Origin of the sequence: Azospirillum sp. B510, assembly GCF_000010725.1 — a bacterium.
Lineage (GTDB): Bacteria > Pseudomonadota > Alphaproteobacteria > Azospirillales > Azospirillaceae > Azospirillum > Azospirillum lipoferum_B.
The window spans coordinates 57,672-288,357 of record NC_013856.1 but is presented as its reverse complement, the minus strand read 5'-3'; the positions used below and the strand labels follow the sequence as shown (position 1 = coordinate 288,357).

Genomic DNA, 230,686 nt, shown 5'->3' with positions numbered 1-230,686 from the left:
TCCTATAGGTAATTTAGATGTTTAACCGTAAAAATATGTTGAATTATGCGGAGCCGTTGGAAGAACCGTTGGCCGGCCGTGTCGTGACGATCAGACGATGCGCGATCAGCCTGCCCCCACCCACCTGACCAGGAGACGTGCCATGAAGGGTTTGGATGATTTCGAGCGGATGGTGATGGCGTCGCTCAGCCCGTCGGGCGCGTTGATCCTGCCGGTGCCGCCCGCATCCGACAGCTTCGCGGAACCGCCGATCGATGCCGGAGAGGCCGGCGGCCCGCTGCCGCTCTGCCTCGGCGTTCTTTCGGTGATCCTCCTGGCGACGCTGGCGGCTCTGGCCTGAGCCGGCCCCCTGCCGCGCCCCCTGCCGCGCGCCGTCCACAAGGCCAAGCGGATCGACGACCGCCACCAGCATGTCTTGTCCTGCCCCCCTATCCCCGAAGGAGCCCGCTTCGATGCCCGACACCCCGCTTCCCGTCACCGGGCAACCGCCCCAGGAGCTCGCCCTCGCCGCCGACCGCCTGTTCCTCGGCGCCCGCACGCCGCATTCCTGGTCGGACCGGCCGGTGCCGGCGGAGACGCTGGCCCGGCTCTATGAGCTGGTCCGGCTGGCCCCCACCGCCTTCAACGGCAGCCCGGCGCGTTTCGTCTTCCTGACCACGGCGGAGGCCAAGGAACGGCTGCGGCCGGCGCTGAGCCGCGGCAACCTGTCCAAGCTGACCGCCGGCGTCATCGCCATCGTCGCCCACGACAACCGCTTCTTCGAGCATCTGCCGCTGCTGAGCCCGCATTACGATCCGTCGCAACTGTTCATCGACGACCCGGCGCTGGCGGAGACGACGGCCTTCCGCAACGGCTCGCTGCAAGCCGGCTACCTGATCCTGGCCGCCCGGCTGCTCGGGCTCGACGCCGGGCCGATGTCCGGATTCGACGCCGCGGCGGTGGATGCGGAGTTCTTCGCCGGCACCACCGTGCGCTCCAACATCCTGGTGGCGCTGGGCCATGCCGACGGCCCGCCGTCACGTCCGCGCGCGCCACGGCTCGACGCCGCGCAAGCGGTGACCATCCTTTGATCCGAACGCCGTAACGGCCGCCCAGGCCGAACCGGAGAGCCATCATGAGCGTGAACGACACGGCCGCCGCCCTGCCGACGGCCAGCGGCGGAGCCTTGCCCATTGGAACGCCCCTGCTTCGCGGCCTGCCCCTGCGCTTTTCCGCCGCCGCCCTGCCGTGGTTCCTGGCCGCCGGGGTGACCGCCCTGTGGCCCGACGCCGCCGATGCGCAGGAATGGGAACGGACGGGCGCGTTCGCCAGCCTGCTGGTGGTGGCCGCCGGACTGCTGGCGCTGGCGGCGCCGCTGACCGCGCTGTTCCGTCCCGCCCCGCGCGGCCGGCTGGCCCCCGTGATCGCCGGGCTGTCGGCGTCGGTGCCTTGGCTGATCGCCCTGGCGCTGGGGCTGACCGGCTGGGAGATCCTGACCGCCAAGCTCAACCTGTTGCCGCGCCCCTTCTTCGTGCCGCCGCAGGCGTTGCTGGAGGTCTATCTCGACGATTGGCCGCGGCTGCTCGACTGTTTCGCCGCCTCGCTCCGGCTGCTGGTCACCGGCTATGCCGTCGGGTCGATCCTGGGGGTGGTGACGGGGGTCGCCATCGGCTGGTCGCGCGCGGTCGGCTATTGGGTCCATCCGGTTTTGCGGCTGATCGGCCCGCTGCCGGCCACCGCCTGGCTGCCCATCGCCTTCTTCGCCTTCCCCACCAGCTGGAGCGCCAGCGTCTTCCTGATCGCGCTGGCCAGCGGCGTGCCGGTGACCATTCTCACCTGGTCGGGCGTGGCCGGCGTCAACAGCGCCTATTACGACATCGCCCGCACGCTGGGCGCCTCGAACCGCTTCCTGGTGCTGAAGGTCGCCGTCCCGGCGGCGATGCCGCATGTCTTCGTCGGGCTGTTCATGGGGCTGGGCGCCGCCTTCGCCGTCCTGGTGGTGGCGGAGATGCTGGGGGTGAAGTCGGGCGTCGGCTGGTATCTGCAATGGGCCCAGGGCTGGGCCGCCTACGGCAACATGTACGCCGCGTTGCTGGTGATGGCGCTGCTCTGCTCCGGTCTGGTGACGCTGCTGTTCCGCGTCCGCGACCGCCTGCTCGCCTGGCAGAAGGGAATGCTGAAATGGTAGCGCTGGAGAACACCGAAACCGCGAACACCGTGGCCGGAATGAGCATCGAGGTGCAGGCGGTCAGCCACGCCTTCGAACTGCATGGCGCCCCGCTGCCGGTGCTGGACGGGGTGGATCTGCGGGTGGAGCCGGGCGAACTGGTCGCCCTGCTGGGGCCGAGCGGCTGCGGCAAATCCACCCTGCTGCGCCTCGTCGCCGGGCTGGAACCGCCCGGCCAGGGCCGCATCCTCGCCGACGGCCGCCCGATCGCCGGCCCCGACCCGTCGCGCGTCGTCGTCTTCCAGGATCCGACGCTCTATCCCTGGCGCACCGTGCGCGACAATGTCGCGCTGGGGCTGGAGGCGCGCGGCCTGCTGCGCGCTCAGGGCCACCGGGTGGAGGAGGCGCTGGCCCTGGTCGGGCTGACCGGCTTCGAGAAGGCCTATCCGCACCAGCTTTCGGGCGGCATGGCCCAGCGCGCCGCCCTGGCCCGCGCCCTGGTCAACGACCCGCGCCTGCTGGTGCTGGACGAACCCCTGGGCAAGCTCGACAGCCTGACCCGGCTGGCGATGCAGAGCGAACTGGTCGAGCTGTGGCGCCGGGCCGGCTTCACCGGCCTGCTGGTGACCCATGACATCGAGGAGGCGCTGTTCATGGCGACCCGCGTGATCGTGTTCAGCGGCCGCCCCGCCCGCATCAAGGCCGACCTGCCGATCGACCGCCCCTATCCCCGCCACCGCGGCGACCCGGTCCTGACCGACCTGCGCCACCGCATTCTCGAACTTCTCGGCCTTGCCGAGACCTGGTGAGGCCCCGCGACCATGCCCGACAACACCATCCCCAGCCCCAACCTGCCGCGCCTGCGCGTCTTCATCGCCGATTTCACCCGTCTGGTAGAGCGGCATGGCGACGACGAGGCCACCATCCTCGACGCCGGCGGCAAGCTGCTGGCCGGGCTGATCGCCAGCGACGACTGGCTGCCCGACGCCTATGCCCAGCCCGATCCGGTTCATTACCGGCAGTATCTTTTGCATTGCGACCCCTATGAGCGCTTCTCCGTCGTCAGCTTCGTCTGGGGTCCGGGACAGCGGACGCCGATCCACGACCACACCGTCTGGGGCCTCGTCGGCATCCTGCGCGGGTCGGAGCGCTCGCAACGCTACGACCTGCACCCAGAAGGCGGCACGCCCATCGCCTACCCGTCCGAGATCCTGACGGCGGGGGCGGTCGAGGCGGTGTCGCCCCGCATCGGCGATGTCCATGCGATTTCCAACGCGCTGCCCGACCGGCCGTCGATCAGCATCCATGTCTATGGCGGCAATATCGGCGCCGTCCGCCGCTCGGTCTTCGACCCGCTGACCGGCCAGCGCAAGCTGTTCATCTCCGGCTACGCCAACACCGCCCTGCCCAACCTGTGGGACCGTTCGCAGCCCGTCCCCCACGCCGCCTGAGGATCACCAGCCATCATGACCAAAGCCGGACCGCTCGCCACCCGCCGCCCCGCCGACATCCGCCGCGCCTGGATCGAGCGCGACGAGGTCGCGCTGCTCGACGCGCGGGAGGAAGGCCCCTATTCGCTGGCCCACCCGCTGTTCGCCGTCTCCGTCCCGCTGAGCCGGGTGGAATTGCTGGCCTATGACCTGCTGCCGCGCCGCGACGTGCCGATCACCGTCTATGACGATGGGGAAGGCTACGCCGAGCCGGCCGCCCGCCGGCTCCAGGCGCTGGGCTTCAGCGACGTGACCTTGCTGGAGGGCGGGCTGGCCGGCTGGATCGCCGCCGGCTTCGAGGTTTACCGGGACGTCAATGTGCCGAGCAAGGCCTTCGGCGAATGGGTCGAGCATCACCGCCACACCCCGTCGCTGCCGGCGGCGGAGGTCAAGGCGCTGGTCGACGCCAAGGCCGATCTGGTCATCCTCGACGCCCGCCGCTTCGAGGAATACCGCACCATGTCGATCCCCGGCGGCATCAGCGTGCCGGGGGCCGAACTGGTCAAGCGGGTCCACGACATCGCCCCCAATCCCGAAACGCTCGTGGTGGTGAACTGCGCCGGCCGCACGCGCTCGATCATCGGCACCCAGTCGCTGGTCAATGCCGGCATTCCCAACCGGGTCGCCGCCCTGCGCAACGGCACCATCGGCTGGACCCTGGCCGGATTGTCCGTCGACAGCGGGCGCGAGGGGCGTTTCCCCGCCGACCTGTCGGCCGAAGGCGACGCCGCCGGCCGCCGCCGCGCCCGCGCGGTCGCCGATCGCGCCGGGGTCGGCCGCATCGACGCGGCGACGCTCGACCGTTTCCGTGGCGACGAGCGGCGCACGCTGCACCTGTTCGACGTCCGCACGCCCGAGGAATACGAGGCCGGTCATCTGCCCGGCTTCCGCCATGCCGCCGGCGGCCAGCTGGTCCAGGCGACCGACGACTATGTCGCGGCGCGCGGCGCCCGCATCGTGCTGGCCGACGATCCGGCCGGCGGCGGCGGCCCGCGCGCCGACATGACCGCCTCCTGGCTCGCCCAGCTCGGCTGGGAGGTGCATGTACTGGAAGGCGACGTCTCGGCGCTTGGCGGTGAGAGCGGCCCCGACCGCCGCATCCTGCCGCCGGTGCCGGAGGTGGGGGCGGAGACCATCGCGCCGCGCGACCTGCTGGCCCTGCTGGAGAATGGCGAGGCGGCGGTGATCGACATCACCCGCAGCCCGCGCTACCGCGCCGGCCATGTTCCGGGGGCGTATTTCTCCACCCGCGCCCGGCTGGCCGGACTCATCGCCACCCTGCCCAAGGGGGTTCGCCCGGTGCTGACCTGCGGCGACGGCACGCTGACCCGCTACGCCATCGCGGATTTCCCCCCCGGTGATTCTGGTGGCCAGCGCCCGCTGCTGCTGGAGGGCGGCACCCAGGGCTGGGTCGCCGCCGGTCTGCCGCTCAGCGCCGCCCTCGACCGGCTGGGGGGCGAGCCCGACGACGTTTACAAGCGCCCCTACGAGGGCACCGACAACAGCGCCGCCGCCATGCAGGGCTACATCGACTGGGAACTGGAACTGGTCGACCAGCTGAAGCGCGACGGCGCCCACAATTTCTTCGTCATCTGAGGGAGCCCTCCATGCCACCGTTTTCCTCTTCGCTCCCGCCCCTGACGCGCCGCCACGCCCTCGGTCTCGGCCTTGGTTTCGGTCTCGGCGCCGCCGGCCTGCTGCCCCTGCGGCAGGCGCGGGCGGCGATTCCCGCCGGCACCGTGCTGAAGGTCGGCGACCAGAAGGGCGGCGTGCAGTCGGTGATCGAGGCCGCCGGGCTTCTGTCCGACCTGCCCTACCGCATCGAATGGAGCCAGTTCCCCGCCGCCGCCCCGCTGCTGGAGGCGCTGAACGCCGGCGCCATCGAGGTCGGCTATGCCGGCGACGCGCCGACCACCTTCGCGCTGGCCGCCGGCGCCTCGGCCAAGATCATCGGCGCCGTGCGCTCCAACCCGCGGAGCACCACCATCCTGGTGCCGGGGGCCTCGCCGATCCGCAACGTCGCCGACCTGAAGGGCAAGACCATCGGCACCGGGCGCGGCTCCATCGGCCATTACCTCGTGCTGGCGGCGCTGAAGGCCAACGGCCTGAAGCCGGACGACGTGAAGATCGCCTTCCTGCTGCCGTCGGACGCCAAGTCGGCGCTGGCCGCCGGCTCGATCGACGCCTGGTCGAGCTGGGGCATCTATGTCTCGCAGGCGCTGCTGGTCGATGGCGCCCGCGCCGTCGTCACCGGCACCGGGCTGATGAGCGGCCTGTCCTACCAGTCCGCCACGCTGGAGGCGATCGCCACCAAGCGCGAGGCGTTGACCGACCTGCTCCGCCGCTTCGCCGCCGCCCGGCTGTGGGCACTGGAGAACAGCGACGCCTATGCCGGCATCTGGGCCAGGACGGTCGGCATCGATCCCGCCATCGCCCGCCACACCTTCGGCGTCGAACGGGCGCGGCCGGTCCCCCTCGACGCCACGGTCATCGCCGACCAGCAGGCGACCTCCGACGTCTGGCGCGAGTTCGGCATCATTCCGAAACGGCTGGACGCGGCGGCGATCTTCGATCCCGGCTTCAACAGCGCCCTGCCGTCCTGACGGCTGGGAGTGGGGACGATCAGGTGGCACTGCTTCCGACCAACCTCGACATGGACGTGCTGCGGGCGCTGGTGATCGCCATGGAGCATGGCGGCTTCGCCCGCGCCGCTGAACGGCTCGGCCGGACCCAGTCGGCGATCAGCCTCCAGATGAAGAAGCTGGAGGAGCAGGTCGGCCAGCCGCTGTTCCGCAAGGCGGGCCGCACGGTGGCGCTGACCGATGCCGGCGACCTTCTGCTGGGCTATGCCCGCCGCATCGTCACCCTGAACGACGAGGCGCTGTCGGCCGCGCGCGGCCGGGCGATGGACGGCACGGTGCGGGTCGGCTTTCCACAGGATCTGGCGGAACGCTGGCTGCCATCCGTGCTCGGCTCCTTCCACCGCGCCCATCCGCGCATCCATGTCGAGGCCCAGGTCGGCCGGGGGCGGGAGCTGCGCGATCGGGTGGCGCAGGGCGCGCTCGACCTCGCTTTGGCCTTCGGCGAGATCGGCGGCAGCGGCCCCGCCGCGACGACATCGGGCAGCGCCGCCGCGACGCTTGCCCATCTGCCGGTGGCCTGGGTGGCGGCGGACGGCTTCCGCGCCGACCCGGACGGCCCCTTGCCGCTCGCCCTGCTCGACGCGCCCTGCATGTTCCGCCAGCATGGCGTCGAGCGGCTGGACGGCGGCGGGCATCCCTGGCGCATCACCTTCACCAGCCCGAGCCTGTCCGGTCTGTGGGCGGCGGTGGAGGCGGGCCTGGGCGTGACCGTCCGCACCCCGCTGGGACTGCCCGAGACACTGGCGATCCTCGCCCGCGATCAGGGCCTGCCGGAACTGGGATCCGTTCCCCTTGAACTGCACCGCGCCCAGTCCGCGGCCAATCCGGCGGCCAATCCGGCAGTCGACCGACTGCACGGGATCCTGGCCGATTCCCTGGTGCCCCTCCTGACCGAAGCCGTGGCGGATAAACAACATTGATTTCTGGTTACTTAAGTTTTTCTCAACAGTGTAGTTTGTGTTTTTTGTTTTTCCTATTTCCGCAATAGGGATAGGCTTTCTCCCGTAGCCACCGCAATCGACCGGCCTCGGGAGGATCCATGACGGCAATCACCGCGACCAAAGGCACGGGACACCGCTCCCGCGCCGTGACGCTTCCGGCGGGCCTGCGCCGCTGCGCGGTGCCGCTGGCGCTGCTGGCGCTGTGGCAGGCCAGTGTGGGGTTCGGCTGGATCTCGACCCGATCCATCCCCTCGCCCAGCCAGATTCTGACCGCCTTCTGGGACCTGACGGTCAGCGGCGAGCTGGCGGTCCATCTGCTGGTCTCGCTCGGCCGGGTCAGCGCCGGGCTCGCCATCGGCGTGTCGGCCGGCACCGTCTGCGCCCTGATCGCCGGCCTGTCGCGCCGGGGCGAGGATGCGCTCGACGCCCTGTTGCAGATGCTGCGCACCCTGCCCCATCTGGCGCTGGTGCCGCTGTTCATCCTGTGGTTCGGCATCGGCGAGACGCCGAAGATCGCCCTGGTGGCGCTCGGCACCGCCTTCCCGATCTACCTCAACCTGTTCGCCGGCATCCGCACCGTGGATGCCAAGGTGGTCGAGGCGGTGTCCACCCTGGGCCTGACCCGGTGGGAGCTGATCGCCCAGGTCATCCTGCCCGGCGCCCTGCCCGCCTTCCTGACCGGGCTGCGCTACGCGCTCGGCGTCGCCTGGCTCAGCCTGGTGGTGGGCGAGCAGATCAACGCCTCCAGCGGCATCGGCTATCTGGCGATGACGGCGCGGGAATTCCTGCGCACCGACGTGATCATCGTCGCCCTGATCGTCTACGCCATCCTCGGCCTGCTCGCCGACCTGATCGTCCGCCTCATCGAACGCTCGGCGCTGGTCTGGCGCCCGGCCTTCATCAAGGAGTGATGCTCCATGAGCCACGCCCCGTCGCGGATTTCCGCCGCCGCCCAATCCTCCGGCCAGCCCGCCACCAGGCCTGTCGTCAGCGTCCGCGGCCTCGTCCGCAATTTCGGCAACGGCAATGTGCTGGACGGCCTGTCGCTCGATCTCCAGCCCGGCTCCTTCACCGCCCTGCTCGGCCGTTCCGGCTGCGGCAAGTCGACGCTGCTGCGCACGCTGGCGCGGCTGGACCCGGCGCCGGAGGGCAGCGTGGAGCTGCCGGACCAGCGCGCGGTGGTGTTCCAGGAGCCGCGGCTGGTGCCCTGGATGCGGGTTCTGCGCAACGTCACGCTCGGCCTGCGCCATCCCGACGCCGAGGAACGCGGCCTCGCCGCCCTCGCGGAGGTCGGACTGTCCCACCGCGCCCGCGCCTGGCCGCTGACCCTGTCGGGCGGCGAGGCGCAGCGGGCGGCCCTGGCCCGCGCCCTGGTCCGTGAACCGCGCCTGCTGCTGCTCGACGAACCCTTCGCGGCGCTGGACGCGCTGACCCGGCTGCGCATGCAGGGGCTGGTCGAGACGCTGTGGCGGGCCCATGCCCCCGCCGTCCTGCTGGTCACCCATGATGTCGACGAGGCGCTGCTGCTGGCCGACCGCGCCTTGGTGATGGCGGATGGCCGGATCGCCGCCGACATCCCGATCCCGCTCGCCCGCCCGCGCCGTCATGGCGACCCCGGCTTCATCGCGCTGCGTTCCCGCCTGCTGGCCGAGTTGGGCGTCGATGAGGAGCATCTGGCGGCACGGGACCCACAGGTCGCCGAAAGCAGGGCGGAAACGGGTGCCGCCGCCGCCGCGCATCCGGGCGGCTTCGGCCTGCCCGCCGGCGCCGCCGCCGCGCCCAGCCTTTGACCTTCACCGCCGACGGACACCGCCCGCCATGACGATAGACCTCCTCCGCCGTCCCCCCGCCCCCATCGGCCGCCGCGGCCTGCTGCGCGGCGCGGCCGGCGCCTGCGGCGCCTTGGCACTGGGTGGCGCCTGCGGCGCCCAGGCGGCCTCGGGGCCGACGTCCGAAACCCTTCTGCGCATCGCCGACTACAAGGCGCTCGACGGGCTGTCGCTGGAGGCGTCCGGCAACGCCCGGTCCGGCTACCGCTCGCAGTTCGCCGAATTCGCCTCGGGCAATTTGATCGTCGAGGCGATCAACGCCGGATCGATCGATATCGGCTCCAGCAGCGAGATCCCGCCGGCCTTCGGCATCGCCGCCGGCGCCCGCCTGTCCATCGTCGCCATCGTCAAGGACGATGTGAACTGGCAGGTGGTGCTGGTGCCGCCGGACAGCGCGATCCGCTCGGTCGCCGACCTGAAGGGCAAACGCGTCGGCTATGTCCGCGCCACCACGACGCAATATTACCTCGCCCGGATGCTCGGCGAAGCCGGCCTGCGCTTCACCGACATCCAGCCGATCAGCCTGACCCCGTCGGAGGGACAGGCCGCCTTCGAGCAGGGCGCGCTCGATGCCTGGGCGATCTACGGCTATTCGGTGCCCTTCGCCATCAAGAAGGGCGCCCGGGTGCTGATCACCTCCAACGGCTACCTGTCGGGCAATTACCTCTATCTCGCTTCGCCCGACGCCCTGGCCGATCCCGGCAAGTCGGCCGCCATCGGCGATTATTTCCTGCGGCTGCGCCTCGCCTTCTCCTGGCGCGCCGCCAATCTGGAGCGCTGGGCCCAGGTCCATTCCGCCGCCATCGGCGTGCCGCTCGAAACCGACCTGGAGATTTTGCGCAAGAATTCGCGCCAGCGCGATCTGGCGCCGATCACCGACGCCGACGTCGCATCGGCCCAGAATGTCGCCGACACCTTCCACCAGTTGGGCGTGCTGCCGAAACGGATCGACATCGCCCCGGCCTTCGACCGCCGCTTCACCGACATCCTGTCGCGTCCGCTCAGCTGACGGACAGGCCACGAAAAACCCTTTCCCGCTTCCTCCTTTCCCGCTCCCTCGCCACGCACAAAAAGGGGACCACCGCCATGACCGCCTCTCACGCCACATCGCCCCATCCGCTCCGTTTCGTCGGCTTCGTCGGCAACCACAACGCCTCGGAGATCATCCCGCGCCAGGGTCCGGTGGTGGACCGCGACTATATCGAGACGACGGCCAAGGCGCATGAGCTGGGCGGCTTCGATTCGGTGCTCCAGGCCTTCCATGCCGACGCGCCCGACAGCCTTCAGGTCAGCCAGCACATCACCGGCGTCACCGACCGGCTGGGCGTGCTGATCGCCCATCGCCCCGGCTTCCAGGCCCCGACCATCCTGGCCCGCCAGTTCGCCACGCTCGACCAGTTGAGCCGCGGCCGCGTCGCCATCAACGTCATCACCGGGGCCGAGCGCGGCGAGTTGGCCCGCGACGGCAATGTCGTGGAGGACAAGGACGACCGCTACGCCCGCACTTCCGAATTCCTCGACATCGTCCGCGCCGAATGGACCAGCGACGCCCCCTTCGACTACGAGGGCAAATATTATCGTGTCGAGAAAGCCTTCTCCCATGTGAAGCCCTACAACCCGTCGGGCATCCCGGTGTGGATCGCCGGCGCGTCGGCCGCCGCCGTCGAGGTGGCCGGACGTCATGCCGACACCTACGCGGTGTGGGGCGAGACCCACGATCAGGTGCGCGAGCTGCTGGCCCGCGTGCGCGCCGCCGTCGCCAAGGCGGGCCGGCCGCAGCCGGCCTTCAGCCTGTCGCTGCGCCCGATCCTGGCCGACACCGAGGAGGCCGCCTGGGCCAAGGCCGACGCCATTTACGAGAAGGCCAAGGCGCTGCTCGACAAGACCGGCTTCCGCCGCGGCGAGCAGCCCAACAACGAAGGCGCCCGCCGCCTGCTGGCCATCGCCGAGAAGGGACATCGCCACGACAAGCGCCTGTGGACCGCCATCGCCGGCCTGACCGGGGCGAAGGGCAACTCCACCTCGCTGGTCGGCACCCCGGATCAGGTGGCCGACGCCCTGCTCGACTATTATGACCTCGGCGTCACCACCTTCCTGATCCGCGGCTTCGACCCGCTGCCCGACGCCATCGCCTATGGCCGGGAGCTGCTGCCCCGCGTCCGCCAGCTGGTGGCCGAGCGCCAGCGCGCCCAGGCCGTCGCGGCGGAGTGAGCGCGACGTGGCGATCCGTTCCCCGGTGATCCTCAACCAGCTCGGTCCGGTGGTGGGGGGGCGCATCGCCGCCCACCCCAGCCGACCCACCGTGCTGGAGCATGAGGCGGGCCGCGCCCCTTGGGATTTGCCGGCCGGGGTCGAGGTGCTGCTGACCCGCCCACTGATCGGGTGGGATGCCGCGCCCGCCGCCCCGCCGCCCGGCTGGGGCGAGACCCTGCGCTGGATCCAGGCGGGCTCGACCGGGATGGACGTCTATCCGTCCTGGCTGCTGGGGGGACGGCGGATCGTCACCTGCGCCCGTGGCGTCTCGGCGGTCGCCATCGCAGATTACGTGCTGACCGCCATTCTCGCCTTCGAGAAGCGCTGGGACGCCATCCGCCTGCGCGGGCCGCAGGACTGGCGGCGCGAGACGCTGGGCAGCCTGTCCGGCAAGCGGCTGGGGCTGGCCGGCTTCGGCGCCATCGGCCGGGCGGTCGCCGAGCGAGCGCTCGCTTTCAATCTGGCGGTCGGGGCGGTGCGCCGATCCGGCTGGGCGGAGCCGGTGCCGGGCGTCGAGCCGTTCGACCGGCTGGAGGATCTGGCCGCCGCCAGCGACCATCTCGTCCTGGCCCTGCCGCTGACCGCCACGACCCGTGGATTGGTGGGCGCCGATCTGCTGGCGCGGGCCAGGCCGGGGCTGCATCTGGTCAATGTCGCGCGCGGCGCCTTGGTCGATCAGGAAGCTCTGCTCGCCGCCATCGACGGCGGGCGGATCGCCGGGGCCACGCTCGACGTCACCGATCCCGAACCGCTGCCGGCAGGCCATCCCTTCTACAGCCACCCCGCCATCCGGCTGACACCGCATGTCTCCTGGTCCGACCCGGCGTTCGACCGCCGGCTGGCCGACCGCATCCTCGCCAATCTCGACGCCTATGCGCGCGGCGAACCGCTGCGCGACGTGGTGGACGCCGACACCGGCTATTGACCCCTGTCCCGACGGAGCCCCTCGCGATGACCCACATCCAACCGAGACCGCGCAAATTCTGGCCGCCGGTCGATCCGGTCAGCTACACCAGCGCCGAGGAGGAACGGCGGCACCGCAAGCAGCGGCTGGCCGCCACCTTCCGGCTGTTCGGTCGCTACGGCTTCGACCAGGGCCTGGCCGGCCATGTCACCGCGCGGGATCCGGAACATCCCGACCGCTTCTGGATCAACCCGCTGGGCCAGCATTTCCGCACCATCCGGGTGTCGGACCTGCATCTGGTCGATGGCGACGGCAACATCCTGCATGGCGACCGCGCCATCAACCAGGCCGGCTTCACCATCCATTCGGCCATCCACCGGGCGCGGCCCGACGTGGTCGCCGCCGCCCACACCCATTCGACCTATGGCAAGGCGTGGTCGGCGCTCGGCCTGCCATTGGCCCCGCTGAGCCAGGATGCCGCCGCCTTCTACGAGGATCAGGTGATCTTCGACCCCTATTCCGGCGTCGTCCTGACCGAGGGCGAGGGCAAGCGGCTGGTGGACTCACTTGGGGACAAGAAGCTGGCGATCCTGAAGAATCACGGGCTGCTGACCGTCGGCCCGAGCGTCGAGGCGGCGGCCTGGTGGTTCATCAGCGCCGACAACGCCGCCCACACCCAATTGCTGGCCGAGGCCGCCGGACGGCCCCTGCCCATCGACCATGAGACGGCGCTGCTGACCCGCTCGCAGGTCGGCACCCACCAGGGCGGCGCCTACAATTTCCACCCGCTGTGGGAATGGATCGTCGCGGCCGAGCCCGACCTGCTCGACTGATCCCGTCCCTCCCCCTCCCTCGCGAAGGCCTCCGACCGATGACCGCAAAGCCGGCCCTTTCCCTCTCCCGCCGCGGCCTGATCGCCGCCGGAGCCGTCACCCTCGCCGCCCCCTTCGTCCTGCGCCGCCGGGCGGTGGCGGCGGAGCCGCTGCGCCTGTCCTGGAATGCCGGCGCGGTCTGCTTCTCCGCCGTGCCGCTGGCCTTCCAGCGCGACCTGTTCAAGAAGCATGGGCTGGAGGTCGAGCTGGTCAATTTCACCGGCTCCACCGACCAGCTGCTGGAGGCGATCGCCACCGGCAAGGCCGATGCCGGCGTCGGCATGGCGCTGCGCTGGCTGAAGCCGCTGGAACAGGGGTTCGACGTGAAGATCTCCGCCGGGCTGCATGGCGGCTGCATGCGGCTGTTCGGGGCGAAGGCGGCCGGGGTGAAGACCGTGCTGGACCTGCCGGGCAAGGTGATCGGCGTCAGCGACATGGCCAGCCCATCGAAGAATTTCTTCTCGGTCGTGCTGACCAAATTCGGGCTCGACCCCAACAAGGATGTCGAATGGCGCCAGTTCCCCGCCGATCTGCTGGGGCTGGCGGTGGAGAAGGGGGAAATCCACGCCATCGCCGACGGCGACCCGCTGGTGTGGAGCCAGACCAAGAATCCGCAGATGGTGGAGATTACCAACAATGTCTGCGGCGAGTTCGCGACCCGCACCTGCTGCCTCGTCGGCGTGCGCGGCAGCTTGCTGCGCGACAACCGTCCCGCAGCGGCGGCGCTGACCACCGCGCTGATCGAGGCGCAGCACGCGGCCTATGCCGACCTGCGCGCGGCGGCGGCGGCCTATGCCCCCTTCGCCCCGAAATTCCCGGTGGAGGAGCTGGAGGCGATGCTGCGCAGCCACGCCCACAACGTCACCCCCATCGGCGACGAGCTGCGCCAGCAGCTGGCGCTCTACACCGACGAGCTGAAGAGCGTGTCGGTCATCAAGCGCTCCACCGACAGCCAGCGCTTCGCCGGGCGCATCACGGTCGATCTCGCCTGATCCCCTCCTCCAACCGCGGAGCCGCCCGTCATGCCCTTCGACAATCCCTCCCTTCCCGCCGCCCCCTTCGGCGAGGCCGGCACCACCCCGCTGGCCGATCCGTCGCTGATCGCCGCCCTGTCCGCGGAGTTCGCGCTGCGCGCCGCCGAGCATGACGCCGCCGCCAGCTTCCCCTTCGAGAATATCGACCGGCTGCGGGAAGCCGGGCTGCTGGCGCTGGTCGCCCCGGCGGCGGCGGGCGGCCAGGGCGGCGGGCTGCGCGACGCGCTGGCGGTGGTGAACGGAATCGCGCGCGGCGAGCCGTCCACCGCGCTGGTCCTGGTGCTGCATTACGTCATCCACAGCCAGCTCCAGCGCGGGCCGGCATGGCCGGAGGCGTTGCGTGAGCCCATCGCCCGCTCCGCCTCGACCGATGGCGGCCTCATCAACATCCTGCGGGTGGAGCCGGAACTGGGCACCCCCCACCGCGGCGGCCTGCCGGCCACGGTGGCGCGCAAGGTGCCGGGCGGCTGGCGCATCTCAGGCGCCAAGATCTACTCCACCGGCATTCCGGCGCTGTCCTGGCTCGGCGTCTGGGCCCGCACCGACGAAGCCGAACCGCGGATCGGCACCTGGGTGGTGCCGCGCGGAACCGGGCTGGCGGAGCAGGGCATCGAGGTGAGGGAGACCTGGAACCACATCGGCATGCGCGCCAGCGGCAGCCACGAGGTGGTGTTCAACGACGTCTTCGTCCCGGACGATCATGTCGGCGAGCTGCGTCCGCCCGCCGGATGGGCGGTGCCCGACGCGGCGGCCACCGCCTGGATGGCCACCCTGTTCAGCGGCGTCTATGACGGCGTCGCCCGCGCGGCCCGTGACTGGCTGGTCGGCTTCCTGCACGCCCGCAAGCCGACCGGGCTGAATGGCGCGTCGCTCGCCACCGTGCCGCGCCTGCAAGAGGCGCTCGGCGGCATCGAGGCGCTGCTGCTGACCAACCGGCTGCTGCTGCGCTCACTGTCGGCGGCGGTGGACGGTGGCGCCCCGCCGTCGTCGAGCGACAGCCTGCTGGTGAAATACACGGTGACCAACAACGCCATCGACGCGGTGGCGCGGGCTCTGGAGATCACCGGCAATCCCGGCCTGTCGCGCGACAACCCGCTGGAACGCCATCACCGCGACGTGCTGTGCGCCCGCGTCCATGCGCCGCAGAACGACATGATCCTGACCGGCGCCGGCCGCGCCGCCCTTGCCGGATGAGGCTCCACCAGAAAATATCATAGTGTTATGTAAAATTTATTCAGGCTCCGCCGTCATTCCACACTATTGACGGACACCATGAATCATGTTCCCCTAAATTCTAGTAGATTTATGGAGTTGAGGGGAGCACCAGCATGCGACAGCCACGACACCCCAGCCGCCGCGCCTTCGCGGCCATCGCCGCGTCGGTGATCGGGGTGCTGATGACCTCCGCTATCGCGGCGCCGGCGGCTGCCGAAGGGCGCATCCGCATCGCGGAGGGATATGGCTTGAGCTTTCTCCCGCTGCATGTGCTGCGCCAGGACAAGCTGATCGAGAAGCATGGCAAGGCGCTGGGCCTCGACATCACGGTCGATTGGGTGCAGCTGTCGGGCGGGGCGGCGATGAACGACGCGCTGCTGTCCGGCGGCATCGACGTGGGATCGTCCGGCGTCGCCCCGCTGCTGACCATCTGGGACCGCACCAGGGGCAGCGCGAACGTCAAGGCGATCGCCTCGCTGAACGACATGCCGCTGTTCCTGACCACCAGCAATCCCAAGGTCAAGACGCTGAGGGACTTCACCGACGCCGACAAGATCGCCCTGCCGGCGGCGAAGGTCGGGGTCCAGGCCCGCGTGCTGCAAATGGCCGCGGAAAAGGAATTCGGGCCCGGCAAATACGACGCCATCGACAAGCTGACGGTGTCGATGCCGCATCCCGACGCCACGGCGGCCCTGCTGTCGGGCGGCGGCGGCATCACCGGCCACATCTCCAGCGCGCCCTTCCAATACCAGCAGCTGGACGACCCGAAGATCCACAAGGTGATCAGCTCCTACGACGTGCTGGGCGGGCCGCACAGCTTCAACCTGATCTGGAGCAAGCAGTCCTTCCGCGACGACAATCCGAAGACCTACCGCGCCTTCCTCGACGCGCTGAAGGAGGCGATGGACCTGATCAACCGCGATCACGAGGCGGCGGCGGACATCTATCTGGCGCAGAACAAGGGCAGCCTGGACAAGGCCTATGTCCTGCGCCTGCTGAACGACCCCGACATCCGCTTCACCGTCACGCCCAACCGGACGGAGGCCTTCGCCGACTTCATGCACAAGGTCGGCGCGATCAAGAACAAGCCGGCCTCCTGGAGGGATTACTTCTTCGAGGATCTGCATGCCGGCGCCGGGAGCTGAGGCGATGAACGCGCTGACCTACCCGCGGAGCGTCGACGGCGACGGGCTGTCGGAACGGCCGCTGCTCGACGTGTCCGGCGTCACCCTGCAATACAAGACGCGCCGGCATCTCGTCACCGCCACCTACCGCGTCGATTTCCAGGTGTTCCAGTCCGAACGCTATGTCCTGCTCGGACCGTCGGGCTGCGGCAAATCCTCGCTGCTGAAGGCGGTCGGCGGCTTCCTGTCGCCGGTCGAGGGCGCCATCCGCCTGAACGGGCGGACGGTAACCAAGCCCGGCCCCGACCGCATGATGGTGTTCCAGGAGTTCGACCAGTTGCCGCCCTGGAAGACGGTCAAGGAGAACGTCATGTTCCCCCTGCTCGCCAGCGGCAAGGCCAGGCGGCGCGAGGCGGAGGAGAAGGCGCTCGACTGCATCGCGCGGGTGAACCTGACGAAATTCGCCGACGTCCACCCGCACATGCTGTCGGGCGGCATGAAGCAGCGCGTCGCCATCGCCCGCGCCATGGCTATGGAGCCCGACATCCTGCTGATGGACGAGCCCTTCGCGGCACTCGACGCGCTGACCCGGCGCAAGATGCAGGAGGAGCTGTTGCAACTCTGGGACGACCTGCGCTTCACCATGCTGTTCGTCACCCATTCGATCGAGGAGGCGCTGGTCGTCGGCTCGCGCATCCTGGTGCTGTCGCCCCATCCCGGACAGGTGAAGGCGGAGGTCAATTGCGACGGCTACGACCATGGCGCCGTCGGCGGGGCGGAATTCCAGGATCTTGCCAACCGCATCCACCACATGCTGTTCGCCGAGGATGTCGAAGGAAGCGGGACGGGAGCCCGCGCATGACCGACCTTTCCTTCTCTCCCCGCCCCGTGCGCCCCGGCGGCCGACGCGAGCCGCCGCTCCGTCCCGAATATGAGCGCGCCGTCACCGCCACCGGCCCGATCGGCGATGTCGCCCGTCCGCTGTCCCCGTGGGAGCGGCTTGGCAACGTGACGGCCCTGCGCCGGCTGCTGGTGCTGGCGGCGGTGGCGGCGCTGTGGCAGGCGGCGGCGGTCTGGCAGAACAACCCGCTGATGTTCCCGACCTTCACCGACACGGTGGCGGCGCTGTGGGACGGCATCCGCCGCGATGATCTGCTGTCGATGGCCTGGACCTCGCTGTCGGTGCTGCTGAAGGGCTACGCGGTGGCGCTGGTCCTGGCCGTGCTGCTGACCACCGTCGCCGTCTCCACCCGCATCGGCAATGATCTGCTGTCCACCCTGACCTCGATGTTCAACCCGCTGCCGGCCATAGCATTGTTGCCGATCGCCATGCTGTGGTTCGGGCTGGGCGAGGTCAGCCTCGTCTTCGTGCTGGTCCATGCCGTGCTGTGGCCGCTGGCGCTGAACACCCATGCCGGCTTCACCTCGGTGTCGGAGACGCTGCGGATGGCCGGGCGCAATTACGGGCTGGGCGGCCTGCGCTATGTCGTCACCCTGCTGATCCCCGCCGCCTTCCCGGCGATCCTGACCGGGCTGAAGGTTGGCTGGGCCTTCGCCTGGCGCACGCTGATCGCGGCGGAGCTGGTGTTCGGCGTGTCGTCCGGCAAGGGCGGCCTCGGCTGGTTCATCTTCCAGAACCGCAACGAACTGTACATCGACAAGGTCTTCGCCGGCCTCGTCACCGTCATCCTGATCGGCCTGCTGGTCGAAAACGTCGTCTTCCGCTGGATCGAAATCCACACGGTCCGCAAATGGGGCATGGTCCGCTAAATGGCTTTCCAAGACATCAATCCCGTGCGCTTCGATTCCAACCTGACGGTCGAGCGCCCGACCTTCGTCACCCATCTGGAATGCGCCTACACCGGCGAACGCTACGAGGCCGACACGATCCACAACCTGTCGCGCGCCGGCAAGCCGCTGCTGGTCCGCTATGACCTGAACGGCGTCAAGCAGGCGCTGAGCAAGAGCGCCCTTTCCGAACGCCCGCAGGATCTGTGGCGCTACCGCGAGCTTCTGCCCGTCCGCCGGGTCGAGAACATCGTCAGCCTGGGCGAGGCGGTCACCCCGCTGGTCCCGCTTCCCCGCATCGCCCAGCGGCTGGGTGCCGCCGAACTGCTGGTGAAGGACGAGGGGCGGCTGCCCACCGGCTCCTTCAAGGCGCGCGGGCTGGTGATGGCGGTGTCGATGGCGAAGTCCTTCGGCATCACCCACATGGCGATGCCGACCAACGGCAATGCCGGGGCGGCGCTGGCCGCCTACGCCACCCGCGCCGGCATCCGCACCACCATCTTCTGTCCGGCCGACACGCCCGAGGTGAATGTGTCGGAGATCGAGTTGCAGGGCGCCACCGTCTATCGGGTCAACGGGCTGATCGACGATTGCGGCAGGATCGTCGGCGAGGGCAAGGGCAAGGTCGGCTGGTTCGACGTCTCCACCCTGAAGGAGCCGTACCGGATCGAGGGCAAGAAGACGATGGGGCTGGAGCTGGCCGAACAGCTGGGCTGGGAGGTGCCGGACGTCATCTTCTATCCGACCGGCGGCGGCACCGGCCTGATCGGCATGTGGAAGGCCTTCGCCGAGCTGGAGGCGATCGGCTTCATCGGCTCGAAGCGCCCGCGCATGGTGGCGGTCCAGGCCGCCGGCTGCGCCCCGATGGTCCGCGCCTGGGAGCGGGGGGAGGAGCATGCCCCGCGCTGGGAGGATGCCCACACCGTCGCGTCCGGCATCCGCGTGCCCCAGGCGGTCGGCGATTTCCTGATCCTGCGCGCCGTGCGCGAAAGCGGCGGCTTCGCCATCGCCGTGCCCGACGATTCCATCCAGGCCGCGCTGGACGAGGTGGCGCGCGAGGAGGGCTTCCTGCTCTGCCCCGAGGGTGCCGCGACCTATGCCGCCTACAAACAGGCGCTCGCCGACGGCCGGGTCGGCAAGGACGAGCGGGCGGTGCTGTTCAACTGCGCCACCGGCCTGAAATATCCGCTGCCCCCGGTCCATCGGACCCTCGACCGCACCAAGCCCATCGACTATTCGCTTTTTCAGGAAAACGGCCGATGACCAGGCTCCGCTATGGCGTCGTGCGTTAATTATGAAACGCACGACGCCATAGCTTTATGTCTGACGATCGGATTCACGCTTCAAATCGAGTCCGATTTTACGCGATCCGATCGCACGAAAAATCAAAAGGCTAGAGTCTCCACATTTGACCGGGGAGGGATCCGGCGAAGTTGCCGAGCTCCGCCACCTCCCTCTTACGGACCCGGCCTGACGGCGATGAACAAGGCCAGCGCAACGATCGCCAATCCGCAGATCCGGTTGATCCGGGCGATGGTTCGCGCCGTGACGTGGGCGCGCGCCAGCCCGACCGCTCCGCTCAGCGTCAGCCACCAGAGCGACGACCCCAAAAACACCCCCAACGGCAGGGAGGCATCCACCCAGCCGGCTTGCGGCGGAGCCTCCCCAGGCATGGTCGGAACCAACATCATGAAAAAGGACAGGGTCACCGGATTGGTGAAGGTCAAGGCGATGGCGGTGGCGTAGCTGCCGGCGATCCTCTCGGCCGTCATCTTCGGGCCGGCCAGCCCTTCGGCCAGCGGTACAAGCGGGCCGACGTCGGAAACAGCCGGCCACTCCAGACCGCGCCACAGCACGCGCCAGCCGATCCACAGCAGGAAGGCGGCCGCGGCGAACCGCCCGCAATAGCTCCAGACGACGGTCAGGGGCGCCAAATGGACCAGCTTGTTGGCCGCCAGCGCCGCATAGGTCGCATGCACGGTCGCAGCCCCCAGCCCGGCGGCGAAGCCCCCGCGAAATCCCGCCGCCAGTGTCCGCTCGATGCACAACATGCCCATCGGGCCGACCGGCGCCGCAACCGATAGACCCAGAACCACCCCCGCGATCATTCCATCCATGGTTCGCGTCCGCGCCCGATCCCATCCGCCGTCGCGCTATTGACGGATCAGCCAAGGACGCGACACCTCGCTCGGCATCACCTCCGTTCCATCGGGGCGCAGTCCCTGCCCCACCCGCACCGCACCCTCCGACGAACCGTCATGGGAAGGGAGGTCCGGCAGTCCCACCGACGGCGCGGCGGCCCGGCTCGACTGGAGCGTGACGGTGTCCTTTTCCGGGTCGGGGGCGAGACCGCGCCCCGCCGGGACCGTGGCCGCCATCCGCGGCGCTACCGCGTCTTCGGCAAGGGCGCCTCCCGCGGCGAGGCCAAGGAGCGCCGACAACAGCGTGCCTGACGCCAATCGCGCAAACCGTTCCTGGATCGCATCCATATCCGCCTTCCTCGCGTCTGGTTACCCCTTCAGGATCGCCATGGGTAAGCCCTGCAAGGCGGGGGCGAAGCCGCATCGTTCGCATGCAGGAAGCATGGCTTTCCGGGTGGGACGGCATCCAATCGGCCAGGAAGCCGGCAAGCCGGATGTCGGGTGGACGACGGGACCGATCATGGCGGACCTCCCTCCGCAAGGTGGACGACCAAGCGGGCGGCTCGTTTGGATCAGTTATGGTAGGTCCAAAAAAGGTCCAAAAAAAGCGGGCGTAGGAGGTAGCGGACGAAACGATTTCGTGGAAACGGCCAGCCCGACGGGGTAGCCCTTACGCGCCAGCCAGCAAGCGCTCCAGCTCATCAGCGCTCGGCAGGGCGTCGAACACACCGATCCGCCCGGCGACGATCGCGCCACAGGCGGCGGCACGCCTCAGACACTCCTCCAGGGGGCGGCCTTCGGCCAGTCCGGCCGCAAGCCCGGCGGTGAAGGCGTCACCCGCGCCCAGCGTGTCGACCGTCGTGACCGGGAAGGCCGGCTGGTGGATGGGCGAGCCCCCGCGCCGACAGGCCACGGCACCATGTGCGCCCAAAGTGACGACCACGAGGTCGGGGCCAAAGGCAAGGAAGGAGACCGCCAGTGCCGCGGCGGTCGCCAGCGGATCGGAGCGCATGCCGGCATCGAGCCCCGCATCGAGCCCCGGTGCTAGGTCCCGCGCCAACTGCGCGGCTTCCACGGCATTGGCGACCAGGATGTCGGTCCGCGCCAGAAGGCCGGCGGGCAGGCGACGGAACGGCGATGGGTTCAGCAGGGTCCGGACCCCGGCCCTACGGGCAAGGGCGAAGGCCTCGACGATCGGCGCGTCGTCGATCTCGAACTGGGCCAGCACGAGGGCGGCCCGGCGCAATCCGGCGGCGGCACGGACATGATCGGCCGACAGCAGGCGGTTCGCGCCGGAATGGACAGCCAGACAGTTCTCGCCATCGTGATTGGTGAAACCGATGCCGGCGCCGGTCGCGCCCGGACAGCGGCGGATCATCGTCGAGGACAGTCCCGCGCCGGTCAGCGCCTGCTCCGCCAGCGGGCCGAACAGATCGTCGCCGACCGCGAACAGGCCGTCCACCGCCAGCCCCAGCCGGTGCGCGCCAACGGCGAGATTCAACCCCTTGCCGCCGGTCTCCACCGTGAGGGTCCGGGCGCGCAGCGACTCGCCGGGTTGCGGGAAACTGTCGACTTTTGCCGAGCAGGCGATCACGACGCTCCCCAAGACAAAGAGAAAGATGTTTTCATCCGTCCAGGTCGCCGTCATGTTGACCTCCATCAGTCAGGATTGCGCGCTTGTCGAACCGGGCCATTTCTCCGCAGGAGGCTGTCGACCACACCGTGGAACAGGTCAACGAAAAACCGGCCGCGGAAGCAAGACCGTCCTTGCCCTCGCTGCTCCGCCTGCGCGACGACACCGCGCGGCCGCTCTATCAACAGCTTGAGGAACAACTGCTCGAGTTGATCGGGAATGGCAGCGTGCCAGCAGGTACGACCCTGCCGGCGGAGCGTCAATTGGCCGAAAGTCTCGGCGTCAGCCGGACGACGGTACAGCGCGCGTACCAGATGCTGCGCCACCGCGAATTGATCAGCGCCCATGGCAGGCTGGGCTTCATCGTGCGGGGTGACGGGCCGCGGCTCCATCCCGGCATGGACCGCCTGAAGGGATTCACCGAGGAAATGCGCGAACTGGGACGTGTTCCATCGGCGGACATCCTGGAGCAGCGCGTGGTCAGCGACCGCTCCATCGCATCGATCTTCGGACTGCCATCGACCGCGCAGTTCCTGAAGCTGGTGCGGGTGCGGCGGGGCGACGGTATTCCGATGTCGCGTGAAACGGCCTGGTACGATCTGGCCGCCGCCCCCGCCCTGCCGGAATGCGACCTGTCCCGTTCGGTCTATGCCTGCCTCGGCGAGCGGTGCGGGGTTCCCCTGACCCACTGCGACCAGACCATCGAGGCGACGCTGCCACTACCACAGGAATGCACGGTGTTCGGGTTTTCCGAGCCGGTCGCCTGTTTGCTCATCAAGCGGCGCAGCTATACCGCCACCGACCGCATGATCGAATATGTGGAGGGGCTGTTTCGCGGCGACGTCTACACCTACCGGCTGAAGCTGAAGGTCTGAGCGCCGACCAGCCCGGCACCGGTGCGGGAAAGGAGCCTGGCTCGGGGAAGGCCGGATGGCCGAGTTTTCGCGAAACAGCGTCCCGCCGTGATCACGATCGGCGCCGGGCTGACAGCGCCACGGCAACCGCGCCATAGAGTGCCGCCAAAGCCCACAAGGTCAGGAACGGTTCGGCAACCTCGGAGAGGGGCGCCCCGAGCTGGGCCACCCGAACAAGCCCGTCGATCGCGGACGTGCTTGGCAGCAACCGAGCGATCAGACGAACCGCCTCCGGCATCGCTTCGGGCGGCCAGGAGAAACCCGCCAGGAAGAAGAAGGGCAGCCCCACCGCCGCGGTGGCGAGTTGCACCGCCAGGGGGGTGCGGAAAACCGCCGAGGCGATGAGGCCAAGGCCGCTCACCGCCAGCACGAAGGGCAATGCGAACAAAAGGATCGTCACGGCCGAACCCAGGCGCGGCACGTCATAAAGGTAAGGCAGGGCGATCAGGTAGAAGGGCAGGATCAAGCTTTCCGGCACCAGGTAGGCCATGTATTTGCCGGCCACGGTCGCCAGCGGCCCCGCCCTGGGCCGGTCGGGGTCGGGGGTGGTGCCGAGCAGGCTGGTTCCGATCAGCAGAAGCTGTTGCAGGATCAGGACGAAGGCCGCCGGCAGCAGATAGGTGGCATAGCCTCCCTGCGGATTGAACAGCGGCACCGCCGTCAGCGGCATCGGGTCGACGACGGCGCCGGCAATCGCCGGATCGACACCGGCACCGACCAGCCGCGCGCCTTCGACCTCCGCCCCGAGCGTTCTCGCCACGGCGGAAACGGCACCGGTGATCCGTTGATAGATCAGGAAATAGCTGGCGTCCGCATAGAGAGCGACCGGGGACGGCCGCCCATGCAGCAGGTCGCGTTCGAAATCCCGGGGGATCAGCAGGATGCCCGACACGGCGCGTTCATAGACGGCGCGCTGGGCACTCGGAAGGTCGGGCAGGACCAGGGCGACACCGACGTCGGACGTCGCGTCCAGCCGCCGGACCATCTCCCGGCTGCTGCTGGTCCCGTCGCGGTCCACCACCACGATCGGAACGTTGCGAAGCGCCTCGTTGACATAGGGCTGCGGATAGAACACGGCATAAATCACCGCCCCGAGGATGAACACGGCAAAGGCCGGGCGCACGGTGAAAATGCGGTGGAGTTCGTGACGGAACACGGCGAAGACCGCTCTCATGGCGCCGACCCGCCGTGAAACGCCGCGGTGCGCCGGATGGCCGCCCGTGCGCGGCGGGCACGCAGCCCCTCCAACCGCCACGCGGCCAGCCCGGCCAGCCCGATCACGAAGCCTGCGAGGATCAGCACCGGCGGCCAGGACAGGTCGGATGGCGTGCCGCGGACGGTCTGGTCGATCCGTGCCGTCAGGTACCAGGTTCCCGGCAGCAGCGCCCCATAGCCCTGGGCGAAGGGGTCCATGCCCAGGCGTGGGAACCCGATGCCCATGAAGCCGAAGGCGGGCGCGGTCAGCAGCGTCCCGATGCTGACCGCGCCCGCCGTGGATCGCAGGAACAGCGCCAACAGGACACCAAGCAACTGGCAGGCCAGCAAGAACAGGACGCCGGCGAGGAGCAGAATGCCCCGCTGCCCACGCAACGGCAGTTCCAGCACGCCGAACAGAACGGAGTCGGCGATGCCGAGGACCATCAGGGACAGGATCGTGTAGGGAAGAATCTTACCGATCATGGCCGGCCACAGGCCGCCACCGAGCCTTCGGAGAATCGCCAACCGGTGCCGCGTCTCGACATCCAGGCCGACCGAGTATGCGGACGCCACCACGACCACGATCTGAAGCAGGCTGGGCAGGAGGGCCGCCAGCAGGAAATGGGCGTAGTTCAGGGTCGGGTTGAACAGGCCGTGGACCTGCACCGGGATCGGGGCCAGAGAGGCCTGGGCGGCCTCCATCGGCTCGCCTTGAGCCGTGCGCAGCGACAAACGGATACCAGCCGCCACCATCGGGACGGCATTGCTGACCCCGCGCAGGACGAGGTTGCCGGCGGTCAGGGTCTGGGTGTTGTAGAAGAATACCACCTCCGGCCGCCGGGCGGCTTTCACATCCCGTTCCAGATCACGCGGAATCATCAACAATCCGTGGACGGTGCCGGACAGGATCAGCCGGCGCCCTTCGGCGAGATCGGCGACGCGATGCGCCACCGCCACATCCGGCGTGGCGTCCACGGTGCGGACGATGGCGCGCGACAGGTCGGACCCGTCGAGGTCGAGCACGGCGACCGGCAGGCGGGTGGCGAGACCGGCGCTGAAGATCGCCATCAGCAGCCCCATCAGGCCAAGCGGCAGAAGGGTCATCAGCACCAGCAGGCCGGGGCGCCGCCGGCGCAGCCAGATCAGTTCACGCTGGAAGACCAGCAGGAAGCCGGGACGCAACCCGTCGCGGGGCCGCATTTCAACGCCCCTGCCGGACCCAGATGGCGCTCATTCCCGGCCGCAGGCCCTCCACCGGCTCGGCCGGCACGGCTCTGACCTCGAAGGTCCGCAGATCGAAATCGCCGGTGGCGCGGGTCGCGCGCCACGTGGCGTATTGTCCCTGGACATTGATCATCGTCACCCGCACCGGAATCTCCTTCGACCCGAGGGCGGGAACGGTGATCCGGAAGCCGTCGCCGACGGCCAGGCCGCTCAGCAGATCCTCGCGCAAATTGAAGGTGAACCACGGGTGCGCGATGTCCACCATGGAGAAGAGCGGCGCGCCGGCGCTGAAATTCTCGCCCAGCTCGGACACCTTGGTGGTGATCTGACCATCCATGGGCGCACGGACGACCAGCTCCTCCACATCGACGGAGCGCTGGCGCAGCGCGGCTTCCGCCTGCTTGACCTGGGCGGCGGCCAGGGCCCGCTCCTCCGGGCTGGCGCCGGTGACGGCGAGATGCAATGCGGCCTCCGCCGACTCGCGCTTGCGGACGGCGGCCTCCAGATTGCGCGCCGCCTCGTCCAACCGGGCCTGCGGGGTGTTGCCGGAACGGATGAGCTGGGCCTGCCGGCCGTAATTGTCCTGATAGAGGGTGACGTCGGCATTCGCCGAGGCCAGATCGGCCCGTCTCGCGGTGATGGTCTCGGCCCGCGTGCTGTTGACCCGGTCGAGGTCGGCCCTGGCCACGCCGAGTGCCGCCTGGGCGGCGGACAAGGCCGCCACCAGCTGCGGGCTTTCCAGTTCGACCAGCACGGTTCCGCGCGCCACCCGGTCGCCGGTGTCGGCGCCCAGCCTGGCGACCCGGCCGGCGACGCGGGGGCTGATGTCGACGCGGTCGGCCGACACCTCCCCCTGGACGGTCAGCGGGGGCAGTCGCGTCGCGAACCACAAGGTCGTGCCGAGCGCCGCGATGGCGGCGCCCCCGATCACCCAGCGAAAAGCCCTCATGCCGGTCATCCCAAAGCTTGTCCCGGTCGTGGCGTCGTCCCCGCTTCAATCACACTCCACTCCCTTCCTGCCATGAAAGGGTTGCACCGACATCGCCCGGCATGCCACCGGGAAAATCGATGATGGCAACCTCCATCTGAAATCCGCGCGGCTTCAGCTCCCGCTCCCAGAAATCGTAGAAGTCCCGCGCGAAGCCCTGGAGCGTCGCCGGCCAGTCCGTCTCCCGCGCATTGATCGCCCGTCCGCCGTCGGTGCACCAGGCGCTTGGAAAACGGCCGAGAAGAAGCTGCATCTCGCCGTTCGCCGCGGCGTTGCCGATGCGCGAGGTGAGATGGGCAATGAAGTCGGGTGTGACGGTGCCATGAAGGAACATCTCCTTCTGATGCTTCAGCTCCTCCTCCGCAACCTTGCGCTTGCGCGCGTCCTCGGCGAGCAGAGCCGATTTCTGCCGGGCGACAAGGCTGCGGACGTCGGCGGCCGACAGCAGGCCGGTTTGAATGTCAGTCATGGTGTGTTCCCGTTCATTCTGTCCAACGGCGTCACGACCCGGCGATTCCCACCATCCCACGGGCCGCCGGCATGGTCTTGCCGCTCACCGATGCGAACAGCGACTCCACACGGTCCAGGCGCCGTCCAGCATCCTGCGACAGTTCCCCGGAGGCCGCAACCACAAGACGAATGGCATCGAGCATTCCGGCCCGGCCGGAGGGATCATCCTCCAGCAGCGTCGCGATCGCCGCCACCGCACGCTCTTCGTCGATCAGCAGCAGAAGATACTGCTCGCGCACCATCGCCTTGAAATAGGCGAGGCTGAAGGGCCGGTCGGCGAACAATCGGCGTCGGATGTGCCGGAGCATCGCGAAGCCACGCTCGTCGGCACCGACCTGTGTCCGGCCGAGATCGATGTAGAGCAGGGCGCGCAGCCCCGCCTCGGCAAGGCCGCCCTGGTCCATCCGCGCGGAGAGGTCGGCGACGGCCCGCAGGATGGCAGCCTCGCGGGTAAGGTCACGCCCCGGCCGCCCATGTCCCGGCACCGGCCGGTTCGGGTCGATGCCCAGCAGGGTTTGAAGTTGCGGGGAGCCGTAGACCGTCAGGAAGAAGCCCTCGGTCGCCCGGTCCCGGACGTCCCGCGCCATATCGAGAGCCAGCACGATCTGCTCGGAGATCGCCTTCTGAAGGCCGAGCAGCGGATTGTCCACCGGCACCGGCCGGCGATGGGCGCGCACCGCCTCGGCCAGCGGTGGGACCAAGGCCATCAGCGGGTTGCGGTCGGAGAAGGCGGCGAACCGCAGCCTGTACGGGTCCATGGCGCGCAGCGCCCCGGCGCTCTGCGGCGTCGCCAGGGCGTTCACCACAGGCCCGAGGGTGGCGCGGTAGAGTCCCTTGTTGAGGGCCGACAGACGGGCCAGCGTGGCGAAGCGCCGGTCGTCGGCCGCGTCGTTGCCGCCCAGCGCCCGGATGTCGTCGAGCCGGCGCCGTTCGAAACGGACGAGATGGTCCCCCGACACCAGCTCCGGATGGGGCATGTCCGTGGTCTTTTCGGTGAAGACGGCTTCATAGAGGCCCGGCGGCAGGACGTCGATCAGGTCCATGGTCCGCGCGAATTCATCATGTTCCTTGTTCGCCACCTTGGCCGAGACGAAGATTCCGAGATGGCCGATGCTCTGGTGCAGCGCATAGACGATGGTCTGGCCGCCGGCGATCAACTCGCGGTCGGTGTCGTAGAGATCGAGGATCCAGCCCAGCGCCTGCTGCGGCGGCGTGATGTCGTCGCCCCAGGAGCAGAAGACGACGATCGGCGTGCGAATGTTGCGCAGATCGACCCGCATGCCGTCGGAAAAGACGATCTCGCCGCTCGACAGCTTGTTGCGCAGGAACAGCTCGTCGGCGATGAACTGCATCTCCACGGCGTTGAGCAGGACCGGGCTGCCCCACCAGGTCTCGAAATCGAGGAAGCGCTCCTCCTCGGTGTCGATCTTCGAATAGACATTGTAACCCTTCTTCCACAGGGTGTTGGCGGGGTTCATCCGTTCGAAGTTCGCGACCAGGGCGGCGCCATCGAAGATCCCGGCCCCGAGATCCCCGGCCAAGGCCGTCTGCCAGGTGCCGCCGAGAAGGCCGCCGAGATAACGCAGCGGATTCTTGCCATGGACCCCGGCCCAGTAGTTGAGCGGTGCGCCCGCCAGCAGGAGCGGCCCGACCCTGTCCGGGTGGGTCGCCGCCATCATGGCGATCTGCCAGCCGGCCTGGCAGTTGCCGATGAGGCAAGGCTTTCCGTCGGCATCGGGGTGCAGGCGGGCCACCACCTCCACGAAGACGGCCTCGGCGCGACAGACATCCTCCACCGTCTGGCCGGGAAGTGGATCGGGGAGAAAGCCGACGAAATAGCAGGGGTGGCCCGCCTTCAGCGCGACGCCGATCTCGCTGTCCTGCTTCATGCCGCCGATGCCCGGCCCATGGCCGGCACGCGGATCGAACACGATGAAGGGACGCTTGCGGTCATCGACGGCGACGCCGGCGGGCGGGACGATCCGGACCAGTCCATAATTGACCGGACGCTCCAGCAGCCGCCCATCGGCCACGAACTCGAAGGAGAAGCCGAGGACATTCGGGGCGGTGCGGGCGCCATGCTCGAAATGGGTGTTGCCACGGCGCCGCAACACGTCGAGGAACAGGATCGAGCGTTGGCTCGCATCGATCCAATAATCCTGGGCTTGCCGGGCAAGGTCCATCATCGGCCACATCATGGAATCTCCATATATTCAGAGGATCTGCGGCGTGGCCTCATGGCGGTTCGCGCCGGCATCCAATGAGAGTCGACAAATTCTTCCGGAACCTACGGCAAGAATCCCTAATTGCGGTTGCACGATTATTGCGAATTGTGAGTGCGTGGCAAATGAATATTATTCATTGCCATGATGAAGAACATTCATCATGCGTGACGGGCAGTTCTTTCGGGAAAGCGGGTCGCTTTCACCGGATTACTTTCACCGGACCACTTTCACCGGACTATGACGCCGGGTCGGCCATCGCGGCGGTGATCTGCTGGATCATCCAGCTGGCGCCGGCGTCCCGCTCGGCGCGCCGATGCCAGATCATGTCCACATTCGCCCGCTGCGGTTGATAGGGAAGGTCGAGCGTCACCAGGCCGGACTGTTCCACCGCACGGGCCGCCAGGCGGCCCGGCAAGGTCGCCACCATGTCGCTGACCTGCAACAGCGGAGGAACGGCGGCATAGTGCGGGACCGATATGGCCACCCGCCCCGTCAATCCCGTGTCACCGTCGGCCGCTTCGAGAATCAGCCGTTCGATCCAGACCCGGCGGGATACCCCGCGGTCGTCGATGAATCCGTCGGTCGCGACGTCTTCACTGCCGGTCAACTCCACGACGACATGCGGAAAGTCGAACAGGCGTTCCCGCGTTACCGGCCCGGTGGTCAATGGATGGCCCCGGCGAACGACCATGGCTTCCGATTCCTGGAGAAGCGTGGCGTGGCACATGCGGTCCGGCAGATCGGCGAACCAACCGATCACGAAATCAACCCGGCCGTCATCGAGCTGCCGAACGACATCCATGCGGTTGAGGGGAAACACCCGCAGATCGATTTGCGGCGCGAGAGGGCTGATGCGCGCCACAATGCGCGGCAGGACGACCACCGCCGCATAGTCGGTCGCGGCGATGCGGAAGGTCCGCACCGCCTCCGACGGGATGAACGCCTTCCTGCTCATCGCGTCGGCGATCCGTCCCAGGCCATCGGCGATGCCGGGGGACAATTGAAGGGCGCGGGCGGTCGGCTCCATCCCGGAGTCGCCGGGGATGAACAGGTCGTCGTCCAACGCCTGACGCAGCCGGGCAAGCGCGTGGCTGACCGCCGAAGGGGTCACCCGCAGCTCCCTGCTCGCCCCGGTCACGCTGCGATGCAGCATGACGGCTTCGAACACCCGGAGCAGATTCAAGTCCAGTCTGCGGATCGGCACGACTTCATCCCCCATCGATCACCGGTGAGAAAAGCCACAGCAATTCCGGTCGTGCAACGATCCTGCACCAGCGCTTATCGCCTGTGCCAGCGGTCATTGATGGTGACCGCTGGTGCGGGCGATGACTGGCGTGAGCTTCCCCTGAAGCGGTGGACACCGGGTTATGCGGGCTGTCGCTCGGCCTGCCCAGGGGTGATGTAGCCGATCGCCGAGTGCAGGCGTTGGCGATAGTAGTAGCCTTCGATGTAGGCGAACAGGTCCCGCTTGGCGTCCTCACGGGTCGCGTACCGCTGATGGTGGACGAGTTCCGATTTCAGGCTTCCGAAGAAGCTTTCCATCGGCGCGTTATCCCAGCAGTTCCGCTTGCGGCTGATCGACGGGGTGATGCCGTGGCTTTTCAAGGCCTTGCGGTAGTCCGCCGCAACGGGTCATGTGCGCGTGCCGGACCGGATCGAGCAGCGTCACACGAACGCCGCGATATCGATAGGCGGTGCCGCCGCTGCCGGTGTCAAACACGGCTCCCCATATCCGGCGCTGGCCTGAGACCGGAAAATTCCTCCAGGAATGGGTGGTGTCCGTCATTGAGGGGAGACGGACGCATGAGACGCAGCCGGTTCAGCGAGGAGCAGACCATAGGCATCCCGAGGGGGCAAGCGGCCCGGTCCGACGACGGAGGAACAGGAGCGGTTCAAGGGCGGAATGGCGGGTTGGGTTGAGCCGCGGGTGAAGCCCGACATCCTTGGCATCGCGGCCATGTCGGGCTTTGCCGATGCTCACCCCAACCTACATGCGTTGAGACGCGGATCCCGTCACTTCGGCGGGATGCCGCCCCAGGTCCCCGGGGCCGGGGTGGAGGCGGCCGGGGCGCCGAGCGTGGCGGGGGCCGCGGTGGCGGTCGCCGTGCCGGGGCGGTCGAACAGCTGGCATTCAGGGATCACCCCGGTGCACATCCTCCCCACCAGATCCCAGGTCTTCGCCGGGTCCGGGCGGACCTGGGCGAAGTTGTTGAAGATCTGCGTGACGATGGGCGCGTCCGGCAGCGGCGCCTGCGCCGACTTCGGAACGCCCGAGAAGTAGAAGGACTGCGGCTTGCGGTAGGGCGCCGGGTCGGCCCCCGGCGACGGCACCGGCACCGCCTTCGGCCCCGGCGGGACGTTGGGCGGGTAGCGGTAGGCCTCGTCGGTCAGGCCTTCGGCGTCCGGCGTGGCCTTGGCGTTGAAGGCGTAGCCGAACAGGATGCCGCCGTTGGCGGTCTGGTCCGGGCTGACGCCGGTCTGCGCCGGGCCGCCGGCGGTGCCGACCCAGATCGAATAGCCCTGGATCCTATAGCCGAGTTGCGCGCTGTCGCCCTTGCTGTAGGGCAGGTGCTTGATGAAGTCGCGGCGCGGCGGATGGTTGATCGGCGAGAACAGGCAGCATGGCGGCATGCCGGCCGGTCGGTCCTCCTCGTAGGTCAGGAAGAAGGCGCGGTCGCCGATCGACACGAACGAGCAGGTGTAGTGGTTGGAGCCCGGGAAGATCGGCAGGCAGCGCTTCTCGTAATGCTCCATCATGGCGCCCTCGCCCATCGGGCCGGCGACGGTGCTGTCGTAGTAGGTGGAGCCGACCGACGCCTCGTAATCCTCCCCCTCCTTCAAGGGAGCCGGCGGCTTGCCCTCGTAGGGGGGCGGCGTCTCGGGATACCCCTTGTGGACGCGGTACATGGTCCAGTTGGTCGACCAGAAGGCCGGGAAGGCCGGATCCGTCGGCTCGCCGGCCGTGCGCGGCACGACGCAGTCGTTCCACGGACAGTTGCTGAAGCCCGGCGGGTTGTGGACGCCGAAGGTCGGGTAGATGTTGCTTTGCGCCCAGGCCGCGTTGAAGGGGACCGCGCCGGCAAGCGCGGCCAACCCGGCGGCCAGGGCGAAAGTGCGGGGGAAGCCGGTCATGCCACATACTCCCAGGTCGGGGCCGCGTGCTTGCCGTTGTCGAGTGTCATCGCCATCAACTGCTTGGCCTGGATCTTGATGTCGAACATCAGGCCGATGGCGTGGTTGATTTTGCCGGGGTTGCCGTTGAAGGCGGCGTGCAGGGCCTTCAGCATGTCGGAATAGTAGGTGTTGAACGCCCGCGACTGGATCGCGACGTTGGAGCCGGGCGGGTAGTCGGCCTGCTTCGGGTCGTCGATGAGATCCTGCACGCCCGTCGGGTCGAAGGGCACCAGCGCGTCGGTGAAGACCCATTCGCCGGCCGCGTTCTTACCGATCTTCCGGCCCTTCCAGATCTCGTAGAAGCTGTAGTAATGCGCGGTGGTCGCTCCAACCTCGCCCTCCATGGGGGACGTCGGCGTGCCTTCGCCCTCGCGGACGATGCGTTCGATGGCCTGCAACGCGTCCTCAAGCCCGAGGATGGGCTTGGTGCCGAACATGCCGTACACCTGCCAGTCCCTGGAATGCGAGAACACCCCGTCGCCCAGGGCCTTAAGCGCCGCCGCGATGGCGTCGTAGAACTCGCCGATGGTGCGGTAGTTCTCGGCGATGTCGGAGGGGGCGGCGCGCAGGGCCGATTCCTTGATGTCGAGGGGGTCGGCCGGCTCCTCGATCACCATGAAGCAGTTTTCCACCTGATCCAGGGAGAAACCGCGCAGGTGCACGATGAAGGGCGGCTGGCCGGGCTGGCTGCCGATGCCCTTGGGCAGGCCGCCGGGGTAGGTCGGTACGAAGGCCGGGTTGTCGATGGCCGGCTTGCCGCCGATGGCCACCAGGATGTTGGCGGCCTGGCAGAAATGCTCCATCTCCTGCATCACCACGCCGGTGATCATGCTGACGATTTCGGCGTTCTTCGTCTCGTCCAGCGAGTAGGCGGCCTGCAGGTAGACGGGCAGCGTGGCGTGCTCCAGCTCGATGGCCTGCTGGAGCGCGGCGCGCACGTCCTCCACCGTCGTCAGCGGCGTCCTGCGGACATAGAGGATGGGGCCGCTCTTCGGCAGGTCGGCGGCCTTGGCGCCAACGGCGGGAACGGTGCGGGGCGTCGTCATCGGGCGGTCCTCACTTTTTCAGGTGGTTGGACGGATGCGGGCGGCGCACCGGGCCGGCGGCGGCCGGGAACCCCTCGGCGCTGGGCCGTGCCGCCGCGTCCGGCTGGGCGGGCGGCGTCGCCGGCGCGGGCACGCCGCGCACCGGGTTCTGGCACCACTTCAGCACCGCCGCCCTTTTGTTCGGCGACAGGTCGCGCACCACCGGCATGTAGTTCGGATCTTCCTCCGGCACCGACATGGTGTAATACAGCACACCAAGGTGCTTCATCACGCTGTCGTATTCACCCATGTCCAGCACCGGCAACATAACCGGGTAGAGATTGGCGTACTGGGTAAGGATCGGCTTGATGTCCCGCTCCCAGGTCGGCGCCTCGGGGATCTGGTAGCCGCTCCACACCAGGACGCTGATGAAGTCCCACGGGTTGTAGTAGCTGGCCCAGCTGGCGTCGGCGAAGGCCGGGCGCACGCCATAGACCTGGCCGTCGATATCGTCCGCCTTGCGCGGCTCGCCCGGATCGGTGGCACGCAGCGCCAGTGTCGCCATGCCGTTGGCGTCGGTGGTGACGGTGTCCGGGAAGTGCAGCGCCCGCGTCGGCGCGCCGACCGGCGGGGTGTCGCCGGCACCGGTCTGCAGGCCGCTGGGATCGAAGGCCAGCGCGATGTCGGCGTTCGCCAGCGGCTTGCCGAACCGCGTCGCCCACAGCGTCACCGGCGTGGCAGCCTCGGGAGCGAGGCGGAAGACGAACTGGTCGGCGCGCACCACCCGACCGTCCGGCGATTCCTGCGCCACCAGGGTCTGCCGGGCCGGATCGTAGACCGCGAGCGGCTTGTCCGCGACGGCGGCGATCTGCGCGTCATCAAGCGGCAGGGCGAGGATGCCGGCGGTGCTCTCGTACCAAGCGTCGTCGGGCTTGATGTCGCCGAGCGCGCGGAACGTCTCGGGCGTGTCGACATAGCCGATCTGGAAGGGGGTCCCGACCAACCTCCCGCGCCACGTTGCATAGGGAAGGGAGTTGCCGAGGTCGACGACCAGCGCCTTGTTCGGCTCGTCCACCAGCGCGCTGGCGTAGTAGAACGGCGTCGGCGCGTTCGGGTTGGCCGCCACCGGCTGGAGCCGGCGGGCGAGCGGAGCGTGGCGCGGCTCGGCCTTGCTGGCCACCCCGATGCTGCCGGTGATCAGGCCTGTGGTGAAGCCCGGGGGGTTGGGCAGGTGACGCACGCCGTCGCCGAACACGCCGTAGCCGGCGTTGTAGCCGTAGACGTTGAACTTGATCGACAGCAGCCCGTCCTGTGCCGCATCCCTCAGATGCATCAGGAACGGCGAGTCGAAGACGTGGTCCCAACCGACGTCGGTCAACACCGACTGCCAGCACGCGGCCATCAGGCTGGGCGGGTGCAGCGGATATTCCAGCGAGGGATCCTGCGCCCAACTCCGGGCCCACAGGTCGGTGAAGGAGGCGACGGCGAAATTGCTGCGCAGCTTGCTGGCGCCGTCCTTGCCAAGCAGACGCACCTGCAGGCCCCAGATGGCCGAGACCATCTGCTGCTCGCTGTCGAGGTCGACCATCTTCGCCGGCGGCTGGTCGTCGGTGTCGGTCACCACCATGCCCAGCACCGGATCGTCCGTCACCGTGGTGCCATTGGCCCGCACCGCGCCGGTCACCGTGCAGTCGACCAGACGCCACACAGCCGTGCCGTACGGGTTCCAGTAGCCGATGTCCCAGTTGTCGTAATCTGCCTTGGTGTAGCGTTCACGCTCGAAATTGGCCGGAAAATTGTTGACCGTCGAAACGTCGGCGATGAACTTCCCCGCGAAGCTCAACCGCGGACCCGTCAAATACGACATGCGTATCTCCCTTGGCGGTTCATTAACCGTGAAAACATTTTAAAACCCAGCGTACGGAGACCTGGCGATCGCAAAAAATACGTAAACCTACGAAAAACAAATAATACAAATGCATGGAATGCACAAACTAACTGTATTCATGCAATCGTATTCATCTGATTTTCTTGATAAATCGGTATCAGAGCAACTCTATCTTGAACAGCCTATTGCGATATTTCGATTTCATTCGTACGATTTTGTCGCATCTGGATTCATTTTCGGTGCGAAACTTGAAGATCAACGGCCCTGACGTTGAAGCGGAAGCGTTCCGTGCGGTCCCCCCCGCGCTGGGCCGCAGCCATTCCGAAGGGCCGGCGACGCACTCGGATTCCGCCAGCGAACTCCGCCCGCACATCCAGCGCCAGCGCCTCACCGTCGCCTTCGAGTATGCGGTGGCCTTCAGGACATCGCGGTGAACGCCATGGACCCGGCGCCGGTGACCGCCGAAGCGGCCGCCGACCTGACCATCGAAAGACTGCTCCCATGAAGAAAACTCGTCCTGCCCCTGCTGCGTCGGCGGCGGAAGAAGTCGCCGTGCTGACCACCGATCCCTGATGTTTCCCCTCGGGCGGCGGAACACCGTTGCCGACGATGCCTTCCCACGATATAAAACGAGCGCTCGTTTTTTCTTCGGAGCCATTCACGCAACGGCTTTCCCCGGGGAGGGGGAACGGATGACCATCAACCTGGATCTGACCGGCCGCACGGCGCTGGTGACCGGTGCGTCGAGCGGATTGGGCCGGCATTTCGCCGGGGTCCTGGCACGGGCCGGCGCCCGCGTCGCCCTGGCCGCCCGCCGCATCGACGCGCTGGAGGACACCCGCGCCGCCATCGAGGCCGCCGGTGGCAACGCCATCGCCGTCGCGATGGACGTCACCGACCCCGACTCCGTCACCCGGGCGGTGGAGGAGGCGGCCGACGCGCTGGGCCGCATCGACATCCTGGTCAACAATGCCGGCGTCACCGCCACCCTCCCCTTCCTCGACATGGGCGAGGAGGCGTGGGACCGGGTCCTCGACACCAACCTGACCGGCTGCGCCCGCGTCGCCCGCGCGGTCGGCCGGCGGATGCGCGACGAGGGCAAAGGCGGCGCCATCGTCAACATCGCCTCCATCCTCGGCATCCGCGTCGCCGGGCAGGTCGCCTCCTATGTCGCCTCGAAGGGCGGGCTGGTGCATCTGACCAAGGCGATGGCGCTGGAACTGGCCCGCCACGGCATCCGCGTCAACGCGCTGTGCCCCGGCTATCTGGAGACCGAGCTGAACCAGGAGTTCTTCGCGTCGGAGGCCGGCAAGGCGCTGATCAGGCGCATCCCGCAGCGCCGGCTCGGCCGGCTGGACGAGCTGGACGCGCCGCTTCTGCTGCTGGCGTCGGATGCCGGCTCCTACATGACCGGATCGGTGATCGCCGTCGATGGCGGCCACCTTGTCTCCTCGCTGTGACCGCAAGGACCACGCGCCATGGACTTCACGCTGCCGCCCGACCTGGAAGACTACCGCCGCCGCGTCCGCGCCTTCGTCGAGACCGAGATCCTGCCGGTCGAGGCCGATCCCGCCAATTGGGACGAGCATGAGAACATCGCCGAGGCGCCGCTGGAAGTCCTGCGCGCCAAGGTGAAGGCGGCCGGGCTGTGGGCGCTGGGCCTGCCGAAGGAACGCGACGGCCAGGGCCTGCCGATGGTCGGGCTCGCCGCCTGCTACGAGGAGATGAACCGTTCGATCTTCGGGCCGGTCTGCTTCAACGCCGCCGCCCCCGACGACGGCAACATGCGCGTGCTGAACGCGGTGGGGACGGAGGCGCAGAAGGAACGCTGGCTCCAGCCGATCATCGACGGCAAGGTGCGCTGCGCCTTCGCCATGACCGAACCGCATCCCGGCGGCGGCTCCGACCCCTCGATGATGAAGACCAGGGCGGAGCGCAAGGGCGACCGCTGGGTGATCTCCGGGCGCAAATGGTTCATCACCGGGGCGGGAGCGGCACAGCATTTCATCCTGATGGCCCGCACCTCGGACGATCCGCGCAAGGGGCTGACCGCCTTCCTGTTCGACCGGGACCAGCCGGGCTGGCGCATCGAGCGCCGCATCCCGATCATGGGGCCGGAGGAGCATGGCGGCCATTGCGAACTGATCTTCGACGGGCTGGAGATCACCGACGACAATGTGCTGATGGCGGTCGGCGACGGGCTGAAGGTGACGCAGATCCGGCTGGGTCCGGCCCGGTTGACCCATTGCATGCGCTGGACCGGCTTGGCCAAGCGCAGCCTGGAGATCGCGGGAGCCTACGTGAAGGAGCGCGAGAGCTTCGGCTCCACCCTGGCCGAGCATGAGGGCGTGCAGTGGCTGCTGGGCGAGGCGGCGATGCAGATCGAGATCGGCCGGCTGCTGACCATGAAGGCCGCGCATGCGCTGGACAGCGGCAGCTTCGCCCGCAAGGAGGTGTCGATGGCCAAGGTCCAGGTCGCCGACACCCTGTTCAAGGCGGTCGATACCGCGATCCAGCTCTGCGGCGCGCGCGGCTATTCCAAGGACACGGTGCTGGAATGGATCTACCGCTATGCCCGGCAGGCCAAGCTGGTCGACGGCGCGTCGGAGGTCCACAAGATGGTGCTGAGCCGCAGCTACCTGTCCGAAGGCGACGGTTTCTGGAGCTGGGCGTGAACGGCGGCTTTCTCGACGCCGGACGCAAGGCCGCCCTGGAGGGATGGCTGGCGGCGCGGGCCGGGGCGCGCGGCATCTCCGTGACCGACGAGGGCCGGCTGAGCGGCGGGGCGATCTCCCTCAACCTCGCGGTGACCTTGGAGATCGACGGCGGGCCGCTCGCCGGCCGTCACGCTTGCGTGCTGCGCACCGGCTCGGCCTCCGGCGTGTCGGCCAGCCTGGGCAAGGCGGAGGAAGCCGCGGTTCTCAAATGCGCCTTCGCCGCCGGCGCGGCGGTGCCGGAACCACTGTTCGTCGGCAGCGATCCGGCCCTGCTCGGCAGTCCCTTCTACCTTATGCGCCGGGCGCGCGGCGACGCCGCCGGACACCGGCTGGTCAAGAGCACCGAACCGCAGCGAGCACTGGCGCGCGAGCTGGGCCGCCAGCTCGGCCTCATCCACCGGGTGCGGCCCGGCGCGCCGGGGCTGGAATTCCTTCCCCTGCCCGCCCCCAGCGCCGCGCTGCAATGCGCCGCCGATTACCGGAGCTGGATGGGCCGCTTCGCCGAATCCGATCCGGTGCTGGCCCATGGCCTGCGCTGGCTGACCGTGAACGCGCCGGAGACGGCGGAGCTGGTGCTGTGCCACCGCGATTACCGCACCGGCAACTACATGGTCGAGAATGGCGCGCTGACCGCCATCATCGATTGGGAGTTCGCCGGCTGGTCCGACCCGATGGAGGATCTCGGCTGGTTCTGCGCCGCCAGCTGGCGCTTCGGCCGCCAGGACCGTGAGGCCGGCGGGCTGGCCGACCGCGCCGATCTCTATGCCGGCTATGAGGAGACCGCCGGGCGCCGGGTGGACCTGCGCGCCGTCGCCTATTGGGAGACGGCGGCCTATCTGCGCTGGGCCGGCATCGCCCTGCAACAGGGGATGCGGCACAGCTCCGGGACCGAACCGTCGCTGGAACTGGCGCTGACCGGGCGAATGCTGCCGGAAATCGAGATGGACTTGCTGCGGCATCTGGAGGCGATCGCCGACGACTGGAACGCCGGCCGACCGCAGGGAGGAGCGACGCCATGATCAACGACGACCCCGATGCCCGCAGCCTCATCGCCATCGCGCTGGACAGCTTCCGCGAGACGATCCTGCCACTGGTTCCAGCCGAGCGGCGCTTCACCGCCCTGATGATCGCCAACGCCCTGGCGACGGCGGAACGCGAGCTGGCGGCGGGGACCACGGCCGAGCCGGCGCTGGCCGCCGCCATCGGCGGGCTGCTCGGCGAGACGGGCGAGCTGCCGGTGCTGGCGCGGCACCTGTGCGCCGCCATCGTCGACGGGCGCTTCGACGCCGCCGGGCCACAGGCGGCGCTGCGCCGCGTGCTGTTCGATCTGACGGCCGCGCGGCTCGCGGTGTCCAACCCCAAGGCGCTGGCGGCGCGGCGATGACCCCGGCGCCGCTCTTCACGCCGCTGGCGGGAACCACGAGCCGCCGCCGCCTCTATCTGCTGCGTCATGGCCATGTCGCCTATTACGATGCCGACGGCCGGCCGCTGAATCCGAAGCTGGCCGCCTTGACCGAACGCGGCCGGGCGGAGGCGCGGGCGGCGGGCGCCCTGCTGGCCACAGTGCCGCTCGACCGGGTGCTCTGTTCCGGCCTGCCGCACACCTGCATATTTCGGCGGAAAGCACCCAGCGGGAACGGCGGAAAGCGCCCGGGCAGAACGGTGAAAGCGCCCAGCCGTTTCGGTGAATTCGCCCACCCGTAGGAGTGGTGGTATCGGGGTCCGAACCAGCCTTTGGCATCCCCATGATCTTTCCACGGCACAGGCCAAGGAGGATCGGGATGCCCCGAGCGAGGTCGGACATGCGGCGGATCAGAGAAGTCCTTCGTCTGCGGGATGAGTTTGGCGCCAGCCAACGGCAGATTGCCGATGCCTGCCGGCTGCCGCGCAGCACCGTGCGCGATTACCTGGAGCGGCTACGGGCCTCCGGGCTGCAGTACGCGGATGTGCTGGGCTGGACGGACGTCGAGCTGGAGGAGCGGCTGTTCCCGCCTCCGGTCACGTCGGCGCGCCCGGTGCCCGACTGGCGGCACATCAGCCGGGAACTCGGCCGCCGTGGCGTAACGCTGCGGCTGCTGTGGGAGGAATACCTGGAGGTCCATCCCGGCGGCTATCGCTACACCCAATTCGTCCAGCATTTCCGGGCATGGCAGGGTGCTCATGCCGAGCCGCGTCTGCGCCGGGAACATCGGCCGGGGGCGGCGATCGAGGTTGATTACGCTGGGATGACGCTGACCGTCGGGCTCGGCGCTGAGGCGCGGCAGGCCCAGGTGTTTGTCGCCTGCCTGCCGTATTCGGGCTACGTCTATGCCGAGGCGACCTGGACCCAGCAGGCGGAGGAGTGGCTGGCCTCCCACGCCCGGCTGTTCGAACATCTGGGCGGCGTGCCGGGCAAGCTGGTGCCGGATAACCTCAAGGTCGGCGTCAGCCACGCCTCCTTCTACGATCCGGCGATCAACCCGGCTTATCACGATCTCGCCCGGCACTACCGCACCGCCGTCCTGCCGGCCCGGGTGCGGCGCCCGCGCGACAAGCCCAGCGCCGAGAACGGCGTGCAGCAGGTCGAGCGGCGGGTGCTGGCCCCGCTGCGCGATACGCCCTTCGCCACGCTGGACGCCGCCAACGCGGCCTTGCGCGACAAGCTGGCCACCCTCAATGCCGCTCCCTTGAGCCGCCGGCCGCAGGACACGCGCGCCGGCCTGTTCGCCGCCGAGGAGCAGCCGACCCTGCGCCCCTTGCCGCCGGACCGCTTCGTGCCGGGCACCTGGGCGCGCCACAAGGTCCCGCCCGACTATCATCTCGCTCTCGACGGCGGCGTCTACTCGGTGCCCCACACGCTGATCGGCAAGACGGTCGACGTGCACAGCACCGCCGGCGTGATCAGCGTCTTCCTGCGCGGCAAGCGGATGGCCTGCCATGTCCGCCGGCAGGACGGCGCCACCGTGACGCTGGACGCCCATCGCCCCGCCAACCACCGGGCCGTCGCCCGCTTCACCCCCGATGCCATCCAGACCGAACTGGCCGCCATCGGCCCGGCCGCCGCGCTGCTGTTCGAACGCATCCTGGCCGGCGCCGATCACCCCGAACAGGCGGTGCGGGCCGGGATCGGCCTGATCCGCTTGGCGGCCACCCACGGCACCAGCCGGCTGGAGCAAGCCTGCCAGGCGGCGCTGGAGGCCAACGTCGGATCCTACCGCTACGTCCAGCGCTGGTTGACCGCTCCCCCGGCCACAACGGCGGACGCGGCCGGTGCCGGCGAGCACACCAATCTGCGCGGCCCTTCCTACTATCACTGACGGAGATACGATGATGAAGCACGTCAACCACGAGCGGCTGCGCCAGTTGCGGCTGTACGGCATGGCCAAGGGGTTGGAGGCGCTGGAACGCCTGCCCGATCGCGGCCAACTGGCCTTCGACGAGCAGTTGGGCACGCTGATCGAGCGGGAAGCGGCAGAGCGCGCCAACACCGCACTCGCCAGCCGACTGAAACGTGCCCGGCTGCGCCAGACGGCCTGCCTGGAGGACCTCGACCTGCGCACCCCGCGTGGGCTCGATCGCGGTGTTGTGCGCGAGCTGGCCACCGGGCGCTGGGTGAAGGAGAACCGGCCGGTTCTGATCACCGGCCCGACCGGGATCGGCAAGACCTGGCTGGCCTGTGCACTCGGCAACCAGGCGGCGCGGGAAGGCCACAGCGTACTCTACACCCGGCTGACCCGCCTGCTGGACGATCTGGCCACCGCCCGCCTGGACGGTTCGCTCGCCCGGCTGCTGCGACGGATCGCCCGGCTCGACCTGCTGATCCTGGATGACTGGGCGATGACCGAGCTGACCGCGCCTCAGCGCCTGGACCTGATGGAGGTGATCGATGACCGCCACGACCGGGCCGCAACCATGCTGGCCACCCAAGTTCCCGTGGCCAACTGGCATCGGCTCATCGGCGATGCCACCTACGCCGACGCCATCCTCGACCGCCTCGTGCATCGGGCCTACCGCATCGACCTGCATGGCGACTCCATGCGCCGCACCAAGGCCGATGCCGCCAGCGAAACCCCCGACACCTAAGGCCGGTGCTTGGCAACCAAACCCACAACCTTCATAACGTAAATCCAGGGTTCGGCCCCGGCTCCCACCAGCTTGCAATTCGGGTGGGCGCTTTCGCCGAAACGGTGGGCGCTTTCAACCGAAACGCCTGGGCGAATTCGCCGAAATACGCACACACCCGCCAGACCGCCGACCTGCTGGCCGAGGGCCGCGGCCTGACGGTGGAGGAGGAACCGGCCTTCCTGGAGATCCGCGCCGGCCGCCTCGCCGGGATCGCCAAGGACAAGCGCGAGGCCGCCTATGTCTACGGCTTCGAGGATGCCGCCCTGGATGGCGCCCGTTTCGCCGGCGGCGACAGCTTCGCCGAAGTCTATGAGCGGGCGGTGTCCGGGCTCGGCCGTCTGCTGCGCGAACCGGACTGGACGCATCTGGCGCTGGTCGCCCATGACGGGGTCAACAGGATGCTGCTGTCCTGGGCCTGCGGCGCCGGACTGAACGGGTTGCGCGGCTTCGAACAGGATTACGGCTGCGTCAACATTCTGGACATCGACGTCGCCGACGGCCTGATCCGGCGCCGGCTGATCCGCGCCACCAACCTGACCCCCGGCAACCCGGCCAAGATCGGTCTGCACCAGACCAGCCTGGAGGTTGCCTTCGGACCGCTGCTGGCGCTGGAATAAGATCTGTCCGTTGCGGGGTGAACGTGAACGGTTCTACCTGCTCGCGGTGCGATCTCGGCACCAGCCATCCCCATGAGCCGGTCCGGCTCTTCGCGCATGCGGGGGCGGCTTGCTAACGCCCGGTGGGCACCCCTGCCAGGCCTTCCCCAAGCCAAGGCGCGACCTTCACCGTTTGAACATACTATCGATGCCCGTTGGCGTCTGATGAACAACCACCGATGCCGTAACAACCCATTTGTCAGCCGATGCCATCTCCGGCATCTGGTCGGCCAGCCTAGTCGTATACAAAGCCGTCGCAAGCAGAGCGATCGCAAGAATACATGAACACACAAGCGGAAAAGGGGCTTGATGGATGCGGCGCCCCGTAGCGGCAGGCCGCTGGCCATACACGTTCTTGATGGCAATGATCTGCATACCGAGGCCTCCTCCGAGAACAGGATAGCGCACATCGTTCATGAAAATTGATTGTATTGCCAGCAAACATAGATGGCAAGCGGATATTCGTATAACGGAACAATCTTCGTATTTATGGATTTCTGGTGCCGGATCGATGGTCCACAGGCTCCGGCAAGGGTAACGTCCATGGGCGTGGTGGAAGAGCGCCCGATCCTCCGCCTCGCAGGCGGTGTGTTTGGCGGCAGGAGGTGGTCATCGCACATCTTCGGTAAGGTCAAGTTGCGATACGCGACCAGGACCAAGGACACGACGATGACCGACGACAGAATGGCACTGATCGAGCAAATCCATAAGAGCGCAGACGGCGACTTCCTGCGCTCGGTCGCCGAGCACACGTTGCACCGGCTGATAGACTTCGAGGTCGAGGCGCTGATCGGCGCTGATCGCCATGAACGCACCGACACGCGCACCACCTACCGCAACGGCTCGCGGCCGCGCCAGCTCGACACCCGGCTCCGTCTGTGGCCGCAGGCGGGCATCGAACCTTCCGCCGGCAGCGTCGGCGATTCCTATGACAACGCCTTGGCCGGAACCGTCAACGGTCTCTATGAGGCCGAGCTCATCCACAGACGCGGGCCTTGGAAATCCTTCGAGGCCGTCGAATACGCTACCCTCGAATGGGTTGATTGGTTCAACAACAGGCGCCTGCTCGAACCCATCGGAAATATTCTGCCAGCAGAGGCCGAGCGACGTTATCATGCCGACCGGGAGGCAATGCCCATAGCGGCATGACTCACGAACAATGACCTTCCGACAACCCCCGAGCGGTTCAGGTCAAACTCGGAGGCCGTTTCTCCAAGAAGGCTGCGATAGCTTCCCCATGGTCGGCACTCTGCCGGGCCAAGGGGCCGAGGTCCAATTCCAGACGTGTGGCCCGATCAAAGGAGCGCGTACCGTTGAACAAAGCTGCCTTGGCCAGAGCCACCCCGACGGGCGGCAACGCGCCATAGCGATAGGCCGCAGTCAGCGCCAACGCAAGCGCCTCACCAGATGGCGCGACTTCGGTGGCGATGCCTATCCTTCTCCCCTCCTCCCCTCCGATGACCATCCCCGACAGCATCGCTTGACGCGCACGCGCCATCCCCACCCGCTGCGACAGGCTCCAGAGCAGGCCAAGATCCGGCAGCATTCCGGCTTGGATCGCATCGGACCGGAACGTCGCATCGGTGGCCGCGACGACCCAATCGCATAGCGCCACCAAGGACAGGCCGACCCCGACCACCCGTCCTTCGACAGCCGCGACGATCGGTTTCGATGCCCGCGACAGTGCGCGGAAAAGGTCTGTAGCCAGACGCCCCCTGTTGCGGGCATCGATCAGATCCGATGGTCCGCGTTCGCCACAATCGCCGCCCGGACAGAAGTCGGCGCCACGCCCGACCAGGATCACCGCCCGGCATGCCTGGTCGACGTCCAGCACCCCGATCATGGCCAGCAAGGCCTCCGCTGTGAGTCGGCCAAACAGGGCACGGCCGTCATCTCCGTAGTCGAACTCAATAATCGCAACCGCACCCTCACGCCGCAGCGATAGCTGTCCGAACATCGCTCAGGACCTCTCCTTGGCCGATACAGGAGCCAGACAATGCAGAGCGGCGCGGTGATCGATCTCCACACGCATCGCCTCGTCCGGCGAATCACCAGCTTCGCCCAGCGCATTCTTGAGACAGGCGACAGCCGCCGCCGGCAAAGCCGCAAAGGCGTGAGCGACTTTAAGCGCCTCGGAAACGGCAGCGCCCGGAGGGACCGCTAGGTCGGCCAGCCCCAACTCCTGCGCGGCCATTCCATCGATTTCGGAGGCGAACAGCATCAGTTCCCTGGCCTTGGCGAAACCAACCCGGCGTGGGAGAGTCCACAGGATGCCAGTATCAGGCAACAGCCCGACCTTGAGGAAGGCTGCACAAAATCGGCCGTCGGTGGCCGCCACCACATGGTCACATGCACAGACCAGAGACAGCCCAGCCCCGAATGCCACACCCTCGACGGCGGCCACAATCGGCTTCGGTCCGCAAACCATGGTTCTCACCAGATCACGCGGAACTTCAAACACCTGCCGCGCCAAAATGACCGGCCGCTCCTTCATTTCGGACAGATCTCCACCGGCACAAAAGGACCCTGCGGCTCCAGTCAGCACAATGGCCCGGCATTCTGGATCATTGTGCATCAGGTGATCGAAGCGATCCAGCAGAGCCCGCCGCATCGCGGATGAAAAGGCATTCCTCCGTTCAGGATAAGTCATGGTTAGCACGCACACCGCACCGTCACGGCGCAGCGGCACGAGATCATCAATGGAAACGTCGATACGGTCGGCCACGGCAGTACCCCTCACCGCCCAGTGAATGCGGGCTTGCGCTTCTCGAGAAATGCCTTAACGGCCTCCAGATGGTCGGAGGACGCCCGCAGAACCGGCTGTAGATTGATTTCGGTCTCGAAGGTCTGCTCCAGGGTGTCGCATCCACCGGCAAGAGCTGCCTTCAACAGGGCGACGGCGGCCGGCGGAAACCGAGCGAGCGCCTGCGCCACCTCGACAGCCGCCGCCTTGGCCGCACCCGGCGCCACCATTTTGCCGACCAGCCCCAACTCGAACGCGCACCGTGCGTCGATCTGGCCCGCTTGCAGGAGCAACTCGCGGGCTCGCCCCGCTCCGACTTTCTGCGCAAGCGACCACAGGATCCCGGTATCCGGAACAACCGCCACCTTGACGAAGGCAGTGCTGAAGCGCGCGTCTTCCGCGGCGACGACAAAGTCGGTGGCAGAAGCCAGTGCCAGACCCGCCCCGGCCGCATGACCCTCGACCGCAGCGACGACCGGACGAGGCCCGCTGACCAGCACACGGACGATGTCCCCCAGCAGTGACATCCGATGGCGGATCTCCAGCGCACTGCGCGGCTCCATCTCCGACAGGTCGCCGCCGGCGCAGAAATGCCCCCCGCTCCCGGTCAGAACGATGGCCCGACAGCACTCCTGCGGATCGCCGAGAGCCCGTAGCCGTACCAGCAGCGTTTCCCGCATCGCCTGGCTGAGAGCGTTCCGCCGTTCCGGATGGTCGAGCGTCAGAACCGCCACGGCCCCCTGACGCTCCAGCCTGACGATGTCCTGCTGCATGTTCACGGTCTACTTCGTTTCAGTGACGGGCGGCAATTCGCCGACCAGCCAACGGTCGGCCGATCTTGTCCATGGGGACTCCGCTCCGATGGCTTCCGGCAGGGACACGGTGACCGCCACACTGGTGCACAGCGTCTCACCAACACGCGCTTCGACAGTCACGTCGATCCAAACGCAGCCGGTCCGGTCCTTGTCAACTTTAGTCACCGTTCCGCATAGCACCATCAGATCTCCGGGACAAATCGAGATCTTCATCCGGTAAGCCATGCGCGCCAACCGCGCGATGGGACCGGCCCAGTCCGTGATGTAACGGCTGATCCAACCGCCCTGGGTGGGAGCATTGAGGAAGATATCCCGCGTGCCGATCCGCTTGGCCCATGCGAAGTCATGGTGCTGCGGTTGCCAGTCGCGCGATGCGGATGCCCCAAGCACAATGGTGGTTGCCGTCACCGGAATACGCAAGTCCGGCAATCGGTCACCCACCTTCACCCGATCCGCAGTCAGGGAGTGGTAGCTTGTTGCCATGATCATCACATCCTGTTGTAGGAAAAGAAGCGATAGCGCTCGATGCTTACCAACTGCTTGCGCTGGTTCGAATACCGCACCTCGACGGTCCAGGACCGCCCAGTGCCAAGGCGGTTGGTGCGCTCTTCGCCGATACTGAGAATACGCGCATTCACCGTCAACCGGTCGCCAAGCCGCAGCGGTTCGTAGAACTCGCTCTCGATGCCTGCGGCGATCCCCTCCTTCAGGCCCGTGAACTCCTTGAGGGCGAAATGCACCTCCAGGGGCAGACGAAGAGGCGCCCGGGTTTCCGGCGCCTCCACGCCATGCACGTCCCATATTTCGGCCGGATGTTTCGGCGACCAGCGGTAACTCGTGGTGAATGCCAGCGCCATCGGCGGCGGGGCGACGATGCCACCGGCGATTTCCGAGGCCACCGCATCGTGCCAATATATCGGATTTGCGTCTCGAACCGCCTCGAGCCAGTGGTCGATTGCGCCGCGCTCCACCACCAAATCCGAATCGGCTTCTATGGAAAAGCCCTCCCAACCCTCAATAGTCTTGGGATACTCGATAGGATGCGTTGTCATAGCCGCCATCGCTCAGATAGGATTCAAATAGGGTGAAGCCGGCCGACAGCGATGCTCCGTAGATTGCCGTTTGCATCCGCATGATCAGCGCGGATAACAGGTTTGGCACAGGCACGCATGCCTGACAGGAGTGATCGAAGCTCGCCATATGGCATGGATGTTCCCGTTCCGCGAGCCGGACAGCGCCCCAGCTTGGTTTCAAGGCTTGGTGTTCACCTGCGAGAGCATGCCTTCGGGTCCGGCATCGTGCGGAACGATATGCGTGCCGTAGCGGATGCCAAGTGGTCGTTGCGTTGGCTGGTATGCGTGACAAACTGCTGCGACCTCCACATCGGCAGCTGTCAAGGAACCATCGTATACGATGGTTCGTCCACCCGAGACGAAGACGGCACGGCGCAGGACGAACGCCCTCTCGGCTTCCCTCAGTTCCATGGACTCGCTCCATTCGCGAAAGCCGCGGTCGGTCGAGTGGCCGGCATAGGGGGCAGGACCAACGATATCGCTGGCACCGGTCAGTTCCCACGTCATCACGGGCGCCTCGTCCTGGCGCAGAACCGCGCGTCGCCGATATTCGTCGGGCGCCCCCACCTTCTCCACCGTCGCATGGTACCGCCGATGCTCGCGCCCATCCAAGGCATGCGCGAGCGCTAGCCCGGCGAGATCGAACAAGTGCGTGCACTGAAGGCGCATCTCAATCAGACGCCCGACATCCGAAGGTCTCGCGACGAGCGGCTGGCCGATAAGGGCTCGCAGGGGCTCCACCGCCGACCGACAACTCGTCCACGGAGTGCGCAGCGACACCGATCGCACATCTCTGACCATTGTGCCGTCATGCACCACGGTCAGGCCGAAATGATGGAAATCATCCTCCAGCCATATGACAACCGTCTCGGAATCCCAACTCCGCATATCGATGAGGCGCCGGAAGCACCCTTGAAAGGGAACTGTTTTCAAAACCACGCGGAACCCTTTCCTTCAATTGCGCAGAGGTTTTCCAGTCTTCAGCATGTGTTCGATCCGGCTTTTGGTCGTCGCTGTTTGGGCCAGTTCCATCACCCCGTCGAGTTCGAGAGCATAGATCGTGTCTTCCGACACCGGGCGCGTCGCATCGGCGCCACCACCTGTCAACACCCGCGACAATACGGTACGGACAGCGACGTCCGCATCGCTGATGCGGCCGGCTTGGCGTTCGCCATGGATACCGTTCATCAGTGACGCCAACCCGGTCAGACCGGGCGACATGATTTCGGCCGGGCCTGGCGGCGAATAGCCGCGTGCCAGCCGGACGGCCTCATCGCGGGCGCGGTGCAGTAGATGGGCGCGGTTCATGACGATAAGATCGCTCGCACGCAGGATGCCATCCGCATGGGCATCGAGTGCCGACGACGACAGCTTGGCCGCCGCGACCCCGTCGAACACCCGAACCGGGCAGGCGACAGGTCCTTTCACTCCATCGTCGGACATGGCGCGCAGCAGCCTTTGAGCACAGCCGCCCCAGGCAGGTATCAACCCGACATTCACCTCGGGTAGGCCAGCCGTCAGTTCGGCATGGGCGACGATTCTATCGCAATGCAGCAGAAGTTCACAGCCCCCACCAAGCGCCAGCCCGAACGCAGCGCCGACCACCGGAAAAGGAGCATGCCGGAGTGCTTGAAAGCTGCGTTGGCCACGCGCGACGAAAGAGCGAAGCCCCGCAAAATCTCCCCGCTCGATACGCTCCAGCAGAACCGCGAGGCTGGCTCCGGCCGAAAACGCACGCTGATCGTCGTTCCCGATCACAAGCCCCAGGAAACCGGCCGGCACCGCCTCCAAAGTCTCTTCTATCAGGTCGAAAACCCCATCATCAACGATATTCAGCTTGGTTGTCAGCTCAAGGCAGGCGACGCCATCGCCAATGTCCCACAAGGCCCCCGATTCGTTACGCCGCACCGGCGCCCCGTTGTCCTTGACGTCGGACAGCGCCAACGTACCCGCCCTCCGCCGCTTCGGCGCCCGCGACCCGTCGCTGCGCGTCACCGTCCGCCCACCGTCAGCGTAGAATCCATCGGCGGCGGCGGCCAGCTCGAGCAGGCGCGGAACCGCCTCGCCCTCGGCCTGCATCCGATCCGCCAGCCAGCGCGTGCCAACCGCATCGGCCAGCGCAAACGGCCCCCGGCGCCAGCCATAGCCCAGTTCGAGCGCCGTATCGATCGCGGTCACGTCATCGGCAATCTCGGGTGCGACAGCGCTGGCATAGCCCACGATGCGCTTGAGCACCGTCCAAGCATAGCGTCCGCAAGGATCGTCATCGGCGCACAGACGCCTTAGATCGTTGCCTGCGGCGGTTAGAGCGGCCGGCGGCTCGGATTGTTCAGGTCGGTATGTCAACGAGGCGAAATCCACCACCTCCCGCCTCTTTCGGTCCTCGGGGGACTGCCGATAGAAACCTCCCTTGCTCTTCTTGCCAAAACGGCCTTCTGCGATCATCGACCGGAACGTCGCGTCGGCGGTGATGGCGTAGCGTTGCAGACCATCGTTCTCGGGCAGCGTGTCGATCAGGCTTCCCCAGACCAGCGGCACCAGGTCGATGCCGACCAGATCGAAGAGGCCGAAGATGCCGGTCCGCGGCACTCCGAAGGGTGCACCGGCGACGGCGTCGGCGTCCTCGGCGCTCAGGCCATGAGCCATCGCCTCCATGGCGGCCATCGCCATCCAGTAGCAGCCCATCCGGTTGGCGATAAAGCCTGGGGTGTCACGACAGACGATAACGCTCTTCCCAAGCAATGCCTCCCCCGCCCGCACCACCGCAGCGTCTTCGGCGACGCCGACGACCTCCAGCAGTCGCATGTGTCGCGGCGGGTTGAAGAAATGCGTGATGGCAAAATCCTTGACGAACGCCTCCGGCATCCCTGCGCACAGCCGGGCGCGCGACAGGGTCGAGGTGTTGGAGGAAACGATCGCTCCCGCCTTGCGAACGGCCTCGATCCGGGTGAACAGGGACTGCTTGATGGCAGGATCCTCGATGATGGCCTCAACGATCCAGTCGGCATCCGCCAGCAACGCAAGATCATCGTCGATGTGTCCGGGGGTGACCAGAGCGGCGGCGGAGGGATGCATGAAGCCACCTGCCTTCATTTGGCGATCGATCGCCTGCCGGGTAAGAAACCGCCGGTCTGCCACCCCGTCCTGCGCCATATCGAGCAGCGCCACCGGAACACCGGCATTGGCGAACTGAGCGGCAATGCCGGAGCCCATGGTTCCAGCCCCAATCACGGCCGCCTTGCGGATCATCGCCATCACGCAGCCTCCACGACCATGGCGACGCCCATGCCGCCGCCAATGCACTGTGTTGCCAGTCCATAACGGCCGCCGGTGCGTTTCAGGATCAAGGATGCCTTTCCGAGCAGACGGGCGCCGGTCGCCCCCAAGGGATGCCCCAAAGCGATCGCGCCACCATCGATGTTGAGCTTCTCCTCGGGGATCTCCAACTCGCGCCGGCAAGCCTCGGCCTGCGAGGCGAATGCCTCGTTCATCTCCACCACGTCCACATCATGCATGCCGATGCCCGCACGCTTGAGAGCCTTCCGGCTCGACTCCACCGGCCCCATGCCCATGATGCCCGGCGCACAACCCGAAACGGCAAAAGAAGCGATCCGGGCGAGCGGTGTCAGATTATGGGTCTTCAGGAACTCGGCCGACGCAATCAGCAGCGCCGTCGCACCGTCGGTCATTGGGCTCGACGTGCCGGCCGTGACGGTCCCGCCTTCCAGAAAGCAAGGCTTCAAGGAGGCGAGCTTCTCCAGCGAGGTTTCCCGCACGCAGCCGTCCGTATCGACGGGTTGCCCCCCGACCTCAATCGGCGCGATCTCCGCCGCAAGACGGCCGTCGCGTTGGGCCGCCACCGCTTTCAACTGGCTGCTCAAGCCGAAACGGTCCTGCTGCTCCCGGGAAATTCCGTAAAGCCGCGACACGCGCTCGGCGGTCAGGCCGACATTGCAGAAATCAGCCACCTGATCCATAGTCCAGGACGGATGCGGGGACAGGTTGAATCCCATCATCGGCACACGCGACATGCATTCCGTACCGCCGGCGATGAAGGCGTCGCCCGCGTTCATCGCCAGCATGCCCGCGGCCATCTGCACCGCCTGGATGGCCGATCCGCACCAGCGGTTGACCGTAGCCCCACTGACCGCCTCGGGCAACCCGGCCATCAACCCGACGACGCGGCCCAGATTGATGCCCTGCTCTCCTTCGGGGAAGGCGCATCCCCAAATCACATCTTCTATCGCGTCACCTGGCACGCCGGTGCGGGAGAGCAACGTCCGAACAACATGCGCGCCGAGGTCGTCGGGCCGGACGCCGGCCAGGGCACCCTTGCGCGCGAAGGTAAATGGAGAGCGCACATAGGCGGCGATATAGGCGTCACGAGTCATCATCGGGCTCCTTGGTCGGCGAGACGAGAATCAGCGGAAGAAGGAGGCTGCCGCGGCAAGTTGCGTGCGGCATTCGCCGACCATGCGCTCGAGCAGCTCTTCGCAGGATGGGATATCGTCGATCAGCCCGACGACCTGGCCGCCCCAGATGAGCCCGTCATTCACGTCGCCGGTCTCCAGCGCCTTGCGACCACGCGCGCCGGCGACAAGGTGATGGATCTCCTCGAAACGGACGCCGCCTTCGCGGCGCTCCATGGTCACCACCTCGTCGGAGATGGGGTTCTTCAGGCAACGCCCCGTGTTTCCCAGTGTCCGCAGGATGAGGTTGGTGTCCCGCTCGGTCCGCTGAACCATCGCCATTTTGATATTATCGTGGATCGGCGCCTCCTTGGTCGCACAGAAGCGGGTGCCCATGTTGATGCCCTCGGCCCCCAACACCAGCGCCGCCGCCATGCCCCGCCCGTCGCCGATGCCGCCCGATGCGATCACCGGAATGCGCAGCGCCTTCACCGCCGCCGGGATCAGGATCAGGCCGCCGATGTCGTCATCGCCCGGATGGCCGGCGCATTCGAAACCGTCGATCGAGATCATATCGACGCCGTTGCGTTCGGCAGACAGAGCGTGACGAACCGCGGTGCATTTGTGGACGATCGTCAGACCGCCGGCCTTGGCCTTGTCGAAGAATGCCCTGGGCGCGTTGCCTGCGGTTTCCAGCACCTTGACGCCCGTGCCAATGATGACGTCGAGAAACGCCTCGTATGGCGGCGGATTCGCCGAGGGCAGCATGGTCAGGTTTACGCCGAACGGCTTATCTGTCATCTTGCGGCACCGCTCGATCTCGGAGCCGAGCGCGTCGGGGGTCGGTTGGGTCAGCGCGGTGAGAATGCCGAGCCCTCCGGCATTGGAAACCGCCGAAGCCAGTTCGGCACGGCCGACCCACATCATCCCGCCCTGGATGATCGGGTAGCGGATGCCGAATTGCTCCGTCACGCGAGTCGTGATGGTTGGCCGATCGAGCGCTTCGCTTGTGGTCACTGCCGTGTTCCTTTCATTGCCCTACGAACCGCGGCGCGCGCTTCTCGAAGAACGCCGCCAGCGCCTCATGAAAATCCCGGGTTCCCGCCGCCCGAACGAAGGACGCCCCTTCGGCATCGAGTTGGGCGGCGAGGGAGGTGTCGAGGCTCGCTGTCAGCAGCCGCTTGATGCCTTGCACGGCGAGCGGCGCAGAGTCGGCGAGTCGGCGCGCGAGATTGCGCGTTTCACTGTCCAGCTCGGCCCGCGGCACGATTCGATTGACGAGACCGAGCCGCAACGCTTCATCCGCGCGGATCGTGTCGGCGAGCAGGGCGACTTCCATAGCCTTGCGCATGCCGAGCAGGCGCGGCAGCGTCCAGGAAGCGGAACAGTCCGGCGTGGCGGCAACCCGGACATAGGCCATGTTGAACGCCACGTCATCGGCGGCGACGGCAAGATCGGCCGCCAAGGCCACGCTCATACCCGCACCGGCAACCGCTCCCTGGAGGCAGGCGACGACAGGCTGCGGCGCCGACCGCAAGCGCAAGATCGCGGCATGCATCGGCTCGATCAATTGCGTCGCCGCTTTGGACGCATCAGCACCGGCGTCGCGGAAGTAGGTGAGGTCTCCCCCAGCGACAAAGGCTCGACCGGCGCCGGACAGCAGGATGACCCGAACGGATCCATCGCTGGCCGCCAATTCCACCGCATCCCGAAACGCGCGGGCCGCCGCGACGTTTATGGCGTTGAGCGCTTCCGGCCGATTGAACTGAATATCGGCTATGCCGTCCGCCACGGACAACACGACCGGCGCGCGTTCCTCCGACATCATCCGGCGTCCCTCAACGACCCACGAACTTTGGCTGACGCTTTTCGGCGAATGCCTTGATGGCTTCGCCGTGATCGGCCGTCGTCATCGACGCCAGTCCCTCGTAGCTCATGCCGACATCCATGAGCGCATGCGCCAATTGCTTCAAAGGAATGTTCACTGTGGCCTTGGTCCAGCGCAGGGATTGGGCCGGCAATCGGCTCAGGCGATCGACATAGGCGTCAACGGCTGCATCAAGTTCGGCAGCCGGAACCGCAGCATGGATGAGCCCGATCTCGGCAGCCCTCTTGCCGTTGATCTTCTCCCCGGTGAAAAGATGATGCTTGGCCCGCGCATAGCCGATCAACTGCGGCCAGATGATCTGACCGCCGTCACCGGCGATCAGACCGACATTGTTGTGGGGGTCCGCAAGACGTGCCTCTTCTGTCGCAATGACGACGTCGCAAAACAGCGCGACCGTCGCACCCAGGCCTATGGCGTCGCCATTGACCTTGGCGACGACCGGCTTATCGCAATCCAGCAGGCTGTAAACAACCTTCTTCGCCTCCCGGATCCCCTTGTAGAACTCGACCGGGGTATCGCGCAGACGCTGCATACCCAGAATGTCGCCGCCGGCGCTGAACGCGCGGCCCGAACCCGTCACGACGATGATGTCGCTCTCAGGGTCTTCGGCCACGTCCGAAAAGACGGTCGAGAGCTCGGTATGGGAGCGCTCAATGAAGGAGTTGAGCTTCTCCGGCTGATTGAAGATCACGGTAAGCACCCGGTCCCGGCGTTCGAACCGGATCGTTTCGTATTTGGCGAATTCCATCGCGCGCGTTCCTCGCATCGATCTTGAGGCATGGGTCGGATACGACTGGCTGGTCGGCACGCCAAATTGTGCGCCGGCCCTTTGTTCGCACCATCCGTGAGAACTGAGCAATAGTCAGCTTAACAAACACTTTAGTTCATCAGCACACGTTCCGCAACCTATTACCTAAATTGAATTTTTTTGGAGGAAAGCCGCTTTTCCAGTATCAACCATATGCAATCGAATGAGAATAACTGATTAGATATCAGTTATAATCGAGCACCTCAGGGCTTGAACATCCCGTCGGATCAGTGCTGCCACGCTATAACTCCCCCTCCGTAACCACATGGATGGAGCCTGAGGCACGCGCCGCGATCTGACGCAGGAGGTCGGAAAAAAAGGCGAAATGCTCATCCATCCGCTCCGCCGGGGCGGAAAGACCGAGAGCAGCTGCGACTTCGCCGTCCGGCCCGAAAACAGGCGCGGCAAGCGCCGACGTGCGTGGCACGGTCTCGCCGATGCTGCTCGCCACCTTGGTCACCGTAACCTCGTCGAGAATGGCGTTGAGGCGGGGTACGCTGGTTATCGTATCCGGTGTCCGCCGCCGCAAAGGCGTATCGGACAGGTAAGAGTCCCGCCAACCGCGATCCCCGAATGCCAAAAAGACCCGACCGGCCGCTGTGCAGAACAACGGCGCGCTGCTGCCCGGCGGCACGACATAACGCAGCGGTTGCGAGCTGTCGATGACGAGCGTGAAGACCACCCGCTTACGGTCACCGTCCAGGATGGCGAGCGTGACCGTCTCGTGGCTCCGCCGCGCCAATTCATCAAGGTAGGGACGCAGATGAGCGGTGCTCGACCAGCGTTCCATGATTGTCGCCGCCAGAAGGAAAGCGCTCGGCCCCAACCGATACCCGTTGTTATGCAGTACAAGAAAATCCTGCGCCACCAGCGGCCGCAGCAAGTTCAGCAAGCTGCTTTTCGGCGCGACCAGTTCCTGGCTCAGTTCGCTCAGACTGAGGTCGTCCCGAGTCGCCGCAAGAAGCGCCAGTATCTTCAGGAGGCGTTGTGTGGAACGGGGACCGCCAGCAACGTCATTGTCGCCGTTGCGGCCGTCCACGGCCTCCATGTGCTGTTCATTCTGAAGTTCCATGCTCGGTGATCCGATCCGGTAAGAGGAGAGTCAGATCGCACCGTTGCGCTTCAGGGCGTCCACCCGATCCGGCTCCAATCCGAGCCATTCGCGAAGCACTTCGTCATTATGCTCCCCAAGCAGCGGCGGCGCCAATCGGTAGGTCGGCGGCGACTCCGACAGTCGAACTGGGCTGGCTGCCGTCCGCACGATGCCCAGAACAGGATGCTGCTGCTCGATGACCAGCGCCCGCTCCGCCACATGGGGATCGAGTTCCAGGTCACCCATCTCATTGATGGGGCCGCAGGACACCGTGTTTTCGTTCAGGATCGCCACCCACTCCGCCTTCGTCCGTCCGCGCAACGCCGCAGCGACCGCCTGTTTCAGCGGCTCGCGGTTGGCGACACGGGCACTCATCTTGAAGAAGCGCGGATCGTCGGCCCACTCTGGATGCCCCAGGGCACGCGCCAGTCGAACGAACTCGCGATCGTTGAAGGTGGCGATCAGCAGGTGACCGTCATCGACCGGAAAGACCCCGTACGGCGCCGCACTCGGATGGTCATTGCCGGTGCGTCCCAATGCAACCCCGGCATTGAACCAAGCCGAAAAGGTGTTGAGCATCACCCCTAATTGCGAGTCGAACAGAGATACATCGACATACTGTCCTTTTCCCGTTTCATGCCGATGATGAAGCGCACCGAGCACGCCGATCGCACTGAACAGACCGGTGACGATGTCCGCAATCGGAATCCCGACGCGGGTTGGCGCCGCGCCGGGTTCGCCGTCGCGCATACCGGTGACCGACATGACCCCGACCATCGCCTGCACCAGATAGTCGTAGCCAGACCGCGGCGCATAGGAGCCGGTCTGACCGAATCCGGTGAGTGAACAGTAGATCAGGCGTGGGTTGAGCTGACGCAGACGCTTATAACCCAGCCCATATTTCTCCAGGGTACCGGGTCGGTAGTTTTCGATGAAGACATCGGACTGTGCCGCCAGGTCGCGGACGAGTTGGGCACCCTCCGGCCGGGCGTAGTCAACGGTGATCGAGCGCTTGTTCCGGTTGACGGACTGGAAATAGGTCGATTCTTCCGTGTTATCGCTGCCGTCCGCATTCTTCATCCAGGGCGGGCCGACGCGCCGGCAATCGTCGCCCTCGCCCCGGCGCTCGACCTTGACGACATCCGCCCCCAGATCGCCAAGAATCTGGGCGCCGTACGGTCCAGCCACAACCCGCGACAGATCGAGAACCCGAATTCCCGCCAGCGCTCCGCCGCCCGTATTCGCCGATTGCAAGCCCATAATACTCTTCCTTCGTCCTGATCAAAGGTTGCGCACAGATTCACACGGAACGGCTACCGCCCACTCCCATGCCCAGCACCGCGCGCGCCATAATGTCGCGCTGGACCTCGTTCGTTCCGCCGAAGATCGTAACGGGCCGCGCCATCATGAACTGCCAATGCAGGTCGGCGATTGTGTTGCCAACCCGGATATCGCCGATCACCCCTCCCCGCTCCCCAACGACATCGACATTGAATTCGGTGATGCGCTGGAGCAGTTCGGAAACGAAGATCTTGAGCGCGGAAACTTCGGGACCAAGCTCTCCCCCACGGGCCGCGAGATCGCAGATGTCCGCATACAATCGACGATAGTCGTGCATGTCGGCGGCAAGCTCGGCCAGGCGATCGGTGGTAGCCGGGTCGTCGGCTAGCCCCATCTCCTCGACCAGACGTTCGGCAAGCGCCAGCGCCTTACCGGCAAGCGCCGGTGAACCAAGCCAAATCCGTTCATGGCCAAGCAAAGTCTTGGCCACCGACCAGCCCTTGTCGAGTTCACCGACCAGATTTGCGACCGGGACCCGGACATCGTCGAAAAACACCTCGCAGAACTCATCCTCGCCTGCGAGATTGTTAATCGGGCGCACGGTGATCCCGGGCGTTTTCAGGTCAACCAAAATAAAGCTGATGCCCTGTTGCTTCTTTTCATAACGCCCTGTCCGCACCAAAAGGAAGATGTGCGTGGCATCGTTGGCATGAGTGGTCCAGATCTTCTGGCCATTGACCACGAAGTGCTCGCCGTCCCGGTCTGCCTTGGTACGCAGGGACGCCAGATCGGAACCAGCGTTCGGTTCGGAATAGCCTTGGCACCACACATGCTCGCCCGACAGAATGCGCGGCAGGTAGTAGCGCTTTTGCTCGTCGGTGCCATAGTACATGAGCACAGGGCCGAGTTGCGCCTCGCCCAGATCGATGACCCTCGCCACGCCGATCCGCTCGAACTCTTCGCTGTGGATGAGCTGCTTCCCCAGAGACAGGCCAAGCCCGCCATACTCCCGTGGCCATGCCGGAGCCCGCCAGCCATGCTCATGCAGCAGGCGCAGCCAACGCAGGTGGTCGGCTCCGCGAAGACGCCGGAACGGGCGCCGGTGGTCCTGCCGGTATTCCTGGGGATAATAGGTTTCCAGCCAAGTGCGCAGGTGTCCCCGGAAAGTCTCGTCGTCCAGCGCATCCAGGTCTGCGCTGATCGCGCCATTCATCGGGAAGGTCTCAGACATGCGCGCTCTCCAACGCTCGCCGTTCGGACAGGAAATGCCGCCGCAACACTGTGGGCGTGCCGAGCCAGGAGGACAGGTGGAGCGCCGAACGCAGGTAATGGCCGATGTCCACCTCTTCGGTAAACCCCATGGCCCCATGCAACTGCACCGCGGTTCGACCAGCCTTCAGCGCCATCTCGCCCGCCCGCGCCTTGGCCGCGGCGGCGGCCATCGTCCGTTCGGCCGATTCCTTGACCCGTGCCGCATACCGGATGCTGGACCGCGCCAACATCACACCGATGTGCAGATCGACGCAGCGATGTTGCACCGTTTGAAAACTGCCGATCGTGCGCTCGAACTGCTGACGTCCGCCGACATAGGCGATGGTCTTCTCCAGAACTTCCGCGGCGCATCCTGCCAGTTGCGCAGCCACCGCCACGCGGCCGGCATCAACGGCGGCGGCCGTCGCGGCCGATGCGCCGTCCCCAGACAGCAGCGCGCCGCCGAACAGGATCGTGGCTTCTTGAAAGCGCACCCGGCTCAGACTGGCGCCTGCTCCCGCCGCCGCCTTCTCGATATGGATGCCGGGGGACGCGGCATCGACCGCAACGATCGCTGCCTTGCCGGCGGCGTCCTGCGCGACCACCAAAAGGAAGCCGTCATCTTCGATCGCCGGCACCGACTCCAACGAACCACTGATTGCGGAACCGGACAGAGTGACCGCACCGCCGCTCGGAGAAGCCGGATGGGCAAACGTCAGTACCCGTTCTCCACCCGCCAGGGCGCGTGCCAGCATCGACCGTCCCTCGCCTGTACAGGCTGCGATCAAAGTGCTGGGGATCACCACGGAAGGCACGAACGGTTCGGCCACCAGCTTACGTCCAAAAAGTTCGGCCAACACGCAGGCCTCCGGCAGACCCAGGCCAGAACCGCCCAAATCCTCAGGCAACATCAGGGCAAGCCAGCCCATGTCGGCCATCTCGCCCCACTGCGCGCGGTTCACTGGGCGAGGAACATCGAGCTGGCCCCGCAGGCTGGCAGTGACGTCGCGCCCTTCCAACCAGCCGACCGCGCTCTCGCGCAGCAGGACCGAAATCTCGTCTTCGTTAGTCATGGTTCCCTGCGCCTCGGTCAGGTGGCGATGGTAAAGCCGCCGTTGACGGACAGGATCTGTCCCGTGACATAGGACGCCGCTTCGGAAAGCAGGAAACACACCGGAACCGACACCTCTTCCGCCGACGCCCAACGCCCCATGGGAATCTGCTCCAAATATTTGGCGCGGAAGCGTTCGTCGGTGCGCACGGTTTCGGTCATGGGGGTTTCGACGACGCCGAAGCACACCGCGTTGCAGCGGATGCCAGCAGCCGCCCACTCGCGAGCCGCCGTCATCGTCATACCCATCAACCCGGCCTTCGCCGAAGAATAGTTGATCTGCCCAAGGCTCCCGCGACGACCGGCATCGGAGGAAATGTTCACGATCGCTCCTGGCGTCTTCGAACCTGCCTTCGCCTGCGCCAGCATCTGACGGCCAGCCGCCTGGGTGAAATAGAAGGCTCCGTTCAGGTGCACGTCCATGACCTGGCCCCACTGCTCGACGGTCATTTTGTCGATCATCGCCGGCCGCGTGATGCCGGCATTGTTCACCAAACCATGCAGCCCGCCAAAACGGTCCACCGCCTTCTGCACGGCCTCGTCGGCAAAGGCCCGATCCGTCACGCTACCGACCAGAGGAAGAAAGCGAGAGCCATGCTCGGCAACCGCGGCTTCAAGCCCTTCACTCTTGAGGTCGAGACCGGCGACAGTGCCGCCAAGCGCGATGCAAAGGTCGGAAACCGCCCGACCGATCCCCTGTCCTGCGCCGGTAACCAGGATTGTACGTCCCTCAAGGGACATGGGATTAATCATGGATATACCTCAAAGAGAATATGTGGGCGCCCCGCTGCAAGCCACGAGGAGACCTTGCCAATCCGGGGAGGAGCCGGCATGACGAGCGGGTTGCGCAATACGCCGATCATGCCATTGTTCATCTATAGAAACAATGTTCATTTTATTGCTCTGGCGCCGAGGTCGATAAGCGCCAGGACCCGCATCGAGCTAGCATCGCATGGCCACCGCTCTTTGCGAAGCAGATTGGCCGAGCTCAAAGCGGCGTTGAGAGGCTGCGTCCAATCTGAAATCCGTCAGCCAGTTCCTCCATCAAACAGTCGCGCCAAAATCCAACAACCCGGCTTCGGATCCCCCTAGCCCGGACAATTCACCTGAGCTGAAGCTGGGGCGGCGGGCGCGAGGTTAAGCCGCTGAATTCGTGTATGACTCTGGTGCTGAAACAGTCTCACCACGGATCAACGGAGTTCACGCCCGCCATGCCCGAGAGTACCGGGGTTCTGCCCGGCTTGTCGCTGGTTGCCGGCAAGCCGGTTCTCGCCGCCTTCGATGGCGGCCGTCTCACCTCCGACGCCGGTGTCCTGCTGCTGGCGGAGATCGACCGGCGGCTTGGGTTCTGCGAGCGTCTGGCGCGCTGCATAGAGGATCCCCGCGCTCCCGAGCGCATCCAGCACACGCTGTCGGAGATGATCCGCTTCCACGCCCTGCTGATCGCCGCCGGCTATCCGGACGCCAACGACTGCGACACCCTGCGCAGCGATCCCGCCTTCAAGATGGCGGTCGGCCGGCTGCCGGAGAGCGGAGGCGACCTGTGCTCGCAACCGACCATCGCCGGCTGGAGAACCTGCTCGGCCCGCTGGCGCTCAAGCGCATGATGGCCGCCATGGTGGAGCTGTTCTGCGACAGCTTCGCCACGGTGCTGCGGCACATCGTGCTGGACATCGACGACACCGAGGACCGCGTCCACGGCGCCCAGCAGTTGTCCCTCTTCCAAACCCATTACGATGGGCGCTGCTTCCTGCCGATGCACATCTACGAGGCGACAACGGACAAGCCGGTCGCCGTCATCCTGCAGCCCGGCAAGACACCGGACGGTGCCGAGGTGGCGTTTGTGCTGCGCCACGTCGTGCGCGCCATCCACGCCCACTGGCCGCGCGTCGATATCCTCGTGCGCGGCGACAGCCATTACGGCCGCCACGAGGCCATGAGCTGATGCGAGCGCAACCGCATTGCGCTACGTCTTCGGGTTGGCCGGCAACACGGTCCTGCTCGGGCGCGTCACCGATCTGGCCGAGGACGCCGCCATGGGCCGGCTTGGCGGGGAGGCGGACAAGGTTCGGCGTTTCGGCGAGTTCCGCTACGCCGCCCGCACCTGGAAGGTCGAGCGGCGGGTCATCGCCCGGATCGAGGCGTCGGCCCAAGGCACCGACACCCGGTTCATCGTCACCAACCTGACCGGCACGCCCAAGGCGCTGTACGAGACCATCTACTGCGCACGCGGCCAGATGGAGAACCTGATCAAGGCACACAAGCTGCACCTCGCCTCCGACCGGACGTCGTGCAGCAAGGCAACCGCCAACCAGCTCCGGTTGCTCATCCACACCGCCGCCTACTGGCTGCTGCACACCTTGCGCGGCTTGGCGCCGAAGGCGTCGTTCTGGCGCGAGGCGCAGTTCGACACGTTGCGCCTCGGCCTCATCAAGGTGGCGGCGCGGGTCACCGAGATGGTGACGCGCATCAAGGTGTCGCTGCCCTCCAGCTTCCCTTACCAGGAAAGCCTCGCGGTGCTGGCCGCCCGCACCGTCAAGTTGCCGCCGTGAACGCCAGCGCGACGTGCCCCTGAACGAACCTGTCCACGCAACCCTCCAGCCCCGTAATGCCGTGCCGTTGGCGCCACCCATCGACGCGCCTTCGGGCAGCCGTTCCAAAACGTCGATGAATGATCCGGGCTATGTAGTCACCATGGCGTCTGGACAGGCCGTTGCCGCTCCGATATCGTGTTCATAAAATCGAACTATGTTCTATTTTCGGATCCCGGCCGGATGCCGGCTCCGCCCCCAATCCTGAGGAGACATCGGTGAACATGGAACGTTTCCCACGGGGACGCTCGGCCATTGTCGGCGCCGCGACCTATGGCATCGGCGAATGTCCGGGCCATCGCCCTCTCGACATGGCCACCAAGGCCGCGCTGCTGGCGCTCGACGACGCCGGACTGACGCTTCCCGATGTTGATGGATTGTTCATCTGCCTACCCGACGATGCTCTCGCCGGACTTGCCGCCGTCGAATACCTGGGGATTCGCCCACGCTACACCGACTGCAACCGAACAGGAGGCTCGGCCTTCCTGTCGCATGCGATCGTCGCCGCCCTGATGCTGGACGCCGGGTACATCGACACAGCCCTCATTATGTATGGCTCCAACCAGCGCACCGGCGGCGGCGGACTGGTCACGCTGCGGCAATCGTCGGCTTACGAAAAGCCATACCGGCCGATGAATCCCCTGTCGTCCTATGCCCTGGCGACATCCCGGCACATGCACCAGTACGGAACCACCCGCGAGCATTTGGCGGAGGTGGCGGTATCGGCGCGGGCCTGGGCGAAGCTCAATCCGGACGCCTTCAAGAAAGGGCCATTGACGGTCGAGGATTGTCTGCGCTCCCGCATGGTGTCGGACCCGCTGTCGGTCAGCGATTGTTGTCTGATAACCGATGGAGCCGCCGCCATCGTCATGACGCGCGCCGACCGTGCGGCCGACCGGCGCCAGTCCCCCGTCTACCTGTTGGGCGGCGCGGCGGCGGTCTGGCACGCGGGCATCGACCAGATGGCCGATCTGACCGTCACCCCGGCATCCGAATCGGGGCCGCGGGCCTTTGCGCAAGCGGGAATCGGCCATAACGACGTAGACGTGGTAAACCTCTACGACGCCTTCACCATCAACACGATCCTCTTCCTGGAAGACCTGGGCTTCTGCCCGAAGGGCGAAGGCGGACGCTTCGTACAGGGCGGGCGCATCGCGCCGGGCGGCGAACTGCCAGTCAATACCAACGGCGGCGGCTTGTCCTGCGTCCATCCGGGTATGTACGGCCTATTCACCATGGTTGAATCAGTGATCCAACTGCGCGGCGCCGCGGGTGAGCGGCAGGTCCCCAACGCGACCATCGCCGTCGCGCACGGCAATGGCGGAACCTTGTCCAGCGAGGCGACTCTCGTCCTGGGCACGGCGGCCACTCTGTAATCCGAGGCCCCTATGTCACGTGAAGCAGTCATCGTTTCCACGGCCCGGACGGCCATTGCCCGCGCAACCCGCGGTGCGCTCAACACCATCAAGTCACCGACCCTAACCGGCCACGTGATCCGCCATGCGGTCGAACGAGCCGGCGTAGAAGGGAGCGAGGTTGAAGATGTCGTTATTGGAGTGTCGTTGCCGGGCGGCACCGCCGGACGCAACCTCGGCCGCGCCGCCGCGCTGGCCGCCGGGCTGGGCGTCACCGCGTCGGGACAGACCATCGATCGAGCCTGCTCGTCTGGCCTGATGGCGATTGCCACCGCCGCCAAGCAAATCATCGTCGATGGCATGGATGTCGTGGTGGGCGGCGGATCGGAAAATGTCACGGCGCTGCAAACCTCCTATCTGGACTGGGCCTTCCGGGAAAAAGACGAAGGACTGGCAGCGCTCGTCCGTCATGCCTACACGCCGATGCTTCAGACTGCCGAATTCGTCGCGAACAAGTACGGCATTACGCGCGATGCACAGGACGAATTCGCCTTGCAGTCGCAGCAGCGCGCCGGGTTGGCCGTCGCCGCTGGCAAATTCGACGACGAAATCGTGCCGATAACCACAACGATGTCAGTTGTCGATCGGGAAACAGGTGAAACCAGTTTCCGCGAGACGGTTCTGCGCGCAGACGAAGGACCACGCCCGACGACCAGGGAGAATCTGGGTAAGCTCCAGCCGGTCTTCCCCGGCGGGACGGTAACGCCCGGTAATGCCTGTCAATTGTCCGACGGCGCATCCGCCTGCGTCCTGATGGATGCTCGGACCGCAGAACGACGGGGCTTGCAGCCGCTAGGCGCTTACCGTGGCATGATGGTTGCTGGAAACGCGCCGGAGGAAATGGGGATCGGCCCGATGTTTGCTATCCCCAAGCTGTTGAAAAAGCATGGACTTCGCATCGCCGACATCGATCTGTGGGAGCTGAACGAGGCCTTCGCCTGTCAAGCGCTGTACTGCCGCGACAAGCTGGGCATCGACCCTGATCGTTTTAACGTCAACGGCGGCGCCATCGCCTTCGGCCACCCCTTCGGCATGACCGGCTCCCGCCTCGTTGGGCATGGCCTGATCGAAGGCCGCCGGCGCGGAGCGAAGCATGTCGTGGTCACCATGTGCGTTGGTGGCGGCATGGGAGCTGCGGCGCTGTTCGAGGTGTATTGAGGAGACAGGGGCGGCGCGTCGTTCTCACGCCAGCCCCTCCCGACATCGCCGTGCATCATAGACAATGTCACACGTTCGATCCAATCCCCTGGTCTGGTCGGGTTTGGTCGTATCGAACAAAGCGCTGCCACACCAATCGCCGACCTCCAGCAGGGTACCACCCCCGGCCTGTACGGCAACGAGGTTGCCCTGCCGATGCGACCGTAAATGAACCGCAAGGAATCTAACCGTGCCGATCGACTATGAAAAGATCAAGAACTGGCCGCTGCCGCCGGTGACTCATTCCTATACCCGCCGCGATACCATCCTGTACGCTCTGGGAATAGGGGCTGCGACCACCGCCCCCCTGCCCGAGAGCGATCTCAAATACGTCTATGAACGGAGACTGGAGGCACTGCCAACTCTGGCCGTGATTTTGGCGAGCGGCAGTTCCTGGCTGGCCAATCCCGAAACCGGCATCACCCTGACCAAGCTCCTGCATGGCGAGCAGTGCTTGACCATGCATAAGCCGCTGCCCTCCGAAGGCACAGTGATCGGACAGGACCGCATCGACGCGATCTACGACAAGGGAGCCGACAAGGGCGCAGTCCTGATGATTTCGCGTGAGATCCGCGAAAAGGACAATGGTGATCTGATAGCGACGGTCGGCATGTCCATCTTCCTGCGTGCCGACGGCGGCTTCGGCGGTAAGGCCGACGGCCAACCCAAACCGCACCCCATTCCCGAAGGTCGAGCTCCGGATGCCAGCATCGACCTGATAACCCGGCCTGAGCAGGCTGCGATCTACCGTTTGTCGGGTGACTATAATCCGCTTCACCTCGACCCGGCATTTGCCGCCGCCGCCGGCTTCGATAAACCGATCCTGCACGGACTTTGCAGCTACGGCATCGCCGGCCGCGCCATACTTAAGCTGCTGTGCGCCGACGACCCGGCCCGCCTGAAAACGCTTAACGCCCGCTTCGCCACCCCAGTGTTTCCCGGCGAGACCTTGCGCACCGATGTCTGGAACGAGGGGGACGGCCGGGCAGCCTTCCGCGTCCGTGTCGTCGAGCGTGACATCGTTGTCCTCAACAATGGCTACGCCGAGTTCTCGCTCTGAAGCGGAAGGCAAGCATCTCATACCAGAATACGCTGATCGTAACCGATCAGCGGGCTCGAATGAATCAGGTCGCCATGGCGAAAGGCTGCAACCGAGCCGGCCTTGCGGCAAACCTTGGACCATTCAGTCCTGTGGAGAGGCTTGCACCAATTCGTCGGACGGCTTCGGAGTCGTCTTACGGCGGCTCGAGCGTGCCTTGCCGCTGGCGTACCAACCGTCCCCGTTGCCGCGCCTGCCCAGCACATGCGCGATGACCCGCGCCCGTGCCTGTTGCATGCGCTTCATGCCCAAACCCCGGTTCACAACCTTGGGATCGGCTTCGGCGACCCCCTCCAGCGCGGCATAGAGGGTAGCTGCTTCCGCGTAGGCATCGCTTTTCTTCGGAGCGTTATCCTCAGGGTACGCGGACAGGATATGCGCTGCAATTTTCTTGATAAGCGGCAAATAAGACTGGACCTTCGCCTCTTCGAAACGGGCATCGCCACGGTCCGCTTCCAGATTGCGGTACCTCAGGATTTCGCGGTGACGATCCCAGGCCGCATCGAATTCTTCAACCAGCCTCAGGGCTCTGTCGTAGTCGATGCTCTTGGGATCCCAGGGTTCGTCGAAAATCTTCTCGATGGCCGCCAAATCGCTTGCCGCCTCCCGGCTGAGGGCAAACATGATATCCTTGACATCATCGAAATACATATAAAAGGTCGCTGAAGATGTCTTGGCCTGCTTCGCGATCGATACCGCCGTCAACTCTATTGGCGACACGGTTTTCAGGAGTTGCCGGGTCGCATTCATCAGGCGGCCGCGTGTCGCCAAGCCCTTACGTCCAAGGGATTGACCCTGCTTATTCGTTGAAACAACACCCTCGATCATATTGTTAGTTCCATACGTTCCTGTTGCAAGCGCCCTCAACCTTCGTCAAACCGCCGCTCCATCGCTGGCAGGCATTACGCGTCCAGTCTGGCCGAATGATTACGCCTACGCCAAGCACAATCGAATAGGATGGATACGGCGTGCAAAACCAGTAGTATGGCACGGGTGCGCGGCGCCGTCGCCCGCAAACTCGCGGTCATCCTGCATCGCATGTGGCGAGATGGCAGCGAGTTCTGAGGTGATGTGGTGGATGGCCCTTTCACCAAATGCCGGTGAGCAGCGTTGACCGTCGAAGAAACCATGTGTGGACGGCCCTCTCGGCGCAAGAGGAGAATTCATGTTGACGATTGGTCGGGTGCATCCATGTGTCCGGCCTGTCGTCGCGACCTCTGGTCGCTGGCCTTGATGAAGTCCGCGGATCAACGCCCAAATCACCTCAGCGCGCTCCCGGACGCTTGGTCCCCGTGGGTTTGGTCGATCCCCGGTCTGACCGGTTTGTCATCACGTCTCACCACCCTCACGCCATCCGTCCCGGCAGGGACTTGGTCCGCTGCCGAGCCGAACCTCGACTATGCGGTGGTGGGTGCCGCGTAGGTCCCGCCGCGCGTCAGCACCGCCCAGGCGATGCGCGCGGTCTTGTTGGCCAGGGCGACGGCGGCGAGTTTGGCCGGCTTGCGCTCCAGCAGCTTCGCTGCCCAGCATCGAGCCGCATTGTCTCGGCGCGCCAACCGCATGACCGCCGTGGCGCCCACGACCAGCAGGCGGCGGAGGTCGCCGTCGCCCTGCTTGCTGATGCCGACCTGGCACTCTTTGCCGCCGCTGCTGTGCGCCTTCGGTGTCAGGCCGAGCCATGCGACGAACTGCCGGCCGGACCGGAACAGTGAGCCGTCCGGCACCGCCGCGGCGATCGCACTGGCTGTGATCGGCCCAATGCCGGGTATCGTCGCCAAACGGCGGCTGACGTCGCTGACGCGATGCCACTCCAGAATACGCGCCTCCAGCCGGTCGATTTCCTCGCCGAGCAGGCGGAGCTGATCGACGAGGCCGTGCAGCGCCCGTCGCGCCAGTTCCGGCAGACGATCCTGCGCCTCGTGCAAAGCCTCGATGGCGGCCTTCGTCCCGCTGGGCCCTTTGGCCGCGATGATCCCGAATTCCGCGAGGTGACCGCGCAAGACGTTGATCAGCATCGTCCGCTGCCGGACCAAGAGGTCCCGAGTCTTGTGAAGCATCAAGGCGGCCTGCTGATCGATGGTCTTGACCGCCACGAAGCGCATTGTCGGCCGGGTCACCGCTTCGCAGATCGCCTCGGCATCCGCCGCGTCGGTCTTTCCCCGTTTCACGTACGGTTTGACGTAGGCGGGCGGCATCAACTTCACCGTATGACCAAGTGCCGCAATTTCCCGTGCCCAGTGGTGCGCCGTGCCACACGCCTCCATCCCCACCAGGCACGCAGGCAGGCCTTGAAATAACTTCAGCACCTCGCCTCGTCGTAACTGCCGCCGGACCAGAATCTTCCCGTCGCCGTCGATACCATGAACCTGGAAAAACATTCTTCGCCAGATCCAGACCGATTGTCGTCACGCCCATGGTCGGCTCCTATGAGGTGGTTTCTCCGACGGTCAACGCTGCTCACCGGCATTTGGTGAAAGGGCCGTCCACCACATCATCTCATCTCAGTGTTCTCCGTTACTGGAGCGAATTTCTTGCGCAATTCGACTTTGTTGATCTTGCCGGTGGGAAGCTTCGGTATGTCCGACACGAAGATGACTTTCTTCGGCTTCTTATAGCTGGCGATGAGCGTCTGGACATGCTCGATCACCCCTCTTTCGCCAAGTGCCTCCGTCGGCTTTGCCCGGACCACGGCACAAACGATTTCACCCCATTTTTCGTCTGGCAGTCCGATCACGGCGCATTCCTCGACCGCGGGATGTTGAACGATGGCCTCTTCCACCTCACGGGAGTAAATATTCTCACCACCCGAAATGATCATGTCCTTCTTTCGATCTACCAGATACAAGATGCCCGCATCGTCGAATCGACCGACGTCGCCGGTGTGGCACCAGCCGTCGCGAATCGTCTCCAGCGTCGCCTTATGGTTGTTCCAGTAGCCCCGAAACATCATGGCGCACTTCACCACTATCTCTCCAGACGCGCCGGCCGAGCAATCATTCCCGGCATCGTCTACGATCCGCACCAGGACATTGGGGAACGGATGCCCCACCGATACCAGCCAGCTGCGCTCGCGTTCCGTGCCGTCTGGCAGATGCAGGTCCCGGTCCAAACCCGCGGTTATCACCTCGGTCTGACCATAAAGATTGACGAAGATCGCGCCGAAAATCGCCATGGCTCGGCGCAGCAGCGGTGTCGGCATGGGGGCCGCCGAGTACACCACGGTCCTCAGGCTGGAGAAGTCGGTTCCACTGGCTGCCGGTTGGTCGAGCAGCATCTGGAGCATGGTCGGAGCAAAGTGCAAATGTGTGATCCGCTCCCGCCCAATCAGCCCCAGCGCCACTTCCGGATCGTATTGGCGCTGGAGATACACCGTACCCCCACGGAAATGCAGGCCCAACGCTATGGCCATCGCGCCAATGTGGAACAGTGGCATCACAAGCAAAAGCCGGTCCCTTGGGCCGGCGCGCATCTCGGCGTTCATCCGCTCGGCGAGGACCCGCATCTCTCGCTGGCCCCAGATGCAGCCCTTCGGCTTTCCGGTGGTCCCACTGGTATAGACGACGCAATAGACATCGTCCGCCTGGGCGATGAACCGCAGATCGTCGGCATTTCCGGTGACCAGAAAGCTTTCATAGTCGGTCGCCCACTCAACCGAGCCGCCGATGCAGACATAGGCCTCGATGAAGGGCAATTCATGGCGCAACGCCTCGATCACCGGCAGATAGAGCGCCTCGAAAATCAGAACGCGCGGTGAAACATCGTTGAGGATATAGCAGATTTCCGGCGGCGCCAGGCGGAAGTTGACCGTGCTGACGATGATTCCGCTACATTGGGCCGCAGCCAAGATCTCGGCGAGTTCCAGCGAGTTCATCGACAGGATGGAAACCCGGTCTTGTCTGCGCAATCCAATCTGGTGCAATGCCGAAACGAGGCGACGGGCGCGAAGCAGGAGGTCGCCGTGGGTCACGGCACGGTCTCCCAAAACGTAGGCCGGCCGATCACCGAAACGCTGTGCATTGTCTTCGAGAATAGCGCCGAGCGTTGCCATCTGGTCATGCATCGTCGTTTCCTGCCCCTTCCTGTTTGTTCCCTTGCTCATTAGGAGCGGCCTATCGAGAGATGCCGATCCGGAGCGCGCCTGGTGCTGACAGCCCGGCTTTGTTCAGTATTCCAATTCACCGAGTTGTTCCCCTCTTCCCGTACCCCCGGACACGTCACCACGCCGAACGAGGGTCGATCGAGGCGCAATCGTTGTCACCCCCTTCCGGTGCGAGAGCGTACACCATCCAGTACCGCTGCGTGGCGACGCTGAGCGTCAGGTTCAGTGTCAAAAAATAACAGATCATCATGTTTTATACCGACCTCGAATGCGGGTGTCCAGAACCGTTGAGAAAATGAACTTTCCCTCTTGACGGATGGCGTGGTTGCGGGCACTCAATAGATGACAAAGTATCAGCTATATGAATCCTTGCCCGGCGGAAGTTGCGGACGAGACGGTGGATACGCGCATGGAGCTTCCATGGAACCCGCTGAAAAAAAGCGATCGTTCCTGAAATCTGATCGCGTGCACGCTGAATTCCGCCCGAGCTCCCGGTTCGATACGACGTAGAAGGTCGGCGTAAACCCGTCGATAATGCGGGGGTGGTTCCAGGCTCTCGGCTAAGGCTCGCGAGAGGTCGACCACGGCAGCTCTGCTGACACGCATAGGATGAATATTTGAACAGGAGAAACTGGCATGTTGCCTATCAAGCCGGATGCTGATTTTCAGGAGCACCTGAGAACTGGGCGCTTCATGCTTCAGCGCAGCCGCACGAGCGGACGCTTCTTCTTCTATCCGCGGGTTGCCGAGCCGGGCACCGGCGCCACAGATCTGGAGTGGGTCGAGGCGTCAGGTCGGGGCAGCGTCCATGCGACCACAACCGTGCGCGTCAAGGCTCCGGGATCCGACTACAACGTCGCCTTGATCGAGCTGGAGGAAGGGCCGCGCATGATGTCGCGCGTGGAGGGCATCGCCCCGGACGCGGTGAAGATCGGTCTTCCCGTCCAAGCACGCATCCATCAGGATGGCGAAACGCGCTATGTGGTTTTCGATCCCGCCGGCTGAGTCCGCGCCCAGTATAGCCGGGGACTCCGGATGACCTCTGTGTTCCATTATGAAGATTTCGACATTCCGGATGAATGCCGCGCCCTGCGGGACGAGGTCCGGGCGTTTCTGGCCGAGGCCTCGGCCTCATGGTCCGGTTGGGACACCGGCCACTCCTGGACCCGTTTCGACCGGGCGTTCAGCCGCGAGGTTGGCCGCCGGAGATGGATCGGCATGACCTGGCCGAGGGCGTATGGCGGCCATGAGCGCACGGTCTTCGAACGCTATGTCGTGATCGAGGAAATGCTGGCGGCCGGAGCGCCGGTCGGTTCTCATTGGGTCGGCGACCGGCAAAGCGGGCCTCTGCTGCTGCGGGTTGGCACGGAGGAGCAACGCCGTCGCTTCCTGCCGCTGATCGCCAGCGGCGAAGCCTCCTTCTGCATCGGCCTGAGCGAGCCGGATGCGGGATCCGACCTTGCCGGACTGCGCTCGCGGGCAACGCGGGTGGACGGAGGGTGGCGCCTGAACGGGCGCAAGATCTGGACCACCTACGCCCAACATTGCGAGTTCATGATCGGCCTGTTCCGCACCGGGGGCTCAGCCGAGACCGAAAAGCACAGGGGCCTGTCACAGTTTCTGATCGACCTGCGCAGTTCCGGTATCGAGGTACGGCCGATCCGCGATATGACCGGCGAGTTCCACTTCAATGAGATCGTCTTCGACGACGTTTTCGTGCCGTCCAACCAGTTGGTTGGCACGGAGGGCGAAGGATGGGGGCAGGCAAACGCCGAACTCGCCTTCGAGCGCAGCGGTCCGGATCGCTACCTCAGCTCTTTCCCATTGTTGCCGCTCGCCCTCGACTCCGTCCGCGCCACCGGCGGACCCGATCGGCTGGCAGCGCGGCGCATTGGTGAGACGGTTGCCGATCTCGCCGTCCTGCGGACAATGTCGGTTTCGATCCTCGGCATGCTGAGCGCCGGGAAGATGCCGTCGCAGGAAGCGGCGCTGACCAAACAGCTGGGAACCACGTTCGAGCAACGAATTCCCGAACTTCTCCGTGAATTGGTCGAGGTCGGCCAAGTTGCGATCCCTGGCGACCGTCAGGGCGAGATGCTGAACTTTCTGCTCCAGTCGGTGCCGACCTACAGCTTGCGGGGCGGCACACGGGAAATCATGCGGGGAATTATCGCCAGGGGGCTAGGACTGCGATGACCGAAAGCATGAGCGTGGGAGGAATGCTTGCCGATCAGCTGGATCGGATGCTGGCAGACCAGGTCACGCATGCGCTGCTGAGCGCCGCCGAGCGTGGAGAGTTTCCCTCCAAGCTGTGGGGTGAACTGGAAGGCATGGGCGTGGCCGACGCCATGGTGCCGGAGGAAACCGGCGGAGCCGGACTGTCCTGGATCGATCTGGAGCCGGTGTTCCATAGCCTGGGCCATCACGCCGCCCCCGTCCCACTGGGAGAAACGATCGTCGGACGCTGGACTCTTGCCGCGGCGGGCCTGTCGGCTCCCGAAGGACCGCTCGCGCTGGTCAATGACCCCCTCCGACTGGATAGAGGGGGTCGACTCGTTGGCCGGGCTCACCGGGTCGTATGGGCGCCGCATGCCGACCATGCCGTCGCCCTCGCCACTTCGGAGGATGACTGGCAGATATGCTTGGTGCCGCTGGAGGATATTGGACCGCCGCAGAACCTTGGAAGCCATGCAACAATAGCCCGCGTTCCGGCCGCTGACGTCGAATTCTCCGGCCGCCGGCCGGTCCGGATCGCGCCTGCCCCTGCGGTGCTGCGGAAACTTGGACTCAAGCCGACACTAGCTGTCTTGCGGTCGGTGCAGAGTGCAGGTGGCCTTGACCGGGTGCTGCGCCTGTCCATCGAGTACGGCAACACCCGGGTCCAGTTCGGCCGCCCGATCAGCAAGTTCCAGGCGATCCAACACATGATCGCAGAACTGGCCGAACTGACCGCCGCCGCCAACGTTGCGGGGCGGATCGGTTGTCGCGCAATTGATCTCAACGATTGCGAAACCGGCCCGGCAATCGCGAAATGCCGCATCGGCGCATCCGTAACCCGCGGTGTCGCCATAGCGCATCAGGTCTTCGGAGCAATGGGTGTGACCGACGAACATGTGCTTCATTTCGTGACGCGGCAGCTGCTGCAATGGCGCGAGGAGGGCGGAAGCGAACACTGGTGGGCCGAAAGACTAGGGCGGACGATCGTTGCCGGCGGCGGCGCGCAACTCTGGGGCCGGCTGACGGCCTGATGGATTCCTTCCGATTGGGAAAGGTGGAGACCTGTTGAGCAGCGTGTCGACCGTCATCGGCCGCCAACATCGAGAGGATCTGTCGTGAAACTAAGGTTCGACCGCGAGGACGAGATCTTCCGCGAGGAGATTAGCGCCTTTCTCACCGAAACCCTTCCAGCGGACGTCGTTCGCCGTACCCGCACCGGCATGCATCCTCCCAATGAAGAGGATCGACGCTGGTGGAACCGGGTCCTGTATGAGCGCGGCTGGTCGGCACCGCACTGGCCAGCGGAATATGGCGGCACTGGCTGGTCGCCGATTCGCCAGCACATCTTCGAACACGAGTGCCGTGCCGCCGGGGCGCCGGAACTGCGATGGCAGGGACTGCGCTTGCTTGGGCCGGTCATCTACACCTTCGCCTCCGCAGAGCAGAAGGCCCGCTATCTACCGCCAATCCTAAAAGGCGAGGAGATGTGGGCGCAGGGCTTCTCCGAGCCTGGCGCGGGATCGGATCTTGCGGCGTTGCGGACATCGGCCGTTCTCGATGGAGACCACTACGTGGTCAACGGCCAAAAGATGTGGACCTCCGAGGGGCAATACTCCGAGCTTGGGTTCTTCCTGGTCCGCACCGATCCGACTGTCAAGATCCAGCAAGGCATATCCATGCTGGTCATGGACATGGCGACCCCGGGCATCACGGTCTGGCCGACCACCATGATCCACGGCGATGCGCCCGTTTGCGAAGTGTTCCTCGACAACGTCCGGGTTCCCCGTGAGAACATGATCGGCCCGCCCGGCAGCGGCTGGAACCAGGCTAAATTCCTACTGGCCAACGAACGCACCTCCAGCGCCGAAATTCCGAAGGCATTCGCCGATCTGCGGCGCATTCGCGCCATTGCCAGCCGGGAAATGAAGGGTGGTCGGCCAATTATCGAAGATCCCCGGTTCGCCTTCAAGCTCGCCGAGGTAGAACTCGAGGTCGAGGCGCTGGAATGGTCGGTGTTGCGCGTCCTATGCGACGCCCCCAGCCGGCATCCAGTGGCGGCCCGCGCCTCCGTGCTGAAGGTGCGCGGATCGGAACTCCAGCAAAAGCTATCGGAACTGGCGGCCGAGGCGCTGGGGCAACGGGCGTTGCGCGAGTACCGCCGCGACAACGTGTTCACCCGATTGCCGGAGGACCCGTCATGGGGTGATCACGTGCCAGGAGCTACTGCGGACCTTCTGTATCTGCGCGCCTGCACCATCTTCGGCGGGGCCAAGGAAGTACAGAAGAACATCATAGCGAAACTCGCATTCGGGCTGTAGGATATGGATTTCCATCCCTCCGAGGAACAGCAGATCCTCATCAACTCCACCGAACGCTACGTACGCGAACATTATGGCTTTGAAGCGCGGCGGGCGGCGTCGCTGACGGCCGACGGATTTTCCCGCGAGCATTGGGCGCGCTTCGCCGATATGGGATGGCTGGGTCTATCCTTGCCGGAAGAGGCTGGCGGGCTGGGTGGCAGCGTCACCGACGTCGCACTGCTGATTGAACCACTGGGAGGAGCGCTGCTGGCCGAACCGCTGATCGACACTGCAATCCTCGCCGCCATGCTGGTGGGGGCGAGCATGAACTCCAACGCGCGGGCCAGCCTGGGCAACGCCATCGCCTCCGGCACGCAGATCGCCGTCCTGGCCCATCTCGAAGATGGTGCGCGATCGGAATACGATACGACCGTCACCACCCGCGCGGCACGAACCACCAGCGGCTGGAAGCTTACTGGAACCAAGCGGTGTGTTTTCCACGGCGCAAGCGCCGACTGCTGGCTGGTGACCGCACGTCTGGACGGCATCGATTGGGACGACGCGCATGGGTTCGGCGTATTCGTGCTGCGATCCGACAGCCCGGGCGTGAGCGTCAGCGATTATCGCCTGATCGACGGCACGCATGCTGCCGACCTTGTGCTATCCGACGCTACGGTGGCCGCCGACGCGCTGCTGCTCGGGCCGGATGCAGCGCCGGCGCGCCTTCAGGAGGCTCTCGATCATGCGGTGATTGCCGCAACGGCCGCCGCGCTCGGCTCGATGGAGACCGTCCTCTCCCTAACGTCCGATTATATCAAGCAACGGGTGCAATACGGCCGGCCGCTTGGGACTTTCCAGGCGCTGCAACACCGCATGGCCGAAATGTTCATCGAGACGGACCAAGCGCGGTCGGCCCTCTATCATGCCCTGGCTGCCGTCGAAACCGGCGACGCCACGCTGCGTCGCCGAGCGGTGTCCGGCGCCAAGGCTCTGGTTGCCAAAGCCGGCTACTTCGTGGCTGGACAGGGCATCCAGCTGCATGGCGGCATCGGAACCACCGACGAATACGCGGTCGGCCATCATTACAAGGCCATGCTTATCTACGATAAGCGCTTTGGCGATATCGACTTCCACGTGGCGCGAAGCGCCGGGCTTCCAACCTGAAGACAAAGAGCGTTCCGGCATCCATCCAATGCTCGTTGACGGCATCGGATGGACGCCCACCTCTGGATTGCCACGCGAAAATTCGTCAGGACCACGCCTCCCCCGTCGAATGGCTGCGTCGGGCGAGGCGTGGTCCGTAAGCATCCGCTGAGCGCCACGGTCAGGCTGCTTTCGTCTGCTCGCGGATTGCCCGGAACGTGTCAACGACTGTGAGACAGCCGGAGTTATGAATTAGGCTTGGATGCTCTCCGGCTTTTGCGGCGGATTGATCCAGACTTCGATTGGCTTTGCGGGTGGTTGAGGCGCTTTGCGAACGAAACGCTCCGGTGTGCGGCGAAAGGCACGGTCGAGGGTTTGCTGGCGGGCGGCATGGACGGCGTCGGCTTGGCCGTAATGGACTTGGTCTGGGGTCATCAGGCCGATGCCGGCATGGTGGTGATCCCGGTTGTACCAGGTGAAGAAGTCCCGGCAGAAGGCCCTGGCATCCTCGATCGAGCCGAAGCGCTTGGGGAATTGCGGCTGATATTTCAGGGTCTTGAAGTGGGCCTCCGAGAACGGGTTGTCGTTGGAGGTGTTGGGTCGGCTGTGCGATTTGGTGACGCCGAGGTCGGCGAGCAGGAGAGCGGTGGCCTTGGCCTTCATCGGGCCGCCACGATCGGCGTGCAGGGTCAACTGGCCTGGTGGGACGGCGTTCTTGGCCAGCGTCTCCTCGAACAGCGGTAAGCATCCGCTGAGCCTACTAACCGCCTTTATTCACCAGGGTGGCGAGCGGTCTGGTCGCCGCGTTGAGATGATCAACGTTGGGCTGTATGGGCGCGCGTCGTCGGCCGCCGCGCTGACGGCGGCGTGACGGTGTCGGAGTTGGTGGTGGAGGGGATTGGGTGACGGCTGGGGCACGCTGCCCCGGTGCTCAGCAGATGAGCCGGGGCATGCGGCCGAGGGCGAGGTGGATGATCGCCTGATCAGGCGCGCTGGTCGGCAGGTGCACCTTGATCTGCGTCTTCATCTCCACGATACGCGCGGCGATCTTCACCAAGCGCAGCCGCAAGGTGTCGAATTGCACCGTGCGCCAGCGGGAGCGTTTCGGCATCAGCGAGCGCAGGCTCCACAGTAGCCAGTACGCCCCGGCGTGCAGGAACAGGCGGAACTGGTTGGCCGTCGCCTTGGTGCAGGAGGTCCGGTCTGCGGCAAGGTGGGATTTCCAGGCTTTTATATGATTTTCCGCCTGTCCCCTCGCGCAATACAGGCCGGCATACAGCCAGCGACCCGTGCCGTGGCGTAGGTTGGTGACGATGAAGCGGCTGTCGGTGCCCTGGTCTCCTGCCTCGACGCGCGCGACGATGCGGCGGACCCGGCTCCAGGTGCTGGCCCCGTCATAGAATTCCTTGAAGCGGCGCACCTTGTGTACGCATCCGGTGAGTGACGCGGGTGCGGATCGAATCGTTCAGCGTGCTGCTCGGTGGATTTGGATGAGTTCCTTAAGGCTTTCGACGCCATCTTCGGTCAGGGCATGGAACCACTGCTCGCCTGGGCCGAACACGGCCAGGCAACCGTCCTCCGGCTCCAGCTCGATGGCAATGTCGATCAGCCATTCGACGTCCTCGCCGAGGATCTCGGCGACGCGCTCCATGGTCACGAGGTTGCGGGTTCTGGCCATGGTTCCTCAGATCGCCGTGGTCGCCTCGTGCAGCCGCTTCCATTCCCAGGGCAGCAGTTCGTGCAGCTTGGTCTGCGGCAGATCGTTGATGCGGGCCAGGACGTCGGCCAGCCACGCCTGGGGATCGATGTCGTTCATCTTTGCCGTCACGATCAGGCTGTACATGGCGGCGGCGCGCTGCCCGCCTCGATCCGATCCGCAGAATAGCCATGCCTTCCTGCCAAGGGCGATTCCACGCAACGCTCGTTCGGCAGCATTGTTGGTCAGGCAGACCCGTCCGTCACGCAGGAAGCGGGTGAAGCCTTCCCAGCGGGTCAGCATGTAGTCCATCGCCTTGGCCACCGGCGCGTGCTTCGACATCCCGGCCCGGGCCGTTCGCATCCAGTTTTCCAGTTCCTCGACCTGGGGCTTGGACAGCTCTGTGCGCACCGCCAGACGGTCGGCTGCCGAGCGCCCGAGGGCTTCGCGCTCGATGTCGAACAGCGGGTCGATGCGCCGCACCGCCTCCAGCGCCAGCGGAGAAATCGGGGGCGCCCCCTTGCCGCGCCGCTTGTTGGCGGCGATATCGGCGAGTTCGAAGAATTTCCGACGCGCGTGCGCCCAACACAGGACCTCGGCCACGGGCTCCGGCTGGCGGCTCGCGTCGTAGAGGCGGTTGTATCCGGCATAGGCGTCGGCCTGCAGCACTCCGGCCCAACCGGCCAGATGTGCCTCGGGATGCCCGCCGCCACGGTCGCGGGAGTAGTGGAACAGCGCCGCCGGTGCCGCCGCGCCCGCGAAGGGGCGATCGTCGCGCACATAGACCCAGATGCGGCCGGTGTCGGTCTTGCCCTTCGCCAGCACCGGCACGGTCGTGTCGTAGCTTCGCTGGCCCTTCGGGCTCGCCGTGCAACCGCTCCGCCGCCAGCACATGCGCTGCGAGCCGGTCGAGCAGCGGCTTCAGCACGCCGCAGGCCGCCCCCACCTGGTCGGCCGCGGTGGACAGGCTGATCTCCATGCCCTCCTTGGCGAAGCGCTCGCACTGGCGGTTCAGCGGCTGATGCTGGCCGAACTTCTCGAACAGCAGCGTGGCCAGCAGGTTCGGCCCCGCCCAGCCGCGCGGCGTGGTGTGGAACGGTGCCGGCGGCTGGCTGATCGTCTCGCAGTCCCGGCAGGAGAATTTCTCGCGCACCGTCTGGATGATTTTCCACCGCGCGGGAATGCGCTCGGCCGTCTCGGTCACGCTTTCACCCAGCTTGCACAGCCGGGTCGAGCCGCAGCATGGGCACACCGCCGGCGCCGGGATCACGACGCGCTCGCGCGGCAGGTGCGCCGGGAACGGCTTGCGCGACGGCGCCTTGCGGGTGATGCGGGCCGCGCCGGTCGCCTCGGCCACCTGTTCCGCCGCCAGATCGTCCTCGCCGACGCTTGCCTGCGCCTCCTCCAACTGGAATTCGAGCTGGCCGAGCAGTCGGGAGGTCCGTTCGGAGCGCCGGCCGTAGAGGTCGCGCTGGAGCTTCTCGATCTGGAGCTTCAGGGTGGCGATCAGCGCCTGGTCGCCGGACCGTTCGGCCCGCGCCTGGGCGGCGTCCGCCTCGGCCAACGCAGCCCGGCCACGCGCTTCGATCAGCGCGGCGCGCAGGGCGTCGATGGTGTCGGGCAGGGCGTCCATGGGGCCGGATTGTACCCGGAAACCCGCACCGATCCTCGTTCTTCCCGCCGGAGAGCGGCGGGTTGATTCACTGTGCCGCAGCCTATCCGGCCGAGCGCGGTCTCCAAGTCTGCTGCGGATTGCGCCAGTCGATGGCGTCGAGCAGATACGCGAACTGGGACGCGGAAATGGCCACGGCTCCGCTGGCCGGGCTGGGCCAGATGAAACGGCCCCGTTCAAGCCTCTTGGCGTACAGCGACATGCCGAGCCCGTCATGCCACAGGCACTTCACCATGTCACCGCGACGTCCACGGAAGACGTATAAATCGCCGGCATGGGGATCGCGGCCAAGACCCTCCTGGACCTTCAGCGCCAGAGAGTTCATCCCGCAGCGCATGTCGGTGACCCCGCCCGCCAGCCAGACCCGAACGCCCGAGGGGACCGGGATCATGCCGACCGTCCCGACAGCGCGGCGATCACCGTGCCGACCAGGGCCGGATCGACCGGGCCGGTGATGCGCAAGCGCGCCGTCGCGAATTCGACCTCGATGAGACCGGCTGGTGGGGCCGCTGGCGCCGCTGTCGGCTCTGCCACCTCCTCCGGTGCCGGAGCGTCGGTGGCGACGGTGATCGGCATGAAGGCGGGCAGCCGGGGCTGCTGACCGAAGAACTGGCGGCGCCAGCGGTACAGCAGGCTGACGTCCACGCCCAGGCGCCGGGCGACTTCGGTCGCCTTGACGCCCGGCTGGAACGCCTCTTCGACCAGCCGCAGCTTCTCCTCGTCGCTGAACTGCCGCCGCCGCTCCTGGCCCGTGATCACCTCGACGCGTTGGATAGTCATAGGGACTGCCATAGGGATAGCCATAGGGACAGGCACAATGATTCAGCTTCCCCGCTCGGTCACAAGGCGGCGCTCGGCGGAGGGATACCACCTTGTCGGCTCCGGGCATGGCCTGGAAGCGCGCCGCGGTGCTGGCCTCCAGCGTGGTAACGTGACGGCGCAGTGTGCTGCTGGTCGGCAGACCGAGCACGTAGTCGAGCCCCTCCGCCTCGCACCAGTCCAGCACCTCCGGGCAGGCGTAATGGCCGTCGGCGCGCAGCAGGATCTCGGTCTTGGGCCAGTTTGCCCGAATGGCGCGGAGCAGGCGACGCAGGAAGGTCCGGATCTCCGTCCCCTTGGGCCGCTTGGCTGGGCGCAGCACAGCGGTGACAAAGCGGCCGTTGCCGTCGAAGACAACGATGGGCTGGAAGCCGTACTCGTCATAATGGGCGTTGAACAGGCGCAACTGCTGACCGCCATGCACCGTGTCGAAGGTGTCGTCTACATCCAGCACGATGCGCTTGGGCACCTGGCGAAAGGACGCGCAGTAGAGATCGACCATGGCTCGGCCCATGCGCAGCAGTGCGCGGGTATCCGGCAGGTTCTCCAGGCGCGAGATGGTGGCTTGCGAGCAAAGGTCACGCTCGGACGGCAGGCGTTCCAGGGCCATCTTGAACAGCGGGTCGGAGCGTAGGCTGCCGGCGTCGTTGCCGTCCTCGTAGCCCGCCGCGATGGCCAGCAGGCGAAAGCCGATGATGTCGGCCAGCGAATGCACGGTGCGCGTTGGATCGCGCGGGTCCTCAATACAGGCGGCCAGCCGATCGGCAATCCGCAGCCGCTTCGCCACCTCCCGCAGCACCAGCAGCCCGCCATCGGAGGACAGGCGGCCGCCATCAAAGCGCCCGATCACCGGCTTTCCAGCAACGGGTGACAGGCCGGGCAGCGGCAGGGTATGATCAACCATGGCGGGTGGGCGCTCCGGAAACGGCAGGAGTTGGCGTCAGCACCCAAATCCTACGGCCGCTCAACGGATGCCGCTACACCCGCCAACCCTCATGAATTTTCCCGGCTAATTACCCACATCGTCATTGAGGTGTCAGTGCCGATTGGATACTCCCCAGAAAGGGCGGCTGAAAATTCCCCAGGCTGACGCAACGGCAGGGCTCCGGGGCGTACGCCCCGGAGCCCTGCGGCCGCTCATCGCCCATGATCACCCTCCGAGGCGGAGGGAGGGCACAGGTGGTCAGACTTGGGGAACTCGTCATGATTCTCGATCTCGCCCGCGAGGGCCTGTCGGTGTCGGCGATCTCACGCCGCACCGGCCTGGATCGCAAGACCATCCGCAAATACATCGCCCGCGGACTGGAGGCGCCGGCCTACACCCCTCGGCCGGCTCGGCCGACGCTGCTCACGCCTTTCGAGCCCTATCTGCGCGAACGCCTACAGGGCTTTCCTGATCTCAGCGCCCGCCGCCTGCTGCGGGAACTCAAGGAGCGCGGTTACAGCGGCGGCTATACCATCCTGAAAGCCGTGGTCCGCGCCATCCGTCCTACCCCGTCACCGTCCTTCGAGCGTCGCTTCGAGACGCCGCCCGGCAAGCAGGCCCAGGTCGATTTCGCCTTCTTCAAGACGACCTTCACCGACGAGCCCGAGGTGGAGCGGATCGTCTGGCTGTTCTCCATGGTGCTCGGCCACAGCCGCATGATGTGGGCCCGCTTCGTCGCCCGCCAGGACCTGCAAACCGTGCTCCGCTGCCACATCGCCGCCTTCGACAGCTTCGGCGGCGTGCCGGAACAGATCCTCTACGATCGCATGAAAACCGCCGTGCTGGGCGAGATCGAAGACCCCGATCAGCCGACCCAGGGGATCGCCTACAATCCCAAGCTCCTCTCCCTGGCCAGCCACTACGGTTTCCTGCCGAAGGCCTGCAAGCCGTACCGCGCCAAAACCAAGGGCAAAGTCGAACGGCCGTTCCGCTATGTGCGTGAGGACTTCTTCCTGGCCCGCAGCTTCCGCAATCTCGAGGACCTGAACATCCAGTTCACCCAGTGGCTGGATCAACTCGCCAACCGCCGTCGGCACGCCACCACCCAGCGCATCGTCGCCGAGCATTTCGCCGAGGAGCGCCCCCACCTCAAGCCGCTGCCGGCCGGCCCCTTCAACAGCGTGCTGGCCCTGGAGCGCCGTGTCACCCGCGACGGCATGGTGTCGGTCGGCGGCAACCTCTACTCCGTGCCGGATTGCACCCGCCGGCGGACGGTGGAGGTGCAGGTCACCGCCGGCACCGTCACCATCCTGGAGAACGGCATAGCCGTCGCATCCCACCCGGCGCTGGAAGGACGAGGCCAGCGGCGCATTGCCACCGGCCATCGGACCCAGCCTCCACCGCCCAACAGCCAGACGCCCAGGGAGGTTGCCCCGCCCCCGGCACCTCCGCTGCAGGGCGGCACCGTCACGCCCCGCTCGCTGGCCATCTACGACACCATCGGCCGCCATTTGGCCAACCAGCCGGGGAGCCCGTGATGAGCACCACGTCGCTGGAAGCCGGCCCCGCCACCCTCGACCGCATTCGCCAATATCTGGTTGGGCTGAAGATGCCGCGCGCCTTGGAAGCGCTGGAGCACATCCTGCGCCGGCTGGAACGCGGCGAACTCTCCGCTCTGGAGGCCATCGACGCCCTGCTGGGCGAGGAACTGACGTTGCGCGAGGGACGCCGCATCAAGGCGGCCCTGAAGATGGGCCGGCTTCTCTCCATCAAGACGCTCACCGGCTTCGACTTCTCCTTCCAACCCTCGCTCGATCGCGATCGGATCATGACCTTGGCGCAACTCGACTTCGTCGACCGGCACGAGGTGGTCCATTTCCTCGGCCAACCCGGCTGCGGCAAGACGCACCTGGCGCTCGCTCTGGGGGTGGAGGCCGTCAAGGCCGGCCGCTCGGTCTACTTCGCCACCCTGGCCGACATCGTAAGCTCGCTGGCCAAGGCCGAACGTGAAGGGACTTTGCGGGAACGTCTGCGCTTCCTGTGCCGGCCACAGCTGCTGATCGTCGACGAGATCGGCTACCTGCCGGTGATCCCCGGCGGCGGCAACCTGTTCTTCCAGCTCGTCAACGCCCGCTATGAACGCGGCGCCATGATCCTGACCTCCAACCGCGGCTTTTCCGAATGGGGCGATGTCTTCGGCGGCACCGTCGTCGCTTCCGCCCTGCTGGACCGCCTGCTGCACCATGCTGTGGTGGTGCAGATCGAAGGCGCCAGCTACCGCCTGCGCCGCCATGCCGAACTGATCCCGGACAAAAACCGCAGCAGGCCGATCACCGCCCCATCACCGGCGCTCCGGCGCCGAGGCCGTCCACCAAAAGCAAGGAGCGCCGACACCGAAGCCAATCCATAGCCCTTCAAACCATCTGGGGATTTTTCGACCGACCGTTCTGGGGAAACTTCTTTCGGCCTTTACATGAGGATAGTGTCCGCGAACGTGGTGGAAATTTGGTGATCGCCCTGGGGGTGGGGTATGCCCCACCCCCAGGCGGCGGCTTGCGCGAAAGAGGTGGTCATTAGGCCGGTCGGCTAGAGTGGAGTTGCGACACTTCCTCTTGCCCGAAGGACCACCCCAATGACCGAGGACAGTATGGCACTGGCAGACCTGCTCCAGAAGGCCGGCGACAGCGATTTTCTGCGCGCCGTCGCCGAGACGGTGCTGCAGATGCTGATGGAAGCCGACGTCGAAGGCCAGATCGGCGCCGGGCGTCACGAACGGAGCGCCGAGCGGCAGACCTACCGCAACGGCTACCGCGACCGGGCGCTGGATACGCGCCTGGGCACGCTGAACCTGCGCATCCCCAAGCTGCGTCAGGGCAGTTACTTCCCCCCCTTTCTCGAAGCCCGCAAGACCAGCGAGAAAGCCCTGGTGGCGGTGATCCAGGAAGCCTGGATCGGCGGTGTCTCGACCCGCCGCGTTGACGAGTTGGCCCAGGCGATGGGGCTGTCGGGGATCTCGAAGTCGACGGTCTCCAAGCTGTGCCGAGACATCGACGAGCGGGTCAACGCCTTCCTCGACCGTCCGCTGGAGGGCGACTGGCCTTACCTGTGGCTGGACGCCACCTACCTCAAGCACAGGGCGATTCAGAGAAGGTGGATGAAATTCGGGTGACGCGAGTCGTCGGTTGATTCACAAGGCTATCGGCAGGAACCGAGCCGGAGAGTCGGAGCGATGACGGGTGGACCGCGGACGTTGTGGGAGGTTGTGGGGGCGATCCCGGATCGCCGGGGCCGGAAGGGGCGGCAGTACCCTCTGGCATCGGTTTTGATGTTGGCGCTTTCGGCGATGCTGGCGGGGGCCAACGACCTGATGGCGATCTTTCGCTGGGGGCGACGGTTGCCGCCCGAGGCTCTTTACCTGCTGGGCTTGGAGCGGTCGCCGTGTCACGCCATGTACCACTATTTCTTCAAGGCTTTGGACGTTACGGCGGCCGAGGCGGTGTTGGGGGAATGGGCGCGCGGCTCCGGCCCGGTCGGACATGTGGCGCTCGACGGCAAGCGCCTGAAGGGCAGCGCGCCGGCCGGGCACGATGGCAGCGAAGGCGTGCATCTGCTGGCCGCCTTCGCCAGCCGGCTGGGGACGGTGATCGGCCAGTTGCGGGTGCCGCCCGAAGCCAACGAGATCACCGCCGCGCTGACGCTGCTCAAGAGCCTGCCGCTGGGCGGTGCGGTAATCACCGGGGATGCGGTGTTCTGTCAGCGCGCCATCTGCCAAGCCATCCGCGACGGCGGCGGCGATTATCTGTTCACCGTCAAAGCCAACCAACCGGCGCTGATGGCCGATCTCGCCGTCGCCTTCGGTGACGCTTTTCCCCCCGGAGCTGGTGGCGGCGTTCCAGGGCCAGCCCCCGCCTCCCGCCCTGGACGGGCCGCCGCCGGACCGTGAGGGCGCGCAGACCGTGGAGAAGGGGCACGGGCGCATCGAAACCCGCCGCATCACCGTCAGCCGCGAGGTCGTTCCCGCGCTCGACTGGCCCGGCGTGGCGCAGGTCTGCCGCATCGAGCGGACCCGCGAGGTCAAGGGCGCGATCTCGCACGAAACCGTCTACGTCATCACCAGCCTGGACCGCGACCACGCCTCGCCTGCGGCGCTGCTCGCGCTCGCCCGCGACCACTGGGGCATCGAGAACCGCCTGCACTGGAGGCGTGACGTCCTCTTGAGCGAAGACGCCAGCCGGGTGCGATCCGGCGCCGTGCCACAGGCCATGGCGATGCTGCGCAACACCATGCTGGGCATCGCCAATCTCTTCGGCGCCCCGCTCCCCGCCGTCCGCATGGCATGCGCCGAAGATCGCTGTGCCACAATCGCAACCGTCAAGAACGGCTTTCTTTGAATCGCCCTGACCTCAAGCAGCGCGAGGGGGGACGCATCGTCTCCGTCGCCGCCATAATCGCCGTGGCCGCCAACACCGAGGGCAAGCGCGAGATCGTCGGCCTGCACATCGGCCCGTCGGAAGCCGAGGTGTTCTGGAGCGATTTTCTCAAGAAACTCAAGGCCCGCGGCCTGAAGGGCGTGAAGCTGGTGATTTCCGATGCCCATGAAGGGCTGAAGGCCGCCATCGCCCGTGTCATGGGCGCCACTTGGCAGCGCTGCCGAGTCCACTGGATGCGCAACGCGCTCGCCTATGTGCCCAAGGCCCAGAACTCCATGGCCGCCGCCGCTCTGCGCCAGGCCTTTCTCCAGCCCGACGCCGAAGCCGCTCACCAAGCCTTCCGACATATCGCCGAGCAGATGCGCGACCGATGGCCCAAGCTGGCCTCCTTCATGGACAGCAGCGAGCATGACGTGCTCGCCTACATGGGCTTTCCCGCCCAGCATCGCACCAAGCTGCACAGCACCAACACCTTGGAACGCCTGAACAAGGAGGTCAAACGCCGCGCCGACGTCGTCGGCATCTTCCCAGGTGAGGCATCGATCATCCGACTGATCGGCGCGGTGCTCCTCGAACAGAATGACGAATGGCAGACCCAGAACCGCTACATGCAGGTCGAGGCCATGGCCGAGCTGACGCCGGCCAGTGAAAGCCAACCGGCCATCACCTTTCCACCAAAGGCCGCCTGAACAATGGCCACCTCAGCGCGCATCCGAATTTCCACCATCTTGACGGACGCTATCTCGGCTCCATCGAGGATGCCAGGCCCTTCTGCCGGGACTTCTTCACCTGGTACAACCGGGATCACCACCATGCCGCCCGCCAGCAAACCCTCGACCGTGCCTTTCGCCGCACACCGGAGCGTTTCGTTCGCAAAGCGCCTCAACCACCCGCAAAGCCAATCGAAGTCTGGATCAATCCGCCGCAAAAGCCGGAGAGCATCCAAGCCTAATTCATAACTCGGGCTGTCTCACAGTCGTTGACACGTTCCGGGCCGCCACTTTTCCAGGGCAACTCCACTCCTGCGGAGTCCACTCGAGCGGAAGGCTATAGATGGTGCCGTTGATTCCGCAGCTCATCCCGACGGCCGCCTCGTCGCGAACATGGAAGTCGGGAATCCTGCGCAGCCATTCCTCAACGAAGATCCGCAGTTCAGCCCTGCCGAGATTGGCGCCCGGGCAACGGTGGGGGCCTTTGCCGAAGGTCGAGTATTCTCCACTATTGGAACGGGTGAAATCTACCGTCAGCGGGTCGGGGAACTTGCGTTCGTCCATGCTGCCGAGCGGCGACGGCATGACCAGCATGTCACCCGCCTTCATCGCAACCCCACCGACCGTGACATCGTTCTTCACCAGGCGGCCAATGTTGACGATGGAGTGCCGCCGCAGCATCTCGTCGACCGCGTTGGGGATCAGTTCCGGGTTTTCGAGCAACTGACGGCGATGATCAGGGTGACGCGCCAGGAACCAGGCGGCGAACCCCATCGCCGACACCACCGTATCCATGCCGCCGATCAGGATGAGCGCGCACATCCCGGTCAATTCATCGTCGTCCATCGGCCGTCCGAACACCTTGCCGGCGATGATCGAACTGATCAGATCATTCCCAGGCTTGGCTTTCCGCTTGGCGACCAGATCACGGACGTACCCGAAGAGTGTTCCCATGGTCTTATGCATGTCCTCCGGCTCGGCCGGCCGGACCATCCTGTCCGTTAGCGCGAGCAACCACTCGCGATCCTCCGCCGGCACATCGACGATCGACATGAAGATCTCGATCGGCAGATGCTGGGCGAAGTCGGTGATGAACTCGCACGACCCGCGTGGCTTCAACTCCTCCACCAGCCGGATCGCGACGGCGCGCGCCAGCTCAGACAATTGCTGAACCCCACGCGGCGAGAAGGTCGGGCTGAGCAGGGCGCGATAGGCGGTATGCTCCGGCAGGTCGGCTGTCAGGGGATAGAGCGGCAGAGAGCCATTCTCCCTGGTTGGATTCCGGCTTTTCGGAACCACAATCGCGCCGTTGCTGAAGTTCACGGGGTCGGCCAGAACTCCCATCATATCTTCATAGCGTGTCACCACCCAGTGGCCGCCCTGACGGGGAGTCCAGAAGACGTCCGGCAGGCCATGATCATGCATGGCCTTAAGGGCGAGGTGGAAATCACGATCGGCTCCTGGAATAGCGTACACTTCGACGTCGAAGACGCGATCGGCTGGAACATGATCTGGGTAATCCGCGGCGTGCGCGAGCTTGGCGAAAGGACAGCCTGACATTTCTCAACCCTCGGAAATCGGATATGTAGACGGGTGCGATGGAAGGAGCGCGCAGCGTCAACTGATCTGGAAGCCGCCATCGACCGCTAGGAACTGACCGGTGACGTAGGATGCGGCAGGGCTGGCCAGAAACAGCGCGGCGGCCGCTATGTCTTCTCCGGTTCCAACCCGTCCCAGCGGCATCCGGCCGGGCTGGGTCATCGGACCGGCCATCGGCAAGCTCGCCGTTGCGGATGCCTTGCGCGCACCCCCGGTCATCACGGCGCCGGGAAGTACCGCGTTCACCCGGATACCGTCTCCGGCGAATTCCAGAGCAGCCGTGCTGGTCAGGGCGTTCACGCCGGCCTTGCTGGCGTTGTAGGCGACGTTGTTGAAAACAGCCACCTGCTTCGACGACACCGAAGACACGTTGACGATTGCTCCGCCCTGGCCGTGGCGGCGCATGCGACGAACCGCCTCCTGCATGCAGACGAAGGCGCCGCGCAGGTTGACCGCCTGCATCGCCTCCCACTGCGCTTTCGTCACGTCCAGGAAGTGGATCTTGGGAAAAATGCCGGCATTGTTGACCAGAATGCCGATCCGTCCAAAAGCTTCTTCCGCCGCGTCGAACAGCGCGGCGATAGAGGAGTCGTCGGCCACATCGGTGGTCACCGCAATGGCCTGCCGCCCTTCGGCCATCAGACGCTCCGCCGTAGCGGCCCCGGCCGCTTCGTCGATCTCCGCGATGACGACGCGGGCGCCGGCAGCGGCGAACAGCGCGGCAATGCTCGCGCCGATACCGGAACCGGCACCGGTCACTACGGCGGTCTGGCCGGCAAGGCTGTATAGCCCCGGCCAGGAGTTCGATTTATCCATGATCCTTGCATCTCCCGAGGCCTGCTTGGTTCCAAGCCTTTTAGTTTGCTAACCAGATGGTCCGACCATGCATCAAACCCTCTGCCGGAGTAAGAAGGATGACGCTAAACTCCCTGTTCAAATTTCCCAAACACCGACAGGTTTCCCGATGGACAAGTTGCGTGCGATGGAAGTGTTCGTCCAAATCGCCGACAGTGGTGGTATCCGCTCGGCGGCATCCATGCTGCGGTTGTCTCCCGCCATGGTGTCCATGCACCTCGCACAGCTCGAACGGACGCTTGGCATACCATTGATCCAGCGCTCACCAAAAGGAAGCAGTCTGACCACGGATGGGCAGAGTTATCTCGACCATTGCCGGACCATCCTGGAACAGATTTCCGGAGCGGAAGCCCAACTGTCCGGAACCTCGGGCCTGCGGCGTGGTCGCCTGAGCATCGATATGCCCGCGACGGTCGGCAACTGCATTGTGCTCCCGATTTTGCCAGAGTTCATGGCGCAATACCCCAACATCACTTTCGACATCAGTTACTCCGCGCGGGCGTTCGATCTGTCGGACGAGGGGTACGACATCATGATCCGCGTCGGGCCGATCGCAGATACCGGCCTGATCGCCCGACCACTCGGTTTCTGCCAACTCGCGACGGCCGCCGCCCCCTCCTATCTCGCCCACCATGGAGAACCACAGGCAATCGAGGATCTGGATACACACCGGGTCATCAACATCCGCTCATCCCGATCAGGGCGGATCGTGCCATGGCAGTTTGTGAGAGATGGTCAGACGATGTTTCGCGAGCTTCCAGGCAGCTTGCTGTTTAATGACGGTGAACCCCGTATCCATGCGGCCTTGCTCGGCCTCGGCCTTGTCCAGGCGCCGGTCTATCAGTTGTCCGGCCTGTTGGCCAATGGACGGTTGTGCAGGATCCTGGAACGGTTCGACGCAAGGATGCCGCAGATTTCGCTGTTGTATTCCCCCCAGCGCCGTTCCCAGCAGTTGGTTCACGCTTTCATCGACTTTCTCCTCGCCCGGTTTCCGCCCGACCGAGAAATTCAAATTCCCTTCAACCCAGGCGAGATCACCTGACCCCGCAGCCTCATCCGATCCACCCACCAACTGGATATAGTGGTTATCATTTTCCATATATACATTATATGGTGTTTATTTCTCCATATCAGCCATCAAATTCTTAGACTGTATAGGAGACAAGCCATTTTGCAGATTGCATATCGGCAAGAGTCATGTTCAGATATCAGAACTGTGTTCGGTAAGATAGAAATCCAAACTGACGGACCCCTCTTTCGCCTCCGGAGCACAAATCAGGTAGCAGGGGGGATTAAGGAGGATGCCCGGCGGTAGGAAAAGCGGTCGCAATCCAACGACATCGATCCCACAGACGACGCAATGGATCGGACGAAATGGCCGGTCCAACAAAATAGGGAGGACAGGCGTGGGGCTTCATCGGATCATGCCTTGCAGCGCGGTTTTTTTTCTCTGCCTGGCGGAAATCATGCCAGGCCTTGCCTGGGCCGAGACGCCGCGCTTTCGTGACCCACTGGACGTACCGGCGGAGATCACCGCTCGGGCGAGCACCAGCATGATGCTCGCCGTGGCGGCGGCCGGCGATCGTCTGGTCGCGGTGGGCGAGCTTGGCCGGATCGTTCTGTCGAACGACAACGGGCGGAGTTGGACGCAGGTAGCGAGCCCAGTCAGCACCACCCTGGTGGCGGTCCAGTTTCCAACCTGGCGCGATGGATGGGCGGTCGGGCACGGCGGGGTCATTCTGCACACCGCCGATGGTGGTCAGACCTGGATCAGGCAACTCGACGGACGCAGCAGCGAGGCCCTTCTGCGCAAGCATTACGGCCGGTTGCGGGATGCCGGGGACGCCAAGGCGACCCGCATTCTGGAAGCTATGGACCTGAACTACCAGAACGGTCCGGAGTTGCCTCTTCTCGGTGTCTGGTTCCGCACCGCACAGGAGGGCTTCGCGGTCGGCGCGTTCGGTATGGTTCTGGCCACGCGGGACGGTGGCAACAACTGGGAACCCTGGCTGGACCGTATCGATCAGGTTGATGATCTGCACCTGACGGCAGTGGCCGGCATCGGCGACCGGGTGTTCATCACCGGAGAAATGGGGCGAATCTGGCGCCTCGACACCAACGCCGGCCGCTTCGTCCCCTGTACGACACCGTACGAAGGAACCTTGTTCGGCATTACCGGACAGGGCGAGCGTCTGATTGCGTTCGGATTGCGTGGAAATGCCGTTCTCAGCACCGATGGCGGCGAACGCTGGACCGGCCTGGACCTGCCGGCGCAAGGCGACAGCATCAACAATGCCACCTCACTTGGCAACGACAAGCTTGCCCTGGTCACCCAAGGCGGCCGACTGCTGATCGGCGGCATCGATGGAACTGGCTTCGCGGTCCAGCCGGTCAGGACACCGACCCTGCTGACCAGCGTCGTGCCAGCAGGCGCGGACACGGTTGTGGTGACAGGGCTTTCGGGTGTGTGGCGCGAGCCGATCGTCCAGAACAACGTTCGGCGGTAAACGCCACGCCAGGAATTGATGAGGTCTGAAGTGGCATCGCATGGGCATGATACTCTTTCTCTGCCGATCGTCCGGGATCGCAGGGATTTCCCGATGCAATCGGGCAACTGGCTGGAGCGACTGATCTTCAATCATAGGCTGCTGATCCTACTGGTCATTGCCATCGTGTCAAGCGTGCTCGGCTTGCAAGCATCCCGGATGACCGTGAATGCCAGCTTCGAGCGCATGATTCCGCAATCGCAGCCCTGGATTCAGAACTATCTCCAGAACAAGGAGGCTTTGCGCGGTCTCGGCAATGCAGTCCGCATCGTGATCGAGACCCGTGACGGCACCGTTCTCGATTCCCATTACCTCGATATTCTGCGACGGATCAACGATGCGGTCTATTTGATGCCGGGCGTCGACCGTTCCTGGATGAGGTCACTGTGGATGCCGATCGTTCGCTGGACCGAAGTGACGGAGGAAGGATTCCGGGGTGGTCCGGTCATGCCCGACCGTTTCGACGGGTCGCCCGAAAAGATTGAGGAGCTCCGCCGCAACATTCAGCGCGCGAACATCGTTGGAAGCCTGATCGGCCGGGATCTGAAATCGAGCATGATCCTGGTTCCCCTACTCGACAGCACCGATACGGCGGGCACCAACTTCAACTATCGGGACTTCAACGACAGGCTCGACGCGATCTTCGCCGCCAACCAGGACGACCGCATCCAGATCCATGTCGTCGGTTTCGCCCGGCTGATGGGTGACCTGATCGCCGGCCTCGGCCAGGTCATCACCTATTTCGCCTTCTCGGTCGCAGTCGCCACGCTATTCGTTTTCTTCTATACCCGCTGCCTGCGGAGCACCATCCTGCTTGTCGTCGCGTCCCTGCTGGGCGTGGTCTGGATGCTCGGGCTGATGCGGGTGTTCGGCTTCGAACTGGATCCTTACTCTACCTTGGGACCGTTCCTGATCTTTGCCATCGGACTGTCTCATGGCGCGCAGAAGATGAACGGCATCATGCAGGACATCGCGCGGGGCACCGACAAGTACGTTGCCGCCCGCTACACCTTCCGGCGACTGTTCGCCGCCGGTCTGGCCGCACTTTTGGTCAACATTGTTGGTTTCGCCGTCCTCTTCATCATCGACATTCCGGTCATCCACGATCTCGCCCTCTCGACCAGCCTGGGCGTTTCGGTTCTGGTGTTCACCAAACTGGTGCTGATTCCGGTTCTGCTGTCCTATACCGGAGTCAGCCGGACGGCGGCGCAGCGGTCGCTGCGGAAAGCGGACGGTCAGAAGCAGGTGGCGGACACGCTTTGGGGAACCCTTGTCCGGTTCACCCAGTTGCCCTGGGCAAGCACGGCGGTCGCCGCCACCGCTCTGGTGACCGGGATCTCGCTGGAAGCCCGAACGCACATCCAGGTCGGCGACCTCGACGCCGGCGCACCGGAATTGCGGACCAATTCCCGCTACAATCAGGATATCGCCTATGTGAACGGTCATTACGAGCTGTCAAGCGACCAGTTCTCCGTAATCGTCAAAACACCCCGTGACCAATGCGAAACCTTCGAAACACTGACGGAAACCTTGCGCCTCAGTGAACGGTTGCGCGAGGTTCCTGGCGTCGTAACGGTTCGCAGCGCTCCCGAGGCGATCCAATTCATCAACGCCGGCCTTTATGAGGGAAATCCGAAGTGGATCGCCCTGCTGCGCAATCCGAACGTCACCTCAAACGCGCGGAATCAGCTCGTCGTCAATCAGCCGGATCTGGTCAACACCGAATGCGCGATCATGCCGGTGATTGCCTATCTTGCCGACCATAAGTCGGTCACGCTCCAGCGGATGACCGCAGCGGCCACTGAGTTCGCCGCGCAGCACAACACGCCTGACCGCCAGTTCCTGCTGGCCGCCGGCACGGCCGGCATCGAGGCCGCGACCAATGACGTGGTGCAGCGGGCATTCTGGAACATCCATTTCCTGCTGTACGGCGCGGTGATCGTGCTGTGCTTCATGACCTTCCGCAGTTGGCGGGCCGTGCTGGTGGCGCTGGTGCCGCTGGTCATCACCTCGTTCCTATGCGAAGCGCTGATGGTCTGGCTGGGGATCGGTATCAAGGTCGCCACCCTGCCGGTGATCGCGCTCGGGGTCGGGGTGGGTGTCGATTATGCGCTCTACCTTCTCAGCATCCAGCTTGTCTTCCAGCGACAAGGCGCCAGCTTGTCGGACGCCTATCGCGAATCCCTGGGCTTCACCGGCAAGGTGGTTGCGCTGATCGGCCTGACCATGGCGGCGGGTGTGATTCCCTGGGCGTGGTCGCCGATCAAATTCCAGGCCGACATGGGCATCCTGCTGACCTTCATGTTCTTGTGGAACATGATCGGTGCACTGGTCCTCATTCCGGCTCTGTCCTACTTCCTGCTGCCGAGCAAGCGCCCGGCCGGCGCCGCAATCCACCGCGACGGCCAGCATGCCGCGACGCTGAGGGGCAGCAACCCTTAGACCGCATTGTTCTTATATCAGAACGTTGTTCTGTTTATTCTTGCGCCGCATATCCTGGTATTCTAAGCTTAGGGCGGCTGTACGGTCGGGTGATTGCTACGGCTGATTCTTTCTTCCCATATCTGGCCGCCTCCGGGCGGCCTCTTTTTTGGATAACGTAACGCCATGGGTGTGGAGGAAAGAGCACCCGATGTTACCCCGAAAAACACCGGCACATCGACGCTGGCGGCTTCATCCCGCATGATCCCCGGCCCCATCATCGTCACGACACAGTTCGGGATCGTCGCGCCTCCCCAATAGGGCGGATTGCTGCGCAGAGGGTATCCTCCCGCCATGTCAGCCTGAAGAATATCCTCGGGCACATCCTCCCGGTGAAAGGGATGGATGAGATCGGGCACAAACTTTGCGGCTAACCGCGGGCGTATCCGCCCCCGGCGACAGAACATCAGGATCGGCCGTGCATCGGCAGCAAAATATCGGGCAGGAACAGGGTTGCCGCGATGGCGGTCTGGCCCGGCAGGGGCAACGCCTCGCTGACATCAATGGTCAGATCGAACTTTCGCATTGCTGCGGGAGTCCTGGAATCAAGAGGGAAAACGCAAGAGAACCGGCACGCCGTCCAGGCGTGCCGGTTCGGTTCCGGCCACATGCAGCGCTTTTGCCACCCGACCGAACCGGCTACGGGACGCCATGCGCCAACGGTGCTTACAGGGTTACGGAACGCCCTTGGTCGCCCGCCACCGCACGGAATCGGCCTGCATCACCACAGCGATTTCCAGGTTTTTCAAGGGGCCGCGCACCGCGTCCTTCGCCACATAGGCCACCCGGATATAACCGCCCTCGGCGATCCAGAAGGTGCCCATGCCCAGAAGAACCCCCAGCCCGGCACCTGCCAGCCAAGCTTGCAGGATGGAGGGCGGCTGACTCGTCAGGGGCTGGGACATACCGAAGGCGATGTGACGTATGACAGCTTCCCCCATCCAAGAGCCTTTCCAAAATCATCTGGTCAGGCGACCGACGTCGCCTCCAGCAGGTTTTTCAAGGGCACGCCCTCATCCGCCATCCGGGCGACGTCGATCGCAATTCCCTGCTCGACCAGCCGGCGGCAAATCATGAATTCCTGGGGCCGGCTGACGCAGTGCGCGGCGATCAGCCGGCCAGCCAGCCCATAGAAGGCGGTGAAGAAGCGCCGGGCGGGATCGCCCCGCAGCACGCATTGGTCATAGCCAGCGGACAGCCCGACCATCTGCAATTTGAGATCATACTGCTCCGACCAGAACCAGGGGATCGACGCATAAGGCTTGGGCTTCCCGCAGAGAGCGGCGGCGGCGGCCCGCGCCTGCTCCATCGCGTTGGGCACCGATTCCAGGCGAAGACGGCGGCCGAGCAACGGATTGGGGTGATTGGTGCAGTCGCCGATGGCGAAAACATCGGGATCGCTGGTGCGGGTGAATTCATCGACGACGATGCCGTCATCGACCGCCAAGCCTGCATCGCGCGCCAGTTCGACGTTGGGTTCCAGGCCGATGCCGACGATCGTCAGATCCGCAGGCTCGGGCACGCCATCGGCGCAGGTGACGGCGAGCCCGCCGCCCTCCGTTTGCAGCGTCACGCCAGTCACGGTCACGCCCTTGCGGATCCGCACGCCGGCGTCGCGATGGACCTCCTCGTAGAAGGCCGACATTTCGGGAGAAGTCACCCTGGCGAGCACGCGCAGCGCGCTTTCCAGCACGGTCACGGCAACGCCACGCTTGGCGGCGACCGCAGCGACCTCCAGACCGACATAGCCGCCGCCGACGATCGCCAGCCGACGCCCCGGCAGAAAGCCGGCCTGGATGCGCCGCACATCGTCGATGGTCCGCAGGTAATGCAGCACCCCGGCCGCCTCGGCCTCGGCAGCGCCCGGCACCGCAAGACGACGCGCCCGCCCGCCGGTCGCGAGCACCAGCCGGTCGTAGGACAGGGTGCGGCCATCATCAAGCGCGACGCTCTTCGCAACCCGGTCGAGCCAGACCGCGCGGACGCCGGCCAGAACCTCGATTCCCGCCCGGTCATAGGTCGCCTGCGGCTTCAGATGCAGCCCGGCCACCTCGACCTCGCCAGCCAGGAAGGCTTTCGACAGAGGAGGCCGCTGGTAGGGAAGATAGGGCTCCTCGCCGATCATCGTGATCCGTCCGGCAAAGCCCCCTTGCCGCAAACTCGTCGCCAGTTCCCCGGCCGCATGGCCAGCGCCGACGATGAGAATGGATGTCTCGCCCATGTCCCCGACTCTCCCTGCCCACACGATCGCCCGCGATCCCGGACGCTTCCCGTCTTGGATCAAAACCGAACAGTGTTTCTATATACGCACGATCCTAGCCTCGAAGCCCATCCCGGCGCAAGGGCTATGTTTCCATCATAAACTATCTGTATTGTTGACAGTGTCTGGATCCGATGGTGGCCTGGGCACGCCTTCCCCGCGGCGCCGGACGATCGGGTTGCACACTTATTCATAAAAATGAACGTTGTTCATTTTTCTTGTTTCCCCTCTCGTCCCTCGCTTAAACTGGACGCGACGCCCAACAGGCGCAGCCAGCCCCGCGCCATCCGGCTCACCGCGCGCCTTCCCCGTCAGGCGGAAGGGTTCAGCCCAACGGCAACTTCCAACTCCCAGGAACGACCATGAAACTGTTGGTGCCCGTGAAGCGGGTTGTAGACTACAACGTGAAGATCCGCGTGAAGGCGGACGGCACGGGCGTCGAGACCGCGAACGTCAAGATGTCGATGAATCCCTTCGACGAGATCGCGGTCGAAGAGGCGGTCCGCCTGAAGGAAGCCGGCAAGGCCACCGAGGTGATCGCCGTGTCGGTCGGCCCGGCCCAGGCCCAGGAGACGCTGCGCACCGCGCTCGCCATGGGGGCCGACCGCGCCATCCTGGTCCAGACTGATGCCGAGACCCAGCCGCTGGCGGTGGCCAAGATCCTCAAGGCTCTGGTGGACAAAGAGGGGCCGCAGCTCGTCATCCTGGGCAAGCAGGCGATCGACGACGACTGCAACCAGACCGGCCAGATGCTGGCGGCCCTGCTCGGCTGGGGCCAGGGCACCTTCGCCTCCAAGGTCGCTCCCTCCGACGGCGGCGTCACCGTGACCCGCGAGATCGACGGCGGGCTTGAGACGGTCGCGCTGAAACTGCCGGCGGTGGTCACCGCCGACCTGCGGCTGAACGAGCCGCGCTATGCCAGCCTGCCCAACATCATGAAGGCGAAGAAGAAGCCGCTCGACACCGTCACCCCGGACGCGCTGGGCGTGGATGTCATGCCGCGGCTGAAGACCTTGAAGGTGGCGGAGCCGGCCAGGCGCAAGGCGGGCGTCAAGGTGCCCGACGTGGCGACCCTGGTCGAGAAGCTGAAGATCGAAGCTAAGGTGATCTGAGATGAGTATCCTGGTCATTGCCGAGCACGATGCCGCTTCGCTGAAGCCGGCCACGCTCAACGCCGTCGCCGTCGCCGCCCAAATCGCCAAGGCGGTGGGCGGGGACATCCATGTGCTGGTCGCCGGCCAGGGCGCCGGAGGCGCCGCCCAGGCCGCCGCCAAGGTGGCCGGCGTGTCCAAGGTTCTGGTCGCCGACGACGCGGCCTATGCGCACCAGTTGCCGGAGGACGTCGCTCCGCTGGTCGTCTCGCTGGTCAAGGCCGGCGGCTACGGACATGTGCTGGCGCCGGCGACCTCGGCGGGCAAGAACGTAGCACCGCGGATCGCGGCGCTGCTGGACGTGCAGGCCATCTCGGACATCACCCGGGTGGTGTCGGCCGATAGTTTCGAGCGGCCGATCTATGCCGGCAACGCGATCGCCACGGTGCAGTCGTCGGACGCGGTGAAGGTGGTGACGGTGCGCGCCACCGCGTTCGAGGCTGCGTCTGCCGAGGGCGGTTCGGCGGCAGTGGAGAATGTCGCTTCGGCCGGCGCGTCGGGCCTGTCGCAGTTCGTGTCGGCGGAGCTGACCAAGTCGGAGCGTCCCGAGCTGACCGCGGCGCGGATCGTGATCTCGGGCGGCCGGGGGATGCAGTCGGGCGACAACTTCCACCTGCTGGAGGCGGTGGCCGACAAGCTGGGGGCGGCGGTGGGCGCCAGCCGGGCGGCGGTGGATGCCGGGTTCGTGCCGAACGACTATCAGGTCGGGCAGACCGGCAAGATCGTGGCGCCGGACCTCTACATCGCGGTCGGCATCTCCGGTGCGATCCAGCATCTGGCCGGCATGAAGGACAGCAAGGTCATCGTCGCCATCAACAAGGACGAGGAGGCGCCCATCTTCCAGGTCGCCGACTATGGTCTAGTGGCCGACCTGTTCAAGGCGGTGCCGGAACTCTCGGGCGCGCTCTGACCCGGTAGGCGAGCGGGGATCGGCTGACCGGCTCCGTTCGCCGAACGAAATGCTTGCCTTGCCAACTTTCTCGCGTCTAATCGTAGGGGGACAGTGCGCATCTTGCATATATGCGACCCTTAACCCCTGCGCCGTTCAGGGATCCAACCTCACGCCCAAGCCGGAGAATGGCATATGCCGACCATCACCTTCATCCAAGCAAACGGCACCGAACACACCGTCACCTTCGATCCGGGAAAGACCCTGATGCAGGCGGCCGTGGACAATCTGGTCCCCGGCATCCAGGCTGATTGCGGTGGCTATTGCAACTGCGCCACCTGCCATTGCTTCGTCGAGCCGCCCTGGGAGGCCACCCTTCCCGCTCCCGAGCAGCCCGAACAGGATATGCTGACCTGTGCCATCGATCCGCAGCCGAACAGCCGGCTGAGCTGCCAGATCGTGCTGACCGAGGCGATGAGCGGCTTGGTGGTGCGTTTGCCGGTATCGCAGACCTGAAGCGGCGGTTTCGGATTTCGGATCCTCTGAGAAAGCGTGCGCCATGGGATACAAAGATATCCTCATCCCTGTCGAGCCCTCCGACGACACCTCGTCCCGCATCACTCTGGCGGCGGCTTTGGCCGCTGCCCAGGAGGCGCGGCTGACCGGAGTGGCCGTGCGGCCCTCCCCCGAGATTCCGGTGATCACCCGGTCGATCGCCGACACCAGACTGAGCGAGGCGCTGGCGCAGCGGATCGATGACGTGATCGAGCGGGCCAAGACCCTGTTTTTCGACCGGACGGCGGCCAGCCCCACCCGACGCTGGGAAGTGCTGCCGGAGACCGCCGACGATGCGGTGATCGACCGCAGCCGTTTCAGCGACCTGCTGGTCGTCGGCCCCTCCGGCACGGCGCGGCCCAACGGCTCTGGCCGGTCCTGCGGTTCGCTGGTCCGGGCTACGCCAGTTCCGGTGCTGGTGATTCCCGACGCCCCGGCACAGCCCACCATCGGCCAGCGGGTGCTGATCGCCTGGAACGGCAGCGCCGAGTCCGTTCGTGCCGTGCAATCGGCCTTGCCGGTGCTGAGTCAGGCTCCTGCGGTCGAGGTGCTGATCGTCGTCACGGCGCTGCCCGATGCGTCGGTCTCACCAACACCAGGCCGTCCTCTGACCGATTATCTGGAGCTGCACGGCGTTCCGGCGACCGTCAAGTTGCTGAAGGTCGAGGAGATGTACGGCGTCGCCGGATCGATCCTGGCGCGGGCGGAGGCGACCGCGAGCGATCTGATCGTGATGGGCGCCTATGGCCGCTCTCGCCTGCGGGAAGCCATCGTCGACAGCACCACCAACACCCTGTTGGCGCAGTCGAAGGTACCCCTGCTCCTCCGACATTGATCTTTAGCACTGATTTGCCGCCACCGCTTCGCCGCCCGGTGAGCCTGCGGGGTGGCCGCAAAAAGCCCCTTGGAAAGCGCTTCCGATATGCTGACTTTCGAAGATTGCATCGCCTTCAGCGATGTCGCGTCCGACCGGTTCCACGAGATCAAGAGAAGCGGAACCATAGGCCTCCTGCGTGCGGTTGCACGGTTGGACTGCCAAAGCCCTCGCGGCGATGAAAGCAGTATCCGCGGAGCGGTCCCTCAGCCAGCGGGACTTGCTTCAGAATCTCATTCTTGAAGGTGCCAGTGATTAAGGCGCCGGACTGCACCTTCCAAACCGGATTGAAAAGCGCAAGCGGGAGATCGAGCGATTCGCAGCATGCTGAGGGCGCCGCCCAAAGACGGAGACGGCGCCCTGCGCGTGTCAGGATCGAAGAAAATGCTCGGCATGCTCGATGAGCGCTTCGGTGCAATCATGATGCACCTAATGCCCCGCTCCGGCAAAGGTGATGAACTCGGCATTGGGAAACAACGCGGCACGCCCGTCGGCTGCGGGATTGCTGACCCAGCTTTCCTCACAGTGCACCAACAAGGTTGGACTGGTCACCGATCGCCACACCACCTCAAGTTCCTCCGCTCTCGAAAGATTATGGTAAGAGTGCAGGCGAAGCAGATTGTCGAACTTCCAGCTATAGCTGGCGTCCTCGTTCTGCTTCGCGCCATGTGTGGTCAGGTGGACCGCTTGAGCCGGTGACAGACCGGGGTTTTCCGCGCGTATCCGCGCGATCATCTCCTCCAGGGTGGCGTAGCGGTACGGGCTGCGCTCCACCAGAGCCCGACGCCCCTCGATCCAGCTTCTCATTCGCTCCAGCACAGGCTGCGTTCCTAGGGCGGCGAGCTGTTCCGGGCTCCAGCCCGCCCCCTCGATCGCCACCAGCTTCTTCACCCGCTCCGGGTACAGCGCCGCATAGTGAAGCGAGACCAGCCTGCCAAAGGAATAGGCCAGGATCGTAACCGGCGCCAGATGCCGTACCTCCACCAATTGCACGATGTCATAAATGAACTCGATCAAGGTATAATTGCCACCCAATGCCCAATCGCTGTCGCCATGCCCCCGCAGATCGGGGGCGATGACGTGCCAATCCCGGCTGACGTGGCGCGCGATCTCATCCCAGTTGCGGCAGTGATCGCGCCAGCCATGGATCATCAGCATCGGAGGTGCCTCGCTGTTACCCCAATCCCCGAAATGAAGTCGTAATTCCAGCGATCGATAGAACTTCGATTCCGGCACCGCGCGCCGATCGGATGCGCCCGCCTCAGGCGGGCCCCCTGTCTCAGTGCCCATATCGGTCCTGCGGTGCAGTTGGTTCTCGCCCATGATTTTCGTATCCATTCTCTCTGGGAAAGCAACCATCCCGCGCCTGCCACAAGCCCCAGAAGCCGCGCGCCATACTGACGATCCGGGTGGTGGCGCTGTTGACGGTCGCCCCATCGTTCAATATAGTGCATATTGTTCATAAATAGTCGCCTTGCATTGTTTCGCCCCGATACATCCGCTCCGACCGATCGTCGGTGCCGGTGATCTCGAGAACAGGCCCACTCGGATAGGAGGTGCTTCCCCGAAGCTCCTCCCGTTCCCGAGGCGCCCTTGGTCATACCCGACCTTTAGAGGATTGTGATGGAATTCACCTTCAGTCCGGAAGACGATGCGTTCCGCCGTGACGTGCGGCGCTTCATTGAAGAAAATCTGCCACCCGACATCAAACGCATCGGCTACCGCAATTTTCACGCCGCACCGCGTGATGCAATCCGTCGCTGGCAATCGCTGCTAAACCGCCAGGGCTGGGGTGCCCCGCACTGGCCGGTCGAGCACGGCGGAACCGGCTGGAACCCGGTCCACAAGCACATCTTCCTCGAAGAGCTTTATCGGGCCGACGCGCTGGATTCCGGGTGGCAGGGGTTGCATATGTGCGCTCCGGTCATCATCGCCTTCGGGTCGGAAGAGCAGAAGCGCCGGCACCTGCCGCCGATGCGCAGCGGCGAGATTTACTGGTGCCAGGGGTTTTCCGAACCGAACGCCGGTTCCGACCTTGCCAACTTGAAGACCAGTGCGGTGCTCGACCGTGATCATTACGTGGTCAACGGGCAGAAGATTTGGACCAGCGAAGCGCAGCATTCCCAATGGGGATTCTTCCTGGTCCGTACCGACCCCGCCGCAGCCAAACCTCAACAGGGTATTTCCTTCCTGCTGATCGACATGGCCACCCCCGGCATCACGGTGCGACAGATCGACCAGATCGACGGCGGCCATGAGTTGAACGAGGTATTCCTCGACAACGTCCGGGTCCCGAAAGAGAACCTGGTGGGCGAGCCAAACAAGGGCTGGACCTACGCAAAGTACCTTTTGGAAAAAGAGCGAACCACCAGTTCATTCATCTATTACAACAAGCGCCAACTCGACATCGTCAAAGAAATCGCCGCGGGCGAACGCGCCGATGGCGGCCGGCTGATCGACCAGCCAGACTTCAAGCTGCGGCTAGCCCGTGTCGAATTGGACCTGCATGCGCTGGAATGGTCGGTCCTGCGCATTCTTGCCGAGGACAAGGGGCGGTTCAACGCCGATGCCGTGGTGTCCACGCTGAAGATCCGCGGAGCGGAGATGCAACAGCGGGTAACCCGCCTGCAGGTCGATGCGCTGGGACCAAAAGCGATGCGTTGCTTCGATTTCCAGAAGTTCCCCCTGGAGGAACTCGACGAAGAGGATGGATGGCCTCGCTATGCCGCCGGCAGGACCGCCCAGTACCTCATCAACCGCGCCTCGACGATCTACGGCGGAGCGCGGGAGGTGCAGAAGAACATCATCTCGAAATTGGCCTTCGGATTGTAAGGTGCGCTCATGAATTTCGACCCTACTGATGAACAGCGCATGCTTCAGGACGGAGCGCAGCGCTTCATTCAAGAGAAATACGATCTCAAAGCCCGCCGGGCCCTGGAAAAAAGCGAGATCGGATTCGACCAATCCAATTGGTCTCTCTTTGCTGAACTCGGCTGGTTAGCACTTCCTCTGCCCGAGGATGTCGGTGGAATCGGCGGGACCTTTGTCGATACCACTCTCCTGATGACAGAGCTGGGGCGCGGAATGGTCCTTGAACCCTATGTCAGCACCGCGATTCTGGCCGCCCGCATTATCGACCGCTCCGGGGCCACCGTGCATCGCGATACGCTGTTGCCCGCAATCGTCAAGGGACGTTGCCGGGTGACGCTGGCTTATCTCGAACCCGATGGGCGCTACGATCCCCAACAGATCAAGACCACCGCAACGGCGACGGATGACGGTTACCGGCTGGACGGCAGCAAGCTGATGGTGCTCGATGCGCCGTCCGCCGACCACATCATCGTCACGGCCCGACTGGGCGGCGGCATTTGCCTGTTCCTGGTGCCCAGCGCCATGGCCGGGCTCGACATCCGGCCTTACGCCCTGGTTGACGGCAGCCGGGCGGCCGATCTGCGGCTGAAAGACATCATCCTCCCGCAGGATGCCCTTCTCGCCGGACCTGAAACCGCAATGGCCATCCTGGAGGACGGGCTGGACCGGGCGACGCTGGCACAGGTCGCCGAAGCGCTGGGGGTGATGGAAACGGTGATGAACCTCACCGCCGACTTCCTCAAAACCCGCCGGCAATTCGGCCAGCCGATCGGCAAGTTCCAGGCGTTGCAACATCGCATGGCCGAAATGCTCATCAAGGCCGAGGACACCCGCTCGATGCTATACCGCGCCCTATCCGTCATCGACGCTCCGGCCGACACCCGACAGGCGGCGGTCTCGGCAGCCAAGGTGGTGGCAGCCGAAGCGGGGGCCTTCGTCAGCGCCGAAGGAATCCAGTTGCACGGCGGCATCGGCGTCACCGACGAATACGGCGTCAGCCATTGCTTCAAGAAGCTGCTGGTTCTGGAAAAGAGCTACGGCGCGGCGGACTGGCACCTTGCCCGCTACGCCGCCCATCTGTGAACATTTCCACAAGAGAAGGACACCGGCCATGACAGACACTCGGGAAGCGGGGCGCACCGTCCTTCGATCCATGATGGGGGAAGGGTTCCTCACCGGCATGGAAGGAGTGATCGCGTCCGGAGGCCCCTTTTCCGAAGTCGCCGGGCTAGCGCTCGATTTCGCCTTCGGCGCGGTCTGGGCCCGTCCCGGCCTTGACCTCCGCTCACGCAGCCTTGTCACCATCGGCATCCTGATCGGGCAAGGAAAGATCGCCGAGCTGACCAACCATCTTCGGGCCGGCTTCAACAATGGACTGACGCCGAAGGAACTCGAAGAAGCGCTTATCCAGGCAATTCCCTACGCCGGCTTTCCGGCGTTCGCCGAGGCCCAGAAGGCGGCGGTGGCCGTGTTGCGCGAGGCCGGTGCCCAGACCGCCGCTACCCCACAGGAACGCGGACTGTTGCCCCAGTCGAACGGCGGCGCCTTCTGAGAGCCCTCTCTGATTGGGTTTGTGGGGTCAAGGCGGGATGTGCCTTTTCTGCTCCCTACTGATTTCGGCGGGTATGGGGGTGCTTATCCCTTTGTTCGACTGATCCAGACCATCCCTCCGTCCCGACCTGGGATCGTCAGAGCGCCGCGCGCCGGGACGGTCAAGGATGGCCGCAGGTCACCGCGTCAGCGGCGCGGGTACCGCGTCCTTGACGGTCCCGAGCACGGTGCTGAACTGGCCGGCGGTCGGGCTGGACGAATGACCGTTCCCCTGGGTCACGCGCTTCTCTTCGCGGTCGGCGCGGAGGCCGCCGCATCATGGGGTCCGGAAGGCGAGGCGTCTCAATCTGTCTGGCGACCTGCCGGAGTTGCCCCCGGCGGTTCCGGACTCTCAACGAGATCGCCTCGCCCATCGTCCCCACGGGAACGATCCGGTTCGTCGCTGCCGACGAATTCGGTTGGTGGGCTTCTACATCGTCATGCGGCGACGGGCTCCTTACCCCAGCGGAACTCGCTGCCGTCCTGCCACATCCGATGCAGGATGACCGCGAGCTTGCGGGCGACGGCAACGCGTGCCCGGGCCATGCCGCGAGCCTTCGCGACCTTCATGCCCCAGGCCCGCAGGCTCGACCATTTCCGCGAGCGGACGAGCAGCGCGTGGGCCGCCTCATACAGGGCGGTTCGCGCCAGCTCGTCGCCACATCGGCTGATCCTTCCCTGGATATCGGTTTCCCCTGACTGGTAGCGCCGCGGCGTCAAGCCGAGATGGGCGCCGACATCGCGCGAGTGGCGGAAGCGCTCGGGCCGGTCCACCGTGGCGCGGAAGGCCAAGGCAGTCAGCGGGCCGACGCCGGGCACCGTCATCAGGCGGCGGCAGACCGTTTCGCCGCGTACGATCGTCAGAACCTGCCGGGTCAGGCGTGCCAGTTCGCCCAGCATGGTTTCGATGATCGTCAGCAGCGGTTCGGCCAAGGCCGCCAAGACGGCGTCGGAAGCCGCCAATTCGCGAACCCGGGCGGCGAATTGCTTGCGTCCGGGTGTTCCGAGCTTGATCCCGACCTCGCGCAGCAGCGCCCGCACACCGTTTTCGATGTCGCGCAACTTGTTCAGCACCAGGCGCCGGGCACTCAGCAACGCCCGCCAGGACCGGCATTGCGCGCTCTTGACGTGCACCGGTCGAAACCAGCCGGTCCGCACGATCTGCGCCAGCCCGCGGGCATCGTTGCGATCCGTCTTGATCGGCATCGCCCCCATCGCCGCCTTGGCTTGGCGCGTTTCCATGCAGACGACGGGCAGACCCGCCGCCGCCATCCGATCGTGAAGCCAAGCCGTCAGCGAACACGCTTCCAGACCGATCCGACCCATCGACAGGCCGACCCCCTCAAAGAAGCCGATCAACGCTTTCGGCTCGCTGGCAACCTTGGCCTCCTTCACCACCGCACCCTGCGCATCGATGATGCACACCGCAGTCTCTTCCAGCGAAACGTCCAGGCCGGCATAATACTCCATGGCGGCTCCTCCGTGATGCTTGTGGCCGTTGCACACGGACCACGTTCCCTCATCTCGTCTGGAGCAGCCACCTTCTCGGCGTGACCCCAATCACCCCATCTGTCCGAGAAGGAGTTGAATCCGATGAATCGGTTGTGATTCAAGAGAGCCTCGAAGAGGGAGGCTCGGATATGGACACCAGAGAAACGTGACCGTCATGATCGCAGTGGCCTGCGCTACCCGAGCGATCTGAGTGATGAGGATTGGTCGATCATCGAACTGAACCGCGCCGGTTTTCCCGGAGGCCATTTGGCTTGTGTCACGCTGCCATAGCGACGTCCTCGGTTTGGGCATAATAGCGTGCTTCGGCCTGTGAGGAAGATAGCGTCCGTCAAGATGGTGGAAATTCGGATGCGCGCTGAGATGGCCATTGTTCAGGCGGCCTTGGGTGGAGAGGTGATGGCCGATTGGCTTTCACTGGCCGGCGTCAGCTCGGCCATGGCCTCGACCTGCATGTAGCGGTTCTGGGTCTGCCATTCGTCGTTCTGTTCGAGGAGCACCGCGCCGATCAGTCGGATGATCGATGCCTCACCTGGGAAGATGCCGACGACGTCGGCGCGGCGTTTGACCTCCTTGTTCAGGCGTTCCAAGGTGTTGGTGCTGTGCAGCTTGGTGCGATGCTGGGCAGGAAAGCCCATGTAGGCGAGCACGTCATGCTCGCTGCTGTCCATGAAGGAGGCCAGCTTGGGCCATCGGTCGCGCATCTGCTCGGCGATATGTCGGAAGGCTTGGTGAGCGGCTTCGGCGTCGGGCTGGAGAAAGGCCTGGCGCAGAGCGGCGGCGGCCATGGAGTTCTGGGCCTTGGGCACATAGGCGAGCGCGTTGCGCATCCAGTGGACTCGGCAGCGCTGCCAAGTGGCGCCCATGACACGGGCGATGGCGGCCTTCAGCCCTTCATGGGCATCGGAAATCACCAGCTTCACGCCCTTCAGGCCGCGGGCCTTGAGTTTCTTGAGAAAATCGCTCCAGAACACCTCGGCTTCCGACGGGCCGATGTGCAGGCCGACGATCTCGCGCTTGCCCTCGGTGTTGGCGGCCACGGCGATTATGGCGGCGACGGAGACGATGCGTCCCCCCTCGCGCTGCTTGAGGTAGGTGGCGTCCAGCCACAGGTAAGGCCAGTCGCCCTCCAGCGGACGGTCGAGGAAGGCGTTGACCCGCTCGTCGATGTCTCGGCACAGCTTGGAGACCGTCGACTTCGAGATCCCCGACAGACCCATCGCCTGGGCCAACTCGTCAACGCGGCGGGTCGAGACACCGCCGATCCAGGCTTCCTGGATCACCGCCACCAGGGCTTTCTCGCTGGTCTTGCGGGCTTCGAGAAAGGGGGGGAAGTAACTGCCCTGACGCAGCTTGGGGATGCGCAGGTTCAGTGTGCCCAGGCGCGTATCCAGCGCCCGGTCGCGGTAGCCGTTGCGGTAGGTCTGCCGCTCGGCGCTTCGTTCGTGACGCCCGGCGCCGATCTGCCCTTCGACGTCGGCTTCCATCAGCATCTGCAGCACCGTCTCGGCGACGGCGCGCAGAAAATCGCCGTCGCCGGCCTTCTGGAGCAGGTCTGCCAGTGCCATACTATCCTCGGTCATTGGGGTGGTCCTTCGGGCAAGAGGAAGTGCGCAACTCCACTCTAGCCGACCGGCCCAATGACCACCTCTTTCGCGCAAGACGCCGCCCTGGGGGTGGGGCATGCCCCACCCCCAGGGCGATCACCAAATTTCCACCACCTTCGCGGACACTATCGCCCCGCAACGTCTCCGCCATGCAGTCGATCTTCGCAGCGATCGAACTGATCGCCGCCCACTGCGACGCGTGTTCGCCTTCGTGGTCGAAAACACCATCCGAACCGCGCGTTCGCGCACTTCAGAGGCCTATTTGGGTGATGCTTGCTTCGTCTTGTCGACCCCAGTCTCTCAAGAAACGGGGCATCCAGCAAACCCGGTGCGGTTCAGTTCAATCCGGAAGACCGCAAGACCCGCTCCGACTTCGCCCAGCGCGTGCTCAACACCCTGACCGTCCAGAAAGGCAAGGGCACGGTGGAGAAGATCGGCAATGGCCTGCGCGCCCGCTGGCGCCTTCCGGCCGAACCCGCCGATCACGCCGCGTGAGCGCGCTGCCAGTAGCCGCAGAAGTCGACCGACGGGCCGGTCTTCGTCACCAGCCCGACCACGATGCGGAATTGCTCGCCGTTGCTGGTCCGGCGATGATCCTCGCGGAAGGCTGCTTCCTGATCCGCAGCCCACCACCCAACCGATCCGATGGCAAAACAAACATTGACCCTCTCGGAAAGAGGCGTTTATATTGTTGACCGTAGTTCCGATTTTCGCACGATACGGGTGAAGCCGTGAACAAATATCTCAACAGTTCCGAATATGTTCTTTTTTCCGTCCAAGATCGCATTGCGCGCATCATCCTTAATCGTCCTGATAAGCGCAACGCCATGCATCCGGCCATGCTGACCGAATTACGGGATGCGCTGATGGAGGCCGACGCCCTCACCGAGGTGAACGTCATCATTCTGGAAGGCGCGGGGAAGGATTTCTGCGCCGGCTATGATCTTGCTGGGGCCTATGCCGGCTACAAGGACGGCACGCCGCCCTGGGACGAACTGCGCTATCGCACGCAGAACGGATCGATCGACGACGATTGCTGGAATCTGGAGCAGACGCAGAAGCTTTGCATGGTCCTGTTCGACATGCACAAGCCGGTTATTGCCAAGGTCCAGGGCAATTGCCTGGCCGGCGGAACTGATATTGCGCTGATGTGCGATTTCATCATCTGCACGGAAGAGGCCAAACTCGGGTTCCCGGCGGCACGCGCCAACGGCACACCTCCCAACCAGATGTGGATTTACCATGTCGGGCCTCAATGGGCGAAACGGATCCTGATGACCGGCGACAATCTGCGTGGCCGCGACGCCGCCCGCATCGGTCTAGTCCTCGATGCGGTCCCAGCCGAGGAACTCGACGCCGCAGTCGACGAGTTGGCCCGACGCATCAGCTTCGTCGATGCCGAACTGCTGTCGGCGCATAAGCGAATCGTCAATGCCGCGCTGGAACTGCAAGGGGCACGAACCCTGCAACGCTTCTCCGTGGAAATGGATGCCCGCGCCCACCTGTCCAGGGGGCCGCGCCGCAGCCAGTTCAAGGCCGACATGGCGGAACACGGCCTGAAGGCTGCGCTCAAGAACAGGGATGAACCGTTCGGCGACGGCATGGTTCAATCCCATTGGCTGAGAAAATAATATCTAGGAGTAAAGCTATGTCGGAAAATATTTCCGATAATTTTCTGATCGAAGAGCCGGCCGAAGGCATCAAGCGGATCGTCCTGAACCGGCCGAACTCGATGAATGCCTTTACATTTACGATGTACAAGGAGTTCGTCGCCCTTCTCAACGCCATCAAATTCGATCCGATGACGCGGGTGGTGATCCTGACCGGAACCGGCAAGGCATTCTGCACCGGACACGATCTGCGCGCCGGGGGCGCGCCCGATTGGGTGGTGCCGGATGTCGGCAAGGCGTATCATACCAAGTACGCAATGAGCGTCATCGCCTCCATCCCGTCGCTGATGCGCTCGTTGCCGCAGCCGGTCATCTGCGGCGTCAACGGAACCGTCGCCGGCATGGGGTATGCCTTGCCGCTGGCCGCTGATATTGCGATCGCTGGCAAATCGGCAAAATTCGTGAACTCGATCCACAACGCCGCCACCGGTGCGGAATTGGGCATGACCTATATGCTGCCGCGCGCGGTGGGCACCCAACGTGCGGCGGAGATCCTGCTGACCGCCCGCACAGTGCAGTCCGACGAGGCCGAACGGATCGGTCTGGTGCTGCGGACCGTGCCGGACGAGGAGTTGCAAGACGCCTGCCTCGAGTTGGCCAAGAGCATCGCTGTCAACGTGCCGATCGGTATCTGGTTGACCAAGCAGTCATTGTGGAACAACATGAACGCGGGCAGCCTCGAACAAGCCATGGAACTGGAAACCCGCGGCGTGTTCATGGCCCAATCCACCGAAGACGCCGTGGAAAAGCGCAAATCCTTCCTGGAAAAGCGCTCCCCGAAATACAGCAATCGGTAACGGCAGCATCTGTGCGACCGGGCTGCGGCCATAGGCCTACCAGCCAAGCCTCCACCTCTTTCGCACCATCGGAGCCGAGCGGTACATCGATTTCCGCAGGCCTATCGCCCGTACCAAGGACCAGATATGACCTACGAAACCATCCGCTACGAGAGCGAGAACGGGATCGCCATCATCACGCTCAACCGTCCTGACGTGTTCAACACGATGAACAGGTCCGTGATCATGGAGCTGATCGATGCGTTCGACCGTACGGATCGCGACGACGCCGTTCGCGCCGTAGTCGTGACCGGAGCCGGCAAGGCGTTCTGTGGCGGCGCCGATCTGTCGAAAGGGGCGGAGATCTTCGACAAGGAAAAGACGCCCAAGGGCGCCACGCAATCGGCAGTGCGGCCCGACGGAACCATCGACTATAGTTCCGAAGCGGCCCGCGATGGCGGTGGACTGCTGGGGCTGCGCATTTTCGCCAGCCTCAAGCCGGTCATCGGTGCGATCAACGGGGCTGCTGTGGGTGTAGGGGCATCGATGCTGCTGCCGATGGATATCCGCATCGCCAGCGAAAAGGCCCGTGTCGGCTTCGTTTATGCGCGGCGCGGAATTGTCTTCGAGTGCTGTTCCGCATGGTTTCTGCCGCGCGTCGTCGGTATCAGCAAGGCGTTGGAATGGAGCTTCAGCGGCCGGGTTTTGTCCGCCGACGAGTTGAAGGATGGAGGATTGGTGCGCGATGTGGTCCCTCACGACCAGTTGCTCCCGACCGCCTACGCCATCGCCCGCGAAATAGCGGACAACACAGCACCCGTTTCAATCGCGCTGATGCGCCAGATGGCTTGGCGCGGTCTGGGGATGGGGCATCCGATGGAAGCCCACCAGATCGAGAGCCGCGGAATCTGTACGCGGGGTCGTAGCCCCGATGCCAAGGAAGGCGTCCAGTCCTTCCTGGAAAAGCGGCTCCCCCAATTCACCGATACCGTTTCGCGGGACATGCCCGATTTTTTCCCCTGGTGGGAAGAGCCGGCGTACCGCTGAACGGTTGGGCGGCGGCCGGTCCGGGGGGGGAGAGGCCGCCGCCATTCAAACGAGATCAACGGCTCTCGCTTCTGAAAATTCAGGATCGAGAGCGTCGGCGGCATGAGTAGCACCGCCTGACCGACCTGGATACCGGGGACGCGGATACCGACGGCTGTCGTCAGTCACCGCCGGTTAAAGGTGCCGAACCGGTTCCCTACTATTCGCGCGAGGCACAGCATGAAGACGGCAATTACCGAATTGTTTGGCATCACTTATCCCATCCTCAACGCCGGCATGGGAAAAGTCGCCCTCCCCAAAATGGTGGCCGCCGTCTCGAACGCGGGTGGGCTGGGCAATTACGGGGCCGGTTCTCACCCGCCTGAAGTCACGCGGGCGGCCATTCGTGAGATCCGATCGCTGACCGACAAACCGTTTGCCGCCAATGTTCCCCTGGCGCTACCGAACGGCAAGGAAAACATGCAGGTTCTGCTGGAGGAGCGGGTTCCGATCATCAATTATTCCATGGGCAAAGGCGACTGGATCGTAAAGCGCGCTCATGGCTACGGCGGCAAGGTGGTCGCATCCGTCAACGGCGTGCAACTTGCCAAGCGCGCCCAGGAGCACGGTGTTGATGCGGTCATCGCCACTGGCCACGAGGCTGCGGGACATGCCTCGGACGTCACTACCTTCGTGCTGATCCCTCGCCTCGCCGAAACTCTGCGAATTCCGATCATCGCGGCCGGCGGGATCGGAAATGGAGCCGGCTTAGCTGCGGCATTGGCACTCGGTGCCGATGGCGTGTCGATGGGCACCTGCTTCCTGACCACACAGGAAAGCCCGTTGCACCAGAACTTCAAGAAGAAGGCCATTGAGTCCGAAATCGATAATACGATCTTCTCAACACGCTTCGATGGCTTTCCGTGTCGGGTGCTGCAGTCTTCGGGTGCGGAGCGAATGGTGAAAGCACGGCTGAACGTCGTGAAGATCTTTCTGGACTCCTTCAGCATCGCGAAGGAACTTGATACGCCCTATCTCAAGCTCCTGTGGCAGGTTCTGTCCCTGGGACCAACCAGGATCGAGCAGATGATGCGCATGTCGCGGATGCTTAAGAGCCACGTCATCACCTTGACAACAGGCGACCTGGAGGCTGGTGTGACGGCCGCAGGTATGTCCGTCGGACTCGTGCACGATGCGCCAACGGTCGCGGAGCTGATCGAGCGGGTCGTTAAGGAAGCTCATGCCTCCCGAAACAAACTCAATGTTCAAATCGTCAACGTAGTTACTCCAGTCGGTAAATAGATATTTAGTCCCGGCATTTGATGATGCGGATTTTTGGTGAAGCTGGAGTGGTCTTTCTGCCAGAACGGAACGTGTCAACGACTGTGAGACAGCCCGAGTTATGAATTAGGCTTGGATGTTCTCCGGCTTTTGCGGCGGATTGATCCAGACTTCGATTGGCTTTGCGGGTGGTTGAGGCGCTTTGCGAACGAAACGCTCCAGTGTGCGGCGAAAGGCACGGTCGAGGGTTTGCTGGCGGGCGGCATGGACGGCGTCGGCTTGGCCGTAATGGACTTGGTCTGGGGTCATCAGGCCGATGCCGGCATGGTGGTGATCCCGGTTGTACCAGGTGAAGAAGTCCCGGCAGAAGGCCCTGGCATCCTCGATGGAGCCGAAGCGCTTGGGGAATTGCGGCTGATATTTCAGGGTCTTGAAGTGGGCCTCCGAGAACGGGTTGTCATTGGAGGTGTGTGGCCGGCTGTGCGATTTGGTGACGCCGAGGTCGGCGAGCAGGAGAGCGGTGGCCTTGGCCTTCATCGGGCCGCCTCGATCGGCGTGCAGGGTCAATTGGCCGGGCGGGACGGTGTGTTTGGCCAGCGTCTCCTCGAACAGCGCCTTGAACAGGGTGGCGCTCTCGGCATCGGCGACGCACCAGCCGACAACGCGGCGGCTGAAGATATCGAGGATGACGTAGAGGTAGTAATAGGACCATTTCATCGGCCCCATCAGCTTGGTGATGTCCCAGGACCAGACCTCGTTCGGGGCCTTGGCCAGCAATTCGGGCTTCCGGTAGGCCGGATGGCGGAGCTGATCGCGGCGTTCGCGGACCTCGTCATGCTCGGCCAGCAGGCGGTACATGGTGCGGAGGGAGCAATGATAGACGCCTTCATCGAGCAGGGTGGCGTAGACTTCCGCCGGGGCAAGACCGACGAAGCGCGGCTCGCGCAGAAGGGCGAGCACCGTCTGGCGCTCCTGGACCGCGAGCGCCCGCAGCGGGCGTGGCCGGGGGCGAGGCGCCGGTTCCCGGCCGGCCAGCCGGACCCGATGCCGATGGACGCTGGCACGGGCGACGCCGACAGCGGCGCAGGCCGCACTCACAAGACCGCGGTCGGGGGCCAAGGTGGCGATCGCGCTCATCGCGGCGTCTCGTCGCTGTCGGCGGGAGGCAAGGCAATCCCCAACAGGTCCGAAAATTTTTTTTGGACGTCGATGACCGCCTCGGCTCGTTCCAGGCGGCGCTGGAGACGGGCGATGTCCTGGCGAGCCTTGGCCAGCTCCGCTTCCAACGGGTTGGAGGGGGCCGTCTTCGGACCGCGCTTGAGCGGCTTCAGCGCCTCGAAGGCGCCGGCATCGCGTTGCCGGCGCCAGTCGGTCAGGGCCGACGAATACAGACCTTCCCGCCGCAGGATCGCGGCGATCCCGCCGGTGTCCGCCGCCCGATCCGTCTCGGCGAGGATCCGCAGCTTCTCCGCCGCCGTGAAAGTGCGACGTTTGGGACGCGCCGACATCTCCGGGGGGACTGCAGCGGGCCCGGCAACAACCCGCGGCGTCTCACCGGCGTCGGGAACCGCCTCCGATACAGGGGCGGACAGGGGCATATTGTTGGGCATAACCACGAAATCAGTTTCCTCAGCCCTCAAGCTTAAACTTCAGGGGGCACGGTGTCTCACTCTCATTGGCACAGAGGGGAATCTGCAGACTAACTCGTATGGAATGTGATCTTTCAATATCTCAAGCCGGCGTGCGAAGTTGTAGGCAGCGACGAAGTCTGTAAGAGCCCGTCCGAGAAGGAGTTGAATCCGAGGAATCGGTTGTGATTCAAGAGAGCCTCGAAGAGGAAGGCTCGGATATGGACACCAGAGAAACGTGACCGTCATGATCGCAGTGGCCTGCGCTACCCGAGCGATCTGAGTGATGAGGATTGGTCGATCATCGAACCGCTCATCCCTCTGGCGCGGCGGGGCGGGCGGCATCGCAGCGTCGATCTTCGTGCGGTGCTGAACGGCGTGCTGTACGTTCTGGAGACGGGTTGCCAATGGCGGCCTGACTCAACACAAATGGCCTCCGACAAACCCGGAGCAGTTCACTGTGAACCGCACCGGGTTTTCTGGAGGCCCCGTTTCTTGAGAGACTGGGTTCAACATGACGAAGCAAGCATCACCCAAATACGCGCCTGAAGTGCGCGAACGCGCGGTTCGCATGGTGTTTGACCACGAAGGCGAACACGCGTCGCAGTGGGCTGCGATCGGCTCGATCGCTGCGAAGATCGGCTGCACGGCGGAGACGTTGCGGGGCTGGGTCCAGCAGGCCGAACGTGACCAGGGCAAGCGGCCCGGTCCGACGACGGACGAGCAGGAGCGGATCAAGGCGCTGGAGCGTGAGAATCGCGAACTGCGCCAAGCGAACGAGATTCTGCGCAAGGCGTCGGCGTATTTTGCTCAGGCGGAGCTCGACCGCCCGTTCAAGAAATGATCGCCTTCATCGACGAGCATCGCGCCGTCCACGGGGTCGAGCCGACCTGCAAAGTGCTGCCGATCGCCCCGTCGAACCTACCGCGCCCATGCCGCCCGGCGGGCCGATCCGGCCAAGGCGCCGGCCCGCTCGCGAAGCGACGCGGAGCTGAGTTTGGCTATCCGACGGGTCTGGAATGAAAACTTCCAGGTCTACGGGGTGAGGAAAGTGTGGCGGCAGTTGCGGCGGGAGGGCTTCGACGTGGCGCGCTGCACGGTGGCTCGCCTGATGCGGTCCATGGGCTTGAAGGGGGCGATGCGCGGCAAGGCGGTGCGCACCACGATCAGCGACAAGGCGGCATCTTGCCCGCTCGACCGGGTGAACCGCCAGTTCCAGGCTTCTCGTCCGAATGCCTTGTGGGTGGCCGATTTCACCTACGTTGCCACATGGCAGGGCTTCGTCTACGTCGCCTTCGTCATCGACACCTTCGCCCGCCGCATCGTGGGCTGGCGGGTGTCGCGCACCGCCCACGCCGACTTCGTCCTGGATGCTTTGGAGCAGGCTCTGCATGACCGCCGGCCGACCAAGGGCTGCGGCCTCGTCCATCATTCCGATCGTGGATCGCAATATCTCGCCATTCGCTACACCGAACGCCTCACCGAAGCCGGCGTCGAGCCCTCCGTCGGCAGCATCGGCGATTCCTATGACAACGCTTTGGCCGAGACCATCAACGGCCTTTACAAGACCGAGGTGATCCGCCGCCGCGGGCCGTGGCGCACCCTGGAGGCTGTCGAGTTCGCTACCCTGGAATGGGTCGACTGGTTCAACCACCGACGCCTCCTCGAACCCATCGGCAACATTCCTCCCGCCGAGGCCGAAGCACGCTATTATGCCCAAACCCAGGACGTCCCTATGGCGGCGTGACTCAACCAAACCGGCCTCCGGGAAAACCGGCGCGGTTCACCTCTTTCGAACAGGCCGTCGTCCTGGGGGTGGGGCATGCCCCACCCCCAGGACGATCACCAAATTTCCACCACGTCCGTGGACGCTATCCGGCTGTGATGATTTCAACTCTCGACATCAGGCGAGCCTCCAATGGCGCTCCATTGGAGGCTCCGGTCCTCTCGCTCTTCGCCAATCACATCACCCCAGACAAGGCGGCATTCCGTAGCCGCTTACGCTGGAAGCGACTTCAGGCCGTTTGTTTCAGCTCACCTGGAAACCGCCATCAACCGCCAGCAACTGGCCGGTGATATAAGACGAGCCCGGCCCGCTGAGAAACAGCACCGCCGCCGCGATATCCGCCGGTTCGCCGATCCGGCCAAGCGGCATGCGGCCCGGTTGTGCCAGTGGACCAGTGGGGGCACGGTCGGCCACGGACTGGGCTGCGCCTTCGGTCGCCACGCCGCCGGGCAGCACCGCATTGACACGGATGCCGTCCGGGGCAAACTCCAGGGCGGCCGTCCGGGTCAGCATGTTCACGCCGGCCTTGCTCGACCCATACTGGGCATTGTCATGAATCACCGGCTGGAGTGAGTTGACCGAGGAGATATTGACGATCGCCCCACCCCGCCCTGCCGCCTTCATATGACGGATCGCTTCACGCATGCATAGGAAGGTTCCCCGCAGATTCACCGCATGAATCCGATCCCATTGGGCGACAGTCAGTTCGAGAAACGGGGTCTTCGGATAAATCCCGGCATTGTTCACCAGGATATCCATCCCACCGAACGCGGCGAGGGCCGAGGAAAACATCGCGGTGACCGACTCTTCCTCGGAAACATCGACCGCCACGCCAAGCACTTCGGCGCCTTCGTCACGCAGCCTTGCCGCAGCGGCTTCGGCAGCCTCGCCCCGCAAATCACCAACCACCACACGCGCACCAGCCATCGCCAGCGTACGGGCAATGCCCAGACCAATTCCTTGGACCGCGCCGGTCACCACTGCTGTCTTGCCGTGCAGGCCGAACAGGCCGGACAATCCGCCACCCAATTCCGTCGAAACCGTCATTTTTTTTCTCTCCTGGTATCGATTGTCAGTTTTTCTATTGCGGCACACAGCCCCTCCGGCCACCGACCGTCAGGTTCCTGTCGAGCGGGTTTCCGCCTTGCGGTCTTCGAGAATCAGATCGGCGGCACGCCAGGCCAGCGCCATGGTCGGAGCGTTGGTATTGCCCGACAGCATCTCGGGATAGACCGAGCAATCCATTACCCGCAGCCGCTCGACCCCCCGCACCCGCAGTCGGGAATCGACCACCGAATCAGGGTCGCTTCCCATCCGGCAGGTGCCGACGGCGTGGTAACCGCTCTGCCCATATCTCCGGAAGGCATCGAGGATTTCATCGTCCGTCCGGGCCTGGGCGGTGTAGGACATCTCCGCCCCGATGAATGGTTTCAGGCTGTCGGCCGCCATCATCCGCCGCATGGCGCGGACCATCGCCACGCTCAGCGTCCGGTCATGGTCGGTCGCCAGATAGTTCGGCTCGATCGCTGCAGGATGGCGCGGATCCGCCGACTGAACGGTCAGGCTTCCCTGGCTGGTACTACGCAGCGGATAACCGAAGAGCTGCATCCCCGGGTCGCGGGTAAAGGCCATCGCTGGGTCATCGAGGTCGAGCGAGAAGGGAGCCGCCAGAAATTGCGCGTCTGGACGATCCACTCCCGGCATGATTCGGGCAAAGCCTCCCAACTCGTAAGAGCCGGTGGCCAGCGGACCACGTCGGAGCAGCATGTAGGTCAAGACGTTGCGAATCAGCGCCAAGCCGGAGAACTCGGCATTGTGACTGTCACGCGAACGCTTCAGCCCATATTGCAGCATCAGCAGAAAATGCTCACGCATGTTCTGCCCGACACCCGGACGGTCGCACACCACCGGGATCCCCACCTTGTGCAGATGCTCCGCCGGACCGACGCCAGACAATTGCAGCAGTTTCGGCGACTGCAACGCGCCGGCACACAGGATAACCTCGTGTCCCAGCAAGCGCTCCGGTCCCGTTGGCGTCTGGGCGGCAACGCCAACGGCAACGCGCCCTTCGAACAGCACCCGATCGACATGGCAGCCGGTCAGGATCCGCAGATTCGGCCGGGACCGAGCGGGGTCAAGAAAGGCGCGGGCGGCACTGACCCGCTCGCCCCGCCGGTTGATGGTGAAGGCCAGATACCCGATGCCCTCCTGATCCTCGCGGTTCAGATCGTCCTTCCGCTCCATGCCGAGCGTCCGGCCGGCGGCCAGCAAGGCATCGCCCAGGGCAGACGACCGCCCCACCGTGATGTCGAGCGGACCGCCGGCGCCACGCAGATCGTCGGCCCCCAGAACGTGATTTTCCATCCGCTTGAAATAGGGCGCCACGTCGCGCCACCCCCAACCGGGATTGCCAGCTGCGGCGATGGCGTCATAGTCCTGGGGCTGGCCACGCACATAAACCATCCCATTGATGGCGCTCGACCCGCCCAGAACCTTGCCCCGCATCCACACCTCCGGCCCCGCCGCCTTGCTGCGCGTTGTCGGCAGGTGCCAGACGTGATTTGGATCGGCCAGCAGCTTGCCGAAGCCCTTCGGCATGCGGATCATCGGCGAACTGTCGGTGGGGCCGCATTCCAGTAGAAGCACCGAAACCGATGGATCCTCCGACAGCAGGTTGGCGAGAACGCAACCGGCCGACCCGGCCCCGACGATGATGTAGTCGTAGCAGACACTCATAATCCTGCCCGCTCCCGTCACTCAGCCGAAAACGACATGCAGTGCGGACGGCGCCCGCAAATTGATGCCGCGGATCTGCGGCGCCGGCCGCTCGGGATCGAGGCGCAGGTTGGGCAGGCGGTCGAGGATCCCGGTAAGCGCTCGTGTCATTTCAACCCGCGCCAGATGCTGTCCGATGCAGACATGCGGACCATAGGCGAAGCCGAAATGACGGGCGCCGCCGGCCGGCCGGAAGATGTCGAAGCGATCCGGATCGGGATAGCGCGCCTCGTCCCGATTGGCCGCGCCATTGCCGACATCAATCACCGTTCCCGCCGGGATATCGACCCCGCACAGCGTGACATCGCGGATGGCCTGCCGCGAACCGACCAGAACCGGACATTCCCACCGAATGGCCTCTTCGATCACCGCAGGGATCAACGAACGGTCGCGACGAACCGCATCGAACTGTTCCGGGTTGGAAAGCAGGCCCATCATCATGCAACTGGTCGCACGATAAGTGGTGTCACCAGCGGCATTGTTGAGCTGCCTTAGAAAGGAGACAACCACATCCTTGGGCAGTCGTTCACCATCGACCTCCGCCGTCGCCAGCAGGCTGATAAGATCGTCGCCCGGTTGTTGCGCACGCAGATCGGTCAGCGCGTCGTAATATTCACCAAGCTTGGCACTGGCCTCCATGGCGTAGCGCGGGTCGACGGAGAAGGTGGTCAGCGCCGCGGCCAGCTTGTGGAAGACCTCCACCTCTCCCTTCGGCAATCCCAACTGTTCGTAAATGACCTGGAACGGATAGAGGGCGGTAAATTCCTTGACAAGGTCGGCATGCCCACGATCGATAAAGCGCTCGAGCAGCCGGTCGATCACCGGGGCAACCAGCGATTCCCCCCATTTCGACACGATGTTGGGCAGGAACGCCTTCTGGAAGATCCGCCGGTATCGCGGGTGTTCCGGCGCATCCATCACCGAGATGCTGCGGCCGAAGGCGATGCCGAGGTTGCGTTCGTAGATGGTGTTACTGAAGGTCACGGGATCGTTGTAGACTTGCGCCACTGCGTCGTAGCTTACGACCAGCGCATGCGGCAGACCGCCCAGCGTGATGTCGGGTTCCAGGCCGAACAGCACCCGGTAGTCGATGTGGTGGACCGGGGCCTCTCGGCGCAGTTCCGCCAGACGCTGGTAAGGATCGAGCACGTGGGGGCCGAAGCCCTCGTCCACGGCGCTGAAGGGATCGAAGGACGGATCATCGAAATCGCGAATGCGGGGGGCGCTGGCATTCATGATGGCCTCATGTCGGAAAATTGCGGGAAAAGTCCGGCTCAGCCGAGCAGGCCAACGGCGTCGCGTACAGCGTCGGCAATCGGCAGGATTGGATCTGACTCACGGGAATGGGCGTTGAACATGCGGTTATGACAGATAGCGACGGCAAGCCGGCTGTCCGGGTCGGCCCAGCCGATCGATCCCCCCTGCCCCGGATGGCACAACGCGCGCGGACTGTGCGCCGACGCCACCGGCGGGTGTTCGCCACCCAGCCAGAAGCCGCCAATGCTGATCGGCAGCGGAATGTTGAACATCACCGGATCGGGTTCGTCGCTGTTGGCGCGCGGGATGTTGAGCGTCGCCGTTCGCTCGGCCGACAACAGGCGCACGCCGTCCAGCGTGCCTCCCTGTGCCAGCAGGGCCCAGAATCGCGCCTCGCTGCGCGCGTTGAAGATGCCGCCGACCCCGGCGATCTCCGATCGCCGCACGTCGGGCCGCTCGAACACGCCGGGGACCAACCCGACTTGCGGTGGCATCGAGGCGACGAAGAGCGGCGGCAGATATTCCGGCGGCACCGGGGTCATGGCGTCGACCAGCGTCGCGATCCGCAGCGTTTCGGACTCCGGCACGCCGATCCACAGATCGGAAATGCCGAGCGGCCCGGCAATCTCCTCCTGCACAAAACGGCCGAGGGAACGATGCTTCGGATCGGCGCGGCGCACCAGCTCGCCGACGATCCAGCCAAAGGTCATGGACAGGTAGAGCGTCTTGCTTCCCGGTTCCGCCAGCGGAGTCAGCGCGGCGATCTGTCCGGTCATCCACTCCCAGTCGCACATCAACTCCGGCGTGACACCTTCGGGCATCTGCGGAACCCCGGCGCGATGGGTCAGCACATCGCGAACTGTCGTCCGCTCCTTGCCGTTCACGCCATACTCCGGCCAATAGCGGGCGACCGGCGCGTCGTAATCGATCGACCCGCGATCGGCCAGGATATGCAGGGCCGTGGCCGCAACGGCCTTGGTCACCGAGAAGACATTGAACAGCGTTTCGCCATCGACCTTGCGCCCGCTGGCCGGATCGGCCAAGCCGCCCCAGGCGTCGATCACCAGCTTGCCGTCGAGATAGGCCGCGACCTGAACGCCGATTTCCTGTCCGGCGGCAATGGCGTCGTCAATGGCGCGCTGAACGCGAGCGTTCGCACCCGAAACAGGCACAGTCATTGAAAGTTCTCCGAATTGTACGGTTCAGCGATGCCGGGAAAACACCCGGCGCAGCGGACGGCCAACTTGCGGCAAGCGAAGGAGCCTAACCGCGGCAGGAAAGCACTCAGTCTAGTTCCATCATTTCGAATTCACCCTTGCCCAACCCGCAGTCGGGACAAATCCAATCGTCGGGAACATCCTCCCAGCGGGTGCCCGGTGGGATTCCTCCAGCGGGATCGCCCGCCGCTTCGACATAGACGTAACCGCAATTGACGCACATCCAGGATTTCACGCAGACCTCCTGCCCTGCATACGCGGGCAAAAAACTGGACCGGAGTCGCAAAACTGCTCTGGCATTAAGTGAACGATACCGTATACTTTGTTGCACGAACTGTCTATGGGGGGAATTGGTTTGAGTTTGAAAAAATTGAAAGGCCGCCCTTCCGGAGACGAGCAACCACTGCACCAGGAGCATGTCCTGGACGTGAGCGAGGCCGAATTCCTGGCGAACGGCTACAGCGGCACCAGCATAGACGCGATCGCCCGCAAGGCCGGCGTCAGCAAACTGACCATCTACAGGCGCTTCTCCAGTAAGGAGGGGCTGTTTCTCTCCGTCGCTCTGCGCGCACTAACCGACAGCAACCATATTCCATCGGTTAGTGCCGACGACCGGCCGGTGGAGGAGGTTCTGACCAACTTCGCCACTGAGATTCTGAACGGGTATATTGCCCCTCGAAACCTCGCCATCACCCGGCTTGTCGTCGGCGAGGCGCCACAGTTCCCCGATATCGCCCGCAAGTATCACGAAGAGGCGGCAAAATCACTGAAGCCTCTGGTCAACTATCTCCGGCGACTGGGGCTGGAAGGCACCCTCTCAATCCACGATCCCGATCGCGCGGCGATGACACTGACCATTCTGTGCATGGATGGAATCCGCTTCCTCATCTTCCCAACGCAGACGACACCAGAGGAGCGTCTCGCCTGGTGCCGTGAAGTGGTTCGCGTCTTCATGAATGGGCACTGTTCTCTTCGGGAGGGCGAGTAATGGCTGGAGCGCCTCCAAGAAAAGGAGCCGTCCGAAGACGGCCCGAGTTCCGGGAGGAACGCACCTCTGGAACGAATGTCCAGCGACCGCCCACACCGGCACCATGCCGGGCCCCCGGTTATGGTGTCAATGCAATTGAACGATATTCCTATATAGGGGCGTCTGGAGGTCTATGGGGCCAAGCCGCCCGCAACTTGACGGATTTTCGAATATCGTTCATATATTAGATCGATTGTTCTGATGCCTCGATCAAAACATCCTGCCTCCGAACAGCAATTCCCGTAGTTCGGCGGCGGCGCAGACCGCCCGGCTCCTTAGCCTTCCCAGGGAAGGACCTCCGGTCGGCACCCGCATGGAAGCCGGCGCGCCGGCAGCTTCGAGAAGGCCACAAGGAACATCATAGGAGGAACAGCTGCATGACCACCACCACTCCGGGAAACGCTGCGCCGCTTCCCCGAATCGCTAAAGAGAACTATCTGTCACGCGAGTTTCTCGAGGCAGAGAAGGCCAATCTCTGGCCGAAAGTGTGGCAGGTGGCCTGCCGCACGGAAGAAATTCCAAAAGCCGGCGACTACGTCACCTACGACATCGCCGACGATTCCATCATCGTGGTGCGGACCACGGACGGTTCGATCCAGGCATTCCACAACGTATGTCCGCACCGTGGACGGGCGCTGACCGAAGGCTGCGGTCACGCCGCGAATTTCCGCTGTCCCTATCACGGCTGGACCTTCCGGTTGGACGGACAGAACGTCGCCGTCCAGGATCGCCACGATTGGAACGGAGCGCTCGACGCGGCGTGCGTCAACCTGAACCTCAAGCCGGTCGCGGTCGGGCAATGGGGTGGCTTCGTCTTCGTCAATCTCGACCCCGATTGCGAACCGCTGGCAGATTATCTGGCGCCGATCCCGGAGTACCTCGATCCGTTCGAGTACGAGAACATGCGATACCGCTGGTATCTGCGCCTGACATTGCCGGCAAACTGGAAGGTTGCGCTGGAAGCGTTCATGGAAGGCTATCATGTCGCCGCGACTCACCCCCAGCTGCTGCCGAACCAGGGTGATGACTACACCCAGAGCTATGCCCATGGAAAGCATGCCCATTTCGGATATTGGAAGTCGCAGCAGCCGCTCGGCCTACCGTCGCCGCGGCTGAAGCAGGAATTACCCCGTGATCCGCGGCCCGGAGTCATTCGGTTCTTCGAAATGATGGAAGAACAGTTCGGCGCCATCTTCACAGACCGCGATTACGAAGCGGCGAAGGGCATCCTCCAGGCGCTGCCGGCAGACGTTGACGCCGCGACCGCCTTCGGAGTCGCCGTCGAATTCGGACGCAAGGCCGCCGAGGCCGAAGGATGCGGTTATCCGGCAAACCTGAGCTGGGAGGCGCTGGCCAAGGCCGGCACCGACTGGAGCATCTTCCCGAACTGCGTGACGCTGCCCTGGTTCGACGGTGCCGTGTGGTATCGGGCGCGTCCCAACGGCGAGGATCCCGACAGCTGCATCTTCGACATCTGGTCGCTCAAGCGCTACGCGCCGGGCAAGGAACCGCCTCTGGAACGCAGGATCCTGACCGACATCGAAGGCCAGAGCTTCGGTCTCATCGTTGACCAGGACTTGGCGAACATGAAACGGGTCCAGCGTGGCATGAAATCGCGCGCCTTCTCCCACGCGCTGGCCAATCCCGTCCAGGAGGTGGCGATCTCGAACCTGCATCGTGAACTGGAACGCTACGTCCTTGGCGCACCGCGCGATTCAGGTGATTGATTCAGTCGGATAGGAAGCAACGGCGGAGCGGAGCGGGCGGCTCGGTACCGGGGCGCCCGTTCACGTCAGCACCCGAAAGCGATGCCAGTGAAACCAACCGCAAGATGTCCGCTCAACCAATCATTTGCGGCATTGACGAACAGCCGGACGGCCGTTCATAATACGGAATATCGTTCGTATTTTTACGTCGGTTAGCAACCGCCAGCTCGGAGGAAGCAAATGAGCAGCAAGGACAGTCCGGCGAGCCCGGCTGAGCCAACCAAGGGTGGGGTCGTCACTCCCGACCACGCCACGATGACCGACATCTACCGCCGCATGGCGCTGATCCGGCGCAACGATGAACGGTTCCGCAGCGTGATCAAGGCGGGCCGTCTGGTGATGCCGTACTACTCGCCCTGCGGACAGGAAGCGATCCCGTCCGGAGTTTCAGTTCTGCTGCGGGACAGCGACTATATCTGCACGATCTATCGCGGCGTCCACGACATGCTGGCGAAGGGCGTTCCGATGCCGGCGCTGTGGGCGGAGATGGCAGGACGGATCACCGGCACCTGCAAGGGTAAGGGCGGGCCGATGCACATCACCCACCCGGAGTCCGGTGTAATGGTGACGACGGGTATCGTCGGGTCGAGCATGCCGATCGCCAACGGCCTGGCGCTGGCGGCCCAAGTGCGCGGCGAGGACCGTGTCGCGGTCGCCTATTTCGGTGATGGGGCGAGCAACATCGGCGCCTTTCACGAATCGCTCAACTTGGCCTCGGTGTGGAAACTGCCGGCGATCTTCGTCTGTCAGAACAACGGCTACGCCGAACACACCAAGTACGCCGCCGGCACCTCGGTGGCGAATATCGCCGAGCGCGCCGCAGCCTATGGCATACCTGGCGTGACGGTGGATGGCAACGACCCGCTGGCCATCTACGCGGCGGCACATGAGGCAGTGGAGCGGGCGCGGAGCGGCGGCGGCCCGACGCTGATCGAAGCGAAAACCTTCCGTTTCCACGGCCATGTGTTCGGCGATGCCGACAGCTACATGGACCCGGCGGAAAAGGCGGCGGCGATGGCGGCCGATCCGGTTCCGGCCTTTCGCACGCGGCTGATCGCCGACGGCGTGGCCTCCGAAGCGGAACTGGCGGCCATCGAGACCGAGATCGACCGCAAGATCGACGAGGCCGTGGAGTTCGCGCTGTCCAGCCCCTTCCCGGGGGTCGAGGAACTGCGCCGTGACATCTTTGCCGATGGGGTGGTGGCATGACTGGGCAATCTCCGGCCAATATGACGGCGCTGCAGGCGATCAATCGTGCGCTTGACGACGCTTTGACCCTCGATCCGTCGGTCCTGCTGTTCGGCGAGGACGTTGCCGATGCCGAGGAGGGCGGGGTGTGTGGCGTGACCCGCGGCCTGTCCACCCGCCATGGCTCTTCGCGCGTGCGCTCCACCCCGATTTCCGAACAGGCGATCATGGGGGCGGCGATCGGCGCGGCCATCGTCGGCATGCGTCCGGTTGCGGAAATCATGCTGATGAACTTCACGACCGTGGCGATGGACATGATCGTGAACCATGCCGCCAAGCTGCGCTTCATGTCCGGCGGCCAGACCCATGTGCCGCTGACCATCCGCACCATGACAGGCGCCGGCTTCGGCACCGGCGGACAGCATGCGGATTATCTGGAGGCTTGGTTCGCCCACACTGCGGGCATCAAGGTGGTCGCGCCGTCCTGCCCGGCCGATGCCTACGGCCTACTGCTCTCCTGCATCTTCGACGACGATCCGTGCCTGTTCATCGAGAACATGCCGAGCTACTGGACTCCCGGCCCGGCCCCGGAACTCGGAGTCCGGATTCCGCTGGGTAAGGCCCATGTCAAGCGGCCGGGCGAGGACGTCACCGTGGTGACCTACGGGCGTCAGGTCGGCGACTGCCTGCAAGCCGCCGAGACACTGTCGACCGGCGGCGTGTCGGTCGAGGTGATCGACCTGCGGACGATCTCGCCGCTCGACATGGACACCGTACTGGCATCGGTCGCGCGCACCCGGCGGGCGGTGGTAGTGCATGAGGCGGTGCGCAGCTTCGGCGTCGGCGCCGAGATCTCGTCGCGCATCCACGAAGCACTGTTCGACAGCCTGAAGGCACCCGTGCAGCGGGTCGGGTCCAACGACTCCCCGGTTCCGTTCTCGAAGCCCCTGGAAACCGCCTTCGTACCAAGCACCACACAGATCGAGGCGGCGATCCGCGCCACGCTCAAGGACTGACCACGACCCGCTGGGCGGCCGCGCGCCCTTCCCATCCGCCACCGCCCACGCGCTGCTCCAAAAACGCAATCGGCGTCATGGCCGCCGCGAAAGGATGAAAGAGACGATGACCACTCATGTGCTGCTGCCGAAGATCGGCTTCTCGATGAATGAAGGTGTGCTCAACGAATGGCTGGTTGCCGATGGGGCCGAGGTGGTGGAAGGCCAGCCGCTCTACGCCCTGGAAAGCGACAAGTCGGTGCAGGAGGTCGAGGCGCCGGCCTCCGGCAAGCTGCGCATCATCGCCGCGGTGGGAGAGACCTACGAGGTCGGAACCCTGCTGGCGGAAATCGGATAAGCCCCTTCATCACACACCCGGCACCCTCCGGTGCCGCACCGATATACAAGACCGCTTGAACCCTCTGTCGGCTCAAGATTTCCAGCGATCGTCAAGCGATTCACTCCCTGACGGTCGATCCCTGACCGCGATGCTTCCAAGGGCAGCAACCAAATGACAACTATCGGGGCCTTGATCGAACGCAACGCTTCCTATTATCCGGCCGTGGATGCTTTCGTCGAGGGCGACCGACGCCTGAGCTATCGGCAGTTCGGCGAGCGGGTCTGCCGCTTGGCCGACGGTCTTTACCGGCTGGGGCTGCGGCGGCAGGATCGAGTGGCGATCCTTTCGATGAACCGGATCGAGTATTTCGAGATTTACGGCGCCGCCGAATGGGCGGGCTACATCGCGGCGATGATGAATTTCCGGCTGGCGGTACCCGAAATGGCCGAAGTCCTGAAGGATGCTGCGCCGCGCATCTTGGTATTCGAAGCCCAATATGCTGAAATCGTCGAGCGTCTGCGCCCCCAGTTGCCGGAGCTTGCCGTCTACATCTGCATCGGCGAGGGACCGGATTGGGCGCTGGAGTATGAAGGGGTGCTGGACTCCGGCAGTGTCGGAGGGCCGCCGATCCGTTCGCAGCCCGAAGACTTCTGCTATTTGTTCTACACCAGCGGCAGCACCGGGCGCGCCAAAGGCGTTCCGAGCACCCATATCTCGCAACGCAACGCTGCCCAGTGCTCCGCCTTCGCCACCGGCATTACCGGCTCCTCGCGCGTGCTTCAGGTGACCCCGGCCTATCATATCGGTGGAAGGGGATATCCGCTTGCCGCTCTGTGGAGCGGTGGAACCGTCATTCTCCAGCAGCATTTCGACCCTGTCAGAATGCTGGAAGCGATCCACAAGGAGCGCGTAACCCATACCTTCATGGTCGCGGCGATGATGCAGGCGATTTTGGATGTACCGGACATCGACCGTTATGATGTGTCGAGCATGCGCAACATCATTTCCGCGTCGGCACCGATTCCGGTCCCCCTTCTGAAGCGGGGCATCGAACGGTTCGGCCGCGTGATTACCGTTCAGTACGGCATGACGGAAGCCAACGGGCCGGTCGCAGTGCTGCATCAGCACGAGGTCGACCCCAATGGCACGCCTGACCAGATCCGCCGCCTCGCTTCGGTCGGCCATGTGGTGCCGGAGATCATCTGCCGCATCGTCGACGACAAGGGCGCCGATTGCCTGATCGGTCAAACTGGAGAGATTCTGATCCAGTCGCCATTCCACATCCGTCATTATTGGAACAACAGCGCCTCCAGCCTGGATACCGTCCGCGACGGCTGGCTCCACACCGGCGACATGGGATACCGCGACGAAGAGGGCTATCTGTTCCTGGTCGATCGCAAGAAGGACATGATCATTTCGGGCGGCGAAAATATCTACAGCCGCGAGGTCGAGTTGGCGGTATTGCAGCACCCTGTCGTCGCCGATGCCGCCGTTATTGGCGTCCCCGACCCCAAATGGGTGGAAACCGTGAAAGCCATCGTGGTGCTGAAACCCGGCATGTCGGTGTCGGAGACCGAGATCGTCCACCATTGCCGTTCCCTGATCGCCGGTTACAAATGTCCAAGATCGGTGGATTTCGTGAACGAGCTGCCACGACTGAGCTCCGGCAAGGTTGATAAGATGAGGCTGCGACAGCGTTTCCGATCCTGAGGTCGGGACCGGAGCGGCTTCAAATGGAGGGTGTCTGCGCTCCGGTCATTAAAGAACATTCCCGAAATATGATCGGAATGCCCCACCCTTCCCTTCTTTCGACGCGGTAGACTGGCGGAGCAAACATGGCCCAGTGGGATGAAACCTACGATTTCGTGATCGTCGGCGGCGGCGGCGGCGGGATATGCGCCGCCCTGGCTGCCCAGGACCGCGGACTGAGGCCCTTGATCATCGAAAAGTGCGACAAGGTTGGGGGGTCCACGGCCTTGTCCGGCGGGGTGCTGTGGATCCCCGACAACCCGCTCATGAAGCGGGCAGGACGGGTGGATTCCTACGAGAAGGCGCGGCAGCATCTCGAAGCGGTGCTTGGTCCCCCAACCCAGGGCTCCAGCGACGCACGGCGGACGACCTTCCTCAGGACCGGCCCGCAAGTGGTGTCCTATCTCGAATCCAAAGGGATGAAGTTTCACTTGGCGCGGAAATGGCCTGACTATTACAGCGACCGCCCCGGTGGCGAGCAGGTCAGCCGCTCCCTCCTTGCCAAGCCGTTCGACCTTCGAAGCCTGGGGGAGTGGAAGGACCGGCTGAACATCTACGAACCGTTCGATCTGCCTATGCATCCCGACGATCTGACCGACCTGATGCTGATCAAGCGGACCTGGGCCGGTCGCCGGGCCTTGTTGCGCACCATCTGGCGGGGGCTCCGCGATATGCTGACCGGCAAGCGCGTCCGTGGGCTGGGCCATGCCTTACAAGGCAGGATGCTGGAGATTGCCTTGCGCAATCGGGTTCCACTCTGGCGAAATGCCCCGGTCGAAGACCTGATCGTCGAGGATGGACAGGTGGTCGGCGTGTCGGTGCGGCGCGACGGCCATCCGGTGTGCGTCCGTGCACTCAATGGTGTGCTGTTGGCCAGCGGTGGCTTCGCTCACAATCTGGAGATGCGCAATCGATATCAGCGGCAGCCGGTCAGCAATCGCTGGACCAATGCGAATGTCGGTGACACCGGCGAGGTGCTGCAAGCGGCAATGCGCTTGGGGGCTGCGACGGAAAATCTCGACATGGCCATCTGGGTCCCCACAGCCCTGATGCCCAATGGCGATCCCGCGCCCGACACGGTTCGCAATGGCAAGATCATTCCCTTGATGACCACGTTGGACATGAGCAAGCCCAGTTGCATCATGGTCAATGCGAAAGGCAACCGCTTCGTCAACGAGTCCTGCTCCTACATGGAGATCGGCGAGGCGATGTACAGCCAGGGCAACCTGCCCTGCTGGTATATTCTCGACCAGACCAACCGGGATCGATACATGTGGGGCACCAAGTTCGGCGTGCCGAAGAAATGGTTGAAGACCGGGTTCATCAAGCGGGCCGAGACTCTGGAGGAACTGGCGGCGCTAACGGGGATTGACGCCATCGGCCTCAAAGCCACGGTCGAGCGGTTCAACGGCTTCTGCGCCAGCGGCACCGACCAGGACTTCAATCGCGGCGGCCGGGAGTACGATCGCTGGAACGGCGATCCGAGCAACCGTCCCAATCCCAGCCTGGGGCCGATCGCCACCCCCCCCTTTTATGCCATCGCCGCATTTCCCGGCGATGTCGGAACCTGCGGCGGCCTCGTCTGTGACGAACATGCACGCGTATTGCGGGAGGATGGCTCGATCATTCCCAGGCTCTATGCGACTGGTAATTGCACATCCAGCGTGACGGGACGCTTTTATCCGGGCGCTGGAGCCAGCATCTCCAGCGCCTTCATCTTCGGCTACATCGCGGCCTTGCACGCCGCCGGTGGCCGCTCAGCTCGCCCGTTTCCCGATGACAGCTGCGTTGCCAGATAGAATGGGCGATTTGCTCTGCAACACCTTCATCCTGACGAACTGCGCCGCTATCAACCCAGACGATGGATTCTACGTTCATGACACACGACATTGAAGGATTGTTCCAACCACTGACCCTGCGCGGGGCAACGCTGCGCAACCGGATCGTCATGTCTCCCATGGCACGGGGCTTTTCTCCCGACGGTGTGCCGGGCGCCAATGTGGCGGGCTACTACCGGCGCCGCGCGGCGGGAGGGACAGGCCTCATCATTACCGAAGGCGTCGGAATCGATCATCCTTCAGCACTGGGTGAGGCCGGTCTGGGCGAAAACGCTACTCCGGAGTTGCACGGAGAAGCCGCCTTGGAAGGATGGCGACAGGTCGTTGCCGGCGTTCACGCCGAAGGTGGGATTATTTTCCCCCAGCTTTGGCATATGGGCGTGATGAAGGAACTGGGCACCGGCCCCTACCCCGAAGCGCCACCGATGCGCCCATCAGGGCTTTGGGGGCCTCTGGGCCGCAAGACCTCGATCGATGCCGACTATATTGGCCGGGCCTCCGCACCGACGCAACCGATGAGCGAGAACGAGATTGCCGACACGATCGCGGCCTACGCTCGCAGCGCCGCGAATGCCAAGGCGGTCGGCTTCGATGGCATCGCAATTCATGGTGGTCACGGTTATCTGATTGATAGTTTCCTGTGGGCGGAAACCAACCTCCGCACCGACCGATGGGGTGGCGACCGGCGAGGCCGGGCGCGCTTTGCGGTGGAGGTCGTCAAGGCGGTGCGCAGCGCCATTGGCGAGGAATTGCCGATCAGTTTCCGCTTTTCCCAATGGAAACAGCAGGACTTTTCGGCCCGCCTGGCGGAAACCCCCGATGAGTTGGGGGAAATCCTCCAACCACTCGCCGAAGCCGGCGTCGATCTGTTCGAAGCCAGCACCCGCTATTTTGCACAACCGGCCTTTCCGGAGTCCGGCTCCCCGCTTAACCTTGCCGGATGGGCCAAGGCCCTGACCGGCAAGCTGGCGATGACGGTCGGCGGTGTCGGCATTGACAAGGGTTTTTATGACACCATGGCCGGCGCCGCAGCTTCAGTCGCCCGTCTGGATCTGCTAATGGAACGCTTCAATCGCGGCGAGTTCGATCTGGTCGGCGTCGGCCGTATGCTGCTCCACGAACCGGAATGGGTAAACAAGGTGCGCGCCGGAGCGGCAATAACCGCGTTTTCCACCGACTCCCTTAAAGTTCTGACCTGATCGACTGCGCCGGCGTCTTCAGCCACGGCACGGAGAACCTCTCATGTCTTTCAACAGTGCGGCGCCTTTGCCGCTTCTGAATGGCCGCGTCGCCTTCGTCGTGGTGTCTGGCCTGGACTTCGCGCCGGCATTGGTTGCTGGCCTCGAAAGCCAAGGCGCTCGGGTCACTGCGATCGCGGACGACGCGGCCGGGCGCTTTTCCTCGCGTGCCGCCGTGGATGCAGCATTCGCGGCAGCTGTGGCGCGAACCGGCCCGCCCGACCTGGTTGTCCACGCCGCCGCCGGCGAGGGAGCCTTGATCACCAAGGATTTGATTTCCCTCGATCGCGAAAGTTTTCACCAAGTCACCGATGCCCCGTTGCGGGCAACGCTATATACCCTGCAAGCAGCGGAAGCCGCGATGAAGGAAAGCGGTGGCTCGATCGTCGTGATCGGTCCGGCGCTGTCCCTGGTCGGCGCAACCGGACTGGTCGGGCTGTCCACCTGTGCCGAAGGTCAGCGGACCATGGTCAAGTCGGCCGCACGGCAGTGGGGACAGCGTGGGATTCGTGTCAATTGGATCGGAATCGCCGATGCCCGTTACGCCTCGGCGCTGACCGGCAAGGGACCTGAAGTTCCGGAACTCGGCCCGCCGCCCGCTGCGCTGGGTGGTGCCCCGGACCTGGCCGCCGATGTGACCCCGGTGCTGGGCTTTCTCGGCAGCGATTCTTCACACAGCCTGACCGGGGCGACGATCGCCCTGGATGGCGGGGATTGGATGACTCCATGACTGAAAACAACCTTCCCAACAAGGTTCTCGCGGGGCGCACGGCGCTCATCACCGGCGCAGGTCAGGGAATTGGGCTGGGAATTGCTCAGGCGTTCGCGGCTGCCGGGGCACGGGTCGTGTTAGCGGTTCGCCGTCGCGAGATCGGCGACGCCGCCCTTGACCTGATCCGCAGCGAGGGTGGCGACGGCCGGGTGGTTGTGGCCGACGTCACCTCTGCAGAGCAGATGAACGCCGCAGTTGAGTACGCCGTCGCGGAATTTGGCGGTCTCGACATCGCGGTCCACAACGCCAACAACCCGGCATCGGCAGTGCCCATCGCCCTGGAGGCGGTGACGGACGCGGACTGGGAAGCCCAGGCGGCCGTGGCGCACGTCGGCGCGTTCCTGCTGGCGAAAGCGGCACATCCCTATTTGAAGGCAAGCGGAAACGGCTGCTACATCCTGCTGGTTTCGGCCTTCGGCCTCCATGGCGCCGGGATGAATCCGATCTATTCCATCTTGAAGGGGGCGGACCGCGGCTTCATCAAGGCGCTGGCGCGCGAATGGGGACGCGATGGCATCCGCGTCCTGGGTGTCGCTCCGTCGGCCCTGACCCCGCCGGCCGAACTGTTCTTCAACCAGTATCCCGAGATCCGCGCTGCATATCTGACGAATTTCCCGCTCGGCCGCATGGGGCACTCCACCGACGATATCGGTACGGCCGTCACCGCCCTCTGTAGCGACCTTTGCCGCTACGTGACCGGACAGACGCTGGTGGTTGATGGCGGACTCTTCACGGCCTGATAAGGAAAACAACATGAGCGATCATTCACAGGGACATGTGTCCCGTGGACGTCTGGCGGGAAAGACTGCCATCGTGACAGGAGCAGCATCGGGAATCGGTGCCGCGACCGCTGAGTTGTTCGCACGCGAAGGCGCCGAACTGGTGGTAGCCGACATCGACCGTGACGGGGCGGAGGCGAGAGCGGCCGGGATCCGGGCGTCCGGCGGAAAGGCCGAGGCGATACGGGTCGATCTCGGCGATCCCCAGTCCATCAGCGATCTGCTCGGCGAAACAGTTCGGTTGTTCGGCGGCCTCGATATCCTTTACAACAACGCCGCCGCGACCCAACTGTCGTCGAGCCGGGACAGTGCCGTCGAAGATATGGACATCGAGGTCTGGGATGCCTTGATGCGCACCAATCTGCGCGGCACGATGCTGGCGATCAAATGTGCCCTGCCCGCGCTGCGGAGGCGTGGCAAAGGTGTCATCCTGAACGCCTCCTCGGTCTCCGCCCAGGCTGGAGCAGCCTCGTTCACCGCCTACGCTACCTCCAAAACCGGGATTGAAACCCTGACCCGCTATGTTGCGGTCCAGCATGGCAAGGACGGCATCCGCTGCAACGCCATTGCCCCCGGATTGATCGTGACGCCGGCTACTGCCAGTACCTACGCGGCCTCCGGCGGTCCCGGAGAAATCATGCGGCGCCACCAGTTGGTACCGCGCTTCGGCTGCCCGGACGACGTCGCCGCCACAGCTCTGTTCCTCGCATCCGACGAAGCGGAGTTCATCACCGGCCAAGTAATCAATGTCGATGGCGGTTACAGCGCGGTCCTTCCCTTCAACGCCGATATGCTGGATTTCATGAAGCGCTTCAATACTGCGGGGAGAGAGGACTGATGGGAACCGACCGGCTGCTGGCACGGATCGACCGTATCGAATCCCACCTCGCCATCCAGCAATTGCCATCGCGGTACGCACTCGCCATTGACTCCCGCAATCTGGACGATCTTGTGGCTCTGTTCGTTCCTGACATCGATTGCGGACGCTGGGGCCAGGGTCGGATCGCCCTGAAAGCCTTCTACGATCCGACCTTGCGCCAATTCTATCGCTGTCATCATCAGATCGTGGGCCAGGTTATCGATTTCGACCCTGCCGACCCCGATCGCGCCACCGGAACCGTCTATTGCCGGGCCGAGCACGAGGACGGTGGCAAATGGATCGTGATGGCGATCTGTTATTTCGACACCTATCAACGCTACGACGGCAATTGGTTCTTTAAATCGCGAGACGAACGGCATTGGTACTCCAGCGACGCTCTGGACCGTCCGGGGCAGCCGCGGTTGCAGAACTGGGATCGCTTCGACCGGGAGCGCTATCAGCCACGCCTTCCCCAGAGTTTTCCTCAGTGGCGGGAGTTTTGGTCACGCTCGACGGCTGAGGAAATCGCCGCCCTTACCGAGATCCCTTAACAGGACGCGGAAAAACGCACATATTCCGGCTTTTTGCCTCGGCTGAGGTGAGCTGGTCCCCGTTTCCCGGACAGTCGGATAAGCTTGGTTCGCCCATGAGGAAGGACGGACCCGATGACGGGGAAACGGAAGCGGTATTCGGCAGAGTTCAAGGCGAAGGTGGCGCTGGAGGCGATCCGGGGCGAGCTGACGGTGTCGCAGTTGGTGACCAAGCACGGCGTACACCAGACGCTGATCAACGCTTGGAAGAAGCAGGCGATGGAGGGGATGGCTGGTGTGTTCTCCGGCAAGGCGGAAACCGCTGAATCCAACCATCAGGGCGAGGTGGAGAAGCTGCACGCCATGATCGGCCAGTTGGTCGTGGAGCGGGATTTTTTGCGCAAGGCCTCCGATCGATGAGCATCGGTCGGAGGCGGGAGCTGGTGGAGGCGGATCATCCGCGTCTGTCGATCACCCGACAGTGCGAGCTGGTTTCGATCAGCCGGTCCAGCTACTACGGACCGGCCAAAGGCGAGCCGGCCGCGAACCTGGAGTTGATGCGACTGATCGACGAGCAGTTCCTGGAAACGCCCTGGTACGGCAGCCGGCAGATGACCCGGCATCTGCGCCGGCACGGCCATCAGGTCAACCGCAAGCGGGTTCGCCGCCTGATGGTGCGGATGGGCTTGCAGGCGATTTACCAACGCCCGAAGACGACAGTGCCACACCCTGAACACAAGATCTGGCCGTACTTGCTGCGCGACCTGACCATCGACCGCCCCGACCAGGTGTGGTGTAGCGACATCACGTACATTCCCATGCGCCGCGGCTTTCTGTACTTGGTGGCGGTGATGGGCTGGGCGACACGCAAAGTCGTGAGTTGGCGGCTGTCGAACACCATGGACATCGAGTTCTGCATCGAGGCCGTTGAGGAGGCCATGGCACGCTACGGCCGGCCGGACATCTTCAACACCGATCAGGGCAGCCAGTTCACCAGCCCGCGCTTTACCGGCCTCTTGACCGCGGCCGGCATCCGGGTATCGATGGATGGGCGCGGCCGCTGGATGGACAACGTCTTCATCGAACGGCTGTGGCGATCGATGAAGTACGAATGCGTCTACCTCCACGCCTTCGAAACCGGCAGCGAGGCCAGGGCCGGGATCGGCCGCTGGATCGATACTACAACGCCGACCGTCCGCACTCCGCGCTCGGCGGCAGAACCCCGGCAGAGGCCTACGAGCGCACACTCAACCGGATCAGATTGCGGAACGTGTCAACGACTGTGAGACAGCCGGAGTTATGAATTAGGCTTGGATGCTCTCCGGCTTTTGCGGCGGATTGATCCAGACTTCGATTGGCTTTGCGGGTGGTTGAGGCGCTTTGCGAACGAAACGCTCCGGTGTGCGGCGAAAGGCACGGTCGAGGGTTTGCTGGCGGGCGGCATGGACGGCGTCGGCTTGGCCGTAATGGACTTGGTCTGGGGTCATCAGGCCGATGCCGGCATGGTGGTGATCCCGGTTGTACCAGGTGAAGAAGTCCCGGCAGAAGGCCCTGGCATCCTCGATGGAGCCGAAGCGCTTGGGGAATTGCGGCTGATATTTCATGGTCTTGAAGTGGGCCTCCGAGAACGGGTTGTCATTGGAGGTGTGTGGCCGGCTGTGCGATTTGGTGACGCCGAGGTCGGCGAGCAGGAGAGCGGTGGCCTTGGCCTTCATCGGGCCGCCTCGATCGGCGTGCAGGGTCAATTGGCCGGGCGGGACGGTGTGTTTGGCCAGCGTCTCCTCGAACAGCGCCTTGAACAGGGTGGCGCTCTCGGCATCGGCGACGCACCAGCCGACAACGCGGCGGCTGAAGATGTCGAGGATCACGTAGAGGTAGTACCACTTCATCGGCCCCATCAGCTTGGTGATGTCCCAGGACCAGACCTCGTTCGGGGCCTTGGCCAGCAATTCGGGTTTCCGGTAGGCCGGATGACGGAGCTGGTCGCGGCGTTCGCGGACCTCGTCATGCTCCGCCAGCAGGCGGTACATGGTGCGGATGGAGCAATGATAGACGCCTTCATCGAGCAGGGTGGCGTAGACTTCCGCCGGGGCGAGATCGACGAAGCGCGGCTCGCGCAGAAGGGCGAGCACCGTCTGGCGCTCCTGGACCGCGAGCGCCCGCGGCGGGCGTGGCCGGGGGCGAGGCGCCGGTTCCCGGCCGGCCAGCCGGACCCGATGCCGATGGACGCTGGCACGGGCGACGCCGACAGCGGCGCAGGCCGCACTCACAAGACCGCGGTCGGGGGCCAAGGTGGCGATCGCGCTCATCGCGGCGTCTCGTCGCTGTCGGCGGGAGGCAAGGCAATCCCCAACAGGTCCGAAAATTTTTTTTGGACGTCGATGACCGCCTCGGCTCGTTCCAGGCGGCGCTGGAGACGGGCGATGTCCTGGCGAGCCTTGGCCAGCTCCGCTTCCAACGGGTTGGAGGGGGCCGTCTTCGGACCGCGCTTGAGCGGCTTCAGCGCCTCGAAGGCGCCGGCATCGCGTTGCCGGCGCCAGTCGGTCAGGGCCGACGAATACAGACCTTCCCGCCGCAGGATCGCGGCGATCCCGCCGGTGTCCGCCGCCCGATCCGTCTCGGCGAGGATCCGCAGCTTCTCCGCCGCCGTGAAAGTGCGACGTTTGGGACGCGCCGACATCTCCGGGGGGACTGCAGCGGGCCCGGCAACAACCCGCGGCGTCTCACCGGCGTCGGGAACCGCCTCCGATACAGGGGCGGACAGGGGCATATTGTTGGGCATAACCACGAAATCAGTTTCCTCAGCCCTCAAGCTTAAACTTCAGGGGGCACGGTGTCTCACTCTCATTGGCACAGAGGGCTCACGCCATGACGGGTGCTCAGTTCGGTGCGGATCTCCTCCAGCGTCAGGTCGGGTTGGTGGGCGAGCAGCGTCAGAACCGCCTCACGGTGATCGCCCAGACGCGAGCGGTGGTCCCCACCCATCGGCCGTGCCTGGGCATGCCCCTCGGTATTCATGCGCTTGGCCCAGCGGATTGCCGTGCTGACGCTGATGCTGAACCGGGACGCCGCTGCGCGCGCCGAGCAGCCCCCCGATACCGCCGCGGCAACGCGGTCTCTGAGGTCCTGAGAATAAGGGCCTGCCATCTCCGGCTCCGGGAAGGTCAATCGACCCTTACAGAATCGCCGATTTCAAAGCCCCAGGGAATCCCTCTATGAGTGTCCGATTCAACTCGGTCGCAAGCCGCTCTAGCCGGCAAGCAATCGAGGGCCGTGTTCTTGCCGGGCTGAAGGAGCGCCTGCTCGACGCTGACGTGGTCGCCGCCTTTATTGAGGAAATGGTGGTGGCGCAACGGCGTGATCAGGCCGAAGCCCGGAACCGGCGCGGCGACCAGGAGCGCGCCCTCGTCGGCATCGACCGGAAGATCGCGTCGATCCTGGAGGCGGTGGAGAACGGGATGTACAGCCCGGCCCTGAAGGAGCGGCTGTCCGCCCTGGAGGCCGAGCGCGCCACACTCGCCGCCGAGATCGACGCCCTGGGCACGGAGGCGCCGGAGATGCTGCTGCCGGCCAACCTGCCGGAGTTGTACCGGCGGAAGATCGCAGAGCTCGAGTCCGTGCTCGGCGACGGCGACGAGGGGATGGCCGCGATGGAGATGATCAGGTCCATGGTCGACCGCGTCGTGCTGTCCCCCTGCCCCTCGGGCGCCGGGCTGGAGGCCCAGCTTCATGGCGACCTGCTGGCGATCCGTACCCCTCCGCCGAGCGCCGCCTTGTGACCGAGCGGGGAAGCTGAATCATTGTGCCTGTCCCTATGGCTATCCCTATGGCAGTCCCTATGACTATCCAACGCGTCGAGGTGATCACGGGCCAGGAGCGGCGGCGGCAGTTCAGCGACGAGGAGAAGCTGCGGCTGGTCGAAGAGGCGTTCCAGCCGGGCGTCAAGGCGACCGAAGTCGCCCGGCGCCTGGGCGTGGACGTCAGCCTGCTGTACCGCTGGCGCCGCCAGTTCTTCGGTCAGCAGCCCCGGCTGCCCGCCTTCATGCCGATCACCGTCGCCACCGACGCTCCGGCACCGGAGAAGGTGGCAGAGCCGACAGCGGCGCCAGCGGCCCCACCAGCCGGTCTCATCGAGGTCGAATTCGCGACGGCGCGCTTGCGCATCACCGGCCCGGTCGATCCGGCCCTGGTCGGCACGGTGATCGCCGCGCTGTCGGGACGGTCGGCATGATCCCGGTCCCCTCGGGCGTTCGGGTCTGGCTGGCGGGCGGGGTCACCGACATGCGCTGCGGGATGAACTCTCTGGCGCTGAAGGTCCAGGAGGGTCTTGGCCGCGATCCCCATGCCGGCGATTTATACGTCTTCCGTGGACGTCGCGGTGACATGGTGAAGTGCCTGTGGCATGACGGGCTCGGCATGTCGCTGTACGCCAAGAGGCTTGAACGGGGCCGTTTCATCTGGCCCAGCCCGGCCAGCGGAGCCGTGGCCATTTCCGCGTCCCAGTTCGCGTATCTGCTCGACGCCATCGACTGGCGCAATCCGCAGCAGACTTGGAGACCGCGCTCGGCCGGATAGGCTGCGGCACAGTGAATCAACCCGCCGCTCTCCGGCGGGAAGAACGAGGATCGGTGCGGGTTTCCGGGTACAATCCGGCCCCATGGACGCCCTGCCCGACACCATCGACGCCCTGCGCGCCGCGCTGATCGAAGCGCGTGGCCGGGCTGCGTTGGCCGAGGCGGACGCCGCCCAGGCGCGGGCCGAACGGTCCGGCGACCAGGCGCTGATCGCCACCCTGAAGCTCCAGATCGAGAAGCTCCAGCGCGACCTCTACGGCCGGCGCTCCGAACGGACCTCCCGACTGCTCGGCCAGCTCGAATTCCAGTTGGAGGAGGCGCAGGCAAGCGTCGGCGAGGACGATCTGGCGGCGGAACAGGTGGCCGAGGCGACCGGCGCGGCCCGCATCACCCGCAAGGCGCCGTCGCGCAAGCCGTTCCCGGCGCACCTGCCGCGCGAGCGCGTCGTGATCCCGGCGCCGGCGGTGTGCCCATGCTGCGGCTCGACCCGGCTGTGCAAGCTGGGTGAAAGCGTGACCGAGACGGCCGAGCGCATTCCCGCGCGGTGGAAAATCATCCAGACGGTGCGCGAGAAATTCTCCTGCCGGGACTGCGAGACGATCAGCCAGCCGCCGGCACCGTTCCACACCACGCCGCGCGGCTGGGCGGGGCCGAACCTGCTGGCCACGCTGCTGTTCGAGAAGTTCGGCCAGCATCAGCCGCTGAACCGCCAGTGCGAGCGCTTCGCCAAGGAGGGCATGGAGATCAGCCTGTCCACCGCGGCCGACCAGGTGGGGGCGGCCTGCGGCGTGCTGAAGCCGCTGCTCGACCGGCTCGCAGCGCATGTGCTGGCGGCGGAGCGGTTGCACGGCGAGCCCGAAGGGCCAGCGAAGCTACGACACGACCGTGCCGGTGCTGGCGAAGGGCAAGACCGACACCGGCCGCATCTGGGTCTATGTGCGCGACGATCGCCCCTTCGCGGGCGCGGCGGCACCGGCGGCGCTGTTCCACTACTCCCGCGACCGTGGCGGCGGGCATCCCGAGGCACATCTGGCCGGTTGGGCCGGAGTGCTGCAGGCCGACGCCTATGCCGGATACAACCGCCTCTACGACGCGAGCCGCCAGCCGGAGCCCGTGGCCGAGGTCCTGTGTTGGGCGCACGCGCGTCGGAAATTCTTCGAACTCGCCGATATCGCCGCCAACAAGCGGCGCGGCAAGGGGGCGCCCCCGATTTCTCCGCTGGCGCTGGAGGCGGTGCGGCGCATCGACCCGCTGTTCGACATCGAGCGCGAAGCCCTCGGGCGCTCGGCAGCCGACCGTCTGGCGGTGCGCACAGAGCTGTCCAAGCCCCAGGTCGAGGAACTGGAAAACTGGATGCGAACGGCCCGGGCCGGGATGTCGAAGCACGCGCCGGTGGCCAAGGCGATGGACTACATGCTGACCCGCTGGGAAGGCTTCACCCGCTTCCTGCGTGACGGACGGGTCTGCCTGACCAACAATGCTGCCGAACGAGCGTTGCGTGGAATCGCCCTTGGCAGGAAGGCATGGCTATTCTGCGGATCGGATCGAGGCGGGCAGCGCGCCGCCGCCATGTACAGCCTGATCGTGACGGCAAAGATGAACGACATCGATCCCCAGGCGTGGCTGGCCGACGTCCTGGCCCGCATCAACGATCTGCCGCAGACCAAGCTGCACGAACTGCTGCCCTGGGAATGGAAGCGGCTGCACGAGGCGACCACGGCGACCTGAGGAACCATGGCCAGAACCCGCAACCTCGTGACCATGGAGCGCGTCGCCGAGATCCTCGGCGAGGACGTCGAATGGCTGATCGACATTGCCATCGAGCTGGAGCCGGAGGACGGTTGCCTGGCCGTGTTCGGCCCAGGCGAGCAGTGGTTCCATGCCCTGACTGCATATTTCGGCGGAAAGCACCCAGCGGGAACGGCGGAAAGCGCCCGGGCAGAACGGTGAAAGCGCCCAGCCGTTTCGGTGAATTCGCCCACCCGTAGGAGTGGTGGTATCGGGGTCCGAACCAGCCTTTGGCATCCCCATGATCTTTCCACGGCACAGGCCAAGGAGGATCGGGATGCCCCGAGCGAGGTCGGACATGCGGCGGATCAGAGAAGTCCTTCGTCTGCGGGATGAGTTTGGCGCCAGCCAACGGCAGATTGCCGATGCCTGCCGGCTGCCGCGCAGCACCGTGCGCGATTACCTGGAGCGGCTACGGGCCTCCGGGCTGCAGTACGCGGATGTGCTGGGCTGGACGGACGTCGAGCTGGAGGAGCGGCTGTTCCCGCCTCCGGTCACGTCGGCGCGCCCGGTGCCCGACTGGCGGCACATCAGCCGGGAACTCGGCCGCCGTGGCGTAACGCTGCGGCTGCTGTGGGAGGAATACCTGGAGGTCCATCCCGGCGGCTATCGCTACACCCAATTCGTCCAGCATTTCCGGGCATGGCAGGGTGCTCATGCCGAGCCGCGTCTGCGCCGGGAACATCGGCCGGGGGCGGCGATCGAGGTTGATTACGCTGGGATGACGCTGACCGTCGGGCTCGGCGCTGAGGCGCGGCAGGCCCAGGTGTTTGTCGCCTGCCTGCCGTATTCGGGCTACGTCTATGCCGAGGCGACCTGGACCCAGCAGGCGGAGGAGTGGCTGGCCTCCCACGCCCGGCTGTTCGAACATCTGGGCGGCGTGCCGGGCAAGCTGGTGCCGGATAACCTCAAGGTCGGCGTCAGCCACGCCTCCTTCTACGATCCGGCGATCAACCCGGCTTATCACGATCTCGCCCGGCACTACCGCACCGCCGTCCTGCCGGCCCGGGTGCGGCGCCCGCGCGACAAGCCCAGCGCCGAGAACGGCGTGCAGCAGGTCGAGCGGCGGGTGCTGGCCCCGCTGCGCGATACGCCCTTCGCCACGCTGGACGCCGCCAACGCGGCCTTGCGCGACAAGCTGGCCACCCTCAATGCCGCTCCCTTGAGCCGCCGGCCGCAGGACACGCGCGCCGGCCTGTTCGCCGCCGAGGAGCAGCCGACCCTGCGCCCCTTGCCGCCGGACCGCTTCGTGCCGGGCACCTGGGCGCGCCACAAGGTCCCGCCCGACTATCATCTCGCTCTCGACGGCGGCGTCTACTCGGTGCCCCACACGCTGATCGGCAAGACGGTCGACGTGCACAGCACCGCCGGCGTGATCAGCGTCTTCCTGCGCGGCAAGCGGATGGCCTGCCATGTCCGCCGGCAGGACGGCGCCACCGTGACGCTGGACGCCCATCGCCCCGCCAACCACCGGGCCGTCGCCCGCTTCACCCCCGATGCCATCCAGACCGAACTGGCCGCCATCGGCCCGGCCGCCGCGCTGCTGTTCGAACGCATCCTGGCCGGCGCCGATCACCCCGAACAGGCGGTGCGGGCCGGGATCGGCCTGATCCGCTTGGCGGCCACCCACGGCACCAGCCGGCTGGAGCAAGCCTGCCAGGCGGCGCTGGAGGCCAACGTCGGATCCTACCGCTACGTCCAGCGCTGGTTGACCGCTCCCCCGGCCACAACGGCGGACGCGGCCGGTGCCGGCGAGCACACCAATCTGCGCGGCCCTTCCTACTATCACTGACGGAGATACGATGATGAAGCACGTCAACCACGAGCGGCTGCGCCAGTTGCGGCTGTACGGCATGGCCAAGGGGTTGGAGGCGCTGGAACGCCTGCCCGATCGCGGCCAACTGGCCTTCGACGAGCAGTTGGGCACGCTGATCGAGCGGGAAGCGGCAGAGCGCGCCAACACCGCACTCGCCAGCCGACTGAAACGTGCCCGGCTGCGCCAGACGGCCTGCCTGGAGGACCTCGACCTGCGCACCCCGCGTGGGCTCGATCGCGGTGTTGTGCGCGAGCTGGCCACCGGGCGCTGGGTGAAGGAGAACCGGCCGGTTCTGATCACCGGCCCGACCGGGATCGGCAAGACCTGGCTGGCCTGTGCACTCGGCAACCAGGCGGCGCGGGAAGGCCACAGCGTACTCTACACCCGGCTGACCCGCCTGCTGGACGATCTGGCCACCGCCCGCCTGGACGGTTCGCTCGCCCGGCTGCTGCGACGGATCGCCCGGCTCGACCTGCTGATCCTGGATGACTGGGCGATGACCGAGCTGACCGCGCCTCAGCGCCTGGACCTGATGGAGGTGATCGATGACCGCCACGACCGGGCCGCAACCATGCTGGCCACCCAAGTTCCCGTGGCCAACTGGCATCGGCTCATCGGCGATGCCACCTACGCCGACGCCATCCTCGACCGCCTCGTGCATCGGGCCTACCGCATCGACCTGCATGGCGACTCCATGCGCCGCACCAAGGCCGATGCCGCCAGCGAAACCCCCGACACCTAAGGCCGGTGCTTGGCAACCAAACCCACAACCTTCATAACGTAAATCCAGGGTTCGGCCCCGGCTCCCACCAGCTTGCAATTCGGGTGGGCGCTTTCGCCGAAACGGTGGGCGCTTTCAACCGAAACGCCTGGGCGAATTCGCCGAAATACGCAGGCGGACCGCCCTTTAAGGTGAGGAATTCGCCCAGAAACTCCTGACGTTCGTCAGCGAACTCCGCCATGTCGATGCAGGTTCGCCCACCGCACAGGAACGTGCAGAGAGCGATCATCAGCATTTCATGAAGGTCGTGTTGACGAGCATTGCCCCGTCGTGGATCGTCCAGCGCTCCAAAGCACGCTTTGAACCCTTCCATCTCGTTCCCCCAACGCCCAAATCGGTCCGCCGGGTAGAATCAAATCCGATAGGAATGGCAAGGCTTTTCCGTATGCGATTCCCCTGGCCCTGGGTGCAGGGGAATCGCATTTGGAAAAATTGAGTAGCGTGTGTGAGAGAAAAGGATTCTGTAAGGGGCTTTATCGCCGATTTTGGAGCCCCCGATGCAGTCGTGGTTTGAGAAAGCGTTTGATGCGTTGCCGGACCCACGCACGGGCAACGCCAAGCGGCATGACCTGCTGGAGATCCTGACGATCGCGCTGACGGCAACGGTGTGCGGGGCGGAGAGCTGTGCCGACTTTGCCGACTTCGCCGTGGATCGCGAGGTGCTGTTTCGGTCGTTTTTGCGTCTGGAGAACGGGGTGCCGAGCCACGACACCTTCTCGCGCATCTTCCGGCTGTTGGACCCGGTGGCCTTTGCCGCCTGCTTTGGCCGTTTCCTGGAGGGGCTTGGAACGGCCGGGGCTGGGGTGATCGCCATCGACGGCAAGACGCTGCGCCGCTCCTTCGATGACGCGGCCCGGTCCAACCCGCTGGCTGTGGTGACGGCGTTCGCCTCGGCGACACGGCTGGTGGTGGGCCAGCACAGCTACCGAGTGGCCGAGGGCGACAGCGAGATCCTGGCCGCCCGTGCCCTGCTGGAGTGCCTGGACCTCCAGGGCCATCTGGTCACCGCCGACGCCATCCATTGTCAGGAGGAGACCGCCCGCCTCATCCGGGAGCGCGGCGGCGACTACCTGCTGCGGCTGAAGGGCAACCATCCCGCCCTGCTCGCCATGGTCGAGGAGTACTTCACCGACCCGGAACTGTGCGCCGGGCTGGCGAGTGCCACGACCACCGACGCCGATCACGGCCGGATCGAGACCCGGCGGGCCTGGGTCTGTCACGAACTGGATTGGCTGCGCGGGCCCAAATCGGCCAGCAGCGAACCGGTCCTGCCGCCCGGCATGGCCTGTGTGGGCTTGATCGAGGCTAAAGTCGAGCATCGCGGCAAGTCCACCGTGACCCGGCACTACCACATCGCCTCGCGCGCGCTCAGCGCGGCCGACTATCTGGCGGCCGCCCGCGCCCATTGGTCGATCGAAAACGGATTGCACTGGGTGCTCGACGTCGTCTTCGACGAGGATCGCGCCCGCAACCGCAAGGAGCACGGGCCGGAAAACCTCGCCACCCTCCGCAAGCTCGCGCTCAACATCCTGAACCGGGCCCGGCGCGATATCTCCGTCCGCCGAAAGCGAAAACGCTCAGGATGGTCCGACGACTTCGCAAGATCCATCCTCGGCCAAATGCGATGACCCTGGCCCTGGGTGCAGGGCGATTCAGAGAAGGTGGATGAAATTCGGGTGACGCGAGTCGTCGGTTGATTCACAAGGCTATCGGCAGGAACCGAGCCGGAGAGTCGGAGCGATGAGGGGTGGACCGCGGACGTTGTGGGAGGTTGTGGGAGCGATCCCGGATCGCCGGGGCCGGAAGGGGCGGCAGTACCCTCTGGCATCGGTTTTGATTTGGCGCTTTCGGCGATGCTGGCGGGGGCCAACGACCTGATGGCGATCTTTCGCTGGGGGCGACGGTTGCCGCCCGAGGCTCTTTACCTGCTGGGCCTGGAGCGGGCGCCGTGTCACGCCATGTACCACTATTTCTTCAAGGCTTTGGACGTTACGGCGGCCGAGGCGGTGTTGGGGGAATGGGCGCGCGGCTCCGGCCCGGTCGGACATGTGGCGCTCGACGGCAAGCGCCTGAAGGGCAGCGCGCCGGCCGGGCACGATGGCAGCGAAGGCGTGCATCTGCTGGCCGCCTTCGCCAGCCGGCTGGGGACGGTGATCGGCCAGTTGCGGGTGCCGCCCGAAGCCAACGAGATCACCGCCGCGCTGACGCTGCTCAAGAGCCTGCCGCTGGGCGGTGCGGTAATCACCGGGGATGCGGTGTTCTGTCAGCGCGCCATCTGCCAAGCCATCCGCGACGGCGGCGGCGATTATCTGTTCACCGTCAAAGCCAACCAACCGGCGCTGATGGCCGATCTCGCCGTCGCCTTCGGTGACGCTTTTCCCCCCGGAGCTGGTGGCGGCGTTCCAGGGCCAGCCCCCGCCTCCCGCCCTGGACGGGCCGCCGCCGGACCGTGAGGGCGCGCAGACCGTGGAGAAGGGGCACGGGCGCATCGAAACCCGCCGCATCACCGTCAGCCGCGAGGTCGTTCCCGCGCTCGACTGGCCCGGCGTGGCGCAGGTCTGCCGCATCGAGCGGACCCGCGAGGTCAAGGGCGCGATCTCGCACGAAACCGTCTACGTCATCACCAGCCTGGACCGCGACCACGCCTCGCCTGCGGCGCTGCTCGCGCTCGCCCGCGACCACTGGGGCATCGAGAACCGCCTGCACTGGAGGCGTGACGTCCTCTTGAGCGAAGACGCCAGCCGGGTGCGATCCGGCGCCGTGCCACAGGCCATGGCGATGCTGCGCAACACCATGCTGGGCATCGCCAATCTCTTCGGCGCCCCACTCCCCGCCGTCCGCATGGCATGCGCCGAAGATCGCTGTGCCACAATCGCAACCGTCAAAAACGGCTTTCTTTGAATCGCCCTGGCCCTGGGTGGCATACTTGACGGAGCGGCTTCGGTCGTTCATATTGTCGAATGACCGTTCAGCATAGGCGGCACGCATAGGTTTCCAGAATGCAGGCAACCTCATCTCATGGTGTGCATACCAATGACTTTACCGTTCAGCCATGAAATGTTTTATGATCCGGCGGGTTAAAGCTTCCGGAAGCCAAATAATATTGAGGGAAATTATTTCATGGTCGATCAAACTGAAAAGACCACAGCCAAGACTGCCGATAAGGATATCAGCGGGCCACGATCGCTGATGCGTATTCTCGGGCTTTTCGAAGCCCTTGCCGAGGCGAACGACGGAATGTCGCTGGCCGACCTGGGGGTTCACCTCGGAGCACCGAAAAGCAGCCTTCTCACCCTGCTTCGCCCCCTGGTGGCGGAAGGATATCTTCTCCACTCAGGAGGACGTTACCGGCTTGGCGCGCGCATTTTCAGATTGTCTGCCAGCGTGCTGGCTGCGAGAAATCTACGCTTGCTTATCCGGCCCTATGTAGAAAAAATCGCGCTCCGGGTCCAAGAGACTGTTTACTTCTCTGTTTTGGACGCCAGGTCGAAACTGGCGAGCTGCGTGGAAGTCATCGACGGTAGCAACCCGATCCGTTATACGATGCCGGTCGGTAGTACACTTCCTCTGTATTGCTCTGCAGTTGGGAATGTGCTGCTGGCCTATCAGGATGAGGCCTGGCTCGAGGATTACCTGCGGACGGCCAAATTCGAACGAATCACTCCGGCGACTCTGACAAGCGCCGATGAGCTGCGGCGATTGATCGAGGATATCAGAGTGAATAAGATGGCGGTCAGCATTGGCCGTATGGTCCTGGGATCAGCCGCAATCGCTGCACCTGTCTTTACCGCCGAAGGGACCCTGATGGGGACGATGGCGATTGCCGGTCCAGCCGACCGGCTCACGGCAGAGATGATGTCGCTGCAGGCAATCCTGCGCGAGGTGTCAGACCAGGCATCGGGTCAATGGAAGAGCGACACCGTCGTTTGATCAGTGATTCTGACGAGTACTACAGTTGCGGATTTTAGGCTGTTGTGATTCGCTGTCCGTCACGGCCGTAGGCGGAGCAATGACGGTATCAGAGTGGAGCGGAACGACGGTCGATTGGGGTTCGGCGTTGTTGGCGTTGAAGGACTGTCTTTCTCCGGCGCTGGGTCGGTCTGAAACCCGTCGCTCGGCGGGACACTTCATTGATGGCCTCCTTTCTGGCGCGGAGCGCAAGACGGGTTGGCTTTTGGTGGAAGAGGCCGGGTTGGATCGGCCTTACCGTCTTCAGTCTCTTTTGGGCCGGAGTTCGTGGTCGGCGGATGCCGTATGCGATCGAGTTCGCGATTATGCACCGAAAGCATTGGGCGATGACGATGGTGTTCTGGTGGTGGACGAGACCGGATTTCTGAAGAAAGGTGTTCAGTCGGTCGGAGTTGGACGCCAGTATTCTGGGACGGCCGGACGGATCGAGAATTGCTAGGTCGGCGTATTCGTCGGCTATGCCAGCCGTTTCGGACACGCGTTGATCGACCGGCGCCTTTACCTGCCAAAGGATTGGGCTGCCGATGCCGAGCGCCGCAAACGGGCGTCCGTGCCAGAGGCGGTTTCGTTTGCAACAAAGCCGGCGATGGCGTGCGAGATGATCGCCCGCGCATTGGATCACGGATTGCCCTGTGCCTGGGTGCTGGCGGATTCCCTTTACGGATCCGATTACCGTTTCCGTCACCTGCTGGAGAAGCGCGGGCAGCCCTATGTTTTGGCGGTCCGTTCGAACCATACGCTGCGCTTCCTGGAAGAGTGGCAACTCATCCAGACCGATCCGGCCGCCATCATGCAGGGCTTGGCGAAGGACGACTGGAAGACCCTTGCGGCTGGTGAAGCGACCGGGCGCTGGATACGCGCCTGGGCACGCTGAACCTGCGCATCCCCAAGCTGCGTCAGGGCAGTTACTTCCCGCCCTTCCTGGAGGCCCGCAAGACCAGCGAGAAAGCCCTGGTGGCGGTGATCCAGGAAGCCTGGATCGGCGGTGTCTCGACCCGCCGCGTTGACGAGTTGGCCCAGGCGATGGGTCTGTCGGGGATCTCGAAGTCGACGGTCTCCAAGCTGTGCCGAGACATCGACGAGCGGGTCAACGCCTTCCTCGACCGTCCGCTGGAGGGCGACTGGCCTTACCTGTGGCTGGACGCCACCTACCTCAAGCAGCGCGAGGGTGGACGCATCGTCTCCGTCGCTGCCATAATCGCCGTGGCCGCCAACACCGAGGGCAAGCGCGAGATCGTCGGCCTGCACATCGGCCCGTCGGAAGCCGAGGTGTTCTGGAGCGATTTTCTCAAGAAACTCAAGGCCCGCGGCCTGAAGGGCGTGAAGCTGGTGATTTCCGATGCCCATGAAGGGCTGAAGGCCGCCATCGCCCGTGTCATGGGCGCCACTTGGCAGCGCTGCCGAGTCCACTGGATGCGCAACGCGCTCGCCTATGTGCCCAAGGCCCAGAACTCCATGGCCGCCGCCGCTCTGCGCCAGGCCTTTCTCCAGCCCGACGCCGAAGCCGCTCACCAAGCCTTCCGCCATATCGCCGAGCAGATGCGCGACCGATGGCCCAAGCTGGCCTCCTTCATGGACAGCAGCGAGCATGACGTGCTTGCCTACATGGGCTTTCCCGCCCAGCATCGCACCAAGCTGCACAGCACCAACACCTTGGAACGCTTGAACAAGGAGGTCAAACGCCGCGCCGACGTCGTCGGCATCTTCCCAGGTGAGGCATCCATCATCCGACTGATCGGCGCGGTGCTCCTCGAACAGAACGACGAATGGCAGACCCAGAACCCCTACATGCAGGTCGAGGCCATGGCCGAGCTGACGCCGGCCAGTGAAAGCCAACCGGCCATCACCTCTCCACCCAAGGCCGCCTGAACAATGGCCACCTCAGCGCGCATCCGAATTTCCACCATCTTGACGGACGCTATCCGAGCGCCCGCGGCGGGCGTGGCCGGGGGCGAGGCGCCGGTTCCCGGCCGGCCAGCCGGACCCGATGCCGATGGACGCTGGCACGGGCGACGCCGACAGCGGCGCAGGCCGCACTCACAAGACCGCGGTCGGGGGCCAAGGTGGCGATCGCGCTCATCGCGGCGTTTCGTCGCTGTCGGCGGGAGGCAAGGCAATCCCCAACAGGTCCGAAAATTTTTTTCTAGGGCCTGTTGACATTCGCGTTGAGAAGGGGCTTCCTGTGGTCACAGAAATTTGATTCAAGGCTACCAAAAGGGAGGTGGCCTTGGATCGGATTGTATTGCGAGATGATCAGTGGGAGCGGATAGCGCCGCTTCTTCCCGGCAAAGTGGGTGACCCTGGCCGCTCGGCAGCGGACAATCGCCTGTTTTTGGAGGCGGTCCTGTGGATCGTCCGCGTTGGAGCGCCCTGGCGGGACTTGCCCGCAGCGTTCGGCAATTGGAACTCGGTGTTCCAGCGCTATCGCCGATGGGCCAAGGCCGGTGTCTTCGACGAGGTCTTCGCCGCTTTATCGAGCGACGCGGACTTCGAGTACGCGATCATTGATGGCACGATTGTCCGGGTGCATCAGCACGGTACCGGCGCAAGGGGGGGACTCAGGCTCAGGCCATCGGTCGCTCTCGTGGCGGGCTGACGACCAAGATCCTGGCCGTCGTCGATGCGTTGGGGAACCTTGGGCGCTTCATCCTGCTGCCGGGCCAGCGACATGACAGCGTCGGCGTCGAACCGGTGCTGGACGGCATCGAATTCTCCGCCTTGCTGGCTGACAAAGCCTTCGACAGCAACGCCATCCGTATCTTGATCGCCGAGCGAGGCGCGGTCGCCGTCATTCCGTCCAAGGCCAACCGATCTCCCCCGATTCCCCACGACGCCGAGATGTACAAATGGCGCCATCTGGTCGAGAACTTCTTCTGCAAAATCAAAGAATTCCGACGCATCGCCACACGATACGACAAAACTGATACAAGCTTCGCCGCTGCCATTAACCTCGTCGCTACCGTCTTGGTAACACGATGAATGTCAACAGGCCCTAGTACTACAGCCGGTCCTTATCGGTTTGGGTGCGTCGTTTCCAATGGGAGCGCCGTGCTCGCTGTTGGTGGCGTCTTCGCCAGATGGACCAATCGATAATGGCGGTGGGTGGCGCGGGGGGCCGGCCGATCAAGGCGACCAGGAGGGTGCGGATCTCGGGCACGGTCAAGGGCAGAAGATCGGCGGACAGGTCGAGTTGATCCTCTCCCCCCGATGGCCGCCGTGCGCACGACGGTGAGAAAGGCCAGGGCCAGCATGGCCAAGGTGACGTGGCGGTGCCAGCCGGTCCACGAGCGCACCTCGTACTGGTCGAGCCCGACCTCGCCCTTCGCCGCCTCGAAGCAGGACTCGATGGTCCAGCGCGACCCGGCGACCCGGACCAATGTGGCGACCGGCGTGCCTTCCGGGGCGAAGGTCAGATAGTAGGTGAGTTTGTCCGGCTCGGCGATGGAGCGGCGCACCAGCAGACCGCGGCACCAGCCCTCGCGCAGGGAAGCGTAGGTTTTGTGCGCCCAGTCGTAGAGGCGTGGCCCCTTGGCTCCGTCGCCAGCACTCAACCGCTGCCAGTCGGTGGCGGTGAAGCCGGTCGTCCGCTCCTTGACCGTATCGAAGCCCATGGGCGCGCGCTGTTTGCTGGTGATCGCCAGCACGTAGCCCAGCGGTTGGCGCTCCAGCCATAGCCGCAGCGCGTAGTCCCCGCCGTAGACGGAGTCGGCGGTCACCCAGCGGCAGGGCAGGCCGGCTGCCACGGCGCGCTCCAGCATCGCCCGCCCCAGTTTCGGCTTGGTGGCGAAGCCGACGGCGTTGGGGACGCCGGCCATCCGTCGGCGTTCGTCGTTGCCAGCCCAGTCCTCGGGCAGATAGAGAGCGCGGTCGACCAGCACCCGGCCGCGTCGGCTGGCGTAGCCGAGGAAGACGCCGATCTGGCAGTTTTCGATACGTCCGGCGGTGCCGGAATACTGCCGCTTCACCCCGACCGAGCGGGTGCCCTTCTTGACGAAGCCGGTTTCATCGAGGACCAGCACGGCCTCATCGTCGCTCAACCGTTCGATGACATAGGCCTGGAGGTCGTCGCGGACGGCGTCGGCATCCCAACGGGTCCGGGCCAGGAAATCCTGCATCGCCGCCGGCGAGCAATCCCCGGCGGCTTCGGCCAACTGCCAGCCATTCTTGCGATCCAGCGGCGCCAAAAGACCTCTCACGTAACGCAGAGCCCGTTGGCGACCGGCCGCGCTGTAGAAGGACCTCAATCCGCCGACCAGCCCTTCCAGGGCATCGGACCATTCCGCCGCTTCCGTCATCTCGGTCATGCTCGGACCCTCCAGTCGGTTCCAAGCTCAACAGGCCGCCCGGCCGCATATTCCGTCTTTCGCGACCGGCTGTAGTACTAGGACGGCAAGCGTTGCTGGCATGCTCGGTCCTCGAGAACTGCGAGGTAGGTATCCTGATCGCGTCGAAAGCGTGTTCGGCTGACCCGGGCTTGGCGTCGCGTTTCCAGTGTGCTGCGGAGTTTGAGCCATCGTGCTTGGTCGGTTGCGAGATCGCGGGCTGTGAAGGGAGCGATGCGGGTTGCGGTGGCGGCCACGATGCGTACGGAGCCGCGGAGCACCAAGGACGGCGATGCGACTTTGCGCCCGGTGGCCCGTCGCTCATGATGGCGATGACAGCCGAACAGATGTTCGAGATCGTTGTTGGTGCACGGCAGGTCCGGCACGGCGTAGCAGTGGAAGAGACCGGGCCGGTAGCTGGCGGTGACCTTCACGAAGTGATCGACGGCCGCGGTCAGGCCGCGCCGTGTGCTCCATGTGGCGATCAAGCGGTCGTAGCGGGCCTGCACCACAGTGGCGGGATGGTCGGCGGCGTTGCCCAGGATATGGGCTGCCGCGTGCAGCCAGCGGTGGGTTTCGCGCACGTCCGGCCGCACAGTAGCCGGCAACCACCGGCGCGCCGCCGTCCTCGTGCCCTTCGCTCCAGCACTCGATCGGCCGCACCCCGCGCACGGTTTTCTTGAGTTCCTTCTTGGCGTGGCGGTCGGCCTCGAAGAGGGGGCGCGCCGCCTCGCGCAGGTAATGGAACTGGCACAATTGATGCGGTACGCCGGGCAACGCCTCGGCCACCGCACGCCGGATGGAATGCTGGCCGTCGCTCACCACCCCGGTCACCGGCACGGGCAGCGCCGCAATCACTTCCCGCAACAGCCCTGCGAGGTCGGCCTGGGCCGCCGAGAGCAGCGGGCGGGCCAGCAGGACCCGTCCCGACAAGCAATCGCGGATCACCCAAAGCACCTCATGCCCGACGTCCGGCTGCAAGCCGTCCAGCGCCAGGATGACGCGGCCCTGCGCAGCCACCGCCGCCCGGTTTGGCGCATCCAGGACGGTGGCAACCAGTTCATCGTAACGGTCGAGCAGATTGGTGACGCTACGCTCGCTGATCAGCAGCCCGCGCTCGCGCAGGGTGACGTGGATCTCCGGCACGCTGCGATGCTCGCGATGGCGCAAGGACCCGATCAGCGCAATCACGTCAAGCCCGAACTCATGATGCGGCAGAGTGAGTTGCCCTTCCGCCTCCGGCCGATAGGCTCGGTGGTGGCGGGCGCACGCCGGGTTCTCGCACCATTGGATCTTCAGCCGAAGCCGCTCAAACCCGCTCAGCGTCAGCACTGTTCGGCGGTTCTCATAGCGGATGCGCATCCGCAATCCGCACTCCGGACAATCCCGACATTCCGGCACCAAGACACGTTCCGAACCTTGGCGAACCCGACAGACGCGCCGCGCCATAACTCCCTCCAGAGCAATCGCCTCTCGAAGGTTCAACAGCCAGCAACGCTTGCCGTCCTAGGTTTTTTTGGACGTCGATGACCGTCTCGGCCCGCTCCAGGCGGCGCTGGAGGCGGGCGATGTCCTGGCGGGCCTTGGCCAACTCCGCTTCCAACGGGTTGGAGGGGGCCGTCTTCGGACCGCGCTTGAGCGGCTTCAGCGCCTCGAAGGCGCCGGCATCGCGTTGCCGGCGCCAGTCGGTCAGGGCCGACGAATACAGACCTTCCCGCCGCAGGATCGCGGCGATCCCGCCGGTGTCCGCCGCCCGATCCGTCTCGGCGAGGATCCGCAGCTTCTCCGCCGCCGTGAAAGTGCGACGTTTGGGACGCGCCGACATCTCCGGGGGGACTGCAGCGGGCCCGGCAACAACCCGCGGCGTCTCACCGGCGTCGGGAACCGCCTCCGATACAGGGGCGGACAGGGGCATATTGTTGGGCATAACCACGAAATCAGTTTCCTCAGCCCTCAAGCTTAAACTTCAGGGGGCACGGTGTCTCACTCTCATTGGCACAGAGGGACCAGCTCAACTGAAAATCTTCATACGATATGGACGTTCACCGTGTGAGCGATGGTGTGGCCATTGGCATCGGTGACGTCCACCAGGAAGCTGTCGGTGGAACCGGCCGCTCCCTCGGCATGATACTGGTAGCTGAAGCTCGCCCCCTCGCTGTGGCTGACCAGCGAGGCGTTGTGCAGCGACGCGGCGTTGAGCGCGTAGCTGAAACTCTCGCCCGGCTGGTCGCTACCCAGCACCATGCCCTTGTAGTCAGCGCCATGCGCCACGGTGATCGCTTCGCGGTCGGCCGGCGCCAAGGACGGGGCCGGGGTGTTTTCCGGAGTTCCCACCGCGAGCGAAACAGTCTGGGCGCTGACGTGGTTGCTGCCGCCGACTGCGCCGGGACTGCCAAGGTCGATCACGCTGCCGCTGACCGGCAGGGTTCCGCCGGTCTCGATCAGCCGCACCGCCAGCGGAGCCGGCGCGCCGGCGGTCTCCGCGCCGGCCACGAAGCGCACCTGGTCCGACGCCTTCAGCACCAGCGCCGACTGGTCGGACACGCCGGCCGTGATCGCGGTCCAGCTTCGCCCCTGATCGGTACTGAACTGCCAGATCCCCTGCTCGGCGGTCGCCGCATCCCCCACCACCGCGATGCCGGCCAGCGTATCGCCATGCGATCCGGACACCACGTCGGCGGCGTCGCTGAAGTTGCCGGCGAACAGGGTGGCGACTGCCGTGCCGGCCGCATCCGGGCCGCCGGCGCTGGACTGCGGGAGGAGAGCGGACCCGCTGGCGACCGGCGCGTCGTTGACCGCCGTAACCAGGGTCGAAATCACCTCCTGGGTCGAAATCTCCCCGTCGGCGGCGGTGACCAGCCCGACCGTCAAGCCGCCGGGCGCGCCATGCCAGTTCGCCGCCGGCAGGAAGCGCAACAGATCGTCCGGGCGCAGCGTCACCGGAAGCGTCTCTCCGGACGCCAGCGTCGTCCAGCTCGCCCCGGCCGTGGCGCTGTACTGCCACTGTCCCTGCTGCTCGGTCGCGTCGTTGCCGATCACCACGACCGCCAGCGGAGTGGCGACCCAGGACAGGCTGGACAGCGCGACGCCCGGGATCTCCGTCTGATCCTCGGCCACCGGCGGCAGCGGAGGGTCGGCCACGCCGTTCAGCAGCAGGTGGTAGGACACCGTGGCCCCGTTGTAGCCGCCGCCGAAGACATAGACCGAATTGGTATTGTCCGGCGTGAACGCGATGGTCGAGCTGAGAGTCCCGTTGGAATCATCGTTGAAGAAAAAGGAATGCGTATAATAATTCGCGTTGTTCACATCAGTGATCGGCACCCCGTTGCCGTCCAGATTGCCAACGAAGACCAACTGCGATGATCCCGAACCGGAAATGCTGTGCGAATTGGCCTTGGCCAACGCCTCGCCCGTGGTATCGAGACCGCCGGCCGACGGATCGAATCCGCTTTCGAACGCCAGGTAGAGCACGGTATCGCTGCCGTTCACCCCGTTCAGATTGAACGTATAATGGGTGTTCGCCGCGCTCGGCGTCACCGTCTTCAGAACGCTGATGCCGGTCACCGTGGAGACGTCGGCCACAGTCACCGCCACCTGGGTCGGCGTCGCCGAAGCCAGTGACCCGTCATAGGCGCTGACGGTGAAGGCGTTGAGGGTGCCGGTCGCGCCGGAGGCCGGCGTCCACACCAGCGACTCCCCCGACGACAGAGTCGTGGTCCCGGCGGTGATCGCCGTGCCGTTCTTGGTCAGCGTGCCGGAGCTGACGGCGTCGATCCGGAAGCTCAGCGTATCGCCATCGACGTCTGCCTCGTTGGCCGCCGCCGCCAGCGTGGCGTAGCTGATGGTGAAGGCGGTGTCCTTGGTGGCGCCAGTCAGCGTGTTGATCGAGGTCAGGGTCGGGGCGTCGTTGGCCCCGTTGATGGTGATCGTCAGCACGCCCTTGTCGGTCAGGCTGCCATCGGAGACGGTGTAGTTGAAGCTGTCGGTCAGGGTCGCTCCCACGGCCAGCGCGTTGACCGTGCTGTTGCTGTTGTCGACCGCATAGGTGTAGCTGCCGTCGGCGTTCAGCGTCAGCGTGCCGTAACTGCCGGCAAGGCCGCTGCCGAGCGTGCCGGCGGTGCCCGCCCCCTCGGTGCTCCCCGTCCGCACCGCGCTGACCGAGAGGGAGGCCCCAGTATCGACATCGGTATCGTTGGCCAGCACGTTGCCTGTCGCATTACTGCCCGCCGTCCCATTGTTGGTCCCGCCGGCCTCGGTGGCGGAGCCGGTGTCGTTGACCGCGACCGGAGCGTCATTGGCCCCCTGGATCGTGATGGTCAGCGTGGTTGAACTGGTCAGCCCGGCGGTGTCGCTCACGGTATAGGTGAAGCTGTCGGTCAGCGTGTCGGAACTGCTCGCCAACGCCTGTACCGTGCCGTTGCTGTTGTTGACGACATAGGTGTAGCTGCCATCGGAATTCAGCGTCAGCGTGCCGTAGGTGCCGGCCAGCGCGCCGCCGACCGTCCCGCCGGTGATCGCCGAGACCGTCTTGGTGTCGCCGCTGTCCACGTCGGTATCGTTGGTCAGCACGTTGCCCGTGGCATTGCTGCCCGCCGTGCCGTTGCTGGTCCCGCCAGCCTCCACCGCGGTGCCGGTATCGGCCACCGCCACCGGCGCATCGTCGGCCCCGTGAATCGTGATGGTCAGGGTGGTCGAACTGGTCAGCCCGGCGGTGTCCTTCATGGTGTAGGTGAAGGTCTCGGTCAGCGTGTCGGCGCTGGTCCGCAACGCCTGAACGGTCGCGTTCGCATCGTTGACGACATAGGTGTAGCTGCCATCGGAATTCAGCGTCAGCGTGCCGTAGGTGCCGGCCAGCGCGCCGCCGACCGTCCCGCCGGTGATCGCCGAGACCGTCTTGGTGTCGCCGCTGTCCACGTCGGTATCGTTGGTCAGCACGTTGCCCGTGGCATTGCTGCCCGCCGTGCCGTTGCTGGTCCCGCCAGCCTCCACCGCGGTGCCGGTATCGGCCACCGCCACCGGCGCATCGTCGGCCCCGTGAATCGTGATGGTCAGGGTGGTCGAACTGGTCAGCCCGGCGGTGTCCTTCATGGTGTAGGTGAAGGTCTCGGTCAGCGTGTCGGCGCTGGTCCGCAACGCCTGAACGGTCGCGTTCGCATCGTTGACGACATAGGTGTAGCTGCCATCGGAATTCAGCGTCAGCGTGCCGTAGGTGCCGGCCAGCGCGCCGCCGACCGTCCCGCCGGTGATCGCCGAGACCGTCTTGGTGTCGCCGCTGTCCACGTCGGTATCGTTGGTCAGCACGTTGCCCGTGGCATTGCTGCCCGCCGTGCCGTTGCTGGTCCCGCCAGCCTCCACCGCGGTGCCGGTATCGGCCACCGCCACCGGCGCATCGTCGGCCCCGTGAATCGTGATGGTCAGGGTGGTCGAACTGGTCAGCCCGGCGGTGTCCTTCATGGTGTAGGTGAAGGTCTCGGTCAGCGTGTCGGCGCTGGTCCGCAACGCCTGAACGGTCGCGTTCGCATCGTTGACGACATAGGTGTAGCTGCCATCGGAATTCAGCGTCAGCGTGCCGTAGGTGCCGGCCAGCGCGCCGCCGACCGTCCCGCCGGTGATCGCCGAGACCGTCTTGGTGTCGCCGCTGTCCACGTCGGTATCGTTGGTCAGCACGTTGCCCGTGGCATTGCTGCCCGCCGTGCCGTTGCTGGTCCCGCCAGCCTCCACCGCCGTGCCGCTGTCGGCCACCGCCACCGGAGCGTCGTCGGCCCCGTGAATGGTGATGGTCAGCGTCGCCGAACTGGTCAGCCCGGCAGTGTCCTTCATGGTGTAGGTGAAGGTCTCGGTCAACGTGTCGGCGCTGGTCCGCAACGCCTGAACGGTCGCGTTCGCATCGTTGACGACATAGGTGTAGCTGCCATCGGAATTCAGCGTCAGCGTGCCGTAGGTGCCGGCCAGCGCGCCGCCGACCGTCCCGCCGGTGATCGCCGAGACCGTCTTGGTGTCGCCGCTGTCCACGTCGGTATCGTTGGTCAGCACGTTGCCCGTGGCATTGCTGCCCGCCGTGCCGTTGCTGGTCCCCAGCGTCAGCGTGCCGTAGGTGCCGGCCAGCGCGCCGCCGACCGTCCCGCCGGTGATCGCCGAGACCGTCTTGGTGTCGCCGCTGTCCACGTCGGTATCGTTGGTCAGCACGTTGCCCGTGGCATTGCTGCCCGCCGTGCCGTTGCTGGTCCCGCCTGCCTCCACCGCCGTGCCGGTATCGGCCACCGCCACCGGCGCATCGTCGGCCCCGTGAATCGTGATGGTCAGGGTGGTCGAACTGGTCAGCCCGGCGGTGTCCTTCATGGTGTAGGTGAAGGTCTCGGTCAGCGTGTCGGCGCTGGTCCGCAACGCCTGAACGGTCGCGTTCGCATCGTTGACGACATAGGTGTAGCTGCCATCGGAATTCAGCGTCAGCGTGCCGTAGGTGCCGGCCAGCGCGCCGCCGACCGTCCCGCCGGTGATCGCCGAGACCGTCTTGGTGTCGCCGCTGTCCACGTCGGTATCGTTGGTCAGCACGTTGCCCGTGGCATTGCTGCCCGCCGTGCCGTTGCTGGTCCCGCCTGCCTCCACCGCCGTGCCGGTATCGGCCACCGCCACCGGCGCATCGTCGGCCCCGTGAATCGTGATGGTCAGGGTGGTCGAACTGGTCAGCCCGGCGGTGTCCTTCATGGTGTAGGTGAAGGTCTCGGTCAGCGTGTCGGCGCTGGTCCGCAACGCCTGAACGGTCGCGTTCGCATCGTTGACGACATAGGTGTAGCTGCCATCGGAATTCAGCGTCAGCGTGCCGTAGGTGCCGGCCAGCGCGCTGCCGACCGTCCCGCCGGTGATCGCCGAGACCGTCTTGGTGTCGCCGCTGTCCACGTCGGTATCGTTGGTCAGCACGTTGCCGGTGGCATTGCTGCCCGCCGTGCCGTTGCTGGTCCCGCCAGCCTCCACCGCCGTGCCGCTGTCGGCCACCGCCACCGGAGCGTCGTCGGCCCCGTGAATGGTGATGGTCAGCGTCGCCGAACTGGTCAGCCCGGCGGTGTCCTTCATGGTGTAGGTGAAGGTCTCGGTCAACGTGTCGGCGCTGGTCCGCAACGCCTGAACGGTCGCGTTCGCATCGTTGACGACATAGGTGTAGCTGCCATCGGAATTCAGCGTCAGCGTGCCGTAGGTGCCGGCCAGCGCGCTGCCGACCGTCCCGCCGGTGATCGCCGAGACCGTCTTGGTGTCGCCGCTGTCCACGTCAGTGTCGTTGGTCAGTACGTTGCCCGTGGCGTTGCTGCCCGCCGTGCCGTTGTTGGTCCCGCCCGCCTCCACCGCGATGCCGGCATCGGCCACCGCCACCGGCGCATGGTTCACGGGCGATTGCGGGGTCGTCGGCGTGACGGGAGGAGGAAGGGGTGGCGGAGGTGGGGGAAGAGGCGGAGCGGGAGGAGAGGAGGTGGCGTCGACCGGGGCCGGCACCGAGGTCGGGCTGGTCACGGCGGTCGGGCTCGGCACAGGCGGCGCCGGTGGGTCGAGCAACGGCGGCGGCGGAGGGGGCGGCGGAGGGGGCGGAGGTGCTGGTGGGGAGGGAGGAGGGGGCGGCGCGACCACCGGCCCGGTCGGCGACGGATCCGGGGTGCTCGTGGGCGATGCCACCAGAGCGGTTTGTTGCGGTCCGGAGTCCGCGGAAGCCACGGTGACCGGCAGCGTCGACGGATCGGCTCCCGGCAGCGACGACGGTGAGGTCGGCTGGGCCGGAGAGGTTGGCGCAACCTGGGTCGCCGTCTCGGCGGCTTGTGCGGCGGCGGAGGTCTGGGCGGCGTCGCTGCGGGCGTCGGCCATCGACTTGCCGCCGTCCAGCGCGGCGGACAGCGCGGCAACGAAGGTCTGGGCATCACCGCCGCCTTGCGCCGCGGCGCTCAGCGCCTGCTGTGCCCCCTGCCCCGAAGCCAGCGCCGCCAACAGTGGATCGGCGGGCACCGCTGTCGCCGTCTGCTGGGCGTTCGCCGCCGCCGCGGCCGCCCGCCCCTCCGTCACCGCCGCCTGGGTGGAGCGTCCCCCCGCCAGTGCATCGACCACAGAGGACAGCGATGGGTTGCTCAGCACGTCGCCGCTGACCAGCCCCTGCGCCAGGGAGGCGACCAGCCGGTCGCCATCGGACAGCGGCACCCCGCTCGCCGCCAGCGCGTTGCTTGCGGCGTTGGCGGCCTGCGCCGCCTGGGCCATCGCCGCCGCCGGGTTCTGGCCGGCGGCCAGCGCCGCGGTCAGCCGGTCGGCGAAGGTCCCGGCGACTCCGGCGCTCATTCCGCCGGTCATCGCGGCGACCGCCTGCTCGGCCGCCGTTCCGCCCGCCGCCAGTGCCGCGGCAAGTTGCCGGGCCGCGTCCATCGGCACCGAAGGCGGCGTCGCCGCCGCCGCCGCCGCATGGGCGTTGGCGAGCGCGCCGTCAGCCGCAACTCCCGAGGCCAGCGACGCCTGCAATTGCGCCAGGAAGGCGGCGGCATGTTCGGGCGACATGCCGGCGACAGCATCCGCGATCGCCTGGGACGCGGCGCCCCCCCCGGCCGCGAGGGCGGCGGCCAGCTTGTCGCCGGCGGTGGTCTCCACCGCGCTGCCACCCTGTTGGGCATGCGCCGCTTCGAGCGCGGCCTTCAACTCGCTGGCAAGCGGCCGGCCGCTGGCGACGGCGCGGGCCAGCGCATCGGCATCCGGCAACCCGCCGGCCGCCTGCTGCACCACCGCATGGACGTCGGCCCCGCTCGCCAGCGCCTGAAGCAACGGGTCGGTGGTCGCAGGCGCCGCCCGGCCGAGGGCGACATCGTCCACCCAGACCCGGCGCGCCTCCTGCGACGCCGATTCGGGATCCACCCCCTTGGCGAGCAGTTCGACGTAACGATGAACGATCTCGTCGGCGAGTCGCGGCGCGGCGTCCGCCTGCACCCCCTGGGCGGCCAGACGGGTCACGAGGTCGCCGCGAATCGAAGCGTAGGCGCCGCCAACCTCGTCGCCGGCCGCCAACGCATCGATGAATCCCTTGGGCGCAGCCCAACCGTCGAGGTCTATTTCCTCCGCCACGCGGGTCACCCCCAATTGCAACCGCTAATCAGCTTGCCCATCCTGAGTACTGGCCATGCTTATGTTAAGCTTTAGGCGAATCTGATTAAAAGAAACTTAGTCGATTTGACCGAGTAAAACGACGGACGAAGAGTGGGGCAGAATGGCGTTCTGGGACAAACTGGCCGGACTCTCAAAGCGCTCGCTGTTCCTGCTGATGCTGGGCGTCGCCGTGCTGGTGGCGGCGGTTTTGTCGCTGGCCTTCCGGTTGACGGTGAACCGGGCAGCCGACGGCGAGATCCGTCTGGGCATGGCCGTTCCTCTGACGGGGGAGCGGGCCGATCTTGGCCGCGCCATCCGTGACGGCGTTGAATTGTACGTTGCCCATGTCAACCGTATGGGGGGCATCGCCGGCCTACCGGTGCACATAATAGTTGTGGATGATGCCGACGATCCGGCAACCGCCCGCGCCGCCGCCGAAAAGCTGGCCGCCGCAGGCGTGGCCGGCGTGGTCGGCCACTGGTCGGACGCGGCGGCGGCGGCGGCGGCCGAAATCTACCGCTCCGCCGGGGTTCCGGCCCTGACCCCCGCCCCGGCCCGAACACCGGGACCGGCCGAGGCGAAGCCCGGTGAGCCCTGGCTGTTCCACCTGACCTTCGACCGCAGCTTCGAGACGCGCTTCCTCGCCAACTACGTCCGCAACGTGCTGGGCGAGAAGGTGGTTTCGGTGATCCACGAACGTGGCCCGGACGGCGAGGCGCAGGCCACCCTGTTCGACGAGGTGATGCAGCGGTTCGGCACCAAGGTGCTCAATCGCTGGGACATCGACCCGGCGGCCGACCTCGGCGAGCGGGCGGCGCGGATCGCCCGCGAGATGCGCGAGGCCCGCGTCAGCGGCAGCGTGGTGGTGCTGGCCGACCCGCGCCCGGCCGGCGCGGTCGTCGCCGAACTGCGCAAGGGCGGCGTGCGCAACCGGGTCGCCGGCCCGCGCACCCTGGCAACGCAAGCCTTCCTCGACGCCTACCGCGCCGCGTGGTCGGGCAACGGCACCCCCGCCGCCGGCCTCCACGGCACCTTCGTCTCGACGCCGCTGCTGTACGACACCGCGGGCGAGCAGGCGCAGGCATTCCGCAACGACTACACCAAGGCCCACCACGCGCCGCCCGACTGGGTCTCGGCCACCGCCTACGAGGGCGCCCGGCTGCTGCTGCACGATCTGGCCCCGCGCGGCGCGCCGCGGCCGGCGGCGGGAGACATCAAGCTGCTGCGCGACCGCGCCCATGCCGCCCTCGCCAAGCCCGGCCGAGTGGTCAACGGGGTGCTGGGGCCGCTGGGCTTCGACGCCGCCGGGGCGGCGATGCCGACCGCGTATGTCGGCACCTATGACGGGCTGTCGCTGATCGCCGCGCTGACCCAGCTCTCGCCGATCCGCGAGGAGAATATCGGCAATTACCTGGACGAGCTGGTCGCCGGCCGCGCGCTCTACGTCAACGACCGCTTCATGTACAAGACGAACGTCGTCTATTCGGGCGTCACCATCGACAAGATCAGCGGCTTTGATCCGTCCGCCGGCACCGCCGATCTGCAATTGACCCTGTGGTTCCGCTGGCGCGGCGACTTCGCTCCGCAGGATGTCGTCTTCACCAACGCTGTGCAGCCGATCAAGCTCGACAAGCCGGAGCGGCAGGTCCAGGTCGGCGACATGCTGTATCATTCCTATCGGGTCAAGGGGACGTTCTACACCAACTATTCCGCGGTGGAGCGCGCCTACGGCACCCATGTCGTCGGCATCGCGTTCCGCCACCGCACGCTGGCGCGCAACAACCTGATGTATGTCAGCGACGTGCTGGGCCTGAACCTGAACGCCTCGACCTCGCTGACCGACAGCGTCGCCGGCTCGCTGTCGATCGACGGGGGCGGGGGCGGCGAATGGTCGACGTTCGGCAAGGTGCTCGGCTGGCTCGGCCATGACGGCGACGAGGTGGACACGCTGACCCGGATGCTTCAGCGCCTGCGCGCCCTGGCCGGGGCGCCGGGCTGGACGGTGGGGCGGGCCTGGATTTCCCAGGACGTGTTCGAACGCATCTCGGAGGGCGATCCCGCCTTCGTCGGCTTCGGCAAGCCGCAGCCCAGCTTCTCCCAGCTCGACATGGGAGCGCTGCTGAAGACCGACACCATCGACGTGCGTGACTATGTGCCAACGGAGTGGTTCGTCTACATCGCCATCGTGGCGCTGGTCGGCTCGGCCCTGGCGATGCTGCTCGACCGCAAGGACCGCGGGCAGTTCTGGCGCATGCAGACGCTGGGACTGCGGCTGGTGTGCTGGCCGCTGCTGCTGCTGTCGGCCGGCAACATGGCGCTCGACTATGCGCTGGCGAATATGCCGACCGGGGCCATCGACATGGTGGTGGCTGTCTACAGCATTCTGTGGTGGATCGTCCCGGCCCGCTTGGCGGTCATCGCGCTGGAGCGGTTCATCTGGGTCCCGCTGGAGATCCGCGCCCAGCGCAAGGTGCCCAACGTCATCCGCATGTTCACCGCGCTGGTGGTCTATCTGTTCGCCATCTTCGGGGTCATCGCCTATGTCTTCGCCAAGCCGGTGACCAGCCTGCTCGCCACCTCCGGCCTGATGGCGATGATCATCGGTCTGGCGGTACAGGCCAACATCGCCAACATCTTTTCCGGTATCGTGCTGAACATCGAACGGCCGTTCAAGGTCGGCGACTACATCAAGATCGGCTCCTCGGTGATGGGGCAGGTGCTCGACATCACGTGGCGGACGGTGCGCATCCGCCATCTGGAAGGGCAGTTGGTCTGTCTCGCCAACGCCAAGATCTCCGAGGCGGAGGTGCATAATTTCAGCGATTCCGACGCCAACTTCGTCCGGATCCAGCTTTTCGTCGATCCCACCCAGGATCCGCGGCTGGTGTCGCGACTGGCAAAGGAGGCGCTCGACACCTTCGACTGCTTCGGCAATCTCGCCAGCGGCTATTTCGGCCCCGACTGCCAGTTCAAGGGGGTGGAATGCACCAACGGCATCTGGGCGGCGCGCTACCGGCTGAAGTTCCAGCTCCTGAAGGGGAATGACGAGAACAAGACGGTGCACGAGGTGCTGGCGCGGGTGTGGGAGCGCTTCCAGGCCAACGGCATCCCCTGGTCGCCGACCCAAGGCGAGGTGGAGACCGCCCGCGAGGCCCTGCCCGCCACCGCCGCCGCGGAGGTGCCGGCGTGACCGCGCTTTCCCCGCCGTCCGGCTTCGCCGAGCTTGTGGCGCGCATGGCGCGGGCGCCGGGCGAGGCCGTCCAACTGCTGGCGGTCAGCGCCCTGCTGGCGGTGCTGGGGCTGGCGGTGTCGCTGTTCGTCATCCAGGTGCTGAACCGCTACGTCACCCATGGGGTGTCCGGCACCCTGCTGACGCTGACCGCGGGGGCCGTTCTGGCGGTGGCGGCGGAACACCAGCTCCGCAAGCTGCGCTGGGTGATCGCCGAGGCGATCGCCGGCGACCAGGACCGCCGTCTCGCCACCGGGGTGTTCGGGCTGACGCTGACCGCCGATCTGCGCGCCCAGGCGGCCTGGAGCCCGGCGGCGCGCGAAGAGCTGGTGCGCGGAACCGAACGGGCGCGCGCCGCCTTCGGACCGGCCGGACTGACCACGATCGCCGATCTGCCCTTCTCGCTGATGGTGCTGGCGGTGCTGGCGCTGCTGTCGCCGACGCTGGCAGTGGTCACCGGGGGCTTCTGCGCTGGGCTGGCGCTGCTGGCCTGGATCGACCAGCGGCGGCTGGCCGCGCCTGCGGCGGCGATGAACCGCGCAACCGGCGAGGTCAACGCGCTGGTCGCCGCCGCCGTCCACGCCGCCGAGACGGTACGCCACTTCCGTGCCCACGCCGCCCTGATGGAGCGCTGGCGGATCCTCGCCGAGCAGGCCCGCCTAACCGGCGAGCGGGTCGGCTGGCTGCACCTGCACGGCGCGTCGCTCACCCAGGCGACGCAGGGGCTGCTGAGCATCGCGGTGATCGCGGTGGGCGGCATGCAGGTGGTGGCCGGCACGCTGGACGTCGGCACGCTGGTCGGGGCCAACCTGATCGCCGGGCGGGTGCTGTCGCCGTTCGGCCGCATCGTCCAGTACGGCCGCACCCTGCGCACCGCCGCCGCCGCCCTGGCCGAGGCCCGGCGCTTCGCCGGGGTCGCCGTCGAGCGAGCGGGCGGTCGAACCCTGGCCGACTGGACCGGCGGCCTGACGCTGAGCGGAGTCGCCGCCAGTTTCCCCGGCCGCGAGGAGCCGGTGTTCTCCGGCCTCGACGTAACGGTGGAGCCGGGCGGGGTGGTTGTGCTGACCGGGCGCAACGGGTCGGGCAAATCGACCCTGCTGAAGCTGCTCGCCGGCCTGATCGAGCCGAGCCGCGGGCAGGTGCTGGCGAATGGGGCCGACCTGCGGGTGCTCTCGCTCGACTGGTGGCGGTCGCAAGTGTCCTACCTGCCGCAGGAGCCGCTGTTCCTGCCCGGCACCCTGCGCGACAATTTGCGGCTCGCCCGGCCCGACGCCACCGACGCCGACCTGCTGCGCGCCCTCGCCGAGGCCGACCTCGCCGATCTGGTCAACCGCCACCCGCGCCATCTCGATCTGGTCCTGGAGGATGGCGGGCGCACCCTGGCTCCGGGCATCCGCCGCCGCCTGGGGCTGGCCCGCGCGCTGGTCACCGACGGGCCGCTCTACCTGCTCGACGAGCCGACCGAGGGACTCGACCGCGAGGGAGCCCAGCTGGTCTACCAGCGCCTGATCGCGCTGGCCCGGCGGGGCCGCACCCTGATCATCGCCAGCCATGACCCGGTCATCCTCAACGGCGCCCGCTGCATCGTCCGGCTGGACGGCGCGGCGTCCGGCGTACAACCGCCTGTGCCCATGCCTATGCCTGCGACGGTGAGGGCCGCGCAATGACCATGACCGCGCTCCCCCAACCGGCTACTACCGTCAGCCCCCTGCCCAGCCGCCCACTGCCCAGCCGCCCACTGCCCAGCCGTAGGCGCATCGCGCTGGAGATCGCCGCCGTGCTGCTGGCGCTGGGGGCCTGGGCGGCGGTCGGCCCGCTCGACGTCGCGACCACCGCGTCGGGTGAGGTGGTTCCGGCCAGCCGGGTCAAGGCGATCCAGCATCTGGAAGGCGGCATCGTCACCGAAATCCTGGCGTCGGAGGGCGACCGCGTCAGCCGCGGCCAGCCGCTGTTCCGCCTCGACCCGACCAAGGCGCAGGCCGAGGCGGTCGAGCTGGCCCGCCGTCTGGCCAGCCTGCGCATCGATCTGGCCCGCCTGACCGCGGAAATCGCCAAGGCCCCCGCCCCATCGATCGACCCGGAGGCGGAGGCCACGGCGCCCGAGGTCGCCGCTGCGGCGCGCGACCTGTTCCTCAGCCACCGCGACCGCCTTGCCCACGAGGCGCGCAGCCAGGCCCAACTGGTCGCACAGAAGGAGGCGGAGCTGGAGGAATCCCGCGTCCGCCTGCGCAACAACCGCCGGGCGCTGGAGATCGTCAACACCCAGGTGACGATCAGCGAGAACCTGCTGAGCAAGGAACTCTCCAACCGCATGACCCACCTGGAGCAATTGCGCCAGCAGCAGGCGCTGCGCACCCTGGTGGACGGCGATCAGGCGGCCCAGCCGCGGCTGGAGGCGGCCCTGGGGGAGGCGCGCGAACGGCTCGCCTGGGTCGAGGGCAGCGCCGCCGAGCAGGCGCGGCACGACCTCGCCACCGTCCGCCAGCAATATGACGAGCTGTCCCAGCGCATGCAGACCCTGCGCAACGTCGAGGAGCGCACCGTCCTGCGCACGCCGGTCGACGGCATCGTCAAGACGGTGAACGTCACCACCGAGGGCGGCGTCGTCCAGCCCGGTCAGGTCCTGGCCGAAGTGGTGCCGGGCGAGGACCGGCTGGTGGTGGACGCCCGGCTGCCGGTGCAGGACATCGGCTATGTCCATGCCGGTCTGCCGGTGCGGGTGGTGCTCAGTTCCGGCGACGCGTCCTCCTTCCCGCCGATCGACGGCCGGGTGGAGCGGGTCAGTCCGGACGCCACCATGACCAGCGACGGCCACGCCTTCTACCGCGTCCGGGTCGCCACCGAACAATCCGCCTTCGAGGCGACGGGACGCCGCTATCAGCTTTATCCCGGCATGCAGGTGACGTGCAGCATCCTGATCGGCCGCCGCACCGTGCTGGAATATCTGCTCAGCCCCTGGATCACCACCCTGCGCTTCGCCTTTCAGGAGAGATGACACCGTGCCGGATTCAGCCTGCCAGCGCCCCGTTCCGGGCCGACCAGCGGCCCGCCTGTTCCCGGTCGTCTCGCTCGCGGCCCTTCTGCTGCTGGCGCCGCTCCACAACCCCGCCGCCCGTTCCGCCCAGGAGGCGGCCGAGTCGGTGCGCCCCCTGCTGGAGCGCCTGATCGCCGAGAACCACCGGATCGCCGCCGCCCGCTCCGGCCAGGAGGCGGCCGAGGCCGGCCTGCGCAAGGCCCGCGCGGGATGGTACGGCGACGTCTCGCTGTCGGTCAGCGCCGGGCGGGAGAGCCAGCGCAACCCGTCGCCGACGCCGGCCACCGCCGGCAATCTGCGCGACGCCGGGGTGACGCTGCGGCAGCCGCTGCTCGATTTCGGGCGCATCGGCGGCGAGATCGAAAAGGCGACGCTGACCGGACGGCAGGCCGAGGCGACCCTGCGCGACACCACCCAGGAGGTGCTGCTCGACGGGCTGTCGGCGCTGGTCAACCTCGCCCGGACCCGGCAGGTGGTCGAGCTGTCGCAGCAGTCGCTGCGCAACATCGAACGGCAGACCGGCCTGGAGGAAAGCCGGGTCGAGCTGGGCGGCGGCTATGCCACCGACGTGTTGCAGGCCAAGAGCCAGCTTGCCGGCGCCCGCGCCCGGCTGGTCCGGGCCAAGGGCGCCCATGTCGCCGCGATCAACCATTACCGCACCGTCTTCCATGGCGAACCGCCGGCAAAGGTCGCCATGGTTACCCCGCTGCCCAAGGCGATGCCGACCACGCTCGATGAGGCGATCGCGCTCGCCCGCGGGCACAGCCCGCAGCTTGAAATCGCCGGGCTCGGCGCCGACATCGCCAAGGCGGAGGTGCGCCGGGTCCGCGGCGCCGAACTGATGCCGCGGGTCGAGGCGGTCGCCGACGTGTCCAGCCGCCACAATGTCGGCGGCACCATGGGGACCAAGAACGACCAGACCTATAAGGTGCAGGTCACCCTGCCCTTCAACCTCGGGCTGGCGCCATTGCATTCGATCGACGCGGCGCAGGCGTCGGCGCGGGCCTCGGCGTCACAGCTCGACGAACGCCGCCTGTCCATCGACGAGCAGGTCGCCAACGCCTGGCAGAACCTCGACACCGCCCGCGAGACCGCGGTCTTTTTCGAGAATCAGGCGCGCATCGCCGCCGAGTTCCTGCGCCTCGCCCGCGAGGAGCGTCAGCAGGGCCGGCGCTCGCTGCTCGACGTGCTGACCGGCGAGACCTCGCTGTACAACGCCCAGGCCGATGCGGCCTCGGCGGCGGGCGACGTCTCCATCGCCGCGCTGACCCTGCTGCGCACCGCCGGCCTGCTCGACCTGTCGGCGCTGCCGTGATTGCAAGCAGTCGAGAAGCGGGCGCAGTTCGCCGCGGGCGACCCCATCCGGTAAGGTGAAAGCATAACGGCCGAGCATGTTGATGTCGTCGAAGCCGATCGGCGACAGCGATCGTGCCCCTGAGCGTGGTGTAGGAGTTGGGTCGCTCACCGGGTTCTCCGGCTGGCTTTGCGTATTTGGCCGCGTACTTCTTTTCGAACGTCCCCATGGCGGCTTCGGCCGCGGCACGGTCCGGCGCCATCCAGATCTCGCGCAGATCCTGCTTCATCGCGGGCTGGACGGACTTGGCCACCTTGTTGAGGACATTGACCGTCTTGTGCTGCCAGCACCGCTGATGCCGGGTGGTTTGAGGTCTTTGAAGGAGGCCAAGAAGCTTTCCACCTCCGCCTCAATGGCCTGTTCAAGCAATCGGCGCGCTCCCGCGCGCAGGATGGCCGTCAGTGGATCGTCGATCTCCTCCGGCTGACGTAAACGGATAACCTTGCTATCCTCGGTCATGGCGTATCGCTCCTCTGGAGGTTCGGGCAGGCTCGTCACCCGCCTCGATACGCCGTCTTCCTCATACCGTCATCACCCACTTTCCAGCATAGCTCCCGGATGGCCATCTCACTCCCCATGGACGCGAGGCCGCCACCCGTATGGGAGAGTTCTACCGGCAACGATATGTCGCTGCCGGCGTTCTTCCGGCAACGGGCTGTCCCGCAGCCGGCACCTTGTTCGCCTGGGCCGACACCGACCAGCGGACCCGAGCCACCGGCGGCGCTCTGCTGAACGGGTTGGCTCCCGGATGCGGGCTGAGCGCCGGTTTCCTGGCCGATGCCGGTGATGGCGCCGCTGACGATCCCCTGTTCGACGCGATCGGAAGCGGTCTCGGCGCGTTAGACGTCGATCTCGCCCGCTGCGGGATGCTCGACGCCATCGGAGGCAGCATCGACGCCGTGCGGGAACGGCTGAAGCCGCAACTGGCCGCGCTGGGCAAGGTGCTGGGCTGTTGCGGGGTTTCCCTTTGCCGTGAGGCGACGGGCAAGCCGCAGTGCGCGTTCGAGGATCTTCCCTTGGCGATCGAGATCAAGCACAAAGGGCGCAAGGTCGGCTTGTCGGGGCCGCTTGATTACGCCTCGGGTATCATCGAGGTCTTTCGTCTTGAGTACGGCGAAGGTATGCCGCCCGGAGGCGGTGGCCTGGGGACGGCTTGGCGGTCCGGCCGCCATTCGCGACCTGCTCGCCCTCCACAAGGCGAAATACGATGTCGTCGAGCATGTTCCATACATCGCACGGCGCGGCGCGTCGCAACTGCTCAATCAGATCCGCGTCGCGTTGGCGCAAGGGACCGCCGCCGCACCGGCCGATCCGGGGCCGCCGCCTGCAAAACTGATTCTCCTGGTCGGCCATGACGGCAATCTGGCTCAACTGCGCAGCCTGCTGGGGCTGCACTGGTCGCTGGAGGGCTCGCAGCCGGACGACACGCCGCCGGGAGGCGCGCTGATCTTCGAACGCCTGCGCGATCCGCAGAGCGGCAACCGCTACGTCCGGGTGTTCTTCGCCGCACAGAGCATGGACCAGGTTCGCAGTCTGGAGTCGCTTGTCGGCGCAGGGGCGGTCGGTCCGCTGATCGCTGTGGTTCCGCTTCCCGGCTGCGCGTCGGCCCCCCTGCCGGCCCTTCCCCGGCGGGCAGGGCGGCAGGTCTGTGTGCCTTGACCGAATTCCTGGCGATCAGTGGAGAGCGCCTCGATCGTTCCGCCACGGCAGCTCCGTTCTACAGCGCGGGTCCCACTGGCCCCGCCATTAATGGAATAAAAATTCCTTATTGACGATATGCGGAATTTTTGTTCCATTACCGACTGGGAGTTCAGCGCGATTCGATAAGTCAGGGTCCGGATCGCCCTGAGCCTCCCCGGCGACCGTGAAGCGTTCCTTCGGGAGCGCCGACATCCGTGCGACGCGGAAATTCGGGAAAGTGCACGCCATGCCAGACCAGTACACGCTTGACGTCATCGCCATTGGCCGCTCCTCCGTCGATCTTTACGGCGAACAGGTTGGCGGCCGGCTCGAAGACATGCAGAGCTTCGCCAAATATGTCGGGGGTTGCCCGACCAACATCGCCGTGGGGACGGCGCGGCTGGGGCTGCGCTCCGCGCTGCTGACCCGTGTCGGCGACGAACACATGGGCCGCTTCATCCGCGAGCAGTTGACCCGCGAGGGGGTCGACACCAGCCATGTCATCGCCGATCCGGACCGGCTGACCGCCCTGGTCATTCTGGGCATCCGCGACCGCAAGACCTTTCCGCTGATCTTCTATCGGGAAAACTGCGCCGACATGGCGCTGTGCGAGGGCGATTTCGGCGAGTCCTTCATCGCGTCGGCCCGCGCCGTCGTGGTCACCGGCACCCATTTCTCGACCCCTGGCACCGACGCGGCGATGCGCAAGGCCATCCGGATCGCGCGCAAGGCCGGGACGCGGGTGGTGCTGGACATCGACTATCGTCCCGTGCTGTGGCGGCTTACCGGCCATGGGCTGGGCGAGGAACGGTTCGTCGCCGACGGCGGCGTCACCGCTCATCTGCAAACCATCCTGCCCGATTGCGACCTGATCGTCGGCACCGAGGAGGAGTTCCACATCGCCGGCGGAAGCACCGACACCATTGCCGCGCTCCGCGCGGTGCGCAGCCTGACCAAGGCGACGCTGGTGTGCAAGCGGGGACCCATGGGTTGCGTCGTCTTTCCCGGCGACGTCCCCGATAGCCTGGAGCTTGGCGTGCGCGGGCCGGGATTTCCGGTCGAGGTGTTCAACGTGCTGGGCGCCGGCGATGCCTTCATGTCGGGATTCCTGCGCGGCTGGCTGCGCAATCAGTCGCTGGAGGATTGCTGCGCCTACGCCAACGCCTGCGGCGCGTTCGCGGTATCGCGCCACGGCTGCGCCCCGGCGATCCCGACCTTGGCCGAGCTGTCCTTCTTCCTGGCCAACGGCAGCGCCACGTCGCGGCTGCGCCACGATGCAAAGCTGTCGCACATCCACTGGGCGACCACCCGGCGGCGTCAATGGCCGGAGGTTCTGGCCTTTGCGATCGATCACCGACTCCAGCTGGAGGAAATGGCTGGGCAGTGCGGTGCGGCGCCGGAGCGCATCGCCGCCTTCAAGCGGATCGCCCTGGCGGCGGCGCGGTCGGTGACCGAGGGGCGGGACGGCTTCGGCATGCTGCTCGACGGCATCCATGGCCAGGACGCGCTGGATTTGCTGACTGGCGGGGATGCCTGGATCGGCCGCCCGATCGAGCAGCCCGGCTCGCGCCCGTTGCGGTTCGAAGGCGGCTCCGACCCTGCGGTGACGATCCGCGAATGGCCGGCCGAGCATGTCGTCAAGTGCCTCGTCTTTTATCATCCTGACGACGAACCTTCGCTGCGCGAGGAGCAGGAGCGGCAGGTCCAGATCCTGTTCGCCGCCTGCCGGGCCACCGGACACGAGCTGCTGCTCGAACTCATCCCGCCAAAGGGGGTGGCGGTGGATGAGGACACGCTGGCCCGCGCCATGGCCCGTTTCTACGGATTGGGCGTGCTTCCCGACTGGTGGAAGGTGCCGGCGCCGGGCAGCCAGGCAGCCTGGGACCAGGTGTCCGGGGTGATCGCGGTGGAGGACCCGCTCTGCCACGGCGTGCTGATTCTCGGTCTCGACGCGCCCGAGGACGAGGTGAAGGCCGGTCTGGCGCTTGCCGCCCGGCAGCCGGTCTGCAAGGGCTTCGCCATCGGCCGCACTCTGTTCGGCCCGGCGGCCGAGGCGTGGCTGGCCGGCCGTCTTGGCGATGCCGAGGCGGAGCGGTTGATGGCGGGCGCCTACGCCCGGCTCATCGATTTTTGGGACGAGCAGCGCGCCGCCGGCAGGCGCGCGGCCGCCTGACTGGCGGCTGCCGGAGACGAACGGCCGGAAAGGCCGGGGAAAATGAGTGATCGGGAGGATGGATCGATGGTGACCTTGCGGCTGACCGTGGCCCAGGCCCTGGTGAAGCACCTGAGTGCCCAGCATGTCGAAATCGACGACCGGGAACTGCCGCTGTTCGCCGGCGTCTGGGCGATCTTCGGACATGGCAACGTGTCCGGCCTGGGCGAGGCGCTGCACGCCGCGCGCGACACGCTGCCGACCTATCGCGGCCATAACGAACAGGGCATGGCCCATGCCGCCATCGCCTTCGCCAAGGCGCAGAACCGCCGCCGCCTGATGGCCTGCACCAGTTCTGTCGGTCCGGGGGCGGTCAACATGGTGACGGCGGCGGCGCTGGCCCATGTCAACCGGCTGCCGGTGCTGCTGCTGCCGGGCGACACCTTCGCCACACGCGCACCTGATCCGGTGCTGCAACAGGTGGAGGATTTCTACGACCCGACCGTGTCGGCCAACGACTGCTTCCGTCCGGTGTCGCGCTTCTGGGACCGCATCGCCCGGCCGGAGCAATTGATGCCCAGCCTGCGCCGCGCCCTCCAGGTGCTGACCGACCCGGTCGATTGCGGTCCGGTGACGCTATGCCTGCCGCAGGACGTCCAGGCCGAGGCCTTCGACTTCCCGCGCTCCTTCTTCGAGCGGACCATCCGCCGCGTCCGCCGTCCCGAACCGGACCGTGACGAGTTGGCGGCCGTCGCCGCGGCGCTGACCGGCGCGGCGCGGCCGCTGATCGTCGCCGGGGGCGGCGTCCACCACAGCGGCGCCTGCGCCGACCTCGCCGCCTTCGCCGCCCGGCACGGCATTCCGGTGGCGGAGACCCAGGCGGGCAAGGGGGCGCTGGCCTGGGACCACCCGTGCAACGTCGGCTCCATCGGCGTGACCGGCTCCAGCGCCGCCAACGCCCTAGCGGGCGAGGCCGATCTGGTGCTGGCGGTCGGAACCCGGCTGGCCGATTTCACCACCGCCTCGTGGTCGGTGTTCGGCGGAGGGCGGTTGGCCGCGCTGAACGTCACGGCCTTTGACGCGGCGAAGGGCGACGCCCTGCCGCTGGTCGCCGACGCCGTGCGCGGTCTGGCGGCGCTCGACTCCGCGCTCGGCGATTGGACGGCCCCGACCGGCTGGCGGGCCGTGGCGCAGGAGCGGATGGGGGCCTGGAACCGGATCGTCGATGCGGCCACCGCCGACGCCGGACTCGATCTGCCGACCGACGCGCAGGTACTCGGCGCGGTCAACCGGGCGGCCGGCGCGGATGGCGTCGTCGTCTGCGCGGCCGGCGGCCTGCCGGGGGAACTTCACAAGCTTTGGCGGACCTCCCGTCCCGGCGGATACCACTTGGAATACGGCTTCTCGTGCATGGGATACGAGATCGCCGGCGGTCTTGGGGTCAAGATGGCCTGCCCGGATCGCGAGATCTTCGTCATGGTCGGCGACGGCAGCTACATGATGATGAATTCCGAACTCGCCGCGGCGGTGGCGATGAAGCGCAAGCTGATCGTCGTGCTGCTCGACAACCGTGGATACGGCTGCATCAACCGGCTCCAGAACGCCTGCGGCGGTGCGCCGTTCAACAATCTGCTGCGCGACAGCCATTTTGAAACGGACTCTCCGCCGGCCGTGGACTTCGCCGCCCATCTGCGGGCGCTGGGCGCGGTAACGGAAAAAGTCCGCGGCATCGCCGCTCTGGAACAGGCGCTGGCGCGGGCGAAGGCCTCCCCGGATACCTATGCCATCGTCATCGACACCGACCCGTTGCCCTCCACCGGGGAGGGCGGCGCCTGGTGGGACGTGCCGGTCCCCGAAGTGTCCGCCCGTCCCGAGGTGATGGCCGCCCGCGCACGCTACGTCGCCGCCAAGGCCCGCCAGCGCCGCTGAGGCCGTTGTCCGTTCCAACCCCTTTCTCCTTACACGCGGGAGCTTTCGATCATGACCGTTCGTCTCGGCGTCAACCCGATCGCCTGGAGCAACGACGACATGCAGGAGCTGGGTGGCGACACCCCGCTGGAGGTCTGTCTGGCCGAGGGCCGGCAGGCCGGCTTTGCCGGTTTCGAACTGGGTCACAAATTTCCCCGCGATCCCGGCGCCCTGAGGCCGATCCTGGAGCGGTACGGCCTGGATCTGGTGTCCGGCTGGTACAGCGCCGGCCTTCTCGAGCGGACGGTTGCGGAGGAGATCGAGGCGGTGCAGCCGCATCTGCGCCTGCTGAAGGCGTTCGGCTGCTCCGTCATGGTGGTGGCGGAGACCACCGGCTGCGTCCATGGCGACCGTTCCGCGCCGCTGTCGGCCCGGCCGGTCCTGGATGCCGGCCAATGGGCGGAATTCGGCCGCCGCATGACCGCGTTCGGCGATTACCTGCGGGAGCAGGGCACGCCGCTCGCCTATCATTACCATATGGGCACGGTGGTCGAGACCCCGGAGGAGATCGACCGCTTTGCCGAGGCCACCGGCGACAGCGTCGGCATCCTGCTCGATACCGGACACCTGACCTTCGCCGGCGGCGATCCGCTGGACGTGATCGCCAAATGGGGGCGTCGCATCAACCACGTCCATTGCAAGGACGTCCGCGCCGACGTGCTGAAGACCGCGAAGGCCGTCGACAGCAGCTTTCTCGATGCGGTGATCGCCGGCGTGTTCACCGTGCCGGGCGACGGGTGCGTCGATTTCAAGGCGGCGCTCGGCGCTTTGAAGGCGGCGGACTACCGTGGCCGCTGGCTGGTGATCGAGGCGGAGCAGGACCCGGCGAAGGCCCATCCGCTGACCTACGTCACCAAGGGCCGCCAGCATTTGAGCGCGCTTGTCGCCGAATTCGGCCTTTGACCGGGCCGCCGAACCTATTCCGAAAGACGTTCCGATCATGAGCAGTCCAGTTCAGCACTTCATCGGCGGTGCGCTGGTTGACGGCGCCGGCGGCAGCGGCGACGTGTTCAATCCCGCCACCGGCCGCGTCGTTGCCCGGGTGCCGCTGGCCACGGCGGCGGAGGTGGACAAGGCCGTTGCCGCGGCCCGCGCCGCCTGGCCCGCTTGGGCGGCGGCGACGCCGTTGCGCCGCGCCCGCGTGATGTTCGCGTTCAAGCAGTTGCTGGAGCAGAACGCCGACGCGCTTGCCAACCTGATTACCGCCGAGCATGGCAAGATCCATTCCGATGCGCTGGGCGAGGTCACCCGTGGGTTGGAGGTGGTGGAGTTCGCCTGCGGCGGCCCGCATCTGCTGAAAGGCGAGGTCGCCGAGAATGTCGGCACCGGCGTCGACAGTCATTCGCTGCGCCAGCCGCTGGGCGTCGTTGCCGGAATCACACCGTTCAACTTTCCGGCCATGGTGCCGATGTGGATGTTCCCGGTCGCCATCGCCTGCGGCAACAGTTTCATCCTGAAGCCGTCGGAACGGGTGCCCAGCGCCGCGCTGTTCCTGGCTCGTCTGCTGAAGCAGGCTGGTCTGCCCGACGGCGTGTTCAACGTCGTCCATGGTGACAAGGCGGCGGTCGATGCGCTGCTGAGCCATCCCGACGTCAAGGCAGTCAGCTTCGTCGGCTCGACCCCCGTCGCCCGCTACATCTATGCGACGGGCGCGGCCAACGGCAAGCGGGTCCAGGCCCTGGGGGGCGCCAAGAACCACATGGTCATCATGCCCGACGCCGATCTCGATCAGGCGGTCGATGCGCTGATGGGGGCCGCCTATGGCTCGGCCGGGGAGCGCTGCATGGCGATCTCGGTCGCGGTCCCGGTGACCGATGCGGTGGCCGACGCGCTGGTCGCCCGCCTGGCCGAACGGGTCCGCGCCCTGAAGATCGGTCCCGGCACCGATCCCAATGCCGAGATGGGGCCGCTGGTGACCCGCGCGCATCGCGACAGGGTGCGCGGCTACATCGACCTTGGGGTGGCGGAGGGGGCCACGCTGGTGGTGGACGGCCGCGAGGCGAGCGTGTCCGATCCGGACTGCGCCGACGGCTATTTCCTTGGCGGCAACCTGTTTGACCACGTCACGCCGGAGATGCGCATCTACAAGGAGGAGATCTTCGGGCCGGTCCTGGCGGTGGTCCGCGTTCCCGACTATCGCACCGCGGCCACTCTCATCAACGCCCATGAATTCGGCAACGGAACCGCGATCTTCACCCGCGACGGCGATACGGCCCGCGCCTTCGGGGCGGAGATCGAAGTCGGCATGGTTGGCGTCAATGTTCCGATTCCGGTGCCGATGGCCTTCCACAGCTTCGGCGGCTGGAAGGGTTCGCTGTTCGGCGACCACCACATGCACGGGCCGGAGGGGGTGCGCTTCTACACCCGGCTGAAGACCATCACCAGCCGCTGGCCCACGGGCATCCGGGCCGGCGCCGATTTCGTCATGCCGACCATGAAATGACCGGCGTGAGGACGCTCACCGTAAATCAGCATTAGAAAACCTATAAATCGGAGGGAACCATGTCCAAGAATACGTTTTCTGTCGCTTTGGGAGCCCTGCTCGCCGCCGGCACGGCGCTGGCGTCCTTTTCGGCGCTGGCCGCCGGGGAGAAGATCGTCGTCAGCTTCCAGAACCTGTCGGAACCGTTCGTCATCGCGATGAACCGCGCCCTTCAGGCCGAGGCCAAGGTGCTGGACGTCAACCTGTCGGTCGTCGATGCGCAGAGCAACTCGCCCAAACAGTCGGCCGACCTTGCCAACGCCGTGGTGCAGGGCGCCAAGGGCGTCATCGTCGCCCCCAACGACGCCAAGGCGCTGGCCCCGGCCATCGACGACCTGATCGCGGAGAAGATTCCGGTGGTCACGGTGGACCGCCGGGTCGAGGGCACCTCCAAGCCGGTCGCCCATGTCGGCGCCGACAATGTCGCCGGCGGCCGCACGCTGGCCAACTGGGTGGTCAAGACCTTCCCCAACGGCGCCCGCATCGTTCATCTCAGCGGCCAGCCGGGCAGCAGCTCCGCCATTGACCGGGCCAAGGGATTCCGGGACGGCATCGCCGCCGCCGGCCCGCGGTATCAGCTCATCGCCGACCAGACCGCCAACTGGAAGCGGGCCGAGGGGCTGACCGTCACCGAAGGCATCCTGACCGCCAACGCCAGCAACCCGCCGGACGTGATCGTCGCCTCCAACGACGACATGGCGCTGGGCGCGCTGGAGGCGGTGCGGTCGGTCGGCGGCGGCAAGGCCAAGACGCTGGTCATCGGCTTCGACGCGCTGCCGGAGACACTGGGCAAGATCCGCGCCGGCGAGATCTCGGGGACCGTGGAGCAGAGCCCGAGCACCCAGATCCGCACGGCGCTGAACACCCTGGTCGATCACATCCGCAAGGGCACCGAGCTGAAGAGCCTGTCGCTGGAGCCGACGTTGATCACCAAGGACAATCTCGACAAGGCCGACCGCATCGCCGAAGTGAAGTAAGTCCGGACGGGGGCCGCGCAGGCGAATATCGAGCCGCCCGCGCGCGCCCTTGCAGTCCAAACCTTCTCCATTTGGGAGGCCGGTGATGGGTCAGACCATCCTTAAGGCGGCGGACATCCGGAAGGTCTTTCCCGGCGTCGTCGCCCTCGACGGTGTCCGGCTCGAGGTCGCGCAGGGCGAGGTTCACGCCTTGCTCGGCGAGAACGGCGCCGGAAAATCAACCTTCCTGAAAATCCTGGCCGGGGCGCAGCCCAGCGATGGGGGCAACATGCTGTTCAACGGACAGCCGCTCGACCCCGCCGACACGCCGATCGTGCGCCAGCGGCTGGGCATCGTCACGATTTACCAGGAATTCAACCTGCTCCCGGCGATGACCATCGCCGAGAACATGTATCTGGGCCGCGAGCCGCTGCGCCGCAATGGCCTGATCGACTGGCGGCGGATGTACCGCGACGCCCAGACGGTCATCGACGAGCTCGGCCTCGACCTCGACCCCCGGATGCCGGTACGCGTGTTGAGCGTGGCCGAACAGCAGATGGTCGAAATCTCCAAGGCGCTAACGATGAACGCCCGGCTCATCATCATGGATGAACCGACGGCGGCTTTGAGCGGCAAGGAGGTCGACAAACTCCACGAGATCATCCACGGCCTACGCGCCAAGGGCATCAGCATCATTTACGTCACCCACCGCCTGATCGAGGTGACGGCGGTGTGCGACCGCTTCACCGTGTTCCGTGATGGCCGCTACGTCGACACCCGCGCGGTGGCGGAATCGACGGTGCAGGACATGGTCCGCCTGATGGTGGGCCGCGACGTCGAATTCCAGCGTCGTCGCGACCGTTTCGCCGGGGAACGGGTGATGCTGGAGGTGCGCGGCGTCTCGCGCGCGGGCAGCGCCACCGACCCGCACGCCTGCGTGCTGTCCGACCTGTCGGTGCAGGTGCGGGCGGGTGAGATCGTCGGTTTCGCCGGTCTGGTCGGGGCCGGGCGGACAGAACTGGCGCGCGTGATCTTCGGGGCCGACGGCTGTGACAGCGGCGTCATCCTGGTCGATGGCCGCACCGCGTCCATCCGCACCCCGAGCGACGCCATCGCGGCTGGGATCGCCCTGGTCCCGGAGGACCGCAAGCAGCAGGGGTGCTTCCTGCCCCATTCCATCCGTCACAACATGTCATTGCCCAGCCTGAAGCGGCTGTCGAAATGGAAGTTCTTCGTCGATGAGGCGGGCGAACGGGCGCTGATCGCCGATTACACCCGCAAGCTGGGCATCCGGATGGCGAACGACGGGGTCGCCATCGGCACCCTGTCGGGCGGCAACCAGCAAAAGGTTCTGCTGGCCCGTTGCATGGCCCTGAACCCCAAGGTGCTGATCGTGGACGAACCCACGCGCGGCATCGACATCGGGGCCAAGGCGGAGGTGCATCAGGTGCTGTTCGAAATGGCCAAGGCCGGGGTGGCGGTGATCGTCATCTCCTCCGAACTGCCCGAGGTTATGGCGGTCAGCGACCGCATCATCACCTTCCGCGAAGGCCGCATCACTGGCAGCCTGCCCGCCGAGGACGCCACAGAAGAAGAGCTGATGAGCCTGATGGCGCTGGGTGGCTCCGCCACCGTTGGCCATGCCGCTGGCCACGCCGCCGCTCCGAACGGCTCAGGCGCCGGCGCGCACAGCCACGCGGTGCACTGACATGAAGGACCAGACCATGACTTCCGCCGCAACCACCTCTCCGTTGGCGACCCAGCCGCCGAAAAAGCCGCGCGGCTTCGACATCGTCCAATTCCTGGAAAAATACGGCGTCCTGCTGTTCCTGATCTTCCTGTGCGTCGCCTTCGGCATCAGCAGCCCGAATTTCCTGTCGGTGCGCAACGTCACCAACATTCTGACCGAGGTGTCGATCTACGGCATCGTCGCCGTCGGCATGACCTGCGTCATCCTGACCGGCGGCGTCGATCTGGCCGTCGGCTCTGTCCTGGCCTTTGGCGCGCTGGCCGGGGCCTGGGTGGTCACCAATGTCGGGGCCGGAGCCTTTTTCGGCATGGGCTTCCTGGTGGCGCTCATCATCTCCTGCGCCATCGGCACGCTGACCGGCTACATCCACGGCAAAACGATCACGCTGTTCAACGTTCCTCCCTTCATCGTCACGCTGGGCGGGATGACCATCTGGCGCGGGGCCACCCTGCTGATGAACGACGGCGCGCCCATCGCCGGTTTTGACGCCGGATACCGCTGGTGGGGCCGGGGCGACGTGCTGGGCGTCCCGGTTCCGGTTCTGGTGTTATTCGCCGTCGCGGCGGCGGGCTATGTCGTGTTGCGCTACACCCGCTATGGCCGTCAGATCTATGCCGTCGGCGGCAACCCGGAAGCCGCCCGCCTGACCGGCATCAACGTGCCGCGCGTCCTGGTGTCGGTCTACGTCATCGTCGGCTTCCTCGCCGGTCTGGCCGGCTTCCTGCTGTCGGCCCGTCTGGGCTCGGCGGAGGCCATCGCCGGCACCTCCTACGAGCTGCGCATCATCGCGTCGGTGGTCATCGGCGGCACCAGCCTGTTCGGCGGCATGGGCGGCATCGGCGGGACCATGATCGGCGCGCTGTTGATCGGCGTGCTGCTGAACGGGTTGGTGATGATGAACGTCTCGCCCTATTTCCAGCAGATCGTCATGGGCGTCATCATCGTGCTGGCCGTGGCCTTCGACACCTACGCCAAAATGCGACGCGGCAAGCGCTGATCCCACCCAGGACCATGGAAAGCCATTCATCATGAACACCCTGAATGTCGGGTTGGTGGGCAGTGGTTTCATGGGCCGCGCCCACGCCCAGGCCTTCCGCGCCGTCGGCGGCCTCTATGACCTGCCTCTGCCCCCCGTGCTCGACCTGTTGTCGGAGCGGGACGAGGCGACGGCGGCCCAGGCGGCGCGCGCCTTGGGGTTCCAGCGCCACACCGGGGATTGGCGGGCGCTGGTCGCCGATCCGGCGGTGGATGTGGTGGCGATCGCCACGCCCAACCGCCTGCACGCCCCCATCGCGCTGGCGGCGATCGAGGCGGGTAAGCACGTGTATTGCGAAAAGCCGCTGGCGACCACGCTGGCCGACGCCCGCGCCATGGCGGCGGCGGCCGACGCGCACGGCGTGGTGACGCTGGTCGGCTTCAACTATCTGAAAAACCCGATGATCGCGTTGGCCCGCGAGATCGTGGACAGCGGGGAGATCGGGGCGATCACCGGCTTTCGCGGCATCCACGCCGAAGATTTCATGGCCGACCCCGCCCACCCCTTCACCTGGCGGTGCGAGGCCGACAACGCCGGGGGCGCCCTGGCCGACATCGGCAGCCACATCCTGTCGCTCGCCCGCCATCTGGTTGGCGATGTCGCGGCGGTGTCGGGGCATCTGCACACCGTGCACAACCGCCGCCCGGTCGCTCCCGGCGCCGCCGAAACCCGCGCGGTGGCGGTGGACGATCAGGCCCACGCGTTGCTTGAGTTCGCCAACGGGGCCACCGGCACGGTGACGGCCAGTTGGATTGCGCAGGGCCGCAAGATGCAGTTGGCCTTCGAGCTGGTCGGCGCCAAGGGGTCGATCGCCTTCACCCAGGAACGCTTCAACGAGCTGAAGCTCTACACCGTTGGCGGGCCGCACGGACGTCAGGGCTTCCGCACCATCGAAGCCGGGCCGGAGCATGGCGACTACGCCGCCTTCTGCCCGGCCCCCGGCCACCAGATCGGCTTTGGCGACCTCAAGACCATCGAGGTCAAGGGGCTGGTCGAGGCGATCGGCGCGCACAAGGCCGGGCGAAAGGCCGCCGCCTACCCGGATTTCCGCGACGCCTGTGCCATCGAACAGATCGCCGAAGCCATCCACATCTCCACCCGCGAACGGCGGTGGATCGCGGTGGACAGCGTGTGACCGGCCCACTTTCCTGTCCTTGTGTCATCCCCCTCGGTTCATCGACGCCTTTTCCCCTCAGGAGTGCTTCCCATGGTTCGTTTCGCCGTCATCGGCTGTGGCCGCATCGGCCGCATGCACGCCCGCAACATCAAGGCGCACCCGCGCGCCGACGTGACGGTCGTCTATGACGTGGCCGCCGCCGCCGCGCAGGAGACCGCCGCCGCTGTCGGCTGCGCGGTGGCCGCCACGGTGGACGAGGCGCTGGCCAACCCGGCGGTGGATGCCGTCTTCATCGCCTCCTCCACCGACACCCATGTCGATCTGATCGCGCAGGGAGCCAAGGCGGGCAAGCCGGTGCTGTGCGAAAAGCCGATCGATCTCGACATGGGCCGGGTAGAGGCCTGCTGGGCCGAAATCGCGCCGCTGAACCCGCTGGTGATGATCGGTTTCAACCGCCGGTTCGACCCGTCTTTCAAGGCGGTGCGCGACCGCATCCAGGCCGGGGAGATCGGGCGTCTGGAACAGGTCGTCATCACCAGCCGCGACCCCTCGCCGCCGCCCGCCAGCTACGTCAAGAAGTCGGGCGGTCTGTTCCGCGACATGACCATCCATGATTTCGACATGGCCCGCTATCTGGCCGGCGACATCGTGGAAGTCCAGGCGATGGGGGCCAACCTGATCGACCCCGCCATCGGTGAGGAGGGCGACATCGACGCCGCCATGCTGGTGCTGCGCGCCGCCTCCGGCGCGTTGGTCCACATCAACAACAGCCGCCGCAGCGTCTACGGTTACGATCAGCGCATCGAAGCCTTCGGCGCCACCGGCATGTTGCAGGCGCAGAACCGCCGCGCCACCACGGTGGAAGCCTGGGGGGCCGCCCGCACCGGAGCGATGGATCCCGTTCTGGATTTCTTCATAGAACGCTACCAGGACGCCTATCTGGCCGAGATCGACCATTTCGTCGATTGCGTCGAAAACGGCGCCGCCCCGCTGTCCAGCTTCAAGGAAGGCCGCGAGGCCCAGCGTCTGGCAGAAGCCGCGCTGCTGTCGCTGCGCGCCGGCGCTGTGGTTCGCGTCGCCGACGTCGGTGTTTCCTGACCGTTGTCGCCCGCCGGTTGCCTGTCCCACGGGCGACCGGCCCTTCCCCTGCGGCGTGACCAGCACCACCCCTGTCTTCGTCCGGGCGCGCGGGTCGGGGGACGGCGCGCGCCATCATCAGCCGCCCACCCCAACCTCCGCCGGGAGCGCCATCCCATGTCACACCCTGCCAGCGCGTCGCCGTACGGGACGGTGGGCGCGTTCGCCCACCTGACCATCCGCACCAAGATGGCGGTCAGCGCCGTCAGCCTGTTGACCATTCTGGCCGGTTTGTCGGGCGGCAGCGTCGCCGTGCTGGGTCGCATCGACGGGCAGGTGTCGGCTTTTGCCGAGCGGGTGAACGGGGTGACGCTGGCGCAGGAGATCGACCGGGGCGTGCTCGATCTGCGGCGGTTGGCGCGGGAGTTCGTGTTGACCGGGACGGAGCCGGTGGCCAACGCCGCCCAAGCCGCCGCCGTGGCGCTGCGTCAACGCCTGACCGACGCCGGTTTTCCCAGCGGCGACGGCGTGCAGGGCCATCTCGACGCCTATGGCAAAGCCCTGTCGGAGTTGACGGAGGGCAAGCGCGAGCAGGTGCGGATGATCCGTGAGGTGCTGGATCCCTCCGGCGCGATGATGCTCGACCGCTTCCAGGAGATCCGGCAAGCCGCCGCCAAGGACGGCGATCCCGACATCCAGCGCCTGGCCGGGGACGGGACCGAACGGCTGCTGCTGGCCTGGCTCAACACCACCCGGACCCTGAGCTGGGTCGATCTGGGAAAGGCTGAATCCGCCGCCGCCGCCGAACGCCGCTTTGGCGATCTGATCGTCACGCTCGACCCGCTGGTCGAGAAGACCAAGGGGCGCGACTATTACGGCCCGGTCCGGCAAATTCGCACGCTCGCCCGCGCCTACCACAACGCCTTCAAGCGCGCGGTGGAGATCGAGGCGCAGTTGGGCGCGATGGAGGCGGCGGAACAGGCGGCGGGGCAGGCCATGGTCGCGGACGCCGCCGCCCTGCGCGAGGAGGGGTTGCGGGAAGAGCGCGCCGTCGCCGCCGACACGCAAGAGCTGATTTCCACCACCCAGAGCGTCATTCTGCTCGTCTCGCTGGCCGGGGTGGCGTTGGGCGGGTTGCTGACGGTGCTGGTCGCGCGGGCTGTTGCGCGCCCGGTCATCCGCATGACCGACGCGATGCGGCGCTTGGCGGCGGGCGACACCGACATCGTCATCCCCGGTATGGGCCGCCGGGATGAGGTCGGGGCGATGGCCGAGGCGGTGGACGTGTTCAAGCGCGCGGCCATCGACAGCGCTCACCGCGCCGAACAGAGCCGGATCGACGAGGCGGCGCGGGCCGAGCGGGCCGCCCGGCTGGAAGCGCTGATGCGCGGCTTCGAAGACCAGATCACCGACGTGGTCGCGGCGCTCGACGAGTCCGCCGGACGGATGCAGCAGGCGTCGGCCAGCCTGTCCGCCGCCTCGGCCACCACCAGCCGGGAAAGCGTGGCGGTAACCGAGGCCTTCGCCCAGGCGAGCGGCAACGTGCGCAGCGTGGCGGCGGCGGCGGGGGATCTGACCCTGTCCATCGGCGAGATCGCCCGGCAGGTGGAGCAGGCGACGGCGGTGGCGGACCGCGCGGTGGCCGAAACCGATCACTCCATCGCCCTGATCGCCGATCTCGCGCACTCCATCGGCCGGATCGACGAGGTGACGGCCCTCATCACCGCGATCACCAAGCAAACCAACCTGCTGGCGCTCAACGCCACCATCGAGGCCGCCCGCGCCGGAGAGGCCGGCAAGGGCTTTGCCGTGGTTGCGGGGGAGGTCAAATCGCTGGCCGAGCAGACCGGGCGCGCCACCGATGACATCGCGCGCCAGATCGCCAGCATCCAAACCGCCAGCCGGTCGGCGGTGGCCGCCATCGAAGGAATCGGCGCGGTCATCCGCGACGTGTCGCGCATTTCCGCCGCCATCGCGGCCGCCATCGAACAGCAGGGGGCGGCCACCACCCGTATCGCTCACAGCGCCGACGCCCTGTCCGACGGAACCGCCGACGTCGGCCGCCGCATCGACCGCGTCACCGGGGCGGCCACCGACAGCGCCGCCGCCGCCGCCTTGGTCGGCCGCGAGGCCGACGGGTTGAGCCAGGAAAGCCAACGCCTGCGCTGCGAGGTGGAGGGCTTTCTGTCAGGGGTGAAGATCGCATAATTCCTTGTTTCCCATCGTCTATTGTGTCGAACCCGTTCACGGCGCGTCACTCGCGCGCGAAGCTTGGTTCCACCGGTGGGAACATTTATTCTAAACGTATCCGCGCCGCCGCGCGCCCCATCGACAGGCCGGTCCCGCCCCATGGAGCCAAACACCGACGCGCCGACGAGCTTCACCGCTCTCCAGGCCGCCATCGCCCAACGGCAGAACAGCCTCAGTCCGCGCCTGCGCCAGATCGCGGAGTATGCCCTGTCGAACCCCAACGACATGGCGCTGGAAACCGTGGCTCAGATTGCGGAACGGGCGGGCGTCCAGCCATCGGCCCTGATCCGCTTTTCCAAAACGCTGGGGTTCGACGGATTCACGGAGATGCAGCGCGTCTTCCGTACCCGCCTGACCGACAACCAACTCAACTACAAGGACCGGATCCGCGCTTTGTCGGATGGCGGTGGTCTCTCCGATTCATCGCGCGTGCTGGAGCATTTCATCAATGCCGGCGCCCAGGCGCTGGAGGAACTGCGGCGGGAGATCGATCCCGCGGCTCTGGACCAGGCCATCGATCGGATGGAACAGGCTGACCACATCTATGTGATGGGGCAGCGCCGCTCCTTTCCGGTCGCTGCCTATCTGGGGTACGCGCTCGGACGGCTTGGGCGGCGGACCATCCTGCTGGACGGGCTGGGCGGAATGCTGCGCCAGCAGGTGCAAGCGATCGGCGACCGCGACCTGCTGGTTGCCGTCAGTTTCAAACCCTACTCCGACGATACCGTCGAGGTCTGCCGGCTGGCCGCCGGAAACGGCGTGCCGGTGGTGGGCATCACCGATGGAACGCTTAGTCCGATTGCTCCGCTGGCCGGGGTGACGCTGAAGGTCGAGGATGCCCAGGTCAAAGGCTTCCGATCCCTGACCGCGACCATGTGTCTGGCGGTCGGGCTGATCGTCGCCCTGGGCCAGCGTCTGGACCGCGACAAGCCCGGACGGTGACCGGAATGCGCTCCTCCCGTCCCCGACGATTGAAACGTCCATGCCTTTCACAGAAAAACAGGATCCTGCCATGAGCAAACTGTTGCTGCGCAACCACTCGCCCGACACGACGGGGCGGGTTCATCATGTGACCCCGGACTCCGCCGGCTGGACGCATGTCGGCTTCGACCTTTACCGGCTGCGCCCCGGCCAGACGGCGCGCGGAGGAACCGGCGGCCGCGAGGTCTGTCTGGTTCTCGTCGCCGGCCGCGGCAGTGCGACCGCCGGCCGGGAAAGCTGGCCCGAGATCGGCGACCGGATGAGTCCCTTTGAAGACAAGCGGCCTTATTCGATCTATGTGCCGCAAGGCGAGGACTGGAGCGTGACGGCGACGACTCCGCTCGAACTGGCGGTATGCAGCGCGCCGGGAGGTGACGGCGGACATCCGGTCCGGCTGATCCGGCCGGAGGACGTCCGCGCCTCAGTCCGTGGCAAGGGCGCCAACACCCGGCACGTTTTCGATATTCTGCCGGACCAGGAACCGGCGGACAGCCTGTTGGTGGTCGAGGTCATCACACCGCCCGGCCATTGGTCGAGCTATCCGCCGCACAAGCACGACGTCGATTCGGGCTCCTCGGAAACCCAGTTGGAGGAGACCTACTATCACCGTCTCGATCCACCGCAGGGCTTTGCCTTCCAGCGAGTCTACACCGACGACCGCTCGCTCGACGAGGCGATGGCGGTCGAGGACGGCGATCTGGTCATGGTTCCTCGGGGCTATCATCCGGTTGGCGCCGCCCACGGCTACACCGGCTATTACCTGAACGTGATGGCCGGCCCGCGCCGGGCCTGGCATTTCAATACCGCGCCGGAGCATCGCTGGCTTCTGGGGTGACCGTTGCCGGCTTCGTCGGAGGCCACGCATCCTTCAGGAATCGCGGCCTCCGGAAAAGCTGGTTATCACGACTTAATTCTACTGTGTCATAAAGCTGGAATGGGACAGCGGTTCGTTGTAGTAAGAGGATTCATGCTTCGTTCAGAGAGGCGGTATGGATCCCCTTGGCACCGCAGGCGGCATCGAATCACGGTTCGCGGCGTATGTCGAGGGCCTGTCTCCGGCTTTGGGTCACGCTGATCGCGCGGCGCCGTTTCGTGCCTATTGCACCGGATTGATCCTTCCAGGCGACCGCAAGAGTGTCGAGCCGATGGCCGCGCGGGTGGAGCCGGGACGTGTCGGCGCCGCCCATCAGTCCTTGCACCATTTTGTTGCCAAGGCGGCCTGGGAGGATGCGGCTGTGCTGGCCGGGGTGCGCGATCTGGTTTTGCCGGCGCTGTTGGAACGCGGCCCGATCCGCGCCTGGATCATCGACGACACCGGCATGCCGAAGAAGGGGCGCCATTCCGTTGGCGTGACGCGCCAGTACTGCGGCCAAATCGGCAAGCAGGACAATTGCCAAGTCGCCGTTTCGCTGTCGCTGGCAACCGACCACGCCAGCCTTCCCGTCGCCTTCCGGCTTTACCTGCCGGAGACATGGGCCGGCGACGTGGAGCGCCGGGCGCAGACCGGCGTCCCGGACGGGGTCCTCTTCCAGACCAAGCCGGCCATCGCGCTGGACCAGATCCGCACGGCCATGGCGGCGGGTCTGCCGCCGGGCGTGGTCCTGATGGACGCGGGCTACGGCAACGACACCGCCCTGCGCGAAGGCGTGACCGTGCTTGGGCTGACTTACATCGCCGGAGTCCAGTCCTCGCTGACCGTCTGGCCGCCCGGTGTGGAACCACTGCCGCCCAAACCGTGGAGCGGCAAGGGGCGGCCGCCGAAGCTCCTGCGCCGCGCCCCTGGACATGAACCGATCTCGGTAAAGGCTCTGGCCGAAGGGTTGGCGCCGGAGGCTTGGCGCTCCGTTACCTGGCGGGAAGGCACGAACGCGCCGCTGGCCTCCCGTTTCGCCGCCGTTCGCGTTCACGCCGCGCACCGCGACGAGGAGCGGGCGGTGCGTCGCCCGAAGGAGTGGCTGCTGATCGAATGGCCCGAGGATGAAGAGAAGCCGACCAAGTACTGGTTGTCGACGCTGCCGGAGACAATATCGCTCGACGCCTTGGTGGAGACCGCCAAGTTGCGGTGGCGCATCGAACGCGATTACCTCGAACTCAAGCAGGAGCTCGGCCTTGGCCATTATGAGGGCCGGGGCTGGCGCGGCTTCCACCATCACGCGACGCTGTGCATCGCCGCCTACGGATTCCTGATCAGGGAACGGGCGGCGATTCCCCCCTCAGGACCACCTCCCTCCGGGCGCCTCCAAGCTCCTGACCTTCCCGAAAGCTTCCGACCCCGCGGGGCCGCCGCCCCGCCCTGAGCGACACATCCCGACGTCCATCGCCACCCTGCGCATCGCAATCGCCAGAATGCTCGCCAGGACCCTTCAGCGATGTCCATGCTGCCATCAATTACGAACTTTACGACATAGTAGAACTAGGGCCTGTTGACATTCATCGTGTTACCAAGACGGTAGCGACGAGGTTAATGGCAGCGGCGAAGCTTGTATCAGTTTTGTCGTATCGTGTGGCGATGCGTCGGAATTCTTTGATTTTGCAGAAGAAGTTCTCGACCAGATGGCGCCATTTGTACATCTCGGCGTCGTGGGGAATCGGGGGAGATCGGTTGGCCTTGGACGGAATGACGGCGACCGCGCCTCGCTCGGCGATCAAGATACGGATGGCGTTGCTGTCGAAGGCTTTGTCAGCCAGCAAGGCGGAGAATTCGATGCCGTCCAGCACCGGTTCGACGCCGACGCTGTCATGTCGCTGGCCCGGCAGCAGGATGAAGCGCCCAAGGTTCCCCAACGCATCGACGACGGCCAGGATCTTGGTCGTCAGCCCGCCACGAGAGCGACCGATGGCCTGAGCCTGAGTCCCCCCCTTGCGCCGGTACCGTGCTGATGCACCCGGACAATCGTGCCATCAATGATCGCGTACTCGAAGTCCGCGTCGCTCGATAAAGCGGCGAAGACCTCGTCGAAGACACCGGCCTTGGCCCATCGGCGATAGCGCTGGAACACCGAGTTCCAATTGCCGAACGCTGCGGGCAAGTCCCGCCAGGGCGCTCCAACGCGGACGATCCACAGGACCGCCTCCAAAAACAGGCGATTGTCCGCTGCCGAGCGGCCAGGGTCACCCACTTTGCCGGGAAGAAGCGGCGCTATCCGCTCCCACTGATCATCTCGCAATACAATCCGATCCAAGGCCACCTCCCTTTTGGTAGCCTTGAATCAAATTTCTGTGACCACAGGAAGCCCCTTCTCAACGCGAATGTCAACAGGCCCTAGTACTACAGCCGGTCCTTATCGGTTTGGGTGCGTCGTTTCCAATGGGAGCGCCGTGCTCGCTGTTGGTGGCGTCTTCGCCAGATGGACCAATCGATAATGGCGGTGGGTGGCGCGGGGGGCCGGCCGATCAAGGCGACCAGGAGGGTGCGGATCTCGGGCACGGTCAAGGGCAGAAGATCGGCGGACAGGTCGAGTTGATCCTCTCCCCCCGATGGCCGCCGTGCGCACGACGGTGAGAAAGGCCAGGGCCAGCATGGCCAAGGTGACGTGGCGGTGCCAGCCGGTCCACGAGCGCACCTCGTACTGGTCGAGCCCGACCTCGCCCTTCGCCGCCTCGAAGCAGGACTCGATGGTCCAGCGCGACCCGGCGACCCGGACCAATGTGGCGACCGGCGTGCCTTCCGGGGCGAAGGTCAGATAGTAGGTGAGTTTGTCCGGCTCGGCGATGGAGCGGCGCACCAGCAGACCGCGGCACCAGCCCTCGCGCAGGGAAGCGTAGGTTTTGTGCGCCCAGTCGTAGAGGCGTGGCCCCTTGGCTCCGTCGCCAGCACTCAACCGCTGCCAGTCGGTGGCGGTGAAGCCGGTCGTCCGCTCCTTGACCGTATCGAAGCCCATGGGCGCGCGCTGTTTGCTGGTGATCGCCAGCACGTAGCCCAGCGGTTGGCGCTCCAGCCATAGCCGCAGCGCGTAGTCCCCGCCGTAGACGGAGTCGGCGGTCACCCAGCGGCAGGGCAGGCCGGCTGCCACGGCGCGCTCCAGCATCGCCCGCCCCAGTTTCGGCTTGGTGGCGAAGCCGACGGCGTTGGGGACGCCGGCCATCCGTCGGCGTTCGTCGTTGCCAGCCCAGTCCTCGGGCAGATAGAGAGCGCGGTCGACCAGCACCCGGCCGCGTCGGCTGGCGTAGCCGAGGAAGACGCCGATCTGGCAGTTTTCGATACGTCCGGCGGTGCCGGAATACTGCCGCTTCACCCCGACCGAGCGGGTGCCCTTCTTGACGAAGCCGGTTTCATCGAGGACCAGCACGGCCTCATCGTCGCTCAACCGTTCGATGACATAGGCCTGGAGGTCGTCGCGGACGGCGTCGGCATCCCAACGGGTCCGGGCCAGGAAATCCTGCATCGCCGCCGGCGAGCAATCCCCGGCGGCTTCGGCCAACTGCCAGCCATTCTTGCGATCCAGCGGCGCCAAAAGACCTCTCACGTAACGCAGAGCCCGTTGGCGACCGGCCGCGCTGTAGAAGGACCTCAATCCGCCGACCAGCCCTTCCAGGGCATCGGACCATTCCGCCGCTTCCGTCATCTCGGTCATGCTCGGACCCTCCAGTCGGTTCCAAGCTCAACAGGCCGCCCGGCCGCATATTCCGTCTTTCGCGACCGGCTGTAGTACTAATTCATAACTCCGGCTGTCTCACAGTCGTTGACACGTTCCGGGCATGCCCAGGCACGGCCGATGGGTGGGGACCACCGCTCGCGTCTGGGCGATCACCGTGAGGCGGTTCTGACGCTGCTCGCCCACCAACCCGACCTGACGCTGGAGGAGATCCGCACCGAACTGAGCACCCGTCATGGCGTGAGCGTCAGCATCGGCACGGTGTGGCGCTTTCTCAAAGCCCAGAACCTCACGCTCAAAAAAACTAGGACGGCAAGCGTTGCTGGCTGTTGAACCTTCGAGAGGCGATTGCTCTGGAGGGAGTTATGGCGCGGCGCGTCTGTCGGGTTCGCCAAGGTTCGGAACGTGTCTTGGTGCCGGAATGTCAGGATTGTCCGGAGTGCGGATTGCGGATGCGCATCCGCTATGAGAACCGCCGAACAGTGCTGACGCTGAGCGGGTTTGAGCGGCTTCGGCTGAAGATCCAATGGTGCGAGAACCCGGCGTGCGCCCGCCACCACCGAGCCTATCGGCCGGAGGCGGAAGGGCAACTCACTCTGCCGCATCATGAGTTCGGGCTTGACGTGATTGCGCTGATCGGGTCCTTGCGCCATCGCGAGCATCGCAGCGTGCCGGAGATCCACGTCACCCTGCGCGAGCGCGGGCTGCTGATCAGCGAGCGTAGCGTCACCAATCTGCTCGACCGTTACGATGAACTGGTTGCCACCGTCCTGGATGCGCCAAACCGGGCGGCGGTGGCTGCGCAGGGCCGCGTCATCCTGGCGCTGGACGGCTTGTGCATATTTCGGCGGAAAGCACCCAGCGGGAACGGCGGAAAGCGCCCGGGCAGAACGGTGAAAGCGCCCAGCCGTTTCGGTGAATTCGCCCACCCGTAGGAGTGGTGGTATCGGGGTCCGAACCAGCCTTTGGCATCCCCATGATCTTTCCACGGCACAGGCCAAGGAGGATCGGGATGCCCCGAGCGAGGTCGGACATGCGGCGGATCAGAGAAGTCCTTCGTCTGCGGGATGAGTTTGGCGCCAGCCAACGGCAGATTGCCGATGCCTGCCGGCTGCCGCGCAGCACCGTGCGCGATTACCTGGAGCGGCTACGGGCCTCCGGGCTGCAGTACGCGGATGTGCTGGGCTGGACGGACGTCGAGCTGGAGGAGCGGCTGTTCCCGCCTCCGGTCACGTCGGCGCGCCCGGTGCCCGACTGGCGGCACATCAGCCGGGAACTCGGCCGCCGTGGCGTAACGCTGCGGCTGCTGTGGGAGGAATACCTGGAGGTCCATCCCGGCGGCTATCGCTACACCCAATTCGTCCAGCATTTCCGGGCATGGCAGGGTGCTCATGCCGAGCCGCGTCTGCGCCGGGAACATCGGCCGGGGGCGGCGATCGAGGTTGATTACGCTGGGATGACGCTGACCGTCGGGCTCGGCGCTGAGGCGCGGCAGGCCCAGGTGTTTGTCGCCTGCCTGCCGTATTCGGGCTACGTCTATGCCGAGGCGACCTGGACCCAGCAGGCGGAGGAGTGGCTGGCCTCCCACGCCCGGCTGTTCGAACATCTGGGCGGCGTGCCGGGCAAGCTGGTGCCGGATAACCTCAAGGTCGGCGTCAGCCACGCCTCCTTCTACGATCCGGCGATCAACCCGGCTTATCACGATCTCGCCCGGCACTACCGCACCGCCGTCCTGCCGGCCCGGGTGCGGCGCCCGCGCGACAAGCCCAGCGCCGAGAACGGCGTGCAGCAGGTCGAGCGGCGGGTGCTGGCCCCGCTGCGCGATACGCCCTTCGCCACGCTGGACGCCGCCAACGCGGCCTTGCGCGACAAGCTGGCCACCCTCAATGCCGCTCCCTTGAGCCGCCGGCCGCAGGACACGCGCGCCGGCCTGTTCGCCGCCGAGGAGCAGCCGACCCTGCGCCCCTTGCCGCCGGACCGCTTCGTGCCGGGCACCTGGGCGCGCCACAAGGTCCCGCCCGACTATCATCTCGCTCTCGACGGCGGCGTCTACTCGGTGCCCCACACGCTGATCGGCAAGACGGTCGACGTGCACAGCACCGCCGGCGTGATCAGCGTCTTCCTGCGCGGCAAGCGGATGGCCTGCCATGTCCGCCGGCAGGACGGCGCCACCGTGACGCTGGACGCCCATCGCCCCGCCAACCACCGGGCCGTCGCCCGCTTCACCCCCGATGCCATCCAGACCGAACTGGCCGCCATCGGCCCGGCCGCCGCGCTGCTGTTCGAACGCATCCTGGCCGGCGCCGATCACCCCGAACAGGCGGTGCGGGCCGGGATCGGCCTGATCCGCTTGGCGGCCACCCACGGCACCAGCCGGCTGGAGCAAGCCTGCCAGGCGGCGCTGGAGGCCAACGTCGGATCCTACCGCTACGTCCAGCGCTGGTTGACCGCTCCCCCGGCCACAACGGCGGACGCGGCCGGTGCCGGCGAGCACACCAATCTGCGCGGCCCTTCCTACTATCACTGACGGAGATACGATGATGAAGCACGTCAACCACGAGCGGCTGCGCCAGTTGCGGCTGTACGGCATGGCCAAGGGGTTGGAGGCGCTGGAACGCCTGCCCGATCGCGGCCAACTGGCCTTCGACGAGCAGTTGGGCACGCTGATCGAGCGGGAAGCGGCAGAGCGCGCCAACACCGCACTCGCCAGCCGACTGAAACGTGCCCGGCTGCGCCAGACGGCCTGCCTGGAGGACCTCGACCTGCGCACCCCGCGTGGGCTCGATCGCGGTGTTGTGCGCGAGCTGGCCACCGGGCGCTGGGTGAAGGAGAACCGGCCGGTTCTGATCACCGGCCCGACCGGGATCGGCAAGACCTGGCTGGCCTGTGCACTCGGCAACCAGGCGGCGCGGGAAGGCCACAGCGTACTCTACACCCGGCTGACCCGCCTGCTGGACGATCTGGCCACCGCCCGCCTGGACGGTTCGCTCGCCCGGCTGCTGCGACGGATCGCCCGGCTCGACCTGCTGATCCTGGATGACTGGGCGATGACCGAGCTGACCGCGCCTCAGCGCCTGGACCTGATGGAGGTGATCGATGACCGCCACGACCGGGCCGCAACCATGCTGGCCACCCAAGTTCCCGTGGCCAACTGGCATCGGCTCATCGGCGATGCCACCTACGCCGACGCCATCCTCGACCGCCTCGTGCATCGGGCCTACCGCATCGACCTGCATGGCGACTCCATGCGCCGCACCAAGGCCGATGCCGCCAGCGAAACCCCCGACACCTAAGGCCGGTGCTTGGCAACCAAACCCACAACCTTCATAACGTAAATCCAGGGTTCGGCCCCGGCTCCCACCAGCTTGCAATTCGGGTGGGCGCTTTCGCCGAAACGGTGGGCGCTTTCAACCGAAACGCCTGGGCGAATTCGCCGAAATACGCAGGCTTGCAGCCGGACGTCGGGCATGAGGTGCTTTGGGTGATCCGCGATTGCTTGTCGGGACGGGTCCTGCTGGCCCGCCCGCTGCTCTCGGCGGCCCAGGCCGACCTCGCAGGGCTGTTGCGGGAAGTGATTGCGGCGCTGCCCGTGCCGGTGACCGGGGTGGTGAGCGACGGCCAGCATTCCATCCGGCGTGCGGTGGCCGAGGCGTTGCCCGGCGTACCGCATCAATTGTGCCAGTTCCATTACCTGCGCGAGGCGGCGCGCCCCCTCTTCGAGGCCGACCGCCACGCCAAGAAGGAACTCAAGAAAACCGTGCGCGGGGTGCGGCCGATCGAGCGCTGGAGCGAAGGGCACGAGGACGGCGGCGCGCCGGTGGTTGCCGGCTACTGTGCCGCCGTGCGTTCGGCGCTTACCGACGACGGCCGCCCACCGCTGGCCGCCCCTGGCCTGAAACTGAAGGGCCGGTTGGAGGCGATTGCCGGCAGTCTCGACAGGGTCAAGAAAAAGGGGGGCTGAGCAAACCGCTGCGGCGGTTGCGCGACCTGTTGCGGCAGGGCTTGGAGCGCACCGCGGCGCTGTGGCCGGACGTGCGCGAAACCCACCGCTGGCTGCACGCGGCAGCCCATATCCTGGGCAACGCCGCCGACCATCCCGCCACTGTGGTGCAGGCCCGCTACGACCGCTTGATCGCCACATGGAGCACACGGCGCGGCCGGGCCGGCGGCCTGACCGCGGCCGTCGATCACTTCGTGAAGGTCACCGCCAGCTACCGGCCCGGTCTCTTCCACTGCTACGCCGTGCCGGACCTGCCGCGCACCAACAACGATCTCGAACATCTGTTCGGCTGTCATCGCCATCATGAGCGACGGGCCACCGGGCGCAAAGTCGCATCGCCGTCCTTGGTGCTCCGCGGCTCCGTACGCATCGTGGCCGCCACCGCAACCCGCATCGCTCCCTTCACAGCCCGCGATCTCGCAACCGACCAAGCACGATGGCTCAAACTCCGCAGCACACTGGAAACGCGACGCCAAGCCCGGGGCAGCCGAACACGCTTTCGACGCGATCAGGATACCTACCTCGCAGTTCTCGAGGACCGAGCATGCCAGCAACGCTTGCCGTCCTAGGTTTTTTAACGCTGTAGCCGCGCTTGATCAGGAAACGCGATAGCGAGGCAGGGTGAACCATAATCTTACGCTCGGCTTTCAGCTTGGCCGCCAGTTCAGGCATCGTGATGTCACCCTGCTTCTCCACCAAGCCGATCAAGTACTCCGCATGCGGCGCCAGCTTGCCGCCACCTGGCGGGCGCCCTTGCCGGGCCGGCTCCAGCGAACCGGTTGCCGCCATCCGCTGGGCAAGCCGCACACTCGTGCTCGCGCTGACACCGAACCGGAGGGCCGCCGAACGACGCGAGCCACCTTGCTCAATCTCCCCATAAATCCGGACGCGAAGGTCCGATGAATAGCTCCGCCCCATGATCCACCTCCAAATACGGTGAATTACGACGCTTAACCAAATGCAACTCCCGATTCACATTTCAGGTACGATGCTCTAATTATCCGGGCGGGCGATTTTTGACAAAATAGTGGATGGTGCCGCTACGCAGGATCACGGGGTAGCCCAGCAGCGCAGGCTCTCCAGTTTCTTCATGCCGGTAGGCCATGGTTCTGGGAGCGACGTAGATCGCCACCCAGGCCGGCAGGCGAGCGGACAGCTTGCGCAGCACCTCCATGTCGGGGAAGGTCGCCCGGCGCACATCCTGAAACGGCCGGCGGTCGATGAAGGAGGGCGAAATGCCGGTAAGCCCCTCAGTGCGGACGTAGGTCCATGCAGGATAGCCGCCAAGCAGCGCCGGCGCCGGTCTCTCGACCGGCGGCAGGAGGAGGGACACCTGATACTGGCACGTGACCTTGGGTTCATCGCATTCGCCGCCATGGATGCGCCAAGCGGTCCGCGTGCTGGTGTAACGTGTCTGCATCAGACCGCCGGGCCGATATCCCCTGAACTGACTCTCTTCCTTCTCCAGCCGATAGTCTGGAGGCAGCGCGACCTCGGCCAGGACGGCGGCCAGCTCACGCTGCACCATCTCGTTCAGTTTCCGCCAGGCCTCCTCCTCCGTGGCGGCTTCCCCGCGTGGCATCCAGATCAGCAGTTGGGAATAGCGGGAGGCGTCTTCGGGAGCGGGGCCTGAGAAGAAGAGGCTGGCGAAGCCAAGAGCACCGGCCGCGACCGAGGTGAAGCCCGGCGGCGGGCTGAGATAGTTCAGCCCTCCGAACATGGCGGCGGCAGGAAGATTGGCGCCTCCTCCCGGTGCTTGGCCCGCGACCGGAGCGTCGGCGTCCCTCAGCCCGAGCAGATCGGCGGCCCGGACGAGCTGCAGTGCCTCCGACTCCAAGGGATCCCGCGGTTGAAGTGCCGTGCGTTCGGTCGCACAGCCGCCCAAGCCTATGGCGGCTGACAAGGCAAGCCGGCCGGTGGCGCGGCGGAGCCGTGCCATGGCATTCCCACTGAAGATGTTCATTGCGCTCTACCAGTCAATTGAACGATACGCCTGGGTCCGGCCAGCCAAACCGCTGCGCCTGCGCCCCGGGGTCCATGGAATCGAACGGCGCTTCAGCCGCCGGGACGACCATAAAGGCCGGCATGTCCCGGAACACCCTGGTCATTTCCAACATCCCTTTGCTGCTTCAGGCGCAAACCACCCGCAGGGGCGGCGCCGGCCTGCGGCGTTTCCCGTCTAACCTGTAGGATCATACGGGGTTTCCCCCTATTTCCGGAAGGAATTTGGTCGTCAGGGCAGGGGCTCGCCCGAAGCCGCCGGCAGACCCGATCGCGGCGATCGGTTTCACGATGGAGCGGTACGGGAAGATGCGGTCCGGCCTGGGACCCATCATCGGATCGGGTGGCCGGGCGTCGGTGGTCCTGAACCGGCGCCGGGCGCTGTCGTTCTTGATGATCCGGCGGCTGTCGTGAGAGGGGTACATGGCCACATCGCCGACATGCTGGCGGCGATCAGCTGGCCGGCACTGGCCCAGCCGGCTCCTCGATCTCCACCGCAACCGCCAGCAGGTCGATGTCTAGGCCCTGCGCCTGGTGCCCGCTGTCCGGCGGCGACGGCGCGGCTCTGCCCTGGGCAATCCGCTCACCAGCATGCCGGAGGCGATCATAATTTTCGCGCATCCGGCGATGCGCGCGGTAGAATTCTCCCGTGTAGGGGTGTCGCGAAAGGGAGCAGGTACTGTGCTGGAAACGCTCTGGTTTCGGGAGGCGTTGGAGTTCGCCAAGATCCTCCACCACGGCCAAGTCGACAAGGCCGGCGCTCCCTATTGGATGCATCTGGAACGGGTCGCCCGCCGTCTGGTGGAGCGGTTCCCCGATGCGACGAAGGCCCAGCTTCAGGCTGCTCTGCTCCATGATGCGATCGAGGATGCCGGCGTGACCGCGGATGATCTCCATGGCGCGGGCATCGAGGAGGAAGCCATCGCCGCCATCCAACTGGTAAGCCGGAACCTGGATCCTGACGGACCCTACCTGGACTGGATCAAGCGGATCGTCGCAACCGGCAACGTCACGGCGATCCGTGTCAAGCTGGCCGACAACCTGGATAACAGTGATCCCGCCCGCGTCGCTGCACTCGCCGCAGGGACTCGAATGGTCGCCGAGAAATACGCACCGGCAAGGGCGATCCTAGCCGGGAAAATTCATGAGGGTTGGCGGGTGTAGCGGCATCCGTTGAGCGGCCGTAGGATTTGGGTGCTGACGCCAACTCCTGCCGTTTCCGGAGCGCCCACCCGCCATGGTTGATCATACCCTGCCGCTGCCCGGCCTGTCACCCGTTGCTGGAAAGCCGGTGATCGGGCGCTTTGATGGCGGCCGCCTGTCCTCCGATGGCGGGCTGCTGGTGCTGCGGGAGGTGGCGAAGCGGCTGCGGATTGCCGATCGGCTGGCCGCCTGTATTGAGGACCCGCGCGATCCAACGCGCACCGTGCATTCGCTGGCCGACATCATCGGCTTTCGCCTGCTGGCCATCGCGGCGGGCTACGAGGACGGCAACGACGCCGGCAGCCTACGCTCCGACCCGCTGTTCAAGATGGCCCTGGAACGCCTGCCGTCCGAGCGTGACCTTTGCTCGCAAGCCACCATCTCGCGCCTGGAGAACCTGCCGGATACCCGCGCACTGCTGCGCATGGGCCGAGCCATGGTCGATCTCTACTGCGCGTCCTTTCGCCAGGTGCCCAAGCGCATCGTGCTGGATGTAGACGACACCTTCGACACGGTGCATGGCGGTCAGCAGTTGCGCCTGTTCAACGCCCATTATGACGAGTACGGCTTCCAGCCCATCGTTGTCTTCGACGGCAACGGCCGCTTTGTCACCGCTGTGCTGCGCCCAGCCAAGCGGCCCAAGGGGACGGAGATCCGGACCTTCCTGCGTCGCCTGCTCCGCGCCATTCGGGCAAACTGGCCCAAGACCGAGATCCTGCTGCGCGCCGACGGCCATTACGCCTGCCCGGAGGTGCTGGACTGGTGCGAGGCGGAGGGGCTCGACTACGTGCTCGGTCTGCCGACCAGCAGCACACTGCGCCGTCACGTCACCACGCTGGAGGCCAGCACCGCGGCGCGCTTCCAGGCCATGCCCGGAGCCGACAAGGTGCGCCGCTTCAAGGAATTCTATGACGGGGCCAGCACCTGGAGCCGGGTCCGCCGCATCGTCGCGCGCGTCGAGGCAGGAGACCAGGGCACCGACAGCCGCTTCATCGTCACCAACCTACGCCACGGCACGGGTCGCTGGCTGTATGCCGGCCTGTATTGCGCGAGGGGACAGGCGGAAAATCATATAAAAGCCTGGAAATCCCACCTTGCCGCAGACCGGACCTCCTGCACCAAGGCGACGGCCAACCAGTTCCGCCTGTTCCTGCACGCCGGGGCGTACTGGCTGCTGTGGAGCCTGCGCTCGCTGATGCCGAAACGCTCCCGCTGGCGCACGGTGCAATTCGACACCTTGCGGCTGCGCTTGGTGAAGACCGCCGCGCGTATCGTGGAGATGAAGACGCAGATCAAGGTGCACCTGCCGACCAGCGCGCCTGATCAGGCGATCATCCACCTCGCCCTCGGCCGCATGCCCCGGCTCATCTGCTGAGCACCGGGGCAGCGTGCCCCAGCCGTCACCCAATCCCCTCCACCACCAACTCCGACACCGTCACGCCGCCGTCAGCGCGGCGGCCGACGACGCGCGCCCATACAGCCCAACGTTGATCATCTCAACGCGGCGACCAGACCGCTCGCCACCCTGGTGAATAAAGGCGGCTAGAGCAGGCGCTGTAGTCAGGCGGTCGAACCGCTGTCGCGAAAAGGGCGGTAAGGCCAGGCGCCGCCGGCGCTGAGGGGGTCGACCAGGCTGCTGGCCACCGAGCCGGCTGATCGGCCGCGCCCTCGATGTCGGTCAGCGCGCCGGCAGACGTCGCCTCCACCGCCGTACCGGAAAAATCCTGCCCAGCGTAGCGATGCACGGCGTAGACTTTGCCGGGGGTCAGAAGATGATCCTCCACTCTATTCAAGGAAGTCAGTAGGCCCAATGCCACCCTCCAGGCCCCGCAGGGCTCCGAATCCGGGTTAACGGATATTAACGGCGAGGATCGCGTCGAGGTAATCGGTGCCCAGCCTGCCAGTTTCCTGCGGAGCTTGATGCTGGTGGGTCTGGGAGTGGCGGCCGGCTTTTTGGTGGCGCGCCGTAATCCGGAGCGCGGCCGGGCGGGTTCGGCGGCCTTGCGGACGAGGTTGATGGCGAAGTGGCGGACAACGGCCATGTTCAGGGCGCCGTGGCCTTTGCGCAAGCGGGACCGGCAGGGCCACGAGGTCAGGTTAACGGTTGCCAGTGGCGGATTCCCTGTTGGCGGGAAATGTGATTCATGGAGGGCCTGAACGATCACGGGAAGGTGCCCGATGTCCAACGAGATCGACGAGGCGTTCCGCCCGTCCCGGCTGCGCAGCCTGCTTGACCATTTTGCCGTGATCGAGGACCCGCGCGAGCCGCCGAAGGTCCGGTATCCGTTGCGGGAGGTGCTGTTCCTGGTGGTCGCCGCGACCATTGCGGACTGTGAAGACTACGATGAAATCGCGCTGTGGGGCCGCAACCATTTGGACTTTCTGCGGCGCTTTTCGGAGTTTCATTTCGGCACGCCGTGCGCGGACTGGCTGCGGGTGGTGATGAACCGGATCGCGCCGGCGTTGTTTCAGGCCTGCTTCACGGACTGGGCGTTGGCTCTGCGCCCCGACGCGCCCAAGCTGATCGCTCTCGACGGCAAGACGTCGCGACGCAGCCATGACCGGGGGGCCGGGCGCAAGGCGCTGCACCTGGTCTCCGCCTGGGCCACCACCGAGTGAACCGCACCGGGTTTTCTGGAGGCCCCGTTTCTTGAGAGACTGGGTTCAACATGACGAAGCAAGCATCACCCAAATACGCGCCTGAAGTGCGCGAACGCGCGGTTCGCATGGTGTTTGACCACGAAGGCGAACACGCGTCGCAGTGGGCTGCGATCGGCTCGATCGCTGCGAAGATCGGCTGCACGGCGGAGACGTTGCGGGGCTGGGTCCGGCAGGCCGAACGTGACCAGGGCAAGCGGCCCGGTCCGACGACGGACGAGCAGGAGCGGATCAAGGCGCTGGAGCGTGAGAATCGCGGACTGCGCCAAGCGAACGAGATTCTGCGCAAGGCGTCGGCGTATTTTGCTCAGGCGGAGCTCGACCGCCCGTTCAAGAAATGATCGCCTTCATCGACGAGCATCGCGCCGTCCACGGGGTCGAGCCGACCTGCAAAGTGCTGCCGATCGCCCCGTCGACCTACCGCGCCCATGCCGCCCGGCGGGCCGATCCGGCCAAGGCGCCGGCCCGCTCGCGAAGCGACGCGGAGCTGAGTTTGGCTATCCGACGGGTCTGGAATGAAAACTTCCAGGTCTACGGGGTGAGGAAAGTGTGGCGGCAGTTGCGGCGGGAGGGCTTCGACGTGGCGCGCTGCACGGTGGCTCGCCTGATGCGGTCCATGGGCTTGAAGGGGGCGATGCGCGGCAAGGCGGTGCGCACCACGATCAGCGACAAGGCGGCATCTTGCCCGCTCGACCGGGTGAACCGGAACGTGTCAACGACTGTGAGACAGCCGGAGTTATGAATTAGGCTTGGATGCTCTCCGGCTTTTGCGGCGGATTGATCCAGACTTCGATTGGCTTTGCGGGTGGTTGAGGCGCTTTGCGAACGAAACGCTCCGGTGTGCGGCGAAAGGCACGGTCGAGGGTTTGCTGGCGGGCGGCATGGACGGCGTCGGCTTGGCCGTAATGGACTTGGTCTGGGGTCATCAGGCCGATGCCGGCATGGTGGTGATCCCGGTTGTACCAGGTGAAGAAGTCCCGGCAGAAGGCCCTGGCATCCTCGATGGAGCCGAAGCGCTTGGGGAATTGCGGCTGATATTTCATGGTCTTGAAGTGGGCCTCCGAGAACGGGTTGTCATTGGAGGTGTGTGGCCGGCTGTGCGATTTGGTGACGCCGAGGTCGGCGAGCAGGAGAGCGGTGGCCTTGGCCTTCATCGGGCCGCCTCGATCGGCGTGCAGGGTCAATTGGCCGGGCGGGACGGTGTGTTTGGCCAGCGTCTCCTCGAACAGCGCCTTGAACAGGGTGGCGCTCTCGGCATCGGCGACGCACCAGCCGACAACGCGGCGGCTGAAGATGTCGAGGATCACGTAGAGGTAGTACCACTTCATCGGCCCCATCAGCTTGGTGATGTCCCAGGACCAGACCTCGTTCGGGGCCTTGGCCAGCAATTCGGGTTTCCGGTAGGCCGGATGACGGAGCTGGTCGCGGCGTTCGCGGACCTCGTCATGCTCCGCCAGCAGGCGGTACATGGTGCGGATGGAGCAATGATAGACGCCTTCATCGAGCAGGGTGGCGTAGACTTCCGCCGGGGCGAGATCGACGAAGCGCGGCTCGCGCAGAAGGGCGAGCACCGTCTGGCGCTCCTGGACCGCGAGCGCCCGCGGCGGGCGTGGCCGGGGGCGAGGCGCCGGTTCCCGGCCGGCCAGCCGGACCCGATGCCGATGGACGCTGGCACGGGCGACGCCGACAGCGGCGCAGGCCGCACTCACAAGACCGCGGTCGGGGGCCAAGGTGGCGATCGCGCTCATCGCGGCGTCTCGTCGCTGTCGGCGGGAGGCAAGGCAATCCCCAACAGGTCCGAAAATTTTTTTTGGACGTCGATGACCGCCTCGGCTCGTTCCAGGCGGCGCTGAAGACGGGCGATGTCCTGGCGAGCCTTGGCCAGCTCCGCTTCCAACGGGTTGGAGGGGGCCGTCTTCGGACCGCGCTTGAGCGGCTTCAGCGCCTCGAAGGCGCCGGCATCGCGTTGCCGGCGCCAGTCGGTCAGGGCCGACGAATACAGACCTTCCCGCCGCAGGATCGCGGCGATCCCGCCGGTGTCCGCCGCCCGATCCGTCTCGGCGAGGATCCGCAGCTTCTCCGCCGCCGTGAAAGTGCGACGTTTGGGACGCGCCGACATCTCCGGGGGGACTGCAGCGGGCGCGGCAACAACCCGCGGCGTCTCACCGGCGTCGGGAACCGCCTCCGATACAGGGGCGGACAGGGGCATATTGTTGGGCATAACCACGAAATCAGTTTCCTCAGCCCTCAAGCTTAAACTTCAGGGGGCACGGTGTCTCACTCTCATTGGCACAGAGGGAACCGCCAGTTCCAGGCTTCTCGTCCGAATGCCTTGTGGGTGGCCGATTTCACCTACGTTGCCACATGGCAGGGCTTCGTCTACGTCGCCTTCGTCATCGACACCTTCGCCCGCCGCATCGTGGGCTGGCGGGTGTCGCGCACCGCCCACGTCGACTTCGTCCTGGATGCTTTGGAGCAGGCTCTGCATGACCGCCGGCCGACCAAGGGCAGCGGCCTCGTCCATCATTCCGATCGTGGATCGCAATATCTCGCCATTCGCTACACCGAACGCCTCACCGAAGCCGGCGTCGAGCCCTCCGTCGGCAGCATCGGCGATTCCTATGACAACGCTTTGGCCGAGACCATCAACGGCCTTTACAAGACCGAGGTGATCCGCCGCCGCGGGCCGTGCGCACCCTGGAGGCTGTCGAGTTCGCTACCCTGGAATGGGTCGACTGGTTCAACCACCGACGCCTCCTCAAACCCATCGGCAACATTCCTCCCGCCGAGGCCGAAGCACGCTATTATGCCCAAACCGAGGACGTCCCTATGGCGGCGTGACTCAACCAAACCGGCCTCCGGGAAAACCGGCGCGGTTCACGTCGAGAAGGCCGGCTGCGTCACCACGATGCGCAGGCTGTATCTCAGTTCGGCCCCGCTCACCCCGCAACGCCTCGAACAGGCCGTTCGCGGGCATTGGGGCATCGAAAACTCTCTCCATTGGGTGCTCGACGTTACCTTCGGCGAGGACCAATCCCGCCTGCGCAAGGGACACGGCGCCCTCAACATGGCGGTGGTGCGCCACTTCGCCATCAACGCCATCCGCCTCGGAAAGGGAAAACATTCCATCAAGACAACACGCAAGCTCGCAGGATGGGACTCCAACGTCCTCGCAAACCTACTCACACCAGCCAGCCGTTAACCTCGACTCGTTGCCCTGGCGGGACTGGTCCTCGTTGAAGACGACGTCGAGCAGCCAGTGCAGTTGGTTCTCGATGCCCCAATGGCCGCGCACGGCCTCGGCCGCCGCCTGGGCGGCGAGCGGGGTGGAGGTGATGTAATAGCGCGTGTCGGTGCGGCAACGATCCTTCAGCTCGGTCTTGCTGACCACCCGAACGATGGCGGCGACGGCGGGCAGGCGGACTTCGCCGGGAAAACGCCGCGCGCCGCTCAACCAATCGACCTCGCGCGCGACCGTGACCGCGCGCTGCTCGATCCGGCCATGGCCCTTGTCGATATCGGCGGCGTGATCGAGCGTCTCCGGCGGTGCGCTGGTGAAGAAACTCTCGATCTCGTCGCGCAGGGTGGGCTGGTTGGCTTTGACCGCCAGCAGATAGTCGGCCCCGGCGTCGCGAACGGCCTGGGCGATGGTGGCGTTGCAGGCGATGGCGTCGATGGTGACGATCGCGCCCTTGAGCCCGCCCTCGGTCGCCAGGCGCTCCAGCAGAACCGGAATGGCCGCCAGTTCGCTGGCTTTGTCCTCGACGGCCTCCTGGCCGAGGACCAGACGGCTGGTGGTGGCGAAGGCCGAGACCAAGTGCAAAGGGGCCTGCCCAAGGCTGCGGTCATGGCTGCGTCGCGAGGTCTTGCCGTCGATGGCTACCAATTCCGGCCGGTCGCGCCACGCCTCGCGCACCCAGGACAGGAAGCAGTCCTGGAACAGGCCGGGAGGGATCCGGTTCATGAACACGGTCAGCCAGCGTCCGCTCGGCACCCCATGGTGATAGGGCTGGAAGCGCCGCAGAAAGTCGAGCCGCGCTTCGCCCCAGGGCGATTCAAAGAAAGCCGTTTTTGACGGTTGCGATTGTGGCACAGCGATCTTCGGCGCATGCCATGCGGACGGCGGGGAGTGGGGCGCCGAAGAGATTGGCGATGCCCAGCATGGTGTTGCGCAGCATCGCCATGGCCTGTGGCACGGCGCCGGATCGCACCCGGCTGGCGTCTTCGCTCAAGAGGACGTCACGCCTCCAGTGCAGGCGGTTCTCGATGCCCCAGTGGTCGCGGGCGAGCGCGAGCAGCGCCGCAGGCGAGGCGTGGTCGCGGTCCAGGCTGGTGATGACGTAGACGGTTTCGTGCGAGATCGCGCCCTTGACCTCGCGGGTCCGCTCGATGCGGCAGACCTGCGCCACGCCGGGCCAGTCGAGCGCGGGAACGACCTCGCGGCTGACGGTGATGCGACGGGTTTCGATGCGCCCGTGCCCCTTCTCCACGGTCTGCGCGCCCTCACGGTCCGGCGGCGGCCCGTCCAGGGCGGGAGGCGGGGGCTGGCCCTGGAACGCCGCCACCAGCTCCGGGGGAAAAGCGTCACCGAAGGCGACGGCGAGATCGGCCATCAGCGCCGGTTGGTTGGCTTTGACGGTGAACAGATAATCGCCGCCGCCGTCGCGGATGGCTTGGCAGATGGCGCGCTGACAGAACACCGCATCCCCGGTGATTACCGCACCGCCCAGCGGCAGGCTCTTGAGCAGCGTCAGCGCGGCGGTGATCTCGTGATAGTGTCCGCGAAGGTGGTGGAAATTTGGTGATCGCCCTGGGGGTGGGGCATGCCCCACCCCCAGGGCGGCGTCTTGCGCGAAAGAGGTGGTCATTGGGCCGGTCGGCTAGAGTGGAGTTGCGCACTTCCTCTTGCCCGAAGGACCACCCCAATGACCGAGGATAGTATGGCACTGGCAGACCTGCTCCAGAAGGCCGGCGACGGCGATTTTCTGCGCGCCGTCGCCGAGACGGTGCTGCAGATGCTGATGGAAGCCGACGTCGAAGGGCAGATCGGCGCCGGACGTCACGAACGAAGCGCCGAGCGGCAGACCTACCGCAACGGCTACCGCGACCGGGCGCTGGATACGCGCCTGGGCACACTGAACCTGCGCATCCCCAAGCTGCGTCAGGGCAGCTACTTCCCGCCCTTCCTGGAGGCCCGCAAGACCAGCGAGAAAGCCCTGGTGGCGGTGATCCAGGAAGCCTGGATCGGCGGTGTCTCGACCCGCCGCGTTGACGAGTTGGCCCAGGCGATGGGGCTGTCGGGGATCTCGAAGTCGACGGTCTCCAAGCTGTGCCGAGACATCGGCGAGCGGGTCAACGCCTTCCTCGACCGTCCGCTGGAGGGCGACTGGCCTTACCTGTGGCTGGACGCCACCTACCTCAAGCAGCGCGAGGGGGGACGCATCGTCTCCGTCGCCGCCATAATCGCCGTGGCCGCCAACACCGAGGGCAAGCGCGAGATCGTCGGCCTGCACATCGGCCCGTCGGAAGCCGAGGTGTTCTGGAGCGATTTTCTCAAGAAACTCAAGGCCCGCGGCCTGAAGGGCGTGAAGCTGGTGATTTCCGATGCCCATGAAGGGCTGAAGGCCGCCATCGCCCGTGTCATGGGCGCCACTTGGCAGCGCTGCCGAGTCCACTGGATGCGCAACGCGCTCGCCTATGTGCCCAAGGCCCAGAACTCCATGGCCGCCGCCGCTCTGCGCCAGGCCTTTCTCCAGCCCGACGCCGAAGCCGCTCACCAAGCCTTCCGACATATCGCCGAGCAGATGCGCGACCGATGGCCCAAGCTGGCCTCCTTCATGGACAGCAGCGAGCATGACGTGCTCGCCTACATGGGCTTTCCCGCCCAGCATCGCACCAAGCTGCACAGCACCAACACCTTGGAACGCCTGAACAAGGAGGTCAAACGCTGCGCCGACGTCGTCGGCATCTTCCCAAGTGAGGCATCCATCATCCGACTGATCGGCGCGGTGCTCCTCGAACAGAATGACGAATGGCAGACCCAGAACCGCTACATGCAGGTCGAGGCCATGGCCGAGCTGACGCCGGCCAGTGAAAGCCAACCGGCCATCACCTTTCCACCAAAGGCCGCCTGAACAATGGCCACCTCAGCGCGCATCCGAATTTCCACCATCTTGACGGACGCTATCGATCTCGTTGGCTTCGGGCGGCACCCGCAACTGGCCGATCACCGTCCCCAGCCGGCTGGCGAAGGCGGCCAGCAGATGCACGCCTTCGCTGCCATCGTGCCCGGCCGGCGCGCTGCCCTTCAGGCGCTTGCCGTCGAGCGCCACATGTCCGACCGGGCCGGAGCCGCGCGCCCATTCCCCCAACACCGCCTCGGCCGCCGTAACGTCCAAAGCCTTGAAGAAATAGTGGTACATGGCGTGACACGGCGCCCGCTCCAGGCCCAGCAGGTAAAGAGCCTCGGGTGGCAACCGTCGCCCCCAGCGAAAGATCGCCATCAGGTCGTTGGCCCCCGCCAGCATCGCCGAAGCGCCAACATCAAAACCGATGCCAGAGGGTACTGCCGCCCCTTCCGGCCCCGGCGATCCGGGATCGCTCCCACAACCTCCCACAACGTCCGCGGTCCACCCGTCATCGCTCCGACTCTCCGGCTCGGTTCCTGCCGATAGCCTTGTGAATCAACCGACGACTCGCGTCACCCGAATTTCATTCGCCTTCTCTGAATCGCCCTGCGCTTCGCCCCAGGCGGCGATCGCCTCGTAATCCTCGCAATCCGCAATCGTCCCGCACACCGCCAGAAGCAGGATCTCCGGCAACGGATAGACGAACCGCCAGGGAGCACGCGGGTCGTCTATCCGCGAAAAATGCTCCAGCAGCGCCTTCAGCCGCGATTTCTCACCAAAGCCGGCTTCGATCGAACTCATGGGGGGACCTTCCAAGACGAGAGCCTCCACCGAATCAGAAACTTCCCAATTCGTAAACCGCTGTTAACCCGACTTCGGAGCCCTGGATCTGGCCCAGGGGAATCGCATTTGGAAAAATTGAGTAGCGTGTGTGAGAGAAAAGGATTCTGTAAGGGGCTTTATCGCCGATTTTGGAGCCCCCGATGCAATCGTGGTTTGAGAAAGCGTTCGATGCGTTGCCGGACCCACGCACGGGCAACGCCAAGCGGCACGACCTGCTGGAGATCCTGACGATCGCGCTGACGGCAACGGTGTGCGGGGCGGAGAGCTGTGCCGACTTTGCCGACTTCGCGGTGGATCGCGAGGGGCTGTTTCGGTCGTTTTTGCGTCTGGAGAACGGGGTGCCGAGTCACGACACCTTCTCACGCATCTTCCGGCTGCTGGACCCGGTGGCCTTTGCCGCCTGCTTTGGCCGTTTCCTGGAGGGGCTGGGAACGGCCGGGGCTGGGGTGATCGCCATCGACGGCAAGACGTTACGCCGCTCCTTCGATGACGCGGCCCGGTCCAACCCGCTGGCGGTGGTGACGGCCTTCGCCTCGGCGACGCGGCTGGTGGTGGGCCAGCACAGCTACCGGGTGGCCGAGGGCGACAGCGAGATCCTGGCCGCCCGTGCCCTGCTGGAGTGCCTGGATCTCCAGGGCCATCTGGTCACCGCCGACGCCATCCATTGTCAGGAGGAGACCGCCCGCCTCATCCGGAAGCGCGGCGGCGACTACCTGCTGCGGCTGAAGGGCAACCATCCCGCCCTGCTCGCCATGGTCGAGGAGTACTTCACCGATCCGGAACTGTGCGCCGGGCTGGCGAGTGCCACGACCACCGACGCCGATCACGGCCGGATCGAGACCCGGCGGGCCTGGGTGTGTCACGAATTGGATTGGCTGCGCGGTCCCAAAGCGGCCAGCAGCGAACCGGTCCTGCTGCCCGACATGGCCTGTCTGGGCTTGATCGAGGCTAAAGTCGAGCATCGCGGCAAGACCACCGTGACCCGGCACTACCACATCGCCTCGCGCGCGCTCAGCGCGGCCGACTATCTGGCGGCCGCCCGCGCCCATTGGTCGATCGAAAACGGATTGCACTGGGTGCTCGACGTCGTCTTCGACGAGGATCGCGCCCGCAACCGCAAGGAGCACGGGCCGGAAAACCTCGCCACCCTCCGCAAGCTCGCGCTCAACATCCTGAACCGGGCCCGGCGCGATATCTCCGTCCGCCGAAAGCGAAAACGCTCAGGATGGTCCGACGACTTCGCAAGATCCATCCTCGGCCAAATGCGATGACCCTGCATCAGCGACATTGACCGCTGGGCAGGAGGGTGTTCATAATATAGAATATCGTTCGTTTTATGGATCGATGAAGCGGCCGCCAACTCGGAGGAAGGCAAATAGGCAGCACGCGCAGTCTGGCAAACCCGGCTGTTCAAACCAGCCTATGGCCGCGCTCCTGGAAGCCGCGTCAGGTCGAGCATCGCATGGGTCGAGGCCGGCTTGATCTTTCAACAGTAATTCTCACTGAACGGTGATGACAAGGATACAGGACCATGACCACGCAAGTCCTTCTGCCAAAAAACGGATTCTCCATGAACGAGGGCGTCTTGAACGAGTGGTTGGTCGCCGATGGGGCCACGGTGGCGGAGGGACCGCCGCTTTACGCGCTGGAGAGCGACAAGTCGGTTCAGGACATCGAGGCCCCTGCGTCCAGCACGCTGTGCATCGTTGCGGCGGTGGGCGAAATCTACGAGTTGGGGACATTACTGGCGGTCATCGAGTGATTTCTACCGCCTCCTTTTGCTGCACAATGTGAGATCCATACAGACGATGACTGCGACCGACCCGACCAAATCCTCCGCCGCTGCCCCCACGCCACAGTTCGACTTTTCCGTTTATGGCGAGGTTGAAACCGTGCCGTTGACGCGCCTTCAGATTCTGGCTGGGGCTGCCCTCACCCGCAATAGCGTGGCGATCCCCCATGTCACCCATCATGACGACGCCGACATTACGGAGCTGGAGGCCTTGCGCCGCCGTCTGGCGGAGGACGACTCCGCAGTGAAGATCACGCCGCTGATCTTTCTGATCAAGGGCGTTGCGGCAGTGCTGAAGGCCTACCCGCGCTTCAACGCTTCGCTGGATCCGTCCGGGAAACAGCTGATCTTGAAGAAATACATCAACATCGGAATCGCCATCGACACGCCGAATGGCCTGCTGGTCGGTGTGGTGCGCGATTGCGATCGCAAGGGCTGGCGCGAACTGGCGGCCGAGGTTGCGACCCTGTCGGCCAAGGCGCGCGAGAAAGGATTGCCGCTTGCGGAAATGTCCGGCGGCTGCTTCACCATCAGCTCGCTTGGCGGGCTCGGCGGCACCGGCTTCACCCCGATCATCAATGCGCCGGAGGTGGCGATCCTCGGAGTCGGTCGCAACCGTCCTGTGCCGCGTCCTGACGAAACCGGCGGGATCGACTGGCGTACCATGCTGCCGCTGTCGCTCAGCTACGATCACCGCGTCATCAATGGGGCGGATGCCGCCCGTTTTACCAGCCATCTCGCAGCGCTTCTAGCCGATCCCGCCACCTTGATTGATGTGTGAAGATCGTGCCCCTGGCGGAACCGCGCCGGGATTGTCGGCGGCTCCCACTCCTCAGAGTCTGTCCTGAAAGATTATTTTCTGGCGAGGCGTCGGAGCATGAGGCGGATCATGGCGATCCGGATGAAAGCGACGGAGGTGCGCAGGTACTTTTCGTAGTGGCGCACGAGACGTGCGGCATCGCGTGAGACACCCTGTGTCAACCCTGTTGAACGAGGTTGAGCGCTCTGGCGGCGGTATGCTGTTCAGGGTTGTAGGGTTTGGCGTCGTACCAAGCGCGCCACAGGACGCGGATCCATGCTGGGCATCGCCAATCTCTTCGGCGCCCCACTCCCCGCCGTCCGCATGGCATGCGCCGAAGATCGCTGTGCCACCATCGCAACCGTCAAAAACGGCTTTCTTTGAATCGCCCTGGGCGTCCTGCCGAGGCCGATGCCGGAGACGCCGGATTTCGGCTAAACTCGCCTGCCGCCTTCCGGGGAACTCTGGCGGAACACCGACAAGGATAAGAACCAATGACCACCGAGAGCATCGACACCACCGGCGCTACATTTTTCGAAAGCAGGGAGGCCCTGCTCGCCCGCCACCCCGGCGCCATCATCCAGCCGGTCAGGGGGGTGTGGCCGCGCATCGCCGCCGACGCCTACGTCGCCCCCGGCGCGGTGGTGGTCGGCGACGTCACCATCGGGGCCGAGGCCAGCGTCTGGTACGGCTGCGTCCTGCGCGGCGACGACCACAGCATCACGGTGGGGCCGCGCACCAACATCCAGGACGGCACCATCATCCACGTCATGCTGAACGAGTATCCCACGATCATCGGCGCCGACGTGGTGATCGGCCATGGCGTGCGGATGCATGGCTGCACACTGGAGGATGGCTGTCTGGTCGGCATCGGCGCCATCGTGCTGGATGGGGCGGTGGTGGAACGCGACGCCATGCTGGCCGCCGGCGCGCTGCTGACCCCGCGCAAGCGCGTTCCCGCCCGCCAGTTGTGGGCCGGCAGCCCGGCCAAACACCTGCGCGACGTCACCGACGCCGAGGTGGACTTCATCGCCTTCGACGTCCGCCACTATGCCGGCCTCGCGCGGGCCGCCTCGGGCCGGGGATAACGCCGGCCCCCTACCCCGCCAGCCGGGACGGGTCGGCGGCGAGCAGGGCGCGCAGCAGCGCGTTGGGAAAGCGGCGGCGGATGGTGACGGCGTAGAAGGTCTCGGTGATGCCGGGCAGCACGTCGGCCGCATGCAGGACGCCGGAAGCCAGCTCGTCGGTCACCACGATCGGCGGCAGCACGGCCAGCCCGGCATCCTCGCGGGCGAGCAGACGCATCATCGCCATGTCGTCCACCTCGGCGGCGATCTGCGGCCGGATGCCGATGCGGTCGGCCAGCGCGTCGAAGGCGGTGCGCACGCTGCTGTCGGAGGTCGGCAGGATCACCGGATGGCCGGTCAGCAGATCGGCGATGGTGCCGCCACCGGCCACCCGGCGCGGGGTTCCCACCAGCGTCACCGGCTGTTCCGCCAGACGGTGGGCGACGAAGGGCGACGCCGCGTCGCCGGCCGGCGCCCGGTTCATCAGCACCACGTCGAGGTTAAGCGCCTCCAGCGCCTGCAACAGCTCGGCCGGGTCGCCGGAGCGCAGGACGACGTCGACATCCTCCCGCCCCAGCACCGGGCGCAGGAAGCCGATCTGGAAATTGCGCGACAGCGTCGCCTGCGCCCCGACCCGGAGCGCCCGCCGCGGCCGCCCGGCCTCCCTCAGCGTCCCCACCAGCTCCCCGCCCAGGGCGAAGATCGAATCGGCATGGTCGAGCGCGATCCGCCCCGCCTCGGTCAGGCGCAGCTGCCGGCCCTCGCGCTCGAACAGGGCATGGCCGAGCTGCTCCTCCAGCTTGCGGATCTGCACCGACAGCGCCGACTGGGTCAGGTTCAGCCGCGCGGCGGTCCGCGTCAGGTTGCCGTCATGGGCGACCGCCCGGAAATAATAGAGATGGTGGTAGTTCAGATCGCGCATCGTTCGATTTTACCGAACGATATCCCGAGAACAATGAATTTTTTTTAGATCGGCGCCGCTGATAAAGCCAAGGGACAGGCTCCTCACGCATGATCGGAGAGACCGCGTTGTCCCCTCATCTGCTGCCGCTTCTCGCCCCCGTGGCCCTTCTGCTGGCCGCCGCCGCCGGGTTCCGCAGGCCGGGACGACGCCCCGGTTCCGTCCCGCGGCTGGCGGAGGCCGCCGCCCTGGCCGCCTTCATCGTCGCGCTCGCGTCGGCCGGGCTGCTCGCCGTCGCCGGCGCCGGCACCAGCCCGCTGCTCGGCGCCCATGGCATCGGCCTGTCGGTGCGGCTCGACGCCGTCAGCGTGGCGATGCTGCTGCTGGTGTCCTTCGTCGGCTGGACCGTCGTGCGCTACACCCGGACCTACATGGACGGCGAGGACCGGCAGGGCGCCTTCACCGGCTGGCTGTGCGCCACGCTGGCCTCGGTCCTGCTGCTGGTCCAGGCCGGCAACCTCGTCCATTTCGTCCTGGCCTGGATCACCACCAGCCTGCTGCTGCATCGGCTGCTGCTGTTCTATCCCGACCGTCCCACCGCGCGGCGGGCCGCCCGCAAGAAGGCGGTCACCGCGCGGATCGGCGACGCCGCCCTGATCGGTGCCGCGCTGCTGCTGACCGCTGGTTACGGCGGTTCCGACATCGCCACCATCGCCGGGATGGCCCGCGCCGGCCAGGGGATGACGGTCGCGCCCTGGATCGCCACCCTGACCGCCGCCCTGATCGCCCTGGCCGCCCTGCTGAAGTCGGCGCAATTCCCGACCCATGGCTGGGTGACCGAGGTGATGGAGACGCCGACGCCGGTGTCGGCGCTGCTGCATGCCGGCGTCATCAACGGCGGCGGCTTCCTGCTGATCCGCTTCGCCGACGTGATGCTGCTGGCGCCGGGCGTGCTGTCGGTGCTGGTGATGATCGGCGGCTTCACCGCCCTGTTCGGCGGGCTGGTGATGCTGACCCAGCCGGCGGTCAAGACCTCGCTCGCCTGGTCCACCGTGGCGCAGATGGGCTTCATGGTGCTGCAATGCGGCCTTGGGCTGTTCCCGCTGGCCCTGCTGCACATCCTGGCCCATTCGCTCTACAAGGCGCATGCCTTCCTCGCCGCCGGCGGTGCGGTGGAGGGGGTTGCGGCGATCCGGCGGCCCGGCCCGGTGGCGATCCCCGGCGGCAGCGCCGTCGGCCGCGCCTTCCTCGCCGCGCTGGCGATCTATGGTGCCTTCTACCTGCTGTTCGGCGCGCTGTTCGGCTGGCACGCCAAGCCGCCGCAGGCGGTGGCGCTCGGCGCCATCCTGATCTTCGGCGTCGCCTATCTGCTGGCGCAGGGGCTGGCCGACGCCGCCCCGGCCTTCCTGACCAAGCGCACCGCGCTCTACGCCGTCGCCGCCTCCACCGCCTATTTCTCGCTGCAAACCGTCGCCGAATGGGCGCTGACCGGCCCGCTGCCGGAAACCCCGGCCCCCGGCCCGCTGGAATGGGCGCTGATGGTTCTGGTGGTGGTCAGCTTCGCCGTCGTCGCCGTCGCCCAGGCGATGTTCCCGCTGTGGGCCTATCACCCGGCCGCCGCCGGGCTGCGGGTCCATTTGTCCAACGGCCTGTACGCCAACGCCGTCTTCGACCGGCTGCTCGGCGGCTGGTCGGTGCGCAAGATTTCCTGATCCCGGAAGGACGATCCTCATGACCACCCAAATGATCGCCCAATCGGCCACCCAATCAACCCTGCGGCCCATCGCCGCCGCCGCGGCGCGGGCGATCCCGCCGGTCTGGCCGCTCGCCTCCAGCGTCGCCGTCAACCCCTTCCTGGGGCAGAGCGGGGAAAGCCTCGCCCAGACCGCAGCCCGCCTCGGCCGGGTCGCCGGCATCGCCGTGACCATGCCGCGCGGCTGGTATCAGGAGCGGATCGCCGCCGGGGCGATCAGTGACGATGACCTCGCCGGCGCGCTGGCGGCCTGCCCGCATGCGCAGGCCCCCGCCTCGCTCGCCGCGCTGAAGATCGCCGCCGCCACCGCCACCCCGCCGCCCAAGGCGCTGCCGACCGTCGCCGATCTGGCGGCGGAGGCCGCCGGCACCGATTGGCCGGGGCTGATCGCCGAGCGGTTCGGCAGCTGGGCCGCCGGCTATTTCGACGCCGGGCAGGCGCTGTGGGCGGCCCCGCGGGGCAAGTCGGCCTATGGCGCGTGGCGGGCCGTCGCCACCCACGACCTGACGCCGGAGATCGCCGGCCTGACCGGCTTCGCCGCCCGGGTCGCCGACGGGCCGGAGACCGCCGGCCAGGCGCAGGCCGCCGCCGTCGCCCGGCTCGGCCTGCCCGCCGCCGCCTGCGAGACCTATTTCCACCAGTTGCTGACCAGCCTCGGCGGCTGGGCGCAGTATGCCCGCTATCAGCTGTGGCAGGCGGAGCTGGCCGGCGGCTCGGACAGCACGCTGACCGACTTCCTGGCGATCCGGCTGCTGTGGGAACAGGCGCTCTACGACCGCTATGAAAGCCTGATCGCCGACCGCTGGCGGGCCGTCCGCGCCACCCATGCCGAACCGGTGGCGGCGTCGGCCGACCAGGTCGTCGACTCCATCCTCCAGGACGCCGCCGACCGCGCCGCCCAGCGGACCCTGGCCGACACGGTCGCCAAGGCGTCTCCCGCCAGACGGTCGCCTGACCGGCCCATCCTCCAGGCCGCCTTCTGTATCGACGTGCGGTCGGAGCTGTTCCGGCGGGCGCTGGAATCGGCCGATGCGCGGATCGAGACCATCGGCTTCGCCGGCTTCTTCGGCCTCGCCGTGTCGCACCGGCGCTTCGCCTCCGACGTCGAGGAGGCCCATTGCCCGGTGCTGCTGACCCCGGCCGTCAGCTCGCGGGCCACGGAATTCGGCTCCGACTGCGGCCCGGATCGCGACCATGACCACGCCCACCCGTCGGCCGATACCCACGCCCGGCTGACGGCGCGGGCCAAGCGGGCCTGGGGCCGGTTCAAGCTCGCCGCCGTCTCCTCCTTCGCCTTCGTCGAGGCGATGGGGCCGGTCTATGCCGGCAAGCTGATGCGCGACGCCTTCTCCCCGGCCGGCGCCCCGAACAAGCCGTCCCGCGATCCGGCCCCCCGGCTCGAAGCGGCGCTGCCGCTGGAGGAGCGGGCCGTCATGGCGGCGACCATCCTGCGGGCGATGTCGCTGACCGGCGGCTTCGCCCGGATCGTCCTGCTGGCGGGGCATGGCGCCAGCGTGGTCAACAACCCCCACGCCAGCGCCCTGCAATGCGGCGCCTGCGGCGGCCATTCGGGCGAGGTGAACGCCCGCCTGCTCGCCGGTTTGCTCAACGACCCCGAACTGCGCGGCGCCCTGGCCGGCCACGGCATCGCCATCCCGCCGGACACGCTGTTCATCGGCGCCCTGCACGACACCACCACCGACGCGGTGACCCTCTATGACGGCGACCATCCATCGGCGCCCCATGCCGCCGACCTGAGGCTGGTGCGGGGCTGGCTCGCCAGCGCCGGCGCCTTCACCCGCGGCGAGCGGGCGCTGCGCCTGCCACGGGCGAAGACCGGCGACGACCTGTTCCGGCGCGGCCGCGACTGGGCGGAGATCCGGCCGGAATGGGGGCTGGCCGGCTGCCGCGCCTTCATCGCCGCGCCGCGCGACCGCACCGCCGGCCGCGACCTGGGCGGCACCAGCTTCCTGCACAGCTATGACTGGCGCGACGACGACGGCTTCCGCGTGCTGGAACTGATCCTGACCGCCCCCGTGGTGGTGGCGAGCTGGATCAGCCTGCAATATTACGGCTCGACGGTGGCGCCGACGCTGTTCGGCGCCGGCAACAAGCTGCTGCACAACGTCACCGGCGGCATCGGCGTCGTCGAGGGCAATGGCGGGCTTCTGCGCGTCGGTCTGCCCTGGCAGTCGGTCCATGACGGCGAGCGCCATGCGCATGAACCGCTGCGGCTGTCGGTGGTGGTGGAGGCGCCGGAAGAGGCGATCAACGCCGTGCTGGCCCGGCATGCCGCGCTGCGCGCCCTGTTCGACAATGGCTGGCTCCACCTGTTCCGCCTGGACGACCAGGGCCGGATGGCGCGGCGCTATGCGGGGGCGCTGCGCTGGACCGGCATGACGGCCTCCGCCACGCCGGAGGAGGCGCTGATGGCCGCCGGGTGAACGGCGCCAGGATCCTGGCGCATGGGAAAGCATGCGGAGGACGCCGCCTGAGCCCATTGACATCAACCACGTTGCACATGAGCTTTGGAGCGATGGGGACGAAGGAGCGGCGGCGGAGACGGTCGTTTGTTTACGGGAGAGAGTTGCCGCTCCAGCCTCCCCTATGAGATAAACACTCTCCGCCGACACAGGTGGACGGGTATGTCCGCGATATGCGGAAGGGGGTCGGCATGGGTAAGATGATGCGGACAATATTCGGGAAGCTAGAATCTCTCAGCCCGGAGACCCGTCAGGTCATCATCGGTGCCGGTCTGGCTTTCGACCCTCTCCCGGAAAGGCGATACGAAACATTTGAACGCTCCGACACCCAGGCAATGAGAAGCGACTGGGAGGCGGTTGGAAACGATTTGTGGTGGGCAATTGACCGAGCGGAACAGGAACGAGCCGAACAAGGTGGCAACCGACGCTTCGGACGGTAAGCACGGCACCGGAAGCGAAGGGCGGGAACCGGAGTCGGAAAAGGCGGCGGAAGAACCGACCTTATCCGGGACCGACAGCGGGGCGGACAGGACCGGGAACCTACCTTCCTTTGCGTGAAATCGAAGATTCCATCCCGATTGATATTCTGGATGCCCTCAACAGTCCGGGTGTTCCGGAAAATGCCAAAGAGAAGGTGGGGGTCTATCTCAGGCGCGTTGTGACCAGAGACCCGATCCCTCCTCCGGCGACGATCCGCGACATGGATTGGCCGTCCCTGGGCTCGACAGAAAAATCGTCGAGTGGGCGAACAGTCAACATTACGCGAGAATAGAAAGAGAAAAACTGACCACCGAAGGCTCCGAGCGCCGCATGGATCGCGCGCAACGGAACTCCATGATCATTGCCACCCTTGGTCTTATCCTCGCCACGGTTCAGGGAATTTGGGGCAATGCCTGGCTCGGTGGAATCATTGCCGCGGTTGCCGTCGGTGGACCAACTGCGGCGACGATCCTGAGTAGGGGAATGTCTCGCGGCCTGCCTGACGACAATGAAGGCGATGGTGGCGATGACAGGAGCAGGAGCAAAGGAACCAGCACGGCGCAGCCAACTAAGCCGGCTAAACAATCGCCCGCAGGACAGCGGGGCAACCCGCCCGCGGCTAGCCGGGAAAATTCATGAGGGTTGGCGGGTGTAGCGGCATCCGTTGAGCGGCCGTAGGATTTGGGTGCTGACGCCAACTCCTGCCGTTTCCGGAGCGCCCACCCGCCATGGTTGATCATACCCTGCCGCTGCCCGGCCTGTCACCCGTTGCTGGAAAGCCGGTGATCGGGCGCTTTGATGGCGGCCGCCTGTCCTCCGATGGCGGGCTGCTGGTGCTGCGGGAGGTGGCGAAGCGGCTGCGGATTGCCGATCGGCTGGCCGCCTGTATTGAGGACCCGCGCGATCCAACGCGCACCGTGCATTCGCTGGCCGACATCATCGGCTTTCGCCTGCTGGCCATCGCGGCGGGCTACGAGGACGGCAACGACGCCGGCAGCCTACGCTCCGACCCGCTGTTCAAGATGGCCCTGGAACGCCTGCCGTCCGAGCGTGACCTTTGCTCGCAAGCCACCATCTCGCGCCTGGAGAACCTGCCGGATACCCGCGCACTGCTGCGCATGGGCCGAGCCATGGTCGATCTCTACTGCGCGTCCTTTCGCCAGGTGCCCAAGCGCATCGTGCTGGATGTAGACGACACCTTCGACACGGTGCATGGCGGTCAGCAGTTGCGCCTGTTCAACGCCCATTATGACGAGTACGGCTTCCAGCCCATCGTTGTCTTCGACGGCAACGGCCGCTTTGTCACCGCTGTGCTGCGCCCAGCCAAGCGGCCCAAGGGGACGGAGATCCGGACCTTCCTGCGTCGCCTGCTCCGCGCCATTCGGGCAAACTGGCCCAAGACCGAGATCCTGCTGCGCGCCGACGGCCATTACGCCTGCCCGGAGGTGCTGGACTGGTGCGAGGCGGAGGGGCTCGACTACGTGCTCGGTCTGCCGACCAGCAGCACACTGCGCCGTCACGTCACCACGCTGGAGGCCAGCACCGCGGCGCGCTTCCAGGCCATGCCCGGAGCCGACAAGGTGCGCCGCTTCAAGGAATTCTATGACGGGGCCAGCACCTGGAGCCGGGTCCGCCGCATCGTCGCGCGCGTCGAGGCAGGAGACCAGGGCACCGACAGCCGCTTCATCGTCACCAACCTACGCCACGGCACGGGTCGCTGGCTGTATGCCGGCCTGTATTGCGCGAGGGGACAGGCGGAAAATCATATAAAAGCCTGGAAATCCCACCTTGCCGCAGACCGGACCTCCTGCACCAAGGCGACGGCCAACCAGTTCCGCCTGTTCCTGCACGCCGGGGCGTACTGGCTGCTGTGGAGCCTGCGCTCGCTGATGCCGAAACGCTCCCGCTGGCGCACGGTGCAATTCGACACCTTGCGGCTGCGCTTGGTGAAGACCGCCGCGCGTATCGTGGAGATGAAGACGCAGATCAAGGTGCACCTGCCGACCAGCGCGCCTGATCAGGCGATCATCCACCTCGCCCTCGGCCGCATGCCCCGGCTCATCTGCTGAGCACCGGGGCAGCGTGCCCCAGCCGTCACCCAATCCCCTCCACCACCAACTCCGACACCGTCACGCCGCCGTCAGCGCGGCGGCCGACGACGCGCGCCCATACAGCCCAACGTTGATCATCTCAACGCGGCGACCAGACCGCTCGCCACCCTGGTGAATAAAGGCGGCTAGGCAGAAGCCGCGCCGGCGCTGAGCAAACCTTGGTCGCCCTGAGATGAGACCAGCGGTCATTGATGTTACCGCTGGTATCCTCACCGACCGATAGGGCCAACGGCAGCCCGGATCAGCCGGCGGTTATTCTGTTCCGCAGCACCCCATCCTCCAGGAACAGCCGGGCCGTCTCCGCCGCGTTGCGGCGCATCTCCACGGCGGCCTGGTCGGAATGGAAGGCGTTGTGCGGGGTCACCACCAGCCGGCCGGCAAGCCATCCCTCCCCCGCCCGCCAGGCGTCGAGCAGCGGGTGGGGGGCCGGCGGCTCGACCGGCAGCACGTCGGTGCCGACCGCCGCCAGCCTGCCGCTGCGCAGGGCCGCCTCCAACGGGTCCAGCCCGGCGAACAGCTCGCCGCGCGCGGTGTTGACCAGGATGGCGCCCGGCTTCATCGCCGCCAGCGTCGCCTCGTTCAGCAGGCCGCGCGTCTCGCCGGTCAGCGGGCAATGGAAGGTGACGATGTCCGATTCGGCCAGCAATTCCTCCAGCCGGCGGACACGGCGGTAACCGACCGCCTTCTCATGCCCGGCCGGCTGCACCGGATCATAGCCGAGGATGCGATAGCCGAAGCCCTTCAGCCGGTTCACCACCGCGGTGCCGATCCGCCCGACCCCGACCACCCCCACCGTCGCGGCGCTGGACCGGTGCAGCGGCGTCAGCGTGTTGGCCTGCCATGTCGTGCCATAGCCACGGGCGCGGGCGTCATGCTCCCACAGGCGGCGTTGCAGGGACAGGATCATGGCGACGGCATGGTCGGCCACCTCCTCCGTCCCATAATCGGGGTTGTTGGCGAAGGGGATCCCCGCCGCCTCCAGCGCCGCCACATCGACGCGGTCGTACCCCACGCCGAACCGCACGACGATCCGGCAGCGCTTCAGCCGCTCGACGGTGGCGGGTCCGATGCGGGTGCTCCACACCAGCAGGGCGTCCAGGCGGGCGAGCCGCTCCGGGTCGAGATCCTCCTCCCGCCGGCAATCGAGGAAATCGACCTCGGCGACGCCATCCAGCACGGCGGCCTCCAGATCGGGAGGCGGGATCATGTGGTCGGTGATCCCGACGACGAAGCGTCCAGCCTGCTGCGGCATCCTATGGCCTCCTGTCACTGCATGGAGCGATGAGGCCGCCATTTGCCCATGCGGTGCTGGAGTTTGCAAGCCGATGCCGCGCGCCTGACTAGGAAATTGCCACGCCGTGAAAGGACGGCCCGCCGAATCGGATCACGGCTTGGCGGCGCCCGCGTTGGCGGCGCTGGAACCACCGCCCCAAGGCATCCAGGCGCCGATCCAGCCATACAGCGCGCCGGTGGTGCTCGAGAACCAGCCCTTCGCCTCCTCCGCCAGCGGCGGGGCCTTGTCCTTCAGCTGCCTGGCCCAGTCGATGGCCGGCTGCATGTCGCTCTCGACCGACTTCAGCCGCTCGCTGACCGTCCCGAACTCCTGGCGCTGCTCGTTGAAACGGGTCGCGACCTGATCCTGCAAGGCGGACAGCGTCTCCATCATGCCCTTGGCCATGTCCAACGTCGCGTTCACCGTCTCCAGCCGCGAGCTGTCGGCCGTTCCACGCTCCGCCAGCGCCTGAAGGTCGGGCAGCGCCGACAGCTTGCGCTCGATCTCGTCCAGCCGGGCCTGCATCCTGTCCAGCCGCTCCAACAGCGCCGGGTCGGCCGGAAGGGGGGCGGGAGCCGCGACGGGCGCCGGGGTGGCGACTGGGGTGGCGGCCAGGGTGGCGGCGGGAGCGGCGGCCTGTTCCGGAGCCGGGACCGGGACCGGGATCGGGGTCGGGGCCGCAGCCGCGGCCGGAACGGGCGCCGCCGCGCGCAGCAGATCGGCGGAGACGAAGCCGTTCCTGCCGGCCTGCGTCACCACGCTGTACCAGGGGGCGTCGGCCACCTTGCCGGTCACCCGCAGCCGGCTGCCGCCGTCGATGACTTCGACGCGGGCCGCGCGGGCGGACGGTTGCTCGCGCACATTGAGCCGCGCGGTCGCCACGAAATCCCCTTCCAACGGCGTGACCTGCGCCGACGGCGTGTCACGCGCGCTCTGCGCCCCGGCTGAAAGCGGGACCGCCAGGACGAAAAGAGCCAGAGCGGCCAGGAGAAGCGGGCGAAGAGCGGGACGGGTCGAAATCATGGCTTCGCGCTTTCCTCGTTCACGAAATCGCTTTCGCGGATCAGGCGGTCGATCTCCGCCTCCTCGCGGGCGAGCTGGGCCTCCAGTTCCGGACTGACCTTCCGGCTGCTCCAGAAGGCATCCTGGTAGAAGGTATCATACCAGTCCTGCAACGTGTTCATACCCACATCCATCACAACGCCGCCGAGCAGCGACGCGGTGACGACCAGAACGGTCAGCGAGGTCGGCTCCATCGTCTGTCTCCTCGTCGATCAGAATGTTTCGCTGGCGAGATCGCCCTCGGCGACCACGCGCAGCCGTTCCAGCGCCTCCTGGCCGAAGCACTGGAACAGCACCGGAGTCGTCAGGGTGTCGAGGAGGGTGGAACTGATCAGCCCGCCGAAGATCGCGACCGCCACCGGATGCAGGATCTCGGTCCCCGGCATGTCGGAGGAGAACAGCAGCGGGATCAGCGCCAGACCGGCCGACAGCGCGGTCATCAGCACCGGGGTCAGCCGCTCCTCGCAGCCGCGCATGATCAGCCCGCGCCCGGTCGGCACCCCCTCATGCAGGGCGAGGTTGATGAAATGGCTGATCTTCAGCACGCCGTTGCGCACCGCGACCCCGGTCACGGCGATGAAGCCGATCATGGCGGCCAGGCTCAGATCCTGGCCGAAGAGGACCAGGGCGGCGACGCAGCCGATCAGCGCCAGCGGGATGTTCGCCATCACCACCAGGCTCAGCACCACCGAGCGGTAGCGCTGGTAAAGCACCAGGAACACCAGCGCGATCGAGACCGCGCACAGCCCGGCCATCACCGGACGGCTCTCCTCCTCCTGGCGGAAGCTGCCTTCCAACAGGGTATTGTAGCCGGGCGGCAGCGGGGTGGCGGCGATCACCGCCCGCATGCTCGCGGCGATCGCCGACATGTCGGACCCGTCGGTGTTGGCGGTCAGCACGATGCGGCGCATGCCCGATTCGCGCATGATCTGGTTCGGCCCGGCGGCGTTGACGATTGTGGCGACGGAGGACAGCGGCACATAGCCGGCCGGGGTCTCCATCCGCATCTGGGCGAGCGTTTCCGGCGTGCGGTCGGCATCCGACAGGCGCAACACCACGTCGAACCGTTTGCCGCCGTCGACCACCTGCGACACCGTGCGGCCGTTCGACAGGCTTTCCAGCGCCTGCGCCAGCTGCGCCGGGGTGACGCCGAACAGCTTGGCCCGCTCGTAATCGAGCGTGATGCGGATCTGCGGAACCTGCACCTGCTGTTCGACCAGCAGGTCGCGCAAGCCCGGAATCTCGTCGAACTTCTCGCGGAAGCGGCCGGCGAGCACGCGCAGCGTGCCCAGATCCTCGCCGAAGATCTTCATCACGATGGCGCCGCGCACGCCGTTCTGGGCCACCTCCATGCGCGAGGTCAGGAACTGCGTCACCGTCAGGTCGACCGGCAGCACCGACAGCCGGTCGCGCAGATCCTCGATCACTTCGGCGCGGCTACGGCCGTCCAGCCGGACGCGCACCGGGAACTCGCTGCTGTTGACCGGATCGGCGTCCTCGTCATCCTCGTTGCGGCCGGTGCGGCGGGCGACGCTGACCACCTCCGGCACCTGCATGATGATCTGCTCGGCCATCGCCCCGACCCGGCTCGATTCGGCGAGCGAGATGCCCGGCCGGTTCAGCAGCTGGACATAGAGCGTGCCCTCGTTGAAGGGCGGCAGGAAGGAGCGCGGCAGCAGCGGCAGCGCCAGCGCCGACAGCACCACCAGCCCGGCGGTGGCGCCCAGCAGTGCTCGCGGATGATCGAGCGCCCAGCCCAGCGCCCGGCCGTTCAGCCGCTTCAGCCAGCGGATCAGCCGGCCGTCGTGCGACTCCTCCAGATGCTTCATGTTGGGCAGCAGATAGGCGCAGAGCGCCGGCGTCACCGTCAGCGACACCAGCAGGCTGGCGAAGATCGACACGATGTAGGCGACGCCGAGCGGACCGAACAGCCGCCCCTGTTCCCCCGGCAGGGCGAACAGCGGCAGGAACACCAGCAGGATGATCGCGGTGGCGTAGATGATGCCCGACCGCACCTCCTGAGAGGCGCGCATGATCACCTCGATCACCTCCAGCGGCCGGTGACGCCGCCGGTTGTCGCCCAGCCGGCGCAGCGTGTTCTCGACATACACCACCGAATCGTCCACCAGCTGGCCGATGCCGATGGCGATGCCGCCCAACGTCATGGTGTTGATGGTGGATCCCATCAGCTTCAGCGTGATGATGGTGACGATCAGCGACACCGGGATCGCCAGCAGCGAGATGGCGGTGGTGCGGGCGCTCCACAGGAAGGCGGCCAGCACGATGGCGACGATGACGATGGCGTCGCGCAGCACATCCTCGACATTGTCGACCGACGCGCTGATCAGGTCGGCCTGGCTGTAGGAGATCTTGCGCGCCTCCACCCCCTTGGGCAGCGACGGCGCCAGCTCCTCCAGCATGTCCTCGACCCGGCCGGCGAGCGCCACGCTGTTGGCGGTCGGATGCTTCAGGATCGCCAACAGCACCGCCGGTTCGCCGTTGAAGGCGCCCTCGCCGCGCTTGACCTTGGCGGCGAAGCTGACCTCGCCGATCTGGCTCAGCAGCACCGGGCGGCTGTCGCGGTAGGTGACGACGAGGCTGCGCAGATCATCCAGGCTACGGCTGCGGGCGACGTTGCGGATGATGAATTCGGTGTTGTAGAGGTCGTTGAAGCCGCCGCTGCTGTTGCCGCCGAAGGCGGTCAGCGCCTGTTCCACCTGGGTCAGCGTGATGCCCAGCATGTTCATGGCGACCGGATTGGGCGTGAAGCGGAACTGCCGCACGTCGCCGCCGACGACATAGACCTGCGACACGCCCTCCACCGCCATCAGCCGGGGCCGGACGGTCCAGTCCGCCACCTCTCGCAGGGCCATCGGGTCCAGGTCCGGAGCCTGGACCACCAGTTGCATCGCCAGACCCATCACCGACGACATCGGCGCCAGATGGGGAACGACGCCGGCCGGCAGCCGCTCGCGCACCATGCCGATGCGCTCCGTCACCTGTTGGCGGTTGCGGTTGGGATCGGTGCCCCAGGTGAACTCGACATAGATCAGCGAGAAGCCGGGGCTCGACGCGCTGCGGATGCGCGACACCCCTGGCATGCCGTTCAGCACCAGCTCCATCGGATAGGTGATGAGCTGCTCGACCTCCTCGGGCGCATAGCCGCCGGCCTCGGTGACGATGGTGACCATCGGCGGATGCAGATCGGGCAGCAGGTCGATCGGCATGTCCCGCGCGATCAGAACGCCCCAGCCGGTGATCAGCAGCGCCGCGATCAGGACGAGAGGACGCTGGCGCAGGCTGAGTCCGACGAGAAAGGTGAACATGACGACGGGCGTCTCCGTTGGGGGCGTCACCGTTGGCGGCCCGAAGGCCGCCGGAAGGCTGGAGCGGAAGAAGAAGGAGAAGGATCAGGCGGCCCGGCCGGGCCAGCGACGGCGGATGGCGACCGGATTCTGCCACAGCCACAGCAGGGCCACCGCCAGCGCAACGGCGACGCCGGCCCAGATGATTGGACGGTGCGCCGAGGCGGTCGCCGGCACCGCATCGGCCAGACGCGGCACCAGCAGGTCGGCCGCCCCGGACGCGGTCGCCCCGGCCAGCGCCAGGCTGACCGTCAGCGGCGTGACGCTGGCCGGCGGCATGTAGGGCTCGGAGCGGTAGATGCCGGGCGACACCTCGGTCATATCGAGCGTCTGCCTCGGCGTGTCGATCCGCAGTTCGGCACCGGACAACGGGTCGCTGCTGTCATAATGGTCGACGAAGGCGAACAAGCGCTTCTGGCCGACGACGACGACGACGCTGACCGGCTCGACGCCAGCCCCGCGCACCGTGGTCCGGGCCAGATCCAGGACCATCGCGATGCGCGGAGACGCCGGCGATCCGGCATCCTCGGCCCGCGCCGCGCCGGAAAAGGCACCGGCCAGGCCGGCGGCCACGCAGACGGCCAGAAGGGTGGACACCGCTTGACCGGCGGCGCAACGGAACCAACCTGCTGTCCTGCTGCGAAACTCCATCGCGTCCTCCATCCTGTCTTCGTTCATTGTCTTCGACCCGTGGGTCTGTGACCTTTGGGTCTTCGACCCGTGGGGCTTTGGCCGGGAGGGGCCTTGATCGGGCGACCCCGGAAAGCGGGTATCCATCACTGGAATTGCGACAGCAGCCGGGCGCCGTGGGTGACGATCCGCGCGCCGGACTCGAGCCCGGCGGAGATCAGCACGCTGCGCCCGTCGATGGTCTCCGTCTTGACCGTGTGCGGCATGAAGACTTCCGGCTCCACCAGTTCCCAGACCTGTTCGGAGCCGCCGGAATCATTGACCACCGCCTCGCGGGCGATGGGGATGCCCTCGCGCATCTTCGATTCGTTGCGGACGGTCACGGTCACCGGGCGGCCGACCCGCAGCCCCTCGATCGGATTCTCGATTCGGAACATCAGCGGCACCGACTGCTGCAACAGGGCAAGACCGCTGCCGATGAAGGTCAGGTCGAGCGGATCGCCCTCCGGCGTCACGGCACTGGCGTTCTGCACCATCTGGGTGCCGCGGGCGACCTCCGGGTCGGCGGCGACCGCCTCGATCCACAGGCGCTGCGGGTTGACGATCTCGAAAATCTTCTCGCCGGGATGGACGATCCGGCCGTTGATGGCGGTGGAGGCGCTGATCACACCGTCGATGGCCGCCCGCAGCACCTCCTGGGTCTGGAGCATCGGCAGCAGGGCCTCGCGTTCACGGCGCAGCCCCTCCAGCCGGACCTCCGCCTGCATCACCTTGCCGTCGCGGAAGGGCACGAACCAGAACTGCTTCAGGATCTCGAGGCTCTCGGCGGTGATGCGGATCTCGTTGGTCAGCCGGGCGACCTCGCGCCGGACCTGGCTGCGGTCGACGACACCGATAGCCGGCGAGACATAGCCCAGGATCTGCCCCTTGCGCACCGTCTCGCCCAGCACCGGCATGCCGGTCTTCGGCGGCTCGATCCGGCCGAGCAGGCTGGCTTCGACATCGCCATGGGCGTTGGGATCGGGAACGATCCGCCCCGGCAGCTTGACCGTCAGGGGAATCCGCACGCTCTCGGCCTTCTGCGTGCGGATGTCGAACATCCGTTGCAGGGGTTTCGGCACGAAATAGGAGCCGTCGGGGCGGCGTTGAGGCTTGTCGACGGCCAGCGACGCCAGCAGCTTCGCGTCGGCGGCGAGCGGCGGCGCGGGCGGCTTCGCTTCCGCGACCATCGGTGCGGCAGGGGCGGAGGGTCGCGGTGGCGGCTGGACGGACGCCGCCGGTTCCGACGGCGACGGAGGCGCCGCGGCGACCGGGGCAGCGGAGGCGGAATCGGCAGCGGAAACGGCCGGGGAGGCGGCGGCGGAAGCCGCCACGGACACGGCTGGCGCCGGAGTGGACGGCGCCTGGACGGCTTCGCGTCCCGAGAGCTCCTGTGCCGACGCCACCGTCATGGTGGTGTCCGGGACATGGACCTGGCTGACCGGGGTCCGGTTGACGCCGAACATATAGGCGACTTCCCAGCTGAACTGGCTGAGCGCCTGCGATCCGCTCGACACATAGCCGCCGACCGCCGCCACCGGCGCTGTCGCGCTGTCCATCACCGTGGTCGCGGCGGCGCAGGCCGTGGATCCGATCCATTGACCCGTGTCCGACAGCCAGGACCCGTCCATAGCGGGAGTCGTCGCGGGAGTTGGCGCCGGACGCCGTTGCCGGAGGGGAGCCTCATCCTCCGCATCCGTCGCGTGACGGTTCCAGGCGGCAGCGGATGCCGCCGGCAGCCAAACCGAGAGGATGGACGCGGCAACCGCCGAGGACAACACAACGGCCCGCGTGCGCGTCAGCGGCCGGCGGCGATCCCTCCATAGGGACAGAGCCAGCTCCGCAGACCCGGCGGCAGGAGGCAGGTCCGGACCCGCCATGGTGCGATCCACCGTTCCAAACACGTTCGGCATGTAGCTTCCGACTTGATAAGGCCCGATCCACGCGGCAAAGCGGCGCGAGCACGACCGTCCCGGACTTGGACCCGATCCCGGACCCGACCCTCCGCCCGGTGCGTGACGCTTTGCCTGCGATGATTGGACCTGAGCAAGCCTAACGAATTATGAATATCGACCCTGGGACAGGCATCAGCGAAATATAGAAAAAGCGTAACAGAAATCTTGTTGCGGCGTTTTTCTCGCCAGGACTGTTTGGATACACAACTCCCAAAAATATGTACACCTAAGATTTAGTTATCTATAAAGATTACATTGACAACCAGTAATTTAATTACCGGCAAACAGCAATCTGCTCGTTCGAGAGGTTTTCTCGGTAGATAACGATAAGTCCCTGATTCCCAATGGGAAAATTTCACTCCCCGGATGTCTGTGTAACTTTCCTGCAGGCTTTTCCGTTTACCCTGATTGAGGTAGCCTGTCCGATATGAGATATGCGGACTACTCGGCACCCGAAATAGGAACCGCTGTTTCACATATCGACATCGCGAGAGGGTGAGACCGCCCGGCACCGGTGGATCGCAACGGAGATCGGGGCGCGCTTCGTGCCGCCCCTCCGCCGCGAACCGGGGCCGCCGGCCATCGACGTCGACTTGCGAGACCCAGCATCCATGCCAAACCCGAGCGGAGCGTGACCGTATGCAAGACGTGCAATCCACCGACGAAACCGGCAGCCGGACCGGCACGGACCGGCAGGCTTCCGAAGCGGCCGCGCCCGGCAGCGAGCCCGCGCCCGCCGTCCGGCAGGGAGGCCGCGGCAACACGCCGGTCGCCCTGGCCATCCTGCTGGCGGCGGCGGCGGTGTGCGGCACCGTCCTCTATGCCGACGAGCTGCGCTCTTCGTTGCTCTCGCCGAGCAGCACCCAGCTGAAGCTCGACGCGCTGGACCGCACCGTCGCCGGCCTGACGGCGATGCCGGAGAAGATCGCGGCGCTGGATCAGGCGCTCGCGGCCACCGGCAAGCGAATCGACCAGCAGGCGGTCTCCGGCCGGGCGGTTTCGGTGATCGCGGCACGCCTGCTGAAGGACCAGCTCGGCACCTCCGATCCCTTTGCCGACGATCTGGCGCTGTTGCGCCTGTCCGCCGGAGTGGACGCCGAGCTGTCCAAGGCCCTCGATCCGGTCGCCGGCTATGCCGCCAAGGGCGTGCCGAGCAGGACCCAGCTGTTCGCCTCCTTCGGCCTGCTGGTGCCGTCTATCCTCCACGCCGAGGCCCAGGACGGCCAGGGTGGCCTGAGCGAAACCGTCTGGGGCTGGATGACCGGTCTGTCGTCGATCGTCCTCGCCTCCGCCTCCTCCGATCCGGCGCCGGAAGCGGCGGCGGCGGCCCAACCCGTCCCGCCGCCGGCGGAAAGCCGGACCCCGGCTTTGCTGGCGACCACGGCGGCCCGGCTCGAGGCCGGCGAACTCGCCGCGGCCATCGACGCGATGGCGTCGCTCGACGGCGCGGCGGCTCCCGCGGCGGCCTCATGGCTGGCCGACGCCCGCGCCCGGCTGGCGGCGGAACGCGCCGGCGCCCTGCTTGAGGACAGGATCCGCGGCTGGACCGCCGCCGGCAAGTCCTAAACGGCTTTTGCGAACCCCGAACCGGGAACCGCGGCCCGCCCCTTGCGGCCCGTGGTTCCCACACATCCACCGCCCTGATTTCCACGGCCAATAAACTGCGAGGAACCCCGGTGACAGAGCTAACGAAGAGGGTATCGGCGGTGATGCTTGCCGCCGGGCTTGCGCTTTTCACCGGGACGGCGGCGCAGGCCGCGACGGTGCTGAACCGCGGCAATGGCGGCGAGCCGTCGACGCTGGATCCGCACCGCACGGATGGACGCATCGAATCGAACATCCTGCGCGACCTGTTCGAAGGGCTGGTGGTGTATGGTCCGGACGGCCGCATCCTGCCGGGCGTCGCCGAAAGCTGGCAGGTGTCGGAGGACGGCAAGCTCTACAGCTTCCAGCTCCGCGCCGATGCCCGCTGGTCAAACGGCGATCCGGTGACGGCCGAGGATTTCGTCTACAGCCTGCGCCGCGCCCTGACGCCCAAGGACGGCATCCAACCCTCCTCCAACATGCGCGTCATCAAGAACGCCGCCGCCGTGATCGACGGCGCCAAGCCGGCCGACACGCTGGGCGTCGCCGCCCCCAACCCGCGCACCGTCACCATCGCGCTCGAAGCGCCCACCCCTTATTTCCTCGACCTCATCGCCGCCGACAACAGCGCCCTGCCGGTCCACCGCGCCACGGTGGAAAGCCAGCGCGAACGCTGGACCGATCCCGGCAAGATGGTCAGCAACGGCGCCTATGTGCTGCAGGAATGGCGGGCGAAGCAGCAGATCGGCCTGGACAAGAACGCCAGCTTCCACGGCCGCGACGGGGTGGCCATCGACCGCGTCAACTTCTTCCCGATTGACGATTCCTCCGAGGAGGTCAACCGCTTCAAGGCCGGCGCCCTGCACGTCACCTACGAGGTGCCGCAGGACCGGGTGAAGTGGATTTCGCTGACCGAGCCGAAGGTGTTCTGGAACCGGCCCTTCCTCGCCACCTATTATTACGCCTTCAACCTGACGGTCGAGCCGTTCAAGAGCAGCCGCGACCTGCGCCGTGCTCTGTCGCTGGCGGTCAACCGCGAGAACATCGTCGACAAGGTCACCCGCGCCGGCGAAACCCCGGCCTATGGGCTGGTGCCGCCGATCGTGCCCAACTATCGCCGCCAGACCGCCGATTTCATCGCCGAGCCGATGGAGGACCGCCTGCGCGAGGCGCGCCGCCTGTTCTCGGCCGCCGGCTTCAGCCCGATGCAGCCGCTGTCGCTGGAGATCCTCTACAACCAGTCGGAAAACAACCGGGTCATCGCCGACGCCGTCATCTCGATGTGGCAGGACGCCTTCGGCAAGGGCATCCAGGTCAAGCCGGTCAGCGTCGAGCGCACCGAATATCTGAAGCGCCGCGCCCGGCGTGATTTCCAGATCGTCCGCGCCGCCTGGATCGGCGATTACGCCGACCCGACCGTCTTCCTCAACCTGATGCTGTCCACCGCGCTGCCGCCGCGCAACGACCCCGGATACCGCAGCCGCAAATATGACGAGCTGCTGGCCAAGGCGGCGGCCAGCGAGGAGGCGGCCCAGCGCGCCGCCCTGCTCGGTCAGGCCGAGAAGGCGATGATCGACGACGTGCCGGTCATCCCGATCTACCACTACGCCACCAAATCGCTGGTCAGCCAGCAGATCAAGGGTTGGGTCTACAACGTTCGCGATGTCCATCCCAGCCGCTTCCTGTCCTTCACCGGAAAGGCCGCCTCGTGACCGTCGTCCACGCGACACCCGTGGCGACTCGACCGCAGACCGACAGCACAGCGCACTGAGAGCGACAGGGAGGGACACAGCATGGATTTCGGCATTCTCACAATTCCGCTGGTGACGCTGGCGATGGCCTTCGGCTTCGCGGTGTTCACCGACACCCAGACCATCCATTTCGATTACGTCGACGTGCCCGACTCGATCTCCCAGGAGACCGGCCTGACCCCGGCGGTGGTGATCACCAAGCTGGCCGACGAGATGCAGGAGATCGAGCGGCAGGCCTTCACCAAGGCCGAAGCCCGCCAGGTCGAGCTGCATGCCGACCAGAGCGCCACCTCGGTGCTGGGCGAATATCTGGGCGTCACCCCGCTGATCCGCGTGGTGCAGGAATCGGCGCACATGATCCCCTACACCTTCTCCGGCGAGATCGTGCGCCACGACCAGCAGGTCGAATTCATCCTGCGCAGCTACGACAGCCACCACAACAAGACGCGCATCTCGCGCAACGGCACCGTCGACAACATGAAGGGGCTGATCCACGAGGCCGCCTATGAGGCGATGCGGGTGGTGAACCCCTACATCCTGGCCGCCTACCAGTTCAAGCGCGACCGGCTGTCGCGCGACTTCACGCCGACGCTGGAGATCCTGCGCCGCGAGCTGGAAGGGCACGATTCGCGCTACGCCCCCTGGCTGCACAATCTGTGGGGCATGGTGCTGTACCAGCAGAACGACCGCCATGGCGCCATCCATCAGTTCGAGGAGGCGGTGCATATCGACCCCAACTTCCTGTCGCCGCGCCTCAATCTCGGTGTCGTCAACGCCCGCCTCGGCGAATATGACGCGGCGGTCACCAACTTCACGGCGGTGGTGGAGAATCCCGCCGTCGCCCAGAGCCCGGCGGTGAAGGCGGCGGCGCTGAGCGAATGGGGCTTCACCCTGGCGCTGACCGGCCGGATCGACGAGGCCTATGCCAAATTCGACGAATCGACCCGGACCGACCCCAACTTCTCCGATGTCTTCTCCAGCTGGGCCGAGGTGCTGAGCGCCCAGGGCCGCCGCGAGGAGGCCGAGCGGATGACCGCCAAGGCGCTGAAGCTGGCGCCGAGGGAGATCGTCTACACCGAAAACCTGATCGGAACCGTCCAGAACGTCCCGGCCACCGCCAGCATGAACTGATGGTTTGATGAGGGAGGGCGGGAACATGGGACGGAACGCGCACGCAACGACCCCCGCCGCCCGGGCGGCCGGGATGACCGCGGCGGCGGTGATGGGGCTGGCGGCGGTGATGGCGATGCTGATCGCCGCGCCACCGGCCATGGCTTCCGGTGGCGGAAAAAGTGGCGGCGGACATGGCGGGCGCAACGTCCGCCATGCGGTGCCGGTCCATGCCGAGGCCAGGCACGCGTCGTCCCACCGCGACAGGGGCAAGGGCCATGGTGAAAGCCATGACGACGACCATGGCGGCGGCCACAGCTCCAGCGTCCTGCTGCTGGTGATCTACGGTCTGCTCGGTGTCAGTGCCGACCATGGCGGAGATCATGGCGGCGGGCATTCCAGCCCGATCGCCTCGGTCTTCGGCGGCGGGCATGGCGGTGGGCATGGCGCCGATCACGGCACTGGTCACGGGACGGGCCACGGACCCGATCCGGCCGCGGGCCATGGAGCGGCCGATGCCGCCGTCATCCCGGCCGCAGCGCATTGACGGGGCACGGTTGAGCGGGAATCGAGCGAGGGCCTCCGTGGCCGACATCATGCGGAACACCGGAACGCGTCGGCAGGGGGGCCCCCTTGCCGGCGCGTTTTTCGGCTTTCTCGCCCTTGGCGTTCCGCTGGTCCTGGCCTGCGCGCTGGGCGCGGCCCCGTCACGGGCGGAGGCGGGCGCCCCGGCGCAGACGGGCCCGACCGAGGTGACGGTGGGGATGTATCTGACCCAGCTGCAAGATTTCGATATGTCGAAGCGCTCCTTCTCCGCCTCCTTCTGGCTGTGGTTCCTGCATGACAATCCCGGTTACGACCCGCACGACTCGGTGGAGATCAGCAACGCCAAGTCGGACGGCGTGAAGTTTCCATCGCTCGACACCGGCAAGGGCGTCCGCTGGCATCAGGAAAAGCACGCCGCGGTGCTGGCGGAGGATTG

General features: G+C 66.0%; 185 protein-coding genes, 35 pseudogenes and 2 other annotated features (1 of these 222 running past the window's edge). Of the genes and pseudogenes, 136 read left to right on the top strand and 84 right to left on the bottom strand.

All coding sequences use genetic code 11. From position 1 onward, the window contains the following. The first annotated feature begins 142 nt into the window (after window positions 1-142). The 20 genes from AZL_RS22685 (at window position 143) to AZL_RS22590 (ending at window position 19,501) form a co-directional block, all read left to right on the top strand. Window positions 143-340, top strand: a complete 198-nt coding sequence (locus AZL_RS22685; RefSeq protein ID WP_042445064.1) for a hypothetical protein — start codon at window positions 143-145, stop codon at window positions 338-340. A gap of 112 nt (window positions 341-452) precedes the next feature. Beyond that, window positions 453-1,070 carry a malonic semialdehyde reductase gene (locus AZL_RS22680; protein ID WP_042445061.1) on the top strand — a complete coding sequence of 206 codons (618 nt, stop codon included), beginning with the start codon at window positions 453-455 and terminating at the stop codon, window positions 1,068-1,070. Window positions 1,071-1,114: 44 nt separating this feature from the next. Further along, on the top strand, window positions 1,115-2,167 hold the full coding sequence (locus AZL_RS22675) for an ABC transporter permease (protein WP_012976774.1): 1,053 nt from the start codon (window positions 1,115-1,117) through the stop codon (window positions 2,165-2,167). Then, window positions 2,161-2,955, top strand: coding sequence for an ABC transporter ATP-binding protein (locus AZL_RS22670; protein ID WP_042445058.1), 795 nt, complete (start codon window positions 2,161-2,163; stop codon window positions 2,953-2,955). Before AZL_RS22675 ends, AZL_RS22670 begins: the two co-directional genes overlap by 7 nt. Before the next feature lie 12 nt (window positions 2,956-2,967). Then, window positions 2,968-3,597 (top strand): cysteine dioxygenase, encoded by a 630-nt coding sequence (locus tag AZL_RS22665; protein WP_012976772.1) that lies wholly within the window; start codon window positions 2,968-2,970, stop codon window positions 3,595-3,597. A 15-nt stretch (window positions 3,598-3,612) separates the two neighbouring features. Then, on the top strand, window positions 3,613-5,232 hold the full coding sequence (locus AZL_RS22660) for a rhodanese-like domain-containing protein (RefSeq protein WP_012976771.1): 1,620 nt from the start codon (window positions 3,613-3,615) through the stop codon (window positions 5,230-5,232). Window positions 5,233-5,243: 11 nt separating this feature from the next. Next, window positions 5,244-6,239: an ABC transporter substrate-binding protein gene (locus AZL_RS22655; protein WP_012976770.1), complete on the top strand. Its 996-nt coding sequence runs from the start codon at window positions 5,244-5,246 to the stop codon at window positions 6,237-6,239. Window positions 6,240-6,262: 23 nt separating this feature from the next. After that, entirely contained in the window at window positions 6,263-7,198 is a 936-nt protein-coding gene (locus tag AZL_RS22650; protein WP_012976769.1) for a LysR substrate-binding domain-containing protein, read from the top strand. Between the two features lie 119 nt (window positions 7,199-7,317). Next, on the top strand, window positions 7,318-8,130 hold the full coding sequence (locus AZL_RS22645) for an ABC transporter permease subunit (RefSeq protein WP_012976768.1): 813 nt from the start codon (window positions 7,318-7,320) through the stop codon (window positions 8,128-8,130). Between the two features lie 6 nt (window positions 8,131-8,136). After that, a complete protein-coding gene (locus AZL_RS22640; protein WP_012976767.1) occupies window positions 8,137-9,009 on the top strand; it encodes an ABC transporter ATP-binding protein in 873 nt (290 codons plus the stop codon). A 28-nt stretch (window positions 9,010-9,037) separates the two neighbouring features. Further along, entirely contained in the window at window positions 9,038-10,057 is a 1,020-nt protein-coding gene (locus tag AZL_RS22635; RefSeq protein WP_012976766.1) for an ABC transporter substrate-binding protein, read from the top strand. A 77-nt stretch (window positions 10,058-10,134) separates the two neighbouring features. Continuing rightward, a complete protein-coding gene (locus AZL_RS22630; protein ID WP_012976765.1) occupies window positions 10,135-11,259 on the top strand; it encodes an LLM class flavin-dependent oxidoreductase in 1,125 nt (374 codons plus the stop codon). 7 nt (window positions 11,260-11,266) lie between these two features. Then, the gene (locus tag AZL_RS22625; RefSeq protein ID WP_012976764.1) at window positions 11,267-12,226 is read left to right on the top strand and encodes a D-isomer specific 2-hydroxyacid dehydrogenase family protein; all 960 of its coding nucleotides are present in this window, start codon (window positions 11,267-11,269) and stop codon (window positions 12,224-12,226) included. A 26-nt stretch (window positions 12,227-12,252) separates the two neighbouring features. After that, window positions 12,253-13,038 (top strand): class II aldolase/adducin family protein, encoded by a 786-nt coding sequence (locus tag AZL_RS22620; protein ID WP_012976763.1) that lies wholly within the window; start codon window positions 12,253-12,255, stop codon window positions 13,036-13,038. A gap of 38 nt (window positions 13,039-13,076) precedes the next feature. After that, window positions 13,077-14,069: an ABC transporter substrate-binding protein gene (locus AZL_RS22615; RefSeq protein WP_042445054.1), complete on the top strand. Its 993-nt coding sequence runs from the start codon at window positions 13,077-13,079 to the stop codon at window positions 14,067-14,069. Window positions 14,070-14,099: 30 nt separating this feature from the next. After that, complete coding sequence (locus AZL_RS22610; RefSeq protein WP_012976761.1) at window positions 14,100-15,305, top strand: acyl-CoA dehydrogenase family protein; 1,206 nt, start codon at window positions 14,100-14,102, stop codon at window positions 15,303-15,305. A gap of 134 nt (window positions 15,306-15,439) precedes the next feature. Then, window positions 15,440-16,471 carry an ABC transporter substrate-binding protein gene (locus AZL_RS22605; protein WP_012976760.1) on the top strand — a complete coding sequence of 344 codons (1,032 nt, stop codon included), beginning with the start codon at window positions 15,440-15,442 and terminating at the stop codon, window positions 16,469-16,471. Window positions 16,472-16,475: 4 nt separating this feature from the next. Beyond that, a complete protein-coding gene (locus AZL_RS22600) occupies window positions 16,476-17,312 on the top strand; it encodes an ABC transporter ATP-binding protein (RefSeq protein WP_042445340.1) in 837 nt (278 codons plus the stop codon). Beyond that, window positions 17,309-18,220, top strand: coding sequence for an ABC transporter permease (locus AZL_RS22595; protein ID WP_012975508.1), 912 nt, complete (start codon window positions 17,309-17,311; stop codon window positions 18,218-18,220). Before AZL_RS22600 ends, AZL_RS22595 begins: the two co-directional genes overlap by 4 nt. Beyond that, on the top strand, window positions 18,221-19,501 hold the full coding sequence (locus tag AZL_RS22590; RefSeq protein WP_371304248.1) for a threonine synthase: 1,281 nt from the start codon (window positions 18,221-18,223) through the stop codon (window positions 19,499-19,501). A gap of 194 nt (window positions 19,502-19,695) precedes the next feature. Here the strand turns inward: AZL_RS22590 and AZL_RS22585 are convergent, their stop codons facing one another. From AZL_RS22585 to AZL_RS22575, 3 genes are all read right to left on the bottom strand, one after another. Further along, window positions 19,696-20,355 (bottom strand): LysE family translocator, encoded by a 660-nt coding sequence (locus tag AZL_RS22585; RefSeq protein ID WP_012976757.1) that lies wholly within the window; start codon window positions 20,353-20,355, stop codon window positions 19,696-19,698. 36 nt (window positions 20,356-20,391) lie between these two features. Beyond that, window positions 20,392-20,616, bottom strand: coding sequence for a hypothetical protein (locus AZL_RS22580; protein ID WP_148219593.1), 225 nt, complete (start codon window positions 20,614-20,616; stop codon window positions 20,392-20,394). A gap of 433 nt (window positions 20,617-21,049) precedes the next feature. After that, a complete protein-coding gene (locus tag AZL_RS22575) occupies window positions 21,050-22,027 on the bottom strand; it encodes a ribokinase (protein ID WP_042445336.1) in 978 nt (325 codons plus the stop codon). 74 nt (window positions 22,028-22,101) lie between these two features. Between AZL_RS22575 and AZL_RS22570 the strand changes: the two genes are divergently transcribed. Further along, on the top strand, window positions 22,102-22,887 hold the full coding sequence (locus AZL_RS22570) for a GntR family transcriptional regulator (protein WP_012976755.1): 786 nt from the start codon (window positions 22,102-22,104) through the stop codon (window positions 22,885-22,887). 91 nt (window positions 22,888-22,978) lie between these two features. On the opposite strand, the gene AZL_RS22565 is transcribed toward AZL_RS22570, so the two are convergent. The 11 genes and pseudogenes from AZL_RS22565 to AZL_RS36400 all read right to left on the bottom strand — a co-directional run bounded on the left by AZL_RS22565 (window position 22,979) and on the right by AZL_RS36400 (window position 35,136). After that, on the bottom strand, window positions 22,979-24,100 hold the full coding sequence (locus AZL_RS22565; protein ID WP_012976754.1) for an ABC transporter permease: 1,122 nt from the start codon (window positions 24,098-24,100) through the stop codon (window positions 22,979-22,981). Then, the gene (locus tag AZL_RS22560; RefSeq protein ID WP_012976753.1) at window positions 24,097-25,323 is read right to left on the bottom strand and encodes an ABC transporter permease; all 1,227 of its coding nucleotides are present in this window, start codon (window positions 25,321-25,323) and stop codon (window positions 24,097-24,099) included. Before AZL_RS22560 ends, AZL_RS22565 begins: the two co-directional genes overlap by 4 nt. A 1-nt stretch (window position 25,324) precedes the next feature. Next, the gene (locus AZL_RS22555) at window positions 25,325-26,305 is read right to left on the bottom strand and encodes an HlyD family secretion protein (protein WP_012976752.1); all 981 of its coding nucleotides are present in this window, start codon (window positions 26,303-26,305) and stop codon (window positions 25,325-25,327) included. Between the two features lie 40 nt (window positions 26,306-26,345). Further along, complete coding sequence (locus AZL_RS22550; RefSeq protein ID WP_042445045.1) at window positions 26,346-26,804, bottom strand: hypothetical protein; 459 nt, start codon at window positions 26,802-26,804, stop codon at window positions 26,346-26,348. Window positions 26,805-26,835: 31 nt separating this feature from the next. Then, window positions 26,836-29,043 carry a DUF3141 domain-containing protein gene (locus AZL_RS22545; RefSeq protein ID WP_012976750.1) on the bottom strand — a complete coding sequence of 736 codons (2,208 nt, stop codon included), beginning with the start codon at window positions 29,041-29,043 and terminating at the stop codon, window positions 26,836-26,838. A 262-nt stretch (window positions 29,044-29,305) separates the two neighbouring features. After that, on the bottom strand, window positions 29,306-30,274 hold the full coding sequence (locus AZL_RS22540) for a LysR family transcriptional regulator (RefSeq protein WP_012976749.1): 969 nt from the start codon (window positions 30,272-30,274) through the stop codon (window positions 29,306-29,308). A 161-nt stretch (window positions 30,275-30,435) separates the two neighbouring features. After that, window positions 30,436-30,696: pseudogene (locus AZL_RS34695) on the bottom strand (IS3 family transposase); the annotation flags it as partial. Beyond that, entirely contained in the window at window positions 30,620-30,790 is a 171-nt protein-coding gene (locus AZL_RS36535; RefSeq protein WP_162471005.1) for a hypothetical protein, read from the bottom strand. The gene AZL_RS36535 and the pseudogene AZL_RS34695, both read right to left, overlap by 77 nt. 293 nt (window positions 30,791-31,083) lie before the next feature. Next, window positions 31,084-32,202 (bottom strand): hypothetical protein, encoded by a 1,119-nt coding sequence (locus tag AZL_RS36405; RefSeq protein WP_012976747.1) that lies wholly within the window; start codon window positions 32,200-32,202, stop codon window positions 31,084-31,086. Further along, the gene (locus AZL_RS22530; protein ID WP_012976746.1) at window positions 32,199-33,290 is read right to left on the bottom strand and encodes a ferritin-like domain-containing protein; all 1,092 of its coding nucleotides are present in this window, start codon (window positions 33,288-33,290) and stop codon (window positions 32,199-32,201) included. The genes AZL_RS36405 and AZL_RS22530 overlap by 4 nt, the downstream gene beginning before the upstream one ends. A gap of 10 nt (window positions 33,291-33,300) precedes the next feature. Beyond that, window positions 33,301-35,136 (bottom strand): hypothetical protein, encoded by a 1,836-nt coding sequence (locus AZL_RS36400; protein WP_012976745.1) that lies wholly within the window; start codon window positions 35,134-35,136, stop codon window positions 33,301-33,303. A gap of 194 nt (window positions 35,137-35,330) precedes the next feature. Between AZL_RS36400 and AZL_RS22520 the strand changes: the two genes are divergently transcribed. The 9 genes from AZL_RS22520 (at window position 35,331) to AZL_RS22480 (ending at window position 42,595) form a co-directional block, all read left to right on the top strand. Continuing rightward, window positions 35,331-35,591, top strand: coding sequence for a hypothetical protein (locus AZL_RS22520; protein ID WP_148219592.1), 261 nt, complete (start codon window positions 35,331-35,333; stop codon window positions 35,589-35,591). Window positions 35,592-35,849: 258 nt separating this feature from the next. After that, complete coding sequence (locus AZL_RS22515) at window positions 35,850-36,617, top strand: SDR family NAD(P)-dependent oxidoreductase (RefSeq protein ID WP_012976744.1); 768 nt, start codon at window positions 35,850-35,852, stop codon at window positions 36,615-36,617. 18 nt (window positions 36,618-36,635) lie between these two features. Continuing rightward, the gene (locus AZL_RS22510) at window positions 36,636-37,832 is read left to right on the top strand and encodes an acyl-CoA dehydrogenase family protein (protein ID WP_012976743.1); all 1,197 of its coding nucleotides are present in this window, start codon (window positions 36,636-36,638) and stop codon (window positions 37,830-37,832) included. Continuing rightward, a complete protein-coding gene (locus AZL_RS22505; RefSeq protein ID WP_012976742.1) occupies window positions 37,829-38,893 on the top strand; it encodes a phosphotransferase family protein in 1,065 nt (354 codons plus the stop codon). Before AZL_RS22510 ends, AZL_RS22505 begins: the two co-directional genes overlap by 4 nt. Beyond that, the gene (locus AZL_RS22500) at window positions 38,890-39,258 is read left to right on the top strand and encodes a DUF6285 domain-containing protein (RefSeq protein WP_012976741.1); all 369 of its coding nucleotides are present in this window, start codon (window positions 38,890-38,892) and stop codon (window positions 39,256-39,258) included. Before AZL_RS22505 ends, AZL_RS22500 begins: the two co-directional genes overlap by 4 nt. Continuing rightward, window positions 39,255-39,578: a histidine phosphatase family protein gene (locus AZL_RS22495; RefSeq protein ID WP_012976740.1), complete on the top strand. Its 324-nt coding sequence runs from the start codon at window positions 39,255-39,257 to the stop codon at window positions 39,576-39,578. Before AZL_RS22500 ends, AZL_RS22495 begins: the two co-directional genes overlap by 4 nt. Before the next feature lie 77 nt (window positions 39,579-39,655). Further along, complete coding sequence (istA, locus tag AZL_RS22490) at window positions 39,656-41,170, top strand: IS21-like element ISAzs2 family transposase (RefSeq protein WP_012973785.1); 1,515 nt, start codon at window positions 39,656-39,658, stop codon at window positions 41,168-41,170. Window positions 41,171-41,180: 10 nt separating this feature from the next. After that, window positions 41,181-41,936: an IS21-like element ISAzs2 family helper ATPase IstB gene (gene istB / locus AZL_RS22485; RefSeq protein WP_012972684.1), complete on the top strand. Its 756-nt coding sequence runs from the start codon at window positions 41,181-41,183 to the stop codon at window positions 41,934-41,936. A 104-nt stretch (window positions 41,937-42,040) separates the two neighbouring features. After that, a complete protein-coding gene (locus AZL_RS22480) occupies window positions 42,041-42,595 on the top strand; it encodes a histidine phosphatase family protein (RefSeq protein ID WP_247894455.1) in 555 nt (184 codons plus the stop codon). Between the two features lie 165 nt (window positions 42,596-42,760). Here AZL_RS22480 and AZL_RS22475 read toward each other — a convergent pair whose 3' ends face one another. Then, window positions 42,761-43,009 carry a hypothetical protein gene (locus AZL_RS22475; RefSeq protein WP_042445035.1) on the bottom strand — a complete coding sequence of 83 codons (249 nt, stop codon included), beginning with the start codon at window positions 43,007-43,009 and terminating at the stop codon, window positions 42,761-42,763. Between the two features lie 72 nt (window positions 43,010-43,081). Here AZL_RS22475 and AZL_RS37700 point away from each other — a divergent pair, with 72 nt between their 5' ends. Further along, on the top strand, window positions 43,082-43,783 hold the full coding sequence (locus AZL_RS37700; protein WP_012976738.1) for a transposase: 702 nt from the start codon (window positions 43,082-43,084) through the stop codon (window positions 43,781-43,783). Window positions 43,784-43,820: 37 nt separating this feature from the next. On the opposite strand, the gene AZL_RS22465 is transcribed toward AZL_RS37700, so the two are convergent. From AZL_RS22465 to AZL_RS22390, 17 genes are all read right to left on the bottom strand, one after another. Next, window positions 43,821-44,591, bottom strand: a complete 771-nt coding sequence (locus AZL_RS22465; protein WP_012976737.1) for an enoyl-CoA hydratase/isomerase family protein — start codon at window positions 44,589-44,591, stop codon at window positions 43,821-43,823. A 3-nt stretch (window positions 44,592-44,594) separates the two neighbouring features. Then, window positions 44,595-45,359, bottom strand: a complete 765-nt coding sequence (locus AZL_RS22460; RefSeq protein ID WP_148219591.1) for an enoyl-CoA hydratase/isomerase family protein — start codon at window positions 45,357-45,359, stop codon at window positions 44,595-44,597. An 11-nt stretch (window positions 45,360-45,370) separates the two neighbouring features. Then, window positions 45,371-46,150, bottom strand: a complete 780-nt coding sequence (locus AZL_RS22455; protein ID WP_042445032.1) for an enoyl-CoA hydratase/isomerase family protein — start codon at window positions 46,148-46,150, stop codon at window positions 45,371-45,373. Between the two features lie 9 nt (window positions 46,151-46,159). Then, window positions 46,160-46,675, bottom strand: a complete 516-nt coding sequence (locus AZL_RS22450; RefSeq protein WP_012976734.1) for a hypothetical protein — start codon at window positions 46,673-46,675, stop codon at window positions 46,160-46,162. A gap of 5 nt (window positions 46,676-46,680) precedes the next feature. Then, on the bottom strand, window positions 46,681-47,244 hold the full coding sequence (locus AZL_RS22445; RefSeq protein WP_158306009.1) for an FAS1-like dehydratase domain-containing protein: 564 nt from the start codon (window positions 47,242-47,244) through the stop codon (window positions 46,681-46,683). Continuing rightward, window positions 47,207-47,392: a hypothetical protein gene (locus AZL_RS36395; RefSeq protein ID WP_158306008.1), complete on the bottom strand. Its 186-nt coding sequence runs from the start codon at window positions 47,390-47,392 to the stop codon at window positions 47,207-47,209. The genes AZL_RS22445 and AZL_RS36395 overlap by 38 nt, the downstream gene beginning before the upstream one ends. A gap of 50 nt (window positions 47,393-47,442) precedes the next feature. Next, a complete protein-coding gene (locus AZL_RS22440) occupies window positions 47,443-48,204 on the bottom strand; it encodes a DUF2889 domain-containing protein (RefSeq protein ID WP_012976732.1) in 762 nt (253 codons plus the stop codon). A gap of 15 nt (window positions 48,205-48,219) precedes the next feature. Further along, window positions 48,220-50,520, bottom strand: a complete 2,301-nt coding sequence (locus AZL_RS22435; protein ID WP_012976731.1) for a 3-hydroxyacyl-CoA dehydrogenase/enoyl-CoA hydratase family protein — start codon at window positions 50,518-50,520, stop codon at window positions 48,220-48,222. Continuing rightward, entirely contained in the window at window positions 50,520-51,659 is a 1,140-nt protein-coding gene (locus tag AZL_RS22430) for a thiolase family protein (protein ID WP_012976730.1), read from the bottom strand. The genes AZL_RS22435 and AZL_RS22430 overlap by 1 nt, the downstream gene beginning before the upstream one ends. A gap of 27 nt (window positions 51,660-51,686) precedes the next feature. Next, on the bottom strand, window positions 51,687-52,658 hold the full coding sequence (locus AZL_RS22425; RefSeq protein WP_042445322.1) for an NAD(P)H-dependent flavin oxidoreductase: 972 nt from the start codon (window positions 52,656-52,658) through the stop codon (window positions 51,687-51,689). 46 nt (window positions 52,659-52,704) lie between these two features. Further along, entirely contained in the window at window positions 52,705-53,502 is a 798-nt protein-coding gene (locus AZL_RS22420; protein WP_012976728.1) for an enoyl-CoA hydratase/isomerase family protein, read from the bottom strand. Window positions 53,503-53,512: 10 nt separating this feature from the next. Beyond that, window positions 53,513-54,310: an enoyl-CoA hydratase/isomerase family protein gene (locus AZL_RS22415; protein WP_012976727.1), complete on the bottom strand. Its 798-nt coding sequence runs from the start codon at window positions 54,308-54,310 to the stop codon at window positions 53,513-53,515. Window positions 54,311-54,611: 301 nt separating this feature from the next. Then, entirely contained in the window at window positions 54,612-55,442 is an 831-nt protein-coding gene (locus AZL_RS22410; protein WP_012976726.1) for an IclR family transcriptional regulator, read from the bottom strand. A 30-nt stretch (window positions 55,443-55,472) separates the two neighbouring features. Then, window positions 55,473-56,723 (bottom strand): CaiB/BaiF CoA transferase family protein, encoded by a 1,251-nt coding sequence (locus AZL_RS22405; protein ID WP_012976725.1) that lies wholly within the window; start codon window positions 56,721-56,723, stop codon window positions 55,473-55,475. Between the two features lie 40 nt (window positions 56,724-56,763). After that, entirely contained in the window at window positions 56,764-57,975 is a 1,212-nt protein-coding gene (locus tag AZL_RS22400; protein ID WP_247894454.1) for an acyl-CoA dehydrogenase family protein, read from the bottom strand. Beyond that, window positions 57,968-59,068, bottom strand: a complete 1,101-nt coding sequence (locus tag AZL_RS22395; protein ID WP_012976723.1) for an acyl-CoA dehydrogenase family protein — start codon at window positions 59,066-59,068, stop codon at window positions 57,968-57,970. Before AZL_RS22395 ends, AZL_RS22400 begins: the two co-directional genes overlap by 8 nt. Window positions 59,069-59,085: 17 nt before the next feature. After that, on the bottom strand, window positions 59,086-59,859 hold the full coding sequence (locus tag AZL_RS22390) for an SDR family NAD(P)-dependent oxidoreductase (RefSeq protein ID WP_012976722.1): 774 nt from the start codon (window positions 59,857-59,859) through the stop codon (window positions 59,086-59,088). A gap of 458 nt (window positions 59,860-60,317) precedes the next feature. Here AZL_RS22390 and AZL_RS34690 point away from each other — a divergent pair. The 4 genes and pseudogenes from AZL_RS34690 to AZL_RS22360 all read left to right on the top strand — a co-directional run bounded on the left by AZL_RS34690 (window position 60,318) and on the right by AZL_RS22360 (window position 65,369). Continuing rightward, window positions 60,318-61,658, top strand: a pseudogene (locus AZL_RS34690) (IS1380 family transposase). 257 nt (window positions 61,659-61,915) lie between these two features. Then, window positions 61,916-63,073, top strand: coding sequence for a thiolase (locus tag AZL_RS22370; protein WP_012976718.1), 1,158 nt, complete (start codon window positions 61,916-61,918; stop codon window positions 63,071-63,073). Window positions 63,074-63,085: 12 nt separating this feature from the next. After that, window positions 63,086-64,270, top strand: a complete 1,185-nt coding sequence (locus AZL_RS22365; protein WP_012976717.1) for an acetyl-CoA C-acyltransferase — start codon at window positions 63,086-63,088, stop codon at window positions 64,268-64,270. 229 nt (window positions 64,271-64,499) lie between these two features. Next, the gene (locus AZL_RS22360) at window positions 64,500-65,369 is read left to right on the top strand and encodes a MaoC/PaaZ C-terminal domain-containing protein (RefSeq protein ID WP_012976716.1); all 870 of its coding nucleotides are present in this window, start codon (window positions 64,500-64,502) and stop codon (window positions 65,367-65,369) included. 123 nt (window positions 65,370-65,492) lie between these two features. Here AZL_RS22360 and AZL_RS22355 read toward each other — a convergent pair whose 3' ends face one another. From AZL_RS22355 to AZL_RS22345, 3 genes and pseudogenes are all read right to left on the bottom strand, one after another. Beyond that, on the bottom strand, window positions 65,493-66,236 hold the full coding sequence (locus AZL_RS22355) for a TetR/AcrR family transcriptional regulator (protein WP_012976715.1): 744 nt from the start codon (window positions 66,234-66,236) through the stop codon (window positions 65,493-65,495). 569 nt (window positions 66,237-66,805) lie between these two features. Then, window positions 66,806-67,823 (bottom strand): annotated as a pseudogene (locus AZL_RS22350) (IS110-like element ISAzs4 family transposase). 76 nt (window positions 67,824-67,899) lie between these two features. Further along, window positions 67,900-69,468, bottom strand: a complete 1,569-nt coding sequence (locus AZL_RS22345) for a class I adenylate-forming enzyme family protein (protein ID WP_247894452.1) — start codon at window positions 69,466-69,468, stop codon at window positions 67,900-67,902. A 675-nt stretch (window positions 69,469-70,143) separates the two neighbouring features. Here AZL_RS22345 and AZL_RS22340 point away from each other — a divergent pair. The 5 genes from AZL_RS22340 to AZL_RS22315 all read left to right on the top strand — a co-directional run bounded on the left by AZL_RS22340 (window position 70,144) and on the right by AZL_RS22315 (window position 75,188). Continuing rightward, window positions 70,144-70,512 carry a Zn-ribbon domain-containing OB-fold protein gene (locus tag AZL_RS22340; protein ID WP_012976712.1) on the top strand — a complete coding sequence of 123 codons (369 nt, stop codon included), beginning with the start codon at window positions 70,144-70,146 and terminating at the stop codon, window positions 70,510-70,512. 30 nt (window positions 70,513-70,542) lie between these two features. Continuing rightward, complete coding sequence (locus tag AZL_RS22335; RefSeq protein WP_012976711.1) at window positions 70,543-71,703, top strand: acyl-CoA dehydrogenase family protein; 1,161 nt, start codon at window positions 70,543-70,545, stop codon at window positions 71,701-71,703. After that, complete coding sequence (locus tag AZL_RS34685; protein ID WP_012976710.1) at window positions 71,700-72,755, top strand: acyl-CoA dehydrogenase family protein; 1,056 nt, start codon at window positions 71,700-71,702, stop codon at window positions 72,753-72,755. The genes AZL_RS22335 and AZL_RS34685 overlap by 4 nt, the downstream gene beginning before the upstream one ends. An 84-nt stretch (window positions 72,756-72,839) precedes the next feature. After that, entirely contained in the window at window positions 72,840-74,042 is a 1,203-nt protein-coding gene (locus AZL_RS22320; protein WP_012976709.1) for an acyl-CoA dehydrogenase family protein, read from the top strand. 3 nt (window positions 74,043-74,045) lie between these two features. After that, a complete protein-coding gene (locus AZL_RS22315) occupies window positions 74,046-75,188 on the top strand; it encodes an acyl-CoA dehydrogenase family protein (protein ID WP_012976708.1) in 1,143 nt (380 codons plus the stop codon). A 231-nt stretch (window positions 75,189-75,419) separates the two neighbouring features. Here AZL_RS22315 and AZL_RS22310 read toward each other — a convergent pair. Then, window positions 75,420-75,905, bottom strand: a pseudogene (locus AZL_RS22310) (IS3 family transposase); the annotation flags it as partial. Here AZL_RS22310 and AZL_RS36755 point away from each other — a divergent pair. Beyond that, entirely contained in the window at window positions 75,883-76,038 is a 156-nt protein-coding gene (locus tag AZL_RS36755; protein WP_211114172.1) for a hypothetical protein, read from the top strand. The pseudogene AZL_RS22310 and the gene AZL_RS36755 overlap by 23 nt on opposite strands. A 60-nt stretch (window positions 76,039-76,098) precedes the next feature. Here the strand turns inward: AZL_RS36755 and AZL_RS22305 are convergent. The 6 genes and pseudogenes from AZL_RS22305 to AZL_RS37135 all read right to left on the bottom strand — a co-directional run. Then, window positions 76,099-76,590, bottom strand: a pseudogene (locus tag AZL_RS22305) (transposase); the annotation flags it as partial. Window positions 76,591-76,632: 42 nt separating this feature from the next. Next, window positions 76,633-76,845 carry a hypothetical protein gene (locus AZL_RS22300; RefSeq protein WP_012973089.1) on the bottom strand — a complete coding sequence of 71 codons (213 nt, stop codon included), beginning with the start codon at window positions 76,843-76,845 and terminating at the stop codon, window positions 76,633-76,635. 6 nt (window positions 76,846-76,851) lie between these two features. Beyond that, window positions 76,852-78,496 (bottom strand): IS66-like element ISAzs20 family transposase gene (locus AZL_RS22295; RefSeq protein WP_148219589.1). Its coding sequence is split into 2 segments (ribosomal slippage): window positions 76,852-77,725 and window positions 77,724-78,496, totalling 1,647 coding nucleotides; the frame shifts between segments, so codons are not numbered across the junction. A gap of 82 nt (window positions 78,497-78,578) precedes the next feature. Next, the gene (tnpB, locus tag AZL_RS37140; RefSeq protein ID WP_247894462.1) at window positions 78,579-78,860 is read right to left on the bottom strand and encodes an IS66 family insertion sequence element accessory protein TnpB; all 282 of its coding nucleotides are present in this window, start codon (window positions 78,858-78,860) and stop codon (window positions 78,579-78,581) included. A 62-nt stretch (window positions 78,861-78,922) separates the two neighbouring features. Further along, a complete protein-coding gene (locus tag AZL_RS37695; RefSeq protein ID WP_012973093.1) occupies window positions 78,923-79,315 on the bottom strand; it encodes an IS66-like element accessory protein TnpA in 393 nt (130 codons plus the stop codon). 88 nt (window positions 79,316-79,403) lie between these two features. Further along, window positions 79,404-80,258: pseudogene (locus AZL_RS37135) on the bottom strand (IS1380-like element ISAzs3 family transposase); the annotation flags it as partial. A gap of 275 nt (window positions 80,259-80,533) precedes the next feature. Between AZL_RS37135 and istA (AZL_RS22275) the strand changes: the two are divergent. The 7 genes and pseudogenes from istA (AZL_RS22275) to AZL_RS35795 all read left to right on the top strand — a co-directional run. Continuing rightward, window positions 80,534-81,817 carry an IS21-like element ISAzs30 family transposase gene (gene istA, locus AZL_RS22275; RefSeq protein WP_012976703.1) on the top strand — a complete coding sequence of 428 codons (1,284 nt, stop codon included), beginning with the start codon at window positions 80,534-80,536 and terminating at the stop codon, window positions 81,815-81,817. Beyond that, a complete protein-coding gene (istB, locus tag AZL_RS22270) occupies window positions 81,817-82,689 on the top strand; it encodes an IS21-like element ISAzs30 family helper ATPase IstB (protein WP_012976702.1) in 873 nt (290 codons plus the stop codon). Before istA (AZL_RS22275) ends, istB (AZL_RS22270) begins: the two co-directional genes overlap by 1 nt. Before the next feature lie 222 nt (window positions 82,690-82,911). Then, a pseudogene (locus AZL_RS22265) lies at window positions 82,912-83,415 on the top strand (IS256 family transposase); the annotation flags it as partial. A gap of 93 nt (window positions 83,416-83,508) precedes the next feature. Further along, window positions 83,509-84,222, top strand: a complete 714-nt coding sequence (locus AZL_RS37435; protein ID WP_012976700.1) for an ISAs1 family transposase — start codon at window positions 83,509-83,511, stop codon at window positions 84,220-84,222. Continuing rightward, window positions 84,137-84,670: an ISAs1 family transposase gene (locus tag AZL_RS37430; protein ID WP_256373237.1), complete on the top strand. Its 534-nt coding sequence runs from the start codon at window positions 84,137-84,139 to the stop codon at window positions 84,668-84,670. The genes AZL_RS37435 and AZL_RS37430 overlap by 86 nt, the downstream gene beginning before the upstream one ends. Beyond that, a pseudogene (locus AZL_RS22250) lies at window positions 84,661-85,398 on the top strand (IS256 family transposase); the annotation flags it as partial. The gene AZL_RS37430 and the pseudogene AZL_RS22250, both read left to right, overlap by 10 nt. 56 nt (window positions 85,399-85,454) lie before the next feature. Then, window positions 85,455-85,661 (top strand): annotated as a pseudogene (locus tag AZL_RS35795) (IS3 family transposase); the annotation flags it as partial. Window position 85,662: 1 nt separating this feature from the next. Here the strand turns inward: AZL_RS35795 and AZL_RS22245 are convergent. Both AZL_RS22245 and AZL_RS22240 read right to left on the bottom strand, forming a co-directional pair. Then, complete coding sequence (locus AZL_RS22245) at window positions 85,663-86,979, bottom strand: cytochrome P450 (RefSeq protein ID WP_012976698.1); 1,317 nt, start codon at window positions 86,977-86,979, stop codon at window positions 85,663-85,665. Window positions 86,980-87,036: 57 nt separating this feature from the next. Further along, window positions 87,037-87,834, bottom strand: coding sequence for an SDR family NAD(P)-dependent oxidoreductase (locus AZL_RS22240; RefSeq protein WP_012976697.1), 798 nt, complete (start codon window positions 87,832-87,834; stop codon window positions 87,037-87,039). Window positions 87,835-87,982: 148 nt separating this feature from the next. Between AZL_RS22240 and AZL_RS22235 the strand changes: the two genes are divergently transcribed. From AZL_RS22235 to AZL_RS22225, 3 genes are all read left to right on the top strand, one after another. Continuing rightward, on the top strand, window positions 87,983-88,915 hold the full coding sequence (locus AZL_RS22235) for a LysR family transcriptional regulator (protein WP_012976696.1): 933 nt from the start codon (window positions 87,983-87,985) through the stop codon (window positions 88,913-88,915). A gap of 364 nt (window positions 88,916-89,279) precedes the next feature. Continuing rightward, window positions 89,280-90,380, top strand: a complete 1,101-nt coding sequence (locus AZL_RS22230) for a WD40/YVTN/BNR-like repeat-containing protein (protein ID WP_012976695.1) — start codon at window positions 89,280-89,282, stop codon at window positions 90,378-90,380. An 18-nt stretch (window positions 90,381-90,398) separates the two neighbouring features. Further along, window positions 90,399-92,861, top strand: a complete 2,463-nt coding sequence (locus AZL_RS22225) for an efflux RND transporter permease subunit (protein ID WP_012976694.1) — start codon at window positions 90,399-90,401, stop codon at window positions 92,859-92,861. A gap of 68 nt (window positions 92,862-92,929) precedes the next feature. On the opposite strand, the gene AZL_RS35790 is transcribed toward AZL_RS22225, so the two are convergent. The 3 genes from AZL_RS35790 to AZL_RS22215 all read right to left on the bottom strand — a co-directional run bounded on the left by AZL_RS35790 (window position 92,930) and on the right by AZL_RS22215 (window position 95,121). Continuing rightward, complete coding sequence (locus AZL_RS35790; protein WP_148219587.1) at window positions 92,930-93,259, bottom strand: hypothetical protein; 330 nt, start codon at window positions 93,257-93,259, stop codon at window positions 92,930-92,932. Window positions 93,260-93,574: 315 nt separating this feature from the next. After that, window positions 93,575-93,841 (bottom strand): hypothetical protein, encoded by a 267-nt coding sequence (locus AZL_RS22220; protein ID WP_012976693.1) that lies wholly within the window; start codon window positions 93,839-93,841, stop codon window positions 93,575-93,577. 26 nt (window positions 93,842-93,867) lie between these two features. Beyond that, window positions 93,868-95,121, bottom strand: a complete 1,254-nt coding sequence (locus AZL_RS22215) for an NAD(P)/FAD-dependent oxidoreductase (RefSeq protein WP_012976692.1) — start codon at window positions 95,119-95,121, stop codon at window positions 93,868-93,870. A gap of 401 nt (window positions 95,122-95,522) precedes the next feature. On the opposite strand from AZL_RS22215, the gene AZL_RS22210 reads away from it, so the two are divergent. From AZL_RS22210 to AZL_RS22195, 4 genes are all read left to right on the top strand, one after another. Continuing rightward, entirely contained in the window at window positions 95,523-96,272 is a 750-nt protein-coding gene (locus AZL_RS22210) for an electron transfer flavoprotein subunit beta/FixA family protein (protein WP_012976691.1), read from the top strand. A 1-nt stretch (window position 96,273) separates the two neighbouring features. Beyond that, entirely contained in the window at window positions 96,274-97,221 is a 948-nt protein-coding gene (locus AZL_RS22205) for an electron transfer flavoprotein subunit alpha/FixB family protein (protein ID WP_012976690.1), read from the top strand. A gap of 174 nt (window positions 97,222-97,395) precedes the next feature. After that, complete coding sequence (locus AZL_RS22200; protein ID WP_012976689.1) at window positions 97,396-97,716, top strand: 2Fe-2S iron-sulfur cluster-binding protein; 321 nt, start codon at window positions 97,396-97,398, stop codon at window positions 97,714-97,716. Between the two features lie 43 nt (window positions 97,717-97,759). After that, a complete protein-coding gene (locus tag AZL_RS22195; protein ID WP_012976688.1) occupies window positions 97,760-98,590 on the top strand; it encodes a universal stress protein in 831 nt (276 codons plus the stop codon). Window positions 98,591-99,058: 468 nt separating this feature from the next. Here the strand turns inward: AZL_RS22195 and AZL_RS22190 are convergent, their stop codons facing one another. Continuing rightward, on the bottom strand, window positions 99,059-99,952 hold the full coding sequence (locus AZL_RS22190; protein WP_247894450.1) for an alpha/beta fold hydrolase: 894 nt from the start codon (window positions 99,950-99,952) through the stop codon (window positions 99,059-99,061). 300 nt (window positions 99,953-100,252) lie between these two features. Here AZL_RS22190 and AZL_RS22185 point away from each other — a divergent pair, with 300 nt between their 5' ends. Genes AZL_RS22185 through AZL_RS22175 form a run of 3 tightly spaced genes read left to right on the top strand, consistent with a single transcriptional unit; the run spans window position 100,253 to window position 103,052 of the window. Further along, window positions 100,253-101,461, top strand: coding sequence for an acyl-CoA dehydrogenase family protein (locus AZL_RS22185; RefSeq protein WP_012976686.1), 1,209 nt, complete (start codon window positions 100,253-100,255; stop codon window positions 101,459-101,461). A gap of 9 nt (window positions 101,462-101,470) precedes the next feature. Beyond that, window positions 101,471-102,583, top strand: a complete 1,113-nt coding sequence (locus AZL_RS22180) for an acyl-CoA dehydrogenase family protein (protein ID WP_012976685.1) — start codon at window positions 101,471-101,473, stop codon at window positions 102,581-102,583. 28 nt (window positions 102,584-102,611) lie between these two features. Beyond that, entirely contained in the window at window positions 102,612-103,052 is a 441-nt protein-coding gene (locus AZL_RS22175; RefSeq protein ID WP_012976684.1) for a carboxymuconolactone decarboxylase family protein, read from the top strand. 476 nt (window positions 103,053-103,528) lie between these two features. Here AZL_RS22175 and AZL_RS22170 read toward each other — a convergent pair whose 3' ends face one another. After that, window positions 103,529-104,560, bottom strand: a complete 1,032-nt coding sequence (locus tag AZL_RS22170; RefSeq protein ID WP_012976683.1) for an IS110-like element ISAzs32 family transposase — start codon at window positions 104,558-104,560, stop codon at window positions 103,529-103,531. 413 nt (window positions 104,561-104,973) lie between these two features. Further along, window positions 104,974-106,182 carry an IS256 family transposase gene (locus AZL_RS22165; RefSeq protein ID WP_012976682.1) on the bottom strand — a complete coding sequence of 403 codons (1,209 nt, stop codon included), beginning with the start codon at window positions 106,180-106,182 and terminating at the stop codon, window positions 104,974-104,976. Between the two features lie 297 nt (window positions 106,183-106,479). Between AZL_RS22165 and AZL_RS35785 the strand changes: the two genes are divergently transcribed. The 5 genes from AZL_RS35785 to AZL_RS22145 all read left to right on the top strand — a co-directional run bounded on the left by AZL_RS35785 (window position 106,480) and on the right by AZL_RS22145 (window position 110,980). Beyond that, on the top strand, window positions 106,480-106,701 hold the full coding sequence (locus AZL_RS35785) for a hypothetical protein (protein ID WP_148219586.1): 222 nt from the start codon (window positions 106,480-106,482) through the stop codon (window positions 106,699-106,701). Between the two features lie 236 nt (window positions 106,702-106,937). Next, entirely contained in the window at window positions 106,938-107,837 is a 900-nt protein-coding gene (locus AZL_RS22160) for a crotonase/enoyl-CoA hydratase family protein (RefSeq protein WP_012976681.1), read from the top strand. Between the two features lie 17 nt (window positions 107,838-107,854). Further along, window positions 107,855-108,673 (top strand): enoyl-CoA hydratase-related protein, encoded by an 819-nt coding sequence (locus AZL_RS22155; RefSeq protein ID WP_012976680.1) that lies wholly within the window; start codon window positions 107,855-107,857, stop codon window positions 108,671-108,673. 126 nt (window positions 108,674-108,799) lie between these two features. Further along, complete coding sequence (locus tag AZL_RS22150) at window positions 108,800-109,699, top strand: crotonase/enoyl-CoA hydratase family protein (protein WP_012976679.1); 900 nt, start codon at window positions 108,800-108,802, stop codon at window positions 109,697-109,699. A gap of 219 nt (window positions 109,700-109,918) precedes the next feature. Beyond that, complete coding sequence (locus tag AZL_RS22145) at window positions 109,919-110,980, top strand: NAD(P)H-dependent flavin oxidoreductase (RefSeq protein ID WP_012976678.1); 1,062 nt, start codon at window positions 109,919-109,921, stop codon at window positions 110,978-110,980. Window positions 110,981-111,085: 105 nt separating this feature from the next. On the opposite strand, the gene AZL_RS22140 is transcribed toward AZL_RS22145, so the two are convergent. Further along, a protein-coding gene (locus tag AZL_RS22140) for an IS3-like element ISAzs23 family transposase (protein WP_148219585.1) occupies window positions 111,086-112,575 on the bottom strand; the annotation gives its coding sequence in 2 pieces (ribosomal slippage) (window positions 111,086-112,152 and window positions 112,152-112,575; 1,491 coding nt in all). A gap of 231 nt (window positions 112,576-112,806) precedes the next feature. Between AZL_RS22140 and AZL_RS37130 the strand changes: the two are divergent. Together AZL_RS37130 and AZL_RS22125 are read left to right on the top strand one after the other, a co-directional pair. Next, window positions 112,807-113,001, top strand: a pseudogene (locus tag AZL_RS37130) (transposase); the annotation flags it as partial. Window positions 113,002-113,101: 100 nt separating this feature from the next. Beyond that, window positions 113,102-114,334: pseudogene (locus AZL_RS22125) on the top strand (IS3 family transposase). Further along, window positions 113,386-113,502, top strand: a sequence feature (AL1L pseudoknot). It overlaps the preceding pseudogene by 117 nt. 282 nt (window positions 114,335-114,616) lie before the next feature. On the opposite strand, the gene AZL_RS22120 reads toward AZL_RS22125, so the two are convergent. The 5 genes from AZL_RS22120 to AZL_RS34655 all read right to left on the bottom strand — a co-directional run bounded on the left by AZL_RS22120 (window position 114,617) and on the right by AZL_RS34655 (window position 119,857). After that, window positions 114,617-115,420, bottom strand: a complete 804-nt coding sequence (locus tag AZL_RS22120; RefSeq protein ID WP_012976674.1) for an SDR family NAD(P)-dependent oxidoreductase — start codon at window positions 115,418-115,420, stop codon at window positions 114,617-114,619. A 69-nt stretch (window positions 115,421-115,489) separates the two neighbouring features. Further along, window positions 115,490-117,109 (bottom strand): GMC family oxidoreductase, encoded by a 1,620-nt coding sequence (locus tag AZL_RS22115; protein WP_012976673.1) that lies wholly within the window; start codon window positions 117,107-117,109, stop codon window positions 115,490-115,492. 21 nt (window positions 117,110-117,130) lie between these two features. Further along, a complete protein-coding gene (locus tag AZL_RS22110; RefSeq protein WP_012976672.1) occupies window positions 117,131-118,384 on the bottom strand; it encodes a cytochrome P450 in 1,254 nt (417 codons plus the stop codon). Between the two features lie 38 nt (window positions 118,385-118,422). Then, complete coding sequence (locus AZL_RS22105; RefSeq protein ID WP_012976671.1) at window positions 118,423-119,583, bottom strand: EstA family serine hydrolase; 1,161 nt, start codon at window positions 119,581-119,583, stop codon at window positions 118,423-118,425. A 106-nt stretch (window positions 119,584-119,689) separates the two neighbouring features. Then, window positions 119,690-119,857 (bottom strand): rubredoxin, encoded by a 168-nt coding sequence (locus AZL_RS34655; protein ID WP_012976670.1) that lies wholly within the window; start codon window positions 119,855-119,857, stop codon window positions 119,690-119,692. A gap of 87 nt (window positions 119,858-119,944) precedes the next feature. Between AZL_RS34655 and AZL_RS22100 the strand changes: the two genes are divergently transcribed. From AZL_RS22100 to AZL_RS22035, 13 genes and pseudogenes are all read left to right on the top strand, one after another. After that, complete coding sequence (locus tag AZL_RS22100) at window positions 119,945-120,610, top strand: TetR/AcrR family transcriptional regulator (RefSeq protein ID WP_148219584.1); 666 nt, start codon at window positions 119,945-119,947, stop codon at window positions 120,608-120,610. A gap of 416 nt (window positions 120,611-121,026) precedes the next feature. Next, window positions 121,027-122,376 (top strand): aromatic ring-hydroxylating oxygenase subunit alpha, encoded by a 1,350-nt coding sequence (locus AZL_RS22095; RefSeq protein WP_012976668.1) that lies wholly within the window; start codon window positions 121,027-121,029, stop codon window positions 122,374-122,376. A gap of 219 nt (window positions 122,377-122,595) precedes the next feature. After that, the gene (locus tag AZL_RS22090) at window positions 122,596-123,624 is read left to right on the top strand and encodes a thiamine pyrophosphate-dependent dehydrogenase E1 component subunit alpha (RefSeq protein WP_012976667.1); all 1,029 of its coding nucleotides are present in this window, start codon (window positions 122,596-122,598) and stop codon (window positions 123,622-123,624) included. Next, window positions 123,621-124,619, top strand: a complete 999-nt coding sequence (locus AZL_RS22085) for an alpha-ketoacid dehydrogenase subunit beta (protein ID WP_012976666.1) — start codon at window positions 123,621-123,623, stop codon at window positions 124,617-124,619. Before AZL_RS22090 ends, AZL_RS22085 begins: the two co-directional genes overlap by 4 nt. Before the next feature lie 106 nt (window positions 124,620-124,725). Further along, window positions 124,726-124,956: a biotin/lipoyl-containing protein gene (locus AZL_RS22080; protein WP_012976665.1), complete on the top strand. Its 231-nt coding sequence runs from the start codon at window positions 124,726-124,728 to the stop codon at window positions 124,954-124,956. Between the two features lie 153 nt (window positions 124,957-125,109). Further along, window positions 125,110-126,648, top strand: a complete 1,539-nt coding sequence (locus tag AZL_RS22075; protein WP_012976664.1) for a class I adenylate-forming enzyme family protein — start codon at window positions 125,110-125,112, stop codon at window positions 126,646-126,648. A gap of 125 nt (window positions 126,649-126,773) precedes the next feature. Further along, the gene (locus tag AZL_RS22070) at window positions 126,774-128,486 is read left to right on the top strand and encodes an FAD-binding protein (protein WP_012976663.1); all 1,713 of its coding nucleotides are present in this window, start codon (window positions 126,774-126,776) and stop codon (window positions 128,484-128,486) included. 77 nt (window positions 128,487-128,563) lie between these two features. Further along, window positions 128,564-129,724 (top strand): NADH:flavin oxidoreductase, encoded by a 1,161-nt coding sequence (locus AZL_RS22065; protein ID WP_012976662.1) that lies wholly within the window; start codon window positions 128,564-128,566, stop codon window positions 129,722-129,724. Window positions 129,725-129,767: 43 nt separating this feature from the next. Beyond that, window positions 129,768-130,493 carry an SDR family oxidoreductase gene (locus tag AZL_RS33605; RefSeq protein WP_012976661.1) on the top strand — a complete coding sequence of 242 codons (726 nt, stop codon included), beginning with the start codon at window positions 129,768-129,770 and terminating at the stop codon, window positions 130,491-130,493. Further along, window positions 130,490-131,275, top strand: a complete 786-nt coding sequence (locus tag AZL_RS22055; protein WP_012976660.1) for an SDR family NAD(P)-dependent oxidoreductase — start codon at window positions 130,490-130,492, stop codon at window positions 131,273-131,275. The genes AZL_RS33605 and AZL_RS22055 overlap by 4 nt, the downstream gene beginning before the upstream one ends. Window positions 131,276-131,288: 13 nt before the next feature. Next, window positions 131,289-132,152 carry an SDR family NAD(P)-dependent oxidoreductase gene (locus AZL_RS22050; RefSeq protein WP_042445008.1) on the top strand — a complete coding sequence of 288 codons (864 nt, stop codon included), beginning with the start codon at window positions 131,289-131,291 and terminating at the stop codon, window positions 132,150-132,152. Next, window positions 132,152-132,724: a nuclear transport factor 2 family protein gene (locus AZL_RS22045; protein WP_012976658.1), complete on the top strand. Its 573-nt coding sequence runs from the start codon at window positions 132,152-132,154 to the stop codon at window positions 132,722-132,724. The genes AZL_RS22050 and AZL_RS22045 overlap by 1 nt, the downstream gene beginning before the upstream one ends. Before the next feature lie 114 nt (window positions 132,725-132,838). Continuing rightward, a pseudogene (locus tag AZL_RS22035) lies at window positions 132,839-134,006 on the top strand (IS3 family transposase). A gap of 1 nt (window position 134,007) precedes the next feature. Here the strand turns inward: AZL_RS22035 and AZL_RS22030 are convergent. Further along, window positions 134,008-135,491 (bottom strand): IS3-like element ISAzs23 family transposase gene (locus AZL_RS22030; RefSeq protein WP_247894449.1). Its coding sequence is split into 2 segments (ribosomal slippage): window positions 134,008-135,068 and window positions 135,068-135,491, totalling 1,485 coding nucleotides; the frame shifts between segments, so codons are not numbered across the junction. Window positions 135,492-135,562: 71 nt separating this feature from the next. Next, window positions 135,563-135,850, bottom strand: a pseudogene (locus tag AZL_RS22020) (IS630 family transposase); the annotation flags it as partial. Between the two features lie 68 nt (window positions 135,851-135,918). Between AZL_RS22020 and AZL_RS22015 the strand changes: the two are divergent. The 7 genes from AZL_RS22015 (at window position 135,919) to istB (AZL_RS21985) (ending at window position 141,623) form a co-directional block, all read left to right on the top strand. After that, on the top strand, window positions 135,919-136,482 hold the full coding sequence (locus tag AZL_RS22015) for a hypothetical protein (protein WP_012976653.1): 564 nt from the start codon (window positions 135,919-135,921) through the stop codon (window positions 136,480-136,482). A gap of 59 nt (window positions 136,483-136,541) precedes the next feature. Then, window positions 136,542-136,934, top strand: coding sequence for an IS66-like element accessory protein TnpA (locus tag AZL_RS22010; protein WP_012976652.1), 393 nt, complete (start codon window positions 136,542-136,544; stop codon window positions 136,932-136,934). Further along, window positions 136,931-137,278, top strand: coding sequence for an IS66 family insertion sequence element accessory protein TnpB (gene tnpB, locus AZL_RS22005; protein WP_012973092.1), 348 nt, complete (start codon window positions 136,931-136,933; stop codon window positions 137,276-137,278). The genes AZL_RS22010 and tnpB (AZL_RS22005) overlap by 4 nt, the downstream gene beginning before the upstream one ends. Before the next feature lie 82 nt (window positions 137,279-137,360). Continuing rightward, a protein-coding gene (locus tag AZL_RS22000) for an IS66-like element ISAzs20 family transposase (protein WP_076611226.1) occupies window positions 137,361-139,005 on the top strand; the annotation gives its coding sequence in 2 pieces (ribosomal slippage) (window positions 137,361-138,133 and window positions 138,132-139,005; 1,647 coding nt in all). Window positions 139,006-139,011: 6 nt separating this feature from the next. Beyond that, complete coding sequence (locus AZL_RS21995) at window positions 139,012-139,227, top strand: hypothetical protein (protein ID WP_042445004.1); 216 nt, start codon at window positions 139,012-139,014, stop codon at window positions 139,225-139,227. A gap of 115 nt (window positions 139,228-139,342) precedes the next feature. Next, window positions 139,343-140,857, top strand: a complete 1,515-nt coding sequence (gene istA, locus AZL_RS21990) for an IS21-like element ISAzs2 family transposase (RefSeq protein ID WP_012973785.1) — start codon at window positions 139,343-139,345, stop codon at window positions 140,855-140,857. A gap of 10 nt (window positions 140,858-140,867) precedes the next feature. Then, on the top strand, window positions 140,868-141,623 hold the full coding sequence (gene istB / locus AZL_RS21985; protein WP_012972684.1) for an IS21-like element ISAzs2 family helper ATPase IstB: 756 nt from the start codon (window positions 140,868-140,870) through the stop codon (window positions 141,621-141,623). A gap of 106 nt (window positions 141,624-141,729) precedes the next feature. Here the strand turns inward: istB (AZL_RS21985) and AZL_RS34650 are convergent. Then, window positions 141,730-141,975 (bottom strand): annotated as a pseudogene (locus AZL_RS34650) (transposase family protein); the annotation flags it as partial. Window positions 141,976-142,159: 184 nt separating this feature from the next. On the opposite strand from AZL_RS34650, the gene AZL_RS21975 reads away from it, so the two are divergent. The 5 genes and pseudogenes from AZL_RS21975 to AZL_RS21950 all read left to right on the top strand — a co-directional run. Continuing rightward, on the top strand, window positions 142,160-143,290 hold the full coding sequence (locus AZL_RS21975; RefSeq protein WP_012976650.1) for an ISAs1 family transposase: 1,131 nt from the start codon (window positions 142,160-142,162) through the stop codon (window positions 143,288-143,290). 135 nt (window positions 143,291-143,425) lie between these two features. Continuing rightward, a protein-coding gene (locus AZL_RS34645; protein WP_076611334.1) for an ISAs1-like element ISAzs22 family transposase occupies window positions 143,426-144,563 on the top strand; the annotation gives its coding sequence in 2 pieces (ribosomal slippage) (window positions 143,426-144,037 and window positions 144,039-144,563; 1,137 coding nt in all). 219 nt (window positions 144,564-144,782) lie between these two features. Continuing rightward, window positions 144,783-145,592 (top strand): IclR family transcriptional regulator, encoded by an 810-nt coding sequence (locus AZL_RS21960; protein ID WP_012976647.1) that lies wholly within the window; start codon window positions 144,783-144,785, stop codon window positions 145,590-145,592. A gap of 79 nt (window positions 145,593-145,671) precedes the next feature. Continuing rightward, window positions 145,672-146,505 (top strand): annotated as a pseudogene (locus AZL_RS35775) (IS701 family transposase). Continuing rightward, window positions 146,472-147,500, top strand: a pseudogene (locus tag AZL_RS21950) (IS256 family transposase); the annotation flags it as partial. The pseudogenes AZL_RS35775 and AZL_RS21950, both read left to right, overlap by 34 nt. Before the next feature lie 55 nt (window positions 147,501-147,555). Here the strand turns inward: AZL_RS21950 and AZL_RS35770 are convergent. Beyond that, window positions 147,556-147,774: pseudogene (locus AZL_RS35770) on the bottom strand (IS3 family transposase); the annotation flags it as partial. Window positions 147,775-147,852: 78 nt separating this feature from the next. Here AZL_RS35770 and AZL_RS34635 point away from each other — a divergent pair. Further along, window positions 147,853-148,610 (top strand): IS5-like element ISAzs9 family transposase gene (locus tag AZL_RS34635; protein ID WP_148219189.1). Its coding sequence is split into 2 segments (ribosomal slippage): window positions 147,853-148,180 and window positions 148,180-148,610, totalling 759 coding nucleotides; the frame shifts between segments, so codons are not numbered across the junction. A 32-nt stretch (window positions 148,611-148,642) separates the two neighbouring features. Here the strand turns inward: AZL_RS34635 and AZL_RS21935 are convergent. The 4 genes and pseudogenes from AZL_RS21935 to AZL_RS33585 form a co-directional block, all read right to left on the bottom strand. Further along, complete coding sequence (locus AZL_RS21935) at window positions 148,643-149,935, bottom strand: IS701-like element ISAzs6 family transposase (protein ID WP_012975478.1); 1,293 nt, start codon at window positions 149,933-149,935, stop codon at window positions 148,643-148,645. 77 nt (window positions 149,936-150,012) lie between these two features. Further along, a pseudogene (locus AZL_RS34630) lies at window positions 150,013-151,315 on the bottom strand (ISNCY family transposase). A 145-nt stretch (window positions 151,316-151,460) separates the two neighbouring features. Next, window positions 151,461-151,886 (bottom strand): annotated as a pseudogene (locus tag AZL_RS34625) (transposase); the annotation flags it as partial. A gap of 92 nt (window positions 151,887-151,978) precedes the next feature. Beyond that, entirely contained in the window at window positions 151,979-159,034 is a 7,056-nt protein-coding gene (locus tag AZL_RS33585; protein ID WP_148219582.1) for a beta strand repeat-containing protein, read from the bottom strand. Between the two features lie 142 nt (window positions 159,035-159,176). Between AZL_RS33585 and AZL_RS21910 the strand changes: the two genes are divergently transcribed. Genes AZL_RS21910 through AZL_RS21895 form a run of 4 tightly spaced genes read left to right on the top strand, consistent with a single transcriptional unit; the run spans window position 159,177 to window position 166,633 of the window. Then, window positions 159,177-162,245, top strand: coding sequence for an ABC transporter substrate-binding protein (locus AZL_RS21910; protein WP_012976639.1), 3,069 nt, complete (start codon window positions 159,177-159,179; stop codon window positions 162,243-162,245). Next, a complete protein-coding gene (locus AZL_RS21905; RefSeq protein WP_042444997.1) occupies window positions 162,242-163,951 on the top strand; it encodes an ATP-binding cassette domain-containing protein in 1,710 nt (569 codons plus the stop codon). The genes AZL_RS21910 and AZL_RS21905 overlap by 4 nt, the downstream gene beginning before the upstream one ends. A 2-nt stretch (window positions 163,952-163,953) precedes the next feature. After that, window positions 163,954-165,279: an HlyD family type I secretion periplasmic adaptor subunit gene (locus AZL_RS21900; protein WP_158306007.1), complete on the top strand. Its 1,326-nt coding sequence runs from the start codon at window positions 163,954-163,956 to the stop codon at window positions 165,277-165,279. A gap of 4 nt (window positions 165,280-165,283) precedes the next feature. Next, the gene (locus AZL_RS21895; RefSeq protein WP_012976636.1) at window positions 165,284-166,633 is read left to right on the top strand and encodes a TolC family protein; all 1,350 of its coding nucleotides are present in this window, start codon (window positions 165,284-165,286) and stop codon (window positions 166,631-166,633) included. Window positions 166,634-166,793: 160 nt separating this feature from the next. Here the strand turns inward: AZL_RS21895 and AZL_RS35765 are convergent. Together AZL_RS35765 and AZL_RS37690 are read right to left on the bottom strand one after the other, a co-directional pair. Next, window positions 166,794-166,976, bottom strand: a pseudogene (locus AZL_RS35765) (transposase); the annotation flags it as partial. After that, window positions 166,973-167,180, bottom strand: a pseudogene (locus AZL_RS37690) (IS256 family transposase); the annotation flags it as partial. The pseudogenes AZL_RS35765 and AZL_RS37690, both read right to left, overlap by 4 nt. A gap of 91 nt (window positions 167,181-167,271) precedes the next feature. Between AZL_RS37690 and AZL_RS37685 the strand changes: the two are divergent. After that, window positions 167,272-167,388, top strand: a pseudogene (locus tag AZL_RS37685) (6-phytase); the annotation flags it as partial. Window positions 167,389-167,511: 123 nt separating this feature from the next. Here the strand turns inward: AZL_RS37685 and AZL_RS36645 are convergent. Then, window positions 167,512-167,709, bottom strand: a complete 198-nt coding sequence (locus AZL_RS36645; RefSeq protein ID WP_173380516.1) for a hypothetical protein — start codon at window positions 167,707-167,709, stop codon at window positions 167,512-167,514. Window positions 167,710-167,776: 67 nt separating this feature from the next. Between AZL_RS36645 and AZL_RS35760 the strand changes: the two genes are divergently transcribed. From AZL_RS35760 to AZL_RS21825, 14 genes are all read left to right on the top strand, one after another. After that, a complete protein-coding gene (locus tag AZL_RS35760) occupies window positions 167,777-168,331 on the top strand; it encodes a histidine-type phosphatase (RefSeq protein ID WP_247894448.1) in 555 nt (184 codons plus the stop codon). A 268-nt stretch (window positions 168,332-168,599) separates the two neighbouring features. Next, window positions 168,600-170,525 (top strand): bifunctional 5-dehydro-2-deoxygluconokinase/5-dehydro-2-deoxyphosphogluconate aldolase, encoded by a 1,926-nt coding sequence (gene iolC, locus AZL_RS21885; protein WP_012976634.1) that lies wholly within the window; start codon window positions 168,600-168,602, stop codon window positions 170,523-170,525. Window positions 170,526-170,567: 42 nt separating this feature from the next. Beyond that, window positions 170,568-172,433, top strand: coding sequence for a 3D-(3,5/4)-trihydroxycyclohexane-1,2-dione acylhydrolase (decyclizing) (gene iolD / locus AZL_RS21880; RefSeq protein WP_012976633.1), 1,866 nt, complete (start codon window positions 170,568-170,570; stop codon window positions 172,431-172,433). A 51-nt stretch (window positions 172,434-172,484) separates the two neighbouring features. Beyond that, entirely contained in the window at window positions 172,485-173,375 is an 891-nt protein-coding gene (gene iolE, locus AZL_RS21875) for a myo-inosose-2 dehydratase (protein ID WP_012976632.1), read from the top strand. A 37-nt stretch (window positions 173,376-173,412) separates the two neighbouring features. After that, window positions 173,413-174,915: a CoA-acylating methylmalonate-semialdehyde dehydrogenase gene (locus tag AZL_RS21870; protein ID WP_012976631.1), complete on the top strand. Its 1,503-nt coding sequence runs from the start codon at window positions 173,413-173,415 to the stop codon at window positions 174,913-174,915. A 59-nt stretch (window positions 174,916-174,974) separates the two neighbouring features. Then, window positions 174,975-175,931, top strand: a complete 957-nt coding sequence (locus AZL_RS21865) for a substrate-binding domain-containing protein (protein ID WP_012976630.1) — start codon at window positions 174,975-174,977, stop codon at window positions 175,929-175,931. An 85-nt stretch (window positions 175,932-176,016) separates the two neighbouring features. Continuing rightward, window positions 176,017-177,618 (top strand): sugar ABC transporter ATP-binding protein, encoded by a 1,602-nt coding sequence (locus tag AZL_RS21860; RefSeq protein WP_042444992.1) that lies wholly within the window; start codon window positions 176,017-176,019, stop codon window positions 177,616-177,618. Between the two features lie 16 nt (window positions 177,619-177,634). Beyond that, window positions 177,635-178,657 (top strand): ABC transporter permease, encoded by a 1,023-nt coding sequence (locus tag AZL_RS21855; RefSeq protein ID WP_012976628.1) that lies wholly within the window; start codon window positions 177,635-177,637, stop codon window positions 178,655-178,657. Window positions 178,658-178,688: 31 nt separating this feature from the next. After that, the gene (locus AZL_RS21850; protein ID WP_012976627.1) at window positions 178,689-179,831 is read left to right on the top strand and encodes a Gfo/Idh/MocA family protein; all 1,143 of its coding nucleotides are present in this window, start codon (window positions 178,689-178,691) and stop codon (window positions 179,829-179,831) included. Between the two features lie 72 nt (window positions 179,832-179,903). Next, on the top strand, window positions 179,904-180,911 hold the full coding sequence (gene iolG, locus AZL_RS21845) for an inositol 2-dehydrogenase (protein WP_012976626.1): 1,008 nt from the start codon (window positions 179,904-179,906) through the stop codon (window positions 180,909-180,911). 156 nt (window positions 180,912-181,067) lie between these two features. Next, complete coding sequence (locus AZL_RS37540) at window positions 181,068-183,098, top strand: methyl-accepting chemotaxis protein (protein WP_012976625.1); 2,031 nt, start codon at window positions 181,068-181,070, stop codon at window positions 183,096-183,098. Window positions 183,099-183,239: 141 nt separating this feature from the next. After that, entirely contained in the window at window positions 183,240-184,082 is an 843-nt protein-coding gene (locus AZL_RS21835) for a MurR/RpiR family transcriptional regulator (RefSeq protein ID WP_012976624.1), read from the top strand. A 70-nt stretch (window positions 184,083-184,152) separates the two neighbouring features. Then, window positions 184,153-184,956 (top strand): 5-deoxy-glucuronate isomerase, encoded by an 804-nt coding sequence (gene iolB / locus AZL_RS21830; RefSeq protein ID WP_012976623.1) that lies wholly within the window; start codon window positions 184,153-184,155, stop codon window positions 184,954-184,956. A gap of 154 nt (window positions 184,957-185,110) precedes the next feature. Further along, window positions 185,111-186,418 carry an IS701-like element ISAzs1 family transposase gene (locus tag AZL_RS21825; RefSeq protein ID WP_012976622.1) on the top strand — a complete coding sequence of 436 codons (1,308 nt, stop codon included), beginning with the start codon at window positions 185,111-185,113 and terminating at the stop codon, window positions 186,416-186,418. Between the two features lie 133 nt (window positions 186,419-186,551). On the opposite strand, the pseudogene AZL_RS34610 reads toward AZL_RS21825, so the two are convergent. Beyond that, window positions 186,552-187,240 (bottom strand): annotated as a pseudogene (locus tag AZL_RS34610) (IS5 family transposase). Between the two features lie 162 nt (window positions 187,241-187,402). Then, a complete protein-coding gene (locus AZL_RS21810; protein ID WP_012975478.1) occupies window positions 187,403-188,695 on the bottom strand; it encodes an IS701-like element ISAzs6 family transposase in 1,293 nt (430 codons plus the stop codon). A 114-nt stretch (window positions 188,696-188,809) separates the two neighbouring features. Here AZL_RS21810 and AZL_RS21805 point away from each other — a divergent pair. The 5 genes and pseudogenes from AZL_RS21805 to AZL_RS35750 form a co-directional block, all read left to right on the top strand. Beyond that, window positions 188,810-189,034, top strand: a pseudogene (locus AZL_RS21805) (winged helix-turn-helix domain-containing protein); the annotation flags it as partial. Window positions 189,035-189,168: 134 nt separating this feature from the next. Then, window positions 189,169-189,552: pseudogene (locus AZL_RS35755) on the top strand (ISNCY family transposase); the annotation flags it as partial. Between the two features lie 176 nt (window positions 189,553-189,728). Further along, window positions 189,729-191,243 carry an IS21-like element ISAzs2 family transposase gene (gene istA, locus AZL_RS21795; protein WP_012973785.1) on the top strand — a complete coding sequence of 505 codons (1,515 nt, stop codon included), beginning with the start codon at window positions 189,729-189,731 and terminating at the stop codon, window positions 191,241-191,243. Window positions 191,244-191,253: 10 nt separating this feature from the next. Continuing rightward, window positions 191,254-192,009: an IS21-like element ISAzs2 family helper ATPase IstB gene (gene istB / locus AZL_RS21790; protein WP_012972684.1), complete on the top strand. Its 756-nt coding sequence runs from the start codon at window positions 191,254-191,256 to the stop codon at window positions 192,007-192,009. Window positions 192,010-192,161: 152 nt separating this feature from the next. Beyond that, window positions 192,162-193,285, top strand: a pseudogene (locus tag AZL_RS35750) (ISNCY family transposase); the annotation flags it as partial. Between the two features lie 428 nt (window positions 193,286-193,713). Here AZL_RS35750 and AZL_RS21775 read toward each other — a convergent pair. Then, the gene (locus AZL_RS21775) at window positions 193,714-194,679 is read right to left on the bottom strand and encodes a hypothetical protein (protein WP_012976616.1); all 966 of its coding nucleotides are present in this window, start codon (window positions 194,677-194,679) and stop codon (window positions 193,714-193,716) included. Window positions 194,680-194,692: 13 nt separating this feature from the next. Then, window positions 194,693-194,824: a hypothetical protein gene (locus AZL_RS37425; protein ID WP_256373236.1), complete on the bottom strand. Its 132-nt coding sequence runs from the start codon at window positions 194,822-194,824 to the stop codon at window positions 194,693-194,695. Window positions 194,825-195,398: 574 nt separating this feature from the next. Here AZL_RS37425 and AZL_RS21765 point away from each other — a divergent pair. Both AZL_RS21765 and AZL_RS21760 read left to right on the top strand, forming a co-directional pair. Beyond that, on the top strand, window positions 195,399-195,881 hold the full coding sequence (locus tag AZL_RS21765) for an HD domain-containing protein (protein ID WP_012976615.1): 483 nt from the start codon (window positions 195,399-195,401) through the stop codon (window positions 195,879-195,881). Between the two features lie 73 nt (window positions 195,882-195,954). Beyond that, complete coding sequence (locus tag AZL_RS21760; protein WP_012973088.1) at window positions 195,955-197,295, top strand: IS1380-like element ISAzs3 family transposase; 1,341 nt, start codon at window positions 195,955-195,957, stop codon at window positions 197,293-197,295. 473 nt (window positions 197,296-197,768) lie between these two features. Here AZL_RS21760 and AZL_RS35745 read toward each other — a convergent pair. Beyond that, window positions 197,769-197,998 (bottom strand): annotated as a pseudogene (locus AZL_RS35745) (ISAs1 family transposase); the annotation flags it as partial. A 100-nt stretch (window positions 197,999-198,098) separates the two neighbouring features. On the opposite strand from AZL_RS35745, the pseudogene AZL_RS21755 reads away from it, so the two are divergent. After that, a pseudogene (locus tag AZL_RS21755) lies at window positions 198,099-198,536 on the top strand (ISAs1 family transposase); the annotation flags it as partial. A 53-nt stretch (window positions 198,537-198,589) separates the two neighbouring features. Further along, window positions 198,590-199,284, top strand: a pseudogene (locus tag AZL_RS34595) (IS3 family transposase); the annotation flags it as partial. After that, window positions 198,874-198,990: a sequence feature (AL1L pseudoknot), on the top strand. Its footprint overlaps the pseudogene before it by 117 nt. A 37-nt stretch (window positions 199,285-199,321) precedes the next feature. Here AZL_RS34595 and AZL_RS21740 read toward each other — a convergent pair. Then, window positions 199,322-200,805 (bottom strand): IS3-like element ISAzs23 family transposase gene (locus tag AZL_RS21740; RefSeq protein WP_247894447.1). Its coding sequence is split into 2 segments (ribosomal slippage): window positions 199,322-200,382 and window positions 200,382-200,805, totalling 1,485 coding nucleotides; the frame shifts between segments, so codons are not numbered across the junction. Between the two features lie 66 nt (window positions 200,806-200,871). Between AZL_RS21740 and AZL_RS21730 the strand changes: the two are divergent. Together AZL_RS21730 and AZL_RS35735 are read left to right on the top strand one after the other, a co-directional pair. Continuing rightward, a pseudogene (locus tag AZL_RS21730) lies at window positions 200,872-201,419 on the top strand (IS3 family transposase); the annotation flags it as partial. Further along, entirely contained in the window at window positions 201,385-201,780 is a 396-nt protein-coding gene (locus AZL_RS35735) for an ISAs1 family transposase (protein ID WP_371304246.1), read from the top strand. The pseudogene AZL_RS21730 and the gene AZL_RS35735, both read left to right, overlap by 35 nt. 18 nt (window positions 201,781-201,798) lie before the next feature. Here AZL_RS35735 and AZL_RS21720 read toward each other — a convergent pair. Next, window positions 201,799-202,626 (bottom strand): annotated as a pseudogene (locus AZL_RS21720) (ISAs1-like element ISAzs5 family transposase); the annotation flags it as partial. Window positions 202,627-202,633: 7 nt separating this feature from the next. Continuing rightward, window positions 202,634-203,350: pseudogene (locus tag AZL_RS21715) on the bottom strand (ISAs1-like element ISAzs22 family transposase); the annotation flags it as partial. Between the two features lie 153 nt (window positions 203,351-203,503). On the opposite strand from AZL_RS21715, the gene AZL_RS21710 reads away from it, so the two are divergent. Continuing rightward, window positions 203,504-204,712, top strand: coding sequence for an IS256 family transposase (locus AZL_RS21710; RefSeq protein WP_012976606.1), 1,209 nt, complete (start codon window positions 203,504-203,506; stop codon window positions 204,710-204,712). A gap of 54 nt (window positions 204,713-204,766) precedes the next feature. Here AZL_RS21710 and AZL_RS34590 read toward each other — a convergent pair. Together AZL_RS34590 and AZL_RS21700 are read right to left on the bottom strand one after the other, a co-directional pair. Continuing rightward, window positions 204,767-205,195: pseudogene (locus AZL_RS34590) on the bottom strand (ISAs1 family transposase); the annotation flags it as partial. Between the two features lie 111 nt (window positions 205,196-205,306). Next, a pseudogene (locus tag AZL_RS21700) lies at window positions 205,307-205,507 on the bottom strand (transposase family protein); the annotation flags it as partial. Between the two features lie 182 nt (window positions 205,508-205,689). On the opposite strand from AZL_RS21700, the gene AZL_RS21695 reads away from it, so the two are divergent. The 5 genes and pseudogenes from AZL_RS21695 (at window position 205,690) to AZL_RS21680 (ending at window position 209,228) form a co-directional block, all read left to right on the top strand. Further along, a complete protein-coding gene (locus tag AZL_RS21695; RefSeq protein WP_012975213.1) occupies window positions 205,690-206,820 on the top strand; it encodes an ISAs1-like element ISAzs11 family transposase in 1,131 nt (376 codons plus the stop codon). A 260-nt stretch (window positions 206,821-207,080) separates the two neighbouring features. Beyond that, window positions 207,081-207,311, top strand: a complete 231-nt coding sequence (locus tag AZL_RS21690; protein WP_012976603.1) for a biotin/lipoyl-containing protein — start codon at window positions 207,081-207,083, stop codon at window positions 207,309-207,311. Between the two features lie 46 nt (window positions 207,312-207,357). Continuing rightward, on the top strand, window positions 207,358-208,122 hold the full coding sequence (locus AZL_RS21685) for a 2-oxo acid dehydrogenase subunit E2 (RefSeq protein WP_148219579.1): 765 nt from the start codon (window positions 207,358-207,360) through the stop codon (window positions 208,120-208,122). 285 nt (window positions 208,123-208,407) lie between these two features. After that, window positions 208,408-208,524, top strand: a pseudogene (locus tag AZL_RS35730) (ISAs1 family transposase); the annotation flags it as partial. Between the two features lie 110 nt (window positions 208,525-208,634). Continuing rightward, window positions 208,635-209,228 (top strand): gamma carbonic anhydrase family protein, encoded by a 594-nt coding sequence (locus tag AZL_RS21680; RefSeq protein ID WP_012976601.1) that lies wholly within the window; start codon window positions 208,635-208,637, stop codon window positions 209,226-209,228. 10 nt (window positions 209,229-209,238) lie between these two features. On the opposite strand, the gene AZL_RS21675 is transcribed toward AZL_RS21680, so the two are convergent. After that, window positions 209,239-210,129: a LysR family transcriptional regulator gene (locus AZL_RS21675; protein WP_012976600.1), complete on the bottom strand. Its 891-nt coding sequence runs from the start codon at window positions 210,127-210,129 to the stop codon at window positions 209,239-209,241. Between the two features lie 107 nt (window positions 210,130-210,236). Between AZL_RS21675 and AZL_RS21670 the strand changes: the two genes are divergently transcribed. The 4 genes from AZL_RS21670 to AZL_RS21660 all read left to right on the top strand — a co-directional run bounded on the left by AZL_RS21670 (window position 210,237) and on the right by AZL_RS21660 (window position 216,893). Continuing rightward, complete coding sequence (locus AZL_RS21670) at window positions 210,237-211,820, top strand: proton-conducting transporter membrane subunit (RefSeq protein WP_042445256.1); 1,584 nt, start codon at window positions 210,237-210,239, stop codon at window positions 211,818-211,820. Between the two features lie 19 nt (window positions 211,821-211,839). Beyond that, window positions 211,840-214,305 carry a YbcC family protein gene (locus AZL_RS21665; protein WP_012976598.1) on the top strand — a complete coding sequence of 822 codons (2,466 nt, stop codon included), beginning with the start codon at window positions 211,840-211,842 and terminating at the stop codon, window positions 214,303-214,305. 744 nt (window positions 214,306-215,049) lie between these two features. Continuing rightward, window positions 215,050-215,463 carry a hypothetical protein gene (locus tag AZL_RS36390; protein WP_158306006.1) on the top strand — a complete coding sequence of 138 codons (414 nt, stop codon included), beginning with the start codon at window positions 215,050-215,052 and terminating at the stop codon, window positions 215,461-215,463. An 89-nt stretch (window positions 215,464-215,552) separates the two neighbouring features. Continuing rightward, window positions 215,553-216,893 (top strand): IS1380-like element ISAzs3 family transposase, encoded by a 1,341-nt coding sequence (locus AZL_RS21660; protein ID WP_012973088.1) that lies wholly within the window; start codon window positions 215,553-215,555, stop codon window positions 216,891-216,893. Window positions 216,894-217,176: 283 nt separating this feature from the next. Here AZL_RS21660 and AZL_RS21655 read toward each other — a convergent pair whose 3' ends face one another. From AZL_RS21655 to AZL_RS21630, 6 genes are all read right to left on the bottom strand, one after another. Further along, window positions 217,177-218,187, bottom strand: a complete 1,011-nt coding sequence (locus AZL_RS21655) for a C-terminal binding protein (RefSeq protein WP_042444977.1) — start codon at window positions 218,185-218,187, stop codon at window positions 217,177-217,179. Window positions 218,188-218,319: 132 nt separating this feature from the next. Next, window positions 218,320-219,231 (bottom strand): SH3 domain-containing protein, encoded by a 912-nt coding sequence (locus AZL_RS21650; protein ID WP_012976596.1) that lies wholly within the window; start codon window positions 219,229-219,231, stop codon window positions 218,320-218,322. Beyond that, window positions 219,228-219,464: a hypothetical protein gene (locus tag AZL_RS21645; protein ID WP_012976595.1), complete on the bottom strand. Its 237-nt coding sequence runs from the start codon at window positions 219,462-219,464 to the stop codon at window positions 219,228-219,230. Before AZL_RS21645 ends, AZL_RS21650 begins: the two co-directional genes overlap by 4 nt. A gap of 18 nt (window positions 219,465-219,482) precedes the next feature. After that, window positions 219,483-222,596, bottom strand: a complete 3,114-nt coding sequence (locus AZL_RS21640) for an efflux RND transporter permease subunit (protein ID WP_012976594.1) — start codon at window positions 222,594-222,596, stop codon at window positions 219,483-219,485. A gap of 84 nt (window positions 222,597-222,680) precedes the next feature. Continuing rightward, window positions 222,681-223,232, bottom strand: a complete 552-nt coding sequence (locus AZL_RS21635; protein WP_148219578.1) for a hypothetical protein — start codon at window positions 223,230-223,232, stop codon at window positions 222,681-222,683. Window positions 223,233-223,411: 179 nt separating this feature from the next. Beyond that, window positions 223,412-224,935: an efflux RND transporter periplasmic adaptor subunit gene (locus tag AZL_RS21630; RefSeq protein WP_052293737.1), complete on the bottom strand. Its 1,524-nt coding sequence runs from the start codon at window positions 224,933-224,935 to the stop codon at window positions 223,412-223,414. A gap of 963 nt (window positions 224,936-225,898) precedes the next feature. Here AZL_RS21630 and AZL_RS21625 point away from each other — a divergent pair. The 5 genes from AZL_RS21625 to AZL_RS21605 all read left to right on the top strand — a co-directional run. Then, window positions 225,899-226,825 carry a mitofilin family membrane protein gene (locus AZL_RS21625; RefSeq protein WP_042444973.1) on the top strand — a complete coding sequence of 309 codons (927 nt, stop codon included), beginning with the start codon at window positions 225,899-225,901 and terminating at the stop codon, window positions 226,823-226,825. Between the two features lie 110 nt (window positions 226,826-226,935). Further along, window positions 226,936-228,555 (top strand): peptide ABC transporter substrate-binding protein, encoded by a 1,620-nt coding sequence (locus AZL_RS21620; RefSeq protein WP_012976590.1) that lies wholly within the window; start codon window positions 226,936-226,938, stop codon window positions 228,553-228,555. An 81-nt stretch (window positions 228,556-228,636) separates the two neighbouring features. Beyond that, window positions 228,637-229,725 (top strand): tetratricopeptide repeat protein, encoded by a 1,089-nt coding sequence (locus tag AZL_RS21615; RefSeq protein ID WP_012976589.1) that lies wholly within the window; start codon window positions 228,637-228,639, stop codon window positions 229,723-229,725. A 25-nt stretch (window positions 229,726-229,750) separates the two neighbouring features. Next, window positions 229,751-230,251, top strand: a complete 501-nt coding sequence (locus AZL_RS21610; protein ID WP_042444969.1) for a hypothetical protein — start codon at window positions 229,751-229,753, stop codon at window positions 230,249-230,251. A gap of 37 nt (window positions 230,252-230,288) precedes the next feature. Further along, a protein-coding gene (locus AZL_RS21605) for a hypothetical protein (protein WP_042444967.1) crosses the window boundary here: on the top strand, window positions 230,289-230,686 show its 5' end (the start). It continues 643 nt past the right edge of the window; only the first 398 of its 1,041 coding nucleotides appear in the window; it begins with the start codon at window positions 230,289-230,291; its stop codon lies beyond the right edge, outside the window.

Coding starts and splice junctions, on each gene's coding strand:
- AZL_RS22685 (WP_042445064.1), top strand. CDS start 143: ATGAAGGGTTTGGATGATTTCGAGCGGATGGTGATGGCGTCGCTCAGC.
- AZL_RS22680 (WP_042445061.1), top strand. CDS start 453: ATGCCCGACACCCCGCTTCCCGTCACCGGGCAACCGCCCCAGGAGCTC.
- AZL_RS22675 (WP_012976774.1), top strand. CDS start 1,115: ATGAGCGTGAACGACACGGCCGCCGCCCTGCCGACGGCCAGCGGCGGA.
- AZL_RS22670 (WP_042445058.1), top strand. CDS start 2,161: ATGGTAGCGCTGGAGAACACCGAAACCGCGAACACCGTGGCCGGAATG.
- AZL_RS22665 (WP_012976772.1), top strand. CDS start 2,968: ATGCCCGACAACACCATCCCCAGCCCCAACCTGCCGCGCCTGCGCGTC.
- AZL_RS22660 (WP_012976771.1), top strand. CDS start 3,613: ATGACCAAAGCCGGACCGCTCGCCACCCGCCGCCCCGCCGACATCCGC.
- AZL_RS22655 (WP_012976770.1), top strand. CDS start 5,244: ATGCCACCGTTTTCCTCTTCGCTCCCGCCCCTGACGCGCCGCCACGCC.
- AZL_RS22645 (WP_012976768.1), top strand. CDS start 7,318: ATGACGGCAATCACCGCGACCAAAGGCACGGGACACCGCTCCCGCGCC.
- AZL_RS22640 (WP_012976767.1), top strand. CDS start 8,137: ATGAGCCACGCCCCGTCGCGGATTTCCGCCGCCGCCCAATCCTCCGGC.
- AZL_RS22635 (WP_012976766.1), top strand. CDS start 9,038: ATGACGATAGACCTCCTCCGCCGTCCCCCCGCCCCCATCGGCCGCCGC.
- AZL_RS22630 (WP_012976765.1), top strand. CDS start 10,135: ATGACCGCCTCTCACGCCACATCGCCCCATCCGCTCCGTTTCGTCGGC.
- AZL_RS22620 (WP_012976763.1), top strand. CDS start 12,253: ATGACCCACATCCAACCGAGACCGCGCAAATTCTGGCCGCCGGTCGAT.
- AZL_RS22615 (WP_042445054.1), top strand. CDS start 13,077: ATGACCGCAAAGCCGGCCCTTTCCCTCTCCCGCCGCGGCCTGATCGCC.
- AZL_RS22610 (WP_012976761.1), top strand. CDS start 14,100: ATGCCCTTCGACAATCCCTCCCTTCCCGCCGCCCCCTTCGGCGAGGCC.
- AZL_RS22605 (WP_012976760.1), top strand. CDS start 15,440: ATGCGACAGCCACGACACCCCAGCCGCCGCGCCTTCGCGGCCATCGCC.
- AZL_RS22600 (WP_042445340.1), top strand. CDS start 16,476: ATGAACGCGCTGACCTACCCGCGGAGCGTCGACGGCGACGGGCTGTCG.
- AZL_RS22595 (WP_012975508.1), top strand. CDS start 17,309: ATGACCGACCTTTCCTTCTCTCCCCGCCCCGTGCGCCCCGGCGGCCGA.
- AZL_RS22590 (WP_371304248.1), top strand. CDS start 18,221: ATGGCTTTCCAAGACATCAATCCCGTGCGCTTCGATTCCAACCTGACG.
- AZL_RS22585 (WP_012976757.1), bottom strand. CDS start 20,355: ATGGATGGAATGATCGCGGGGGTGGTTCTGGGTCTATCGGTTGCGGCG.
- AZL_RS22580 (WP_148219593.1), bottom strand. CDS start 20,616: ATGGCGGCCACGGTCCCGGCGGGGCGCGGTCTCGCCCCCGACCCGGAA.
- AZL_RS22575 (WP_042445336.1), bottom strand. CDS start 22,027: ATGACGGCGACCTGGACGGATGAAAACATCTTTCTCTTTGTCTTGGGG.
- AZL_RS22565 (WP_012976754.1), bottom strand. CDS start 24,100: ATGAGAGCGGTCTTCGCCGTGTTCCGTCACGAACTCCACCGCATTTTC.
- AZL_RS22560 (WP_012976753.1), bottom strand. CDS start 25,323: ATGCGGCCCCGCGACGGGTTGCGTCCCGGCTTCCTGCTGGTCTTCCAG.
- AZL_RS22555 (WP_012976752.1), bottom strand. CDS start 26,305: ATGACCGGCATGAGGGCTTTTCGCTGGGTGATCGGGGGCGCCGCCATC.
- AZL_RS22550 (WP_042445045.1), bottom strand. CDS start 26,804: ATGACTGACATTCAAACCGGCCTGCTGTCGGCCGCCGACGTCCGCAGC.
- AZL_RS22545 (WP_012976750.1), bottom strand. CDS start 29,043: ATGATGTGGCCGATGATGGACCTTGCCCGGCAAGCCCAGGATTATTGG.
- AZL_RS36405 (WP_012976747.1), bottom strand. CDS start 32,202: ATGACCGGCTTCCCCCGCACTTTCGCCCTGGCCGCCGGGTTGGCCGCG.
- AZL_RS22530 (WP_012976746.1), bottom strand. CDS start 33,290: ATGACGACGCCCCGCACCGTTCCCGCCGTTGGCGCCAAGGCCGCCGAC.
- AZL_RS36400 (WP_012976745.1), bottom strand. CDS start 35,136: ATGTCGTATTTGACGGGTCCGCGGTTGAGCTTCGCGGGGAAGTTCATC.
- AZL_RS22515 (WP_012976744.1), top strand. CDS start 35,850: ATGACCATCAACCTGGATCTGACCGGCCGCACGGCGCTGGTGACCGGT.
- AZL_RS22510 (WP_012976743.1), top strand. CDS start 36,636: ATGGACTTCACGCTGCCGCCCGACCTGGAAGACTACCGCCGCCGCGTC.
- AZL_RS22500 (WP_012976741.1), top strand. CDS start 38,890: ATGATCAACGACGACCCCGATGCCCGCAGCCTCATCGCCATCGCGCTG.
- AZL_RS22495 (WP_012976740.1), top strand. CDS start 39,255: ATGACCCCGGCGCCGCTCTTCACGCCGCTGGCGGGAACCACGAGCCGC.
- istA (WP_012973785.1), top strand. CDS start 39,656: ATGCCCCGAGCGAGGTCGGACATGCGGCGGATCAGAGAAGTCCTTCGT.
- istB (WP_012972684.1), top strand. CDS start 41,181: ATGATGAAGCACGTCAACCACGAGCGGCTGCGCCAGTTGCGGCTGTAC.
- AZL_RS22475 (WP_042445035.1), bottom strand. CDS start 43,009: ATGCAGATCATTGCCATCAAGAACGTGTATGGCCAGCGGCCTGCCGCT.
- AZL_RS37700 (WP_012976738.1), top strand. CDS start 43,082: ATGGCAAGCGGATATTCGTATAACGGAACAATCTTCGTATTTATGGAT.
- AZL_RS22465 (WP_012976737.1), bottom strand. CDS start 44,591: ATGTTCGGACAGCTATCGCTGCGGCGTGAGGGTGCGGTTGCGATTATT.
- AZL_RS22455 (WP_042445032.1), bottom strand. CDS start 46,150: ATGCAGCAGGACATCGTCAGGCTGGAGCGTCAGGGGGCCGTGGCGGTT.
- AZL_RS22450 (WP_012976734.1), bottom strand. CDS start 46,675: ATGGCAACAAGCTACCACTCCCTGACTGCGGATCGGGTGAAGGTGGGT.
- AZL_RS22445 (WP_158306009.1), bottom strand. CDS start 47,244: ATGACAACGCATCCTATCGAGTATCCCAAGACTATTGAGGGTTGGGAG.
- AZL_RS36395 (WP_158306008.1), bottom strand. CDS start 47,392: ATGGCGAGCTTCGATCACTCCTGTCAGGCATGCGTGCCTGTGCCAAAC.
- AZL_RS22435 (WP_012976731.1), bottom strand. CDS start 50,520: ATGGCGATGATCCGCAAGGCGGCCGTGATTGGGGCTGGAACCATGGGC.
- AZL_RS22430 (WP_012976730.1), bottom strand. CDS start 51,659: ATGATGACTCGTGACGCCTATATCGCCGCCTATGTGCGCTCTCCATTT.
- AZL_RS22420 (WP_012976728.1), bottom strand. CDS start 53,502: ATGATGTCGGAGGAACGCGCGCCGGTCGTGTTGTCCGTGGCGGACGGC.
- AZL_RS22415 (WP_012976727.1), bottom strand. CDS start 54,310: ATGGAATTCGCCAAATACGAAACGATCCGGTTCGAACGCCGGGACCGG.
- AZL_RS22410 (WP_012976726.1), bottom strand. CDS start 55,442: ATGGAACTTCAGAATGAACAGCACATGGAGGCCGTGGACGGCCGCAAC.
- AZL_RS22405 (WP_012976725.1), bottom strand. CDS start 56,723: ATGGGCTTGCAATCGGCGAATACGGGCGGCGGAGCGCTGGCGGGAATT.
- AZL_RS22400 (WP_247894454.1), bottom strand. CDS start 57,975: ATGTCTGAGACCTTCCCGATGAATGGCGCGATCAGCGCAGACCTGGAT.
- AZL_RS22395 (WP_012976723.1), bottom strand. CDS start 59,068: ATGACTAACGAAGACGAGATTTCGGTCCTGCTGCGCGAGAGCGCGGTC.
- AZL_RS22390 (WP_012976722.1), bottom strand. CDS start 59,859: ATGATTAATCCCATGTCCCTTGAGGGACGTACAATCCTGGTTACCGGC.
- AZL_RS22365 (WP_012976717.1), top strand. CDS start 63,086: ATGTCACGTGAAGCAGTCATCGTTTCCACGGCCCGGACGGCCATTGCC.
- AZL_RS22355 (WP_012976715.1), bottom strand. CDS start 66,236: ATGATCGAGGGTGTTGTTTCAACGAATAAGCAGGGTCAATCCCTTGGA.
- AZL_RS22345 (WP_247894452.1), bottom strand. CDS start 69,468: ATGCATGACCAGATGGCAACGCTCGGCGCTATTCTCGAAGACAATGCA.
- AZL_RS22340 (WP_012976712.1), top strand. CDS start 70,144: ATGTTGCCTATCAAGCCGGATGCTGATTTTCAGGAGCACCTGAGAACT.
- AZL_RS22335 (WP_012976711.1), top strand. CDS start 70,543: ATGACCTCTGTGTTCCATTATGAAGATTTCGACATTCCGGATGAATGC.
- AZL_RS34685 (WP_012976710.1), top strand. CDS start 71,700: ATGACCGAAAGCATGAGCGTGGGAGGAATGCTTGCCGATCAGCTGGAT.
- AZL_RS22315 (WP_012976708.1), top strand. CDS start 74,046: ATGGATTTCCATCCCTCCGAGGAACAGCAGATCCTCATCAACTCCACC.
- AZL_RS22300 (WP_012973089.1), bottom strand. CDS start 76,845: ATGGCCAGAACCCGCAACCTCGTGACCATGGAGCGCGTCGCCGAGATC.
- tnpB (WP_247894462.1), bottom strand. CDS start 78,860: ATGAACTCTCTGGCGCTGAAGGTCCAGGAGGGTCTTGGCCGCGATCCC.
- AZL_RS37695 (WP_012973093.1), bottom strand. CDS start 79,315: ATGACTATCCAACGCGTCGAGGTGATCACGGGCCAGGAGCGGCGGCGG.
- istB (WP_012976702.1), top strand. CDS start 81,817: ATGAGCACCACGTCGCTGGAAGCCGGCCCCGCCACCCTCGACCGCATT.
- AZL_RS37435 (WP_012976700.1), top strand. CDS start 83,509: ATGACGGGTGGACCGCGGACGTTGTGGGAGGTTGTGGGGGCGATCCCG.
- AZL_RS22245 (WP_012976698.1), bottom strand. CDS start 86,979: ATGTCAGGCTGTCCTTTCGCCAAGCTCGCGCACGCCGCGGATTACCCA.
- AZL_RS22240 (WP_012976697.1), bottom strand. CDS start 87,834: ATGGATAAATCGAACTCCTGGCCGGGGCTATACAGCCTTGCCGGCCAG.
- AZL_RS22235 (WP_012976696.1), top strand. CDS start 87,983: ATGGACAAGTTGCGTGCGATGGAAGTGTTCGTCCAAATCGCCGACAGT.
- AZL_RS22225 (WP_012976694.1), top strand. CDS start 90,399: ATGAGGTCTGAAGTGGCATCGCATGGGCATGATACTCTTTCTCTGCCG.
- AZL_RS22220 (WP_012976693.1), bottom strand. CDS start 93,841: ATGGGGGAAGCTGTCATACGTCACATCGCCTTCGGTATGTCCCAGCCC.
- AZL_RS22215 (WP_012976692.1), bottom strand. CDS start 95,121: ATGGGCGAGACATCCATTCTCATCGTCGGCGCTGGCCATGCGGCCGGG.
- AZL_RS22210 (WP_012976691.1), top strand. CDS start 95,523: ATGAAACTGTTGGTGCCCGTGAAGCGGGTTGTAGACTACAACGTGAAG.
- AZL_RS22205 (WP_012976690.1), top strand. CDS start 96,274: ATGAGTATCCTGGTCATTGCCGAGCACGATGCCGCTTCGCTGAAGCCG.
- AZL_RS22200 (WP_012976689.1), top strand. CDS start 97,396: ATGCCGACCATCACCTTCATCCAAGCAAACGGCACCGAACACACCGTC.
- AZL_RS22195 (WP_012976688.1), top strand. CDS start 97,760: ATGGGATACAAAGATATCCTCATCCCTGTCGAGCCCTCCGACGACACC.
- AZL_RS22190 (WP_247894450.1), bottom strand. CDS start 99,952: ATGGGCGAGAACCAACTGCACCGCAGGACCGATATGGGCACTGAGACA.
- AZL_RS22185 (WP_012976686.1), top strand. CDS start 100,253: ATGGAATTCACCTTCAGTCCGGAAGACGATGCGTTCCGCCGTGACGTG.
- AZL_RS22180 (WP_012976685.1), top strand. CDS start 101,471: ATGAATTTCGACCCTACTGATGAACAGCGCATGCTTCAGGACGGAGCG.
- AZL_RS22175 (WP_012976684.1), top strand. CDS start 102,612: ATGACAGACACTCGGGAAGCGGGGCGCACCGTCCTTCGATCCATGATG.
- AZL_RS22170 (WP_012976683.1), bottom strand. CDS start 104,560: ATGGAGTATTATGCCGGCCTGGACGTTTCGCTGGAAGAGACTGCGGTG.
- AZL_RS22165 (WP_012976682.1), bottom strand. CDS start 106,182: ATGACCGAGGATAGTATGGCACTGGCAGACCTGCTCCAGAAGGCCGGC.
- AZL_RS22155 (WP_012976680.1), top strand. CDS start 107,855: ATGTCGGAAAATATTTCCGATAATTTTCTGATCGAAGAGCCGGCCGAA.
- AZL_RS22150 (WP_012976679.1), top strand. CDS start 108,800: ATGACCTACGAAACCATCCGCTACGAGAGCGAGAACGGGATCGCCATC.
- AZL_RS22145 (WP_012976678.1), top strand. CDS start 109,919: ATGAAGACGGCAATTACCGAATTGTTTGGCATCACTTATCCCATCCTC.
- AZL_RS22120 (WP_012976674.1), bottom strand. CDS start 115,420: ATGACGGTTTCGACGGAATTGGGTGGCGGATTGTCCGGCCTGTTCGGC.
- AZL_RS22115 (WP_012976673.1), bottom strand. CDS start 117,109: ATGAGTGTCTGCTACGACTACATCATCGTCGGGGCCGGGTCGGCCGGT.
- AZL_RS22110 (WP_012976672.1), bottom strand. CDS start 118,384: ATGAATGCCAGCGCCCCCCGCATTCGCGATTTCGATGATCCGTCCTTC.
- AZL_RS22105 (WP_012976671.1), bottom strand. CDS start 119,583: ATGACTGTGCCTGTTTCGGGTGCGAACGCTCGCGTTCAGCGCGCCATT.
- AZL_RS22095 (WP_012976668.1), top strand. CDS start 121,027: ATGACCACCACCACTCCGGGAAACGCTGCGCCGCTTCCCCGAATCGCT.
- AZL_RS22090 (WP_012976667.1), top strand. CDS start 122,596: ATGAGCAGCAAGGACAGTCCGGCGAGCCCGGCTGAGCCAACCAAGGGT.
- AZL_RS22085 (WP_012976666.1), top strand. CDS start 123,621: ATGACTGGGCAATCTCCGGCCAATATGACGGCGCTGCAGGCGATCAAT.
- AZL_RS22080 (WP_012976665.1), top strand. CDS start 124,726: ATGACCACTCATGTGCTGCTGCCGAAGATCGGCTTCTCGATGAATGAA.
- AZL_RS22075 (WP_012976664.1), top strand. CDS start 125,110: ATGACAACTATCGGGGCCTTGATCGAACGCAACGCTTCCTATTATCCG.
- AZL_RS22070 (WP_012976663.1), top strand. CDS start 126,774: ATGGCCCAGTGGGATGAAACCTACGATTTCGTGATCGTCGGCGGCGGC.
- AZL_RS22065 (WP_012976662.1), top strand. CDS start 128,564: ATGACACACGACATTGAAGGATTGTTCCAACCACTGACCCTGCGCGGG.
- AZL_RS33605 (WP_012976661.1), top strand. CDS start 129,768: ATGTCTTTCAACAGTGCGGCGCCTTTGCCGCTTCTGAATGGCCGCGTC.
- AZL_RS22055 (WP_012976660.1), top strand. CDS start 130,490: ATGACTGAAAACAACCTTCCCAACAAGGTTCTCGCGGGGCGCACGGCG.
- AZL_RS22050 (WP_042445008.1), top strand. CDS start 131,289: ATGAGCGATCATTCACAGGGACATGTGTCCCGTGGACGTCTGGCGGGA.
- AZL_RS22045 (WP_012976658.1), top strand. CDS start 132,152: ATGGGAACCGACCGGCTGCTGGCACGGATCGACCGTATCGAATCCCAC.
- AZL_RS22015 (WP_012976653.1), top strand. CDS start 135,919: ATGAGTGTCCGATTCAACTCGGTCGCAAGCCGCTCTAGCCGGCAAGCA.
- AZL_RS22010 (WP_012976652.1), top strand. CDS start 136,542: ATGACTATCCAACGCGTCGAGGTGATCACGGGCCAGGAGCGGCGGCGG.
- tnpB (WP_012973092.1), top strand. CDS start 136,931: ATGATCCCGGTCCCCTCGGGCGTTCGGGTCTGGCTGGCGGGCGGGGTC.
- AZL_RS21995 (WP_042445004.1), top strand. CDS start 139,012: ATGGCCAGAACCCGCAACCTCGTGACCATGGAGCGCGTCGCCGAGATC.
- istA (WP_012973785.1), top strand. CDS start 139,343: ATGCCCCGAGCGAGGTCGGACATGCGGCGGATCAGAGAAGTCCTTCGT.
- istB (WP_012972684.1), top strand. CDS start 140,868: ATGATGAAGCACGTCAACCACGAGCGGCTGCGCCAGTTGCGGCTGTAC.
- AZL_RS21975 (WP_012976650.1), top strand. CDS start 142,160: ATGCAGTCGTGGTTTGAGAAAGCGTTTGATGCGTTGCCGGACCCACGC.
- AZL_RS21960 (WP_012976647.1), top strand. CDS start 144,783: ATGGTCGATCAAACTGAAAAGACCACAGCCAAGACTGCCGATAAGGAT.
- AZL_RS21935 (WP_012975478.1), bottom strand. CDS start 149,935: ATGACCGAGATGACGGAAGCGGCGGAATGGTCCGATGCCCTGGAAGGG.
- AZL_RS21910 (WP_012976639.1), top strand. CDS start 159,177: ATGGCGTTCTGGGACAAACTGGCCGGACTCTCAAAGCGCTCGCTGTTC.
- AZL_RS21900 (WP_158306007.1), top strand. CDS start 163,954: ATGACCGCGCTCCCCCAACCGGCTACTACCGTCAGCCCCCTGCCCAGC.
- iolC (WP_012976634.1), top strand. CDS start 168,600: ATGCCAGACCAGTACACGCTTGACGTCATCGCCATTGGCCGCTCCTCC.
- iolD (WP_012976633.1), top strand. CDS start 170,568: ATGAGTGATCGGGAGGATGGATCGATGGTGACCTTGCGGCTGACCGTG.
- iolE (WP_012976632.1), top strand. CDS start 172,485: ATGACCGTTCGTCTCGGCGTCAACCCGATCGCCTGGAGCAACGACGAC.
- AZL_RS21870 (WP_012976631.1), top strand. CDS start 173,413: ATGAGCAGTCCAGTTCAGCACTTCATCGGCGGTGCGCTGGTTGACGGC.
- AZL_RS21865 (WP_012976630.1), top strand. CDS start 174,975: ATGTCCAAGAATACGTTTTCTGTCGCTTTGGGAGCCCTGCTCGCCGCC.
- AZL_RS21860 (WP_042444992.1), top strand. CDS start 176,017: ATGGGTCAGACCATCCTTAAGGCGGCGGACATCCGGAAGGTCTTTCCC.
- AZL_RS21855 (WP_012976628.1), top strand. CDS start 177,635: ATGACTTCCGCCGCAACCACCTCTCCGTTGGCGACCCAGCCGCCGAAA.
- AZL_RS21850 (WP_012976627.1), top strand. CDS start 178,689: ATGAACACCCTGAATGTCGGGTTGGTGGGCAGTGGTTTCATGGGCCGC.
- iolG (WP_012976626.1), top strand. CDS start 179,904: ATGGTTCGTTTCGCCGTCATCGGCTGTGGCCGCATCGGCCGCATGCAC.
- AZL_RS37540 (WP_012976625.1), top strand. CDS start 181,068: ATGTCACACCCTGCCAGCGCGTCGCCGTACGGGACGGTGGGCGCGTTC.
- AZL_RS21835 (WP_012976624.1), top strand. CDS start 183,240: ATGGAGCCAAACACCGACGCGCCGACGAGCTTCACCGCTCTCCAGGCC.
- iolB (WP_012976623.1), top strand. CDS start 184,153: ATGAGCAAACTGTTGCTGCGCAACCACTCGCCCGACACGACGGGGCGG.
- AZL_RS21825 (WP_012976622.1), top strand. CDS start 185,111: ATGGATCCCCTTGGCACCGCAGGCGGCATCGAATCACGGTTCGCGGCG.
- AZL_RS21810 (WP_012975478.1), bottom strand. CDS start 188,695: ATGACCGAGATGACGGAAGCGGCGGAATGGTCCGATGCCCTGGAAGGG.
- istA (WP_012973785.1), top strand. CDS start 189,729: ATGCCCCGAGCGAGGTCGGACATGCGGCGGATCAGAGAAGTCCTTCGT.
- istB (WP_012972684.1), top strand. CDS start 191,254: ATGATGAAGCACGTCAACCACGAGCGGCTGCGCCAGTTGCGGCTGTAC.
- AZL_RS21775 (WP_012976616.1), bottom strand. CDS start 194,679: ATGAACATCTTCAGTGGGAATGCCATGGCACGGCTCCGCCGCGCCACC.
- AZL_RS37425 (WP_256373236.1), bottom strand. CDS start 194,824: ATGACCAGGGTGTTCCGGGACATGCCGGCCTTTATGGTCGTCCCGGCG.
- AZL_RS21760 (WP_012973088.1), top strand. CDS start 195,955: ATGGTTGATCATACCCTGCCGCTGCCCGGCCTGTCACCCGTTGCTGGA.
- AZL_RS35735 (WP_371304246.1), top strand. CDS start 201,385: ATGCCCAAACCGAGGACGTCCCTATGGCGGCGTGACTCAACCAAACCG.
- AZL_RS21710 (WP_012976606.1), top strand. CDS start 203,504: ATGACCGAGGATAGTATGGCACTGGCAGACCTGCTCCAGAAGGCCGGC.
- AZL_RS21695 (WP_012975213.1), top strand. CDS start 205,690: ATGCAATCGTGGTTTGAGAAAGCGTTCGATGCGTTGCCGGACCCACGC.
- AZL_RS21690 (WP_012976603.1), top strand. CDS start 207,081: ATGACCACGCAAGTCCTTCTGCCAAAAAACGGATTCTCCATGAACGAG.
- AZL_RS21685 (WP_148219579.1), top strand. CDS start 207,358: ATGACTGCGACCGACCCGACCAAATCCTCCGCCGCTGCCCCCACGCCA.
- AZL_RS21680 (WP_012976601.1), top strand. CDS start 208,635: ATGACCACCGAGAGCATCGACACCACCGGCGCTACATTTTTCGAAAGC.
- AZL_RS21675 (WP_012976600.1), bottom strand. CDS start 210,129: ATGCGCGATCTGAACTACCACCATCTCTATTATTTCCGGGCGGTCGCC.
- AZL_RS21665 (WP_012976598.1), top strand. CDS start 211,840: ATGACCACCCAAATGATCGCCCAATCGGCCACCCAATCAACCCTGCGG.
- AZL_RS21660 (WP_012973088.1), top strand. CDS start 215,553: ATGGTTGATCATACCCTGCCGCTGCCCGGCCTGTCACCCGTTGCTGGA.
- AZL_RS21655 (WP_042444977.1), bottom strand. CDS start 218,187: ATGCCGCAGCAGGCTGGACGCTTCGTCGTCGGGATCACCGACCACATG.
- AZL_RS21650 (WP_012976596.1), bottom strand. CDS start 219,231: ATGATTTCGACCCGTCCCGCTCTTCGCCCGCTTCTCCTGGCCGCTCTG.
- AZL_RS21645 (WP_012976595.1), bottom strand. CDS start 219,464: ATGGAGCCGACCTCGCTGACCGTTCTGGTCGTCACCGCGTCGCTGCTC.
- AZL_RS21640 (WP_012976594.1), bottom strand. CDS start 222,596: ATGTTCACCTTTCTCGTCGGACTCAGCCTGCGCCAGCGTCCTCTCGTC.
- AZL_RS21630 (WP_052293737.1), bottom strand. CDS start 224,935: ATGGACGGGTCCTGGCTGTCGGACACGGGTCAATGGATCGGATCCACG.
- AZL_RS21625 (WP_042444973.1), top strand. CDS start 225,899: ATGCAAGACGTGCAATCCACCGACGAAACCGGCAGCCGGACCGGCACG.
- AZL_RS21615 (WP_012976589.1), top strand. CDS start 228,637: ATGGATTTCGGCATTCTCACAATTCCGCTGGTGACGCTGGCGATGGCC.
- AZL_RS21610 (WP_042444969.1), top strand. CDS start 229,751: ATGGGACGGAACGCGCACGCAACGACCCCCGCCGCCCGGGCGGCCGGG.